General features: G+C 57.3%; 216 protein-coding genes, 1 tRNA gene and 2 pseudogenes (1 of these 219 cut by a window edge). 111 read left to right on the forward strand and 108 right to left on the reverse strand.

The annotated features are described in order from the left end of the window. From VGE55_RS00005 to VGE55_RS00015, 3 genes are all read right to left on the reverse strand, one after another. Positions 1-4,330: hypothetical protein (locus tag VGE55_RS00005; protein ID WP_331129695.1), on the reverse strand; the 4,330-nt coding region annotated here is incomplete at its 3' end. A 142-nt stretch (positions 4,331-4,472) separates the two neighbouring features. Next, a complete protein-coding gene (locus tag VGE55_RS00010; protein WP_050771113.1) occupies positions 4,473-5,276 on the reverse strand; it encodes a DUF3800 domain-containing protein in 804 nt (267 codons plus the stop codon). 334 nt (positions 5,277-5,610) lie between these two features. Next, positions 5,611-6,795, reverse strand: coding sequence for an AAA family ATPase (locus tag VGE55_RS00015; protein ID WP_331129696.1), 1,185 nt, complete (start codon positions 6,793-6,795; stop codon positions 5,611-5,613). 252 nt (positions 6,796-7,047) lie between these two features. Here VGE55_RS00015 and VGE55_RS15015 point away from each other — a divergent pair, with 252 nt between their 5' ends. The 3 genes from VGE55_RS15015 to VGE55_RS00020 are packed head-to-tail and all read left to right on the forward strand — an operon-like array spanning position 7,048 to position 8,025. Further along, positions 7,048-7,404 (forward strand): hypothetical protein, encoded by a 357-nt coding sequence (locus tag VGE55_RS15015; RefSeq protein ID WP_414674927.1) that lies wholly within the window; start codon positions 7,048-7,050, stop codon positions 7,402-7,404. After that, positions 7,320-7,565 carry a hypothetical protein gene (locus tag VGE55_RS15020; protein ID WP_414674928.1) on the forward strand — a complete coding sequence of 82 codons (246 nt, stop codon included), beginning with the start codon at positions 7,320-7,322 and terminating at the stop codon, positions 7,563-7,565. The genes VGE55_RS15015 and VGE55_RS15020 overlap by 85 nt, the downstream gene beginning before the upstream one ends. After that, complete coding sequence (locus tag VGE55_RS00020; protein ID WP_331129697.1) at positions 7,519-8,025, forward strand: SRPBCC family protein; 507 nt, start codon at positions 7,519-7,521, stop codon at positions 8,023-8,025. The genes VGE55_RS15020 and VGE55_RS00020 overlap by 47 nt, the downstream gene beginning before the upstream one ends. A gap of 5 nt (positions 8,026-8,030) precedes the next feature. Here the strand turns inward: VGE55_RS00020 and VGE55_RS00025 are convergent, their stop codons facing one another. After that, positions 8,031-9,197, reverse strand: a complete 1,167-nt coding sequence (locus tag VGE55_RS00025; protein ID WP_331129698.1) for an alkane 1-monooxygenase — start codon at positions 9,195-9,197, stop codon at positions 8,031-8,033. 110 nt (positions 9,198-9,307) lie between these two features. On the opposite strand from VGE55_RS00025, the gene VGE55_RS00030 reads away from it, so the two are divergent. Then, positions 9,308-10,336 carry a helix-turn-helix domain-containing protein gene (locus tag VGE55_RS00030; RefSeq protein WP_331129699.1) on the forward strand — a complete coding sequence of 343 codons (1,029 nt, stop codon included), beginning with the start codon at positions 9,308-9,310 and terminating at the stop codon, positions 10,334-10,336. On the opposite strand, the gene fic is transcribed toward VGE55_RS00030, so the two are convergent. The 3 genes from fic to VGE55_RS00045 all read right to left on the reverse strand — a co-directional run bounded on the left by fic (position 10,278) and on the right by VGE55_RS00045 (position 12,659). Beyond that, positions 10,278-11,432, reverse strand: a complete 1,155-nt coding sequence (gene fic / locus VGE55_RS00035) for a protein adenylyltransferase Fic (protein ID WP_331129700.1) — start codon at positions 11,430-11,432, stop codon at positions 10,278-10,280. The genes VGE55_RS00030 and fic overlap by 59 nt on opposite strands. Before the next feature lie 152 nt (positions 11,433-11,584). Continuing rightward, positions 11,585-11,661 (reverse strand) — tRNA-Pro (locus VGE55_RS00040). Positions 11,662-11,675: 14 nt separating this feature from the next. Beyond that, positions 11,676-12,659 (reverse strand): LysR family transcriptional regulator, encoded by a 984-nt coding sequence (locus tag VGE55_RS00045; protein WP_331130100.1) that lies wholly within the window; start codon positions 12,657-12,659, stop codon positions 11,676-11,678. 133 nt (positions 12,660-12,792) lie between these two features. Here VGE55_RS00045 and VGE55_RS00050 point away from each other — a divergent pair, with 133 nt between their 5' ends. The 5 genes from VGE55_RS00050 to VGE55_RS00070 all read left to right on the forward strand — a co-directional run bounded on the left by VGE55_RS00050 (position 12,793) and on the right by VGE55_RS00070 (position 18,065). After that, positions 12,793-13,998, forward strand: a complete 1,206-nt coding sequence (locus VGE55_RS00050) for an MFS transporter (RefSeq protein ID WP_331130101.1) — start codon at positions 12,793-12,795, stop codon at positions 13,996-13,998. 70 nt (positions 13,999-14,068) lie between these two features. Beyond that, complete coding sequence (locus tag VGE55_RS00055) at positions 14,069-14,497, forward strand: PaaI family thioesterase (RefSeq protein ID WP_331129701.1); 429 nt, start codon at positions 14,069-14,071, stop codon at positions 14,495-14,497. 10 nt (positions 14,498-14,507) lie between these two features. Further along, positions 14,508-14,972, forward strand: coding sequence for a PaaI family thioesterase (locus tag VGE55_RS00060; protein ID WP_331129702.1), 465 nt, complete (start codon positions 14,508-14,510; stop codon positions 14,970-14,972). 138 nt (positions 14,973-15,110) lie between these two features. Continuing rightward, the gene (locus VGE55_RS00065) at positions 15,111-16,583 is read left to right on the forward strand and encodes a hypothetical protein (protein ID WP_331129703.1); all 1,473 of its coding nucleotides are present in this window, start codon (positions 15,111-15,113) and stop codon (positions 16,581-16,583) included. A 132-nt stretch (positions 16,584-16,715) separates the two neighbouring features. After that, on the forward strand, positions 16,716-18,065 hold the full coding sequence (locus tag VGE55_RS00070) for a DUF1329 domain-containing protein (protein ID WP_331129704.1): 1,350 nt from the start codon (positions 16,716-16,718) through the stop codon (positions 18,063-18,065). A gap of 80 nt (positions 18,066-18,145) precedes the next feature. Here the strand turns inward: VGE55_RS00070 and VGE55_RS00075 are convergent, their stop codons facing one another. The 7 genes and pseudogenes from VGE55_RS00075 to VGE55_RS00105 all read right to left on the reverse strand — a co-directional run. Further along, on the reverse strand, positions 18,146-20,038 hold the full coding sequence (locus VGE55_RS00075) for a hypothetical protein (RefSeq protein ID WP_331129705.1): 1,893 nt from the start codon (positions 20,036-20,038) through the stop codon (positions 18,146-18,148). Beyond that, on the reverse strand, positions 20,035-20,970 hold the full coding sequence (locus tag VGE55_RS00080; RefSeq protein WP_331129706.1) for a fatty acid desaturase: 936 nt from the start codon (positions 20,968-20,970) through the stop codon (positions 20,035-20,037). The genes VGE55_RS00075 and VGE55_RS00080 overlap by 4 nt, the downstream gene beginning before the upstream one ends. Positions 20,971-20,994: 24 nt before the next feature. Next, a complete protein-coding gene (locus VGE55_RS00085; protein WP_331129707.1) occupies positions 20,995-21,726 on the reverse strand; it encodes an O-methyltransferase in 732 nt (243 codons plus the stop codon). Then, positions 21,723-22,898 (reverse strand): Gfo/Idh/MocA family oxidoreductase, encoded by a 1,176-nt coding sequence (locus VGE55_RS00090; RefSeq protein ID WP_331129708.1) that lies wholly within the window; start codon positions 22,896-22,898, stop codon positions 21,723-21,725. The genes VGE55_RS00085 and VGE55_RS00090 overlap by 4 nt, the downstream gene beginning before the upstream one ends. A 3-nt stretch (positions 22,899-22,901) precedes the next feature. After that, positions 22,902-24,014, reverse strand: a complete 1,113-nt coding sequence (locus VGE55_RS00095) for an FkbM family methyltransferase (protein WP_331129709.1) — start codon at positions 24,012-24,014, stop codon at positions 22,902-22,904. Further along, positions 24,005-25,174 (reverse strand): hypothetical protein, encoded by a 1,170-nt coding sequence (locus VGE55_RS00100; RefSeq protein WP_331129710.1) that lies wholly within the window; start codon positions 25,172-25,174, stop codon positions 24,005-24,007. The genes VGE55_RS00095 and VGE55_RS00100 overlap by 10 nt, the downstream gene beginning before the upstream one ends. Positions 25,175-25,337: 163 nt before the next feature. Further along, positions 25,338-26,423, reverse strand: a pseudogene (locus tag VGE55_RS00105) (DegT/DnrJ/EryC1/StrS family aminotransferase); the annotation flags it as partial. Between the two features lie 190 nt (positions 26,424-26,613). Between VGE55_RS00105 and VGE55_RS00110 the strand changes: the two are divergent. Continuing rightward, a complete protein-coding gene (locus VGE55_RS00110; RefSeq protein WP_414674938.1) occupies positions 26,614-27,144 on the forward strand; it encodes a YaeQ family protein in 531 nt (176 codons plus the stop codon). A gap of 1 nt (position 27,145) precedes the next feature. Here the strand turns inward: VGE55_RS00110 and VGE55_RS00115 are convergent, their stop codons facing one another. Continuing rightward, entirely contained in the window at positions 27,146-28,186 is a 1,041-nt protein-coding gene (locus tag VGE55_RS00115; RefSeq protein ID WP_331129712.1) for an acyltransferase, read from the reverse strand. A gap of 84 nt (positions 28,187-28,270) precedes the next feature. Next, entirely contained in the window at positions 28,271-30,235 is a 1,965-nt protein-coding gene (locus tag VGE55_RS00120) for an alpha/beta hydrolase (protein WP_331129713.1), read from the reverse strand. Positions 30,236-30,288: 53 nt separating this feature from the next. On the opposite strand from VGE55_RS00120, the gene VGE55_RS00125 reads away from it, so the two are divergent. Continuing rightward, on the forward strand, positions 30,289-31,584 hold the full coding sequence (locus VGE55_RS00125; protein ID WP_331129714.1) for an ATP-binding protein: 1,296 nt from the start codon (positions 30,289-30,291) through the stop codon (positions 31,582-31,584). Continuing rightward, positions 31,581-32,126 carry a response regulator transcription factor gene (locus VGE55_RS00130; protein ID WP_331129715.1) on the forward strand — a complete coding sequence of 182 codons (546 nt, stop codon included), beginning with the start codon at positions 31,581-31,583 and terminating at the stop codon, positions 32,124-32,126. Before VGE55_RS00125 ends, VGE55_RS00130 begins: the two co-directional genes overlap by 4 nt. A gap of 12 nt (positions 32,127-32,138) precedes the next feature. On the opposite strand, the gene VGE55_RS00135 is transcribed toward VGE55_RS00130, so the two are convergent. The 3 genes from VGE55_RS00135 to VGE55_RS00145 form a co-directional block, all read right to left on the reverse strand. Continuing rightward, positions 32,139-32,696 (reverse strand): hypothetical protein, encoded by a 558-nt coding sequence (locus tag VGE55_RS00135; protein WP_331129716.1) that lies wholly within the window; start codon positions 32,694-32,696, stop codon positions 32,139-32,141. A gap of 28 nt (positions 32,697-32,724) precedes the next feature. After that, positions 32,725-33,444: a FadR/GntR family transcriptional regulator gene (locus VGE55_RS00140; RefSeq protein ID WP_331129717.1), complete on the reverse strand. Its 720-nt coding sequence runs from the start codon at positions 33,442-33,444 to the stop codon at positions 32,725-32,727. 90 nt (positions 33,445-33,534) lie between these two features. Then, positions 33,535-34,464 (reverse strand): hydrogen peroxide-inducible genes activator, encoded by a 930-nt coding sequence (locus VGE55_RS00145; protein ID WP_331129718.1) that lies wholly within the window; start codon positions 34,462-34,464, stop codon positions 33,535-33,537. Positions 34,465-34,576: 112 nt separating this feature from the next. Here VGE55_RS00145 and VGE55_RS00150 point away from each other — a divergent pair, with 112 nt between their 5' ends. Further along, complete coding sequence (locus VGE55_RS00150) at positions 34,577-36,046, forward strand: catalase (protein ID WP_331129719.1); 1,470 nt, start codon at positions 34,577-34,579, stop codon at positions 36,044-36,046. A 9-nt stretch (positions 36,047-36,055) separates the two neighbouring features. Here VGE55_RS00150 and VGE55_RS00155 read toward each other — a convergent pair whose 3' ends face one another. Next, positions 36,056-36,874 (reverse strand): class III extradiol ring-cleavage dioxygenase, encoded by an 819-nt coding sequence (locus VGE55_RS00155; RefSeq protein ID WP_331129720.1) that lies wholly within the window; start codon positions 36,872-36,874, stop codon positions 36,056-36,058. Between the two features lie 119 nt (positions 36,875-36,993). Between VGE55_RS00155 and VGE55_RS00160 the strand changes: the two genes are divergently transcribed. The 13 genes from VGE55_RS00160 (at position 36,994) to VGE55_RS00220 (ending at position 52,156) form a co-directional block, all read left to right on the forward strand. After that, positions 36,994-39,141 (forward strand): FAD-dependent oxidoreductase, encoded by a 2,148-nt coding sequence (locus VGE55_RS00160; protein WP_331129721.1) that lies wholly within the window; start codon positions 36,994-36,996, stop codon positions 39,139-39,141. Positions 39,142-39,275: 134 nt separating this feature from the next. Beyond that, complete coding sequence (locus tag VGE55_RS00165; RefSeq protein WP_331129722.1) at positions 39,276-40,361, forward strand: ImpA family type VI secretion system protein; 1,086 nt, start codon at positions 39,276-39,278, stop codon at positions 40,359-40,361. A 12-nt stretch (positions 40,362-40,373) separates the two neighbouring features. Beyond that, positions 40,374-40,907: a type VI secretion system contractile sheath small subunit gene (gene tssB / locus VGE55_RS00170; RefSeq protein WP_331129723.1), complete on the forward strand. Its 534-nt coding sequence runs from the start codon at positions 40,374-40,376 to the stop codon at positions 40,905-40,907. Position 40,908: 1 nt separating this feature from the next. Continuing rightward, positions 40,909-42,399, forward strand: coding sequence for a type VI secretion system contractile sheath large subunit (gene tssC / locus VGE55_RS00175; protein ID WP_331129724.1), 1,491 nt, complete (start codon positions 40,909-40,911; stop codon positions 42,397-42,399). A 38-nt stretch (positions 42,400-42,437) separates the two neighbouring features. Beyond that, positions 42,438-42,920, forward strand: coding sequence for a type VI secretion system tube protein Hcp (locus VGE55_RS00180; protein ID WP_331129725.1), 483 nt, complete (start codon positions 42,438-42,440; stop codon positions 42,918-42,920). Between the two features lie 21 nt (positions 42,921-42,941). Beyond that, entirely contained in the window at positions 42,942-43,424 is a 483-nt protein-coding gene (locus VGE55_RS00185) for a type VI secretion system tube protein Hcp (RefSeq protein WP_331129726.1), read from the forward strand. Next, positions 43,417-43,914, forward strand: coding sequence for a type VI secretion system baseplate subunit TssE (gene tssE, locus VGE55_RS00190; RefSeq protein ID WP_331129727.1), 498 nt, complete (start codon positions 43,417-43,419; stop codon positions 43,912-43,914). Before VGE55_RS00185 ends, tssE begins: the two co-directional genes overlap by 8 nt. Before the next feature lie 15 nt (positions 43,915-43,929). Next, a complete protein-coding gene (gene tssF, locus VGE55_RS00195; RefSeq protein ID WP_331129728.1) occupies positions 43,930-45,789 on the forward strand; it encodes a type VI secretion system baseplate subunit TssF in 1,860 nt (619 codons plus the stop codon). Beyond that, on the forward strand, positions 45,786-46,772 hold the full coding sequence (gene tssG / locus VGE55_RS00200; RefSeq protein WP_331129729.1) for a type VI secretion system baseplate subunit TssG: 987 nt from the start codon (positions 45,786-45,788) through the stop codon (positions 46,770-46,772). The genes tssF and tssG overlap by 4 nt, the downstream gene beginning before the upstream one ends. Then, a complete protein-coding gene (gene tssH / locus VGE55_RS00205) occupies positions 46,769-49,423 on the forward strand; it encodes a type VI secretion system ATPase TssH (RefSeq protein ID WP_331129730.1) in 2,655 nt (884 codons plus the stop codon). The genes tssG and tssH overlap by 4 nt, the downstream gene beginning before the upstream one ends. Next, positions 49,416-50,819 carry a caspase family protein gene (locus tag VGE55_RS00210; RefSeq protein ID WP_331129731.1) on the forward strand — a complete coding sequence of 468 codons (1,404 nt, stop codon included), beginning with the start codon at positions 49,416-49,418 and terminating at the stop codon, positions 50,817-50,819. Before tssH ends, VGE55_RS00210 begins: the two co-directional genes overlap by 8 nt. A 111-nt stretch (positions 50,820-50,930) precedes the next feature. After that, complete coding sequence (locus tag VGE55_RS00215) at positions 50,931-51,650, forward strand: hypothetical protein (protein WP_331129732.1); 720 nt, start codon at positions 50,931-50,933, stop codon at positions 51,648-51,650. Positions 51,651-51,751: 101 nt separating this feature from the next. Beyond that, positions 51,752-52,156, forward strand: a complete 405-nt coding sequence (locus VGE55_RS00220; RefSeq protein WP_331130102.1) for an RNA-binding S4 domain-containing protein — start codon at positions 51,752-51,754, stop codon at positions 52,154-52,156. 18 nt (positions 52,157-52,174) lie between these two features. Here VGE55_RS00220 and VGE55_RS00225 read toward each other — a convergent pair whose 3' ends face one another. The 4 genes from VGE55_RS00225 to VGE55_RS00240 form a co-directional block, all read right to left on the reverse strand. After that, a complete protein-coding gene (locus tag VGE55_RS00225; protein ID WP_331129733.1) occupies positions 52,175-52,678 on the reverse strand; it encodes a TlpA disulfide reductase family protein in 504 nt (167 codons plus the stop codon). 51 nt (positions 52,679-52,729) lie between these two features. After that, positions 52,730-53,395: a BON domain-containing protein gene (locus VGE55_RS00230; RefSeq protein WP_331129734.1), complete on the reverse strand. Its 666-nt coding sequence runs from the start codon at positions 53,393-53,395 to the stop codon at positions 52,730-52,732. Beyond that, positions 53,388-53,987, reverse strand: coding sequence for a phosphoheptose isomerase (locus VGE55_RS00235; protein WP_331129735.1), 600 nt, complete (start codon positions 53,985-53,987; stop codon positions 53,388-53,390). Before VGE55_RS00235 ends, VGE55_RS00230 begins: the two co-directional genes overlap by 8 nt. Positions 53,988-54,069: 82 nt before the next feature. Further along, positions 54,070-54,543 (reverse strand): YraN family protein, encoded by a 474-nt coding sequence (locus VGE55_RS00240; RefSeq protein ID WP_331129736.1) that lies wholly within the window; start codon positions 54,541-54,543, stop codon positions 54,070-54,072. On the opposite strand from VGE55_RS00240, the gene rsmI reads away from it, so the two are divergent. After that, positions 54,542-55,435, forward strand: coding sequence for a 16S rRNA (cytidine(1402)-2'-O)-methyltransferase (gene rsmI / locus VGE55_RS00245; protein ID WP_331129737.1), 894 nt, complete (start codon positions 54,542-54,544; stop codon positions 55,433-55,435). The two genes, VGE55_RS00240 and rsmI, sit on opposite strands and share 2 nt — an antisense overlap. Positions 55,436-55,521: 86 nt before the next feature. On the opposite strand, the gene VGE55_RS00250 is transcribed toward rsmI, so the two are convergent. The 4 genes from VGE55_RS00250 to VGE55_RS00265 all read right to left on the reverse strand — a co-directional run bounded on the left by VGE55_RS00250 (position 55,522) and on the right by VGE55_RS00265 (position 59,145). Continuing rightward, the gene (locus VGE55_RS00250; protein ID WP_331129738.1) at positions 55,522-56,292 is read right to left on the reverse strand and encodes a hypothetical protein; all 771 of its coding nucleotides are present in this window, start codon (positions 56,290-56,292) and stop codon (positions 55,522-55,524) included. Positions 56,293-56,590: 298 nt separating this feature from the next. Beyond that, positions 56,591-57,016: an RNA polymerase-binding protein DksA gene (gene dksA, locus VGE55_RS00255; RefSeq protein WP_256763483.1), complete on the reverse strand. Its 426-nt coding sequence runs from the start codon at positions 57,014-57,016 to the stop codon at positions 56,591-56,593. A gap of 48 nt (positions 57,017-57,064) precedes the next feature. After that, a complete protein-coding gene (locus tag VGE55_RS00260; RefSeq protein ID WP_331129739.1) occupies positions 57,065-58,054 on the reverse strand; it encodes a GTP-binding protein in 990 nt (329 codons plus the stop codon). 56 nt (positions 58,055-58,110) lie between these two features. After that, entirely contained in the window at positions 58,111-59,145 is a 1,035-nt protein-coding gene (locus VGE55_RS00265) for an MBL fold metallo-hydrolase (RefSeq protein WP_331129740.1), read from the reverse strand. A gap of 92 nt (positions 59,146-59,237) precedes the next feature. On the opposite strand from VGE55_RS00265, the gene VGE55_RS00270 reads away from it, so the two are divergent. The 3 genes from VGE55_RS00270 to VGE55_RS00280 all read left to right on the forward strand — a co-directional run bounded on the left by VGE55_RS00270 (position 59,238) and on the right by VGE55_RS00280 (position 63,767). Continuing rightward, positions 59,238-60,419, forward strand: coding sequence for an isovaleryl-CoA dehydrogenase (locus VGE55_RS00270; RefSeq protein WP_331129741.1), 1,182 nt, complete (start codon positions 59,238-59,240; stop codon positions 60,417-60,419). Positions 60,420-60,500: 81 nt separating this feature from the next. Then, positions 60,501-62,342: a bifunctional isocitrate dehydrogenase kinase/phosphatase gene (gene aceK, locus VGE55_RS00275; protein WP_331129742.1), complete on the forward strand. Its 1,842-nt coding sequence runs from the start codon at positions 60,501-60,503 to the stop codon at positions 62,340-62,342. Positions 62,343-62,462: 120 nt separating this feature from the next. Then, positions 62,463-63,767: an OmpP1/FadL family transporter gene (locus tag VGE55_RS00280; RefSeq protein WP_331129743.1), complete on the forward strand. Its 1,305-nt coding sequence runs from the start codon at positions 62,463-62,465 to the stop codon at positions 63,765-63,767. A gap of 558 nt (positions 63,768-64,325) precedes the next feature. Here VGE55_RS00280 and VGE55_RS00285 read toward each other — a convergent pair. Then, positions 64,326-65,054 carry a nitroreductase gene (locus VGE55_RS00285; RefSeq protein WP_331129744.1) on the reverse strand — a complete coding sequence of 243 codons (729 nt, stop codon included), beginning with the start codon at positions 65,052-65,054 and terminating at the stop codon, positions 64,326-64,328. Positions 65,055-65,186: 132 nt separating this feature from the next. Here VGE55_RS00285 and VGE55_RS00290 point away from each other — a divergent pair, with 132 nt between their 5' ends. The 6 genes from VGE55_RS00290 (at position 65,187) to VGE55_RS00315 (ending at position 75,083) form a co-directional block, all read left to right on the forward strand. Further along, complete coding sequence (locus tag VGE55_RS00290) at positions 65,187-66,701, forward strand: NAD(P)/FAD-dependent oxidoreductase (RefSeq protein ID WP_331129745.1); 1,515 nt, start codon at positions 65,187-65,189, stop codon at positions 66,699-66,701. A gap of 97 nt (positions 66,702-66,798) precedes the next feature. After that, complete coding sequence (locus VGE55_RS00295; RefSeq protein ID WP_331129746.1) at positions 66,799-71,685, forward strand: RHS repeat-associated core domain-containing protein; 4,887 nt, start codon at positions 66,799-66,801, stop codon at positions 71,683-71,685. Positions 71,686-71,687: 2 nt separating this feature from the next. Then, the gene (locus VGE55_RS00300; protein WP_331129747.1) at positions 71,688-71,957 is read left to right on the forward strand and encodes a DUF7660 family protein; all 270 of its coding nucleotides are present in this window, start codon (positions 71,688-71,690) and stop codon (positions 71,955-71,957) included. 822 nt (positions 71,958-72,779) lie between these two features. Continuing rightward, positions 72,780-73,787: an RHS repeat-associated core domain-containing protein gene (locus VGE55_RS00305; RefSeq protein WP_331129748.1), complete on the forward strand. Its 1,008-nt coding sequence runs from the start codon at positions 72,780-72,782 to the stop codon at positions 73,785-73,787. A gap of 582 nt (positions 73,788-74,369) precedes the next feature. Further along, entirely contained in the window at positions 74,370-74,720 is a 351-nt protein-coding gene (locus VGE55_RS00310; protein WP_331129749.1) for a hypothetical protein, read from the forward strand. Between the two features lie 12 nt (positions 74,721-74,732). After that, positions 74,733-75,083, forward strand: a complete 351-nt coding sequence (locus VGE55_RS00315) for a hypothetical protein (RefSeq protein ID WP_331129750.1) — start codon at positions 74,733-74,735, stop codon at positions 75,081-75,083. A 111-nt stretch (positions 75,084-75,194) separates the two neighbouring features. Here VGE55_RS00315 and VGE55_RS00320 read toward each other — a convergent pair whose 3' ends face one another. Both VGE55_RS00320 and VGE55_RS00325 read right to left on the reverse strand, forming a co-directional pair. Continuing rightward, entirely contained in the window at positions 75,195-76,292 is a 1,098-nt protein-coding gene (locus tag VGE55_RS00320) for a Fic family protein (RefSeq protein ID WP_331129751.1), read from the reverse strand. 192 nt (positions 76,293-76,484) lie between these two features. Then, positions 76,485-76,952, reverse strand: a complete 468-nt coding sequence (locus VGE55_RS00325; RefSeq protein WP_331129752.1) for a hypothetical protein — start codon at positions 76,950-76,952, stop codon at positions 76,485-76,487. A gap of 122 nt (positions 76,953-77,074) precedes the next feature. On the opposite strand from VGE55_RS00325, the gene VGE55_RS00330 reads away from it, so the two are divergent. The 7 genes from VGE55_RS00330 to VGE55_RS00360 all read left to right on the forward strand — a co-directional run bounded on the left by VGE55_RS00330 (position 77,075) and on the right by VGE55_RS00360 (position 84,009). Beyond that, positions 77,075-77,329: a DUF3253 domain-containing protein gene (locus tag VGE55_RS00330; protein ID WP_331129753.1), complete on the forward strand. Its 255-nt coding sequence runs from the start codon at positions 77,075-77,077 to the stop codon at positions 77,327-77,329. Between the two features lie 62 nt (positions 77,330-77,391). Next, positions 77,392-78,000: a 2-hydroxychromene-2-carboxylate isomerase gene (locus tag VGE55_RS00335; RefSeq protein ID WP_331129754.1), complete on the forward strand. Its 609-nt coding sequence runs from the start codon at positions 77,392-77,394 to the stop codon at positions 77,998-78,000. Continuing rightward, positions 78,000-79,610 carry a carboxyl transferase domain-containing protein gene (locus VGE55_RS00340; protein WP_331129755.1) on the forward strand — a complete coding sequence of 537 codons (1,611 nt, stop codon included), beginning with the start codon at positions 78,000-78,002 and terminating at the stop codon, positions 79,608-79,610. Before VGE55_RS00335 ends, VGE55_RS00340 begins: the two co-directional genes overlap by 1 nt. A 32-nt stretch (positions 79,611-79,642) precedes the next feature. Then, positions 79,643-80,431 carry an enoyl-CoA hydratase-related protein gene (locus tag VGE55_RS00345; protein WP_331129756.1) on the forward strand — a complete coding sequence of 263 codons (789 nt, stop codon included), beginning with the start codon at positions 79,643-79,645 and terminating at the stop codon, positions 80,429-80,431. 16 nt (positions 80,432-80,447) lie between these two features. Continuing rightward, the gene (locus VGE55_RS00350) at positions 80,448-81,011 is read left to right on the forward strand and encodes a dCMP deaminase family protein (RefSeq protein WP_331129757.1); all 564 of its coding nucleotides are present in this window, start codon (positions 80,448-80,450) and stop codon (positions 81,009-81,011) included. A gap of 38 nt (positions 81,012-81,049) precedes the next feature. Continuing rightward, on the forward strand, positions 81,050-83,080 hold the full coding sequence (locus tag VGE55_RS00355; RefSeq protein ID WP_331129758.1) for a biotin carboxylase N-terminal domain-containing protein: 2,031 nt from the start codon (positions 81,050-81,052) through the stop codon (positions 83,078-83,080). Next, positions 83,080-84,009 carry a hydroxymethylglutaryl-CoA lyase gene (locus VGE55_RS00360; RefSeq protein ID WP_331130103.1) on the forward strand — a complete coding sequence of 310 codons (930 nt, stop codon included), beginning with the start codon at positions 83,080-83,082 and terminating at the stop codon, positions 84,007-84,009. The genes VGE55_RS00355 and VGE55_RS00360 overlap by 1 nt, the downstream gene beginning before the upstream one ends. A 13-nt stretch (positions 84,010-84,022) precedes the next feature. Here VGE55_RS00360 and VGE55_RS00365 read toward each other — a convergent pair whose 3' ends face one another. From VGE55_RS00365 to gspG, 15 genes are all read right to left on the reverse strand, one after another. Continuing rightward, a complete protein-coding gene (locus VGE55_RS00365; protein WP_331129759.1) occupies positions 84,023-85,915 on the reverse strand; it encodes a sensor histidine kinase in 1,893 nt (630 codons plus the stop codon). After that, the gene (locus tag VGE55_RS00370; RefSeq protein WP_331129760.1) at positions 85,912-86,613 is read right to left on the reverse strand and encodes a response regulator transcription factor; all 702 of its coding nucleotides are present in this window, start codon (positions 86,611-86,613) and stop codon (positions 85,912-85,914) included. Before VGE55_RS00370 ends, VGE55_RS00365 begins: the two co-directional genes overlap by 4 nt. Before the next feature lie 5 nt (positions 86,614-86,618). After that, entirely contained in the window at positions 86,619-88,451 is a 1,833-nt protein-coding gene (locus tag VGE55_RS00375; protein ID WP_331130104.1) for a sensor histidine kinase, read from the reverse strand. A gap of 89 nt (positions 88,452-88,540) precedes the next feature. After that, the gene (locus VGE55_RS00380; protein WP_331129761.1) at positions 88,541-89,260 is read right to left on the reverse strand and encodes a response regulator transcription factor; all 720 of its coding nucleotides are present in this window, start codon (positions 89,258-89,260) and stop codon (positions 88,541-88,543) included. 2 nt (positions 89,261-89,262) lie between these two features. Then, positions 89,263-90,480, reverse strand: coding sequence for a type II secretion system inner membrane protein GspF (gene gspF / locus VGE55_RS00385; protein WP_331129762.1), 1,218 nt, complete (start codon positions 90,478-90,480; stop codon positions 89,263-89,265). 18 nt (positions 90,481-90,498) lie between these two features. Further along, complete coding sequence (gspE, locus tag VGE55_RS00390) at positions 90,499-91,956, reverse strand: type II secretion system ATPase GspE (RefSeq protein WP_331129763.1); 1,458 nt, start codon at positions 91,954-91,956, stop codon at positions 90,499-90,501. A 19-nt stretch (positions 91,957-91,975) separates the two neighbouring features. Then, positions 91,976-94,234: a type II secretion system secretin GspD gene (gene gspD / locus VGE55_RS00395; protein ID WP_414674939.1), complete on the reverse strand. Its 2,259-nt coding sequence runs from the start codon at positions 94,232-94,234 to the stop codon at positions 91,976-91,978. A gap of 118 nt (positions 94,235-94,352) precedes the next feature. Continuing rightward, on the reverse strand, positions 94,353-95,078 hold the full coding sequence (gene gspN, locus VGE55_RS00400) for a type II secretion system protein N (RefSeq protein WP_331129765.1): 726 nt from the start codon (positions 95,076-95,078) through the stop codon (positions 94,353-94,355). Further along, a complete protein-coding gene (gspM, locus tag VGE55_RS00405; RefSeq protein WP_331129766.1) occupies positions 95,075-95,590 on the reverse strand; it encodes a type II secretion system protein GspM in 516 nt (171 codons plus the stop codon). Before gspM ends, gspN begins: the two co-directional genes overlap by 4 nt. Beyond that, complete coding sequence (gene gspL, locus VGE55_RS00410; RefSeq protein WP_331129767.1) at positions 95,587-96,822, reverse strand: type II secretion system protein GspL; 1,236 nt, start codon at positions 96,820-96,822, stop codon at positions 95,587-95,589. The genes gspM and gspL overlap by 4 nt, the downstream gene beginning before the upstream one ends. Beyond that, entirely contained in the window at positions 96,823-97,770 is a 948-nt protein-coding gene (gspK, locus tag VGE55_RS00415; RefSeq protein ID WP_331129768.1) for a type II secretion system minor pseudopilin GspK, read from the reverse strand. Further along, a complete protein-coding gene (locus VGE55_RS00420; RefSeq protein ID WP_331129769.1) occupies positions 97,770-98,489 on the reverse strand; it encodes a type II secretion system protein in 720 nt (239 codons plus the stop codon). The genes gspK and VGE55_RS00420 overlap by 1 nt, the downstream gene beginning before the upstream one ends. Beyond that, positions 98,486-98,878, reverse strand: coding sequence for a type II secretion system protein (locus VGE55_RS00425; protein ID WP_331129770.1), 393 nt, complete (start codon positions 98,876-98,878; stop codon positions 98,486-98,488). Before VGE55_RS00425 ends, VGE55_RS00420 begins: the two co-directional genes overlap by 4 nt. After that, positions 98,875-99,369, reverse strand: a complete 495-nt coding sequence (locus VGE55_RS00430; protein ID WP_331129771.1) for a GspH/FimT family pseudopilin — start codon at positions 99,367-99,369, stop codon at positions 98,875-98,877. Before VGE55_RS00430 ends, VGE55_RS00425 begins: the two co-directional genes overlap by 4 nt. Before the next feature lie 7 nt (positions 99,370-99,376). Beyond that, the gene (gene gspG / locus VGE55_RS00435; RefSeq protein ID WP_331129772.1) at positions 99,377-99,844 is read right to left on the reverse strand and encodes a type II secretion system major pseudopilin GspG; all 468 of its coding nucleotides are present in this window, start codon (positions 99,842-99,844) and stop codon (positions 99,377-99,379) included. A 366-nt stretch (positions 99,845-100,210) separates the two neighbouring features. On the opposite strand from gspG, the gene VGE55_RS00440 reads away from it, so the two are divergent. Then, entirely contained in the window at positions 100,211-100,690 is a 480-nt protein-coding gene (locus VGE55_RS00440; protein WP_331129773.1) for a hypothetical protein, read from the forward strand. A gap of 10 nt (positions 100,691-100,700) precedes the next feature. Here the strand turns inward: VGE55_RS00440 and VGE55_RS00445 are convergent, their stop codons facing one another. Together VGE55_RS00445 and VGE55_RS00450 are read right to left on the reverse strand one after the other, a co-directional pair. Continuing rightward, positions 100,701-101,474 (reverse strand): DUF3108 domain-containing protein, encoded by a 774-nt coding sequence (locus VGE55_RS00445; protein ID WP_331129774.1) that lies wholly within the window; start codon positions 101,472-101,474, stop codon positions 100,701-100,703. After that, positions 101,471-101,983, reverse strand: a complete 513-nt coding sequence (locus tag VGE55_RS00450; RefSeq protein ID WP_331129775.1) for a D-Ala-D-Ala carboxypeptidase family metallohydrolase — start codon at positions 101,981-101,983, stop codon at positions 101,471-101,473. Before VGE55_RS00450 ends, VGE55_RS00445 begins: the two co-directional genes overlap by 4 nt. On the opposite strand from VGE55_RS00450, the gene VGE55_RS00455 reads away from it, so the two are divergent. After that, positions 101,976-102,668: an HAD family hydrolase gene (locus tag VGE55_RS00455; protein WP_331129776.1), complete on the forward strand. Its 693-nt coding sequence runs from the start codon at positions 101,976-101,978 to the stop codon at positions 102,666-102,668. The genes VGE55_RS00450 and VGE55_RS00455 overlap by 8 nt on opposite strands. Here VGE55_RS00455 and VGE55_RS00460 read toward each other — a convergent pair. From VGE55_RS00460 to gpmA, 4 genes are read right to left on the reverse strand one after another with little or no spacing between them, the layout of a single operon-like run. Beyond that, positions 102,665-103,408 carry a molybdopterin-synthase adenylyltransferase MoeB gene (locus VGE55_RS00460; RefSeq protein ID WP_331130105.1) on the reverse strand — a complete coding sequence of 248 codons (744 nt, stop codon included), beginning with the start codon at positions 103,406-103,408 and terminating at the stop codon, positions 102,665-102,667. The two genes, VGE55_RS00455 and VGE55_RS00460, sit on opposite strands and share 4 nt — an antisense overlap. Positions 103,409-103,431: 23 nt before the next feature. Next, positions 103,432-104,829, reverse strand: a complete 1,398-nt coding sequence (locus tag VGE55_RS00465; protein ID WP_331129777.1) for a S41 family peptidase — start codon at positions 104,827-104,829, stop codon at positions 103,432-103,434. 5 nt (positions 104,830-104,834) lie between these two features. Further along, on the reverse strand, positions 104,835-106,094 hold the full coding sequence (locus tag VGE55_RS00470) for a murein hydrolase activator EnvC family protein (RefSeq protein ID WP_331129778.1): 1,260 nt from the start codon (positions 106,092-106,094) through the stop codon (positions 104,835-104,837). 34 nt (positions 106,095-106,128) lie between these two features. Next, positions 106,129-106,875, reverse strand: coding sequence for a 2,3-diphosphoglycerate-dependent phosphoglycerate mutase (gene gpmA / locus VGE55_RS00475; RefSeq protein ID WP_331129779.1), 747 nt, complete (start codon positions 106,873-106,875; stop codon positions 106,129-106,131). Positions 106,876-107,013: 138 nt separating this feature from the next. On the opposite strand from gpmA, the gene VGE55_RS00480 reads away from it, so the two are divergent. Genes VGE55_RS00480 through VGE55_RS00495 form a run of 4 tightly spaced genes read left to right on the forward strand, consistent with a single transcriptional unit; the run spans position 107,014 to position 109,302 of the window. After that, positions 107,014-107,448, forward strand: coding sequence for a rhodanese-like domain-containing protein (locus VGE55_RS00480; RefSeq protein ID WP_331129780.1), 435 nt, complete (start codon positions 107,014-107,016; stop codon positions 107,446-107,448). Positions 107,449-107,486: 38 nt separating this feature from the next. Continuing rightward, positions 107,487-107,762, forward strand: a complete 276-nt coding sequence (grxC, locus tag VGE55_RS00485; RefSeq protein ID WP_331129781.1) for a glutaredoxin 3 — start codon at positions 107,487-107,489, stop codon at positions 107,760-107,762. A 28-nt stretch (positions 107,763-107,790) separates the two neighbouring features. After that, positions 107,791-108,252: a protein-export chaperone SecB gene (secB, locus tag VGE55_RS00490; protein ID WP_331129782.1), complete on the forward strand. Its 462-nt coding sequence runs from the start codon at positions 107,791-107,793 to the stop codon at positions 108,250-108,252. 18 nt (positions 108,253-108,270) lie between these two features. After that, positions 108,271-109,302, forward strand: a complete 1,032-nt coding sequence (locus VGE55_RS00495) for an NAD(P)H-dependent glycerol-3-phosphate dehydrogenase (protein WP_331129783.1) — start codon at positions 108,271-108,273, stop codon at positions 109,300-109,302. Here VGE55_RS00495 and trmL read toward each other — a convergent pair. Both trmL and VGE55_RS00505 read right to left on the reverse strand, forming a co-directional pair. Continuing rightward, positions 109,299-109,769, reverse strand: a complete 471-nt coding sequence (trmL, locus tag VGE55_RS00500) for a tRNA (uridine(34)/cytosine(34)/5-carboxymethylaminomethyluridine(34)-2'-O)-methyltransferase TrmL (protein WP_331129784.1) — start codon at positions 109,767-109,769, stop codon at positions 109,299-109,301. The genes VGE55_RS00495 and trmL overlap by 4 nt on opposite strands. Then, positions 109,766-110,395, reverse strand: coding sequence for a ComF family protein (locus VGE55_RS00505; RefSeq protein ID WP_331129785.1), 630 nt, complete (start codon positions 110,393-110,395; stop codon positions 109,766-109,768). The genes trmL and VGE55_RS00505 overlap by 4 nt, the downstream gene beginning before the upstream one ends. A 210-nt stretch (positions 110,396-110,605) precedes the next feature. Between VGE55_RS00505 and VGE55_RS00510 the strand changes: the two genes are divergently transcribed. The 8 genes from VGE55_RS00510 to VGE55_RS00545 all read left to right on the forward strand — a co-directional run bounded on the left by VGE55_RS00510 (position 110,606) and on the right by VGE55_RS00545 (position 116,982). Then, positions 110,606-111,523: a methyltransferase domain-containing protein gene (locus VGE55_RS00510; protein WP_331129786.1), complete on the forward strand. Its 918-nt coding sequence runs from the start codon at positions 110,606-110,608 to the stop codon at positions 111,521-111,523. Between the two features lie 185 nt (positions 111,524-111,708). Further along, entirely contained in the window at positions 111,709-112,233 is a 525-nt protein-coding gene (locus VGE55_RS00515; protein ID WP_331129787.1) for a DUF2244 domain-containing protein, read from the forward strand. A gap of 65 nt (positions 112,234-112,298) precedes the next feature. Continuing rightward, positions 112,299-113,477 carry a cytochrome c oxidase subunit II gene (coxB, locus tag VGE55_RS00520; RefSeq protein WP_414674930.1) on the forward strand — a complete coding sequence of 393 codons (1,179 nt, stop codon included), beginning with the start codon at positions 112,299-112,301 and terminating at the stop codon, positions 113,475-113,477. Between the two features lie 18 nt (positions 113,478-113,495). Continuing rightward, on the forward strand, positions 113,496-115,100 hold the full coding sequence (gene ctaD, locus VGE55_RS00525; RefSeq protein ID WP_331129788.1) for a cytochrome c oxidase subunit I: 1,605 nt from the start codon (positions 113,496-113,498) through the stop codon (positions 115,098-115,100). Positions 115,101-115,111: 11 nt separating this feature from the next. Further along, entirely contained in the window at positions 115,112-115,240 is a 129-nt protein-coding gene (locus VGE55_RS00530; protein WP_256765463.1) for a cytochrome oxidase small assembly protein, read from the forward strand. Positions 115,241-115,248: 8 nt separating this feature from the next. Then, positions 115,249-115,812 (forward strand): cytochrome c oxidase assembly protein, encoded by a 564-nt coding sequence (locus tag VGE55_RS00535; RefSeq protein WP_256765464.1) that lies wholly within the window; start codon positions 115,249-115,251, stop codon positions 115,810-115,812. Positions 115,813-115,821: 9 nt separating this feature from the next. Continuing rightward, a complete protein-coding gene (locus VGE55_RS00540; protein ID WP_331129789.1) occupies positions 115,822-116,052 on the forward strand; it encodes a DUF2970 domain-containing protein in 231 nt (76 codons plus the stop codon). A gap of 75 nt (positions 116,053-116,127) precedes the next feature. Continuing rightward, positions 116,128-116,982, forward strand: a complete 855-nt coding sequence (locus VGE55_RS00545) for a cytochrome c oxidase subunit 3 (protein ID WP_331129790.1) — start codon at positions 116,128-116,130, stop codon at positions 116,980-116,982. Between the two features lie 101 nt (positions 116,983-117,083). Here VGE55_RS00545 and VGE55_RS00550 read toward each other — a convergent pair whose 3' ends face one another. Further along, on the reverse strand, positions 117,084-117,287 hold the full coding sequence (locus VGE55_RS00550) for a twin transmembrane helix small protein (RefSeq protein ID WP_331129791.1): 204 nt from the start codon (positions 117,285-117,287) through the stop codon (positions 117,084-117,086). Between the two features lie 65 nt (positions 117,288-117,352). On the opposite strand from VGE55_RS00550, the gene VGE55_RS00555 reads away from it, so the two are divergent. Genes VGE55_RS00555 through VGE55_RS00575 form a run of 5 tightly spaced genes read left to right on the forward strand, consistent with a single transcriptional unit; the run spans position 117,353 to position 121,457 of the window. After that, complete coding sequence (locus tag VGE55_RS00555; RefSeq protein WP_331129792.1) at positions 117,353-118,180, forward strand: SURF1 family protein; 828 nt, start codon at positions 117,353-117,355, stop codon at positions 118,178-118,180. 10 nt (positions 118,181-118,190) lie between these two features. Further along, positions 118,191-118,832, forward strand: coding sequence for a cytochrome C oxidase subunit I (locus tag VGE55_RS00560; RefSeq protein ID WP_331129793.1), 642 nt, complete (start codon positions 118,191-118,193; stop codon positions 118,830-118,832). A gap of 18 nt (positions 118,833-118,850) precedes the next feature. Further along, positions 118,851-119,864, forward strand: coding sequence for a COX15/CtaA family protein (locus VGE55_RS00565; RefSeq protein WP_331129794.1), 1,014 nt, complete (start codon positions 118,851-118,853; stop codon positions 119,862-119,864). A gap of 19 nt (positions 119,865-119,883) precedes the next feature. Continuing rightward, the gene (cyoE, locus tag VGE55_RS00570; RefSeq protein WP_331129795.1) at positions 119,884-120,798 is read left to right on the forward strand and encodes a heme o synthase; all 915 of its coding nucleotides are present in this window, start codon (positions 119,884-119,886) and stop codon (positions 120,796-120,798) included. A 47-nt stretch (positions 120,799-120,845) separates the two neighbouring features. Beyond that, positions 120,846-121,457 carry an SCO family protein gene (locus VGE55_RS00575; protein WP_331129796.1) on the forward strand — a complete coding sequence of 204 codons (612 nt, stop codon included), beginning with the start codon at positions 120,846-120,848 and terminating at the stop codon, positions 121,455-121,457. A gap of 547 nt (positions 121,458-122,004) precedes the next feature. Here VGE55_RS00575 and VGE55_RS00580 read toward each other — a convergent pair. The 3 genes from VGE55_RS00580 to rpoH all read right to left on the reverse strand — a co-directional run bounded on the left by VGE55_RS00580 (position 122,005) and on the right by rpoH (position 124,441). Continuing rightward, positions 122,005-122,751 (reverse strand): hypothetical protein, encoded by a 747-nt coding sequence (locus VGE55_RS00580; RefSeq protein WP_331129797.1) that lies wholly within the window; start codon positions 122,749-122,751, stop codon positions 122,005-122,007. A 5-nt stretch (positions 122,752-122,756) separates the two neighbouring features. Beyond that, positions 122,757-123,437, reverse strand: a complete 681-nt coding sequence (locus VGE55_RS00585) for a glutathione S-transferase (protein ID WP_331129798.1) — start codon at positions 123,435-123,437, stop codon at positions 122,757-122,759. A gap of 71 nt (positions 123,438-123,508) precedes the next feature. After that, a complete protein-coding gene (gene rpoH, locus VGE55_RS00590; protein WP_414674931.1) occupies positions 123,509-124,441 on the reverse strand; it encodes an RNA polymerase sigma factor RpoH in 933 nt (310 codons plus the stop codon). Between the two features lie 166 nt (positions 124,442-124,607). Here rpoH and VGE55_RS00595 point away from each other — a divergent pair, with 166 nt between their 5' ends. Next, complete coding sequence (locus tag VGE55_RS00595) at positions 124,608-124,811, forward strand: type II toxin-antitoxin system VapB family antitoxin (RefSeq protein ID WP_331129799.1); 204 nt, start codon at positions 124,608-124,610, stop codon at positions 124,809-124,811. Then, positions 124,811-125,179 carry a VapC toxin family PIN domain ribonuclease gene (locus VGE55_RS00600; RefSeq protein WP_331130108.1) on the forward strand — a complete coding sequence of 123 codons (369 nt, stop codon included), beginning with the start codon at positions 124,811-124,813 and terminating at the stop codon, positions 125,177-125,179. Before VGE55_RS00595 ends, VGE55_RS00600 begins: the two co-directional genes overlap by 1 nt. Positions 125,180-125,202: 23 nt before the next feature. Here the strand turns inward: VGE55_RS00600 and VGE55_RS00605 are convergent, their stop codons facing one another. Then, positions 125,203-126,159 (reverse strand): GlxA family transcriptional regulator, encoded by a 957-nt coding sequence (locus VGE55_RS00605; RefSeq protein WP_331129800.1) that lies wholly within the window; start codon positions 126,157-126,159, stop codon positions 125,203-125,205. A gap of 107 nt (positions 126,160-126,266) precedes the next feature. Here VGE55_RS00605 and VGE55_RS00610 point away from each other — a divergent pair, with 107 nt between their 5' ends. Further along, positions 126,267-127,070 carry an MBL fold metallo-hydrolase gene (locus tag VGE55_RS00610; RefSeq protein WP_331129801.1) on the forward strand — a complete coding sequence of 268 codons (804 nt, stop codon included), beginning with the start codon at positions 126,267-126,269 and terminating at the stop codon, positions 127,068-127,070. 9 nt (positions 127,071-127,079) lie between these two features. On the opposite strand, the gene VGE55_RS00615 is transcribed toward VGE55_RS00610, so the two are convergent. Genes VGE55_RS00615 through VGE55_RS00625 form a run of 3 tightly spaced genes read right to left on the reverse strand, consistent with a single transcriptional unit; the run spans position 127,080 to position 128,436 of the window. Further along, entirely contained in the window at positions 127,080-127,325 is a 246-nt protein-coding gene (locus VGE55_RS00615; protein WP_331129802.1) for a DUF2798 domain-containing protein, read from the reverse strand. Positions 127,326-127,343: 18 nt separating this feature from the next. Further along, complete coding sequence (locus tag VGE55_RS00620; protein WP_331129803.1) at positions 127,344-127,922, reverse strand: flavodoxin family protein; 579 nt, start codon at positions 127,920-127,922, stop codon at positions 127,344-127,346. A gap of 19 nt (positions 127,923-127,941) precedes the next feature. After that, positions 127,942-128,436, reverse strand: coding sequence for a DUF2938 domain-containing protein (locus VGE55_RS00625; protein ID WP_331129804.1), 495 nt, complete (start codon positions 128,434-128,436; stop codon positions 127,942-127,944). A gap of 80 nt (positions 128,437-128,516) precedes the next feature. Between VGE55_RS00625 and VGE55_RS00630 the strand changes: the two genes are divergently transcribed. Together VGE55_RS00630 and VGE55_RS00635 are read left to right on the forward strand one after the other, a co-directional pair. Beyond that, positions 128,517-128,948, forward strand: a complete 432-nt coding sequence (locus VGE55_RS00630; protein ID WP_331129805.1) for a helix-turn-helix domain-containing protein — start codon at positions 128,517-128,519, stop codon at positions 128,946-128,948. A gap of 136 nt (positions 128,949-129,084) precedes the next feature. After that, positions 129,085-129,852: a sulfite exporter TauE/SafE family protein gene (locus VGE55_RS00635; protein WP_331129806.1), complete on the forward strand. Its 768-nt coding sequence runs from the start codon at positions 129,085-129,087 to the stop codon at positions 129,850-129,852. 25 nt (positions 129,853-129,877) lie between these two features. Here the strand turns inward: VGE55_RS00635 and VGE55_RS00640 are convergent, their stop codons facing one another. The 5 genes from VGE55_RS00640 to VGE55_RS00660 all read right to left on the reverse strand — a co-directional run bounded on the left by VGE55_RS00640 (position 129,878) and on the right by VGE55_RS00660 (position 134,292). After that, on the reverse strand, positions 129,878-130,522 hold the full coding sequence (locus VGE55_RS00640) for an MBL fold metallo-hydrolase (RefSeq protein ID WP_331129807.1): 645 nt from the start codon (positions 130,520-130,522) through the stop codon (positions 129,878-129,880). A gap of 121 nt (positions 130,523-130,643) precedes the next feature. Further along, a complete protein-coding gene (locus VGE55_RS00645; protein ID WP_331129808.1) occupies positions 130,644-131,195 on the reverse strand; it encodes a hypothetical protein in 552 nt (183 codons plus the stop codon). Between the two features lie 1,865 nt (positions 131,196-133,060). Continuing rightward, positions 133,061-133,258 carry a hypothetical protein gene (locus VGE55_RS00650; RefSeq protein WP_331129809.1) on the reverse strand — a complete coding sequence of 66 codons (198 nt, stop codon included), beginning with the start codon at positions 133,256-133,258 and terminating at the stop codon, positions 133,061-133,063. 3 nt (positions 133,259-133,261) lie between these two features. Beyond that, a complete protein-coding gene (locus tag VGE55_RS00655; RefSeq protein ID WP_331129810.1) occupies positions 133,262-133,738 on the reverse strand; it encodes a hypothetical protein in 477 nt (158 codons plus the stop codon). 110 nt (positions 133,739-133,848) lie between these two features. Then, positions 133,849-134,292, reverse strand: a complete 444-nt coding sequence (locus tag VGE55_RS00660) for a hypothetical protein (RefSeq protein ID WP_331129811.1) — start codon at positions 134,290-134,292, stop codon at positions 133,849-133,851. Positions 134,293-134,445: 153 nt separating this feature from the next. Between VGE55_RS00660 and VGE55_RS00665 the strand changes: the two genes are divergently transcribed. The 7 genes from VGE55_RS00665 (at position 134,446) to VGE55_RS00695 (ending at position 140,895) form a co-directional block, all read left to right on the forward strand. Continuing rightward, positions 134,446-136,590, forward strand: coding sequence for an alpha/beta hydrolase (locus tag VGE55_RS00665; protein WP_331129812.1), 2,145 nt, complete (start codon positions 134,446-134,448; stop codon positions 136,588-136,590). 103 nt (positions 136,591-136,693) lie between these two features. Continuing rightward, complete coding sequence (locus VGE55_RS00670; RefSeq protein WP_331129813.1) at positions 136,694-138,469, forward strand: N-acyl-D-glutamate amidohydrolase; 1,776 nt, start codon at positions 136,694-136,696, stop codon at positions 138,467-138,469. Continuing rightward, the gene (locus VGE55_RS00675; RefSeq protein ID WP_331129814.1) at positions 138,466-139,374 is read left to right on the forward strand and encodes an alpha/beta hydrolase; all 909 of its coding nucleotides are present in this window, start codon (positions 138,466-138,468) and stop codon (positions 139,372-139,374) included. Before VGE55_RS00670 ends, VGE55_RS00675 begins: the two co-directional genes overlap by 4 nt. Further along, the gene (locus tag VGE55_RS00680; RefSeq protein WP_331129815.1) at positions 139,371-139,715 is read left to right on the forward strand and encodes a hypothetical protein; all 345 of its coding nucleotides are present in this window, start codon (positions 139,371-139,373) and stop codon (positions 139,713-139,715) included. The genes VGE55_RS00675 and VGE55_RS00680 overlap by 4 nt, the downstream gene beginning before the upstream one ends. Then, complete coding sequence (locus VGE55_RS00685) at positions 139,627-140,148, forward strand: NAD(P)-dependent alcohol dehydrogenase (protein WP_331129816.1); 522 nt, start codon at positions 139,627-139,629, stop codon at positions 140,146-140,148. The genes VGE55_RS00680 and VGE55_RS00685 overlap by 89 nt, the downstream gene beginning before the upstream one ends. A 103-nt stretch (positions 140,149-140,251) precedes the next feature. Continuing rightward, entirely contained in the window at positions 140,252-140,518 is a 267-nt protein-coding gene (locus tag VGE55_RS00690) for a hypothetical protein (protein ID WP_331129817.1), read from the forward strand. After that, positions 140,518-140,895: a type II toxin-antitoxin system PemK/MazF family toxin gene (locus VGE55_RS00695; RefSeq protein WP_331129818.1), complete on the forward strand. Its 378-nt coding sequence runs from the start codon at positions 140,518-140,520 to the stop codon at positions 140,893-140,895. Before VGE55_RS00690 ends, VGE55_RS00695 begins: the two co-directional genes overlap by 1 nt. A 61-nt stretch (positions 140,896-140,956) precedes the next feature. On the opposite strand, the gene ilvD is transcribed toward VGE55_RS00695, so the two are convergent. From ilvD to VGE55_RS00715, 4 genes are all read right to left on the reverse strand, one after another. Next, a complete protein-coding gene (gene ilvD / locus VGE55_RS00700; RefSeq protein ID WP_331129819.1) occupies positions 140,957-142,816 on the reverse strand; it encodes a dihydroxy-acid dehydratase in 1,860 nt (619 codons plus the stop codon). A 67-nt stretch (positions 142,817-142,883) separates the two neighbouring features. Then, positions 142,884-143,360 (reverse strand): nuclear transport factor 2 family protein, encoded by a 477-nt coding sequence (locus tag VGE55_RS00705; protein WP_331129820.1) that lies wholly within the window; start codon positions 143,358-143,360, stop codon positions 142,884-142,886. Next, positions 143,357-143,914: a pyridoxamine 5'-phosphate oxidase family protein gene (locus tag VGE55_RS00710; RefSeq protein WP_331129821.1), complete on the reverse strand. Its 558-nt coding sequence runs from the start codon at positions 143,912-143,914 to the stop codon at positions 143,357-143,359. Before VGE55_RS00710 ends, VGE55_RS00705 begins: the two co-directional genes overlap by 4 nt. A 22-nt stretch (positions 143,915-143,936) precedes the next feature. After that, positions 143,937-144,482: a peroxidase-related enzyme gene (locus tag VGE55_RS00715; protein WP_331129822.1), complete on the reverse strand. Its 546-nt coding sequence runs from the start codon at positions 144,480-144,482 to the stop codon at positions 143,937-143,939. 84 nt (positions 144,483-144,566) lie between these two features. Here VGE55_RS00715 and VGE55_RS00720 point away from each other — a divergent pair, with 84 nt between their 5' ends. Next, a complete protein-coding gene (locus VGE55_RS00720; protein ID WP_331129823.1) occupies positions 144,567-145,508 on the forward strand; it encodes a LysR family transcriptional regulator in 942 nt (313 codons plus the stop codon). Here the strand turns inward: VGE55_RS00720 and VGE55_RS00725 are convergent. After that, positions 145,474-146,412 carry a DMT family transporter gene (locus VGE55_RS00725; protein WP_331129824.1) on the reverse strand — a complete coding sequence of 313 codons (939 nt, stop codon included), beginning with the start codon at positions 146,410-146,412 and terminating at the stop codon, positions 145,474-145,476. The genes VGE55_RS00720 and VGE55_RS00725 overlap by 35 nt on opposite strands. Before the next feature lie 107 nt (positions 146,413-146,519). Between VGE55_RS00725 and VGE55_RS00730 the strand changes: the two genes are divergently transcribed. Beyond that, complete coding sequence (locus VGE55_RS00730; RefSeq protein WP_331129825.1) at positions 146,520-147,095, forward strand: nucleotidyltransferase domain-containing protein; 576 nt, start codon at positions 146,520-146,522, stop codon at positions 147,093-147,095. Next, entirely contained in the window at positions 147,079-147,522 is a 444-nt protein-coding gene (locus VGE55_RS00735; RefSeq protein WP_331129826.1) for a hypothetical protein, read from the forward strand. Before VGE55_RS00730 ends, VGE55_RS00735 begins: the two co-directional genes overlap by 17 nt. A gap of 63 nt (positions 147,523-147,585) precedes the next feature. On the opposite strand, the gene katG is transcribed toward VGE55_RS00735, so the two are convergent. Continuing rightward, positions 147,586-149,790 carry a catalase/peroxidase HPI gene (katG, locus tag VGE55_RS00740; RefSeq protein WP_331129827.1) on the reverse strand — a complete coding sequence of 735 codons (2,205 nt, stop codon included), beginning with the start codon at positions 149,788-149,790 and terminating at the stop codon, positions 147,586-147,588. 159 nt (positions 149,791-149,949) lie between these two features. Between katG and VGE55_RS00745 the strand changes: the two genes are divergently transcribed. From VGE55_RS00745 to VGE55_RS00765, 5 genes are all read left to right on the forward strand, one after another. Next, the gene (locus VGE55_RS00745) at positions 149,950-150,279 is read left to right on the forward strand and encodes a hypothetical protein (protein ID WP_331129828.1); all 330 of its coding nucleotides are present in this window, start codon (positions 149,950-149,952) and stop codon (positions 150,277-150,279) included. 46 nt (positions 150,280-150,325) lie between these two features. After that, the gene (locus tag VGE55_RS00750; RefSeq protein ID WP_331129829.1) at positions 150,326-151,663 is read left to right on the forward strand and encodes a hypothetical protein; all 1,338 of its coding nucleotides are present in this window, start codon (positions 150,326-150,328) and stop codon (positions 151,661-151,663) included. A 10-nt stretch (positions 151,664-151,673) separates the two neighbouring features. After that, positions 151,674-152,624, forward strand: coding sequence for a metal ABC transporter substrate-binding protein (locus VGE55_RS00755; protein WP_331129830.1), 951 nt, complete (start codon positions 151,674-151,676; stop codon positions 152,622-152,624). After that, positions 152,621-153,367 carry a metal ABC transporter permease gene (locus VGE55_RS00760; RefSeq protein ID WP_331129831.1) on the forward strand — a complete coding sequence of 249 codons (747 nt, stop codon included), beginning with the start codon at positions 152,621-152,623 and terminating at the stop codon, positions 153,365-153,367. The genes VGE55_RS00755 and VGE55_RS00760 overlap by 4 nt, the downstream gene beginning before the upstream one ends. 92 nt (positions 153,368-153,459) lie before the next feature. After that, entirely contained in the window at positions 153,460-153,753 is a 294-nt protein-coding gene (locus VGE55_RS00765; protein WP_331129832.1) for a flagellar biosynthesis anti-sigma factor FlgM, read from the forward strand. Between the two features lie 6 nt (positions 153,754-153,759). Here VGE55_RS00765 and VGE55_RS00770 read toward each other — a convergent pair whose 3' ends face one another. From VGE55_RS00770 to VGE55_RS00795, 6 genes are all read right to left on the reverse strand, one after another. Beyond that, positions 153,760-158,367, reverse strand: a complete 4,608-nt coding sequence (locus VGE55_RS00770; RefSeq protein ID WP_331129833.1) for an ATP-binding protein — start codon at positions 158,365-158,367, stop codon at positions 153,760-153,762. A gap of 137 nt (positions 158,368-158,504) precedes the next feature. Next, positions 158,505-159,677, reverse strand: a complete 1,173-nt coding sequence (locus VGE55_RS00775) for a zinc-binding dehydrogenase (protein ID WP_331129834.1) — start codon at positions 159,675-159,677, stop codon at positions 158,505-158,507. Positions 159,678-159,701: 24 nt separating this feature from the next. Beyond that, the gene (locus tag VGE55_RS00780; protein WP_331129835.1) at positions 159,702-160,553 is read right to left on the reverse strand and encodes an alpha/beta fold hydrolase; all 852 of its coding nucleotides are present in this window, start codon (positions 160,551-160,553) and stop codon (positions 159,702-159,704) included. A 2-nt stretch (positions 160,554-160,555) separates the two neighbouring features. Next, complete coding sequence (locus VGE55_RS00785; RefSeq protein WP_331129836.1) at positions 160,556-162,004, reverse strand: ATP-binding protein; 1,449 nt, start codon at positions 162,002-162,004, stop codon at positions 160,556-160,558. Continuing rightward, the gene (locus tag VGE55_RS00790) at positions 162,001-162,681 is read right to left on the reverse strand and encodes a response regulator transcription factor (RefSeq protein WP_331129837.1); all 681 of its coding nucleotides are present in this window, start codon (positions 162,679-162,681) and stop codon (positions 162,001-162,003) included. Before VGE55_RS00790 ends, VGE55_RS00785 begins: the two co-directional genes overlap by 4 nt. 41 nt (positions 162,682-162,722) lie before the next feature. Beyond that, positions 162,723-163,367, reverse strand: a complete 645-nt coding sequence (locus VGE55_RS00795) for a tetratricopeptide repeat protein (RefSeq protein WP_331129838.1) — start codon at positions 163,365-163,367, stop codon at positions 162,723-162,725. On the opposite strand from VGE55_RS00795, the gene VGE55_RS00800 reads away from it, so the two are divergent. From VGE55_RS00800 to VGE55_RS00810, 3 genes are all read left to right on the forward strand, one after another. Continuing rightward, entirely contained in the window at positions 163,366-163,518 is a 153-nt protein-coding gene (locus VGE55_RS00800) for a hypothetical protein (RefSeq protein WP_331129839.1), read from the forward strand. The genes VGE55_RS00795 and VGE55_RS00800 overlap by 2 nt on opposite strands. A gap of 96 nt (positions 163,519-163,614) precedes the next feature. Then, the gene (locus VGE55_RS00805; protein WP_331129840.1) at positions 163,615-165,429 is read left to right on the forward strand and encodes an adenylate/guanylate cyclase domain-containing protein; all 1,815 of its coding nucleotides are present in this window, start codon (positions 163,615-163,617) and stop codon (positions 165,427-165,429) included. Next, positions 165,426-165,923, forward strand: coding sequence for a hypothetical protein (locus VGE55_RS00810; protein WP_331129841.1), 498 nt, complete (start codon positions 165,426-165,428; stop codon positions 165,921-165,923). The genes VGE55_RS00805 and VGE55_RS00810 overlap by 4 nt, the downstream gene beginning before the upstream one ends. Here the strand turns inward: VGE55_RS00810 and VGE55_RS00815 are convergent. Then, positions 165,887-168,718 (reverse strand): CHAT domain-containing tetratricopeptide repeat protein, encoded by a 2,832-nt coding sequence (locus tag VGE55_RS00815; protein WP_331129842.1) that lies wholly within the window; start codon positions 168,716-168,718, stop codon positions 165,887-165,889. The genes VGE55_RS00810 and VGE55_RS00815 overlap by 37 nt on opposite strands. A 107-nt stretch (positions 168,719-168,825) precedes the next feature. Between VGE55_RS00815 and VGE55_RS00820 the strand changes: the two genes are divergently transcribed. Next, positions 168,826-170,790, forward strand: a complete 1,965-nt coding sequence (locus VGE55_RS00820; RefSeq protein WP_331129843.1) for a CocE/NonD family hydrolase — start codon at positions 168,826-168,828, stop codon at positions 170,788-170,790. Positions 170,791-170,797: 7 nt separating this feature from the next. On the opposite strand, the gene VGE55_RS00825 is transcribed toward VGE55_RS00820, so the two are convergent. After that, positions 170,798-171,928 (reverse strand): cytochrome D1 domain-containing protein, encoded by a 1,131-nt coding sequence (locus VGE55_RS00825; protein WP_331129844.1) that lies wholly within the window; start codon positions 171,926-171,928, stop codon positions 170,798-170,800. A gap of 267 nt (positions 171,929-172,195) precedes the next feature. Here VGE55_RS00825 and VGE55_RS00830 point away from each other — a divergent pair, with 267 nt between their 5' ends. Together VGE55_RS00830 and VGE55_RS00835 are read left to right on the forward strand one after the other, a co-directional pair. Further along, positions 172,196-173,032 carry an alpha/beta hydrolase gene (locus VGE55_RS00830; RefSeq protein WP_331129845.1) on the forward strand — a complete coding sequence of 279 codons (837 nt, stop codon included), beginning with the start codon at positions 172,196-172,198 and terminating at the stop codon, positions 173,030-173,032. Between the two features lie 69 nt (positions 173,033-173,101). After that, positions 173,102-173,434 (forward strand): helix-turn-helix domain-containing protein, encoded by a 333-nt coding sequence (locus VGE55_RS00835; protein ID WP_331129846.1) that lies wholly within the window; start codon positions 173,102-173,104, stop codon positions 173,432-173,434. A 110-nt stretch (positions 173,435-173,544) separates the two neighbouring features. On the opposite strand, the gene VGE55_RS00840 is transcribed toward VGE55_RS00835, so the two are convergent. Further along, positions 173,545-174,639, reverse strand: coding sequence for an AraC family transcriptional regulator (locus VGE55_RS00840; RefSeq protein WP_331129847.1), 1,095 nt, complete (start codon positions 174,637-174,639; stop codon positions 173,545-173,547). 136 nt (positions 174,640-174,775) lie between these two features. On the opposite strand from VGE55_RS00840, the gene VGE55_RS00845 reads away from it, so the two are divergent. Together VGE55_RS00845 and VGE55_RS00850 are read left to right on the forward strand one after the other, a co-directional pair. Beyond that, positions 174,776-176,317: an NAD(P)/FAD-dependent oxidoreductase gene (locus VGE55_RS00845; RefSeq protein WP_331129848.1), complete on the forward strand. Its 1,542-nt coding sequence runs from the start codon at positions 174,776-174,778 to the stop codon at positions 176,315-176,317. A gap of 109 nt (positions 176,318-176,426) precedes the next feature. Next, positions 176,427-176,708, forward strand: coding sequence for a helix-turn-helix transcriptional regulator (locus tag VGE55_RS00850; protein ID WP_331129849.1), 282 nt, complete (start codon positions 176,427-176,429; stop codon positions 176,706-176,708). Positions 176,709-176,726: 18 nt separating this feature from the next. Here VGE55_RS00850 and erpA read toward each other — a convergent pair whose 3' ends face one another. Together erpA and VGE55_RS00860 are read right to left on the reverse strand one after the other, a co-directional pair. Further along, positions 176,727-177,083, reverse strand: a complete 357-nt coding sequence (gene erpA / locus VGE55_RS00855; RefSeq protein ID WP_331129850.1) for an iron-sulfur cluster insertion protein ErpA — start codon at positions 177,081-177,083, stop codon at positions 176,727-176,729. 5 nt (positions 177,084-177,088) lie between these two features. Next, entirely contained in the window at positions 177,089-177,547 is a 459-nt protein-coding gene (locus VGE55_RS00860) for a DUF4864 domain-containing protein (protein ID WP_331129851.1), read from the reverse strand. 160 nt (positions 177,548-177,707) lie between these two features. Here VGE55_RS00860 and VGE55_RS00865 point away from each other — a divergent pair, with 160 nt between their 5' ends. The 12 genes from VGE55_RS00865 to VGE55_RS00920 all read left to right on the forward strand — a co-directional run bounded on the left by VGE55_RS00865 (position 177,708) and on the right by VGE55_RS00920 (position 193,300). Beyond that, on the forward strand, positions 177,708-180,002 hold the full coding sequence (locus tag VGE55_RS00865; RefSeq protein WP_331129852.1) for a PhoX family phosphatase: 2,295 nt from the start codon (positions 177,708-177,710) through the stop codon (positions 180,000-180,002). 69 nt (positions 180,003-180,071) lie between these two features. Further along, positions 180,072-182,066: a S8 family serine peptidase gene (locus VGE55_RS00870; protein WP_331129853.1), complete on the forward strand. Its 1,995-nt coding sequence runs from the start codon at positions 180,072-180,074 to the stop codon at positions 182,064-182,066. 61 nt (positions 182,067-182,127) lie between these two features. Further along, a complete protein-coding gene (locus VGE55_RS00875; protein ID WP_331129854.1) occupies positions 182,128-183,237 on the forward strand; it encodes an AI-2E family transporter in 1,110 nt (369 codons plus the stop codon). A gap of 31 nt (positions 183,238-183,268) precedes the next feature. Beyond that, on the forward strand, positions 183,269-183,931 hold the full coding sequence (locus tag VGE55_RS00880) for an FkbM family methyltransferase (protein WP_331129855.1): 663 nt from the start codon (positions 183,269-183,271) through the stop codon (positions 183,929-183,931). Positions 183,932-183,947: 16 nt separating this feature from the next. After that, positions 183,948-184,964: a glycosyltransferase family 10 domain-containing protein gene (locus VGE55_RS00885; RefSeq protein ID WP_331129856.1), complete on the forward strand. Its 1,017-nt coding sequence runs from the start codon at positions 183,948-183,950 to the stop codon at positions 184,962-184,964. Further along, positions 184,961-186,400 carry a hypothetical protein gene (locus tag VGE55_RS00890; RefSeq protein ID WP_331129857.1) on the forward strand — a complete coding sequence of 480 codons (1,440 nt, stop codon included), beginning with the start codon at positions 184,961-184,963 and terminating at the stop codon, positions 186,398-186,400. The genes VGE55_RS00885 and VGE55_RS00890 overlap by 4 nt, the downstream gene beginning before the upstream one ends. 3 nt (positions 186,401-186,403) lie before the next feature. Further along, positions 186,404-187,282, forward strand: a complete 879-nt coding sequence (locus VGE55_RS00895) for an alpha-1,2-fucosyltransferase (RefSeq protein ID WP_331129858.1) — start codon at positions 186,404-186,406, stop codon at positions 187,280-187,282. Beyond that, positions 187,279-188,064: a glycosyltransferase gene (locus VGE55_RS00900; protein WP_331129859.1), complete on the forward strand. Its 786-nt coding sequence runs from the start codon at positions 187,279-187,281 to the stop codon at positions 188,062-188,064. Before VGE55_RS00895 ends, VGE55_RS00900 begins: the two co-directional genes overlap by 4 nt. Positions 188,065-188,069: 5 nt before the next feature. Next, positions 188,070-189,227, forward strand: a complete 1,158-nt coding sequence (locus tag VGE55_RS00905; protein ID WP_331129860.1) for a glycosyltransferase family 4 protein — start codon at positions 188,070-188,072, stop codon at positions 189,225-189,227. Next, a complete protein-coding gene (locus VGE55_RS00910; RefSeq protein ID WP_331130109.1) occupies positions 189,227-190,252 on the forward strand; it encodes a glycosyltransferase family 4 protein in 1,026 nt (341 codons plus the stop codon). The genes VGE55_RS00905 and VGE55_RS00910 overlap by 1 nt, the downstream gene beginning before the upstream one ends. Beyond that, positions 190,245-192,110: a nucleoside-diphosphate sugar epimerase/dehydratase gene (locus VGE55_RS00915; RefSeq protein ID WP_331129861.1), complete on the forward strand. Its 1,866-nt coding sequence runs from the start codon at positions 190,245-190,247 to the stop codon at positions 192,108-192,110. The genes VGE55_RS00910 and VGE55_RS00915 overlap by 8 nt, the downstream gene beginning before the upstream one ends. After that, complete coding sequence (locus VGE55_RS00920) at positions 192,107-193,300, forward strand: O-antigen ligase family protein (protein WP_331129862.1); 1,194 nt, start codon at positions 192,107-192,109, stop codon at positions 193,298-193,300. Before VGE55_RS00915 ends, VGE55_RS00920 begins: the two co-directional genes overlap by 4 nt. On the opposite strand, the gene rfbC is transcribed toward VGE55_RS00920, so the two are convergent. Further along, positions 193,281-193,832 (reverse strand): dTDP-4-dehydrorhamnose 3,5-epimerase, encoded by a 552-nt coding sequence (gene rfbC, locus VGE55_RS00925; protein WP_331129863.1) that lies wholly within the window; start codon positions 193,830-193,832, stop codon positions 193,281-193,283. The two genes, VGE55_RS00920 and rfbC, sit on opposite strands and share 20 nt — an antisense overlap. After that, a complete protein-coding gene (gene rfbA / locus VGE55_RS00930) occupies positions 193,829-194,725 on the reverse strand; it encodes a glucose-1-phosphate thymidylyltransferase RfbA (protein ID WP_331129864.1) in 897 nt (298 codons plus the stop codon). Before rfbA ends, rfbC begins: the two co-directional genes overlap by 4 nt. A gap of 209 nt (positions 194,726-194,934) precedes the next feature. On the opposite strand from rfbA, the gene VGE55_RS00935 reads away from it, so the two are divergent. The 6 genes from VGE55_RS00935 (at position 194,935) to VGE55_RS00960 (ending at position 203,876) form a co-directional block, all read left to right on the forward strand. Further along, positions 194,935-196,074, forward strand: a complete 1,140-nt coding sequence (locus tag VGE55_RS00935; RefSeq protein ID WP_331129865.1) for a glycosyltransferase — start codon at positions 194,935-194,937, stop codon at positions 196,072-196,074. Positions 196,075-196,124: 50 nt separating this feature from the next. Beyond that, entirely contained in the window at positions 196,125-198,611 is a 2,487-nt protein-coding gene (locus VGE55_RS00940; RefSeq protein WP_331129866.1) for an SLBB domain-containing protein, read from the forward strand. Between the two features lie 11 nt (positions 198,612-198,622). After that, entirely contained in the window at positions 198,623-199,834 is a 1,212-nt protein-coding gene (locus tag VGE55_RS00945; protein ID WP_331129867.1) for a GumC family protein, read from the forward strand. A gap of 136 nt (positions 199,835-199,970) precedes the next feature. Further along, positions 199,971-200,285 (forward strand): hypothetical protein, encoded by a 315-nt coding sequence (locus tag VGE55_RS00950; protein WP_331129868.1) that lies wholly within the window; start codon positions 199,971-199,973, stop codon positions 200,283-200,285. Between the two features lie 66 nt (positions 200,286-200,351). Further along, positions 200,352-201,023: a hypothetical protein gene (locus VGE55_RS00955; protein ID WP_331129869.1), complete on the forward strand. Its 672-nt coding sequence runs from the start codon at positions 200,352-200,354 to the stop codon at positions 201,021-201,023. Between the two features lie 6 nt (positions 201,024-201,029). Further along, positions 201,030-203,876, forward strand: a complete 2,847-nt coding sequence (locus VGE55_RS00960) for a YjbH domain-containing protein (RefSeq protein WP_331129870.1) — start codon at positions 201,030-201,032, stop codon at positions 203,874-203,876. A gap of 523 nt (positions 203,877-204,399) precedes the next feature. Here VGE55_RS00960 and VGE55_RS00965 read toward each other — a convergent pair. Further along, positions 204,400-205,218: pseudogene (locus VGE55_RS00965) on the reverse strand (IS3 family transposase); the annotation flags it as partial. 307 nt (positions 205,219-205,525) lie between these two features. On the opposite strand from VGE55_RS00965, the gene VGE55_RS00970 reads away from it, so the two are divergent. The 3 genes from VGE55_RS00970 (at position 205,526) to tnpC (ending at position 207,842) form a co-directional block, all read left to right on the forward strand. Next, positions 205,526-205,774 (forward strand): hypothetical protein, encoded by a 249-nt coding sequence (locus VGE55_RS00970; protein WP_331129871.1) that lies wholly within the window; start codon positions 205,526-205,528, stop codon positions 205,772-205,774. Beyond that, the gene (gene tnpB / locus VGE55_RS00975) at positions 205,741-206,121 is read left to right on the forward strand and encodes an IS66 family insertion sequence element accessory protein TnpB (protein WP_331129872.1); all 381 of its coding nucleotides are present in this window, start codon (positions 205,741-205,743) and stop codon (positions 206,119-206,121) included. Before VGE55_RS00970 ends, tnpB begins: the two co-directional genes overlap by 34 nt. 182 nt (positions 206,122-206,303) lie before the next feature. Beyond that, positions 206,304-207,842, forward strand: a complete 1,539-nt coding sequence (gene tnpC, locus VGE55_RS00980; protein ID WP_414674940.1) for an IS66 family transposase — start codon at positions 206,304-206,306, stop codon at positions 207,840-207,842. Between the two features lie 13 nt (positions 207,843-207,855). On the opposite strand, the gene VGE55_RS00985 is transcribed toward tnpC, so the two are convergent. From VGE55_RS00985 to VGE55_RS01085, 21 genes are all read right to left on the reverse strand, one after another. After that, complete coding sequence (locus VGE55_RS00985) at positions 207,856-208,071, reverse strand: hypothetical protein (protein WP_331129874.1); 216 nt, start codon at positions 208,069-208,071, stop codon at positions 207,856-207,858. An 83-nt stretch (positions 208,072-208,154) separates the two neighbouring features. Next, a complete protein-coding gene (locus tag VGE55_RS00990; protein ID WP_331129875.1) occupies positions 208,155-208,841 on the reverse strand; it encodes a sugar transferase in 687 nt (228 codons plus the stop codon). A gap of 2 nt (positions 208,842-208,843) precedes the next feature. After that, entirely contained in the window at positions 208,844-210,031 is a 1,188-nt protein-coding gene (locus tag VGE55_RS00995) for a UDP-N-acetylglucosamine 4,6-dehydratase (protein ID WP_331129876.1), read from the reverse strand. Between the two features lie 13 nt (positions 210,032-210,044). Next, the gene (locus VGE55_RS01000; protein WP_331129877.1) at positions 210,045-210,755 is read right to left on the reverse strand and encodes a sugar transferase; all 711 of its coding nucleotides are present in this window, start codon (positions 210,753-210,755) and stop codon (positions 210,045-210,047) included. Then, positions 210,752-211,579: an aldolase/citrate lyase family protein gene (locus tag VGE55_RS01005; RefSeq protein ID WP_331129878.1), complete on the reverse strand. Its 828-nt coding sequence runs from the start codon at positions 211,577-211,579 to the stop codon at positions 210,752-210,754. The genes VGE55_RS01000 and VGE55_RS01005 overlap by 4 nt, the downstream gene beginning before the upstream one ends. 2 nt (positions 211,580-211,581) lie before the next feature. After that, positions 211,582-212,832 carry an alanine racemase gene (locus VGE55_RS01010; RefSeq protein WP_331129879.1) on the reverse strand — a complete coding sequence of 417 codons (1,251 nt, stop codon included), beginning with the start codon at positions 212,830-212,832 and terminating at the stop codon, positions 211,582-211,584. A 60-nt stretch (positions 212,833-212,892) separates the two neighbouring features. Further along, complete coding sequence (ilvE, locus tag VGE55_RS01015; RefSeq protein ID WP_331129880.1) at positions 212,893-213,828, reverse strand: branched-chain-amino-acid transaminase; 936 nt, start codon at positions 213,826-213,828, stop codon at positions 212,893-212,895. Positions 213,829-213,839: 11 nt separating this feature from the next. After that, entirely contained in the window at positions 213,840-214,586 is a 747-nt protein-coding gene (locus VGE55_RS01020; protein WP_331129881.1) for a glycosyltransferase family 2 protein, read from the reverse strand. Next, positions 214,583-215,794, reverse strand: a complete 1,212-nt coding sequence (locus tag VGE55_RS01025; RefSeq protein ID WP_331129882.1) for a hypothetical protein — start codon at positions 215,792-215,794, stop codon at positions 214,583-214,585. The genes VGE55_RS01020 and VGE55_RS01025 overlap by 4 nt, the downstream gene beginning before the upstream one ends. Further along, positions 215,781-216,473 (reverse strand): phytanoyl-CoA dioxygenase family protein, encoded by a 693-nt coding sequence (locus VGE55_RS01030; protein ID WP_331129883.1) that lies wholly within the window; start codon positions 216,471-216,473, stop codon positions 215,781-215,783. Before VGE55_RS01030 ends, VGE55_RS01025 begins: the two co-directional genes overlap by 14 nt. After that, positions 216,448-217,737: a hypothetical protein gene (locus VGE55_RS01035; protein WP_331129884.1), complete on the reverse strand. Its 1,290-nt coding sequence runs from the start codon at positions 217,735-217,737 to the stop codon at positions 216,448-216,450. Before VGE55_RS01035 ends, VGE55_RS01030 begins: the two co-directional genes overlap by 26 nt. A 125-nt stretch (positions 217,738-217,862) precedes the next feature. After that, positions 217,863-219,908 carry an acyltransferase family protein gene (locus VGE55_RS01040; protein ID WP_331129885.1) on the reverse strand — a complete coding sequence of 682 codons (2,046 nt, stop codon included), beginning with the start codon at positions 219,906-219,908 and terminating at the stop codon, positions 217,863-217,865. Next, positions 219,905-221,419 (reverse strand): hypothetical protein, encoded by a 1,515-nt coding sequence (locus tag VGE55_RS01045; RefSeq protein ID WP_331129886.1) that lies wholly within the window; start codon positions 221,417-221,419, stop codon positions 219,905-219,907. The genes VGE55_RS01040 and VGE55_RS01045 overlap by 4 nt, the downstream gene beginning before the upstream one ends. Then, on the reverse strand, positions 221,416-222,660 hold the full coding sequence (locus tag VGE55_RS01050) for an N-acetyl sugar amidotransferase (RefSeq protein WP_331129887.1): 1,245 nt from the start codon (positions 222,658-222,660) through the stop codon (positions 221,416-221,418). Before VGE55_RS01050 ends, VGE55_RS01045 begins: the two co-directional genes overlap by 4 nt. Before the next feature lie 5 nt (positions 222,661-222,665). Further along, the gene (locus tag VGE55_RS01055; protein ID WP_331129888.1) at positions 222,666-223,430 is read right to left on the reverse strand and encodes a HisA/HisF-related TIM barrel protein; all 765 of its coding nucleotides are present in this window, start codon (positions 223,428-223,430) and stop codon (positions 222,666-222,668) included. Beyond that, positions 223,423-224,037, reverse strand: coding sequence for an imidazole glycerol phosphate synthase subunit HisH (hisH, locus tag VGE55_RS01060; protein WP_331129889.1), 615 nt, complete (start codon positions 224,035-224,037; stop codon positions 223,423-223,425). The genes VGE55_RS01055 and hisH overlap by 8 nt, the downstream gene beginning before the upstream one ends. After that, the gene (locus tag VGE55_RS01065; protein WP_331129890.1) at positions 224,034-225,170 is read right to left on the reverse strand and encodes an N-acetyl sugar amidotransferase; all 1,137 of its coding nucleotides are present in this window, start codon (positions 225,168-225,170) and stop codon (positions 224,034-224,036) included. Before VGE55_RS01065 ends, hisH begins: the two co-directional genes overlap by 4 nt. Beyond that, positions 225,167-226,039, reverse strand: coding sequence for a hypothetical protein (locus VGE55_RS01070; RefSeq protein WP_331129891.1), 873 nt, complete (start codon positions 226,037-226,039; stop codon positions 225,167-225,169). Before VGE55_RS01070 ends, VGE55_RS01065 begins: the two co-directional genes overlap by 4 nt. After that, positions 226,036-226,638: a GNAT family protein gene (locus tag VGE55_RS01075; RefSeq protein ID WP_331129892.1), complete on the reverse strand. Its 603-nt coding sequence runs from the start codon at positions 226,636-226,638 to the stop codon at positions 226,036-226,038. Before VGE55_RS01075 ends, VGE55_RS01070 begins: the two co-directional genes overlap by 4 nt. Positions 226,639-226,674: 36 nt before the next feature. Continuing rightward, positions 226,675-227,958, reverse strand: a complete 1,284-nt coding sequence (locus tag VGE55_RS01080) for a DegT/DnrJ/EryC1/StrS family aminotransferase (RefSeq protein ID WP_331129893.1) — start codon at positions 227,956-227,958, stop codon at positions 226,675-226,677. Between the two features lie 7 nt (positions 227,959-227,965). Next, positions 227,966-228,181, reverse strand: partial view of a Gfo/Idh/MocA family protein gene (locus VGE55_RS01085; protein WP_331129894.1) — the end only. It continues 789 nt past the right edge of the window; 216 of the gene's 1,005 nt are visible here — the last part of the coding sequence; its start codon lies beyond the right edge, outside the window; its stop codon occupies positions 227,966-227,968.

Here is a 228,181-nt window from a genome sequence, read left to right on the forward strand (position 1 = left end):
GGTTTAGACGCAAACTAATCTCGCGCGCAGAGGACTGAATCAAATCGCCAAGGTAACTTGCTTTCGCTGTGATTGCTCGGTGCTTTATTCTTTGAAGGATCCCTTTCTCCTCACTTGTAATTTTAGTTTGAGATAACACATAGCGATTGGAAGCAGGAAATTTGGGTCTAAAAACAGAATCGCCCACCACCCTGAGCAGCGGGGTAGTATCTAGAAGCTGCAGATTGACGGGCTTTAGAAAGAGAGACTCAGTTTTCCTCAGACCAAAACGACGAAGAAGAACAAAAATTGCTTGAACCGCTTCGGGCTGGGTTTCTTGAATTTTTTTAAAGATCAGATTTAGTTCTTTCTGAGAAAAGAGATGTGTGGCTGGGTTATAAACCGCACCAATACTGTCGAACTTCACGGACATCAAAGGATTCAGTTCTGCTAGTTTGGAGAATAGGTCCCTAATTTGACGCAGATCGTCTTTAGCAGATTGCAGGATCTGTTGTCTGTCCAGTAGGTAGCCGTTAATGGTTTCAATTGCCTCATCGAGTTGTTCATCATCGATTTCCTGCTCGAGGTTGGTCTCTTTAAAAAGATTCCCAATTCTTCCGTAGTAATTGAGCTTGGTGCTTTTAGCCAAACTTTTTCGTCCAGAGGGTCTTCTACTCTCTATATCTTTGGCATAGCTTAAAAGTGCCGATTTACACAGAGAGGGTCTCGCTGCAATTTCTGTACTTAGTCTTAGCATCGCGCCAAGGGCGTCATCCATGATTGCTTCAATATGGCTTGCGACAGATTTACACAATAGCCCTTGTTCATGGAAGTCAGTTAAAGTGTCCGAGGTGGAGCTCTCCTCGATGGCTTGGTCATGGGTGCCCCCAGAAAAGTTATCCTTAATTTCGAGTCCTGTAGCGCTAACAAATGAGCTTGTAGCGGTCGCTTGGGATGGATTAGGGTCTTTGTTACCGGGATCGGGATATGCAATCGCATCGGTCGCTATAACTTCATGCGAGAGATACTTAGTTGCGGGCGCTAGTCGAGCGTTACTTGCCACGTGATCTGTGTCAGGATCAGTGAGTTGTTGAAAGCTTAGATAATTTGAGCTGCGATGCTTGGTGTCGCCTGAGGCAATCGCGGACAAACAACCGGGTAATTCGTATAGTTGGTAGGATTGCTCAATTTCAGCGAAATAATAAAGTAGGTCTTTTTTGGTGTTAAGCGATGATCCACTGACTCCGAGGCGATTTATTTTAGCCTGCAGGTCACGCCCTAGTTTTTCCAAATTATTGCTGCTCTGGCGAAAGCTTAGTTGATTGACCAGCCGTTCATAATAGTGAATTGACAGGCGATGAAGCTCGTGCCGTCTGACCGGAGTGAGCGGATGGGGCTGCGTATCGACAAAATGAATGTCAATAAATGTTTTATCGGATACTGTTCCAAGCAGGTAATTTCCTTTTAGAACCTGCTGAATTGCTATTTTACAGGTAATGCCATTTAGCTTGATTAAAGAGAGTGCGAACAGAAATTCAAGATTGACCTTTTGTTTCGCCTGGGTGTTGGATTGGAGGATCTCCATGATGCCTGGGTGAGACGCCCGGTATTCCGAATATTTTCGACAAAAGTCGATTGGCACTCTCTCGTTGACGGTACGGCCAACACGCGAGAAGAATTTCATGTCAAGGCCTGGTGCTAACTTTCGAAGAAACCGAGTGAACTTGTAAAAATAGATATCAAAATGAATCCGGTTGCTTAGCTCCAATTGGGCTTGTTTGAGTGCTTTGTCAATTCGATCTTGTGCTTTCTGTTCAGGTCGCAAGCCTTCAATAATTGATTCCGCATCTTGGTAGGCCCTCGCTGAAACTGACTTGTGTAATGCTTTATGTTCAGTCCTTCGCAATTGCAAGCCAAAGCGTTTGGGTATCGACTGCCCCCACACATCAACGTCTTTGCTACTGAATTCAAAATCAATGGATTCACTAATATTTAGGAACTTTAAGATCCTATCTGCAAAGTCACGAACTCGTTGGTGATCCTTATTCATTGTTCTTAGGCTTGATGCGCCGTAAACTGGAATCTTGTCGTTTTCATGGCCTAATAGTCCATCCACAATGTCTCTATCGGTGATCTCGCAGTGGTTACTGACAAAGTGACGCAAGAAATTGGCCTGTAAGGTATCGAAATTTTCAAGGAGTGTTATATCCGCAGAAATACCTTCAATACCGTTTTCTGTCAGGAAAAAGAAAAATGGGATACCTTGAGTGTTTGAAAGGCTTGGCGTGACGAGAAGCGATTCGATTTGTTTCGAAAGCTTAGGCGTGTTGGTTCGAAGTAGATTGGCGAGGCGTTTAAGAGCATTTCGATAGGAGATGCCAATTTCATCAGCGAGCGATTTACAAAGTGGTACCACACGTCTTGGCTCCCTTAGTAAAACATCTTTGTCATCAACAATCGTGAGATCAAAAGTGTCTGTGAATAAATCAAGATCGCAATATGCATCTTTAACGGGTCGCCCGCCCGTTGTTAGATAGATCCGGAAGATCAAGTAGGTAACCCAAGCATTCCAAGACATGCAAAGTGATTTGCTGTTTATGGCATGCTTTAATTGGCTAACCATGATAGCTACATCGGCTCTAAATTTCTCAAGATCAAAAGCGTAAGGGGAGCCCGCGACGTTTTTCTCTTTGTGGATTACGGAATAGTAGGCGCATTTCGAAGGAAGCTCTGATCGAGCGTTTTTTTGTATCAACATTGCTGCCGATTCTGGATGCCCTTGTGCAAGGAGCATCAGTCGTCGGCTGCTTTGCAGCCAGGCATTCGATTCAAACCCGAAATGTACTTTTACCTGATCAATTTTCTCAGGATCGAACTTTCTATCAATCGCCAGGTCGTAGAGGCTCTCATGGGTTTGAATATTCCATTGGTCCTTTAGAAAGTTTTGGAGTTTGGTGGGTAGAGATCTCCGCTCTATCCTTTCGGACGGCAAAAGAGCTGAATGAAGAAAAGTCGTTTTGCCGATATGTTGAAGTGATGGACGAAGTCTCCATATCGCGGAAAAATCCTCCATGAATCCAAACTCCGGTTCTGGCAGATGATGGACTCTGAGTGCTAGCGCACCTTCAAGGTTGGCACCGATTTGATATCCGATCCAAATTAACACGTCTGCTAAAGTGTCATTGGTGATTTCGCTGGTGTTGCCCGCCTCCAAAGTTGCGTAGGCACTGATATGTTCAGCCTGAAGCGGCAAGTGTGGGTTGGTCGGGAAATAGGTCGAAAGGTTGAAATCAAGCAGTACTTGCCCAATGGCTTTTGCCTCTAGCTCAGGGGCGTCCTGATTGTTGTTTTGTTGTCCCTTGGTATGACCGTCAATGTTTGAACCAGTGTGGTCGTCTGGTTGCGCATTACTGAAGTTCTGTTTAAAAAGCGCTTTTAACCTCCGGACTTCCTTGCCATCATCATCGTTTATTTTGTACCTGTTCAATTTCAAAGACTGGATCCCTGAAAGAGAGTCTGGACCAAAGTAAAGAACAGGTTTTTCAGACGGAGAAAAGAAATTCAAGAAACTCTTCTGAATATTCCTCTGATATTTCGTTTCGTTATCGTTTGGAAGAACAGTCGTTGATCTCGATAGACGAAGTTCAGTTTCTAACTTTTCCTTGAATACTTTTTCACTTTTCGATGGCTTGTCGAAGCGTTGAAACAGATGGATCAGAAAATCACGGTTTTGGTTTTCGTTTACTGGCGCAAAAGTTTGGCGTATCTCATTGAGAAATTTAAGATGGGGCATGCGAAATATCACGCTTCCATGGGTGAAACAATAGCATTCAAACAACTGCTTTAATATTAGCAAAGCGGTTTGTGTATAGCCGAAATTGGGATGCTGCTGCCAACTTTGAAAAAGCAGCTCAACAATTGGGTATTCACCGCGTGAAATTTGCTGAGCTCTGAAAATCGGTCGTTTTGTATTGATAGTTTGTAATTGCTGATCACATGCTCCGTAAGCATCGTAGCTTCGGATTATATGGATCAGATGGTGGAGGTTTCTGTAGAAATCATCTTGGTGCGACCATGCTTGTAAAGTTTCCCTGTAGTGCGTAGTGCATAGCCAGCCAAGGCAGTAATGGAGAAAGCCCCCTCCCGCAAAAGGGATAGTAATTTCCGACTCAACCTTATGATTACGTAGCCCGTTATGAAGACGTAGATCTTCCCCGATTGCCCAGCTTCGTCTTAAATTGGTTACAAAGTGAGCGGGAAGGTCTATTTTGTCGGTTACCGCTGCAAGCGCATCCTCAAACTGGCCACAGTCTTGGATTAGATTTGGATTCCAGTTGGGGATATTTTTCATATGGCGGTGTCCCAGCTTGACAACATCGTTGCAAATATCGTTACGATTGCACCGAGAAGACTTGATTTGAACAAGCTATATCGCTTACACTTCGAGCAAGTGGATTGGGGGCTCCCGGTCGGCGCTATAGCCTCGGTGGGTTTCATCGGGGCTTTTCGCTTTTTTGGGGCGGATAAACTTTTAAGCCCCAATTTTCATATCCTTGCCCGACGTTTTTTCGACCTCCAGAGCAATAAAACTTCTCCTTCAAGATTTCAAAAGCACTGTTTGGTTGATCGGGGCGCAGAATGTTAAGGCCAATCGGCCTAGCGACGAGGTCAGCCAGTTGCAGGCCAGGGGAATCCACCTTTTTATCCGCAAAAATAATCTCAAAAGGGAAGTTGATTCCAACGCGATTTGCTCCATCGGTCATCCGACGAAACTCAAGCTCTAACTCGTCGTCTTCTTTTTTACCTCGACATTCAAAGACTACGTGGGTGAGTTGCTTGTGCTGACTCTTCTCCTGCAGGAACTCATAGAGTGTTTCCAAACAAAAGCCTAGTGCTAAATGATAGGGGTTCTCGTTTTGGTCAGGCGAGCCTTTGAGTTTTGATTTGTCGATGACACAACTAGCCAGAATAAAGTTGTGGGTTTTGATTAGTTGACTCAGTTCGTCCAGGAATTTGGTTTTTTGCAGCTTGCTTTTGAAGGTGAATGCGCCTTTTTCTTTTCTGATGTCGTGTTCATGTAGTACAACCAAGTCATGACCGAAGTGCTGGAACTTGAATTGGTGCAGTGCGGAAACAACGCGATTGGCGTAATGCCTTTTGTGAAATATGCAAAAGGCAAGGACGAAAATTGGATAGTTTGGATCCAAATTTTGCATGCCATGGTCACCACTTTCGTCGACATAGACGATGTAGTCACTGAATAAGCTGGGTGTGGTTTGGTCGGTTTTGCTGCTCATTGTGGTCTCGCAGTGACTTTGAAAAGTCTGTGACGAACAAAATTCAGTCGCCTACGGATGTGCCGCAAAGTGGGCCGAGACTCCAAAAACCACAAAAATAGCGAAATAGTACCGAGACGTTAAATGGTGTTATCTCACAGTTTGTGTGTGAAAGCAACAAAGTATAGAAATGCACATCGTCTTGAAAAGCGCGAATTAACGTCGTTTAGAGTGAATGTAAGTTGTATGAGATACATCTTTTCCCCTTGGCCTCCGAAGTTCGATCCCCGCCGGCCGCGCCAACTGTTTTGAACTGAAAAGCTCCGCATGTCGGGGCTTTTTTGTTTCTATCCGGTTATGTTTTGTTCGGATTGTGCACAAAGTTCCGGATGAGATACTCATCGAACATCGGGACAGTGAACGCGATATCGCCATGAGATGGGCTGTAGATCATTCCTTTACTGATGATTTGTGCGCGCCGAGGGCCCAAGCTCTGGTGGGTCTCACCAAGTGCATCCGCCACATCCGATGATCTGTAAGGCCCGGATCCAAGTTTCGCCATCGCGATCACGTATTCTCGTTCTTTCGGGGTTAATCGATCAAATCGTACTTTGAAGAAACCTTCGTCCAGACGCTTTGTCGCCTCCTCGGCGGCCTTTCGTGCATCCTCAAAACGGATCGGGGAACTCTCCGCGATATTCCAGCATTGATAGCCCCATTCTTGCAGGAAGTAGGGGTAGCCTTTTGTCTTGGTCACAATCTCTTTAATCGCGTCAGCCTCAATCTCTTCATCTTCATCTTGGACGGGCTGCCGAATGGCTATTTCAGCATCCAAATTCTGTAGGGCACCGACCGCAGGGTAGTGGAAGAGTCGCTCGGCGTACGATTTGGCATCTCCAGAAAGAGCGGCTACTTGCGGCAGACCGGCACCGAAAAATAAAATGGGCAAGCCTTTTTGGTTGGCTTTGTGGAGTGCCACAATTAATGCTGCCAAGTCGTCCGAGCGGAGGTATTGGACTTCATCGATCAGAAGGGTCCACGCTTTGCCGGCAGACTTTGCAGCCTCCCCAACGCGCATAAACAATTCAGACAGGTCCGCTTCCATGTCGCCACTGTCGGCGACACCGACTTCAGGATCAACCGAAATTGTTGCATCGCCGTACGATATTTTGAATGCCGATGCGAAAGACCGAAGGGCCCGAAGAGCCTGATGCGCTTTGACTTTTGCGATTTCCAGAGTCGAGAGTTTTCGCAAGACCTGATTGACTCTAGGAACGAGCAGTTCACTGAGCACCTTTCCCTCCGGTGCCTCAATCGACGAAGTGATGTGTCCCTCCGAGTCCGCCATCTCTTCAATTTTATTCAGCAGCACTGTTTTTCCTACCCCGCGTAAACCGAGCAACATCTGTGATCGGCTTGGTTTACCCAGCAGTGTTCTTCGAATTGCTGTCTGTGCATCTTCAAGGATGGCTTGTCGTCCTGCAAGCTCCGGCGGTCTGCTTCCGGCGCCCGGTGCGAAGGGGTTTCTGACTGCATCCATGGAATATCCCGTACAGATGATATTGATTGATATGCAAGTATATCTTGTATTAGATATACATGTATATTAAATCTTAGTCATTTATAGAAACAGGTAGAAAGTAATAGAAAAACGAAGAATGCCACGTCACCGGCGTGAACACCAGCCAATCCGGGATGCACAAATTAACTGGCATGTCGGGTGAACTTCTTGCGTTGATTATCTACCTGTATGCTTTGAATTCAGCCTCGCCACTTCTTTTCTCCCACCTCCATGCGCCCACTACTAATCTTGTTCGCTGCTGGCTTTGCTGTTGGCCTTTCTATCTTGGCCCCTGCTTCTGCGGCGCAGTGCACGCTCAGCCCGGTGGCGAGACAACCCGTGGGGCCTGAGCCTGCTGAGCAATACGTGGGCGTGGCGCAAGGCGTTGAGATTCGTTTTCACAACGAGAAGCAGGAATTACCCGTCTCGGTGTTTCCCGAGCCTCCGTTAGCGATTGTTCATCCTTCCACCCAACAAGCCTGTGAAATCAACAATGGCGGGGTTTGGGTTCGCGAGCATGTGTGTATGTCAGTCGCAATGCCTCGGTGCTCGTCACGCAGGAGTACAGCGGCTCAAACGACGCTTTGAGTTTCTACAACACTCAAACCTGCCAGCGAGTTGCCTCTGTGGATGTGTCCAAGTCGCCGCATCCAACCCCCATCGGCCGCAGTATCAGGGTGACCATTCACCACCCACTGCACCATGAAACTACCTCTGCCCTGGTTCTCCCTTCGGCCTGTCACCGATGAATCATTCTTTGACACGGCGCCCATTCGCTTCACCTATGTCATGAACTTAGCCGCCTCCGCGGACGAGGTGTGGGCTGGCCTGGTGGCCGACCGCCCCTTGAGTTGGTGCAAGGCGCTCACAGTGCAATACACCTCACCGCGCCCGTTTGGCGTGGGTACACGCCGTGAAGTGGGTGCGCAGTTCAACCTGGTGCGCATGAAGGAACGCTTTTTTATTTGGGACGATGAAGCCCGCCGCCATGCGTTTTACGTGGAAAAGGCCAATGTGCCTTTGCTGTCGCAGTTTGCGGAAGACTACCAGGTAACGCCCACTGAGCAGGGTTGCCAGTTTGTGTGGCGCTTTGCGATGGCAGGCCGCCCGGGCTTGGCCACCGCGTTGCAGTTAACGCAGGCGCTGCCCAAGCGTCTGGTATTTGATGGGCTGGTGAACGACACCCAGCGCCATTTCAAAACCGTCTAGGCACATTAAGCCAAGCCGTATTCCTTCACCAGCGCAGCCTTTTTGCCCGGCAGGAAGTTGATGCGGCTGGCGTCCCTTCCCACTGCTTGAAGCAGACGGGGGTTCATGACCCGGAACCACAGTGGTGGAACATAGGCCACCAAGAACATCGCGAAGTAACCCGAGGGCAGGCTGGGCAGTTCGGGAAAGTCTCGCAGGCTTTGGAAGCCCCGTGCCGGGTTGGCATGGTGGTCGGAATGGCGCTGCAGTTGCAGCACCACCAGGTTGCTCACCAGGTGGTTGCTGTTCCACGAGTGGTGTGGTTGGCAGCGTTCGTATTGGCCGTTGTCGAGCTTTTTGCGCAGCAGCCCGTAGTGCTCAATGTAGTTGGCCGAGGTCAACTGGAACGCACCCCACAGGCTGACCACCAGCAAGGCCATCACAGCAGGCCAGCCAAAGGCAATCACCAAACTGCCGTGCACCAAGGCCGTCATGGCCAGGCCCTGCAATATTTCATTGCGGGCATTCCAGCGGCTGTGGCCTTTGCGTTCCAGACGTTCGGCTTCCAGCTGCCAGGCCCGTTTGAAGGCACCGGGCAACTCGCGCAGCATAAAGCGGTAAATACTCTCGCCCATTTTTGAGCTGGCTGGGTCTTCCGGGGTGGCCACATCGCGGTGGTGGCCGCGGTTGTGTTCAATTGAAAAATGCCCGTAAGCCCCCAGCGACTGGGTCCACAAGGCCAGCCACTGGTCAAGCCTGCGCTTTTTGTGGCCCAGCTCGTGGCTCACATTCAGGCCAAAGCCCAGCATGCTGCCCGTGGTAATGGCCACAGCCCACCAGTACACGGGTGCCAGCGGTTCGGTGGCCAAAAAGGCAATGTTGAATACAAAACAACCGGTGAGTATGGGCACCAGCGCGTAGGTCACCCAGCGGTAATAGGCGTCGTCTTCCAGACGGGGCACGGCGGCCTCGGGCGGGTTGTGGCGGTCTTCACCAAACAGGCGGTCCAGCAGGGGCAAGCCCACATAAAACAGCGCCAGAAATATCCACAGCCAGGTGGTGTTGCCGGTGTTGAGGTACAGCACCGGGCCCAAGGGGGCGGCCAGTGGGGCTACCACGGCCAGCAGCCACAGGGGCTTTTTGTTGTCGCGGTACTGGCTGGGTAGGGGCAATGCGCTGTTGGGCGTGCTCATGGGGGCAGGTCTCCGTGTTGTTTTTTGTAGCGTAGGCGTTTGGGCTTGACAGCAACACCGCCTTCTGTGGCATAAATTCGTCATTCAGTGACAAAACAGGGGCGTGAGCGATGCAAACGGTGGATTGGGCCCTGCGGCCCGCCTTGCACCCGGTGTATGCGCGGCTGCTGTGCGCCGAGCTGTTGCGGCGGGGTTTTACCCGCGAAGCCATTACTGCCCATTTGCCGGTGGACTGGGAGGCCATCCACACCCAAAACGGCTTTACTAGCGCCCAAGCCATGCAGGCCCTGGCTGTGCGGGGCATGGCGCTCACCGACTGCCCCTGGCTGGGCCTGGAGGTGGGTTTTCGCACCCAGGCGGCCGCACACGGGGTGCTGGGTGCCGCCATGATGGCCAGCACCAGCCTGGCCGAGGCCGCTTTGCTGCTGCAGCGCTATGCCCGCCTTCGGCAAAACCTGGCCGCCCTCAGCATTGTTCCGGGCGAGCGCTATGAGCTGCAGTTGGTGCCGGTGGTGCCTTTGGGCCCTGTGAATGAATACCTGCATGGCCAGTTGGTGGCCGGGCTGTTGCAGTTGTTTTCCACCATCACGGGGTTGGATTTGCAGGCCCACCTCACCGTGCATTGGCCCTTTGAGCAGCCTGCCTGGTATGACCAGTACCAGCGCGTGGCGCGGGTGAATGTGTTTGGCGCCCCGGCCATGCGCATCAGCCTGCCGGCCGATGTGGCATTATCGCCATCCATTGCGGCAGACCCACAGGCTTTGCGCGCCCATTTGCAGGAATGTGAGCTGGCCTTGCACCGCGCTTGCGCGGGTGAATCGATGGCTGACCGGGTGCGTGTGGTGTTGGAAAGTGGTGAGGACACCTTGGGCCTGACGCTGGACGAGGTGGCCAGCCGACTACACCTCACCCGGCGCACGCTGATTCGCAAATTGGCGGCAGAAGGCAGCCGTTTCCAAACCATTCACGACGAATTGCGGAAAAATAAGGCCTGTTGGTTGCTGATGAACACCAACACGCCAGTGGATGCGGTGGCGGCCCAAGTGGGCTGTGGCGACGCCAGCAACTTCAGCCGCATGTTCAAGCGTTGGGTGGGGGTGGTGCCGTCGCAGTACCGGCAGGTTGGGCATAGAGGCTGAATTCATTCCGATCACGAATCAGCAGTTCCATGAGCTTGGGATGGATAAAGACTTTCTCTTTGCCCACCTGCATTTCCCTGAGCACGCCAACCTTTACCAAGTCTTTTAGGTAGCGTGATGCAGCCTGCCGCTGAGCAATGTGTTTGTCGACCAGGTTGCCAATGCGGCAATAGGGTTGTTCAAAAATCACATCCACCAGTTCACGGCTGTATATCTTGGGCAACGTCTCGCGCACATAGGCGGTTGTGTGATCAGCCAGTAAGCGGATTGCACTGATCTTGGCGGTTGTCCATCGTGCGGTTTCTTCAACCGCAGTCAGCATGAACAACACCCATGCCTCCCAGTCTTGCTTGCGCGTTACATCCAGCAGCAGGCGGTAGTAGTCCGCCTTATTGGCAATGATGTAACGGCTGAGATACAGAATGGGCAGGGTGAGCAAGTCCTGTTCAATCAGATAAAGGATGTTGAGCACCCGCCCTGTCCGCCCGTTGCCATCGATAAAAGGGTGGATCGCCTCAAACTGATAATGACCAACCGCCATGCGGATCAGTGGATCAATATCTTCGGCGCTGTGGAGAAATCGCTCCCAGTTGGCCAACAAATCGCGCAGTACGGTTTCACCTTCAGGTGGGGTGTAGATCACCTCACCCGTCTTGTCATTAGCCAGTTTTGTGCCTGGCGTGCGACGAATGTCCATGTCAGCCCCCTTGAGAGTCTGGCAAATCTCAACCGCGGTTGCGGTGCACAAAGGGCGCGTTGTGAGGGAGCGATAACCCCGATGCAATGCTGTGCGGTAGCGCAATGCTTCCTTGGTCGCAGAATCAGCGGCGTTGTCACTTTGGGCAAATTGAAATAGCCGGTCCGTGGTGGTGACAATGTTCTCTATTTCAGAGCTATCCTTGGCTTCGAGCAGCGGGATGATATTGATCAGCATGCTTTGATTCGGGATCAGCTCGGCTGCCTGTTTTAATGCGGCAACAGCGGCTCGGGCGGTAATGCAACGCTTAAGCACAGCCCGCGTTTCCAGCTCGGTGGCCGGCGGCAGCGGCGGCAGGCTGTTATAAGGTTGCTCTGGATGCCAAGCGTGGGGAGACATAACCATTCCTGTTGTCATGGTGTCAAAACCAAGTTTTTGCGACAGATCGGCAGAATATGTCGCTGGCGACGACAGGTCAAGGAAATATGTCGCAGAATCCTTCTTTTTGCGACACGACTGGTGTTGCGCATCCCAGCCGCACTGGTTTTAATTGGTCGGAATGAGAGGATTCGAACCTCCGACCCCTGCGTCCCGAACGCAGTGCTCTACCAGGCTGAGCCACATTCCGATCACCAAATTTTATCAGCTTGTTTTTGGCTTGGGCTGACCCTGCACGTCTTCCCCAAAAATGCTGCTGGCCCCGCCGCGAATAAGGTCCACAAAGCGCCGCAGGCGTGCAGGGTAAAAGTGGGCATACGGGTACACCAGGCTCACGGGCAGGGGTTCGGCCTGCCAGTCGGGGGCCAGGTGCACCAACTCGCCGCTGGCTAAGGCGTCTCGCATCACCCAGGCTGAGGCCAACCCAATGCCCACGCCTTGCAGGGCGGCGCTGCGCATGGCGTACAGGCTGTCGGTACTAAAGCGGGGTTGTATCGCTAGGCGTTTTTGCTTGTGGGTGGTGTTGTGGGTCAGCACCACTTCGTTGCGGTAAAAGGTGCGCAGGGCTAGCCAAGGCAACTCGGCCAGTTCGTTGGCGTCTTGCGGAACGGGGCGGCCTTCCAGCAGCGCGGGCGAGCCCACCACAATGCGGGCCACCTGGGCCAGCGGTATGGACACCAAGCCCGGGTCGCTCACCTCACCCACCTGGATGGCGCAGTCAATGCCGGCGGCAATGTAGTCTTGAATGGCGCGGTCGTCGTGCAGCAGCCATTCCACCGCCATGCCAGGGTGTTGCCGCAGGTAGGTGGCCAGCGGCTCGATGAGGCGCTCTTGCCCAAACGCGTGCGGCACAATCACCCGCAACACGCCCTCGGGCTCTTCCCGCGCGCCTTTCAATTCCGATTCAAACCGGGCCCAGGTGGTGAGCAAGGTTTTGGCTTGCTCGTAGCAGCGCTCGCCGTCTTGCGTCAGGCGCATGGTGTGGGTGGTGCGTTGTATCAGCCTTAGACCCAGCGCGGCTTCCAGCGCCTTCAGCCGACGGCTGATGGTGGGTTGTGTGGTGCCCAGTTGGCTGGCGGCGGCCGACAGGCTGCCGGCCTCCACAATGCGCAGGAAGGTCAGCATGAGCTCAATGCGCTCGCCGGTGCCGGGCAACACAGGGGCTGCGGGTATAAAGGGTTTGGTCATGCATTCAATGTATAACAAATCTGCCCTTTGTGGGTCTACCCATTCACCACCAGTAAGGCCATGATGCAGGCTGCTGATGTTTTTCAAGGCTGTGCCCATGTCGTCCAATCCTGCTGTATCCCTTTCAACGTCGATGTCCTCCGCTGAGCAAGCAGGTCTATCTCGCCTGCTGGTTTGGGTGTTGGCCGCCGGTGCGGCCTTTTCCGTGGCTTGCCTGTATTACAGCCAGCCCATGCTGGGTGTGTTGGCGCAAAACCTGGGTGCTTCGGACCAAGCCGTCGGCTGGGTGCCCACGCTGACGCAGTTGGGTTACGCGGTGGGCATTTTGTTGTTGGCCCCCTTGGGCGACCGGCATGACCGCCGCAACATCATCGCCATCAAGGCGGCCTTGTTGGTGGCTGCCTTGGTGATGGCCACGTTCTCGCCGTCGCTGGTATTGCTGTTGCCGGCCTCGCTGCTGATTGGTTTAACCGCCACCATGGCGCAGGACATTGTGCCCTCCGCCGCCGCACTGGCCCCGGAACAGCAGCGCGGCAAGGTGGTGGGCACGGTGATGACGGGCCTGTTGACCGGCATTTTGCTGTCGCGCGTGTTGAGTGGCCTGGTGGCCGAGCAGTTTGGTTGGCGTGCGGTGTTTGGCATGGCCGCCGTCACCATTGTGTTGATCACGTTGTGCATACGCCGGGTGCTGCCGCCCATGCCGCCCGTCACCCACTTGCCTTACCTTCAATTGTTGGGTTCGCTTAAAGGCCTGTGGAAGAAGCATGCGGCCTTGCGGCGCGCGGCCATTGGGCAGGGGTTGCTGGCCACCGGTTTTAGTGCCTTTTGGTCAACGCTGGCCGTGTATTTGCACAGCGAGCCATTCAGCATGGGCAGTGCCGTGGCGGGCAGTTTTGGCTTGGCGGGTGCTGCGGGTGCATTGGCCGCCCCCTTGGCAGGCCACATGGCTGACCGGCGTGGGCCGCAAGTGGTGACGCGCCTGGGCGCTGCCCTGGCGATGGTCGCTTTTGCCGGCATGGGCCTGGCAGCCGGTTGGCCCGTGCATTCTCAGCTGGTGGTGCTGGCGGTGGGGGCGGTGGTGTTCGACCTGGGTGTACAAGCCACACTGATTTCCCACCAAACCCTGATTTACAGCATCGACCCCGGCGCTCGAAGCCGCCTGAATGCGGTGCTGTTTGTGGGCATGTTCACCGGCATGTCGCTGGGGGCGGCGCTGGGCAGCGCCCTGCTGGCCCATGTGGGGTGGGGCGCTGTGATGGGCATGGCCGCCTGCACCTCCCTGGCTGCCTTTGTGGTGGTGTGGTTTCACCGGCCTTTGCGCAGATTTACTGCGGTTTGACAGGTTGTATAGGGCCTCTGTAAGTTACGCCTAGGTATCATGGCGTAACCCACCCACAGGAGTCCCCCGATTGAACACATCTGTACTGGCCCGTTTGCAGGGCCTGTTGAGCAAGGCCCCTTTCATGGCATTCACCAAGCTGGGGGCCGCCGAGCGCCGCAAGGGCGACGGCACAGCGTTGGCCGCCACGTACTTGCCGTTTGAACCCCACTTGAAAAACCACATCGGCACACAGCATGCTGGTGCCTTGTTCACTGTGGCCTACACCAGTGCGCGCGCTGCCGCCGAAGAAGCCGTGGGTGGAACAGCACTGGTGTCGTCGGGGTTTCAGTCCAGCATCCAGTTTCGCAAGCCCGGCAAGGGTGCGGTGTGGGTGAGCAGCCAGGCTCATGTGGTGAGCCCAACGGAGGTGCGTGTGGACAGCACCCTGCACAGCGAGGGCGATGAACCGATCGCGCAGCTCACCATCACATTCACACCCGCAACAACCACCGCTTGAGGAGGCGCACATGGAAGGTTTGATGAACAAATTGATGCGCCCGGTGGTGAAGATGCAAATGGATGGCAAGGTGCCCTTTGCCAAAGCCTGTGGTGTGCGGCTGGAGCAGATGGAGTACGGCCAGGCCCGCAGCACCATGGAACCCAAGGCGGAGTTGCAGGACGAAACCGGGCATGTTCACCCGGGGGCGTTGTTCACTTTGGCAGAAACCTGCTCGGGTGGCGCCATGGCGGGTGGTTTTGCCTCGGTCATCCTCAAGGTTCGGCCGGTGGCAGCCCAAGTGGATTTTCAGTTAAAGGCGCCAGCCCAGGGCCGCTGCACCGCACATTCCCGGGTGGAAGGCGATATTCACGAGCTAAAGCGCCTGCTGGATGCGGAAGGGAAAATCAACTTCCCGGTTCAGGTGGATGTGAAAGATGCACGTGGCACGGATGTGGCGAGCATGACCGTGCTGTGGAATTTGAAGCGCACGTGATGGTAAGGGCCGGACTGGCCAGGTGGGCCGTCTATCCATTGGCTTGTAAGCAATAACCTTATAAAAATGTACGTATTGTAAAAATGATAATGCTTGCGTACAGTCCAACCATCGATGCTGACTCACCGAGCCGCTGCCATGTTTCGTTTGTTCATCCCCATTGTGGTTACCACCGCTGCACTTGCCTTGTCTGCGTGCGTGGGTGGATCCAGTGATGGGTCGAGCGGCACGGTCAGCGCGTCGGGTGCAGGCAATGGCCCCCCGGTGTTGACCTCGCAAAGCCTGCTGTCGGCCATGGGGGGCAATCAGCCACCGGCCGGTGTGGGCTGTGGTTGGGGCGTGGCGTCCGACCCCGACAAAGTCAACGTGGCTTTTCCAGACAGTGCTGCCAAGTATTGGGTCACGCTCGCGCCCATCACCCCGGGCACCCGCCTGAAAATTCAGGGCAAGTTTCCCGATGCCCGGTACTTCTCCTTCAATGCATACGATGCAGCCCAGCGCCCCACCGATGCGATTGCGGATGTGGAGCTTGAGCCCGATGCCGGCGCGGTCAATTCCTTCCGCCAAACTGCGGCGGCCGGTGGTGGTTACACGGCCTATTTGCAGTTTGGCCCGTCACCCACCCAACAGCCCACTGTGCCGAGGGCCAGAAACACGCTATACGCCGGGGACATTCAACTGGGCACCCGGGCGGTGCCCAACAGTGGTTTGGTGATGCTGATCTACCGGGTGTATGTGTCGGCCAAAGGCGAGTTTGCCGATGGCGGTGTGGGCTTGCCCACACTCACGGTGGAAACGGCCGATGGTAGCCGGGCACTGGGCACCTTGCCCACTTGCGCAGAACCACCGCTGCCCAACCTGGGTGGGCAGTTGCCACCCCTGGGCTTGAATGACCGCCTGTTGGCGATGGACTACCCCAACCAACTGGCGCTGGATTTTCCGACTGCGGCCTACCCACCCCGCACCAACCGGTTTTATGGACTGGGTGAAGTGGGCACGCAGGTGATCAACAGCAGGCTCGGGACCGATGTACAAACACCGGGTGCTGTCAGCCTGGGTGCAGGCGGCTTTTTGAGCAACATCCACAATGCCTACACCACCACCACTTTTTCCCGGCGGTTTGGCAGCCTGGCGGTGGTGCGGGCCAAGGCGCCCAGCTTCCGCAGCCAGGCGGGTGTTGAGCGGGGGTTTGAAAACCTGCGCTACTGGTCGCTGTGTGGCAACGAGTTTGCCACCCAGCGTTTCACCGCCTGCTCTGCCGATTTTCAAACGCCGCTGGACGATGCTGGGTATTTCACGGTGGTGATTTCGGACCCTGCCGACCGACCCGCAAATGCCACCGCAGCCAACGGGTTTGCCTGGTTGCCTTGGGGGCCGTATGCCGACCAGGTGCTGATTTACCGCCACATGCTGGAGAACCCGGCATTTCCGCAAACCATTCAGCGGGTGCCCAAAGGCACACCCATTCACGATGTGATGGGCGACTACACCCCGGTGGGCACTTACTGCAATCCAGCGGTGTTCACGCAAAGCGTGCGGCCGGCTGACGTGTTTGCAGCCTGTGTGGCCGACCAGGCGCAAAACCCACCCACGCTGGTGTTGGGGCGCTGATAGACTGGCCGCAGGGTCGTCTGTCCGACATTAAATATTTACATGGTGTTGACATCCAGGTGCGTCCCATTGCAGTATTACTACAACAAGGGCCCGGTGAGGCCTACCACTGAACATGAGGAGACACAATCAATGCGTTTGAATTCGTCGGCCCGGCCATGGCGCCAGGGCATATTGGCAGCAGCCTTGTTGCTGTCGCTGGGTGCAGCGCAGGCCCAAAGTCTGGATGAGTTGGGCAAGTCACTGACACCGGTTGGCGCTGAACGCAAGGGCAATGCGGCTGGCACCATTCCCGAGTGGACAGGCGGTATTGCCAAGGCACCAGCGGGTTTCAACATCGACAAGTTTTCCACGTATCCGTTTGCTGATGACAAGCCGCTGTACACCATCACCGCGGCCAACATGGAGCAGTACAAGGCCAACCTGACGCCCGGTCAAATGGAGCTGATGCGCCGTTACCCCACCTACAAGCTCAACGTGTACACCACGCGCCGCACAGCCGCTTATCGCCAAAGCGTGTATGACAATGCCAAGGCCGAGGCACCCAATGTGAAGTTGGTGGAAGGTGGCAACGGTGTCACCGGCATCAAAAAATCCAACATCCCGTTCCCCATTCCCAAAAGCGGCATTGAGGTCATCTGGAACCACATTTTCCGTGACCTGGGTGGTTCTGTAACCCGCTATTCAGCCGACTTCCCTGTGCAGTCCGATGGCTCATTCACGGCAGGCAAGCGGATTGAAACCATCTCCTGGGCGTCTTACATGGACAACCCGGAACCCAACCGCATCCTGTACTTCATGAACCAGATCACGGCGCCCGCCAACTCGGCCGGTGAAGTGGCCCTGGTGCACGAGCCCATCAACCAGGTGGAAGAGCCCCGCTTGGCCTGGCAGTACAACCCTGGACAGCGCCGCGTGATTCGCGCCCCTGAGCTGGCCTATGACAGCCCGGGGATTGGCGCCGACGGTCTGCGCACCAACGATGACCTGAACGGTTACAACGGCGCACCCGACCGCTACGACTGGAAGTTGATCGGCAAGAAAGAAATGATCGTGCCGTACAACAATGCCAAGCTGGCCGACCGTTCGCTGAAGTACACCCAGATCATCGGCAAAACCAACATCAACGCCGACTTGCTGCGCTATGAATTGCACCGGGTGTGGGTGGTGGAGGCCAACCTGAAGCCGGGCAAGCGCCACATTTACGCCAAGCGCGTGTTCTATGTGGACGAGGATTCCTGGGCTGTGTTGCACGCCGACCAGTACGATGCCCGTGGCCAACTGTGGCGCGTTCGTGAAGTGTTTGGCACGCAAATTCCGTATGTGCCCACCTTCGCGTCCTCTGGCGAGGTGTTGTATGACTTGCAGGCTCGCCGCTACCTGGTGAATGCGCTCACCAACGAAGAAAAGCAGCCCGAGTTTGGCAAGAAGTACGAAGTCAGTGATTTCTCATCCGCCGCATTGCGACGCATGGGTCGGTAACAAGAACAACAGGTTGTTGTTGTAACTTCAACGGCGCAACTCCCTTCACGGTTGCGCCGTTTTTATTGGTGCTTGTCAACTTACTGCCAACGGCCTTCAGGCCAGAAGGCCACACCACGGGGCTCGATCACCTCGTCTGCATGTTGGTGTGCCCAGCGCAGGGCCTTGCAGAATTCTTCCGCCAGCGGGTTCTCGTCCACCACGTGGCGTTCCATGAAGTTCTTGGATTTCACCAGCGCACGCAGTTCATCCAGCAAGCCCGGTGTGTTGATGTAACGCACGGCACCTTGCACATAGTTGTCCACACTGGTGGCCACGCAATAGTCTTCCAAGCCAAACGCTGCCAGCACATCGTAGTCGCTGCGCGAGTGGGGTTCCTCGCCCAACCAGGCCACCACGGGCATGCCCAACACCATGCAGTCGATGGTGGAGGTGGCATTGCCAAAAGGGAAAGGGCTTAGGGCCAAGTGGTTTTGTGCCAGCAGGGCCAGGTATTGGTCATAGCTGGTGCGCCGCGCAACAATCGCGTTGGGGAAATGAGCCTTCAGGCGTTTTTCCGTGGACAGGTGGCCCAGCCCGAATTCATTGGGGAAGAACATGAAGCGCAACGGCTTTTCTGCCTGCCGTTCAATTTCCTTCAAGGCCGCGATGAAGTGCAGGTTGATTTTCATCACGTTGCAGGGCACCGCGATGGACACGAATTCATCGCTGAGCACGGTCTGCTCGGGCAGCTTCAGGTGCTTGTGTTTTTCAATCAGGCTGCCGATTTCGCTGTCCAGCACCAGCATGTTTTCGTTCACCACGCCGGTATCGACCACCGTGCGGGTGTTGATGAAGGCCAGGTCCATCGTGTTTGAAAAGCTGCTGGCCGGGTGACCAAAACTCATGACTTGCAGCGGTGCCCACCGCAGGTTGGCCATGGAAATGCCCCAGGCCCGCATGCCCACGCTGGTGAAGTAGGCAATGTCGGGTGTGCATTGGTTGAGCACGGGTTGCAGGTTCATTTCATCGGCAGGCACTTCAATGTAGCGGTCAAACAGTGCAATGGCATCCTCGTCCACATCAGCCTTCAATCCGACCAGCACCATGTAATAGTCGTGTTTCAGTTGTTTGATGATGGGGGCATACCAGCGGTACATGGCGTGCACGGAATTAAAGCTTTCCGCGACCACGGCCATCACAGGTTTGTTGTGCGTATTGCCCGGCTGCGGCACGCTGCCGGCAGGCTTGGGCGCAATGCCTTTGGCTTTGTGCAGTCGCTTGAACCAGTCGTTGAGGTGTTGCTTGATGGTGTGCTTGCGGCCTGCCGTGCTGTAGCTGCACAGCATCCACACATTGGCAATGATTTGCGCGTAATGCTCAATCGGCCGAAGTGCATGGAAGGGGTTGTATTCTTCCAGCAAAAATTTGCGGGCGGCTTCGCCATTCATGGTCACAGGCAGGCGGTCGAGCAATAACCCCAGCGTGATGAGTGCGGCGGGCTCGGTTTCTTCCAGTGAAAGTTCCACCAGGTCGGCCGTGTCGATGTCGCCCAATGTGGCCAGCAGCAGGTGGCGCACCATGGCCTGGTTGTCGGTCATCTTTTGGGTTTTCTTTTCACCGGCTTTGGCTTTGAGCAGTTTTAGCACATGGGCTTGGCTGCCATAGCCCGACACCTCAAACACATAGCCGACGAAACGCTTTTGGCAGGTGAGATGAAACACCTCATTGATGGTGAATTTGTGCGAAAAGTCGGTGAACACGCGGATGTACAGCGCAGCGATTCGGGTGCACAACTCGGTCACGCCGACAATGTTCAACTGCAGCAGGTTGGCGTAGGGTTTGCGTTCACATTGCTCCACCAACTTGCCCAGCAGGCGCACTGCCTTTTCAGCCGGTGTGGTGTGCAGCAGCAGGGCGCTTTCCAGTTCGCTGACCTGTTCGGCCAGTTCGGTGTAGTGCACTTGAAATTGCTCTTCGAGGGTGGTGTTCATGCCGGGGCCTGTGTGGTGCGCAAGGTGTGGAGGTGAGCCCGCACGGTGTGCGGACCGGGGGGCAAGTCGTGTTCAATGGCAGCGCGCAATGCGGGCAGTTTGCAGTAGGGCACAGCCGGGTACATGTGGTGCTCAATGTGGTAATTCATGTTCCAGTACAGCCACGACCAAAAGGCGGGCAGCAGCAGGGTGCGGCTGTTGGCGCGGTAATCGCTGTGGTTGCAAGCCAGCCCGCTGTGCTGCAGTTTGGCCAGCACGCGGTTGGGCAAGGTGCAGAAAAAGGGGGCCAAGGTCAGCAGGCATAGTCCCTGCCAAAAACCGGTGGCGGCAAACAGGCCCAACAACACGGCATGGCCAGCCAGCGTGTACTGCGCAGTTTGCACCAGGGCCTGGCGGGCCGGGCTGCCCGGTGGGAAGGTGCGTTCGCCAAATGGGCCTTTCACGCGGTTGCAGGCGTTGTCCCACACAATGGTGGTGGCCCGCTGAAAAGCGGCCCAATCAAACAGGGCAAATGCCCACCAGCGCTCCAGCAGCGGGTAGGGGGCCGGGCTCACTTCAAAGTCCACGCCGGTGTGCAAGGTGTTTTTGTGGTGGTGGCTGTGGCTGTGGTCGAAGTACACGGGGTTGTTCCAGGTCAGGAATGACACCATTCGGTACAGCGCTTTGTTCAACCGTGTAGACGTAAACACCGTGCCGTGCTTCAGTTCATGGCCCAGGCCCGCATAGCCCAAAAACGTGTACACCATGCCGTGGAACAGCAGCACCGGAACGGCCAACACCGTGGTGGCGCTCAGCGTTTGGGTAAGCCTTACAAACAGCCAGGCAGTGCACAGCAACACACCGGCGTGTGCGCCCAGCTTGAGGGCGCTTTGCCAGTTGTCACGCTGCGTCAGGCGCTGCAGCAGTTCTCGGTTGATGGGGCTTCGGTACATGGTCCTTGGTCAATCAGGCTCGTGTCATGAGCCTGACAGCAGGGTTGAAAAATCACCCAGCAGTTCAAAGGCAATCATGGTGTGCTCCACATGGAAAATGCGGCGACCCTGTGCGTGGCCATTCAAGAACTCGGTCACGTCTGAATGGATGTTGGACGCATAATCGTGCCACAGCACCACCGCATTCTTGCGGGCCATGCGATAAGCGTTCTCGGTGTCTTTCTTCACAATGTCGAAGTGGTGGCCACCGTCGATGAAGATGAAATCAAACTGGTGTTCAAAACCCTGCTCGCGCACATCCAGTGTGGTGCTGTCCTGCAAAATTTGCTGCACCTTGCTGTGCACGGCGGCATCGGCACGGGCCAGACAACGGGCGCCCTGCGCCGCAAAGGCGCTGCGCAAAAAGTCGTCATTGGCGTCGCCGTCTTTCAGTACATCGCCAGTGTGGCTGGCGTTCACGTTGTCAGGGGGCAGGTCGATGGTCACCACTTGCGCATCCACGGGTGTGTTTTGCGCCAGCAGCAGGGTGGTGGCCCCCATGAAGGTACCAAACTCAAACAGTGAGCTTGCACCCGTCAGCTTGGCGAGGCTCACCAACACACTGCTTTCCAGCAAGGTCATGCCGCCAATGTCTGGGCTGGGTATGTTCACGGTAAAGCCCACGTTCTGCCCGGGAAAGCGGTCTTCAATGGCTTTGAACAGCACTTTGGGGCGAATGGCTTGAATCACGGTGTGGTCAGGTAGGCGTGCGTTCATGCGGTTATGCTCCGGTTGGTGTGGGTGGTGTTACCCAGTTCAATGGTTTGGCCTGTGGCCGAGGCACGGGCAATGGCCTGCGCCAGTTCCAGCCCTTCGGTGGCCACGCCAACCGACAGGGTGTAGGGGTTGAGTTGGCCTTCGCGCAGCGCGCGGGCAATGTCGGTGTAGTAATTGGCAAAGGCTTCAATAAAGCCAGCCGGGTGGCCTGCCTTGAAGCGCTGGTAGCGGCCTTGAGGCGTGATGCTGGAGCTGGTCGAGATGCGATCCAGAATCATGCGGTTGCCCAAGGCGTCGGCTGCCCGCAGCAGTTCCGGTTCTTCCTGGTACCATTCCAGGCTGCCTTGGGTACCAAACACCCGAATGCGCAGGCCATTGCGCTGCCCCAGCGCGGCCTTGCCATACCAGGCATTCAACAGCAGGTTGTTCTCATAGCGCACCACCGCATCCACATCGTCAATCAAGCCGGGGGAAACACCGCTGATGGAGCGCGACCAGGCGTTCACCGACAGGGGTTTGGCCTTGCACAAAAAATTCACCAGGCTGTGCAGGTGGACAAACAGGTCCAGCGACACGCAGGCGATTTCAGCATCGCGCAGGCGCCAGTCCTGAATGGCGGTGGTTTTGTTCTGGTTTTTCAGGCGCATGTAGCTGTCTTGCGGCATTTCCGCCATCACCCGGAACACCTGGCCAATTTGCCCCTGTTCAATGCGGGCTTTCATTTCACGCACCACCGGGTAGCCGGTGTAGTTGAACACCGAAAACACCTCGGTGGTGTCGCTGTTGACGCGGGTGAGCAAATCCCGGCATTGCGCCACATTGGCCAGCAGGGGTTTGTCGGAAATCACTGCCAAACCATGGTCCAGCGCCAGGTGGATGTAGTCGGCATGGGAGTCAATCGGGGTGGCAATCACCACGGCATCCAGTTGATTGGCCTCTGCCTGTATGAGGTGCTCGGCGCTGGGGTACACCCGGTCGCCAGCCACACCGTATTGCCGCCCGCTGTCGGCGTTGAACTCCGCATCGCGGCTAAAACAACCGGCTTGCAATTCAAATTCACCGTCCATTTTGAGCGCAATTTCGTGCACGCGGCCCACGGCTGAATTCACGCCGCCACCAATCATGCCCACGCGGATGGGTTTGCCAAATCGGTGCTGTGTATGTTTACTCATGGCTTATTCCTCCGTGAAAAACATCACGGTTTCGGACCAGCCTTCGGTGTAGTGGCGAAGGCGGACCTTGTAATAGGGGTTCAGGCTCATCACGTGAGCCCAAACTTCCCGGAAGTGTGAGGCCTGGTGATAGACTGAAATCGCCAGTTTGGGTTTGTGCTTCAAAATCTGTTGGCGGCAACCGGCCAGTGCATTCAGTTCCCAGCCTTCAAGGTCCATCTTGATGAAAGTGGCGGCTTCAGGCACTTCGGCATCCACCGTGTTGACCCGAATGCTGTGCTGGCCGCCTTGGCCAACGGCCGAGGCCGAGCCTGCATCGGGGTCGAATTCCAGTTGGCCGGGTGCGTCCGACACACCGAGGGGTTTGAAAACGATGTCGCGGTGGTGTGCCAGGCGCAGGTGGGCCGCCGCCATGTTCACGGGCGAGGGTTCAAACAGGTAAACCCGGCGGTAGGCCGGGTCTCGTTTGCAAAATTCCTCGGTGGTGTCGCCGTCAAACCCGCCGCAGTCCACAAACACCTCGCGGTTGAGGTTCAGGAAATCTTCAAAATACTGCTCCCGAAAACGAACGGTGTAACCCTGCATGCTGGACAGGTCGGCGCTCAGGCGAAAAGCGAGGGTGTTCAGCAAGGTGTTGCGCGACTCATCATCGCCCAGTTGGGCAAACAGGGTTTCCCAGTCGGCCTGGTGCTTCATCCACTCCAGGCGCTGCTCGCGAACAAAAGCGGGCAACATGCTGTGGGCTGTGGTCGGGTGCTGAATAAAGTCGGCCACGCTCAAAATGCGCTCAAAGCCCCGGGCTTTGAGGGCTTTGTGCACACTCACTGGAACAATCGAGGTGGAGCAGTTCACCACCCAGGCGTGGGTGGGCACTTGCTTCATGGTGAGCACGGGCAAGCCAGCCCACTCGGCGCCGTCGAATCGGTCATCAATCCAGCCGTCCAGCCGGACTTCCCGTGACAGTGCCAACCCTTCCGGATTGCGGCCAATGGCATAGCGAAGAGCGGGTTGGCGGGGGTCAATAAACTCAGAAACCCAGCGACTGGTCTGTGTGTTGTTGGGCTGGTGCAGCAGGGCATCCAGTTGTTCGCCCAAGGTGTGTTCCATCACTGGCATGTGGGCCTCGCGGGGTGTATGTCGTACAACTGGCGCTGTTGCGCAGCCAGGCTCAGGTCGAGCAATTCGGTGCTGGATGCAGCTTGTGCAAACAAAATCGCAATCCGGCTTTTGGGGCTGGGCGCAATGTCGTCACCGCTCACCGCCAGGGGCACCCACCGCGTGACCATCAAGGGGCGTTTGAACCCCAGGTGCGACATCACCGCACGCTTGGGCAGGGTCAGGGTGTGGCGCAATATCCATCGGGCATCAAACCCTGTCAGGGGGGCCACATTCAAGCCCACAAACGGGCGGGCATAGCTGGCCGCATAGGGAAAACCGGTGGACAGTTCAATCAGCTGGCTGTACAGGTCGCCCGGGCAACGGCGGGTCATTTCAACCCAGGCGAAGCCACGGTCGGTCAGCAAAAATTGTCCATGCACCAGGCCATCGGTCAGGCTCAAGCGGTGAGCCATGTGCTCCACCTCGGCACGCAACTGCTTCAATACCACTTTTGGAAAATCAATGGCCAAGTGGCTGGTGTCCACCACAAAGGGGTTGGCTGAACCGTGTTCAATCACGACAAAGTCCTGCACCACGCGCCCGTTGTGAATGAAAGCCGAGTGGCTGTGCAACTGCCCCTGCACATGGGTTTCAATCACGCACTCGCCGCTTCGGCTGGTGTGCCTGGCGTGTTCAATGGCCGAGCGCAAGCCGGCTGCATCGCCCGGTTTCACGACGGTGATGCCATGTCCGCTGAATGCATCGGTGGGTTTCACCATCACGCTCACATCCGTGGGCACAGCCTGTTCGTCATACAGTTGTGGGGTGGACAGGCCTTCCTGCATGGCAAACCGGCGAAAGGCTGATTTATTCGACAACGTGTGTGTGGCGTCCAGCGTGTCGATGCCCCGGAAATTCCGTTCACTGTTGACCACGGCACAGCTGGCATACGAACGGTCGTTGCAGCCGGGCACCAGGTAATCCACATCCAGTTCACGGGTCAAGTCCAGCAGTGCATCCGCATCGGCATAATCCAGTTGAACATAGCCCGGGTCGTTTTTGGCCAGGTAGTCTTGCGGGTTGCCGCCGCAGCAATGCACGGTGTGGCCCAGGCTGCGCAGAAACTCCACAATCGGGCCCGATGAAAAGTTGGTGTCGACCACCAGCACCTTAGCCACGGTCCAGCTCCGGCGCGGTTTTGCCCAAGGGGTGAAACACGTGTTCAGGCCGATTGGGCGACAGATCCACGGCAATTTCTGCATCCAGGTCTTCGGCTTCGTGTTCGGCCTCTTCCAGTGCGTGCATTTGGGCGTCTTTCAGCGGGGCCACCAGGCATTCGCACACCTGTTCAATGTCTTTGAAAGTGAGTGCAGGGTAGATGGGCAGGCACAGCACTTCGGCAGCAGCACGTTGCGCCACTGCCAAACGTTCAGGGCTGGCCGATGGCAGGCCACGGTACATGGGCATGTCGCTGATCAGTGGGTAAAAATATCGGCGGGCATAAATGCCATGGTCGCGCAGGTGCTGGTACACGGCATCCCGGCTCATCGGGAATGTGTCTTTCACGAACACCGGGAAATACGCGCCGTTCCATTGCACGCTGTCAGGAATATTCAGCATCTGCAAACCGTCCACGCCGGCCAGCAGCTCGCGGTACATGGAGGCAATGTCCAGGCGGCGAGTCAGCGATTCATCCACGGTTTTCAGTTGCAGCAAACCCACTGCGGCATTGATCTCGCTCATCTTGCCGTTGATGCCGGGGGCCATCACGGTCACTTCATCGGCAAAGCCGAAGTTCTTGAGGTAGTCAATCCGTTGTTTGGTCTTGGCGTCTTTGCAGACAATCGCACCCCCTTCAAACGTATTGAACACTTTGGTGGCGTGCAGGCTGAGCACCGACAGGTCGCCGGCATTCAGCACGCTGTCGCCGCCTTGTCGCACACCAAAGGCGTGGGCGGCGTCGTAAATCACTTTCAGGCCATACACATCGGCAATGCGCTGAATCTCGGCCGTGTTGGCGGGCAGGCCATAGCAATGCACGGGCAAAATGGCGGTGGTGTTGGGGGTGATGGCTTCTTCAATGCGCTGTGGGTCGAGGTTGAAGGTCACTGGGTCGATGTCCACAAACACCGGCTTCAGGTTGTTCCAGATCAGCGAATGCGACGTGGCCACGAAGGAGTAGGGCGTGGTGATGACCTCGCCCGTGATGCGCAGGGCCTTGAACGCGGTCATGAGGGCCAGGGTGCCGTTGGCGAACAGGGACAGGTGTTCAACGCCCAGGTACTTGCACAGCTCGGCTTCCAGTTGTTGGTGGAAGGGGCCATTGTTGGTGAGCACCTTGTTGTCCCAAATCTGTTCGAGCAAGGGGACAAACTCTGCCAGCGGCGGCAGCACAGGCTGGGTCACGTAAATGGGTTTGTCGCGCATGCCGGTCTCGAAAGGCAGTGGTCAGGCTTTCATTATTGGCAGGCTGTGCGATACCCCATGGCTTGAAAATCAGGGGTTTATCCCCTCAGTCTTGGGTTTTCCACCCCTACAAAGGGGCGGAAGAAGCGGTTTTATCCCCCAAAAGTCGGATAATGGCGGCTTGTCCAATCCAGTCCAACGCTCCCTCTTCATGGCCCTGCGCGCAACCGTTTACAAAGCCCAATTGGATGTGTCCGACCTGGATCGCCACCACTACGGCCAGTACAACCTCACCCTGGCTCTGCACCCCTCGGAGACCGAAGAGCGGATGATGGTGCGTTTGCTGGCTTTTGCCTTGAATGCCGGGGAAGACCTGCAATTTGGCAAGGGTATTTCTGCCGAAGACGAAGCGGCCGTGTGGGAAATTGACCCCACTGGAGCCATCCGTTTGTGGATTGAACTGGGGCAACCCGATGAAGCACGGGTGCGCAAGGCTTGCGGCCGTGCCGACCGGGTGTGGGTGGTGAGTTACGGCCGCTCAACCCCGGTGTGGTGGAGCAACAACCAAAGCTGGTTGAGCAAACTCGAGAAGGTCGCCGTGTTGCAGATCACCCCCGAGGACGGGGCTGCCATGGCCGCGCTGGCCCAGCGCAACATGGCGCTGGCGTGCACCGTGCAGGAAGGGGAGGTGTATTTGGGTGAGGCGCACCTCAAACCTGTGTGGTTAAAAGCCCCGTTGTGAACTAAGCGTTGCGTTCAATGGTGTGGTGCATGATGGCACCAGCGGCAATGCTCAGCAGCCAGGTGCCCACAAAAGCGGCCATGTTCAGGCTCAGGCTGTCATCGCCCAGCCACATCACCAAACCGCTGGTCAGCACCAGCAGCGGGTAATGAATCAAAAACACCGAGTAGGAAATATCGCCCAGTTTTTGAATGGCGCTGGAATGCACTTTTTCCACCCAGGGGCGGATGATGTCGCTGCCCATCAACAACAGGGCGGTGATGCCTGTCAGGATGAGGCGTTCCCGCCAGTTGAACCACAGTGCGGCCAACACCATGCTGGCCACCAAAGCCATCACCGGTGCCCGGCGCTGTTTCTTCACCGCCCAAAACGACAAAATACCCAGGCCATACGCGCCAAAAAAGTAAATGCCCCATTCATCCAGCCTGGGGTTGGTGTTCCACCAAAAGAGCGAACAAACCGTCAGCCCCAGTGCCAGCAACATCCACACCCGCGCCGGTTCCAGCCAGGCCAGCACCGCCGTGCCGTTGAGGTTTCGACTCAACCACACCATCAGCACCAGCAGGGCATACAGTTGGAAGTCGATGGCCACATACCATACCCCGGCCGACAGGGCATGCACACCCACAATGTCGTGCACCATCAAGATGTGCGAGAAAATTTGTGCCAGGGTGGGGGGCTCGACCAGGTCTGAAAACGCATCAAACCATGACAGCCCGGCCGCCAACAGGGCCGCTGCGGCAATGGCCACCCAATAGGGCTTGGCCAGGCGAAGGTAGCGCTGCCAAATCAGCTTGGTGGCGGTGGTCAGCTCGCTGGCTTGCGGTTGGGCGAGCAACTTCCACATGGACTGTGCCGCCAAATACCCCCCAATCACCAAAAACACCTGCACCACATACCGGGCCTGGTCGCCCAGCACGGCAAACAGCCCGGGCCACAAAGGCTGGAGCTCTTTGGCCATGGGGCTGTACAACACCAAATGGTGCAGAACAATGATTTGCGATGCGAAGGCTTTGAGGCAATCGACCAGTGGGTTGCGCATGGGTGGGTACTGCATGAAATCAACAAGTTGCGCGAAGTATAAGGCCGACTTGCCCCGTGCTCTTGCACCCACACTCTAAATTGGTCACTTCATGGCGTGAACGGTCTGCGCCGCCAGGTGCTCCCGCAAAATCCGGCGAATTTCCACAATGGCTTGTGGACGTTCCTGCACGCTGTGCCAGCTGGGAATCACCAGTTCCGAGGCTGCACCCTCCAGATGTGCGCTGCGGTATGGCACCACGCCGTCGTTGCTGTCTTCCAGCGGCAATTCAGGCGTGTTGTTGCCAACAATGCTGTGGTACTTCACCCTGCTGGAAATGGGCAAGGTGGCCGCCAGGTTGACAAAGGGGTCCTGATCGCTCAAGTTGTTGATGCTGTTGAAGGGCCGTGTCAGGGCTGCCGGAGAGGCCGAGTCGGGGTCCACCAGCAGTTGGGCAATCTCGGTCACCCGCGACAGCACGTTGGCCGGCAGGCGGATGATGCTGGCGACAAACCGCGCAAACCGGTTTTCGGCAAACTCGGTGCCCCGGTGCGGGGTGGCGACAAAAATGGCGCGGGTCACCTGGGGCATGGCCGAGAATTTCAACAGGGGCTCCAGTTTCGAGCGCAGGCGCTGTTCCCGGTCGGGTGTCACCTCGTATTCAGACAACAGGCCGTTCCACAAGGTGTCCCCAGCGTCCGAGACCATCAGGCGGGCAATCACGCCGCCCATGCTGTGGCCCAACAGCACCATGTCCCTGGAGGCGGGGTTAACCCCCTTGGGGTCGAAGGCTTTCAGGGTGTCTGTGAGTGCGTCCCGAATCGCCCGGTTGTTGAAAGCCAGCGGCAGGTTGGTGGGGTAATACACCTGCCAAATTTGATAGTTTTCCCGCAGCACTGCATCCCCCAGCACCTCGTTGGCCACATTCACCCAAGCCTCTGGGCTGCTGGCCAGGCCGTGCAGCATCACCAGCACTTTGCGTTTGGGGTCGTAGGGTTGCATCAGGTAAATACGGGGCTTTTCCAATGCATCGCCCCGGCCCACCAAGGTCAGCAGGCTTTGTTGGGCAAAGCCCGAGCGGGCCAGCCACAGCCCGTAACCTGCGGTGAAGTTGGCGGCCAGTGGCACCTCGGTACCTGCTACAAAAGTAGATTTGGAGCGATAGGGGTCATAGCCCAACCATTCCACGTTTCGCGTTTTCAGCACCTCATCCAGGCTGTTGCCGTCAAATTTCAGCAGCACGGTGAACACCGGGAACGTCATTTCGCTCCACGGGGTGTTGGCGTCCGCATTGGTCACCACCCGGTTGCCAAATGCAGCCACCAGTTCGGCACCCAGGCCATCCCGACGGTACTGGTTGCGTAGCCCGCCAAACTCCAGCTCGGTGGCGGTCATCAGGCTTTTTGGCAAGCCACTGAAGGCATTCAGGCTCATGGCCACCGTGCTGCCCCGAATGGTCCAATCTTCCAGTGCAAGCTGGTACAAGCCCTCGCCTTGGCTGGCCTCCTGCAGTTCATCCTGGTACAGTCCAAACAGGCCGATGGCCGCCTGCTGTGTCGAAAAATTGTAATAGTCCCGAACCTGGGCCTGGCGGTCTTCCAAGGCCCGCTGGGTTGGTCCGCGTGTGGTGAAAAACAAGTAGGCGTATGCATACCGGGCGCTTTCCAGGTGGGCGGCCACGGTGTGTACTTTCAGCGCGGTCGAGCCCGGTGTCAGGCGGCTTTCGGTTTCCCGTTTCAGTGCTTCTTGCAGCCACAACTCGGCCAGGCTGGCCATGCGTTGTTCATCGCTCAGCCCTGGCTCGCTGCCCAGCCTGTTTCTGCAGGTTTCGGCTTGCGTCATGCAGGTGTTTTCGTCCAGGCCCAGCACCTGCAGTGCAGACCGGGTTGAGTTGCTCAGCTCTCCGGTGGTCAGCACATCGCCACGTCGCAAGGCCACAAACTCTTTGGAGCTGACCGAGCTGACATCCACCATGGCGCAGCCGCCCAGGCCAATTAGGCAATTGAGCAGGCAACCCAGCAGGCCACGCAGCAGATGGCTGCGACACCATGTCGCATAGAAGGAAGGCACAGCAGAACCCCACAAGTGATCGCGTTGGGAAAACAGTGTCAGAATGACACCCCATGAACCCAGCCCGCCCCAATGAACCCTGGCCAGTCAACCGCCATGCGCAATTGCGCACGGTGTGGTCCTTGCGCAACTTTGCCATTGCTGCGCATTTGCTGGTGTTGTTCACCCTGAACGGGGTGTTGGGGGTTCAATTGCCGTGGACGGCCCTTGGGGTGATTGTAGGGGGTTTGGTTCTGCTCAACATGCTCACTTGGGCCAAGTTGAAGCAATCCTCGATTCAACACCGGGTGGGGCCGTTCGAGGTGACGGCGCAACTGCTGGCCGATCTGGCCGCGTTTTCGTTCATTCTGTATTTCACCGGTGGGGTGACCAACCCGTTCGTGTCGCTGTACTTGCCCTTGTTGGGTTTGGCCGCAGCCCTGTTGCCCTTGGGGCAGGTGGTGCTGCTGTCGGTGGTCAGTGTGTTGGCCTACAGCATCCTGATGCGCGAATACATCCCACTGGTGCTGCCCAATCCGTCCAGTGGGGTGTATTTCCATTTGGTGGGTATGTGGCTGAACTTCATGGTCAGCGTGCTTATTCTGGTTGGGTTTGTGGCGCGGCTCAGCAACGCATTGCGCCAACGGGAGCAAGCGCTGGCCATGGCCCAGTCCCGCTTGGCCAGTGAGGAACGCTTGGCGGCCTTGGGCAATCAGGCTGCGTCGATTGCACACCAGTTGGGCACGCCCGTGGCCACCATGGCCTTGTTGGCCGATGAATGGCTGGAAACCCAGCCTGAGCCAGTACCCCAGCGGGACTTGCTGCAAATGAAAGCCCAGTTGCAAACCGTGCAAGGCATTCTGCAACAACTGCGCGCACAGGTGGACACGCGGCCCAGCGACACAGAGCGTGATTCCACCGCTTGGCTGCATTGGTGGGCCACCACCGTGCGCGACTGGAACAATGCCCACCCTGCAGCCCATGTGCATGTTGTGGCCCAAGCGTCCATGCACGCCGGGCTTCGAGTTGCGGTACCGCCGTCGGTGTTGGGCCTGGCTTGGAACACGCTGCTGGAAAATGCGGCACACAGCCACGCGCATGGTGGTGCAGCAGCACCCATCCACGTGGGCTTTGACACCACGCCCGGGGCCTTGGTCTGGTGGGTGCAAGACTTTGGCGGTGGCGTTGCGCCCGAGTTGTTGCCCAAGTTGGGCTATGAAACGGTGGAATCCGACCGCCAGGGCATGGGCTTGTACCTGTTGTCGTCCCTGCTGGAGCGTCATGGCGCCCGGGCCAGTTTTGCCAATGTGCAGGGCGGCCTGCGGGCAACCGTTGAATTGCCCCTGCTGCCGCTGGAGCATGCAGCATGAGCCATCGAAGAACATTGCTGTTGATTGATGACGATGCCGTTTTTGGCGAAACCCTGGCACGCACATTGACCCGCCGCGGCTTTGATGTGCAATTGGCCTGCAACCGGGCCGATGCGCTGTTGCACGGCAATCGGGGCGCATTCACCGACATCACGGTGGACTTGAACCTGGGTGAGGATTCGGGTCTGTCCCTGATTGCCCCGCTGCGGAAAGCCCACCCCAGTGCCCGAATTTTGGTGCTGACGGGTTACGCCAGCATCGCCACCACCGTGCAAGCCATGAAGCTGGGGGCCGACAATGTGTTGGCCAAGCCTGTGGGGGCTGCTGACATTGTGCAGGCGCTGGACGATGAAGGGTCAGCGCGGGCGGGCTCAAGCGATGAGCCCGAGCTGCAACCCATGTCGGTGTCGCGCCTGGAATGGGAACACATCGCCCGTGTATTGCATGAGCATGGTGGGAATGTGTCGGCCACAGCCCGGGCGCTCAACATGCACCGGCGCACCCTGCAACGCAAGCTGGCCAAAAAGCCTGTGCAGCGTTAATCGCCGACTGTTTCAGGATGCCAAAGCCTCGGGCTTGGGCAGCCAGCGGGCCACCCAGCGCGGCAGTTTTTGAAGGCCCAGCACATTGTCTTCCCGCACACTGCCAGCGGAGAAAATGCGTGTGCCCATGATGTAGTCAAACCACGGTTTGGTGACGCACCAGTTGGCCCCCGGGTTGTTGCCCATGTGGTGGTCGTAGTGCCAAGGCACATGGGTTTTGCCCCACGCCGGGTCGTTGTGGGACTTTTTGTGCACCCGGTAATAATTGCCAGCGCAATACCACAGCGTGCCCACAAACCAGGGTGCGACCGGGAATGCTGGGATCAATGCCACGCTGGTGGCCAGCAAAGCCCAGGTTTCCTTGCCCTGCGCATGCAGACCCAACGGGAAGCGTTGGTAATTGGGGTCGTAATAGCCGTGTTGGCGCACCGCCTTGTGGTGCTCATGGAAGTGAAAGGCCCAAAAGGTGCCTTGCTGTTTGCCCAATCCATGTAGAACGTACTTGTGCATGGCCCATTCCACCGCGTTGGCGGTCAGCAGGGCGGCGGGAATTTCCAGGGGTCCAAACATCCGTGTCTCCTCGGGTGTATTCAAAGCATCAGGACAAGCCCGACAAGGTATTGAGGCTGTTTTGCAAGGCGCGACTGCCCAGTTCAACGTGTTGGCGGGTCAGCACTTCACAGCGCCGCACCTCCCCCGCTCTAAAAGCCTCCAGCAGTTGCGCCAGGGTGTTGATGTCCCGAAACTCGTCCTGCATCAGGTGGGTCATCAAGCCCCACACGGCCCGGTAAGTCTCGTTCATGGAATTAAAGGCCAGGCGAAACACCACATTGCCGCTGTGCTTCACCACGGCACTCCAGTAATCAAAAGCCAGTTGTTGCAGGGTGGGCAGGTCGGTGGTGGCTTTCATCGCTTCCACCACCGGGCTCAGTTCGGCTGCCAGGGCCTCCCCATGGTGGGCAGCCGCCTGGCCGGCCACCAGCGGCGCCAAGGTTTTGCGCAACAGCACAATGCCCTTGGCCAGTTCCAGGTTCAGTTGGCCACGGTCGTTCACCACCAGGCTGGGCAGCAGTTCCAGCCCCCCGTGTTCTGAAAATTCTTCCACCATGGTGGCCCCGCCGTGGCGCACCTTCACCAGCCGCGCTTGTTGCAACCGCTTAATCGCCTCGCGGATGGCACCACGGTTCACCCCCAGTTGGGCCGACAACTGCCGCTCGGATGGAAGTTCATGGCCAGCGGGCAGGGCGCGGGTCAGGATTTGCGTTTGCAGTTGGTGAAACACCTGGTCTGAAATGGCGGTTTTGTCGATGGGTTCCATGTGCAGTGCCACTCCATAAAACTGGTCAACTGATCATACCAGTTGACCATTCGAACGGCAACACAATGGACTCGATGCTCGCGCAAACCCTCAGCTGGTGTGGCGGCAGCCCATCAGCACGGGCGCCAGTGCCGTGGTCATGAATTCCAGTTTTGGGTGGCTGGGCCGCGTCAGCAGGGCAATGGTCCGGGTGGGCAGCGGCGCTTGCAGGGGCACCACGGTGGTGTGTGTGCCTTGCAAAATACCCGCTTGTACCGCCATGTCGGGCAGCAGTGCGCAGCCCAGTCCGGCATTCACCAACTGCACCATGGTGCTCAGGTTGGTGGCTTCAATGGTGTGCTGGTCATCGCTTTGCGGTCGGGTTGTGCAGGCCGCCAAAGTGTGGTCCCGAAGGCAATGCCCTTTTTCCAGCAGCAGCAACTGTCCACTTTCCAGGTTTTGTAATGAGAACTGCGCATGTCGGGCCAGCTGATCATCGGCTGGAGCGACCAACTGCAAGGCTTCTTCGAACAATATCTCCGCATGCAGTTTGCCGGTGTCGATGGGCAGGGCCAAAACCGCCGCATCCAGTTCACCCTGGTCCAACTCGGCCAGCAGCACGTGGGTTTGGCTTTCCCGAATGTTGACCTGCAGTCGTGGAAATGCCGTGCGCAGGCCTGCCAGCATGCGGCTTAACAAAAAGGGTGCAATGGTTGGGATCACACCCAGGGTGAACTCGCCGCTGGCCGGGTCGCTGGCTTGGCTGGCAATGTTGAGCAGGTCTTGGCTGGCAGCCAGCAAATCACGACCTCGCCGGGCTACATCCGCACCGATTGGTGTCAGCGCCACCCGCTGTCTGTCCCGCTCCACCAGTTTCACGCCCAGTTGCCGTTCCAGTTCGGCCAGCCCACCACTCAGGGTGGACTGGGTCACAAAACACAGTTCGGCTGCCCGGGTGAAATTCAGAGTCTCGGCCACGGCCAGCAGGTAGCTCAGCTGCTTGAGTGAGAGGCTGGCGGCCTGCGTAAACCGGCTGTTCATGGCTTGCTGCCTGTGTATCGGAAAATCCGATTATAGCCAGCGGAATAACCCGTTGGACCCCTCATCTGGTTTTGTCGAAGATGGATCTACTCCATGCAAGCCAGGCCAAGACATGAACACACCGACATGCCCCGTGATGACCACCACTGCAGGCGCCCCCATCGCGGACAACCAGAACAGCCTGTCGGCTGGCCCCAACGGGCCTTTGCTGATGCAGGACTGGCAGTTGATCGAGAAACTGGCCCACCAAAACCGCGAACGCATTCCCGAGCGGGTGGTGCATGCCAAAGGCTGGGGTGCGCATGGCGTGTTCACGGTAACCCACGACATCACGGCCTACACCTGTGCCGAGGTGTTTGGGCGTGTAGGGCAAAAAACGCCAATCCTTGCGCGATTCTCAACCGTGGCGGGTGAACAGGGCGCCGCCGATGCCGAGCGGGACGTGCGGGGCTTTGCGCTCAAGTTTTACACCAGCCAGGGCAACTGGGACCTGGTGGGCAACAACACACCTGTGTTCTTCATCCGCGACCCGCTCAAGTTTCCGGATTTCATTCGAACCCAGAAGCGCAACCCCAAAACCAACCTGCGCAGCAACACTGCGGCTTGGGACTTCTGGAGCCTGTCACCCGAGGCCTTGCACCAAATCACCATTCTCATGAGCGACCGGGGCATTCCCGCCAGCCCCCGTTTTATGAACGGCTATGGCAGCCACACGTTCAGCTTTTGGAATACGCATGGCGAGCGCTTTTGGGTGAAGTTCCACTTCAAAACCCAACAGGGCCACAAAACCCTCAGCAACGAAGAAGCCGAGCGCGTGATTGGCAAGGACCGCGAAAGTTATCAGCGAGACCTGTTCGGTGCCATTGAGGCAGGCCAATACCCGAAGTGGGCAGTGATGGTGCAAATCATGCCCGAGGCCGATGCACTGAAAACAGCTTACAACCCGTTTGACCTTACCAAGGTGTGGCCGCATGCTGACTACCCTTTGATTCCGGTGGGCGAGATTGAACTGAACCGCAACCCGGACAACTACTTCGCCGAAATTGAACAGGCTGCGTTCAGCCCCAGCAATGTGGTGCCTGGCATCGGTTTCAGTCCCGACCGCGTGCTTCAGGGTCGCTTGTTTGCGTATGCTGATGCGCACCGCTATCGCATCGGTACGCACTACGAAGCCTTGCCCGTTAACCGGCCACACTGCCCGGTGCACCACTATCACAAAGACGGTGCGATGCGCTTTTTCGAGAACAACCCCAACCCGGCTGCCTACTACGAGCCGAACAGTTTTGGTGGGCCGGTGCAGTCACCGACCGTTCAGGAGCCACCCCTGCACCTGTTTGGTGACGCCGGGCGCTTTGATCAACGTGATGCCAGCGACGACTATGTGCAGCCTCGTGCCCTGTTCAAGCAACTGGATGCGGAGCATCGCAAACGCCTGGGCGACAACATCGCGGTCAGCATGCAGGGCGTGCCTGGTTTTATCGTGGACCGCGCACTGGGGCATTTCGACCGGATTGACCCATCGTATGGTCAGTCGATCCGCTCAGGCTTGGAAAAGTATGGAGTGGAGTACAGCGCGCGGTGAGGCACCCCATCAGGAAGGGCGTGTGAAAACATGACTCTGCATCGACAATGCGCCGTAGCGCACGTCTTCCGGCAACTCCTCAAACCCCCAGGTGCCAACTGCTGCGGCACCCACTGCAAACGGCAAGGGCAGGTAATGGTCATCGTCCGGGTGGGCCCGGTGAAAATTTGGTGCCAGTTGATCTGCTTGCGCTATCCCCGCTGAGTTACGCGCTTCCAATTGAGCACCAATCCAGCGCGTAAATTCATTCACGTAGGTTGGCGCTGCCTTGCCCTGTGATGTTCCACCCAAGTTCAGGTCGCTGAAGTTGTGGGTCAGGCTACCGCTGCCCACCACCACAGCGCGGTGGTGGTGCGCAAATGCGGACAGGGCCTGCCCTGTTGCAAAGGCCTCCCGTGCGGTCCAGTCCACTGGCATGCTCAGTTGCACCACCGGTGGCCCGCCCTGCGGAAACAGGTGCAAATAAGGCACCCACACGCCATGGTCAAACCCTTGTTGGGGCGCTGCCTCTACAGGTAAACCGCGCAAGGCCAACAGCTCCACCAGTTGCAGTGCCAGGGCAGGGTCGCCGTTGATCAGCGGGTTTAATCCGTACAAAGCCTTCGGGAAGCCAAAAAAGTCGTGAACAATGGCGGGCTGCGCGTGGGTGGTCACCTGCAAATGCTGGCTGCGCCAATGCGGGCTCACCACAATCAACGCACGCACGTGCTGCGTCAGCAAACGTTGACCGACGGCTTCCAAGGCCTCGCCGGGAGCACCAGGCTCCAAGGCAAACGTCGGTGCACCGTGGCTGATGAACAGCGCAGAAATGGCGGTGTTGTGGGGCATGTGTTCAAACTCCTGCACAAGGCAATGGACTCAGTGTAACGTAGACCCCAAATCCGCTTGTCGTAACTTTTTGAACGACATCGACGAAATTCCAGCAGCACACACACTCGGAACTGTTCATGAAAAAAATTCTTCTGCTGGCCATCGCCGCAGCACTGGTGGCTGTCTTTGCCTTCGACCTGCAAAATCTGCTCACGCTCGACTCCCTCAAAAACAGCCTCGGCGACTTTCGGCGCTTCCAGGCCGAGTCCCCGTGGTTGGTCTCTGGCATTTACTTTGCCATCTATGTGGTGGTCACCGCATTTTCCATCCCGGGTGCTGCGGTCATGACCCTGGCCGGTGGCGCTTTGTTCGGCCTTTGGCAGGGCCTCTTGCTGGTGTCGTTCGCGTCCACCGTGGGGGCCACACTGGCTTTTCTGGGGGCCCGCTATTTTCTGCGCGATTCGGTGCAGGCCAAGTTTGGCAACCGCCTCAATGCCATCAATGCCGGTGTTGAAAAAGAAGGCGCGTTTTACCTGTTTACCTTGCGGCTGGTGCCGGTGTTTCCGTTCTTTCTCATCAACCTCTTGATGGGCTTAACCCAGATGAAAGCCTGGACATTTTTCTGGGTCAGCCAACTGGGCATGTTTGCGGGCACGGTGGTGTATGTCAACGCGGGCACTGAACTGGCCAAAATCACCAGCCTGTCGGGCATTTTGTCGCCTGGCCTCATCGCCTCTTTTGTGGTGTTGGGTTTTTTCCCGCTGGCGGCCAAAAAAATCATCGACCGGGTGCAGGCCCGCCGGGTGTATGCACGCTGGAAAAAGCCCGCCCGCTTTGACCGCAACCTGATTGTGATTGGTGGGGGCGCAGCGGGTTTGGTGTCCGCCTACATTGCCGCAGCCGTTAAAGCCAAAGTGACTTTGATTGAGGCGCATAAGATGGGTGGCGATTGCTTGAATTACGGTTGCGTTCCCTCCAAAGCACTCATCAAAAGTGCCAAGCTGGCTCATCAAATGAGCCTGGCCAATCGCTATGGGCTGGAGGCCACCCAGCCCAAGTTCAGCTTCAAAGCCGTCATGCAGCGAGTGCACGATGTTATCCGCGCCATTGAGCCGCACGACAGCATTGAGCGCTACACGGGCCTGGGCGTGGAGGTGTTGCAGGGCTATGCCACGTTGGTCGACCCGTGGACGGTGGAGATTCGCCACAACCATGGGGAGACAAGCCGGCTCACCGCCCGCAGCATTGTGATTGCCGCAGGGGCACAGCCTTTCATCCCGCCGTTGCCGGGCATTCAGGATGTGGGCGTGCTCACCAGCGACACCCTGTGGGATGCATTCGCCCAGCGCGATGCAGCACCCAAGCGGCTGGTGGTGTTGGGCGGCGGTCCAATCGGTTGTGAACTGGCGCAGGCCTTTGCACGGCTGGGCTCACAGGTGGTGCAGGTGGAAATGGCCCCCCGTATTTTGGTGCGTGAGGATGACGACGTGGCTGCATTGGCCCTGCAAAGCCTGCAAGCCGACGGGGTGCAGGTGCTGACCCGTCACAAAGCCCTGCGCTTTGAGCAGAATGGTGGCGAAAAAACACTCGTGGCCGAGCATGCAGACCGCGAGGTGCGCATTGCGTTTGATGATGTCATTTGTGCTGTGGGGCGCAGCGCTCGCCTGACCGGTTACGGCCTGGAGCAACTGGGCATTGAAACCCAGCGCACGGTGGTCACCAATGATTACCTGGAGACTTTGTACCCCAATATTTTTGCGGCGGGCGATGTGGCTGGCCCCTACCAATTCACGCACACAGCAGCGCACCAAGCCTGGTACGCCGCCGTGAATGCCTTGTTCGGGCAGTTCAAAAAATTCAAGGTTGATTATTCCGTCATTCCTTGGACAACCTTCATTGACCCCGAAGTGGCCCGCGTGGGTTTGAATGAACAGGATGCCAAAGCCCAGGGCGTGGCGTATGAAGTCACCCGCTATGGGATCGACGACCTCGACCGTGCCATTGCCGACAGCGATGCACACGGCTTTGTCAAAGTACTCACCGTACCCGGAAAAGACAAAATCCTGGGTGTCACGATTGTGGGCGTGCATGCGGGCGACCTGCTGGCTGAGTTTGTGTTGGCCATGAAACACGGCTTGGGATTGAACAAAATTCTCGGCACCATTCACACTTACCCAACCCTGTCTGAGGCCAACAAATACGCGGCCGGTGAATGGAAGCGCGCGCATGCACCCCAAAAAGTGCTCGCCTGGCTGGCCCGCTACCATGCGTGGCGGCGGGGGTAGGAAGCCGCACAGGGCAGTGTAGAAAGCGGGTAAGAGTGACGCTGCGGGTGATGGCCCTCAGGTGAAGCATTTCTCGAATGTTGACAGGGTTGCTAGAGTCGGCCACTTCATTTGGATGACTTGGCCTGCCCTCTGTGACCAACGCAGCGCACACCCACAATCCTGACCTGCAGTCGGCGGCCTTGGTTGAACCCATGCTGCCGACATGGTCACGCCCGCTGCCCGGGCTGGGCTGTGGTCCCAATCTTGAATACGACAACCGCTTTCTTGCGTTGGTTCAGGCTGCGCAAGGGCGCCCCGAAACGCAATTTGAACCTGCCGTACCACCCGACTGGGCTTTTGTTGAGCGCGAATCACAGCTCCTCCTGAACGAAAGCCGTGACTTGCGCCTGGTGCTTCTGTTGGCCCAGTCACAACTGGCACTCCAAGGTCTGGCCCCCGTTCCCACGGTGTTGGCTGGCATGGCTGCGCTGATTCGCGACTGCTGGACGGCACTTAACCCGCCGCTGGACGAGGGCGATGCTTACCCGCGCCTCCAGGTCATCGAATCCATGGGGCCAGGCAGCCCGTTCTTTGCCACCCTGCGGTCTGCGCTGGTGCATCGCCATGCAGCACTGGGTGAGTTACGCATCCGCGATTTCGAAATACTGGCAGGCCATTTGCAGGGTGCCGTGTCCACCTGCAACCGCGATCAATTGCAGCAGTTCATGCAATCCCATGCCGATGTGTTGGTCGAATTGCTAACGGTTGTGCAGTCCCTCAACAGCGCGCTCGATGACTTGTCGGCTGCCTTTGCACAAGTGCTGCCCCACGAGCGCTTGTCTGCCCTTGAGTCGTTTCGAACCGTTCTTCGGCATGTCCGCCAAGTCTTGCCGGAACTTTCTCCAGCGGTGAGCGCACCCATGCAGATTGAATCGGGCTTACAAACTGGCTTTCAATCAGGCTCATTGAGTGAGCCTGCTCAAAGTGCTAATCCAGCCCCTGTTGCCGTGTTGGTTGTAAATAACCGGGCACAGGCGCTGGCCGCCATCGACAGTGTGTGCCGTTACCTCGAACAGGCCGAGCCCACCAGCCCAGCACAATGGCTATTGAAGCGTGCCCGGCGTCTGATCGACAAAAACTTTCTGGAGCTTGTGAAAGACCTGGCCCCCGACGCGTTAAACGACGTGGCACGGATCATGGGGGTTGACCCCCGGGCACTGGACGATCCCAATTTTTAATGAGGCCTACCCATGAGTGGACAAAAATTCATTGCCCGAAACCGCGCACCCCGCGTTCAAATTGAATACGACGTCGAGGTGTATGGGGCGCAAAAAAAAGTGCAATTGCCCTTTGTGATGGGCGTGCTGTCCGATTTGTCCGGTCAGTCCGAAGTGCCCTTGGCGCCATTGGCCGAACGTGAATTTCTGGAGGTGGACGTCGACAATTTCGATGCCCGCATGAAAAGCATTCGCCCCCGCGCAGCCTTCCATGTGGACAACGCACTCACCGGCGAGGGCAAGCTCGCGGTTGATCTCACCTTTGAATCCATGGACGACTTCAGTCCCGCCGCCATTGCCCGACAAATAGAACCCCTGCGCCAGTTGCTGGAAGCACGCCAACAACTCGCGAACCTGCTCACCTACATGGATGGAAAAAACGGTGCCGAGGAATTGTTGGCCAAGCTACTGGCCGACCCCAGCCTGTTGAAGTCCTTGTCGGCTTCGGCGAAACCGGTGGGTGCACCACCTGCCGATGCGCAACAGTCCAACCCCACCGGAGAATGACATGTCCGAACTGCAAAAAAGCCATGCCCTGGGTTTGATTGAACTGGACGGCAGCGAACTGTCTACTCTGCTAAGCCGCGAATTCAAACCCAAAACCGAGGAAGCACGTTCGGCGGTCGAGTCGGCGGTGGTCACCTTGGCGCATCAAGCCCTGAGCGGTGCTGCCATGGTGTCGGACGATGTGGTGGATTCCATCCAGCGCATGATCAGTGCCATTGACGAAAAGCTGACTGCGCAGGTCAACGCCGTGTTGCATCACCCCGATTTTCAACGGCTGGAAAGCGCCTGGCGCGGCCTCCATTACTTGGTGAACAACACCGAAGTCGACGAATTTCTCAAAATCCGCTTCATGAATGTGTCCAAAGCCGAGCTGGCCAAAAGCTTGAAGCGGTACAAGGGCGTGTCATGGGATCAAAGCCCGGTGTTCAAGAAAATCTACGAAGCAGAATATGGGCAATTTGGTGGCGAGCCCTACGGCTGTCTGGTCGGCGACTATTACTTCGACCATTCACCACCCGACGTGGAAATGCTCGGGGAACTCGCCAAAGTGTCGGCGGCTGCGCATGCGCCATTTTTGTCAGCCGTGTCACCAGCCACCCTGCAGATGGATTCCTGGCAAGAGCTTGCCAACCCCCGCGATTTGACCAAAATCTTTTCCACACCCGACTACGCCGCCTGGCGCAGCCTGCGGGAGTCGGATGACGCCAAATACCTGGGCTTGGCCATGCCACGCTTTTTGGCACGCCAGCCCTATGGTGTCAAAACCAATCCGGTGGAGGAATTTGCGTTCGAAGAAGACACCGGGGTGGCTGACCACAGTCGATATGCCTGGGCCAACTCGGCGTATGCCATGGCGGTCAACATCAACCGCTCTTTCAAGCAATATGGCTGGTGCTCACAAATTCGGGGCATTGAGTCGGGTGGTGCTGTGCCCAATTTGCCCACCCACACCTTTCCCACCGACGACGGTGGCGTGGACATGAAGTGCCCCACCGAGATTGCCATTTCAGACCGCCGCGAGGCCGAACTGAGCAAAAGTGGTTTTCTCCCTCTGGTGCACAAGAAAAACAGCGATCTGGCGGCGTTTATTGGTGCCCAGTCTTTGCACAAACCCGCTGAGTATGACGACCCCGATGCCTCGGCCAATGCCAAGCTGGCAGCGCGTTTGCCTTACCTGTTTGCCACCTGCCGGTTCGCCCATTACCTGAAGTGCATTGTCCGCGACAAAATCGGCTCCTTCAAAGAGCGGGCTGACATGCAACGCTGGTTGCAGGACTGGATCATGCAGTACGTCGACGGCGACCCCGCCAATTCCTCCGATTCGGTGAAGGCCACGCGACCACTCGCCGCAGCCGAGGTGGTTGTCGAAGAAATCGAAGGCAATCCCGGCATGTATTCCTCGAAATTCTATTTGCGCCCCCACTACCAATTGGAGGGGCTCACCGTGTCTTTGCGGTTGGTCAGCAAGCTGCCATCCGCCAAAGCTTCTTAATGCATCACGTATTCCAACAACTTATCTGAGAGGGAATTATGGCAGTTGATATGTTTCTGAAAATCAAGGGCGTGGATGGCGAATCCGTGGACAAGGTCCACGCCAAAGAGATCGACATTCTGTCGTGGAGCTGGGGCATGTCCCAATCGGGAACCACGCACACAGCCCGTGGGGGCGGTGCTGGCAAAGTCAGCGTTCAAGACCTGTCCATCACCAAATACACCGACAAGTCCACACCCAACCTGATCAAGGCCTGCTGCAACGGCAAGCATTTTGAAGAGGCGGTCCTGACTGTGCGCAAAGCCGGTGAGCAACCGCTGGAGTACATCATTCTGACCATGAAGGATGTGCTGGTGACCGCCGTGTCCGAGGGCGGCTCGGGTGGTGATGATCGCCTGACCGAAAACATCACGCTGAACTTTGCCGAGTTCAGCTACGTGTATGTTCCCCAAAAGCGCGATGGCGGTGCAGATGGCAAGGTGGAAGCCACCTTCAACATCGCCACCAACTCCGAGAAATAATCGGCAAGGCCGGGAGTTACCATGTCCAAAGTCGACATGTTCCTGGCTCTGGATGGCAGCCGCCAAGGTGCCATCCGGGGCGAAAGCATTGGGGTCGGGCACGAGGGCCAATGCGAAATTCTGGGTTGGTCCTGGGGCATGTCCCAGCAAGCCCATTCACTGTCGCAGCAGCATTCCAAAGCCTCCGTGCGCGCCATCACCATTCGCAAAAATCTGGACAGCGCCAGCACTGCCATCATGAGTGCCTTGCGCTCAGCCGAAAGTCTGAACTCGGTCGTGATCACATGCCGCGACCCAGCCGGTGTTGACGACATCGATTATCTGCGGATCACCCTGAAAAAAGCACGCATCACCGATTACGATCTCCAGGCCGCTGCAGACGATGAACGGCAAGTGAGCGAGTCCTTTTCAATCGCCTTCAAGGAAATTGAGGTGGTCTACACACCCAAGCTGGGTGCCAATGCCAAGTCGGGTGCTTGCACCTACATTGACCACTATGAATGAGTCGCGCCAGTGGCATCGCCCCACCTTGCTGGAGCGGCTGTTGGGGCGGTCCAGTGTGAATGGCTTGGGTGTCGAAGCAAGCCCATCGGCTTGGTCCCGTGACCAACTGCGGGCCTCGGTCATTCACGATCTGGAGCATTTGCTGAATGCCAGCCAAGGCGATGTGTCGAGTTTGTCCGGCCCAGCCCGTCACAGCGTGTTGGCGTATGGCTTGCCACCCATGGCAGGTCAATTGGCGTCCAGCATCCATGTCAGGCAACTGGAGCAGTCTGTTCACCAGGCGATTGCCCATTTCGAGCCCAGAGTCATTGCCAGCAGTCTGCAGGTGCGGGCCGATGCGGGTGGGGCGGCTTTAAACCACCACAACGTGATTCACCTGCGAATTTCAGCGGCCTTGCATGCACACCCGGTGCCTGTTGAGTTGGTGCTGCGCAGTGACATTGATTTGGAAACCGGTCGTGTGGCATTGGTGCCGCTCACCGGGTTTTAAGCGGACACCACGCGCATGGATCCGCGTTTGCTCGAACTCTACAACCAGGAGTTGACCCACATTCGCGATGTGGCGCGGGAGTTCGCTCTGCGCCACCCCAAAATTGCTGCTGGCTTGGGGCTGGATTCGCAGACTGTTCAAGACCCAACCGTGGAGCGCCTGCTCGAGGGCTTTGCATTCCTGACTGCGCGAACTCAGCTCAAGTTGCAGGCCTCGTTTCCCGAATTCACCGGGCAGTTGCTGGAGCGAATCATGCCGGGTGCGACGGCACCCACACCGGCCATGGGGGTGGTGCAGTTCCATCTGCAGTCGCAAGACCCTGCCTTGTCCAAAGGTGTGCTCGTCGAGGTGGGCACGCAATTTCAGTCCATGGTCGCCAAAGGCACTGTCACCCCGGTGACCTTTCGCAGTGCGCAGGCTTGTAGGCTGTGGCCTGTTGAACTGCACAGTGTCCAGCATGGGGCGCCCCAGGGCGCTGGCCTCCAGTCACTTCGCTTGGCCAGCGCCTTGCAAATTCGCCTTCAGCGCACCGGGGCCGGCACCATGGCAAGCCTGCCCTTGGACACACTGGATTTCTATGTGTCTGCGCCCCAAGAGTGGGCCTTTGAATTACACCAGCGCATTGCCTGTCAAACCGTTGTTGTGGCTGTTCGGGGCTCATCGGATGAGCCTTGGGTTCAATTGCCAGGCGATGCACTGGCCACACCCGGATTCGAAGACACTGAGGCATTGTTGCCAGAGCACAACCAGGTCTTCAGTGGGTTTCGTTTGCTGCATGAAGTATTCAGTCTGCCTGAGCGCTTTCTGTTTTTCCGGGTTCAGCACCTGTTGCGAGCCTGTCAGCAAGCCACCGGGCGTGGGCTTGAAATCATGCTCGGCTTTCAGGATACCCACCCGCAAATGGACCGTTGGGTGGACACAGAGAGCCTCGCGCTGCACTGCGTTCCGGTGGTGAACCTGTTTTCCATGGCGTGTGACCGGGTGGCTGTGGACCCGGCCCAGCACGAATTGCACTTGGTACCCAATCGAAGCCGACCGCAGGACTTCGAGGTGTTCGCTGTTGAATCGGTGGTGGCGCATGGTACGCAGCGTCGGGAGGATGTATTGCCCTTGTATACAGCCGAGGCTGCCATGCGGGCGCACGATCCATCGGCGCTGCATTACACCATTCGGCGGCAAGCCAGCTTATTGTCCGAGCGAGCGCAGCGCGAGGGCGGGCGCAGCAGCCATGTTGGCACCGAGGTGTTTATTGGTTTGTCTGTGGCCCATGGCCGTCTCCAGGTTGAGCAGTCCATCCAGCAATTGTCGGTTCAGGCTTTGTGCACCAATCGCGACTTGCCGTTGCTATTGCCCTTGGGGCAGGGCAACACCGACCTTCAGGCATCCGGCAGTTTTCCGGTACAGTCCATCCGCTTTGTTCGGGGCCCCTGCCGCCCCAGCCCACCGTTGGCGCATGGGCGGGGCAATTGGCAATTGATTGAGTTGCTGGCCTTGCACATCCATGGTTTGCACAGCCTGGGCGCTGGCACCACCCAAACCGATGCATTTCACCGACTGCTCAGTCTGTTTGCTCGCCCGGAAAATCCGGCACAGTTGCAATGGGTCCGTGCGGTTCAACAGGCCGCACTCGAGCCAGTCACGCACCGCCTGGTGCAGCAAGGCCGGCCTGCCGTGTTTCGCGGTCTGGAATTGCGCCTGACGCTCAATGAAGATTGCCTGCAAGGGCTATGCCCCGCATTGTTGGGCAAGGTCTTGGCGGTGTATGTGCGTCGCAGTCTTTGTGTCAACGGTACCCTCTCGGTCCGCTTGCAGTGTGTGCCGTCCGGGCAGGTGTTGACATTCGGGCCTCAGCACGGGTTGAGGTCTCTGGTGTGATTGCCCCCAACGCCAACTTTTACGCCGTTCTGCGTGCCCTGGAGGAAGCCAATCCAGCGGCCACCGCCTGGGGCGACAGTGCACGGTTGCGCGAGGATCCTGCCCGCTTGGGCCAACTGCCGCTGCTGGGGTTTGCCACCCAAGACATTCAGGCCTTGGGCGATGCGGATACGGCCTACGGCACGCTGCAGCGGGTGCAACTCAACAACTTTGGTTTGCTGGGGCCGCAAGGCGCGTTGCCACTGCACTGGACTGAATTGGCCCATCAGCAGGCGCACCATCAAAAAGACCAGGCATTTGCCGAGTTTCTGGACGTGTTTCACCACCGCTTGTTCAGCCTGTTTTACAAGGCCTGGGCACAAGCCATGCCCCACATTGGCTTGCACCGGTCACCGCCCAATCTGTTTGACCGCGCATTGCACAGCTTGCTGGGTTTGTCGCCACGGCCTTGGGCATTGGCCGATGGGTTGCCCCGCCATTTTCAGCCAGGTTTGGCGGCGCACCTGGTCAAGCCGCAACCCACAGTCGAGCGGGTGCGCAAAGGCCTGTCCGCATGGTGGGCATGCCCGGTCCATATCACGGAATGCGTTGGCCAGTGGTTGCCGGCGCCTCGATCTGCCCCCCGCAGCGCAGGCCATGGTCGCTTGGGCACTGGTGCCCAGTTGGGTCGCCGGTGTTGGCATCCGCAAGCGGGTGTCCGCGTGGTGTTGGGGCCCTTGCCGTGGGTGCAGTTTGTTGCCTTGGGTCGCGGCGGGTGCCAGCACGCCACCTTGCGGCAGGCCTTGGGGGTGCTCTTGGGCCCAGAGTGGCGAATTCTCACGGCTCTGTTGCCCGATGCCCGTCAAATTCCACCACTGCAACTGCGCCGTGGCCAGGGCCTGGCGCTGGGGCGCACGGCTTTTTTGGGTCGCCCGACCATCGCTGAATTGCGCCCGGTTTCCTTGTCGTTTCTCATCCCGCCTGTTTCCCAGGAGTGTTCATGACCAGCATTCGTCGAGCCGCCTTGTTCGGCAAACTCAATTCCACTGCGTTCAAAACCCTGGAAGGGGCCACCGTGTTGTGCAAGTTGCGGGGCAATTCGCAGGTGGAATGGGCGCATTGGCTGATGCAAATCCTTCAACTGGACGACAGCGACTGGCACCGTGTGCTGCGTGCTTGCGGATTAGACCTGTCGGCCTTGCTGGGCGATGTTCAGCGTGCACTGGACGGGTTGCCCGGTGGTGCGAACAGCATTCACGACTTGTCCGAAGACTTGACGCACCTGGCCGAGCGGGCCTGGGTGTACGCCTCGCTCAAACACGGCTGCAGTCAGGTGCGCACTGGGCACCTGCTCATGGCGTTGTTGGGCAATGACAGCCTGAAATCCGTACTTTTGCGTTGCAGCCCACGGTTCAAGGGGCTGACATCGGACCAATTGGCCGATGAATGGTCCGGTTGGCTGGCGGGTTCGCCTGAAGCGCAGGCCGAGCCTTTGCCACAAGATGCAGGCGTGCCGGGCGAGGCCAGTGGCGCACTGGCTGCGTCACAGTTGGGTGCCGAGGCTGCGCTGAAACGTTACACCACAGACCTCACCGAACAGGCCCGCTTGGGCAAGCTTGACCCCGTCACCGGACGGGACACGGAAATTCGCCAGGTGGTGGACATTCTGCTGCGGCGCCGGCAAAACAACCCACTGATCACGGGTGAGGCCGGTGTGGGCAAAACTGCTGTGGTGGAGGGCTTGGCCCAGCACATTGTGCAAGGGCAGGTGCCGCCAGCGCTCCAGTCGATTCGCGTGCTCAGCCTCGACATGGGCCTGTTGCAGGCGGGGGCCTCGATGAAAGGCGAGTTTGAGCAGCGCCTTCGGCAAGTGATTGATGAAGTGCAGGCCGCCGAGCAACCCACTGTGTTGTTTATTGATGAGGTGCACACCCTCGTGGGGGCTGGTGGGCAGCAGGGCACGGGCGATGCCGCCAATTTGCTCAAGCCTGCACTGGCCCGTGGCCATTTGCGCACCATTGGTGCCACCACTTGGTCGGAGTACAAGCAATACATTGAAAAAGACCCGGCAGTCACCCGCCGGTTCCAGGTGGTTCAGGTGGATGAACCCTCCGAGGACCAAGCGATCAACATGCTGCGTGGCCTTGCGGTGGCCATGCAGGGGCACCATTCGGTGCTGGTGCTGGATGAGGCTGTTCAGGCGGCGGTCCGTTTGTCCCGCCGTTACATTCCCGCCCGCCAATTGCCTGACAAGGCAATTGCACTGTTGGACACCGCCTGTGCACGGGTGGCGGTGTCGCAGCACGCTGCACCGCCAGCCGTACAGCAGGCCCGGCAGCGGCTCTTGGCGCTACAGCAGCACATCGACACCTTGCGCCGCGAAACGGATCTGGGGGCAGACCATGCGGACACACTGCGCACCAATGCGGAAGAGCGGGCAACGCTTGCGCAGGTGCTTGAAACACTGGAAGCCCAGCAGGCTCAGGAGATGAGCCTGATGAACAGCATGTTGGGTATTCGTCAGCAACTGTTGGCCTGTGGAAACGATGGTGCGTCGGATGACACACGGCACGTGCTTCGCCAACAACTGCAGCAATTGCAACAGAGATTGCAGACTGTGCAGGGCGATCAGCCCATGGTGTTTCCGCAGGTGGATGCCCAGTGTGTGGCCGCCGTGGTGTCTGACTGGACCGGCATACCCTTGGGCAACATGGTTCGCGATGAAATCGCTACGGTGTTGGCCCTGGCCGATACCTTGGGCGAGCGGGTGGTGGGCCAAGCCCATGCCATGCAGCACATTGCACGCCGCATCCAGACCAGCCGGGCCGGGCTTGAAGACCCGGACAAGCCGAAGGGCGTGTTTTTGCTGGCGGGCACCTCGGGTGTGGGCAAAACCGAAACAGCATTGGCCCTGGCCGAGCAACTGTACGGTGGCGAACACAACCTGATCACCATCAACATGAGCGAGTATCAGGAAGCGCACACGGTGTCCTCCCTGAAAGGGGCGCCTCCCGGCTATGTGGGTTATGGTCAGGGCGGCGTGCTGACTGAGGCCGTGCGCCGCAAACCCCACAGCGTGGTGTTGCTGGATGAAGTGGAAAAGGCACACCCGGACGTGCACGAACTGTTTTTTCAGGTGTTTGACAAAGGCTGGATGGAGGACGGTGAGGGTCGGCGCATTGACTTCCGCAACACACTCATCCTGTTGACCACCAATGTGGGCACTGCCGAATTGATGGCGCTGTGCGAGCAAGGGCGCCACCAGCCCGAACCGGCGGTGTTGACCAAGGCGCTTCGCCAGCCCTTGTTGGCGGTGTTTCCGCCTGCCCTTCTGGGGCGGTTGGATGTGGTGCCTTATTACCCGCTGTCCAGGGACATGCTGGCCCGCATTGTGCGCTTGCAGTTGGCGCGGGTGGCTGAGCGTTTAAGCCGGGTTCACCACCTCACCGTGACGGTGGAAGATGCGCTCGTGGACCACCTGGTGGCATGTTGTCGCGAATCGGATTCAGGGGCGCGGCTGGTCGGCTCGCTGATCAGCAACCGGGTATTGCCGGGCATCAGCCAGCGCCTGCTGACCGCCATGCTCGACAAGCAGCCCATCACCCACATCACGTTGACGGCGAAAGCAGACGACGTTGTGGCCGAGTATGCCTAAGGGGTTGCGCGTCAACCTGCCGCGCAGGGCATGCCTGGCGCGCCTCTTGGCCTGTGTGGGCGCTGGCTTGGCTGTGCCTCGGTTCGCTGCCGCTGCACAGGGAAAGTCTGGCCGGCCCGTGAAGGCTGCCACGGGTGCGCAACGGTATGCTTTGTTGGTGGGCAATGGCCAATACCCCAGCCCCTATGACTTGCCGCCAGTGCCCAAAAATGTGATGGACCTGGCCGACGCCCTGGCATTTCGCGGCTTCGATGTCACCCAAGCGCTCAATCTGGACGAATCGGGGCTGATGTCCACCGTAGAAGCCTTTGTTCAGCGGGTTGCCCAAGCGCCGCCCGATTCGGTGACGCTGTTTTACTATGCGGGCCATGGTCTTCAGTTGGCGGCCAACAATTTGCTGCTGGGGTCTGGCACCAACCCGGCTGCGCCCAGGCGCGACCTGGTTGCGCGAAGCCTGGTGTTGCAGCAGCGCTTGCTGTCGGCATTGCCTGCTCGGCCGGAGGCATTGAACATCACGGTGATTGATGCCTGTCGAACGGATCTTCGGGCCGCGCTGGGCGATTCCGATGGCTTGAACCAGGTGGAGGCCCCGGTGGGCTCCATCGTCTGTTTTTCCACCGCGGCGGGCAAACCGGCTGTGTCTCCCGCCTCGGCCGACCAAAACACCTTTTACACGGCTGCTTTGGTGCAGGCTTTGCGGACCGCACCTGGCGAATTGACCTTCGATGCCTTGCTCCGCCAAGTCAAGCAGGCGGTTGAACAGACCATGCGTACCCATCCGTTGGCAGCCATCCGACGCTTGGCCCAATCGCCGTTTATTGCGGACAATGCGCGCCGGAAAGTGGCGTTGTCGGTCGATGATGGGCCGCTGCTGAGCGTGGGTTCTGCGCCATCGGACCCTCCTGACGTGTTGCAGGCCTGGCAAGCATTGGCATTGGCTTCCTGGCCACCCGAGGTGATTCGGCTGGCCGAGCAATTTCTGCGGGACTATCCCGGTGGTTGGCGTGCCCAGCAGGCCAGCCTCGACCTGGCCGGTGCGCGTCAGGCCCTGTCCGTGCTGCGCAGTCGCGACGTGCGTTTGTTCAAAACCAGCTTTGTGGCCCCTGACAACGGGGCCTCAGTGGCGCAAGGTGATTTGCAGAAGGCGGCCCGCGGCGACAAAGATGCTGCCATGCGCATGGCGCGGCTGCACCAAGCCGAGGCAACCGATGTGGGCCGCTTGCGCTATGAGGGTTGGTTGCAGTACGCCACGGGGCTGGGCAATGGCATTGCCAGTTATGCATTGGCCCTGCACTACAGGGCCATGGCCCTGCCGATTTTGGCGGCTCAGGCCGAGGCCCAAGCCATTGCCCTGGGCTATTCACCACCCCGGGCACTCACACAGGAGCGCAAGTAACACTATTTTTCAACTGGGCAATTGCTGCCTTTTTCAGGGGCTGTTTTGCATTTGATCCGGACTCCGGTTGGGGCATACTCAGTAAGTTCCCGAATTCTGTCTGGCCCCTGCATGCCGAATACCCCGTTGACCCGAGTGCTGACCCTGCTGCCCAAGGCGGTGGCTGTGTGCGTCCTCGCCCTGGGTTTGGCTGCATGCAACCCGCGCAGCATGCTCACCAAAGACAACCTGTTGGACGGTGCCCGGGCCGAAACCTTTATTTTGAGCCATGGTGCCCTGTGCGCACGCCTGCCCACCGGCGAGGCCATCGACTTGTATGCACGGGACAAAATTCCCGAGAACAGTGCTGTGGGGCGCGAGGTGAAAGCCTGGGACCTGTCGGGTCTGCTGGACATCATCCAGACCCGCGATGGCCGTTGGGTGGTGCTCCCCTCGTCGGGTTTGAAAGCGCTGGAAGGTGTGCATTTTCGCAAAGCCCCCAGCGGTGAAAATGACGCCTTGTGCTTTGGCCGCTTGTGGATTGAAAGCACGGTGGACTACACCGAGAACAAACCTTTTGGCCAATCCGATGCGGTCACGGCACGCTTTCAAGCCAGTTTGAAAGATGCCCACATGCTGAAATATTTCAAGGACTTGAAGGTGGAGTCTTTTGATCCCACCATCTTTGTGTTGAGCACCGGCACGGCGTACGGCAGCACCCTGGAGCCCAATTTCACGGTCGAGATGGCGATGCGCCCAACCACCACCGGTTGGTACCTGGCCAAGGGGGCTGTGACGGTGGCCAATGCCCCAACCGAGAAAGGCCCGGGCGTGGCCCCCATTTCCCCTTAAACAGCGCCTCTGTCATAATTTCAGCCAGATGACCTGGAGCTGGACGATTGAGCCGCAGTAAACACACCAAACCTTCTCCCGCACTCACCCCCAACGGCAAAGTGGATTTTTCGGCACCCGGTGCCCGTGTTCGCATCGACAAGTGGTTGTGGGCTGCCCGTTTTTACAAGACCCGCAGCCTGGCCACCGAGATGGTGGATGGCGGCAAGGTCAAGTGCAATGACGAGCGTGTAAAACCCGCCACAGCGGTGCAAGTGGGCGATGTGCTGAGTATTCCGGTGGGCTGGGACGAGATGGTGGTCACCATCACGGGCCTGTCCGACAAACGGGGCAGTGCCACCCTGGCGCAGGCTCTGTATCAGGAAACCGCCGAGAGCAAGGCCGAGCGGGCACGACGGGCTGAAAACCGCAAGCTCATCAAAGACCCGGCCTTGGGGATCAAAGCCCGCCCCACCAAACGGGACCGCCGTGCCATGGACGATGTGCAGTGGGGTGGTGGCGAGTAGCCTTCACCAACGACGCTGTCAGGACTTTTCTGCCAGGGCCTGCTGAATCAACTTGTGCAGGGCCGGAAACTCGGGTTCGCCCACATAGGTTTTGATGATCTCGCCCTTGCGGTTGATCAGGTAAGTGGTGGGGGTGATTTTCACATCATCGTAGGCCTTGGCCAGGCTGCCATCCAGGTCTAGCGCAACGTCAAAGGGCAGTTTGCGGGTTTCGGCGAAGTTGACCACATAGTCGGGCCGGTCGTAGCTCATGGCCACTGCCACGGTGCGAAAGCCCTGGTCTTTGAAGGTGTTGTACGTGTCGACAATGCCAGGCATTTCTTTCACGCAGGTGGTGCAACTGGTTGCCCAAAAGTTGACCAACATGACTTGGCCTTTGTAATCGGTTGGGGCAATCACCTGGCCGGTGATGGTTTTGAAGGGCAACTGCGGGGCCTGTTTGGAAAAACAGGCAGCCAGCACCAGCACGGATGCGGCCATGAACACAGCGCGACCCACGCGCATCACTTTGAACTGATTCATACCGTTGTACTCACAAAAACCCGCCGGGGCGTTGAACGCCCCGGGCATCACTTAGCGTTGACTTTCCGCTTCGCGGTTGGTTCCATTGTTGGGTGTGGCGGTTAGCCGGGTCAATTCGGCTTCAGAAATGGTGTCCACCACCTTGACCACTTTGACCACGCCAGCCACGCCAGCCGCAATTTGCGCGGCACGGTTGGCTTCGCGTTCGGTCACCAGCCCCATGATGTAGACCACACCCGCTTCGGTGGTGATCTTGAATGAATTGGCGAACACGTCCTGCGCATCAAACAGGGATGCCTTCACCTTGGTGGTGAGCACCGCATCGTTGGAGCGGCTGCTGAATGTGCTGGGGGTGCCCACTTGCAAGTCGTTGACCAAGAGGCGAACGTTTTGCACGTTGGCTGCGGCCGCTTCAACCTTGTTGCGGGTCTCGGCATCGGGCACTTCGCCGGTCAGCAGCACCTGTCGGTTGTAAACCGTGGTGTTGACGTGCACATTGTCGCCAAACTTCTCGTTGATGGCGCTGATGACTTTGAGCTGAATATTGCGGTCTTCGACCTGAATGCCCACCGTGCGGCGGTCTACAGCGGCCATGGACCCGGCTGTGAGGGCGGCTGCAGCGCCAAAAAAGCAACCGCCCAGCAAGGGCGCTGCCAGGCTGGCGCACAACACGGCGGTCAGTGTGCGGGTACGAACGGTGGTTTGAATACTACGCATGGTCTTCTTCTCCCAGCAGGCAGACATCGATTCCATCGCACAGGCAGTGGATGGTGAGCAGATGAACTTCCTGAATACGGGCGGTCCGCTGGTGCGGCACGCAAAGGTGGATGTCGTCGCCTTGAAGGGCCTGGGTCATGAGACCCCCGCCTTTGCCGGTGAGGGCAATCACGGTCATTTCCCGCTGGTGAGCGGCTTCTATGGCCAACAAGACGTTCTTGGAGTTTCCGCTGGTCGAAATGGCCAGCAGAATGTCGCCGGGCTGACCAATGGCCTGCACCTGCTTTGAAAACACCTCATTGAAGCTGTAGTCGTTGCCAATCGCGGTCAGCGCCGAACTGTCGGTGGTGAGTGCGATGGCAGCAAGCCCGGGGCGTTCACGCTCGAACCGGCCGACCAATTCAGCGGCAAAGTGCTGGCAGTCGCCGGCTGAGCCGCCGTTGCCACAAGCCAGAATTTTTCCGCCATTGGTCAGTGTGGCCACCATGGCTTCGACAGCTGTGGCAATGCCGCCGGCCATTTCTTCGGTGGCGGCTTGCTTGGCTTTGATGCTTTCGTCGAACTGGTGGGTGATTCGAGTGATGAGATCCATGGCGGTTGCCCCAAGGGTGGAATTGGTTTGCCTATTATAGGTGAGGCACCGTGCGGGCGTTTGGCTGGACTGCTTGATTGCCTCACGGTTTGCACAGCGTCAACAACCAGGCGTTGCGAATCCACTGGGGCTGGGCTTCATTGAGAATGCTGACCACATCAAAACGCAGGTGCTTGTACTGGCGTTGACCTTGCCGTATCCACCACAGTTGCGCACACAAGCTGATGCGCTGGCGCTTGAAGGGGTCGATGGTTTCCAATGGATGCCCGTGGCTGGTGCTGCGGCGTTTGCGCACTTCCACGACCACAGCGGTGTCGCCATCGGCCATCAGCAGGTCCAGTTCGCCACACTTGCAGCGGTAATTGCGTGCAATGGGAACCAGCCCTTGCTGCTGCAAAAAGGCCAGCGCACGGGCTTCTGCTTCCTGACCACTGCGACGAATGTGCTGTTGCCGTGCCGAGGGAATGGACGCAGGCGATGTGGCCGGTTTGGCAGGGGCCCACGGAATGCGGGACAATGGCGCCTGAGCATCATTTTTTGGAGATTTGCTGCGCATGGATGATTCCGGGAAGGGCCTGGAGGTTCGACAGTCTGACCCATCGCGTCAGCCTACCCTCTATGTAGTGGCAACCCCCATCGGCAATCTGGGTGATATATCCCTGAGGGCCCGCGCCACGCTGGAGAGCGTGGACCGCGTGGCCGCCGAAGACACGCGCAACACCGCCCGTTTGCTGGAGCAGTTGGGTATTCGCAAACCCTTGATGGCCCACCACGCACACAATGAGCAAACCAGTGCGCAGGGCATTCTTCAGTGCCTGGAGCGTGGCGAAAGCATTGCTTTGGTGAGCGATGCGGGCACCCCGGCGGTGTCGGACCCTGGGGCTGTGGTGGTGAGGGTGGTGGCGCAGGCGGGGTTTCCGGTGGTGCCAGTGCCTGGGGCCAGCAGCGTACTCACCGCATTGGCGGCCAGCGGCTTGGTGGACGGGCCTTTTACTTTCCGTGGATTTTTGCCAGCCAAAGGCAAAGAGCGCACAAACCTGCTGGCGCATTGGATGAGCCTGCCCGAGCCACAAATTCTGTTTGAGGCGCCGCACCGGGTGCTGCAACTGGTCGATGAGTTGGCGCAACTGGGCTTGGCCGACCGCGCCATGTGTGCCGGGCGCGAAATGACCAAACAGTTTGAGACCTTTTACCGTGGCGCAGGGGCAGCGGTGTTTGAAGAAGTGCGCGCAGACCCCAACGCCGAACGGGGCGAATGGGTGTGGGTGATTTCAGGCGCAAGGCCTGAGCCCGAGACTGCCGATGGGTTGAATGTCAGCCTGGACGACTGGTTGAAACCATTGCTGGCCGAGCTGCCGTTGAAGTCTGCGGTGGCTTTGGCAGTCAAGGCCACCGGCCTGCCAAAAAATGCCATCTATGAACGGGCTTTGCAACTCAAGAATGCATAAAAAAAGCCAGCCGAGGGGGCTGGCGAAATACCACTGAACGAATCTCGGGAACCCGGCTTGCGCCCAAGGCCCCGAGAGTCACTGCATTACACTGGCAAGGGCAGTGACGGTGCGCCGGGCAGTTCCAGGCCGCTCAGGGAGGCGGACACGGAAATTGGCGCTGCGTCGTTGGCCAGCACAATGCTCAATGTGCCATCTTCGAAGCTGACGGGTGAGTCCGGCAGCGAGGGGAAGGATGGCAATCCGGGGAAGTCGGGCAGGCCGGGCGCGTCTGGCAATCCGGGAATGGATGGCAGTCCACCGTCGGTCAAGCCTGTCAGCAGGTCGACCACGGCCGTTGGGCTGGTGGGCAGGTCTGGCAAACCCGGAATGCTCGGTGCATCGGGCAGGCCACCAGAAGCCAAGCCACTCAGCAGGTCCATCACGGCTTCGGGGCTGGTGGGTAGCGCTGGCAAGCCGGGAATGCTCGGGGCGTCTGGCAAGCTGGGGAGGGATGGCAAACCACCATCAGCCAGGCCAGTCAGTGCATCAACCACGGCCTCTGGGCTGGTGGGGATGCCGGGTAGCTCGGGTGCAGATGGCAAACCGGGAATGGAGGGCAGGCCCGGGAAGTCGGGCAGGCTGGGTGTATCGGGCAGTCCAGGCAAACCGGGCACCGAGGGCAGTCCGCCGTCGGCCAAGCCGGTCAGCAAGCTGATGAAGGCGTCGGGGCTGGTCGGTACACCAGGCAGCTCGGGCGCTGAGGGGAATGAAGGGACATCTGGCGCAAAACCTGCCAGGGTATCCAGAACACCCGCCAGAATTTCTCCTGCCACAGGAACAGCGTTCAAGCCGTTTTTCAGATCGTCTAAGGCCATACTTTCTCCGTCGTTTGAAATGATTTTTTAGGTTTTTTTACATCCGCAATCTTCGTTGCGTTCCACATCAAATCAGAGGGAAATGGCTTGAACAATTCGCAAAGTTCGGTGTTTTTGTCAGTAAATAACTTATCTCTGTGTAAAGTTGTTCTTTAAGTGAATGATTTTTATCGGTTTTTACCGATGTTAAATTTTTAGGAAATTTGCAGGATTGTCAGAATTGTCCTGTTGGAAATGAAAAAAGGCGTTTTCCGGTGAAGGAAAACGCCCTTTTGGGCGAAGCACTGTAGCAAGTTGCTTAGTCGCCGTACATCCGTTGTTTCAGTTCCCGGCGTTGCTGGGCTTCCAGGGACAGTGTGGCTGTGGGGCGGGCCAGCAGACGGGCCACACCAATGGGGTCGCCAGTTTCTTCGCACCAGCCATAATCGCCGCTGTCGATTTTTTGAAGGGACTGCTGCACCTTTTTCAGCAGCTTGCGCTCGCGGTCGCGGGTACGCAGCTCCAGCGCGTGTTCTTCTTCAATGGTCGCACGGTCCGCAGGGTCAGGAACCACCACGGTTTCGCGCAGGTGTTCGGTGGTTTCACCAGCGTTGGCCAGCAGTTCCTTTTCCATGTCCTGAAGCCGCTGCCGGAAGAAGGCCAGTTGAACCTCATTCATGTAGTCTTTTTCAGGCATCGCGAGCAATTCCTTCTCGCTGATGATGGGCACTTTTTGCGTTGTCATGTCAGGCCTCTAATTCGTCGATCCACTCACTATATACCAGTATAGCCGTTAACGTGCCAGGCAGAGCTCTAACCCTTGGGTGATGAACTCCTTGGGCAGTTTGCGCCCGATGAACACGATTTTGCTTTCTTTTTTGTCGGCGGGCTCCCATTTGCGACCCCAGTCCAAGCCCATCAGCATGTGAACGCCCTGGAACAATGCCCGGCGGTCACTGCCTTTGATGGAGAGAATGCCTTTGTATCGCAGCATGTCAGGGCCATACACCTGGGTCACCGAGCCCATGAATTCTTCAAATTTTTGACCATCGAACGGTTTGGTGCTTTTGAACACAAAGCTTTGGATTTCATCGTTGTGGGTGTGCTTGTCCTCGTCCAGAAAGTCGGGCGCAATGTCCAGGATGGAGTTCAGGTTGAAGCCCTTCACGTCCAGCAGTTTGGCCACCGGGGCGTTGCCGTGGTCGCTGATCATCTGTTCGGCACGGGCATTCATTTTGGCCAGCCGCTTTTTCAGGGTTTGAACCTCATCGGTCGAGGCCAGATCGGTTTTGGACAGCAGAATGCGGTCTGCAAAACCCACCTGCTGCTGGATTTCGCGGTGCTCGTCCAGTTGTTGCATGCCGTGCTTGGCATCCACCACGGTAATCACTGCATCCAACAGGTAGCTTTCGGCGACCACGTCGTCCACAAAAAAGGTTTGAGCCACAGGGCCTGGGTCGGCCATGCCGGTGGTTTCAATGACCACGCGGTCAAATTTGATTTCGCCTTTTTTCTTGCGGGCGGCCATGTCACCCAAAATGCGCACGAGGTCGCCCCGCACGGTGCAGCACAGGCAACCGTTGTTCATTTCCACAATGTTTTCCTGCTCGTTTTGCAGCAGCAGGTCGTTGTCCACGCCTTCCTCGCCAAACTCATTTTCAATCACGGCGATTTTCAGGCCGTGGTTTTCCTTCAGGATGCGGTTGAGCAGGGTGGTTTTGCCGCTGCCCAAAAAGCCGGTGAGGATGGTGACGGGAATGAGGGTGTGCGGTGCTTGGCTCATGGTCTGTGCTTCAGTAAAAATCGTCGACCCCAACACATGGGGATGGTTTCGCTCATTTAAAGGGCTTCGGGTGTTGCCTCAAACACCCAAACACCGTTCTGTTGCGTGCGCCGGGCCAGGCCTTTGCGCCACAGGTAATGCAGGTGCGCCACTGCTTCGCCCATGGCAAAGCTCATTTGGTGGCCATCCATCTCGCGTTTAAACAGCACTGAAATGGCCTGACGGGCTGACAAAGGTTGAGCCTTCAGTGCGTCCAGCAGTTCGTTCAAGCGGTGGTCATGGTGGCGCAGCAATTGGGCGCAGCGGTCATGAATGCCTTTGAAGGGCACGCCGTGTGAGGGCAGCACCATCAAACGGTCGGGCAGGGTGGCCATGGCTTGGACCGATTTCAAGAACGCCAGCAGCGGGTTGCCCTCGGGCTCAATGGCATACACGCTCACGTTGGTGGAAATCGTGGGCAGCAGCATGTCCCCGCTGATCATCACGCCCAGGCTTTCGCACACCAGGCTGATGTGCTCAGGGCTGTGGCCAAAGCCCGCCATACACCGCCAGGTGTGTTCGCCAATCACCAGTTCGTCGCCGTGCCGTATGCGCTGAAAGCCCAACGGGGGTTCAGGCACCAGCCGGGCAAACAGCCCACCACGCGCCTTTTGGGTTTCTTCGGCTTTTTCCTCGTGAGCCAAACCGTGGCTGGCCATGAAGGTGGCCAGGCTGTGGGCATCAAAGCCGGGCAGGTTGGCACACAGGCCGCGGGCCATGAAATACTCGGCCGACGACATGTGAACGTTCACCCCGTGCTTGCGGGCCAAGGGGCCCGCCATGCCGATGTGGTCCGGGTGGGCATGGGTCACGATGATGCGTCCCAGCGGCTTGCGGGCAAACAGGGTTCGTTCAATCTCTTCCCACAGGGCGGCCACATTGGGCAAACCAGCACCCGTGTCCACCAGGGTGTATTGGTCGGCCTCTTCAATCAGCCACACATTGATGTGGTCCAGCGCAAAGGGCAGGGGCAAGCGCAGCCACAAAATGCCGGGTGCGACTGGCACAGGTTGGCCCAAAGCCGGCGGTTCAAACAAACGTTCAATTCCCATGTGTTTTCTGGCGACTTTTCAGTCATTTGGCTGATTCAAGCGCCTGATTGTAGGGCATCATTCCGAAAAAACAGTTGTTCTAGGAGACTTTCATGCTGAATTTGCCAGGCCTTCAATTTGATTTGGGTGAAGACATTGACGCCTTGCGCGACGCTGTCCAGACCTTTGCGCAGAAGGAGATTGCCCCCATCGCGGCCGAGATTGACCGGTCCGACCAGTTCCCCATGCACCTGTGGCGCAAGCTGGGCGCCATGGGCCTGCTGGGCCTGACCGTGGAAGAGGAGTTGGGCGGCAGTGGCATGGGATACCTGGCACACATCGTTGCCATGGAAGAAATTTCACGGGCCAGTGCCTCGGTGGCGCTGAGCTACGGTGCCCACTCCAACCTGTGCGTGAACCAGATTCGCCGCAATGGCAACGACTGGCAGCGCAAAACCTTTCTGCCCAAGCTGATTTCCGGTGAGCACATTGGCGCCTTGGCCATGAGCGAGCCCAATGCGGGCTCGGACGTGGTGAGCATGCAATTGCGTGCCGACAAAAAGGGCGACAAGTATGTGCTGAACGGCACCAAAATGTGGATCACCAACGGGCCTGATGCCGATGTGTTGGTGGTGTATGCCAAAACCGACTTGGCCGCGGGGCCCCGTGGTATCACCGCGTTTCTCATCGAGAAGGGGTTCAAGGGCTTCTCGATTGCACAGAAGCTGGACAAATTGGGCATGCGCGGCAGCCACACCGGTGAGCTGGTGTTTGAAGACTGCGAAGTGCCCGAAACCCACGTGCTGGGCCGGGTGGGCAGCGGCGTGAATGTGCTGATGAGCGGCCTGGATTTTGAACGCGCGGTGTTGAGTGGCGGGCCGCTGGGCATTATGGCAGCCGTGATGGATGTGGTCGTGCCTTACGTGCACGACCGCAAGCAGTTTGGCCAAAGCATTGGCGAATTCCAGTTGATTCAGGGCAAGCTGGCTGACCTGTATTCCACCCTGATGGCCACCCGCGCCTATGTGTACCAGGTGGGCAAGGCCTGCGACAAAGCCACGCCCGACACAGTGCGCAAACTGCGCAAGGACTGTGCAGGCGCCATTCTGTACTCGGCTGAAAAAGCCACCTGGATGGCCGGTGAATCGATTCAGATTTTGGGTGGCAACGGCTACATCAACGAATACCCCTGTGGCCGCTTGTGGCGTGATGCCAAGCTCTATGAGATTGGCGCGGGCACCAGCGAAATTCGCCGCATGTTGATCGGACGGGAGTTGTTCGCTGAAACGTTGTGAATGCCTGCAAAGTCGGTGTCCGGTTTCAGGGGCTACAATGCGGGTAGCCCCTCGATTGAACTGACCCTGTAAGAGTTTGTCATGCACAGCCTGCCCTACGATGCAAAAAACCTGGACGACCTGGACGCAGGCGAACTCAGCGAAATCAGCACCCTGACGGAAGAAGAAGAGCGAGCGCTGTCGAAGAAGGTGGCCGCAGACATTCTGGCTGGCTTTGACAAGCACTACCGTTTGTTTCGCTACTGTGCACAGCAGGCCAAGAAATTGTTTGAAGAAGGTGACTGGCACCTCATTCAACGCTTGGCCCGTGACCGGATTGACTTTTACGACGAGCGCGTGAAAGAGGCTGTGGACCTGCTGCGACGCAATTATGGGCCACTGCTGCAGTCAGAGTCCATCTGGGAAAAAATCAAGACCCGATATGTGACTTACCTGGTTGACCACAAGCAGCCCGAGTTGGCCGAAACATTTTTCAATTCGGCCGTCACCAAAATTTTGCACCGGGATTACTTTCACAACCGCTTTCTGTTTGTTCGTCCAGCGGTCAGCACCGAGTATGTGGAAAGCGATCCACCCTCTTACCGCAGCTATTACCCCACCAACCCCTTGTACGGTGGTTTGCGCAAAAGCCTTCGTCAACTGATCCATGATTTTGAATTGAATGCGCAGTTTGTCGACCTTGAGCGGGATTTGCGCTATGTGGTGCATGCCGCCCGGCAAGTGCTGCCCAGGCCCATCAAGGTAGACCCCGATATGCAAATCCAGGTGCTGTCCAGCCTGTTTTTCCGCAACAAGGGCGCTTACATCATTGGCAAGTTCATCAACGGCAACATGCCACAGCCGTTTGCCATTCCCATTCTTCGCGACTCCAGCGGGCGCTTGTACATCGACACCGTGTTATTCAATGTGCAGCAAATTGCCACGTTGTTTTCGTTCACGCGGGCGTACTTTTTGGTTGACATGGAAACGCCGGGTGCCTATGTGCAGTTTTTGCGCAGCCTGTTGCCCAACAAGCCCAAGGCCGAGATGTACACCATGCTGGGTTTGCAGAAACAGGGCAAAACCCTGTTTTATCGCGATTTCCTGCACCACCTGAAGCACAGCCACGATGAGTTCATTGTGGCGCCCGGCATCAAGGGTTTGGTGATGGCGGTGTTCACACTGCCGTCCTACCCGTATGTGTTCAAACTGATCAAAGACAAAATCGCCCCCTCCAAAGAAATAGACCGGGCCGGCGTGATGCACAAATACCAATTGGTGAAGTGGCACGACCGGGTGGGGCGCATGGCCGACACCTGGGAATACAGCCATGTCGGTTTGCCGCTGGAGCGGTTTTCTCAGGAATTGCTGGACCACCTGAAAGACACCTGCGAAAGCTCGCTGACTTTTGAAGACGACACGGTGGTGATCAAACACCTGTACATCGAGCGGCGCATGACGCCGCTGAACCTTTACTTGCAGCATGGCACCGATGCTGAAGTGGAGCATGGTATTACCGAGTATGGAAACGCCATCAAGCAGCTTGCGGCCGCCAATATTTTCCCCGGCGACATGCTGTTCAAAAACTTTGGTGTGACCCGCTTGGGCCGCGTGGTGTTCTACGACTACGATGAAATCGAGTACATGAATGACTGCAACTTCCGGAAAATTCCCGAGGCACCCAACCCGGAAGCCGAGATGTCATCCGAGCCGTGGTACACGGTTGGCCCGAAAGATGTATTCCCCGAAGAGTTTGGTCAGTTTTTGCTGGGGGATCGACGGGTGCGCAAGGCCTTTCTGGGGCGACATGCCGACTTGTTGACCTACGAGTTTTGGCAGAACCGGAAGGAACGAATTGCCGAAGGGCACATTGAGGATATTTTCCCGTATTCCGAGGCGGTTCGGTTCACCAACCGTTTCCGGAAAATGCAGCGCGATCAGTAATTTACTGACAGCTTGCGGTTATAAGCGTATGTCAACTTTGTCCTTTGGAATGCAGGTTTAAACCAGTACACTTCGCGGCGTTGCTGTTTGAATGGGCGGGTTCGCCCTGCTGTGTTTGCCATGAAGATTTCCCGCGTTGTTTCCACGGTGCTCAAGGCGCAGGTGTTGAGCCTGGTTTTGCTGGCGGGGCCGGTATCCGCCACCAACGGTTACTTTTCCCATGGGTATGGCACCAAGGCCAAAGGCCGAGGCGGTGTGTCGCTCTCGATCGCAGACGATGCCATGGCACCTGCCAACAACCCGGCGTTGTTGGTGGACGTGGGCAACCGGTTCGATGCCGGTTTTGACGCCTTTGTGCCCAGACGGGGTGCGGAGCGCACCGGTGGCCCGTTGGGTCAATTTGATTTTTCGGAACGCAGTGACCGCAACCTCTTCATCATTCCTGACTTTGGTTTTAGCAAGAAGATCACTGACCGCGTGACGGCTGGCGTGGCCATTTATGGCAATGGCGGCTTGAACACCGATTACCAAAAGGGCAATACAGCAGCCTGTCCAACCAGTCTCGCATCGGGCGGTCGAGGCAACCCCTTGTGCGGACAAGGCCCGGCGGGCGTCAATCTGGAGCAGTTGGTGGTGGCGCCCACGGTGGCATTTCGCATCAACGCCAACCATGCAGTGGGCATCTCGCCCTTGTTGGTGTACCAGCGTTTTTATGCAGAAGGGCTGCAATTGTTCGGCACCTTTGGTTACAGTGCGGACGCCAACCGCCTGACCAACCAGGGCACCAGTTCCAGCCATGGGCAAGGTTACCGCGTGGGCTATTACGGCACCTACGGGCCTGTCAATGTGGGTGTGTCGTATTCGCCCCGCATCAACATGAGCAAGTTCAATGAATACGCGGGCCTGTTTGCTGGGCAAGGCGACTTCGACATTCCCACCAACAAGGGCTTGGGGGTTTCATGGAAAGTCACCCCCCGGTTGCGCGTGGGAGCCGACATCACCAAAGTGGAGTTCAGTGAAGTGCCCGCGGTTGGCAACTCACGGGCTGGCGCTGCACCGGGCTGCAATTGCTTGGGTAACAGCGACGGGCCTGGCTTTGGGTGGAGCGATGTAACCACTCGGAAATTCGGACTGGAATACCGCGTGACGGATAACCTGACCCTGCGAGGCGGCTACAACAAAGGTGATAACCCGGTTGGACCCGAGGACGTGACCTTCAACATTCTGGCACCCGGTGTGGTGACCAAGCACTACACGGCAGGCTTTACCTACAAGCTGAGCAGCAGCGCAGAATTGTCGGCCCACTACATGCGAGCGCCCAATGTGCGGGTGACGGGGCCGTCTGCCTTGCCAGTACCCGGACCTGTTGAGACCATCGACATGGGGCAGGAAAGTGTGGGCATGACCTTGGGGTTGAGCTATTGAGGGTTGGGCTCATGGTGTGAGCTTGATCGGTGTCTTTTGTTGCTGCCGGTAATGCCAGCAGGCCAGTGTTTTTTGAAGCCCCTAGGCAACACCGGCAGCCCGGTCCGAACGCCCCCCGAAAGTAAAGGTTGTCCCGCGCATGTCGAACCGTCCCGATAACTCGCCACTGCGTGGCTCAGACATCTCGGTCCGTGTGTTCGAATGCTCTGCGGGTCAAACCGATCGGGGGGCTGACTGTTCGGCGCCGGGCATAACGGTATTGCATAGGGGCATGTCACCGAGCGGGTTCGTGGCACCGGTTCATCGGCCTGCGCGGTTCGCCTCCCCTGCAGCGACAGTCAGGACAATCTGCAAAACCGTGACAAGCAGGCGCGGTGAACTGACCAAAGGTCAGTTCAGAGGTCGATTCCCGACCGTTACTTTTGGAGGGTCGACCTCAGCGATCGCGAGGCTCAGGTTTTGAGCCCCAGATTGGCCGTCGCCAAGGGCGAGGTAACTGCGCAGAGCTGCGACTCAAGCTGAAGTAAAGAACGGGCATTGATACGTGTAATGTCGTAATTAGCGCCTTGTCTTTGCTGGCAACAACAACTCCTTCGCCGCAATTTTTTCCGGCTGAAACTTGTTCACCGGCACATCCAATTCATAGCCCAATGCCACGCCGCACAGCAGTTTGTATTGCTTGGGGATTTCAAAATGTTTGTCCAAGGGGCTTCGGAACAGGCCCAATGCGCCTTGCGCGCAACTGCCCAAGCCTGCATTCGTAGCCGCCAGCATCAGGCTTTGCAGGTAAATACCGGCATCCAGTGCGCTGTATATGCCCACGCCTTCATGCACAAACAAAAACACCGCAGCCGGGGCGCCAAACAGGCGAAAGTTCTCGGCCATGGCTTGGTCGCGGGCTTTCAAGTCATCGCGCTTCACGCCCAGCACGCCGTACAGGCCTTTGCCGCACTCCACCCGGCGGCCTTGCAGGTCCTTGGGGTAGTTCACCACGGGTTTTACGTCGCCATCGGGAATACCTGGGTCGCGGGTCAGCAACCCGGTGAGCTGCTTCAGCTTGCCCCCGCGTTGCAGGGCAATCGTGCGTTGAAAGCGGGCATACAGCTCAGTCCGCAGGCTTTCCAGCACGGGCCCGGTGGCCAAGGCCAGTCGGTAAGGGTGGGTGTTGGACCAACTGGGCGACAGGGCGGCTTCCTGCAGAATCTGTTGCAAAAGGGCTTCTGGAATGGGTTTGCTGTCAAATGCGCGAACGCTGTGGCGGGCTTTTAATGTGTCAAGGAATTCCATGTTCCGTTGTCCTGTGTAATAGTCTTTGGCGTACCGCAAGCAGTTTAGAGGAATTATTCCTAGCCAAGCCGACCAACGCGCGACTATTCTCTCAACTGACAATACAGAAAGTCACATAAGGGGACAACACACATGAACAATCCACACGTCGACGTACTGATCATTGGGGCTGGCCTGTCCGGCATTGGCGCGGCTTGCCACATCAAGCAGAACTGCAAGGGCAAGAGCATCGCCATTCTGGAGCGGCGCAAGGCCATTGGCGGTACTTGGGACTTGTTCCGTTACCCCGGCATCCGTTCAGACTCTGACATGTTCACGCTGGGTTACAGCTTCAAACCCTGGAAAGGCGAGAAGGTGTTGGCCAATGGCGACGAAATCCGCAACTACGTGACCGAAGCCGCTGAAGAGTTTGGTGTGACCAAAGACATCCACTTTGGCCGCAAAGTTGTCAGTGCTCAATGGAACTCTGAGCAGTGCCAGTGGACTGTGGAAGCGCTGGACGAAGAAACCGGCAAAACCGAAGTGTTCACCAGCAACTTCCTGCTGGGTTGTACCGGTTACTACAACTACGACCAAGGCTATTTGCCCGACTTCAAGGGCATCAAAAAATTCAAAGGCGAGTTGGTGCATCCGCAAAAGTGGAGCTCGGACATCGACTACACCGGCAAGCGGGTGGTGGTCATTGGGTCTGGCGCCACAGCCATTACGCTGGTGCCTGCCATGAGCGACAAGGCTGCTCATGTGACCATGCTGCAGCGTTCGCCCACTTACATCGCATCCATTCCGTCGATTGACCCTGTGTCGTCGGTGTTGAAGAAATTCATGCCCGACACCCTGGTGTACAAAATTGGCCGTGCCCGCAACATTGGTTTGCAACGTTTGATTTTCAAATTGTCGAAGGAGCGCCCCAAGGCGATTAAGCGCCTGTTGCTGGGTGCCACTCGCCTGCGCATGGGCAAAGACTTCGATATGAAGCACTTCACGCCCAGCTACAACCCGTGGGACCAGCGCCTGTGCGTGGTGCCCGATGGCGACCTGTTCAAGGTGCTGAAGCAGGGCAAGGCCAGCATTGTGACCGACCACATCGACAGCTTTGTGGAAAACGGCATCAAGCTGAAAAGCGGCCAGGTGCTGGAAGCCGACATGGTGGTGACCGCCACTGGTTTGGACCTGCAGATTTTGGGTGGCATGAGCCTGACGGTGGACGGTGAAAGCCTGTCACCCAGCCAGACTATGAGCTACAAGGGCGTGATGATGAGCGGCATTCCCAACTTTGGCATGGTGTTTGGCTACACCAATGCCAGCTGGACGCTGAAAGCCGACCTGGCGGCTGAATACATGTGCCGCCTCATCAACCACATGGAGAGCAAAGGGTTCAACAAGGTGGTGCCACAGGCCAACGGTGTGGACATGAATGACACACCCATGTTTGACCTGGAAGCGGGTTACATGAAGCGTGCTGCGGACCGCTTGCCCAAGCAAGGTGGCAAGTTCCCCTGGACGATTGAAAACAATTACCTGGCCGACCGCCCTGTGCTGAAGAAGAGCAAGATTGAGGACGAATACCTCGATTTCAGCGCTGTGGCCGTGGCAGCAGCCAAGCCTGCGCGCAAGGCCAGCCGCAAGCCTGTGGCCAAGGCGGCATAACACCCGCCATCATCCGTCACCCCGCAGGGTGACGCCAGTGGCTCAAACGGAGCCCACCCATTAGCCTTCTCGGTCCCCTGCGACTGAGAAGGCTTTTATGTTCACCACGCTGTATCCGGTATTTGGTCAAGCTGTTAAACCGGCTTTGGGCTACGAATTCCGGGGCAACCTGTGGCTGTTCATGGATCCCAAAACCCAGCTTACCCCCTGGCTGGTGCTGCACCGCCAATCCACCACCGACAGCGAGCTGGACCAACTGCTGCACTTCGGCTTGATGAAGCCAGGGTCGGGTACCTCGGTGGATTGCGAGGCGCTTCGTCATTTTGGTTTGCTGCCGAAAGGGCATGAGCATGGCCGCTGGTGGATGGACCACGCCGAAGAAACACGCGCAGCCTTGTTTGCTGGCCAGTTGGTGGTGCTCAAGCTGCCGCTGGAGCCCGCCACATTTTTACGATTGCGAAACCCCGACAGCCCCTATTGGGCCAGCTTGTCGAAGCTGCAGTCCATGGCTGCTTCGCCAGAAGACCGTGAGCGCCATGGTGCCGTCTGTGAAATGGCCAATATCCTGCTGGCCCGTTGGAAAACGGCGGACCTGGCCAACCTCGAGTTTCAAAGCCAAAGCCGCGTTCGACAACTGTTGCAAGAGGCAGGTGCCCTGGCACAAGGCACGGGCAGCGCAGTCTGGGGGTTTGCTGAAGGCCTGTTTCAGATGGTCTGGATCCCGGTGAAACTGTGGGGCAAGGCCGTCATCTTTGAATGGGAAGTGCTTTACAAGTTGAGCCAAGGCCAGTTTGAAGAAGCTCGAAAGCAACTGGCCGACATGGGCATGGGCCTTTACAAGACCAAGGAGCAACTATCCGCTGTTGTTCAAGAGGGCGCGCGTTTGTTCATGCTGTGCATGGGCGACGCCACCATTTACAGCGCAGTGCGCGCCTTTTTTGACGGCTACAAAGAAAGCACAGGCCATTTGGCCTATGTGCGGGGCACCACCGAGTTGGTGGTCAACATTGGCATTGAGGTATTCATTGCATTGGCCACTTTGGGTGGCAGCCTGGCTGTAACAGCGGTGCGCATTGCCGAGCGTGTTGGCCCATTCTCGCGCTTGTTGCTGGAACATTTGGCCCGCTTTGCCCGATACAAGTCGGAGGCCAAAGTGGCTGCTGAAACTGCCGATGCTGCCGCCCGTTCAGCAGGGAAGGCCGAGCGCCTGGCTAGCCGGGAAACTGCGCGGGGAGCAGCCCATGAAACAGCCGATGCAGCCGCAGCCACCACCAAAGCCGAAGGGGCCAACACCCCAAAAGTTAAAGACACCAAAACCACCGGCGAACCGATCAGCCTCATCAACGGAGAGGAGTTGCTTCAACTCAGCGATGCGCAATGGCCCGGCCTCATTCCGTTAACTTGGCTGCGAACCTACCGCAGCAGCTTGGCTGAGGCTGGCGATGGCAGCGAGTTGGGTGCAGGGTGGTTTCACCCGCTGGGCCACCAGCTGCGCATTGGCCCCAATGACATTGTTTGGCACGACGACGAAGGCCGCCGCATTCCCTTTGGTGCCATTGAAATCGGTGGGCGTTGTGTCAACACCGCTGAACGCATCACCTTGGCGCGGCGTGCTGCCAACCGCTACACACTCTCTCCGGCTGAGGGCACGGGCAACACCTTGCACTTTGAGGTCCATTCTTCCAACACCAGCACGGCACAACTAACGGGCATTGAAAACGCCTTTGGTCAAGTGTTGCAGGTGTTGCGCAATGCCGATGGACACTTGGTCATGTTGCAGGAAGGGCCGTGGCGGTGGGCTTTCAACACCGATGACCAAGGGCGCATCACACGCATTGCCCAACTGCCGCGCGCTGACCATGCCCATGCGGGTTTGAATGAACGCACCCTGGCGCAATACACCCATGGCCCCGATGGCGACTTGCTGTGCGCCCGCGACCCCAACGGCCACGAAGAACACTACCGCTACCAACAGCACCGCTTGGTGCAACGCACCCTCAAAAGCGGCTACAGCATTCACTTCGACTGGATACAACTGCCTGGCGAAACCCACCACCGCTGCACCAGCCAGTGGGGCGATGCGGTTGAAGGCCAACCCACCTACACCTATTGCTACGAGTGGAACACCGAGGACGGCAGCAATGTGTCCATCGACAGCCGGAGTGGCCGCACTGCTTGCCGCTTTAATGAACGCGGCCAGTTGGTGTACGAGCGCGACCCTGAAGGCGGTGTGCAACGCTGGCGCTATGGCGCACACGGTGAGTTACTGGAACACATCAATGCCGATGGCGCCTTGCAACAGTGGCACTACAACAGCCGCGGCCACTTGGTGGCCCACACCAACGCCTTGGGGCAGGTGCACCGCTGGGAACGCAGCGCCGACGGCCTGGCCATGGCAGAAACCGATTGTGCAGGCCACACCCACCGATACCAATACAACGCGCACGGGCAAGTAACGCGCGTTGAAAGGCCCGACGGCACCGTGCTCAGCATGGACCACAATGCCCAAGGCCTGCCCGTGCAAGCCACCAACCCGCTGGGCCACACCACCCGCTGGGTGTACGACAGCGACGGCCAATTGCAGGCCGTGGTGCTGCCCAACGGGGCCCGCCAGCTGTACCGCTACAATGCGTGGGGGCAGCTCACCAGCATTGTTCAGCCCCTGGGCCAAACCACCCACTATGCCTACGACCTGGCTGGCCAATGCACCCGCATTGAGGCCCCCGGCGGGCCTGCGCGACAATTCAGCTACAGCCCCTTGGGGCAGATTGAAACCCTGCTCGACCCGCAAGGCAACGCCACCACCTACGAATACACCCACCGCTTAGGCCAGCCCACACGGCGCATCAACGCCCTGGGGCAAGTGCTGAACTACCAGTACGACAGCGAACGCAACCTGGTGGCCTTGGTGAATGAAAATGGCCAAACCCACCAGTTTGAATACGACTTGTGCGAAAGGTTGGTGAGCGAAACCGGGTTTGATGGCCGCCAAACCCGCCACCACTACAGCAAAGCCGGTTTGCTCACCCACAGCGAAGAAAACCTCGGCGATGGCCTGGTGCTGCACACCCTGTACGAGCGCGATGCCTTGGGCCAACTGCGCCGCAAAGTGCTGCAGCAGCGCAATGCACAGGGCGATGTGCTGGTGCAGGACGTCACCGAGTTTGACCTTGGCCTGCACGGTGAATTACTGAGCGCCACCAATGCGCACCGCCGTTTAAGTTGGCAATACGATGCACTGGGCCGCGTGGTGCACAGCACCCAGCGCAGTCCACAGGGCGAGTTTGAAACCCAAGCCCAGTACAACGCAGCTGGATGGCTGAAGCACATGCAATGGGGCCTGAAAGGCCAGGCAACCCACAGCCTGCAGTTGGCTTACAACCCCTTGGGGCAAGTGAGTGAACTGCACTGGGGTGAAGAACTGCTCACCCAGTTTGGCCACGACGAATTGGGCCGCGAAACACTGCGGCAATTGTCCAACAGCTTGCAAACCCAACGGCAGTACGATGTGCAAGGCCGCTTGCAAGCCATCAACACCCGGCGCAGGGCAGTTGGTGCTTCCAATGATTTGTTGTCATCAGGCTCAAGCGGTGAGCCTGACAGTGGTTTGCTGAGTAGTCGCCGATACAACTACAACAACCTGAACCAACTGGTGGGGGTGGACGAAACCCACAGCGGGCAGCGCTGGGCCGCGCGGTACAACTACGATGCACTTCACCGCCTGCGCAGTGTGGAAGGCCCCACGCCCGAAGCATTTTTATTCGACCCCGCCAGCAACCTGCTGGAACACCTGCATGGGGAAGAAGCGCAGCAAGCGGTGGCTCAAGATGCACTGCCACCGCCCAACAGCCCCAATGCACTGAGGGCGCGGCAAGTGCAGGGCAACCGCTTGAAGCACCAAGGCCGCCAACGGGCCTACCGGTACGATGCACAGGGCAACCGGGTGTTTGAGGCCCGGGGTTCTGAGGAGTTTGATTACCAGTACAACCTGCACCGCCAACTGGTGGGCATGGAACGCCGCCAGCAAGGCACAGTGCAATGCACCTCACACTACACCTACGACCCACTGGGCCGCCGCGCCAGCAAAACCGTGCAGTGGGAAAACGGCCAACGCAGCCATGTGCAGTTTTACTGGCATGGCCCCACACTGCTGAGCGAAGAAGAAACCCGGGTGGAAGAGGGCAGCGAGCACAGCCACAGCACCCAGTATGTGTTCAAGCCCGGAAGCTTTGAACCCGTTGCCCAAGTGTGCGATGGGCAGGTGCAGCACATCCACACCGACCACCTGGGCACCCCCCGTGAACTGAGCAACAGCCAAGGCCAGTGGGTGTGGAAAGCCCGCTACCGAAGCTATGGTGCGTTGGCGTTGAAGGACGATGCTGTTGAAGAACAGAACCCAGCCGCTTGCAAACTGCGGTTTCAAGGCCAGTATTGGGACGAAGAAAGCGGCTTACACTACAACCTGAACCGCTACTACGACCCCGAGAATGGACAGTTCACCACGCAAGACCCGATAGGCTTGGCGGGTGGATTGAATGTGTACCAGTACGCGCCGAACCCGTTGACATGGGTGGATCCGTGGGGGTTGAGTAGTAAAGAGAGCTATGGAACTGGTGGTGTAAGGCCCAGCTATCTAACACCAGCCGAGTTTGCTGAGCTTCCAAAAACGGGGATGATTGATCCTAGAACTATCCGATACAGCCAAGACAGTGTAGCGGCGGCGTTCAAGCCGCCGTATGGAACGGTGGACGACTTCATTCAAGATTTGCGTGTTGGCGAGATTAATCCGGCTGCTATTGATCCTGTTCGCATCGTCCAGCGGGATGGAAAAATTTTTACACTGGATAACCGACGACTTTACGGCTTTGAACGGGCTGGTATCGACATTCCATATCAGAAGCTCGACACAATTCCGAAACGTGAGTTGTTCAAGTTCAGTACGATGAACGATGGAACTTCTATAACCATTCGTAAAGGGAGATAGAAATGATCGGTGACAATTTATTCGATTACGCCAAGACGGTGGCTTCACGAGAAGACTATGTCAAGTTCGTTGAGTATCTTATTCAAGATTATCAAGAGCAGCATAATCAATGGGGCAACAAAACGCTCGAACAGTTCTTGGGCGGGCTCTCGGGCTTTACCAATGATATAGCGGGATACTATAAAAATATGGGTGAAGTGGTCGATGTCGAACGCATCACATGGCGTATGGCAGCAGAGATGCTCTTGGCTGCTACTGTGTATGGTGGATGACCCGCTGGTCATGAATCGCAGTGACTATCGTACATGGCAGGCCAACCTCGAATCGAAGAGTCAGCGGCAGGCACCCAGTTTCTTGGTCTAATTAACCAAGGCTGATCGCAAAGTGGTTCTGTTCGGTATCGGCAGTTTGGAGGAGCGTCTCGAACCGATTGTTCATATTTGAAGATCCCCCTTTGCTCTGATATTCCAATGCCCCTACTCCCTCAACGCAGCGCTTGATCGGCTACCCGGCGGCTTTGAGTCAGTGGTCTAAGTGCATGTTATGCAGATGCAGCATATACCCGCCGACCACCTGGGTTCACCCTGTGAACTGAGCAACAGCCAAGGCTCTGCGCAGGGAAATCGAGTGTTGCATGTACTGGAGCACACGGTTTCCGATCCGTCGACACCGGTTCACTCAATTTTTAACGTGAATCGTACTCAAATGATTGTATTGGCTGATGAAGCGTGGTCCGCGATGCAACAACTCAAGTTATTACAGCTTTCCCAAAATGAAACTCTGCCCCTTCTGTGAGCAAGATGCTGTTTGGCGCGTTCGGCTTAAAACTATGCCCGAGCATTACTTTTTGATGTGCTTCGAGTGTGATTCTCTATGGCTTTAAAACCAACCTGTTTCCGATCAGGCGGGAACGACATTTGATAAGCATATGCGATCACTTGGTCGTATACCGGATTGGAAAGATATTGAGAAAATTGAAATGATTGAGTAAGACCTCATCCGCCCGCCCGCGGCGGATAGCTGTCAAGAGAAGGGCAACCGCTTAAGGCACCAAGGCCGCCAACGGGCATAGCAGTACGACGTGCTCAAAGCATGTGCAATGCACCTCACACTACACCTACGACCCACTGGGCCGCCGCGCCAGCAAAACCGTGCAGTGGGAAAACGGCCAACGCAGCCATGTACAGTTTTACTGGCATGGCCCCACACTGCTGAGCGAAGAAGAAACCCGGGTGGAAGAGGGCAGCGAGCACAGCCACAGCACCCAGTATGTGTTCAAGCCCGGAAGCTTTGAACCCGTTGCCCAAGTGCGCGATGGGCAAGTGCAGCACATCCACACCGACCACCTGGGCACCCCCCGTGAACTGAGCAACAGCCAAGGCCAGTGGGTGTGGAAAGCCCGCTACCGAAGCTATGGTGGGTTGGCGTTGAAGGACGATGCTGCTGAAGAACAGAACCCAGCCGCCTGCAAACTGCGGTTTCAAGGTCAGTATTGGGACCAAGAAAGCGGCTTACACTACAACCTGAACCGCTACTACGACCCCGAGAGTGGACAGTTCACCACCCAAGACCCGATTGGATTGGCGGGTGGGTTGAATGTGTACCAGTACGTGCCAAACCCGGTGACGTGGGTGGATCCGTGGGGGTTGACCTGTAAGGAGTACGCATACAACATGGTGGAGAGACCTGGTCCCCTTGCTGAACTCCCAGGTCAGCCAGCAGGTAATTTCTCTTCAGGTAAGTACAACGCAACAGTATTATCGGAAGACAAAATCTATTACCGTGGAGGGAAAGGTGGTGGGGGTAAAAATGCATTGGGGCAATGGTTTAATACAACCCCTCCAGAATCAGTTGCAAAAGTCCGGATTGACAATGCGGTTAAGCCACAATGGATAGATCCAAATACCTTGGTTCTCCAGGGGCGATCACCAGTTGATGCAGTCTATGCGATCAAGATTCCCAAAGGAACGACTGTGTTCGAAGGTCCGGTCGGTTATCAGGGGGGTGTGTATGCTGGTGGTCAAGAAATGATGCAAACGTTTATCTCTAAACCTTGGTCTATTCCTGGGGTGGAAGTTATCTCCGAATTGCCATTGAAATGAAATCATTTAACCATCTTAGAGACTCATTTGAGTATCTTTTGACCTTACTTCAGTCAGAAGGTGAGCGTTATCTTGCGCAGAAAATTCGAGAATGCTGTGTCGTGATTAACGATATGCAGCATGGTATCGTCATGCAAGAGGAAGGCCTCCGATCATTAAAGGAAATCCATAAATCAATGTATTGGCCACATGGTGGTTTAGCCAATTTCCATGTTTGGCGAGATTCTGCTGATGAAAGAGTTAACCTAAATCAGGAAATTGCAAAACGAGTGGACTTCATATGGAGTGAGTTAAGTTAGTTGATTTAGGTCTTGATCATCGCTTTCCCCTGCTAATCATTATCTGTATCGTATGCTCAGACCGAAATGAGTACTCTTAAACTTTTGATGAACGATTGTCTGCGCCTAACTCTCCCCCTCTTGAGCTGTTGAAAAATCCTTCAGCCACAGCATACTTATGGCGGTTTTCTCGGCAGTGCATGCTGCACAAAGGTCTTCTTGTGGTCAGAAAGCCTCGCCTTCAAGTCTCGAACTTTTTACATTGCTGGTAGCACTTAGTGGTTTATCCTTTGAGCGCTAAGTCATGATTTTTATCTGGTCAGGTTTTGGGTTTCTCACATTACTAGTACCCATTGTTGCCTTCATCGCTTTGTCCACATTTCAAACCGCGGTGAGTGCAGTGGGGGTGCTGCTGCCATTTCAAGCATTGGTTGTTGCATGGTCGCTGGTCTGCATGACGATGACATGGTTTGTGGGCCGGTATTTCAACACCAAACCACCACGTCGTTATCAAGACGAATCCACGGGTGAAATCACTGAAGTGAAAGCCAAACATTCCCTGTTTTTTATCAAGATGGAATATTGGTCGGTGTTTTGGTTGGTCGTCACTGCGCTGCTGTTGTTCGCGCAGTTGTCAGCCCAGTCGCCTGTATAACTGGGGGGTGTCATGCTGATTTTCTGGTCGGGCTATGGCTTTCTAGGTCTCACCATGGGGATATTCACCGTACCTGTCGTTTTCTTGCTGTGTCTTGTTTCAGCGCACTTTGGTTACCCAATTCCGCCGAATTGGTCAACCGCGCTGATCTGTGCTTTGGCGGCAGTCGTCACTTGGAAAGTGGGTTGTATGCTCAATTCCGAGCCGCCCAGGCAACTGCGTGACTTGGAAACCAATCGAGTGATCAAGCAAGTTGCGCGTCACAGTTGCTGTGGGGTACCCCTGCAATATTTCTGGGTGTTGTGGGTTATCTTTGCCATTGGCAGTTTGGCGGGGAAGCTCGAACCTGTTCTTCCTATTTAAAGGGAGAGGACGCCCTAGTCCCCTCAATAAACCGACTCCTCCAGCGAATGATCCATTACCCGGCGTTGGCACTTACTGCTTGGCTGGTGCTGCCAAAGGTTTTAGAGGCTTTCAGCCCAACGCTTCGGGCAAAGTTTCACTCAGCAAGCGCACAAGCGGTTGATTGATGTAATAACTGTTTCTGCCAAATTTTTCTTTCATCAAAAAACCATGCGTAACCAATTGATCAAGATATTTGGTGGCTGTAATCCGCGTCACATTAAGATCATCCATCACAAATTCAATTCGCGTATACGGATGGTTGAATAAATTGTTCAGCAGTTCCTGTCGATATATTTTCGGTAATTCTGTGCGCATTCGGTGTTTGTATTCCGCCATCAAGTCCCTCATGGCCTGTATCAGCATGATCGTGTGCTGCGATGTTTTGATCAACGCATCGAGCATGTACAAGACCCATGGCTCCCAGTCCCCTGTGTCCCGAACGCCTTGCAGTTGCTGGTAGTAGGCCGTTTTGTTGTTAATGAAGTGGCGGCTGAGATAGAGAACCGGCAGGTTCAACAGGTTTTTTGCGACCAAGTACAAGAGATTGAGTATTCGGCCGGTTCTACCATTTCCGTCGTAAAATGGGTGAATGCTTTCAAACTGGTGATGAATGATGGCCATTTTGATCAGTGGATCTGCATCGCACAGTGAGTCGTCATTGATGTACTTCACCAAATTTTCCATAAGGTTTTCAATCTCATCGGCGTGCTGAGGTGGGGTGTATACAACCTCTTGAGTCATCGCGTTTTTCAGGGATGTACCAGGCAATCGCCTTAAGCCAGCTTTGTTTCTCTCCAGTTCCTCTTGAACGGTCAGGATGTCGTTTAGGCGAATCAATCCGGTTTTACGAACCGCGTTAAACCCTTGTTTCAGGGCGTGGGCATAGTTCTGAACTTCTTTTGCCGCAACAGAGGTGATGGTTTCTACGTCGAGATCGGCTTTGTACAGTTCGTCGTGTGTTGTGACGATGTTCTCGATTTCCGAGCTACCCTTGGCTTCTTGTAAAGCCAAGGTATTGATCAGAATTGCTTCGTTGGGGATGGTTGCCGCCACGCCTTTCAACTCCGCCAGATAACGATGCGCCTCAGCTGTTTTTTTGAGCACAGCTTTGGTTTCCACGTTGCTCATGCCTGTCAGCGGAAGTTTCGGAATGTTGTATTCAGACATGAGCGATACGATCCACAAGAGGGGCGGCATAAAAGCATAAATTTTGAAAGATTTTATACTTAAACGCCTCCCAATGTATAAAAAATCTAATTATCTATACATGTTGTGGTCGATCCATATAGATAAATCGGCTTTTATATGCCCCGATACTTGTATGCAACCTAGTCTCGAATTCCAGAAATTAGTCTGACCTCAATAAACCCACTCTCCCAGCGCAGCACGTGATCGGCTGCCCGGCGGCGTGCTGTGCATGCGCAGTAAAGGCCGGTCAAACTGGTTGAATTTGTCCCGCTTAAAGCCCACGGGCGTCTCCTGGTCCACGGGGAAGTCGCCGCCCAGCGGCGTCTCCAGCGTGCTCACTTCAAAACTGTTCAGGTCGGGGATTAACCCCAAAAACTGGGTTTGCCCAATCGTCAGCAGTGCTTTGCCAAACGGAAAGGGACCTTCGGCACGTTTCAGGTCCCGCAGGGTGTCCACGCCATCCAGTCCGTCGCCCCGCAAAAAGTCGTCCGCTGGTCTGGCCACCTGCGGCAGGTTCAGCAGGCTGGTGCCCAGGCTAACTGGTTCTTGAACGCCCGCTTGTGCTTGAATGCCGCACAATGCAGTCGTGAGCAGTGCAGCACGCACCAAGGTTTTGCAATCCAAGTAACAGTGGAACATGGTGACCTCCCGGGGTATTGAAAATCGTGTGTCATCACAGCGAGTGATACCCTTTCGTTATAAAGGCCCAGGCCAACCCTGTCCATCGGCCAAATTCTTAATCACAAAGTGGTAGGCGTGGTGTGAACTCAGCAGATATCGACTTACCGAATGCGATTTTGACCCTGCTGGCCCAGCGCCGGGCGGGGGCCAGCATTTGCCCCTCGGAGGTGGCTCGGCAGGTGGGTGGGGCCGATTGGCGAAGTTGGATGGAGCCGGTGCGCCAAGCAGGGCGGCAACTGGCGCAGGAAGGGCGCTTGCGGGTGACGCAGAAAGACGCGACGCTTGACCCGACGAAGCCTTGGCACGGTGCGATTCGATTCAGGCTGCCGGACTGAAGTGGTTTGTGCCCAATTCTCCGTTAGAATCGTTGAATCGCAATTGGGGGGCCATTTCCACCATGACAACCAAACAAACGATTGATTTTTATTTCGACCTCACCAGCCCGTACAGCTATGTGGCTGCCGAGCAAATTGAGGCCATTGCACAGGCTGGTAACCGCACGGTGAATTACAAACCCACCCTGCTGGGTTTTGTGTTCAAAAGCACAGGCAACTCCGCCCCCATGATGAACCCAGCCAAGGGCAAATATTCCATCAAGGACTTTCCCCGCACAGCCCGTTTTTATGGGCTGGAGTTGAACTGGCCCAAGCAGTTTCCCATCAACGCGACGGCCGCCTCCCGCGCCATTCTCAAGTTGAAGGCCACCCAACCCGAGAAGGTGGGCGACTTTGTGCGCGCCCTGTACCGGGCCTACTTTGTGACGGGCAGTGACATCACTTCTGAGGAAGGCGTGAAGGCGGTGGCCGACGGCATGGGCCTGGATGGCGCAGCGCTGGCAGCCGCCAACAACGATGAAACCATCAAGGAACAGATGAAAGCCGCTGTGCAGGAGTCGGTGGAGGTGGGCATGTTTGGCGCTCCGTATTTTGTGGTGGATGGTGAGGCGTTTTGGGGCCAGGACCGCTTGGACCAGTTGCGCAAGTGGGTGGTGGAGGGGCCGTTCTAATGGCTGTGCTCGACCACAACAATGTGCGCAACCGCCCTGGCTTTGCCGACAACGAGGCGACCATGCGCGGGCTGGTGCAAGAGTTGCGCGACCGCCTCGCCTTGGTGGCCCAAGGTGGTGGTGCGCAGGCTTGCGAACGCCACACCGCGCGCGGCAAGCTACTGCCCCGTGAACGCGTGGCCGGTTTGCTCGACCCCGGCTCGCCCTTTCTGGAACTGGCACCCTTGGCCGCCTGGGGCATGTACGACAATGCAGCACCGGGTGCTGGTGCCATTGCAGGCATAGGCCGGGTAAGTGGCGTGGACTGCATGATTGTGTGCAACGACGCCACGGTGAAAGGCGGCACGTACTACCCATTGAGCGTGAAAAAACACCTGCGTGCGCAAGAGGTGGCCGCCGAGAACAACCTGCCGTGCATTTACTTGGTGGACTCGGGCGGGGCCAACCTGCCCAATCAGGACGAAGTGTTTCCCGACCGTGATCACTTTGGCCGCATCTTCTTCAACCAGGCCAACATGAGTGCGCAGGGCATTGCGCAAATTGCGGTGGTCATGGGCAGTTGCACGGCCGGTGGGGCTTATGTGCCCGCCATGAGCGACGAGGCCATCATTGTGAAAAACCAGGCCACGATTTTTTTGGGTGGCCCCCCCTTGGTGCAAGCCGCCACTGGCGAGAAGGTGAGCGCCGAAGAGTTGGGCGGTGCCGATGTGCACACCCGGTTGTCGGGCGTGGCAGACCACTTGGCCGAAAACGACCAGCATGCGCTGGAGATTGCCCGCCGCATTGTGGCCAACCTGGGCCGCCCTGAAAAGCGTTTGCCTTGGGCCATCACCGAGCCCCGTGAGCCCTTGTACAGTGCCGAAGAAATTTACGGCATTGTGCCCACCGACACCAAAAAGCCCTTTGATGTGCGCGACATCATTGCCCGCATCGTGGACGGCAGTGAGTTCGATGAATTCAAGGCCCGTTTTGGTACCACGCTGGTGTGTGGCTTTGCGCGCCTGTATGGCATGCCGGTGGGCATTGTGGCCAACAACGGCATTTTGTTTTCCGAGTCGGCCCAAAAAGGCGCGCATTTTATCGAGCTGTGTTGCCAACGCAAAATTCCCCTCGTGTTTTTGCAAAACATCACCGGCTTTATGGTGGGTAAAAAGGTGGAAAACGAGGGCATTGCCCGCCATGGCGCCAAAATGGTGATGGCGGTGGCCTGTGCCAAAGTGCCCAAGTTCACGGTGGTGATTGGCGGCTCGTTTGGCGCGGGCAACTACGGCATGTGCGGCCGGGCTTACAGCCCACGCTTTATGTGGATGTGGCCCAATGCCCGCATCAGCGTGATGGGTGGTGAACAGGCCGCTGGCGTGCTTGCCACCGTCAAGCGCAACCAGATAGAAGGCAAAGGTGGAAGCTGGAGTGCCGAAGAAGAAGCCGCTTTTAAAGCGCCCACCCTGAAACAGTTTGATGAGCAAAGCCAGCCGTATTACGCCACAGCCCGTCTGTGGGACGACGGCTTGATCGACCCGGCCGATACACGGCGCATTTTGGGCATGGCGATATCGGCCAGCTTGAACGCGGACATTCCCGAAACACGCTTTGGCGTGTATCGGATGTAACCCTGGCATACAACCAAATACGGAGACAAGGCATGAGCAACACCGCCGCAGTGCTGGAGGAGCGCCGGGGCAAATCGGTTTGGCTAACGCTGAACCGCCCCGAGGTAAAAAACGCCATGAATGGCGAGATGATTGAAGCCCTGGTGGAAGCCTTTCGCCGCTTGGGTGCCGACGACAACACCCGAGCCATTGTGTTGGCCGGTGCGGGCGATGCCTTTTGCTCAGGCGCCGACCTGGCCTACATGATGCAGCAGGCCCAACAACAAGCCGCCAACCAGCAAAGCGGGCTGACTTTGAGCAGTTTGTTTCGCACCATTGCAGAATGCCCCAAGCCTGTGGTGGCCCGGGTGCATGGCCTGTGCTTTGCGGGTGCAACCGGACTGGTGTCAGCCAGCGACATTCTCGTGGCCAGTCGCAATGTGAAGTTCGGCCTGCCCGAGGTGAAGCGCGGTTTGATACCCGCCACCATCAGCCCCTATGTGGTGCAGGCCATGGGTGTGCAGGCGGCGCGGCGCTACTTCATCACCGGCGAAACCTTCACGGCCGAGCAGGCCCATGCCATGGGCATGGTGCATGAACTGTGCGAGCCTTCGGAACTCGACGCCAAGGTGGATGCCATTTTGGCCGAGCTGGACAGCTGTGCGCCATTGGCCATGGCGGAATGTAAAAAGCTGGTGCGCGATGTGAGCCGCATGGACATCACCAGCGACGACACCCACCACGACGTGGCCATGCGCCTGGTGAAGGTGCGCAGCAGCAGCGAGGCGGCCGAGGGTATGATGGCGTTCATGCAGAAGCGCAAGCCCGTTTGGGCTCAATGAACCGGACACCCCAGCCATGAAACTCGACCCCGACCGCCCACCCGAAAGCGACGACTATTACATGGGCATTGCCCTGGCGGTGCGCCGCAAGGCCAACTGCACGGGCAACCGGGTGGCGGCGGTGATTGTGAAAAACAACCGCGTGATTGCCACCGGGTACAACGGCGTGCCCGAGGGCATGAAGAATTGCCTGGACGGTGGTTGCCTGCGGTGCAGCAACCCGGGTGGACGGTTTCAGTCGGGCACGGGCTACGACCTGTGCATTTGCGTGCATGCCGAACAAAACGCATTGCTGGTGGCAGCCCGCTTCGGTATTTCGGTGGAAGGGGCACACATCTACACCACCATGCAGCCGTGCTTTGGCTGTGCCAAAGAGCTGGTGCAGGCCAAAATTTCCAAGGTGTTTTACCTGCACCCGTGGATACCCACCGATGTGGATCCGCAAATGAGCGAAGCCAAACAAAAAGAGTACGACAAGATCATGTCCAAACTGGATGTGGTGCACATCAAGAATTTTGATGACCCGGCAGCCCGCTGGGCAGTCACCACGCTGCGTGCGCAAAAGTCGCTTGAAGACTGAGCTTTGTTGACCCCACAACACCACTGACCTGAATTGCCATGTTTCAAAAAATACTGATCGCCAACCGCGGCGAAATTGCCCGCCGCATCAACCGCACTGCGCGATCCATGGGCATTGCCACCGTGGCGGTGTATTCCGAGGCTGATGCGCAGGCCTTGCATGTGCGGGAGTGCAATGAAGCGGTGTGCATCGGCCCGGCAGCCGCCAGCGACAGTTATTTGAACATTGCCAATATTTTGGCCGCGGCCAAGGCCGCGGGTGCGCAAGCCATTCACCCGGGCTATGGTTTTTTGTCAGAAAACGCGGCGTTTGCCCAAGCTTGCGCCGACGCGGGCATCGTGTTTATTGGCCCGGGCGTGGAAGCCATTCGCGTGATGGGCAGCAAAAGCGAAGCCAAGGCCTGCGTGCAACCGGCTGGGGTGCCGTTGATTCCTGGTTACTTTGGTGCTGACCAATGCTTGCTCACCTTGCAAGCCGAAGCTGACCGAATTGGCTATCCCATCATGATCAAGGCGGTGGCCGGTGGCGGTGGCAAGGGCATTCGGGTGGTGAACACGCCAGATGAATTACCCGCTGCACTGGAAAGCTGCCAGCGCGAAGCGAAGAATGCGTTTGGTGATGCCACCGTGATGCTCGAGAAGCAGATTATCCGGCCTCGCCATGTTGAAGTGCAGGTGTTTGCCGATTCTCAGGGGCAGGTGGTGCACTTGTACGAGCGTGATTGCTCAGCCCAGCGCCGCCACCAGAAAGTGATTGAAGAGGCCCCGGCCCACGGCTTGAGCCAGGCGCTTCGGGAAGCCATTGGCCAGACCGCTGTGCAGGTGGCCCGGGCCGTGAACTACCTGGGTGCAGGCACGGTGGAGTTTTTGCTGGATGCACGCGGTGATTATTACTTCATGGAAATGAACACCCGTCTGCAGGTGGAGCACCCTGTGACCGAGATGATCACGGGTTTCGATTTGGTGGAGTGGCAAATTCGCATTGCAGCCGGTGAGCCCTTGCCTGTGTCGCAGGCTGACATTTCAACCCGTGGCCATGCTTTTGAAGCCCGTTTGTATGCTGAAAACCCGGACCAAGGCTTTTTGCCCGCCATTGGTGAGGTGGTGCTGTGGGAAACACCGCCTGCGGCGGAATTTAACCGAAGCCAGCCAGTCCGGCTGGATGGGGCGATTGCATCGGGCCTCTCGGTAACCCCGCATTACGACCCCATGATTGGCAAACTGATTGTGTGGGGAGCAGACCGGGCTCAAGCCTTGAGCCTGATGGTCAAAACCTTGGCGCAGCTGCGTTGTGTGGGTGTAAAAAACAATCTGCAGTGGTTGAAATCGTTGTGCCTGCACCCCGAGTTTCAGGCGGGTGGTTATGACACAGGTTTGATTGACCGCATGGGCATTGAATCGACGGCGCATACGCCCAACCAGAACATGCCTGCGGTGCTGGGCGCCTTGGCGGGTTTGGCACGTTGGGCGCAGGGTGCCACATGGCAACATGCAGACCCTTTGGCACAGCGGGATGGCTTTTCGTCTGCCGCACCCTTGATGCGACAAGACCATTGGCAAACCCAGCATACAGACCGTTGGGTGGTCAAAAGTCATGTGATGTTCTCGGCAGGAGCATGCACCATCCGTTCACAGTTGGCGGGTGGTGGTGTTCTTGTTCACCAAGCTCAAGAGGTGAGCCTGACGAATGTTGGGGATGTGCGCCGTGTACAGGGAAAACTACTCGGCGAGGCGGGTTTACAGCCGTTTGATTTGATTTGGCACCGGGATCAGCTTCAGGTTCATTTGGGCGAGTTGCAACAAACCTTGGTGTGGCTGAACCCGGCACACATTCGGGCCGACGACAGCCATGGTGGACATGGCGTGGCCGCACCCATGCCGGGCAAGGTGTTTGCAGTGCACGTAAAACCTGGCGATGCGGTCAAGAAAGGCCAAGCCTTGGTGGGCTTGGAAGCCATGAAAATGGAACACACCCTGACTGCCCCCAAAGACGCTGTGGTCAAAGCCATTGTTCACCAGGTGGGTGAACAGGTTTCCGAGGGCACCGAGTTGGTGGAGTTTGAAGAATGATGGCATTGAAGACAACAGGGGCTCAAGCGGTGAGCCTGGTGGAAGTGGGCCCACGCGATGGTCTTCAAAATGAAAAAACACCCATCGCCACCGCGCACAAGGTCGAGTTGTGCCAGCGCTTGTTGGCCGCAGGCATTGCCCGGTTGGAAGCCGCAGCCTTTGTGTCGCCCAAGTGGGTGCCGCAAATGGCCGATGGTGCCGATGTGTTGGCTGGCTTGAAAAGTCAGCGCGGTGCATCTGTATCACTGTCTGCACTGGTGCCCAACCTGAAGGGCATGGAATCGGCGATTGAGGCCGGCGTACAAGAGGTGGTGGTGTTCACGGCGGCTTCTGAAGCCTTCACCCAAAAGAACATCAACTGCAGCATCGCCGACAGCATTGAGCGTTTCAAGCCGGTGATTGAGCTGGCCCGGCAGCATCACATTCATGTGCGGGGTTCGATTTCCTGCGCATTGGGTTGCCCCTATGAGGGAGATGTTCCGGTGAACCGGGCCGCCGATGTGGCTCGCCGTTTGGCCGATGTTGGCGTGCAGGAATTTGATGTGGCCGACACCATCGGCGTGGGCACTGCGGGGCAAACCCGTGCCGTGTTTGAGGCGGTGGCCAAAGCAGTGCCGGTGGACCGCATTGCCGGGCATTTCCATGACACCTATGGACAGGCTTTGGCCAATATACTGGCTGCGCTGCAAGTGGGTGTGCGTACGTTTCACAGTTCGGTGGCTGGCCTGGGCGGCTGCCCCTACGCCAAAGGTGCAACTGGCAATGTGGCCACCGAAGACGTGGTGTACATGTTGCAGGGCATGGGCTACGACACCGGCATCGATCTGAATGCATTGGTGGACGCTGGTGAATGGGTCAGCACCACTGTGCTGGGGCGACCCTATGCCAGCAGGGCTGGCCGGGCGTTGTGGACACGTCGGCAGGGGTAATCGGGCTGCTTGTTCAATAGCGGCGCTGTTGCGGAATCTGGATGCGCAGGCCAAAGCCCCGACCGTCCAAGCCTTCCGTGTGCTCCAAAATCAATCCCAGGGCGCGTGCCCTGGTGGCCATGTGCGTCATGCCACGCCCTTCCTGAATACGTTCTTTGGACAGCCCACAGCCATCGTCCCGAATGCACAGCGCCACGCACTGCTGCCCGTCGATGGGTTCAATGGACAGTTCGATGGCATGGGCTTTGGCATGTTTCAAAATATTGCCGAATGCTTCCTGAACAATTCGCAGCAAATCGAACAAGTCCCGGGAACGGTAACCCTCCAGTTTCGGGATGTCCTGCACACGCCAATGCAATTGAATGCCGCTCAGTTTGAGACGTCGTTCGTAGCGCCAGCGGAAGTTGCCCAGCAAGGCCAGCAGGTCATCGCTTTGGGGGTCCAGTGAGTCGATGGCCAGACGCAGGTCATCCAGGCAGTCCTGCAGCACGGCGGTCATCTCATCGCGACTCAGGGGGCGACTTTCATTTTCATTCAGGGCGGACACCAGGCTTGAGCCCACGCCATCGTGAATGTCCTGCATGATGCGGCGACGCTCCTCGTCTTTGGTGCGCTGTTGCTCTATCTGGCGAATTTTCATGAATTGATCCATGAGCTGCCGTTCCCGCAGTGACAACTGTGAGTTCAAGGATTGGTTGACGTCCTGCAACTGCCTGAACATGACGCTGAAGCGTTTGAGCAGAATCCAGCAGCCACTGGCGAACAGGGCAATCCCGGTGTACTGGGACAGCAGTACCGATTCAATTGGCAGCGCGTCCACCATGATGGACAGGTCACGCACGCTGAGCAGCACAAACAGCATGGAGCTGGCCCCCAGCAAGGTGGCCTCCATGTCTCGGTGTATCCATGCATGGCGCAGCAGCATGATGTTGAGGACGAAAAACAGCGGAACCACGGGCGCCAGCATGTACAAAGTGAACTGCAATATGTCCCGGCCGCTGAATGCAAAGGTGGTCAGCGTCACCAACACGGCATAGGCCCACAGTGCCTGTCGCAATCGGCGGGATGGGTGTTGGATGTAGCGAAGCAGAAATTGACCGTACAGGCACACAAACCAGGCGTGCAGCGAGTGCACAGCCTCTGCCCACATCACCTGGGGCAGGGGTGCCCACGTTGTGAAGTATCCAATGTTGCGCAAGGCGAATGTGATCACCGCCAGACCGAGAAACAACAGGCCTTGGTCGCTGGCGGCATATCGCGAGAAGAAAGCCAGCAACAGGCCGCTGCCCATGGCCACCAAGGTGGCCAGCATGGAGCCTGTCACTTGCCAGCGGTAGGCACTGCAATACAGCGGTTCGATGGCGTCGGTGGGGCCCAACCAAACACGCCCCAAGCCTGAACGGTAGTTTTTATATCCAGCCACTTGAACCACCAAGACATTGCCGGTGGGCTTGAGCAAGGTTGTTGGAAACTGGAACATCAGCGGGAAATTCCAGTACCGGTCCAGTTCACCGGTCACACGGCCGTATCCGCCAATTTTGCTGCCATTCAGGTACACATGGGCATTCATGACCACGCGGGGCAAAAAGACCGCATCGGGTTTTGGTTTGTCGGGATCGAGATCAAAACGGAATTTGTACAGTGCCTGGCCTTCAAAATTCGGCTGGGTGTTGTTCCACACATCGGGCAAGCGGATGTTGGCGTCATCCGCTGTCCACTCAAGGTCGCCAGGCTGCACGGATCGGGTGTAGCGAACCTTGCCCTCACTGAGCAAGAAACCTTGCGCCTGAAGCTGGGCGTTGCCATCTGCATGCACCGGTGCTTTGAGTATGCCCAACAGGGCCAACACCACTGCACTCAAGACCCAAAGGGCAAACCAGAACTGAAAGCGGTGGGGCTTGGTCACAGGTCCAGCAGGCCCAATAGCGAGGCCTCGTAAACCGCCTCGGAACGGCTGTGGACATGAAGCTTTTTATATATCCGCTTCACATGCGTGGCCACCGTGTGGTTGGAAATGCCCATTTGCCGGGCGATTTCCTGCACGGTAAACCCTTTGGACACCTGCTGGATGACCATGAGTTCACGGTCGGTGATGAGGTTGTGACGGGCCGCTTCACTGACGTGTGCTGAAGGCCCGATGGATTGCTGAACGGGCTTTTGCAGGCGGAACAGCAGTTGGCGGGCAATCAATGGGCTGATGGGTGAGCCGCCGTGGGCCACTTCCAGAATGTGGTTTTCAAGCTCTTCGGAGGAATAATCCTTGAGCAAATAACCGCTGGCTCCCGCCTCCAGGCTGCGAATCACGTGGTCTTCATCGCCGAATGCGGTGATGACCAGGGTCTCAATGTCGGGTTTGTTTTTGCTGATCCAGCGGATGATGTCGATTCCCGAGAAATCGGGCAAACCCAAATCAATCAAGGCAACCCGGGGTGCCGTCATGAACAGCAGGCTGTACGCCTCACTGGCGGTGGATGCACAACCCAGCAACTCCAGCCTGGGCGAACTGGACAGCACCCGAGCCAGGTGATCTTGTGTGGCAGGGTCGTCCTCAATCAGGATGACTGGCAGTCGTTCGGCTGTGTGCGCTGATGGGGTGTCGCTCATGGAGGTCAGACGCTGGTTGAAGTTGGCAATTGAATCGGCAATTCAATGAGCACCCGGGTGCCTTGTCCGGGTTGGGCAGTGACCGTCAGTTTGCCGCCCATCAAGGCGATGCGCTGCTGCATGTTGTGGAGCCCGCGCCCTGCCGGGTGATCATTTGAATCAAATCCTACACCGTTGTCGACAATCTGAACACCGACAGACCGATCTCCGTTGGACACGTGTAGCGTGATCAGGCTGGCACCGGCGTGTTTCAGAATGTTCGCAAACACTTCTTGCAGCACCCGCAGCAGGTTCAGGCAATTTCGGGGGTCCAAATAGGGCAATGGCGGAATTTGCGCGTCCACCTGCCATTGCAATTCAATGCCGGCAGCTTTGAGGGTGCTGGTGATGCGATACCGAAACGAACCCAGCAGCGTGGTCAGGTCTTGTTCCATGGGTTCGAGCGAGTCGATGCTCAGTTGAAGGTCACGCAGGCCATCTTCCAGCAAGGTCAACGTGGCTTGGGTGTCTGTGCTGCGTCCACGCAATTGGTGGATGGCGGCCACCAGATAGGCCCCAATGCCATCGTGCATGTCGGCCATCAGGCGCTGCCGTTCACTAAGTTTGACTTTTTCAGCATCAATCTGTTGCATGACGTGGTACTGCGCAGCCAGCTCGGCCTCCCGACGGGCCAGTCGGGCTTGCAGCGTCTCGTTGAACTGGTCGGCTTCCTTCAGCAATCGGCTGTACCGATCAATCATGAAATAGCTCAGCACGAGAAACATCACGATGCCCATGTACTGGTTCAAGAAGTAACCGTCAAAGCTGCGATACCCAGCCAGCAGCAGCAGGTCGTGAATGCTCAGGATACAAAAACACAGCAAGCCAAATGAGAATGCATGTGCGTCCAGCGCCTGGTTCAGATTGGCATGTCGCCACAACAGGCGAACACACCACAGATAACCCAACAAAATCACCGAGCCGTACACTTCGACCACCCGCAATGACCATTCTTCGTGAACCAACAGCAGGGCAGGGAAGGTGAGCAGGTAGGTCCACCAGGCTTTTCGCTCCCAACGGCCACGGGGCACTTTGCAGTAGTTAAGCACCATTAGGAACACGGTGCTGGCAAAAAAGAGCAAGCCCCCTTGGGAAATTTGCACCCAGTGGCCATGGCTTACCGGTGGCTCGGTGGCCAAAAATGCAAGGTTGCGCAGCCCCCACAGCATGCAGGTGAGTGCCAGCAACACCAGGTTCCATTTTCGGGTTTCGCGCAGTGCGACCAAAATCAGCAGAACAATGCCAGCACCGATGATGAATGACGTGCTGAAAAACACCGATGTGATTTGCAGCCCCCGACGCGACAAATAGGCTTCTCGAAGGTTCTCGTCAGACCCCACCCACACCGTGGACAGGCCAGCCATGTAGTCCGGAAACACGCGGATTTGTATCGACACCCGGTTCATGCCCGGTTTGACGAGGCTGGGGGCGAGTTGCACGTACAAGGGGCGGTTCCAGTTTCGCTCGGCATAGTCCCCGGTCAACGGACCAAAATAGCCCACCCGCTCGTCATTCAGGTAAACCTCGCCATTCATGGCCATGCGCGGAATGTAGATGGCTTCATAGGTGTGGTCTGGGTGAGCAAACACATCAAACTGAAACCAGTAAAAGCCGCCCGCTGTCTGCAGCAAGGTGTCTTCACGATGGGGCAAGGTCACCGCGGGTGCAGTCAACAACTCGGCTGGCGGTGTGCGTTGGTATTCGGCCATGGCCAAGTGTCGCGCATGGGTTACTTGCAGTGCCTGGGGGTCGGTGGGTATGCCGCGCGCCATTTGTGCAAACAGCATCCACAGCAACACAATCGCCAACAACCCACCACTTAGGTAAAGGCGAATGACCCGGCGCGGCCAGCCGGCTGTCTGGGTTGTCGGCAGGGCGCTGGTGTGGTTCAGGGTCGTTCCCGCAGGCTGATGAGCCCCAGTTCACTGGCGCGATGGACTGCGCTGGTGCGGGAGTTGACGGCGAGCTTGCGGTAAATGCGCTTGATGTAGGTGCTCACCGTGTTGATGGACACCTGCATGAGCTCGGCAATTTCGGCTTGCATAAACCCTTTGGCCACCATTTCCAGCACCTGCATTTCGCGGTCTGACAGGGGCGTGACCAGTGGTGCCGGTGTTTCAGTGCCTTTGGTCTCGACTGTGTGGTCGGGTTCCAATGCACGGAAGCGGGTCAACAAGCGGCGGGCAATGACCGGGCTGATGGGCGAGCCCCCAGCGTGCAGTTGCAGCAGGCGGGAGACGATGTCGTCGGTGCGCGTGTCCTTGGTCAGGTAGCCGGTTGCACCGGCTTCAATGCTGGCAATCACATGCGACTCATCACCAAATACCGTGAACACCATGGACTCGCAACCAGGCCTGTTGGCATGGATGTAACGGATCAATTCCAGACCATTGCCATCGGGTAGCCCCAAGTCCACCAGCACAACATTGGGGCTGTGGCGGTCGAGCATGTCGTAAGCCTGTGCCAAGGTGTGTGCGCAGGCCAACAAGGACAGGTCGGGGTGACTGTCAATGGCCTGGGTCAAGCTCTGCAGCATGCGCTCGTCGTCGTCGACCACACACACGCGAATGGTCGCTTCAGGTTTTGCCTCAGGTGGATGGTTGCTCATGGCTAGCGCACCAGTTGATTGACTTCAATGATGGGCATCATCACCGCCAGAACGATCAGCAACACCACCAGGCCCATGACCAGAATCAGCACAGGCTCCAAGAGGCTGGTGAGCCACAGTGCCTTGCGTTCCACTTCGGCGCGTTGCGAGTCCGAGGCCCGCTCCAGCATGGCCGCCAACTGCCCAGTCGATTCGCCGCTGGCCACCAGGTGGGTAAGCACGGGCGGAAACAGGCCGCTTTTGCCCATGGCCTTGCTCAGTCCGCTGCCTTCTTTCACGCGTTCCTGCACCTCACCCATGGCACCTTGCAGGGCGGTGTTGCCCATGGTGCGGTTGGCGGCAGACAAAGCCTTGAGAATGGGTACGCCGCTGCCCACCAAGATGGACAGGGTTGAGGCCAGCCGAGCGGTGTTGACGGCGCGCACAAACGGGCCCACCACCGGCATGGCGAGCACCAGCTCATCGACCCGCAAACGGAACTGTGTGCTTCGCAAGGCATTGCGAAACAGTGCAACGGCGACCACCAGCACCAGCAACAACAACCAGCCCCAGTGGCGTAAAAAGTCGGACAGTGCAATCATCACGATCGTGAGTGTGGGCAGTTGCTGGTTGGTGTTCTCAAACACCGCCACCACTTGGGGCACCACATATGTCAACAAGCCCACCACCACCATCAGCGCCACCAGTGTGACCACAGCCGGGTAAATGAAGGCTGCACTCACTTTTTGCGACAGGGCTTGCCGGGCTTCCAGTGCATCGGCCAGTTTGGTGAGCACATTGCCAAGCTCGCCCGTGCTTTCACCAGCTGCCACAGTGGCCACCACCAATTCGGGAAAGGCTTTGGGGTAATTGGCCAAGGCTTGTGACAAGGGTGTGCCCGCCACCACATCGGAACGAATGCTGGACAACCGCTCGCGGACCAGTGGCTTTTCAGCCTGTTCAATGAGCGCAGCCAGGGCTTGGGCCAACACCAGACGCGCTTGCAGCAGGCTGGCCAATTGGCGGATGATGAGCACCACCTCGCGGTGGCTCAGTTCTCGGGCGAAACGTCGAATCGGGCTCACACCGTGAGCCTGCGGTTTGTTGACCTCCGCAACATCAATCGGTGTCATGCCTTGCATGCGCAACTGGTTGCGGGCAGCGCGTGCCGAGTCGGCTTCCAGCGAGCCCTTCACGGTTTTGCCATCTGCGCCCAGTGCTTCGTAGCGAAATACAGCCATGGTGTGTGTCCGCCGCCGTCAGTCTTTGGTGACGCGCAACAATTCTTCCAGGGTGGTTTCACCCTGATCCACCCAGCGCTGGCCATCCTCCCGCATGGTTTTCATGCCGTGGTTCAGTGCGTGGGTGCGCATCTCGCTTTCGGCTGCGCCGTTGTGGATGAGGGTGCGCACGGCATCGTCCACCGTGAACAGTTCATACACCCCGGTGCGCCCCACATAGCCGGTGTGGGCGCAGCGATCGCAGCCAACCGGGTGCCAGTGGGTGTGTCCGTCCGCACTGGTTTCCTGCCGTTTGCAGTGTGGGCACAGGCGACGAACCAGGCGCTGGGCCAACACACCGAGCAGGCTGCTCGACAACAGGAAGGGCTCCACACCCATGTCGATGAGGCGGGTAACAGCGCTCACCGAGTCGTTGGTGTGCAGGGTGGCCAGCACCAAGTGGCCTGTGAGTGAGGCTTGTACGGCAATCTGCGCTGTTTCCAGGTCGCGGATTTCACCAATCATGATCACGTCCGGGTCTTGCCGCAAAATGGCGCGCAGGGCCTTGCCGAAGGTCATGTCGATTTTGGGGTTGACCGGCGTTTGGCTGATGCCCGGCAGGTCATATTCCACTGGGTCTTCCACCGTCATCACATTGGTGGTGCTGGAGTCGATGCGCGACAAGGCGGCATACAGTGTGGTGGTTTTGCCTGAGCCGGTGGGGCCGGTCACCAGCAAAATACCATGTGGCATGCGGCACAGCCTGTCCATGTCGTGCAGGGTGTGGGCCGGCATGCCCAAGCGGGTCAGTTCCAGTCGCCCGGCCTCTTTGTCCAGCAAGCGCAGCACCGCGCGTTCGCCGTGGCCGGTTGGCAGGGTGGACACCCGCACGTCCATCGGCTTGCCACCGATGCGCAGGGTGATGCGACCGTCTTGTGGCAGGCGTTTTTCGGCAATGTCCAGGCTGGCCATGATCTTGATGCGCGAAATCAGGGCCGAGTGCAACTCGCGGCGGGGCTGCAACACATCGCGCAGCGTGCCGTCCACGCGGAAGCGCACGGCGGAATGGGTTTCAAAGGCTTCGATGTGAATGTCGGACGCACCGTCGCGGCTCGCCTGGGTCAACAGGGCGTTGATCATCCGGATGATGGGTGCGTCGTCTTCGGTTTCAAGCAGGTCTTCTACGGCGGGAATGTCCTGCATCAGTTGGGTCAAGTCCAGATCACCCGCCACTTCGTCGGCGACCGCGGCGGCGCTGGTTTCCTGGTTTGAGTAAGCCTGGTTGATGGTTTTTTCCAGCTCGACAGCATCGGCGCAATACACCCAGTCGATGGGGCATGGTGCCACGCGCTGCGCCTCGGTCAGCGCATGTGGGGGTGTTCGGGGGCCAAACGCAATGCGCCAACCCTCGGCCTGGGCATCCAGACACAGCAACTGGTTTTGCCGGGCAAAACCGTAATTCAGTCGCGACACGGATTGTGGATTGAATTGCACCATCACAGCCCCTCGATCCGCATCAATTGGCGCTACCGCCGTTGCTGCCACCTGTGCTGTTTCCAGTTGCATTTCCAGGCCGTGGAATCACCAAAATGCGTTGAGCAGGGGCCAGTTGCAAGTTGTTGGGTTGGCTGCCACCGGGCGCAGTGCTTGAGCCCGCTGCTGGTGTGCCTGTGTTGTTGGGCTTGATTTCACGCAGTGAACGATCGGGCAGCACCGGGCCCTTCATGTCGGGCAATGCAAAGCGGTTGTCCAGCTGGTTGGTTTGCTGCTGGCTGCGCATGTAGTCGTAGCGGTTGGTCACAATGCTTTGTGCCTGGTCCTCGTTGCGCACCACGACTGGCCGCAAAAACACCATCAGGTTGGTTTTCACGCGGCGGCGGTTGTCGTAACGGAAGAACTGCCCCAGCACCGGCACGTCACCAATGCCTGGCACCTTTTCTTCATTGCCGGTGACGCGGTCTTCCACCAAGCCACCCAACACAATGATGTTGCCACTTTCCACCAGCACATTGCTTTCAATCGAGCGCTTGTTGGTGATGATGCCAGACACATTCGTGGCGTCCACCACCGAACTGACTTCCTGGAAAATACCCAGCTTCACCACGCCACCCTCAGACACCTGGGGCTTTACGCGCAGGGTGAGGCCCACGTCTTGCCGCTCAATCGTCTGGAAGGGGTTGATGGCGGCCCCACCGTTGCCGCCTGCATTCGCAAATTGGCCGGTGATGAAGGGCACGTTTTGGCCAATCACAATCTTGGCCTCTTCGTTGTCCAGCGTCAGAATGTTGGGTGTGGACAGAATGTTGGCGTTGGCCTTGCTTTCCAGCGCACGGGCCAGAAAGCCCAGGTTGGAAATGGTGCCCACGCCGGGGATGTTGACTTGCCCGTCGATGATGCCGATGTTCAGGCCCCGCCCGATGGAGCCCAGGTTGGTGGAGGCGCCAATGATGTTTTTGCCAGAGCCGATGTCGTTGAAATTGGTGCCACCAATGACCTTGGCCGAGTTGCCCGCCGCGCCCGACAAGCCCTGGAACTGGATGCCGAACTCAGCGGCCTTGTCGCTGGACACTTCCACAATCAGGCTTTCGACAAACACCTGCGCGCGCCGCACATCCAGTTTCTCGATGATGGAACGCAGGTTGCGGTACACCGGCTCGGGGGCGGTGATGATGAGCGAGTTGGTGGACGCATCGGCTTGCACAATGCCGCCGTTGTTCACGTCATTGTTGCCGGATGCCACACTCAGTTGCCCGCCGGTGGCGCCGCCCAAACCACCCGACAGGCCGCCAGTGGCAGCAGTCGAGCCGGTGGTTGAGTTGCCCAAGCTGCTGGGCCCATTCAAATTGCCGGTTCCCAGGCCACTGGTGCCGGTGTTGTTTTGGCTCAAGCCCGAGCCGGTGTCCACCTTGATGGGGCTGTTGGTGAGCACACCCTGCAATGTTTTGGCCAGCTTGGTGGCCTCCGCATTCTTCAGGTACACCACCCACACATTGCCCGGTTGCTTGGTGGGTTGGTCGAGTTTGCGTATCAGGTTTTTGGCCAAATTCAGCCGGGCCTGGCTGGGCGTGCGGATGAGCAGGCTGTTGGTTCGCGGGTCGGCCATCACGGTGAGGCGCTGGCCTGCATCCACCGCAGCGCCGGTGCCCCGGTTGCCTTCATCCAGCATGCGGTTCAGGATGGCGGCAATGTCCACCGCCAGCGCATGTTCCAGCGGCACCACCTCGAGGTCGCCCGAGCTGGGGCCATCAATGGATGCAATGATGCGGGCGATGCGTTGCAGGTTGTCGGCGTAGTCGGTGATGACCAGGGTGTTGTTGTTGGGGTAGGCGGCAATCGTGTTGTTGGGTGCAATCAAGGGCCGCAGCACCGGCACCAGCGCCGTGGCCGACTCATAGTTCAACTGGAACACCTGGGTGACAATGGCGCCGCCGCTTTGGTTCATCGCACGGCGGGGGTCAACCTCGTTGGACGCCTGAATTTTTGCGTCATTTTCAGGCACCACACGGGCCACGCCGCCACTTTCCACAATCGTGAAACCTTGCAGGCGCAAGGCGGCCAGCAGGGCATTTTTGGCATCGGCTGCACTCAACGGCTCGGGCGACACCAAGGAAATGGTGCCGCGCACCCGGGGGTCCACCACGAAGGTTTGGTTGGTGAATGAGCCAATGGCCCGCACCACAGCATCAATTTCCGCATTCACGAAGTTCAGCGAAAACCGGTCGCTGGCCTGGCCCTGTACTTTGGTGCTGTTTGGGGCCGCCAGGACGGGTGTCATGGCTTGTGAGCCGGCGCCTGCCAGCAGGGCAGCCACCAACAGGTTCAGCAGGGTTTTGGTGGCCGGGATATTGCGCGCAGTGTTCAAAGCACTGTTCCTTTATTGTTCAAAGCATTCATCAAAATACACCGAGGCGATAGCGCTGGCCTTCCAGACGTCCCATCTGGCTCAGCAGGCCTGTGAGGGCCTCGCGGCTGGCTTCCTGGGCCTGTGCATAGCCTGTAAAAGAAAACCGCTGGCCCGGAATCACCGCACCCTGTCCTTCCATCATCAAGGGGCCCCGAAGGGTATTCAAGTTCACGTCCAACTGTTTACCGGGGTTTCCTGTCACCGTGATGACATATTCGCCCAAAGGCCGAATGCTCGCCAGTGCGGATTGTGCATCGGACCAGGTCACGCGTACATCCACCGCCTGCCCAGCCTGCCAACCCTGCCAGTTCACCTGCACCAGCCCTTCAGGCCGAATGGTGTTGTAGGGGGCGCCCAGTGCCATCAACCACGCGGCGGGAAACTGCAGCGCACCGCCCTCCACCTTGATACCGTTCAAACCCACAGCCAGATGCAAGGTTTGCGCAATTCGCGGGTGGGTCAGCGCAACCTGTAGCCCGTGCCGGCCCAGCCCGGTTTGCCACGCCAGGGGGCCCGGCACGGCGTACACACGCCCGCCATCTGACACCCCCAACTGAACCTCACCGTTCCACAGGCTGCCACGCATGGCCAACACCTGCAGCGTGGGGCCAATGGTGGATTGGATCATGGGCTTCAGGCTGTATGCGGGCCAGGCCGCCACCGCCACACCCACCGCTGTCAAGGCGGGTAGCAGCCATTGGCGATGCCGGGTCATGGTGTATTGCCTGCTTTGGGCAGAAACACCACATGCCCTGTCAAAGTGGCTGCGGCCACCTTTTTCAAATCGGTTTCCAGCAGCGTGAGGCTCGAAATCGACTCGGCTTTGTTCAACCAGGCCAGCACGCCCGCTGCAGGCGCTTCGGTGAATTCAATCCGAAGTTCGCCTTCTTCAGTCCGCCGCAGTGTGCTCTGTTGTTGCAGGGCCTGGTCGACCAGCAGTTGGGCCAGTCGGGGCTCAAGCTCGCTGTCCCGCACCACCACGCGTGAGCGCGCACCGCGCAGCGCCTCCAGTTCCGTGGCGGCGCGCATCACTTGGGCCGCCTTGTCCTGCAAGGCCTGTTGTTCAGCCGGTGCATTTTTCAGGGTTTGAATGGCCGGGTCCAGGCCCAATGACCACAACAGCACCAAAGCAGTCAGTGCACCGCCCCAGGTCACCAGCAGGCGCTCACGGGGGTTCAATTGGTCCAGGCGAGCCTGCAGCTGTTGAATGTGTTGCTGCAGGTTCATGATGGGTCCCCCTGTTTGACTTGCAGCACGGGCTGGTTGTCGGGCCCTGCCTTGGTCCACTGCGCAGACAGGCCGCGCGCCTTCAGCCGCTGTACAGCCCCCTCCTGCATGGCTTGGGTCACATTGGCCCCAAAACGCAAGCTCAAGGTGCCTTTGGAAAAGGCCAAGTCATTCAAGCTGTTGAAGGGGGCATCTTGCATGGCCACCCCCACTTCGTGCAGCCAGTGGCTGGCACTGCCACTGCTGTTGTTGCCTGCCAGGCCGCTGCTCAGGGTGCGTTTTTCCCGTTCAATCAGGAGCAAGGGGTCGGCCACCATGGGGGTGTCGGGCAGGGCTTGTGCATAACGCTCTGCAATGGTTTGTTCCAGGCGGGCGTTTTGACTGCGGGCCTTGAAGGCCAACATATTCAAACCCACCACACCCACGGCCAACAAGCCGATGAATGCGACCAGCAAGGACCTCTTTCCGCGGCTGGCTGCCGGTGCCCGCACACCCAAGCGCCGAAGCTCCTCTGGCCGCACCAGGCTGCAATCCCGAAGCTGGTTGAGGCTCGACAAGGGCAGGCGAGGCACGGTTTCAATACTTTGAAGGATGTCGGCGGTGCCGGTGAGGCCTTCAAGCCGAGCACGGTCTGCCGCCAGCATCACGCCACTTTGATTGCCCAGCACGCGCTGCAACAGTGCTGTCAACACCGCGGGTGTTGTGGTCGGCAATACCGCAGGTTGGGCGGCGGGCTCGGCCACCAGCAGGTCATTGCCACTGAACCACAGCACCCGGTCTTGACTGCTGGGTTGGCGCAAGGTTTCGCAGGACACGGCCTGCAATTGCAAACCCGCCTGCCGGCAGGCGGTGACCACCGCGCGCACGTGGGCCCTGCCCACCACAGCAGCCAGCCGCTGACCATCGCCCAAGCTGTGCCACAGGCTGACATGGTTGTCTTCGGGGTCGTTGAGCAGGAAGGGTTCGACAACAAAGGGCAGTGCGTCTTGCAGTTTTTGACCGGTCAGTTTGGGCGGTGTCACCGACAGCACAGTGACCTCGGACGGGGCCACCAATGCGACGCATGGCAAGTCCTTTGGCAGCTGGTTCAGGGGTTCTTCGCCCCCGTGCAGCTTCCCGCCTGCCCCGTGCACCTCAAAGCGCACGCGCAGCACACGCCCCTCACTGTCGGCCCGCGCCTGGTCATGGCTGTTGGGCCACCACACCACCAGGCTTGCCTGCTTGTTGCTCACTCATTGTCTCCAAATGACCAGCACCTTCTGGTCCTTGCGCTCTAGCAAGGCACGGGTGCGTATCAGTGCCTGTTCAACCTGTGCAGTACCTTCAATCAGGAAGAACGCTGTGTTCACGCTTATTAAATCATTGTTTGCCTGGATATTTGGTCCCAGCGCTGCTTTGAAATCATTGATGTTGCGAAAGCTCACCCGGTCGCGCTGCGAGATCACGGACTGAGCCTGCGCATAGCTTAACGGCTCCAGTGCAGCGTACAACACCTCAGGGGTGGTGGTGTTGGCATTGATGGGTGTGGCCCGGGGCAGCAGAACCACATGCGGACGCAGCTGGTTCCAGGTGTCTTCACCAATGCCGTAGCGTCCGCGGAAGTCTTCCCAGCGGATGGCGGGCGGCAGCGCGGGTTGGCGGTCAGCCGCCGGTTTGTCCTGTCCGGTCGGCGTCTGTGGCTTGAACATCCGGGCAACAGTGCCAGCAATTCGCTCGCGGTCTTGGGGGTTCACGCCGAGCAAATCGCACAGCTTGGCAAAGCCAGCCAGCCACTCGGCGCGGGCAGGGTTGTCCAGCCCCAGGTTGCGCAGGTTAAAGCGGCCCTGCGCGTCTTCAATCCGGCCGGTCAACACCACTTCACGGGTGTCGGCGTTGGTGGCGTTTTCATCTTTGCGCATCAAGCCTTCATTGATGCGACTTTCTGCCAGTGGCACTGCCCAGGGTTCTGTCAGGGTGTCGGTGGTGGACACCCGGGCATCCTCCCGCAAAATGACGCGGGCCCAATCCACCCCGCTGCGGCTCACCAGTTCTGCTTGGTCCCGGGCTGCCGTCACGGAAATGGTTTTGGCGGTGGCAAACAGGTTCCAAATCAGGGGGCTGACGGCCAGCGTGCACAGCACCACGATGAACAGCGCCATCACCACGGCGGCGCCTTGTTGCGTGCGCAGGGGTTGGGCCATCAGTACACCCCGCCTGTCAGCAAGATTTTCATCACGGTTTGCCCGTTGGCGGGCGTTATCGCCACTTCCACCGCACGCACCCGGCCCGAAGGGCTGGGGGTGTCGCCTTCACCACCGGTTTGTTCGCCACCTGGTGCGGGTGTGCCTGCAGGCGCTGTGGCCGAAGCCAGCGGGTTGCCTTGCAGGTTCAGCTCGGTCAGGGGCAGGGGTGACACATTGCCCAACAGCAGAGCCGGCGTCCATCCACCGGGTTCGCGCCACAAACGGATGCGCAAACCTTGCACCGGTAGCAAACCATTGGTGGGTGCTGCATTGGTCGGGTTGCTGGCTGCGCTGTTGCCGTTGGGGTTGTTTTCGACGTTCTCCCGGCGCACTGTTCTTAGCAAACCCTGCGCGGTTTGCAGCCACTGGATTTCTTCCCGAAATGCGTTTTCGCTGGTGTCTCGCCGCGTGGTGCGAATGATCAAGCCCTGGCTCACCAGTGCGACCGATTCCTGATCGGCACCAGGCCACGGTGTGCCCAGGTTCAAGGAGGACAAATCCCTGTCCAGTTGACCGAAAATGGCGGCAGTGGTTTGCAACTCGTTGTCGACCCGGTTGACTCGGTCGGCGCTGCGCAGCACCTCTGTGAGACCCCGCCAGGACAGCAGCGCCAAAATGGCCACAATGCCCAAGGCCACCAGCACTTCCAGCAAAGTGAAGCCGCGCTGTGTCTTCATGGTGCACTGCTGAAAAAAACCACCAGCCGGGCCAGTTGAAACTTTTCATCCACGGCAGCGGCGTCCTTCACCTGGATTTCAATCCGGCGAAAGTTGGGGTTGGGTGTGTTGGTGATGTCGATGCGGCACACAAAACGAAAGTTGGCCTGCGGGCATGGCAACTGGGCTGTTTGACTGGCCGGGTAAACGCCTGCCACCGCCAGCATGTTGGCCATGTTGCGCGCGCTCCACTGGGCATACTGGCGCTTGATGAGGTCATCCTGCTGCAGGTTCATATTGCCAGCTGCTTTCAGGCAGGCCATCAAGGCAACAGCGATGATGGTCATGGCCACCAGCGCTTCAATCAAGGTGAACCCTTGGTGATTGGGCGTGCGCCAGGCTCGCATCATGAGCCCGACGGATTGGTGAGTACAACCTGTGGCTGGCTGGCCACAAAAGGGCCGCCATTCTGGCTTTCCAGCACCAGCCGGGTGCGGTTTTTCTGAAGGACAACCGTTCGGCGCGTCAAGTCCGGGGTTCGCTCCAGAGTCAGGTAGCTGTTGAGGTTGCCTTCGGTGAACAACTGAACCGTGAACGGCCCGTGGCCCCAGGTGCGGGGCCGAAGTGCAGGCTCGGTTTGCACCGGCACCCAGCGCGTGCCCGTTTGTTCCTGAAATTCAAATCCTGTGTTGCCGGCCACCAATCGAATGGCCTTGGACTTGAGCAATGCTTCTTGTTGCGCGACGCGCAGCAATTGGGCCAGTTGTCGAGCGTCCGATTGCAGCAGGCTGCCGTCGCCGGGCGTGCCCTTGACCACAATCAGGCCTGTGGCGATCGACAACACCACAACCACCACCAGCAATTCCAGCAGGGTGAATCCCTTCGGGCGTTCGAAGGCCATGAGGGCCTTACAGGCTCCAGGATCCAATGTCGGCATTGACTCCCTCGCCGCCCGCCTTGCCGTCTGCGCCAAAGCTCATCACATCCACCTCACCCTTCAAACCGGGGCTAAGGAACTGGTATGGGTTGCCCCAGGGGTCGTTGGGCACCTTGGACAGGTAACCGCCCTGCTTGTAATTGTTGGGCTGGGGCTCGGTGGTCGGCTTTTGCACCAGCGCTTGAAGCCCTTGTTCGGTGGTGGGGTAGCGGCTGTTGTCCAAGCGGTACAAATTCAAAGCCTGCATGATGGAGGCGATGTCCTGACGCGCAGCCACCACCCGAGCTTCGTCAGGGCGCCCCATGATTTTGGGCACCACCAGCGTGGCCAGAATGCCCAGAATCACGACCACCACCATGATTTCGATCAGCGTGAAGCCGGCGGATTGTCGGTGCTGGTGGCGGGGCGTTGCAGCAAAGCGGGTTGTGAGCGTATTCATGCGGTTCTTGGGCAAATGTGAGTAGGATCAACCCCGAAGGTTACACCGATTTTGCAGCCTTGCGCACAATCGGCAGGCGGCGCAATGTCGGCCTGTCGTCACTGCTGGCGGCGACAGCCCCGGGTGTTTGGTCCGAATGGGGGCTCGGGTTTTCATGTAAGTAAAATACTGATTCTGTCACTAGAACAGGGGCTTTAGGCGCCGTGGCGATACTTACATAATGTCGGTATTGGCGGCAGTGCCGCCGATAACCCTTGAAGCATGGCTTAAACCGGACACTCGAATACAGTGGTCCGGTTTTTTTTTGGTGCACAATAGCCAAGGCGTGGTTAATCGCCATGCACGTTCCCACCCCATGAGCTGCCCATGAAACTTGCCCTCAAACTGCCGCGTGCCTTGCCCACATTGTCCGACCGTTGGTTTCAGGCCCTCGCGCTGTGCATGTGGGCGGCTGCAGCGGGTTTGGCGGTTTGGTTGGTGATTCAATGGATGGCCCCGGCGCCTGTGGTGGCGCAGGCCATGCCCGCCGACATGTCGGCTCAATTTCAAATGGACCAGTCGGCCGAGGCCCGCTTGCTGGGTGTTGAAACAGCGGGTGGATTAACGCCGCCCTCGGTGAATGTGCTGGGCGTGTTTGCCGCAGGCGACGGCACTGGGGCCGCTGTGTTGTCGATTGAGGGGCAACCTGCGCAGTCCAAGTCAGTGGGTGAAGAGGTGGCCAATGGCTGGACGTTGGATGAGGTGGGCGCCACCTTTGCGGTGATTGGCCGCAGCGGTCAACGCGTGCAGCTCAACCTGCCTGTGTTGCAGGCCGACCCCAATCTGCTCAAGCGAGTGCCGCAATAAGCCTTCGCCTTCAAGGCTTATTGCCCACACCGGTCAATGTTTGGGTCAGTGACTTGCCGTCGGCATCCTGAATCTGAATGCGCACCGGTTGCCACCCCACCTGCTTGCCGTACCACACGCGCACAATGTCATCGCCCGCGTCTTCTGGCTTGCTTTCAAATTTCAGCGCGTTCACGGTTTGTTCCCGGTCACCCAGGTTCACCACCACATCCTCGGTGCCCTTCAACACAAACCATTCGGTGCTGACCCGGCCGGTACCGATCACCCGCAGCTTGATCTCGTCGCCGGTTTTGGCGGGTGCTCCGCAGCGCAGTTGCGCAGCCATCTGATAAATCATGCTGAGCCGGTCTTGAAGGCCTTTCTCCAAAGGGGCTGCCGTGTTGTTCTTTTTGAACTGCACCTCTTTCTGTGTTTCATTCACCACCGACTCGACCAAGGGTTTCTTGCCCCGTTTTTCGGCGTAGTACAAAGGGACAAAGCCCAGTTTCGGGTCCACCAGCCCTTCGCTTTTTTGTGTTAACTGGCCCGAAAACATCAAGGCCATCAGGCCTTTGGCCTGCGACACCGATTCCAGCGTGTAATGGTTGCCTGCCACCCGCAGGCTGTGCTGGCTGACCGCCAACTGGCCAGGCACCTGGCTGTGGGTCAGCGAAAATTGAAGGTCGGCATCGGCCAGGGCTTTGCCGGGTGCACTGCACTCCAGGCCCGCTTGCGCTGTGCCGGACACCAGGGCTGCTGCCCACACCAGCGACCCCAACATGTGTCGCGTCCAGTTCAGTCTCATCGAATCACCAGTCCATCCAGATAGCCTTCATCGGCTGTGTAAATCGTCAATACTTCGCGTCGGGCTGGCCGGTCTGCTGGTGCTGCCGACACATGCACCCAGCGACCAAATTCCAAAATCAGTTGGTCAAACTGAATGCCCGAGCTCGCAATCGCCTCTGCCAATAACGCAGGGCTGCCCCATTCCGGGCACACCACATCAGCGGCCAGGCCCAGGCAATGCTGCGAACCCGGCACCCCGCCAACCCGTGCATTCAACAGTGGGCTGCGAAAGCCGCTGTTGATTTTCAAGGCACTGGCTGGAATACCCACTGCCGCGCACACCTGGCCCAGCAACTGGGACAAGCGACGCAGGTTGTCCCAGTGCTCTGGCGGGCAGCGGTTGTCCAAACCGGTTTTGTTTGCCGTGTCGGAATGGCACAATACGGCTGGCGCGAAGCCCGGATGAAAACCCGCCGTTGAGCTTTCGTGATTGTCTTTATTCCATTCTGGACTGCTTGTTTTGCGCATTCGTTACCTTCGTCGACCCCCAGCCCGAACCGCCGGACGGGTTTATCTGCTGGACCTGGACAATACCCTGCACGAGGCGTCTACCCACATTCTGCCGGAGATTAACCGGCAAATGACCGATTACCTGGCCCGCAAGTTAAATGTCAGCCGTGAAGCTGCCAGTGCGGCACGCACCCAGTATTGGCAACGCTATGGCGCCACCCTGTTGGGCATGATGCGGCACCATGGCATCAACCCGCACGAATTTTTGGCAGAAACCCACCGTTTTGACGATCTCAAGGCCGTCAGCCGCCGGCATGCCAGCGTTCCGCACAGGCTGTCGCGTCTCAACGGTTTGCGCGTGTTGCTCACCAACGCGCCCCGGGCCTACGCCACCGAGGTGTCCAAAATTTTGGGTTTACACCGGCATTACCACGCCTTGGTGTCCATTGAGGACATGGTGATTCATGGCGCCTGGCGGCCCAAGCCCACCCCCATTTTGTGGCCGCACCTGAAAGCAGCGCTCAAGTCCAAGCGTTTGCTGCTCGTGGACGACACCCTGGGGCATTTGCACGAGGCGTCACGCCACGGCATTCAAACCAGCTGGATCACGCTGCCCGGTTTGGGTTTTGTTGCCCACAAGCCCAAGGGGCGGGTGCGCAGCCGCATCCGTCAGTTTGAACAGATCAAGCGTTTGAAGTTTTAACCGCACACCGGGCAGGCTGGGTCTTTGCGGATGCGCATGCGGGTAAATTCGCAGGCCCGTGCATCGTAAATTTGCAGGGTGCTGTACAGCGGCTTGCCAAAGCCCGCCAAAATTTTCAGAGCCTCGCTGGCTTGCAGTGTGCCAATCACCCCAGTTAAGGGCGCAAACACGCCCATGGTTGCACATCGCACTTCGCTCACATCGTCGCCTTCGGGAAACAGGCAGTGGTAACAAGGGGCTTCCGGGTTTTGCAATTCAAAGCAGGCCAGTTGACCGTCCAGGCGAATGGCTGCGCCCGACACCAAGGGTTTGCCCAGTTTTACACAGGCCCGGTTGACCGCATGCCGTGTCTTGAAGTTGTCGCAGCAGTCCAGCACCACGTCGGCCCGGGCCACCAGCGCCTCCAGTTCGGCACCTTCCAGGCGCTTGTTCAGGGGCTCAATCTCGATCAGGGGGTTGATTTGCAGCAGTTGCTCGCGCGCCGAGTCCACCTTGGGCATGCCCACCCGTGCCGTGGTGTGCAGCACTTGCCGTTGCAGGTTGGTGAGGTCGACTTCATCGTCATCGGCAATGATCAGCGTGCCGACCCCGGCACTGGCCAGGTATAGGGCGCTTGGACAACCCAGACCACCCGCACCCACCACCAGCACCGTGGCGTTGGCAATGCGGGTTTGGCCTTCTATGCCAATGTCGTCCAGCAGGATGTGACGGGAGTAGCGAAGCAACTCCGCGTCATTCAGGTCCTTCAGCGGCATGGCCGGGCTTACTTGCCTTGCTTGGCTTGTTGCTCAGCCAACTTGCGGTTTTGCTGAACGGGCTTGCCTTTCAGGTAATTCACCGCTTGTTGAAGCTGGAAGTCATCATCTGAACCAAACACCACGGGTTTTGCATTGGCGGGTGTTTCTGTGTCGGCTTTTTTCTCGCTCGGGGTTTCTTTCTCGCCCTTGTCGTTGGACAGGTGGCGCGACAGGTCAGCCTCGCGAACCCGCTCAACCACATCACCGTTGGGTGTTTCGGTCACCAGGTAGTCGGGCACAATGCCCTTGGCCTGAATGCTGCGACCCGACGGTGTGTAGTACCGTGCCGTGGTCAGTTTGATGGCGGTGTTGTTGTTCAGCGGCAGAATGGTTTGCACCGAGCCCTTGCCGAAAGTTTGCGTGCCCAGCACCTTGGCGCGGCCGTGGTCCTGCAGGGCACCGGCAACAATTTCCGATGCGGAGGCCGAGCCACCGTTGACCACCACCACCATCGGCAGTGTTTTGGCCACGGCTGTCAGGTCGCGCAGATAATCCTTTTCCTTGCCGCGCAGGTAGTCATCGGGCGAGGCCACCAGCTTGCGTTGGGAGTCTTCCGTGCGCCCGTCGGTGCTCACCACCAGGCTGTTTTGGGGCAGGAATGCTGCCGCCACACCCACTGCAGCATTCAACAGGCCGCCCGGGTCGTTGCGCAGGTCCAGCACAATGCCCTTCATGGGTTTTTCGGCTTGCAGTTTGTTCAAGGCCTTGGCCAGGTATTCACCAGTGTGTTCCTGGAACTGGGTCACCCGCACATAGCCATAACCGCCTTCCAGCATTTTGGCTTTTACGCTTTGCACGCGGATCACGTCGCGCACAATGGTCACGACAATCGGCTTGTCCTCGTTCTTGCGCAGCAAGGTGAGTTTGATCTCGGTCTTGGGCTTGCCGCGCATCATGCCAACCGCGTCCGACAGGCTCATGCCCTTGGTCGGTTTGTCATCAATTTTCACGATCAGGTCGCCGGCTTTCACGCCTGCTTTCTGGGCCGGGGTGTCCTCGATGGGGGAAATCACCTTCACAAAGCCGTCTTCGGTGCCCACTTCAATGCCCAGGCCGCCAAATTCGCCCTGTGTGCCCACGCGAAGTTCTTTGAACGCATCGGCATCCAGGTAGCTGGAGTGGGGGTCGAGGTTGGACACCATGCCGCTGATGGCACCCTGAAACAGTTTGTCGTCACCCACGGGTTCGACATAAAAATTCTTGATGGCGCCAAACACTTCGGTGAATTGCCGAAGTTCGGACAGGGGCAGGGCCTCGGGCGGTTGCTGCTGCCGCTGGGCCACGGCGCTCACGCCCAGGCTGACCAACACGCCAGCCACCACACCGGCCGACACCAAACTGACTGTACGTAACTTCTGCTGCATAGTATTTATTGACCTTTGGTCCACGAAAGCGGGTCGAAGGCGATGCCCTGACGCCTGAGTTCAAAGTATAGCCCGTTGTCTAGGGTACCACTGCTGTTACCGGTTTCGGCAATCACATCCCCGGCATTCACGGTATCGCCGGTTTTCTTGAGCAGTTTGCCGTTGTTTCCATAGACGCTCAAGAACTCGTCGCCATGGTCAATCACCAGGATTTCACCAAACCCCCGCATGAAGTCTGCAAACACCACTCGCCCGTTGCCCACCACCCGAACGGGTTGGCCGGGTTCCGCCGCAATAAACAAGCCCTTCCACGAGGGGCCTTGACCGTCTTTGGTCCGTGTTGCGCCAAAACGGCCCACGATGGTGCCTTGCACGGGCAGCACCATGCGCCCTTTGAGTTTGGCAAATTCACCTGTGCTGGGCATGGGCGGCGGGCTGAATGACCGGGCTTCCCGTTCTTTGGGCGGTGTGCCTTTTTTGATGTCGGGCAGGGTGGTGGTTCGCGCTGCACGCTCGGCCTCTCGGCGCTTGGCTTCTTCAATGGCCCGTGCCAATTGGTTGATGGTGTTGGTCAGGCGTTGTTCGTCCCGTTGCAGGCGCTTGCGCTGCAGTTCCTGATCGCTCAGCTTGGAATTCAGGTCCTCAATCAACTGGCTGCGCTCTTCTCGTTGAGCCGCCAAATCCTTCTGCGCTTTGTTTTGGCGCTCGATGGTGTCGTCCAGTTTGTCCTGCTTTCTCTCCAGGCCCTGGCGCAGCTTTTCCAGCGCCTCGGCCTGTTGGGCTTGCTGTTCAGCCAGTGCTTTTTCGGCTGTTGAAATGCGTTCGTACCAGTAGCCATCCCGAGCCGCCTGGCTGGCCGATTGGCCCGCCAGCCATGCTTGCGTGGGGTTGATTTCGGTGCGTCGGTACTGGTTGCGCAGCACGCGCGCCAAGCGGTCCTGGGTGTTGGCCAGGTCCAGGGCCAGTTGAGCCTCTTGCTTGTTCAGGTCCTCAATCTCGGCCTCCAGCGCTTTGCGCTCTTTGTCCAGTGCAGCAATGCGTGCGGCGGTGTCCTTCAGCTTTTGTTCCACCACCCCCAAAGCTTTGGCAGCCCGTTTTTTTTCCGTGCTGGTTTGTTCAATGGCCTTTTTCACGGCCTCCAACTGTTTGCGAACCTCGTCGCGCTCTTTTTGCGCACCGGCAGACTCGCGCCCCGGGTTGTGCTGTGTGGCAGCCAGCACAGGCACAGAACCGAGGCACAGAAGGGCAGACAGCACCCAGCCCATGGGCAGGTGCTTTGAACAAATAGGGATCACCGGTTTACTTGGCCTTGCCCTGGTTTGCCACGGCCGCCATGGCAGCCTCGATTTCAGCCTGATCGCCCAAGTAATAATGGCGAATGGGCTTCAGGTTGTTGTCCAGTTCATACACCAGTGGTCGGGCTGTGGGAATGTTCACCTTGAGGATGTCGTCCTCCGACAGGCCGTCGAGGTACTTGATGAGTGCGCGAAGCGAGTTGCCATGCGCTGCCACCAGCACTTTTTTACCGGATTGGATTGCGGGGGCGATGCCCTCATTCCAAATGGGGATAACACGGTCCACCGTGTCTTTCAGGCATTCCGTCAACGGCACTTCCTGGGGTTTCAGTTTGGCGTAGCGGGGGTCTTTGCCGGCAAAGCGGGGGTCGTCCACCGTCATGGGGTTGGGGGCGATGGCATACGCACGGCGCCAGATCAGCACTTGCTCTTCACCAAATTTTGCAGCGGTTTCCGCTTTGTTCAAGCCTTGCAGGTCACCATAGTGCCGCTCGTTCAGGCGCCAGGTTTTCACCACGGGCAGCCAGCTCATGCCCATGGTCCGCAGGGCAATTTCCAGCGTGTGAATGGCCCGGGTCAGCACCGAGGTGTAGGCCACATCAAAACTGAACCCTTCGGACTTCAGCAACTCACCGGCTTTGCGGGCTTCTTCCCGGCCTTTGTCGGTCAGGTCCACATCGGCCCAGCCGGTGAAGCGGTTTTCCAGGTTCCACTGGCTTTCGCCGTGGCGCATCAATACGAGTTTGTACATGTCGAGGCCTTTGTCGTCGCCGCTGGTTGGCGGCAGAGGATTGGTCAGGATTGGTCAAGATTGGATTAGCCGACATTTTAGCCCCGATTCAAGGCTATATAATCAAAAGCCGTCCAAGACCCACTCGAAGTAGCCTGTATGACTCAAGAATTTTTGGTACACAACAGCTGGTTAATCGCCCTGGCCGTGAGCTCGGGCCTGATGCTGGTGTGGCCATCTCTGATGAAAGGTGGCGCCCGCCGCGTAACGCCCCAGCAAGCCACCCTGCTGCTGAACCAGAAAAAGGCTGTGGTTGTGGACATTCGCGATGAAGACACCTTCAACGCCGTGGGTGCGATTGCCCAGTCCAAGCGCATTCCCCTGGACCAGATCAAGGCCAAGGCAGCCACCGTGTCCAAAAACAAGGACACACCGGTGATCGTCGTGTGCCAAAAGGGTCAACGCGCTGTGCCAGCCGCAAAAATTCTTCAGGGCGAGGGTTACACCGACGTGCAGGTGCTCGATGGCGGCATTGCAGCCTGGACTGAAGCCGGGCTTCCCTTGAAGAAGAACAGCACCAAGTCCAAAGCCTGAGCGAATCACCGACAGGCACTGTTTGCAGGAGTATTCACATGAGCAACACCCAGGCCCCAGTTCGCATGTACACCACCGCGGTGTGCCCCTATTGCCAACGCGCCGAGCGCCTGTTGACCGAGCGCGGTGTCACCTCGATTGAAAAAATCCGGATCGACCTGGAGCCAGAGCAGCGCGAAAAAATGATGGCCGAAACCGGCCGCCGCACCGTGCCCCAAATTTACATCGGTTCCACCCACGTCGGTGGTTTCGATGACCTGGCCGCGCTGGACCGCGCGGGCAAACTGATGCCGTTGTTAAACGGCGACCAATAAACCATTACCCGAATCAAGGAGCCAGCACATGGCCGAACAAGCCCAAGAAGCCGTCTTTCAAATGCAGCGTGTGTACGTCAAAGACGCTTCACTGGAATTGCCCAACGCACCCCAAATTTTTCTGGAGAAAAATCCTCCCGCCATTGAGGTGTCGGTGGATGTGGGTGCCCAGCGCTTGGCCGACACTGTGTTTGAATCCGAAGTCACTGTGACCGTGACCGCCAAAATTGGCGACAAAGTCGCCTTTCTGGTGGAGTGCAAGCAGGCCGGTATTTTTGAAATCTCCGGTGTACCTGAAGACCAGTACGACCCATTGCTGGGCATTTTGTGCCCCGGCATGATCTACCCGTACCTTCGCGCCAATGTGGCCGACATGATCACCCGCACAGGTTTCCCGCCTGTGCACCTGTCGGACATCAACTTCGAACAGTTCTACCAGCAACGCCTGGCTGCAGCACAAGAAGCCGCTGCATCGACTGCCAACGCCTAATTCGCCACGGGAGGCCCCATGCACATCACCGTTTTCGGTTCAGGTGCCTGGGGCACCGCAGTGGCCACACACATGGCCTTTGCCCACAGCGTGGTGCTGTGGGGGCGCGATGCACAAGTGGTTGAGTCCATCAACCAGCACCATGAAAACTCCCGCTATTTGGCGGGCATCAAGCTCAATCCGCAATTAAAGGCCCAGGCCGACTTTGCGCTGGCAGCCCGCCATGCGTTACAGGGCCCGGCCGCCGAGCGTTTGTGGGTGTTGGGTACGCCCATGGGCGCATTGCGCACCACCTTGCAGGCCTTGCTCAACGTGGCCCCGTTTGAGGAATGGCCCCCCATTGTTTGGCTGTGCAAGGGCTTTGAGGTGGGTACAGGCCTCATGCCGCACCAAGTGGTGGAGGCTGTTTTGGGCAAACCCCACGGCGGGGCGCTCACCGGCCCTTCTTTTGCGGCCGAGGTGGCCAAAGGCCTGCCTTGCGCACTCACGGCCGCATCGGCTTGCCCGGCCCATCGAGCGGCCATGGTGGCGGCTGCGCACCATGCAGCCATGCGGGTGTATGAGCTCGATGACATCGTGGGTGCTGAAGTGGGCGGCGCTGTTAAAAACATCATGGCGGTGGCCACCGGCATGTGTGACGGCATGCAATTGGGCCTCAATGCCCGGGCTGCGCTCATCACGCGGGGCATGGCCGAAATCAAGCGGCTGGCGGTGGCCTTGGGTGCCCAGCCTGAAACGTTGAATGGGTTGTCTGGTTTTGGTGACCTTATTTTGACCTGCACCGGCGACTTGTCTCGCAACCGTCGGGTGGGGTTGATGTTGGCCCAAGGCAAAAGCCTGGAGCAGATTTTGGTTGAGCTTGGACAGGTGGCCGAGGGCGTGAAGTGCGCGCCGGTGGTGCATGAGTTGGCCGGTAAGTTGGGCGTGGACATGCCCATCACCGCTGCTGTGAATGCCACGCTGTTTGAAGGCATCAGCCCCGGAGAGGGTGTCATGCGCTTGCTGTCGCGGGGTGCAAAATGGGAGCAGGCTGCGGACCCGGCAGCTTAGCGCCCGCCAGCAAAGCCCAATTGCCGCCAGGCCTCGTACACGCTGACCGCCACTGAGTTGGACAGGTTCAGCGACCGGCTTTCAGGGCGCATGGGCAACCGCAGCCAATTCTCACGGGCAAACCAACCGCGAATTTCCTCTGACAAGCCCCGGGTTTCGCAGCCAAACACCAGGTAATCGCCACTGCGATAGGCCACTTCAAACGGCGAGCGTTGGCCTTTGGTGGTCATGGCAAAGCACCGTTCATGTGGTGGTTGCTCGCTCTCCAAGAATGCCTGCCAACTGGCATGCACTTTCATTTTGGCGTACTCGTGGTAGTCCAGACCTGCGCGTTTCATGCGTGCATCGTCCAACGGAAAGCCCAAAGGCTCAATCAGGTGCAGCTGCGCACCTGTATTGGCACACAGTCGGATGACGTTGCCTGTGTTGGGTGGAATTTCCGGTTCAACCAATACCACGTGAATCATTCTGGGGTCCTGCAAATGGCCATAACAAGAATGCGCTGCGCACCCGCACGCCGCAGCGCCTGTATGCAGGCCGCCGTGGTGGCGCCAGTGGTGATGACATCGTCCACCAAGGCAATCGGGCCCAAGGCTTGAACAGGTTTGACCACGCGAAATGCGTTCTGCAAGTTGTGCAGTCGGCCCGCCTTGTCCAAACCCGCTTGGGCCTGAGTGTCCTGTGTTTTCAGCAGGGTGTCGGTGTTCAGCGGCCAGCGCAGTCGCGTGCTCAAGCCTTTGGCCAGCAGCGCCGCCTGATTATAGCCGCGTTGTCGAAGGCGGGCAGGGCTGCTGGGCACCGGCATGACGGTGCACGGCCCCCAATGGCTGCTGGTTGCAGACTGAACTTCTCGTTGCCATCGGTCGGCCAGCCAATCGGCCAGCATCGGTACTGTGCCCCAGCCTTTTCGGTACTTCAAGGCTTGCACCCAATCGTCCACCGGGGCGGTGTAGTCGCTGCACACCACGGTTTGCAAGTTCGGGTCAGGCTTTGCTTTGCAGTGGCGGCAGCGCGTCCAGCCAAAAGCCTGCAGCCTTGGGCCCAGGGGCAGGGCGCACTGCATGCAGCGCGCGGACTGCTCCAAGGCCAGCATGGGGCCTACACAGGCCTGGCATAGCCAGCGTTGCAAAACCCAAGGGGCGGTGGTCTGTTGACTGGTCTGACCACTTCCGAGCGGCTGGTCGCAAGCGGCGCACACTCGCCAGGGCAGCCAGCGGCATGCTTGTTCAAACGTCTGCCGGGCACTTGACCAAAACCGATACAATCGGGGGTTTGTGGTCTGGTGGTGCTTGGGTGGTGTCATATGAGTGATTTCTGGAAACGCGAACGGTCGAATGCCGCCTGGGTTCGGCAATGGTCGCGTCGGGTTCAGGGGCCTGCGCCATTCATCCTCGGCGAGGTGAACCGTCGCATGGTGGACCGTGCCCAAATCATGCGCCCAGCCGAGGGAGGGGTGTTGCACCAAGGCTGGTTACACCCGGAATTGTTGGGGCCTGTCGAAACCTTGTTCGAAGGCCGTGAGTTTGTGCGGTGTGCACCCCAGGCGCTGCCGCTGTTGCCGCCTGCCGAGCACAGCAAAGTGGTGGGGGTGCTGTCCCGCTTGTGGTCGGGTTGGGGAAAGTCACCGGCCAGCACCACACCTGTATTGCCGTCCCAAGCATTGCCCCTGCCCGACGCCAGCATGGCCATGGTGTGGTCTCCCTTGTGGTTGCACCATGTGGCCGACCCAGCGTTTCAGGTGAAAGAATGGCATCGGGTGCTCAAACCCGAGGGTGGGCTGTTTTTTTCCCTGTTTGGTCCCGACACAGCCGCAGAGCTGGCTGGTGTTGCGCAAGCGCTGGGCGTGCCCATGCCCGACTTTCCCGATATGCACGACGTGGGAGACTTGTTGAGCCGGCTCGGCTTTTCCGACCCGGTCATGGAAATGGAAAAGCTCACGCTGACGTACACCTCGCCCCAAGCGTTGCTGGATGATTGGCGCGCCTTGATGGGCAACAATTTGGTGGGCCTGGGCGGTGTTGAGTCCACGGGCTTGAGGGGGAAAGCCGCTTTAACACAGGCTTTTGGGGTTTTGGAAGGACTGAGACAAAATGACACAGGCCGCATTCCACTCACCTTGGAGCTGGTTTACGGGCATGCGTGGAAGGTTGAGCGTGCGCCAAAAAGCGGTGTGACCACGGTTCGCCTTCAGGACATTGGTGGTCGGCGCAGCGCCAAGTAGGCGTTGTTAAAGACCTTTTTCGAATGTACTCGAATGTACTTGAAGTATTTCGTGGAAAACACGGATTGAATGCGCCAGCCTTGTTGATTGGCCGTAAATCTTGGGCCTATAATTCGAAGGTTTCTTCTACACCTGAATAATGGTTGTAGTAGGTCTGAATGACTGCTCTTTTGAGGTATGTGGGCATGATTCCAGAAGATTCAAGTCCCCGGGTTGAGCACGCAGTGTCCAAGCCGGCGGTTGATCTGGTTGAGTCCGGTCAGTCTGAGCGGTGGGTGTTTCGGAAAAATTGTTCCCTGTCCCCACGGCAACTACTGGCCTGGTATGCGGCCATCTGCAGTTCGACCCTGGTTGTTGCAACCGGGTTCCTGATTGCGGGTTACTGGATTGTGTTGCCGTTTGCAGGCCTTGAGCTGCTGTTGGTTGGTGTGGCGTTTCTGGTGTATGCCAGGCATGCCACCGATTTCGAAATGATCGAACTCGCGCCCTACCAACTAAGGCTTGTGTTTGCCGATGGCGCCAGACGCACGGAAATTTCGCTGTCCCCCCAGTGGGCCCGGCTCGATTACAACGGACGTTACAAGGCACCGCTGACCATCAGTCACAAAGGCCAACATGTAAAAATCGGCAAATTCATTGCCGAAAAAGACAAGCCGGCATTGCACAAAGAATTGCGTGCAGCGCTGGCCAGGGCGGCTTGTGCGGTGTAAACCAGCTTGGTTGTAGTCAAGCAGCTGTTGATCGATTGGACTTTTTTTTGAGATTGAGGATCGCCATGTTGAAGTCGTCCTTGGGGTTTCGTGGAGCACTGGCTGCGGCCGCTGCTGTTGCGATGACAACCTTCGGAGGTGCAGCACTCGCCGAGAATGTGTCCGGGCAACCGCGCCAGTACAATCTGGCCGAGCCTGTGACCGAAATTGCACGCCAAATTTATGACCTGCACACCATGATGTTGGTGATTTGCCTGGTCATTTTCGTGGCTGTTTTCGGTGTGATGTTTTACTCAATCTTCGCGCACCGCAAATCGAAAGGCGCCAAGCCAGCCTCCTTCCACGAAAGCACCACCGTCGAAATCATCTGGACAGTGGTTCCCTTCCTGATCGTGATCGGCATGGCCTTGCCCGCCACCAAAACCGTGGTGGCCATGAAGGACACCTCCAACGCCGACATCACCATCAAGGCCACGGGCTATCAGTGGAAATGGGGCTACGAATACCTGGCTGGCGAGGGCGAAGGCATTTCCTTCCTGTCCACGCTGTCCACACCACGCAACCAGATTGAAGACCACAAAGGTGAAACCGCTGCCCCTCGCGGTGAGCACTACCTGATGGAAGTGGACAACAGCATGGTTGTGCCTGTGGGCAAGAAAATCCGCATGGTGACCACAGCCAACGACGTGATTCACGCCTGGATGATTCCCGCCTTTGGCGTGAAGCAGGATGCAATCCCCGGTTTTGTTCGCGACACCTGGTTCAAGGCCGAAAAGGTGGGTGTTTACCGCGGTCAGTGTGCTGAGCTGTGCGGTAAAGACCATGCCTTCATGCCCATCGTGGTTGAAGTGAAATCCGAGGAAGACTATGCCAAGTGGGTTCAAGCCAAGCTGACCGAAATGAAGGCCAAGCAGGACGACCCCAACAAGGAATGGACCAAGGAAGACCTGGTGGCCCGTGGCGAGAAAGTGTTCAACGCCAACTGCGCTGCCTGTCACCAAGCCACTGGTTTGGGCATTCCTGGCGCCTTCCCTGCGCTGGTGGGTTCCAAGGTTGTGATGGGCCCACAAGCTGGTCAAATCGACATCCTGCTGCACGGCCGCAATGCCATGCCCGCCTGGAAACAGTTGTCAGACGTCGAGATTGCGTCTGTCATCACCTACACACGGAATGCCTGGGCCAATGCTGGTACAGGTCCTGACCCGGTTGTCCAGCCAAAAGCTGTGATGGCTGCACGTCAATAATTTGCTTGGGAGATTAGTATGAGCACTACCGCGGCAGATTTGGCCCACGGACACGACCACAGCCACGACCACGCCCATGACCATCCGCACGGGTGGCGTCGCTGGCTGTTTGCCACCAACCACAAAGACATCGGTACCCTGTACCTGATCTTTTCTTTCACCATGTTGCTGGAAGGCGGCATTCTGGCGCTGATGCTGCGCGCCGAGCTGTTCCAGCCTGGTCTGCAGTTGTTCCACCCCGAGTTCTTCAACCAGCTCACCACCATGCACGGCCTGGTGATGGTGTTTGGTGCGGTGATGCCGGCCTTCGTGGGCTTTGCCAACTGGATGATTCCGCTGCAAATCGGCTGCTCTGACATGGCCTTTGCCCGCATGAACAACTTCAGCTTCTGGCTGATGGTGCCTGCCGCCATCATCCTGACGGCTTCGTTCTTCATGCCCGGTGGTGCCACTGCAGCCGGTTGGACGCTGTATGCGCCCCTGTCTGTGCAGATGGGCCCCGGCATGGATGCCGCGATTTTCGCGATGCACATTCTGGGAGCGTCCTCCATCATGGGCTCCATCAACATCATCACCACCATCCTGAACATGCGCGCACCTGGCATGACCCTGATGAAGATGCCGATGTTCTGCTGGACCTGGCTGATCACTGCTTATCTGCTGATCGCCGTGATGCCTGTGCTGGCTGGTGCCATCACCATGGTGCTGACCGACCGTCACTTCGGCACATCCTTCTTCAACGCCGCTGGCGGTGGTGACCCCGTGATGTACCAGCACATTTTCTGGTTCTTCGGTCACCCCGAGGTGTACATCATGATTTTGCCGGCCTTCGGTATCGTGTCGCACATCGTGCCCACCTTCGCCCGCAAAACCCTGTTTGGTTACAGCTCCATGGTGTACGCCACATCGTCCATCGCGATCCTGTCGTTCATCGTTTGGGCGCACCACATGTTCACAACCGGCATGCCCGTCACTGGCCAGTTGTTCTTCATGTACGCCACCATGCTGATCGCCATTCCAACCGGCGTGAAGGTGTTCAACTGGCTGGCCACCATGTGGAAAGGCTCGATGACGTTCGAGACCCCCATGCTGTTCGCAGTGGGTTTCATCTTCGTGTTCACCATGGGTGGTTTCACGGGTCTTATCCTGGCGGTTGCACCGGTTGACATTCAGCTGCAGGACACCTACTACGTTGTGGCGCACTTCCACTACGTGCTGGTGGCCGGCTCACTGTTTGCCTTGTTTGCAGGCACGTACTTCTGGCTGCCCAAGTGGTCTGGCCGCATGTACAGCGAAAAGCTGGGCAAGCTGCACTTCTGGTCCAGCCTGATCAGCTTTAACGTGACCTTCTTCCCCATGCACTTCCTGGGCCTGGCCGGTATGCCACGCCGTTACGCGGATTACGCCACGCAGTTCACCGACTTCCACGCCATTGCCACCATCGGTGCGTTCTGGTTTGGTCTGTCCCAGCTGATTTTCCTGTGGTGCGTGCTGAAAGCCTGGCTGTTCCAGCAAGGTGAGCCAGCGCCTGCCAAACCGTGGGAAGGTGCGGAAGGTCTGGAGTGGACAGTGCCGTCCCCAGCGCCATTCCACACCTTTGAAACACCCCCCGTGGTGAAGTGAGAGGACTCGAAGTGACACCTGAGCAAAAACAACGCAACCGGAAAACCGGACTGATTCTGTTGTCGGTTGCGTTGGTGTTCTTTGTGGGAATTGTGGTCCGCAAGATCATGGAGCCCAGTATTTTGAATTTGATGCAGTAAGAGGCGGTATGAGCAGCAAACAGGTCGCTTCAAAAGGTTTGCACCGGCAAATGCTGGTGCGGCTGGCAGTGATTGTCGTGGCCATGTTTGCGTTTGGTTATGCCTTGGTGCCCATTTACCGCGCCATTTGCAAGGTGACCGGCATCAACGTGCTGACCAAGCAAGATGTGAATGCCGCTGAGGTGGTTAAAAACACCCAGGTGGACACCAGCCGAAGCATCGAAGTCATTTTTGATGCCAACGAGCGGGGCAATTGGGTGTTCAAGCCCGAAACCCACCGGATGATGGTGCACCCGGGCGAAATTGTGACGATCAAGTACCAGGTCAAAAACAACCTGGATCGGGATGTGCAGGGGCAAGCCATTCCGAGTTACCTGCCCATGAAGGCGGCTGCTGACTTCAACAAGCTGGAGTGCTTTTGCTTCAAGCAGCAACCTTTCAAGGCCGGTGAAAGCAAAGAGTTTCCGGTGGTGTTTGTGATCAATCCGAAAATGCCTAAGGATGTTCACACCGTCACCTTGAGTTACACCTTTTTTGAAGTGGCTGGCGCAACCGCGCAGGCCAAACCCTGAGGGCTCCGCTTGAGCGACGATATCAAGCAGGCTGTCAGCCGGAAGGCCGACAAAGCCACATTGCTGCAGACACTGTCCGCCGTGCTGTGGTCGTTTTTTGGGGTACGCAAGGGCAAAAGCCATGCAGAAGACATGCAAAAGCTCAACCCGGTGCATGTCATTTTGGTGGGTATTGGTGCTGCCGCCATGTTTGTGATCGGGTTGGTGATGTTGGTGAAATGGGTTGTGGCCACGGCCTGAAGCTGTATAGGCAGTCACAATAAGAATTCAAGAAGCAGTGAATACCTCTACATACGAGAAATAGGAGAAACCACCATGCGTGCGAATGCACCATATTATTTTGTGCCGGGCCTGTCCCAGTGGCCCATCATGGGCGCATTGGCGATGTTCTTTTTCGTGCTGGGCATGTCCAATTGGGTCAATGGTGTTAGCTGGGGGCCTATCTCCTTCGCACTGAGCATGGCCATCCTGTTTTTCACGCTGTTTGGCTGGTTCCGCACCGTCATCTCTGAATCCGAAGGTGGCATGTACAGCGATCGCGTGGACGTCTCCTTCCGCTGGTCCATGGGCTGGTTCATTTTCTCGGAAGTGATGTTCTTCGCTGCGTTTTTTGGTGCGCTGTTTTACGCACGCCAAATTGCCATGCCTTGGCTGGGCGACCTGGACAACAAATCCTTCCTGTGGCCCGACTTTGGCGCGCACTGGCCTAACACGGGCCCTGCCGGCACCATCGAGTCGTTCGAAAAAATGGGTCCATGGCCCATCCCGACCATCAACACTGCCCTGTTGCTCAGCTCTGGCTTGACCCTGACCTGGGCTCACCACGCCATGCTGGCCAATCAGCGGGGTAAGTTGATTTTGGGCTTGGCACTCACCGTGCTGTTGGGCGCCATCTTCATGGGCTTCCAGGCTTATGAATATCACCACGCCTACACTGAATTGAACCTGAAGCTCACCTCTGGCGTGTTTGGCTCAACCTTCTTCATGTTGACTGGTTTCCACGGTTTCCACGTGACCATCGGCGCCATCATGTTGTTCTTCATCATGATCCGTTGCATCAAGGGTCACTTCACGCCCGAGCACCACTTTGCCTTCGAAGCAGCTGCCTGGTACTGGCACTTCGTGGACGTGGTGTGGTTGGGTCTGTACGTGGTGGTGTACTGGCTGTAAGCCAGTCATAACGGCAGTACTGATTTAAAGGGAAGTACCCAAGGGCCACTGGACAAACTCCGGTGGCCTTGTTTTTGACGATTGCATTGACCAACGGCTGTTTAACGGATACCGGTTGGCTCAATCCAGCCCTGACTGTAGGCAATCAGAATCATGAGGAACAGGGCAATCGACACCCCAATCCGCACCGTGAGCGACCGCACCACGGTCTTGGGCGACTTGCTTCGATCTTTCATCAGAAAGAAAAAGGCTGAAGCCAAACTGCCCAGAATGATGAAGAACCCAATGGCGATGACGACTTTCATGAACTGCACCTGTATCAATGTGTGCGCGTGTGCGCACGTTGCAGTATGTCATGGCGCGGTGTTTCATGGATAAACCAGCCCTTCCTTTTTCGCGCGCAAAGTGGCTACTGACTGCGCTGCTGGGGTTTTCCATGGCCTGGGGCACCTTCTCGCTGGGCAATTGGCAGACCCGCCGTGGCGACGAAAAGCAAGCCTTGCATGACCACCAGGTGCAGGCTTTGAAAGCTGCTCCCATCAGCCCGCAATCGGCCACCCTGGACTTGGACAATTTGTCCTATCGCAAAATTGCGCTGCATGGGCAATATTTGCCCAATGCGGTTGTGTATGTGGACAATCGGCAATTAAGCGGCGCACCGGCAGTCATGGTGGTACAAGGGTTTCAGCCAACTGGCCAGCATTACGTCATTCCTGTGGACCGGGGCCTGTTGTTGCGTGACCCTGCGAACCCCAGAAAGGCGCCAGAGATGCCTTTGGCAGCCGTCCATGGGAGCGGTGCTGACCTAGAATTGAACGGCACCATCCTGCCACGGTTTGCGCAGGCAGCCGAGTTGTTTGGGTTCAAAGTGGGTGGAGCGGCCAATGCCATTCACGAGGAAACTGACAACGGCCAGCGGGTTTGGTCCAACTTCAGCAGCGATGAATTTGCGAAGCTACTGAAGGAACCGGTGAGCAATTTTGTGGTCACTTTGCAGCCGGTGGCTGAAGCGGATCAAACGGGTCAGGCGGCGAGTCAACGGGATGGTTTTTACGTGGCGACCGTGGGCCTGCCCGAGCAAGTGGCCCGGCATCGGGGTTATGCATTTCAGTGGTACGGCATGACCGTCGCACTGGTTGTTCTAACCCTGTTTTTGTTGTGGAAAGAATTCCGCTTAGCGGTTGAATCGAATCGATAGAGCACACACCATGAATGGATTGCCCAGTTCACCCAACACATCATCGACCCGAAGCGGTCGTCGCACCATTGTTTTGGTATTCCTGACGTGTGCGTTGCCCATTGTGGCGGCGTTTTACCTGTATTTCGTGAACAAGCCCGATGTGACCAACAACTACGGCACCATTCTCGATCCGCAGATACCAGTGTCTGCCACGGTGTTCAAAAACATCAACGGCGACGACTTTTCCATGCAGTCCCTGAAAGGCAAATGGGTGCTGATTCAAGTCATGAGCAGCCAATGTGACCAGGTTTGCCAGAATGCCCTGTTTTTCCAGCGACAAGCCCGTGCCAGCAAAGGCAAGGACCAAAGCCGCATCGAGCGGGTGGTGTTTGTGACCGACAATGGCCCCTTGGAAACCCAACTGTTGCGGGCCTTTCCAAATGTGCACTTTGTGAGGGCTGGCGAGGCCGACCTGGCCAATTGGCTGCCTTTGAGCCAGGGCATCGTTGGCACCAAAGGTGTGGAAGCCGTGGGCAGCATTCGGGACCATGTGTTCATGGCCGACCCGCTGGGTCATGTCATGATGCGGTTCCCGCCCAATGCACAGCTCGAATTCGACAAGTTTCGAAAGGACATCAGCCGCCTGTTGTGGGCGTCCAATATTGGTTAAGCGTGGGTTGAGGAAGTCATGAATTTCAAGCGATTGGTGATGTTTGCCACGGTGTTGACCTTCGGTCTCATCATGTTGGGCGCCTATGTGCGCCTGTCGGACGCTGGTTTGGGTTGCCCCGACTGGCCGGGCTGCTACGGCAAGCTTACACCCAGCCATGCAGCGGCTGACATTGCAGCCGCCGTGCAGCAGCAGGGCGGTGACCACGGGCCAGTGTCCATTCCCAAAGCCTGGAAGGAAATGGTTCACCGCTACATCGCCAGCTTTCTGGGCTTGTTGATTATTTCGATTGCCGTGATGGCATGGCGCAAGCGAGATGAACTCAAGCAATCGCCGGTGCTGGCAACCGCCCTGGTGGGCGTGGTGTGTCTGCAGGGTGCCTTCGGCGCATGGACGGTCACCTTGCTGCTCAAGCCCGCCATTGTGACGGGCCATCTCATTGGTGGCATGTCGGTGTTGGGCTTGTTGACTTGGCTCTGGTTGCGCCAAACCACAGCGGCCAGAACCGTATCTCCACCTCGTGATTCACAACGCCTGGTGTGGCTGGCCCGCCTGGGCCTGTTGGTGGTGTGCGCGCAAATCATATTGGGCGGTTGGGTGAGCACCAATTATGCAGCGGTGGTGTGTACCGACTTTCCGACCTGTCAGGGCAGCTACTGGCCCACCATGGAGTTCAACCACGCCTTCCACATAGTGCGCGAGCTGGGCGAAACACCCGATGGCAAGTTGTTGAACGTGGCCTCGCTCACCGCCATTCATTTCACCCATCGCATGGGGGCCATCGTGGTCACAGCCGTTCTGCTGACGCTGGCACTGGCCCTGTGGCGCACGCCCGGCCGGCAAGCGCTGGCCTTGAAGGTGGCTGGCGTGCTCACTCTGCAAATTGCCATGGGCATTGGCAACGTGGTGTTCCATTTGCCCTTGTGGCTGGCGGTTCTGCACAATGGGGGCGCGGCCCTGCTTTTGGTGACGCTGATCTTGGTAAACTATCGGCTTGCAAGCCACCGAGTGATCCCGCACGCCGGGGTCTGATCGACAAGGCTTATTCAACATGACCAGCGCCAATTCCACCAAAAGCAGCCAACCAGCCGTGAGCAGCCTTTCACACATTGCCAAGCAGTACTGGACGCTGACCAAGCCGCGCGTGGTTGCACTCATTGTGTTTTGCGCAGTCATCGGCATGTTTTTGGCGGTGCCGGGGTTGCCCGATGCGCAGGTGTTGGTGGCTGCAACCTTTGGCATTTGGTTGGTGGCCGGTGCAGCTGCGGCGTTCAACTGCCTGGTTGAGCAGCAAATTGATGCTGTGATGGCTCGCACCCGCGCGCGCCCATTGCCCCGTGGCGAATTGAATTCCCTGCAAACCCTGGTGTTTTCCGGTCTGGTGGGCGGCTTGGGTGTGTGGGTGCTGTACATGTTTGTGAACCCGCTCACCATGTGGCTCACGCTGGCCACCTTCGTGGGCTACGCCATTATCTACACCCTCATTTTGAAACCCAACACGCCTCAAAACATCGTGATTGGTGGCGCATCGGGCGCCATGCCGCCGGTGCTGGGTTGGGCTGCGGTGACCAACACCGTGTCGCCCGAGGCGCTGGTGCTGTTCCTCATTATTTTTGTGTGGACTCCACCGCATTTTTGGGCATTGGCTTTGTACCGGACGCAAGAATATGCCAAGGCCGGTTTACCCATGTTGCCCGTCACGCACGGTGCAGAGTTCACACGCTTGCATGTGTTTTTGTACACGCTGATGTTGGCTGCCACCACGATGATTCCCTTTGCCATGAAAATGAGCGGCTGGATTTACCTCGTGAGTGCGGTGGTGCTGAATGCCATCTTCATTGGCTACGGTTGGGTGCTTTGGAAGCGCTACAGCGACGCCAAAGCCAAAAAAGCCTTTGCGTTCTCCATCGCTTACCTAGCGCTGCTGTTTGCTGCGTTGTTGGTCGATCACTACGTGGCCCTGTAACGCGCTCCTGCTGCGCGGCCTGTCTGTTTGTTCTGTTGGGGGTTTGGATGTTTTCCCTGCGAGTTGTTTCCCGTCGTCGTGTCTTGGCTGTGTTGGCCCTGGGCTTGGGTATGGGTGTGTTGTCGGCCTGCAATGTGGGCCCCGCCAAGTTCGTGAACACCGACATCACGGGGTCGTCTCTGGTGGCCCCATTCAAGCTGAAAGATTTGCAGGGTGAAACCCGCACGCTGGAAAGCTACAAAGGCAAAGTGGTGGCCATGTTTTTTGGCTATACCCACTGCCCCGATGTGTGCCCCACCACGATGCAGCAGTGGAATGAGGTGAAGGCCAAGTTGGGCGAGAAGGGTAAAAACCTGCAGGTGATTTTTGTCACCGTGGACCCTGAGCGCGACACGCCTGAACTGCTGGCCAAGTACGTGCCCCAATTCAACCCAGACTTCCAGGCCCTGTGGGGAACCCCGGAAGATTTAAAGCCATTGTTGGCCGGATTGCGGGTGTATGCGCAGAAGGTGGAGCAGCCCGATGGCAGTTACCTGATGGACCACACGGCGGCCAGTTATGTGTTTGACCAGCAGGGCAGGGCACGCTTGCTGATTCGCCACAATGCCGACCCGGTGCCGGTGGTTGAAGACGTGGCGCAAATTCTCGACGGGAAGTAATACCAACGCGGACTAAATTTCGTTCGTGCAACTCCTAGGAACACCAGTAGCCAGTGCCGGTTTATTGCAGCCTCAGCAATACCTGTAGCCCGTGCCGAACGCCCCCGAAATGTAAAGGTTGCCCCGCGCTTTCGAACCGGACCGAGAACTCGCCACTGCGTGGCTCAAACATCTCGGTCCGTGTGTTCGAACGCTGTGCGGGTCAAACCGCTCGGGGGGCTGACTGTTCGGCGCCGGGCTCACCGGCATTGCTAGGGGGCAAAAAGACTCGGTGCAATTTGGTGGCACCGGCTTAGCGGCCTGCGCGGTTCACCTCCCCTGCAGTGACAGTCAGGGCCATTGGCCCGAGCGTGACAAACAGGCGCGGTGGGCACAGCCGCTAGGCTGGCCCAAAGGTCGATCCCGACTCGCTGTTTGGAGGGGCGACCTTAGCGATCGTGCGGCTCAGCGAGGGAAACACCAATGGACCGTCGCCAAGGGCGAGGTAACCGCGCAGAGCCCGGAAAGTAATCTTTAAACATTCGTCCGGCTGATCTTCAACGTTAACTTAAACCGTTGGCAATGCGCCAGTCAGACCGCCCAATCCATCCGTTGGCAATGTCGAATGCCCAATCGGGTTGGGAAACCCCAGCGTGGTCAATAGGGTGTCCACACCGTCGGTGACCGGCCCAAGAACCGCATCCAGTGGACCCGCCGTGGGTGTTCCGCCTGTGTCTGTGCCGCCGCCTGTATCGCCGCCCCCGGTGTTGCCACCGCTGGTGTCTGTGCCGCCCGTGTTGCCACCCGTGGTGTCGGTGTCGCTGCCGGAGGTGTCTGTGGATGTGCTGGCGGTTGTGTCGGTGTTGTTACCACTGTCGGCCACAATGGCGGCTGTTCCCGCCAATGCAGCAACTGTTTCAATGATGGGAAACGCGCCGCCGGTCACCAGTCCTGTGCCGACCAGTCCAAAAACACCGTCATCCCCCTGGGCTTGCGCGCTGGCGCTGGGGTCCTGAAAGAAAATACCGTCCCCCTGCATGTCGGCGGCCACCCACTGTGGGGCGTCCTGTCCATCCAGGGTTTGCAGGTTCAAGGTTGCTGCAGAGCCTTGCTCAATCACCAAGGGTTCTGCCACACCGGTGAATTTCACCACTGCTTGGGCGGTGGCCTCGGTGACAATGCGGTCGCCAGGCAACAAGGCCATGCCTTCCACTGCTGGCAAAATGGCGCCGTCGCGCATCAATTGCACTTGGCCGCGCACCCCGCTCAGGGTGGCATCTTGGAGGGCTTTTTCGGAAGTATTGGTGGTGTTCATGGTGCTTAAGCGTACGCGTAGGGGCCGCCCACTTCAAGGGCTTTTTTGTAGGTGGGCAGGGCGTGAATGCGTTCCACAAAGGCCTTGATATGGGGCAGGTTGCTGGATGCATCGGAAGCGCGGTCCATGGCGGCTTCCAGCGGGAAGCTCATCATGATGTCCGCTGCGGTCATGTCTTGCCCGCAAAACCAGGGTTGCTTGGCCAAAACGCCTTCGAGGTACTGAAACTGCCTTTCCAGGTTGGGGTTCAGGAAGCTTTTTTTGACCTGCGCCGAAATGCCCTTGGCAATGGGCAGAATAAGAGGCTTGAGCAGCAAGGGCACCGGGGCTTGCTCAATTTTGTTGAAAATCAGCGTCATGACCAAAAATGGCATGGCCGAGCCCTCTGCAAAGTGCAGCCAGTAGGTGTAGTCGCGGTGGGCTTGGGTGCCCGGCGCCGGGCGTAGCTTGCCGCCTGCTTTGTCCACCAGGTATTCAATGATGGCGCCGCTTTCGGCCACGGTCACATCGCCATCCGTAATCACCGGGCTTTTGCCCAAAGGGTGCACTTTGAACAGCTCGGGCGGGGCCAGGTAGGTTTTGGCGTCCCGTTTGTAGTGCTTTACCTCGTAGGGCAGGCCGAGTTCTTCCAACAGCCACAGAATGCGCTGTGAGCGGGAGTGTTCAAGGTGGTGGACAACAATCATGGGTAACTCGCGCGGGGCAATAAAAAAGGGCTTGAAGACAAGCCCTTAGTGTAGGTGATGTGAATGACAAATCAAGCTGCTTCGTATTTCAGCAGCGCGGTTTTCATCTTCTTCATGGCTGCCACCTCAATTTGGCGAACCCGCTCGGCCGACACGCCCAGCTCGGCGGCCAGGTCGTGCAGGGTTTTGGCTTGGTCGCCGGCCAACCAACGGCTGGAAATAACCCGTTGGCTGCGCTCGTCCAGGCTTTCCAGCGCCAATTGCAGGCCTTCGGCGTGCAGGCGTTCGTGGCTGGCAGCTTCCAGCACTTCGGAAGGCTCAGCACCTTCGGCGGCCAGGTAGCGCACCGGGTTGTGGGTGGTTTCGTCACTGTCCACATCAATCACGGGGTCGAGGCTGAACTCGGCACCCGCCATGCGGCGTTCCATGTCGCTCACGTCCTCGGGGCGCACGTTCAACTCGCTGGCCACTTCTGCGATCTGGTCTTGCGACAGGGTTTGGCCGTACTTTTTGAAGCTGCTCAAGTTGAAGAACAGCTTGCGGTGGGCCTTGGTGGTGATCATTTTCACCATGCGCCAATTGCGGATGATGTATTCGTGAATTTCCGCTTTAATCCAGTGCAGCGCAAAGCTGACCAAACGCACGCCCCGGCTGGGGTCAAAGCGCTTCACGGCTTTCATCAGGCCAATGTTGCCTTCTTGAATAAGGTCGGCGTGGGGCAGCCCATAGCCCAGGTACTGGCGCGCCACGGCAACCACCAAGCGCAGGTGGCTCAGCACCAAGCGGCGGGCGGCCTCCAGGTCGTTGTCGCGCTGCAGGCGTTCACCCAGTTCCTGCTCTTCCTCGGGGGTGAGCATGGGAATTTGGTGGGTGGCGGAAATGTAGGCATCGAGATTGCCCAGCGGGCCACGGGCCACCAGGGCCCAGGGGTCGCGAACAGCCAGGGCCGAGCTGCTGGCAGCGGCCATGGGAGCGGTTTTCAATGTCAATGCAGTGGTGGTCATAGGTCCGGATTCTCCAGAAAACAACCGAAATCAGGGGCTTAGTTTAGCACTCTTCCGCTTTGAGTGCTAAGGGGGTGGGAAGTTCCCAAGGTGGGGGAAGCGGTTGGAAATAGCGCCCGCATCAAAAAAGATGTGATAATGCATCTTTAATGACGCAATTGATTCAATGCGTACCACCGTAACACTCGATGATGATTTGTACAGGCAAGCCCTAGAAATGGCCGACCCTGACATGGACAAGGCGGACTTGTTTCGGGAGGCCGTGAAGACCTTTGTGCGCGTGCAGGCCGGTAAGCGCCTGATTGCCTTGGGTGGGCAGTCGCCTGACATGCAGCCCATCCCCAGACGGCAGGATGGAAGCGAACCGTGATGCAAGTGCTTGCCGACACCTCGGTTTGGGTCGGGCATTTCAAAGCCTTCAATCCTCATCTGAAAAAACTGATCGAGAGGGACTGTGTGCTCACTCACCCGTTGATCCTTGGTGAGCTTGCTTGTGGAACACCGCCTCAGCGCGTTCAAACGCTGGCAGCCATGGGCTTGCTGCAGAAGGCCCAACAAGCCAGTTTGCAAGAAACCCTGGATTTGATTGAGCGTAAAGGTTTGTTTGGACAAGGTTGCGGAATTGTGGACATGTTGCTTCTTGCCTCCACCTTGATCACGCCGAATGCGCAAATGTGGACCTACGACAACCGGCTGGCGAATTTGGCCCGGCAATTGAACATTTTGTACCAGCCCTAAGTGCCCGGACTCACTGCCCTGACTCAGCGCCTTGCATACTGTCGCCTGTACTCAAACGGCGACAACCCGGTGACCTGTTTGAATTGGCGCCGCAGGTTGGACTCGTGGCTGTAACCCAGGTTGCTGCTGATGCTGCTAACCGGCAGGCTGGACCAAATCAACTGCTCGCTCACTTGGTGCAGTTTCAAGAGCCGGGCGTAAGCCGCAATCGATGTACTGGTTAAATCGCTCACCTTGCGGGCCAGGGTGCGTTCGCTCAGGTTGAGGCGGGCGGCCAAGGCCGGCACTGTGATGGACTCGGCTGGCGTTTTGGCAACGATGGCGGCCAGCTTTCGCAGCAATGGGTCGGCCTGTTCCATGAAGGCAAATGACCGAAAGGCTGGGTGGTGTTGAACAGGCCTGGGCAGCACCATCAACTTCATCCACTCTTGATAAGCGGCGGTGTTCAGGTGTTTTTGCACCAGGTGTTGGGCCAGCATCAAATACCCATGCACGCCCGCTGCGGTGCCCACGGTGTTGTTCAACAGGCAGTCGCTGTCCACCTGCCAGTGCACCTTGGGGTATTTCTTCTCCAGAAATTCAGCCAGCCACCACGTAACGGTTGCTGGGTGGCGGTTTAGCCGCCCACTGGCTGCCAGCAGGCAAACGCCGGTGCAATAGCTCCACACGTGCACCGTGTTTGGCAATTGTTGAATGTGCTGCACCAGCGTTGCTTGTTGCCCCATGGTTTGGGCCACATCCGAGGGGGACTCGGTCCACAGCCCCGGAACAAGCAAAGCGTCGGGCTCAAGGTCTTGCAGTCGGGCGGCAGGCTTTAATTCCAGCCCATTGGCACAGGCCACGGGTTGAAGGCTGGTGCCCACCCACACGGTTTCAAAATGCTGTTTGCCAGCCAAGCGGTTGGCTGCATTCAGCAGGTCATTGAATGCCAGCAGGCCTGCTGGCATGCAGCCGTCGTAGAGCAACAGACCAATATTCATCAGCGGCAGAGGTTGGCAGAAAATGACCTAAAAATGTCAATTTACGCCATCACTGTCAAGGCCTTTGTATTGGGATGATGGGTGCATTCAAACCTTGAGGTGCCAACATGAAGATTCGACACATCCGCAACGCGACCATTGTTATCGAGTGTGGGCCTTACCAAATTTTGGTGGACCCGATGCTGGCGCCCAAGGGTGCGCTACCCCCATTGAAGTTCTCGGGTGGCATGGTGAGAAACCCCACAGTTGAGTTGCCCACCGAGGCAGAAGCTGCCTTGCAGGGCGTTACCCATTGCCTCATTACCCATTGCCAGAAGGGGCACTTCGACCACTTGGACCGTGCGGGCAAGGCATGGCTTCGACACCATCAAATACCCGTGATTTGTACGCCACACGATGCGCCGCACCTGGCATCCAAGGGGCTGAATGTGCAACCGCTGCAATTGAATGAACAGGGCGTGGGCCGGTTCTTCGAGGGGCAAATTAGAACCATCGCGTGCGTGCATGGTCGGGGCTTTGTGGGCTCCTTCATGGAACACGGCGTGGGCTATTTCATTGAAATGCCCGGGGAGCCGTCGCTGTACCTGAGCGGTGACACCATCCTCACGCCAGACATTGCGCAGTTTGTAGTGGCGAACCAGCCCGCAGTCAGCGTGGTGCCGGCCGGGGGTGCGCGGTTTGACTTTGGTGGCGACATCATCATGGGGGTTGAGGATGTGCTGGAATTTGCGCGCATCAGTGAAGGGCTGGTGGTGGCCAATCACCTGGAGGCGATCAGCCATTGCCCAGTCACGCGGCAGGCGTTGGCGTCGGCCGCGCAGAAGGCCGGTGTTGCTGCCCGCCTGCGCATACCCGCCGATGGAGAGGCCATCGATGTGAATCGGCACGTAGCGCCGCTGATGTACGCATAGGTGGTGTTTTCACCCGGTCAGTTTGCTTGCCCATTTTCTGGCCACGGGGGCTATGGCCATGACGGATGGGCAAGCCACCCACCAGGCCACAAGCCATGCCGACAACCAGGTGGACAACCACGTGGGCACCCACAGCGCAGGCGTATTCAAGGTCGGGTCCAGTGCTTTCAGCGTGGATATGCCCGACACCAACAGGGACATCAAACCAGACAAAATGGCGCTGAACAAAAAAGGCTCAAAACGTTTGGGAAACATGGAGTGCTCCTGATTGTTTTATTGGGTTGATGGGTTGGGTGCAAGCCGTTGAAGGCTTTGTGCAAACAGTTGTCCAAACAACTGTGCGGTGCGGATGTCGCCGGGTAAAAAAGCGTCTGCAGCAGAGCCATGCCCCGCTTGTGCCATCAGCCCGGTCCACGAACCCAGGCGGTTGGCGGCCTCGTCGTAAGGCACGCCCGTGTGCTGCTCGGGGAGGATGGGGTTACCCGCCCACAGCATGCCGTGCTGCATGCAAAAGGTGAAGAGCGAAATCAAGGTGCTTTGCTTGTCACCAGCGGGCAATGACGACACCGTAAACCCGGCAGCCAATTTCCCTTTGAGCTGCTGTTTTCGCCAAATGCCGCCGGTTGCATCCATAAACGCCTTGAATGGTGCAGACACACCACCCAGATAAGTGGGTGAGCCCAATATCAAGCCGTTGAAGTCGAGTGTCGCGTTGGGGTTCTGGGCAACATCCTCTGATGTTAGCAATTCAACCTCAATATCAGGCTCACGGCTTGAGCCCAATGCAATGTGTTGGGCGATGTGTGCTGTGTGCCCATGGGCACTGTGAAAAATGACGGCAATGCGTTTCATGGTGTGTTCTCCAGACAGGTTATTGCGCAAGCAAATGGATGATGAATGCAGCGGTGTACAGGCCTGCACCAAACACGGTGTGGTTGATGACGCTGCGCAGGCGGTTTTTAAATGGCGTGGGGGTGCGTGAAGAGGCCACACCGAGGCCCATGGCGGGTTGCATGACAAAAAATGGAAACACCACTGTGCCCACCCCCACCAGCAGTGCAGGCATGGCGGTGGGGGCAGACAACCAGGCTGGCCCAACAACGGCCAACAACAAACCGGCAAACAGCACACCGGTGGCGTAATGGGTGAACCAACCCAGCGCGAGTTCATGCTGGATTGGATGGGCTTTTGCGATGGCGTGATGCGTGAAGCGGCCTTGCAGGCAGTGACCCACCCAGCGGCCGATGAATGCAAAGTTCAGGGTGGGAACGTTGAAGCGTTTGAGGACTTGAAGCCAGAGGTCCATGACAAGCGTGGCCCCCAAGCCGATGGCTGCGGTGTGAAGAAAGGTGTTGAGTGTGTTCATGGCGCCTCCCGGTGCACTTGACGACGTTGATGCAGTCACTGTAAAAGTTGAAGTCAACTTCAAGTCAAGGGGTTTTTTGAATGGACATTGCCCAAGTGAGCAAGCGCAGCGGTGTACCCGCCTCAGCGCTGCGGTATTACGAGAAGGTTGGCTTGATTGCGTCGGTGAGCGAGAAAGGCGAGCGGCGAAAATTCCCGGATGCGGTGTTTGACCGGCTGGCTTTGATTGCGCTTGGGCAAGGGGCTGGGCTGTCTCTGAACGACATTCGCTCGATGTTGACGCCAGAGGGGGAGCCTGACATTGACCGGCAATTGCTGGCGGCCAAAGCAGACGAGCTGGACGCCACGGTCAAACGTTTGCGGGCCATGAGCAAAGGCTTACGGCATGCTGCGCAGTGCCCTGCGCCCAACCACGCCGCTTGCCCCAGCTTTCAGAAATTGCTGTCGGCGGCGGCGTCTGGCGCGCTTGAACGGCGGTGGGGGAAGCGGTCTTTGTTCAGATCTAGTTCTTAGAACGGCAAATCCCGCGTCGGGTTATCCCCAGTTTTATGGGGCCGCTTCGAACCAACACGCAAACAAAATCCATTTAACATGGGCAATCCCAACGGCTGGTGTTGGCCCAAGCAACCCTCTGATCAAAGTCCATTCTGTGTTCACACATTTCTTCGCGCAGCATGATGCTGCAGCACTGCTTCTTGTCGCCCTGGCTGGCCTGTATGCCGGTACTCAGAACGTACTCGCCGGTGGCGGGTCGTTCATCACATTTCCGGCACTGCTGTTGGCGGGCTTGAACCCCTTGGCAGCCAACATCACATCCACGGTGGCCCTGTTTCCCAATCAACTGACGTCGTCCTTTGCGGGTCGCCACTTGGCCGGTGGCGTGCATGGTGTCAGTTTGAAGCGGCTATTCATCCTGAGTATCGTCGGGGGTATTGCAGGTGCAGTCCTGTTGCTGTGCACACCGGTCAGTATTTTCAGCCGATTGGTGCCTTGGTTGGTGCTGTTCGCCACAACAGTGTTTGCATGGGGCAATTTCAGGAAAAAGTCGGAACAGGCTGGCAAAGCCCTGTCGGACAGCACCATCCAATGCGCCCAGTTTTTGATTGGTGTTTACGGTGGTTATTTTGGTGGCGGTATCGGTTTTTTAATGTTGGCGGTTTTAACCATTGCTGGGCAACAAGTGCGCATGGCCGCCGCCACCAAAAACATGCTGGCCATGGCCATGAATGCCTCCGCAGTCGCCATCTTTGCGTTTTCTGATCACATCGACTGGGTGGCCTGCATTGCATTAATGATCGGTGGCGTTGGCGGTGCGTTTACTGGCAACTGGCTGATGCACCGACTGCCCGAGAAAATTCTTCGCGGGTTTATTGTCGCGGTGGGTGTGGTGCTGACCATCTGGCTGTTTGTGCGTTAACGGCCAACGGCGTCAATTTGTCTGTTTAAAACTGCAAGTCCCGTACATACGGGTTTCGCTTGCGTTCTTCGCCGAAGCTGCTTTCCGGGCCGTGGCCCGGAATAAACACAGTCTCGTTTCCCATGGGCCACAAGCGTTGCTTGATGCTGTCGATGAGGGTGTCGAAATCGCCCCCCGGAAAGTCGGTGCGGCCAATGCTGCCGGCAAACAACACATCGCCCACAAAAGCACGTTGTGCCTCTGCCGAATAAAACACCACATGGCCTGGTGTGTGGCCTGGGCAATGGCGCACGGTCAGGGTGCTGTTGCCAATCGTCACGGTGTCGCCGTCATTCAACCAGCGGGTGGGTGTGAATGGGCGCGACAGTGGGAAATTGAACATGCGGCTTTGGTCGGCCAACCGGTCAATCCAGAACTGGTCGCCGGTGTGCGGGCCAACAATGGGCAGGTTCAAGCGCTCGGCCAACTCGGCTGTGCCGCCTGCATGGTCAATATGGGCATGGGTCAACCATATTTGCTCCAAAGTCAGGCCCAGATTTTCAATGGCCTTCTGCAACGTGTCCAGGTCGCCACCGGGGTCGATAATGGCGGCTTTGCGGGTTTCGTCGCACCACACAATTGAACAGTTTTGGGCAAACGGGGTGACGGGGATGGTTTGGTACTGAAGCATGGAGCAAAGGCGTATTAAAGCAAGCCTCACATGGTAGTAAAACAACCCGAGTAAATCAAATTTAACCAGGGCTATAGATATCTAAACTGTTTATCGTTAAATGGCTAAGTTTTTATACTAGCTATTGAGCTTTAAGTGATTTTAGGATTTCTGTTATCTCCCCATCGATTTTTTGTAGTTTTGAAAAATCCTTTATCGGTATTATGTAGAGTATTTTTATGTTGTCACTGGTTGTTTTTTCGGATATTGCGGTTTGTTGTGATAGTAGGAAAACAGTCTTGTTTCCCTGTTTGTCATAGAAGTAGCCATAGTTCTTTTTATATACGCTATCAATAATCGAAGATTCAAAAATTTTCAAACTGCTGGCAGCCTCGCTTTCATCTTTTTCTTCAAAATTTTTCGGGTACTCGAGCGGACTTGAGAACTTGTTGATCCATATAGTGCCATTAAAATTCGCAGTCTTTATTTTTATTGCTACAGAAGTGTTGTTGTGCTTGTTGGTTGAAAAAATTTCTGGGTGTAGTTCTTTAGGGAAATAATAATTGCAACCATTGTTGCAAAGGTTTATATAAGTATCTTTGTATTTTAATTTTTGTTCTTCATAGGAATGAACGATAAGTGCGGCGAAAAAGATTGAAATAATAACAATTAAATTGGAGGTCAATTTAGTCATGGTTTTCAATTAATTTCGGGGTTGGTCCTGTTGTGGTCTTTATAGGTTGATGGTGTGCGTAATGGCTAAAATTGCCAGAAAACATTGGTTGAGCTGGAATTGCGGTTGCCAATCTGTCACTTAAATTAGTCGAGATGGTTGTGCTAAAATTGATCTTATATTAATCCAAAATTATTAATCAGGTGAAAGACAGTAGATCCAATGATTGTTGTGAAATAATTTATTTCATTCAACAGTGTTTTTTTGTGGGAAAAGGTGTCTGAGTTTAATGTGAAGGGCGATTAGTGCAATAATCCAGCCGGGCCATAAAATTAGGAATTTATCAATTTTCTTGAGGTCAATGTTTATCAGTTCGTTATGTTCGATAACATTTGTCACTGTCATTAATAGGCATATCCCTATGCATATCATTAAAGCCAGTCCTTCGTTTGTTTTTGTTAAGTCTCTAATTTCTTGAGACACTGATTTTTTAAATACTCATCCAATTTAACTCTCCTGGTGTTGTTGTGCGCTTGATTGTTTTAATGGGATGAGTTGGTTTCTCGCGCGGATAGGGTTTGTTCGGTGTTCGGACTTGTTTTTACATAGGATTTAGATGGTGGTTTTTAATGTATCTGGAGCTTTTAATGCTGAGTGACCTGCTCAACAAATTGTTCTTGCAAGCTTAGCCGATCTAAACCACGTTGAAAAAATGGTGATGTTAATCCGACCTTTTTGGGTTAGCTTTGCTGCTCAAACGGGGTCTCTTCTGTAGAACCCCAGTCGATTAAATTCAACTGGGGTGTTGGCAGGCTTGGTTTGAGTTTTATACGTCCTCTGGGTTTTCCGTTAAAACTACAGAGTTCGCATTGATGGTCTGAAGATCCATCGTTTGCCCATCTGCAAAGATGATCAAATTCAATGACGTCTCTGTATTTCCATTGCCTTGGAAATGATGCATCACTTTCACAAAGTCATGGTTTGATCCGACTTGCTGAACATACAAGTCATCCCCGTAGTGTGCCAATCTAACCTGACCGGCTGTCAGATCTGGTTACTTAGTTGTCAGTTTTGGTTAATAGGTTACTTTGATGGTTTTCAATTGGTGATGTGACATGTTGATGTTGATTATAAGGATTTGATCGGGTTTCACTTTTTCTTTTGATTTTTTCGCGTCTCAAGGTGGTTTTATTTAAATATATGGAGTTGTTTCTTTATTTTTTTAGGGGGTGATCTTGATGTTCGATTTTTTCATGAGTCGTTTATATCTGATTTTAATAAGGTAGCTTAGTATTGCGTCAGAGGTCATCGGCCAACTAATAGTTCCTAAAGCTAGTATTAACAAATAAAGGAGTGTGTCGTGAAGTACTGGGCTCACGGCGTAGTATCGTTGATAATGAAAGTGAGATGTTCCGATGAGCCAGATCGGCATTATTAATAATATAACTATAGGGATTATTTGTTTGAGGTTTTCATTCATTACTATCATGGCGGCTACAAGGTCTTTTCTCTCAAGTTTTTGAAATCGGTACTCTAGTGTGTTGATGTTTTTGAATTGAGGTCTTAGTTTGCGGTTGATGCAGGATGAATTTTCATTGCATATTTGATTGATCGCTTTTATGGCCTCATTAATTGAGTTAGTGCTTTTGTTTTTGGATTCTATGATTTTGCACCAGTGGGCGGCATTAATAAATGCGCTGGTTAAAAATACTATTATTCCAATTTTGTCTAGATTTAGATGTGAAATCTTGTAAGATAAAATTATTAAGAGTAGGGATGACAAAAACCCCATGACTCTAAGGGTTTCTATAATTGTTTTTTTCATTGAAATATTTCTCCAGATTTTCGATTTTCTCTCTCGATAAAAGCCGCTGTTTCTCTTGTCGTCAACTCCCCATCGGGGTCAACAGCCTTAGCCACGCTTTAATTGCACTGGCCAGGCGCTCTCGCGCCTTAGTCTTCAAGTCCATTTCTTTTTCACGTTGTTTGGCCAGGTTCAGCAGGGCTGTTCGGTTGGCCCGGTCGAAATAAAATGCAAAGTTGTTGGCCAACTCTTGAAAGGCGGCTTTCGGTGGCAGTGCCATGGCTTACACCCCCTTGCCCAGTTCTAAAATGCTGATGTACTCACAGCGTTCGGTGTTGAGCACCCCCGACCCTCTTCTGGCTGTAAATACCTCCTTGAGTAAAGTCATAGTTTCGCCTTGGTCTGATTGGATGTCGTACTTAAAAAACTGCCCCGATGCATCCATTTCGCTAAACAGGTCGATGCGCTCAGTCGTCGTGCGGGGTTGGCCAACTTTGTCACCACCCACAGTATCAATGAGCCAAGTTTCGATGTAAAAAGTTCGTCCTGCCTTGTGGAAAATGTAAGCAGCAAAACGGCTGCGCTCGACGTCCCGTCCGCCCCCTTTTATTTTGGTCAAAAATAAATCCATTTCCCGGTCAATCGTCCAATATTGGGCGGGGCTGTGTCCAACAGGTCCAGTTCGTTTAATCACTGCATTTTCAATGGCTTCGTAGCGTGGCTTGTCCGCTTCGGGAATGTATTCGTTGACGAAGGGCATGGTGGGGCTCCGTTGGGGGTGAGGCGTTGCCGCATCATGTGCATCTGCAGGTATGCGGTGCTACAAATTTCATCGAATGGGTAGGCCGCCAGGTTTTGCCATGCAGCGATTCACAGGAAGCGGGATGCCGCAACCAATATGCAAACGATGATGAATAGAAATTTAAGTGCTTCTTTTGATTCCTCAAAATAAAAGTGCCCATCTTTCTTTTTCATTCCACTAACGATGTACGTGATGTACAGAACCCATGGGAATGCAAAAAATAGGCCGAACATGCCTATCTTGGTTTCCATCGGCAGGTCTTGGGCTGTTTTGGGGATTAGTTCGAGTGCTGCTATGAGTATCGATATAAAGATAGAAATTGCAGGAACTATTTTTCCTTTTTTGGGAAGTGGAATAATGATTTGAAGCGGAGTTAAGGTTTTTTTCTCCAATTGATAAAAGTGCGGTGCAAGGGAATGGCCGATAACAAAAAAGAATGAGGCCAAGCAAACAAACATGGTGTTTAAACTCTCTGTAATGGTTGGTGCAATGCGGGGCACGGCATCTGCCATCCATACAACCATTGGTGCATCGAGTGGGCAATTCCCCGTTCAGGTTCACCGGTGAGCGGGCCTTTCAGCACACAAAGCCAAACCCGGTACAATCCCTACAAATCCAATAAAAATTCAACAGAGGGGCGGTGCACCAGCGCCGCTGGAGACTTCATGAAACCCGTTCAACACCTGGCCTGGGTGTTGCCGCTGTGGCTGTGCGCCTGCGGTGGCAATACCGATTCAACCACTGCAACATCCACCTCGCCTTCGTCGGTGGTGAGCCCCGCCGAGGCAACAGCCATGCCCAAGCAATGCGCAAAGCAGTCTTGGGTAGCCGGCACCGTAGACCTGTGTAGCGGCGCGCTCATTTACCGCGACTATGTGTACGACGACTACGGTGCCGATGCGGGTGCCGTGTCGCCCCAAACACCGGCGGTGCTGAACCTCACCACCCGCTTGGGCAAACGCGGCTCACCCGTGGCCACCACACCCGGTTTGTTGTCGCCGACCGCAGGTGACCAGCGCTATCCGCAGGGCTTGGAAAACACGGCGGATTTGGTGCAGCTCACCCTGCGCATACAGGGCAACCAGTTGTTGGTGGATTTTGAGTTGAACACGATGTTCAACAGCGACGATGCATTGGCAGCCATCGCGATTGACACCGACAACAACCCCGCCACTGGTGGCGGTGCCTGGACACCGCTGAAAACGTCCAGCGCAGGTTGGGAGGTATTGAAGGTGTTTTCTTCCGGCGACCCCGACACCAACCACATCACCGGCAGCATGCCCTTGCCTGCGGGCAAGCTATGGCGGGTGCAGGCCGCTGTGGCGCAAAAAGATGGCACCGTCATGAATGTGGCCTTCCGTGGCCCCAACGAGCAAGCCAAAGCCGACGGATTGGGCCAGCAGTTCGCGCCGGGTGCGGGCAACTTCTGGGAAGACCTGCAGGCCGCAGCACTGGCCCGGGGTGACATTTCTGAATTTGGAGCAGTGGTCAATGTGGACGACCTGCGCAATGGCGTTAACAAACCCGCCGAAGTCGCACCCGGCTTTCACCAGCGGGTGTACACCTCGCAGTACACGCTGGGCGAGGGCATCAACATGGTGGGTGTTCCAGGTCAGCATGGCGACACGCAAATGCCCTGTGAGCAGTATTTCCATTACCTGGGCAAGTATCAGCCGTATGGCATTTACATTCCCAAGGCCAGTGCCAAGGCCATGCCCGGTGTGCAGTTGGTGATGCATGGTTGCGAGGCCAACCACGCCAGTCAGATCAACCAGCCCAATATGCAACAGCAGTTTGGCGAGGATTTGAACCGCATTCTGGTGGCCCCATTGGGCCGTGGTCCACATGGTTTTTATTCCGGTATTTCCGAGCGGGACGTGTTGGATGTGTTGTCCGATGTGCAGACCACTTATCCGCATGATCAGGACCGGGTGATTGCCAGCGGCTACTCCATGGGCGGCTACGCGGCCTTGCGTTTTGCATCGCTGTACCCTGACCGCTTCGCCGGCTTGGTGAATTGGGTGGGCTTCACCGGCGATGTGTTGAACACGCCCTTGCCCGGCAATGCGCTGCCCGGCCTGACCCAAAACCTGGCCGCCATGGCACCCAAACCGCTGCTGGCTTCTGGCAGCCGCTTGGGTGCAGCCGAAAACATCATCGACTTTATTGGCAACCTGCAGCATGTGCCCAGTGCCAACATCTATGGCATGCTGGACGAGTTGGTGCAAATCAACACCTCACTGGCCTTGGCACAGCGCTTTGATGCCGTGGGTGTGCCCTATCGCTTTTACCTGCACCCGGTGGCCGAGCACCTCACCTTCATGGCGCTGGACAATTGGCAGAAAGAGGCCGATGCGTCCAAGCCCTGGAGCCGCATTAAAAACCCGGCGCGGGTGTTGTACCGCACCGATGCCGGCTTGGACAACGCGCAGTACAACATCCGCCACGACAAGGCCTATTGGGTGTCCAGCATTCGTGCCCGCTCGGGCGGTGCCAGCGTGGTCGATTTGAATGCCCCAGCTTGTGGTGGGCAACAGCCGGTGTACCAAACCGGGTTTATTCAGGGCCTAAGCCCAGTGCCATGGGTTGGACAGCAGCGCATTCAAAGCCAAACCCAAGCGGTGATGGCAGCCAACACCCTGACTGGCAGCCTGAGCAATGTGCGCAGCCTGACGATCGACACTGCTGCCGTGTGTTTGAGCGGCAAGCCCCTGCAATACACCCTGACAGCCGATGGGCCGGTGGATGTCATCTTGAACGATGGCCGACGCCTGAGCCTGGTGGCCGGGGAGAACAAAGGGAACTTGTAAGCCGGGTTATCCTCATTTCGACAAAGGCGCTTGTCCGAATTGAGCAAGCATTTTTTCAGCAGCTTGTTTACGCTTTGAAAAAAAAGAAATGAGGAGACACAGCATGAACACAGCATTCGATGTGATCATCAAGAACGGCTTGTTGATGGACGGGCAGGGCGGCCCTGCGTCCATTCAACACCTGGGGATACGCAACGGGCGTGTGGCGGCCATCAGCCCCACACCGCTGAACGAGGCTGGTTGCCCCCGGGTGATTGATGCCACCGGGCGGTGGGTCACGCCCGGTTTTCTCGACACCCACACCCACTACGATGCCGAGCTGATTGTGGCGCCGTCATTGTCAGAGTCGGTACGCCACGGCGTCACCACCGTGTTGGTGGGCAGTTGCTCGCTCAGCATGATTTGTAGCGACTCCGAAGACGCCTCCGACATTTTTACCCGTGTGGAAACGGTGCCCCGCGAAAAGGTGTTGCCCATTCTTCGCGAACACAAGCGTTGGAACTCGCCCCAAGAATGGGTGGGCTTTCTAAAAACCCACCCCTTGGGCCCCAACGTGATTTCGTTTTTGGGCCACAGCGACATCCGCGTGAGCGTGATGGGGTTGGAGCGGGCAACCGACCGGTCTGTGGTGCCCACGGAAGCAGAAATGCAGCGCATGGAAGCCCTGTTGGAAGAGGCCTTGAAGGCCGGGTTTTTGGGCTTGTCGACCATGTCGTTGAAGTGGGACAAGGTGGACGGCGACCGGGCCTGGTCCAAGAGCCTTCCCAGCACCTACGCACGCTGGCGCGAAACCCGCCGCTTGAACAGCTTGCTGCGCCGCTACAATCGCGTGCACCAGGGTGCGCCCAATGCAGCCAACCCGTTTCAAATTCTGGAATTCCTCAGCGAGACCATTGGTGGCTGGCTTCGTAAGCCACTCAAAACCACACTGATTGCCCTCATCGATTTGAAGGGCAATAAAACCGTGAAGCCCATGGCCCAGTTGGCCTCGTGGGTGGCCAATGCACTGGGCGGCAACTTCCGTTGGCAACTGTTGCCCACGCCGTTCACCGTGTACGCCGAGGGCATTGATGTGGTGTTTTTTGAGGAGTTTGGCGCCGGCGAAATGGCGTTGGACCTGCGCGACCAGGTGGCCCGCAACGCGCTGTTGAAGGACGAAAGCTACCGCCGCAATTTCCGCAAGTTCTACGGCGAAAAGCTGAGCCCGCGCGTGTGGCAACGCGACTTTGGCGATGCGCAAATTCTGGAATGCCCCGATGCCACCCTGGTGGGCAAAAACTTTGCCGAGGTGGCCCAAGCGCGTGGCATTCATGTGGTCGATTTATTCCTCGACCTGGTGGTGGAGTTTGGCCGCAGCATTCGCTGGTACACCACCGTGGGCAACCACAAGCCCGATGTGGTGCGCAGCTTGGTGCAACACAAACATGCCCTCATCAGTTTTTCCGATGCGGGCGCGCACATTCGCAACATGGCTTTTTATAACCTGCCGCTGCGCTTTTTAAAGCTGGTGCATGAAAGTATTCAAGCAGGCAAGCCTGTGATGAGCATCGAAAAAGCCGTGTGGCGCATGACGGGTGAACAAGCCGACTGGTTTGGCCTGGATGCTGGCAAACTGCGTGTGGGCGACCGTGCTGATGTGGTGGTCATCAATCCCCAAGCCTTCAATCAAAACCTGGAAGAAGTGCACTGGGCCGAGATGCAAAACTTTGGCCTACAACGTTTGGTGAACCGCAACCCCGGCATTGTGGAGCATGTGTTCATCAACGGCAAAGTGGCTGTCGAGCATGGTGAGGTGGCGCCGCAATTGGGCACCGAGCACGGCTATGGCCAGTTCTTGCCTGTTCAATCCACTGGCGAACAAAGCAGGCTCACCGCATGAGCCTGACTGTGATTGAAGCGCAGGTGCAAGCCGCAGGCCTCACCTTTCCAGTATTGCGTGCAGGCGCCACCGGCCCCCTTGTGGTGTGCTTGCACGGCTTTCCAGACAACCCGGAAGGCTACCGCGGCATTGCCGCCACACTGGCGGCGCAAGGCTACCAAGTGGTGTGCCCGTATTTGCCCGGTTACAGCCCCCTGAACCAACGGCGGGATGGCGCGCACGACCCTGTGTTTGTGCGTGATGCACTGAATACGTTGGTGGAGGTTTTGCTGAAGGAAACTGGCCAGCAGCAGTGCCATTTGGTGGGGCATGACTGGGGCTCGGTGATTGCCTGCCTGATGGCCCAACACCGCCCCGACTTGTTCAAAACCCTGTGCGCCATGAGTGTGCCCTACGGCATGAGCTGGTTAAAAATTGCCACGCGTTGCCCGGTGTACATTGTGCATGCCTGGTACATCTTGTTTTTTCAGTTGCGGAGTTTTGCCGACTGGTTGATCAGCCGCAAAGGCTTTGCCTTGTTGGCTTGGCTGTTGAAGTTTTGGAGCCCCGGGTATGCGGGCATGCCCAGCATGCAGAAGTCTGTCATTAAAACCTTTCAGCAACCAGGTGTGTTGAAGGCTGCATTGGAGTATTACCGAACGTCCATGTTTTCATTCATGCCGCTGGGGTTTCACATCCGTTCGCTGTTCAACAAAACCATTCCAGTGCGCACCTTGGCCTTGCGGGGCCAGTTTGACGTCACCATGCCCGAGGCGGTGTGGGAAGTGGTCAGCCCCAAAGCATTTCCCAAAGGCATCACGCTGGAGGTGTATGCCGGTGCAGGGCACTTTACTCAATACGAGCGGGCCGATGCGATTGCACAGCGCCTGTTGGCTTGGTTCAAGCAAGGAGAAACGGCAGCATGAAGGCCATCACCATTCAAAGCTGGGGGCTAAACCCACCCTTGGTGATGGGCTCATACGATGAGCCCAAGTTGAGCAGCACCGATGTATTGGTGCAAGTGCATGCCAGCTCGGTCAACCCGAAAGACTGGAAGTTGAACTACAGCATTGCCCGCGCGATGACGCCAATCGGTGTGCGCCTCGCCCTCGGTGCCGCTGGCGGCATTAACGGCCTTGCAAGGCTTGCGAAAAGGCAAGGCAAAAGCAGGCAGCAAGGTGTTGATTATCGGCGCATCGGGCGGCGTGGGCACGTTTGCTGTGCAGGTGGCCAAGGCCATGGGCTGCCACACCACGGGTGTGTGTAGTGGCCGCAATGTGGACTTGGTGCGCAGCTTGGGCGCCGATGCCGTGATCGACTACACACAAGGGGATTACCGCCAGCGTGCAGGTGAGTTTGATGTGGTGTTTGATGTGACCTCGTTTGAAACCCCGAAAAGGTGCAAGGCCTTGATGGGCCAGAGCGGGTACTTTATTTCAACCGCAGGACAGGCCAATGCGTATTGGGGCATGGCCTCTGCAAAGCTGGGCTTTCTATCCCAGGCCAATGCGCGCGCCCAATTCATTTTTGTAGAAAGCTACACCCGCGATTTGATTACCTTGCGCGAATGGATAGAGGCAGGGCAAGTAAAGCCCATCATCGACAGCGTGTTTGACTTTGAACACACCGAGGATGCCTACGCGCGCAGCAAAAGCGGCCGCGCGCGCGGCAAGGTGGTGGTCAAGCTTGCTGGTTCTTAGGGTTCACCGTATGCAGGTTTGACCCCTTTCGCAAAAATCTGTATTGTAGAAACAATCGTATCTACATTTGATTGAGCCATTTAACTGAGGCGCGGGGGTGACCATGCACAGTGAAATCAAGCGGTGGGGCAACAGCGCAGCCATTCGCTTGTCCAGCAAGTTGTTGGCCGAAGCCCGGCTGGATGTGTCCAGCCCGGTCAACATCGAAGTATTGGACGGCAAGATCATCATCGAGCCTTTGGCGCAGGTGCCGCGCCGCCGTGTCCATTTGCCGTTTTCCGAGGCTGACTTGCTGGAAGGGCTGAACAGCGACACTGCCCACGCGGACTTGCTGGCCAAACCGTCCAACACCGAGTTTGGTGAGGACTGATGGCTGCTGCTTATGTTCCAGACCGCAACCAAGTGGTGTGGCTCGACTTTGAGCCCACCAAGGGCAAAGAAATTGGCAAGTACCGCCCGGCTTTGGTGTTGTCGTCCCGCCAATACAATCAGCAAACTGGGTTGCTGATTTGCTGCCCAATCAGCACCAGCATACGGGGTGGGCCCACAGAAGTGCCATTGGGCAACCTGAAGGGTGCTTTGGAAAAAGACGCTGTGGTTGCCGCCAGTTTGATCCAAACCTTGTCGTGGAAAGAACGCAAGGCCAAGCGCATTGCAGATGCCGATGTCGGCGTGATGGAACAGGTGTTGGTTCGGTTACTGCCGCTGATTGGGGCAGACAGCATCATCGACAAATTTATTGAATGAGACCGGCACGAGACCAAAAACACTGCGGTGGTTTTATTAACCGCCGCAGTGCCTTGTCACTTTAGTCTTCCAGCAAATCCAGGTTGCGTACAGCGCCTTTGTCAGCGCTGGTGGCCAGCATGGCATAGGCCTTCAGCGCAGCCGACACCTTGCGAGGCCGTGGCTTTACCGGCTTCCAGCCCAGTTTGTCCTGCTCGGCACGGCGCTTGGCCAGCTCTTCATCGCTCACCAACACGTTGATGGTGCGGTTCGGGATGTCGATGCGGATGCGGTCGCCATTTTTCACCAAACCAATGGCGCCACCGGCTGCGGCTTCGGGTGAGCAATGGCCAATCGACAGTCCTGATGTACCACCCGAAAAGCGGCCATCGGTCAGCAAGGCGCAGGCTTTGCCCAAGCCCTTGGACTTGATGTAGCTGGTGGGGTAGAGCATTTCCTGCATGCCGGGGCCGCCTTTGGGGCCTTCGTAACGCACCACCACAATGTCGCCGGCTTTCACGGTGTCGTTCAAAATATTCTCTACCGCTTCGTCCTGGCTTTCCACCACATGGGCTGGGCCTTCAAACACCAGCAGGCTGTCGTCCACGCCGGCGGTTTTCACCACGCAGCCGTCCAGTGCAATATTGCCGTGGAGCACGGCCAGGCCGCCTTCCTTGCTGTAGGCGTTTTCCAGTGAGCGGATGCAGCCCTCGGCGCGGTCCACGTCGAGGCTGGGCCAGCGGGTGTTTTGGCTGAATGCCACCTGGGTGGGAATACCGGCTGGGCCAGCCATGTAGAAGTGCTTGACCGCGTCGCTGGGGTTGCGGGCAATGTCCCACTGGTCCAGCGCGTCTTTCATGGTTTTGGCGTGCACGGTGGGCACGTCGGTGTGCAGGTTGCCCGCACGGTCCAGCTCGCCCAAAATGGCCATCACGCCGCCAGCGCGGTGCACGTCTTCAATGTGGTACTTGTTGGTGTTGGGGGCCACCTTGCACAACTGCGGCACCACGCGGGACATGCGGTCGATGTCGGCCATGGTGAAGTCGATGTTGGCCTCTTGTGCTGCGGCCAGCAAATGCAGAATGGTGTTGGTGGAACCGCCCATGGCGATGTCCAGCGCAATGGCATTCTCGAAGGCCTTGAAGCCCACGGAACGGGGCAGCACGCTCTCGTCCTCGCCTTCGTAGTACTGCTTGCACAGCTCAACAATGCGGCGGCCTGCGTTTTTAAACAATTGCTCGCGGTCGGCATGCGTGGCCACAACAGTACCGTTGCCGGGCAGGGACAGGCCCAGGGCCTCGGTCAGGCAGTTCATGGAGTTGGCGGTGAACATGCCCGAGCAGGAACCGCAGGTGGGGCAGGCCGAGCGCTCAACTTCAGCCAGGTCGGCATCGCTCACTTTGTCGTCGGCGGCCATCACCATGGCGTCGATCAGGTCGAGCTTTTTGAATTCAATGGTTTGTGTTTTGGGGTTGGCCAGTTTTACCTTGCCCGCTTCCATGGGGCCGCCGGACACAAAAATCACGGGGATGTTCAGGCGCATGGCGGCCATCAACATGCCGGGGGTGATTTTGTCGCAGTTGGAAATGCACACAATGGCGTCTGCACAGTGGGCGTTCACCATGTATTCCACTGAGTCGGCAATGATGTCGCGGCTGGGCAGGGAATACAGCATGCCGTCGTGGCCCATGGCAATGCCGTCATCGACCGCAATGGTGTTGAATTCTTTCGCCACACCGCCGGCTGCTTCAATTTCACGGGCCACCAATTGGCCGAGGTCTTTCAGGTGCACATGGCCGGGTACAAACTGGGTGAACGAGTTGGCCACGGCGATGATGGGCTTGCTGAAGTCGTCGTCCTTCATGCCGGTGGCGCGCCACAGTGAGCGGGCGCCCGCCATGTTGCGGCCGGCGGTGGAGGTTTTTGAGCGGTATGCGGGCATGGGGGTTTCCTGCAGGTGTTGCAATGGCAAACCCCCATTTTAACGGAGTTTTAAGCCGGGCGTTTGCCTACAGGCCCAGTGCCGACAGGCCCGGGTGCTCGTCGGGCCGAATGCCCTGTGGCCAGTGGAACAGGCGATCATCCTCGGTGATGGGGATGTCGTTGATGCTGGCGTGCCGCTCGGCCATGAAACCGTTCTCGTCGAATGCCCAGTTCTCGTTGCCGTGGCTGCGAAACCACTGGCCGGACATGTCCTGCCATTCGTAGACAAACCGCACGGCGATGCGGTTCTCGGTGTGGGCCCACAGTTCCTTGATGAGGCGGTACTGCTGTTCCTTTTGCCATTTGCGGGTCAGAAATTCCACAATGGCTTCCCGCCCGGAAAAGATCTCGCTGCGGTTGCGCCACCGAGAATTGGGCGTGTAGGCCAAGGCCACCTTTTGCGGGTCGCGGGTGTTCCAGGCGTTTTCCGCTGCGCGTATTTTTTGCCGTGCGGTGTCGGCGGTAAAAGGGGGCAGTGGTGGGCGTGGGGCTTCGTGGGTCATGGTTGTTGGGTCCTGCTCACAAGGGTTTCGAGTTGGGCAATGCGGTCATGCAGTGGTTGAATGATGGCTGCGATTTCGCGCTCGGTAAAGCGGGGCGTGATGTACTTGGGGCAATTCCAGTCAAAGGCTTCCACGTTGATCTGCCAACAGCGTTCCGCCTCGGTCAACAAGGTGGCGGTCCCCAAAATTTTGAGGCGTTTTTGCTGGGCGTAGTCCATGAGGATAAGCGCGATGCGGTTGTTGCCGTGCAAGTTGCCGTCGCTCACAAACTGCGCGTTGCCACGAAAGTCGGGCACCAGCAGTGTGTTGGGGCCTTGCACCTGGATGAAACCCTGCGGCCCGCCCCGGTGTTGGACATAGGGCCAGCCCGTCTCGCTCACCGTGGCCTGAAAAAAGTGGTCGCGGCTTTCGATAAAGGCTTTTTCCCGGGGGCCCAGGGCGTGGCCTGCCGTTGAGCTGGCCTGCAGGGCTGCGTAGCGTTCACGGCTGCCCGCTTCAAGCTGGCGGTTTTTCACGGTGTTGGTGAATGCAATGTCGGCAAAGGCGTGTCCCATGGTGGTCTCCCCGGGCTGTGTTTCAGGCGGCCAGTTGAAGGTTGATTTTCGGGAAGTCAATGTCCACCTGGCTGACCTTCCCAACCACATTGGTCAGGAAGTTCAGGCCCACGTGCACAATCACTTCGATGATTTCAGCATCGGTGACGCCCACTGCCCGCAGGGTGAGCAGGTCGGCTGCAGACACCTCGCCGTGGGTGTCCATCACCTGTTTGGCAAAGCCGATGAGGGCGGCTGTTTTGGGGTGCTCATGGCGGCCGTGGCGGGCTTGCAGAATGTCGTCGGCTGCCAGGCCGGCCTTGCGGCTGATGGCGGTGTGGGCCGACACACAGTATTCGCACTCGTTTTGTTGGGCCACGGCCAGGGCGATGCGCTCGCGGGTGGCGGGCTCCAGCACGCCGCTGCTGGCAATGCCGTACAGGCCCAAAAAGGCTTTCAAGGCGTCGGGCGAGTTGGCAAACACTTTGAGGAAGTTCAGCACGCCACCCATTTGCTGCTCAATGGCTTTCAACAATTCCAGTTGTTCAGGCGTGGCGTTGGCGGGTGTGACGAGGTTCAAGCGGCTCATGGTGTTCTCCAGTTGGGGGTGTGTTGACCGCAGTGGCGGTGTGAAATCAGTCTCCATTGTTTTCAAAAGATACGGAATGGGTTAATGTGGAAGAACTTAATTGCTAAAATGGAAATAATTGTGGACAAGCTGCATGCGCTGGAGGTGTTTGTGGCGGTGGCGGAAACCGGTGGGTTTGCAGCGGGTGCGCGGCGCTGCAGGCTGTCAGCCCCGGTGGTGACCAAGCGTGTGGCCGAGTTGGAGCAGGCTTTGCAGGTGCGCTTGTTCAACCGCACCACACGGTCTGTGCAATTGACTGAGGCTGGTGAGCGTTACTTGCAGACCGTGAAACCTTTGCTGGAGCAAATGCGGGACGCAGACGAGGCACTCACCGGTTTGGCCAGCGCCCCGCACGGCACGCTGGTGGTGACGGCACCCGCACTGTTTGGCCGTTTGCATGTCATGCCGGCAGTGGTGAGTTATTTGCAGCAACACCCGGCCATGCAGGTGGTGAGCCTGTTTCAGGACTCGGTGCTCAGCCTGGTGGATGAAGGGGTGGATGTCGCCATTCGCATTGGCCCATTGCCCGACTCGCGTATGGTGGCCACCCCGCTGGGCCAGGTGCGCAAAGTGTTGTGTGCCTCACCCGGGTACTTCAAGGCCCACGGCAAACCAGCCACGCCGCAGGCGCTTGAGCAGCACAGCCTGATTGCCCCCATGCAGGTCAACCCGGTGCAGGAATGGCAGTTTGGGGCAGGGAAGCAGGCCACGGTGGTGCGTGTGGCCCCGCGCTTGGTGTGCAGCACAAATGATGCAGCCATTGAAGCTGCACAGCGGGGCTTGGGCATTGCACGGGTGTTGTCCTACCAAGTGGAGGAGGCTGTGCGCCAGGGCCGCTTGAGCTATTGCCTGGAGGAATATTGGCCTGAAGCGTTGCCGGTGAATGCGCTTCAACACGAAGGTCGAAGGCCTTCAGCAAAACTCAGGGCGTTTTTGGACCTTGCGGTGCCGTTTATTCGCCAGCGCTTGGGTTTTGCAGCGGCGTGATGTTCACCTTGTTGGTGAGGTAAACCCCAAACGCCGTGATACTGCCGCCCACCAGCATGGACACCAAAATCGGCTCGCGCAAAATGAGTGCCGACAAAGCAATGCCAAACACCGGCACCAGGTTGGTAAAAACCGCTGTGCGTGAGGGGCCCAGCTGCTGCACCCCTTGGTAAAACCACAAAAACGCCACCACCGTGCCGATGGCCCCCAGGTAGAGCAGGGCGACCCACACCGGCCAAGGTACAGCCGACCATTGAACGCTGCCAAGCTCATGCAATGAGCCCACAAATAAAAACAGCAAACCCCACAGGGTTGCCCAAGTGATGGCTGCAATGGGGCTCAAGGTTTCGCCCGCTTTGCGGGACACCAGCGTGTAGCAGGCCCAGCCCAACACCGCGATGGCCATCAGCCCTTCGCCGGGCCCCAGGGACTGGCTAACGTCGTGCAGGGTACCCAGCAAATCACCTCGGGTGATCACCACGCCCGCCCCAAACAAGGCCAGCGCAATGCCCGCCCAGCGCAGTGCACCCAAGCGCTCGCGAAACACCATGCTGGCCAGCACAGCCGTCATGATGGGGTTGAGGCTGACGATGAGCGCGGTGCGCCCGGCGGGCATGTGCGCCAGCGCTGCAAAAAAACAGATGTTGTACAGGGCAATGCCTGTGGCGCCCAGTGCAGCGGTGGTCAACAGCTGGTCGCGATTCAAGCGCTTTAGCCCGCCCTCACGCTGATAGGCCACGCCCAGCAGCAGCACGGCAGCCACCAGGTAGCGGCCAAAAGCGGCCGTCATGGCGGGCAAGTGCTGAGCCACTGTGCGGCCTGCCACAAAGGTACCACCCCAAAACAAAGCCACCAAGGTGAGTTTGAGCATCAGGATGGGTTGTGGGCGGGGGTTGGGGTTCATGGTGTGGTGTGTGCTGCGCGTGTGAAGCGTGAAGATTACCGCATTCGCTTGAGTATTTGGGTAAATCCACATAATATGGATTTAAATCCACAAAATATGTATTCACTATGTCTGCTGTCGATTTTCTGTTCACGCCGTCCGTTCGCAAGGTACTCCGGGCAACTTTGTTGAATCCGCAGCGACGATATTCACTGGGCGCTTTGCTGGATATTGCTGAATCGGGGCGCGGTAGTACCCAGAAACAGATTGAGCGCCTCATTTCGGCTGGCGTATTGATTGAAGAGCGGCCTGGTGGCCGCTTACGCATGATCTCAGCAAATCCTGATTATTTTTTATTTGATGAGCTTTGTTCGATTGCTCGAAAGACGTTCGGTGTCATTGAACCCGTCTCGGACGCGCTCCAACCCTTTTGGAAGGATATTGAGCAGGCGTTTTTGCATGGCTCGGTCGTGAAAGGCACTGACTCAGGAACCAGTGATATTGATTTGGTACTCATTGGTAATCCTTCTTATTTGGGTGTTAGCCAAGCATTGACCACGCTTGAGCAAACCTTGAAGAGAGCAGTTCACTTCGAGATTTATCACCCGGATGAATGGGCAACACTCTGTGAAAACGATCCCGTGGTTCAACAAATTGCCAATGGCCCAAAATGGAACCTTGAACTGAATGAACAGACCTCCTGAATACGCCAATCTGATCAAGACCAATGCTTTTGCGGAGGTTCAAGCAAATCCAGATGCATGTGCTGCACTGATTAAAAACGCACGAGACTACCACGACATGGTGAAACTGCTTCCAGAGGAAAAAACACTGCAGCGTTTCACCCTGGCCTACGAAGGTTTTTTTCAGATCGTTCAGGCAGTGCTGGAGTTTTATGGTGTTCGCACCAAAGATGCCGGAAGGAATACTGCCATTCTGCGCGTTGCCGCAGACCTGGCGTTTGAGTCTGGCGAAATTGCTGCTGTGGCCAGAGCGCATGATCGCCGAAACAATACTTCCTATCGCTCTCCTTTTCCGCCAATGTCCAGGGCTGAAGCTGATGCAATGATCAGCCTGCTGAGCAAAGCAATCCAAGGCGCTGAACGTTTGGTACAGAGCAGCGGACCATAAAAAGCCGCAACACCCTCCCCAGGTGTTGCGGTCGTTCGATGCAACGCCAGTTGCGAACGGCGATTACTTCACATCAAAGCGATCATTGTTCATCACTTTCACCCACGCGGCCACAAAGTCATTCACAAACTTGGCCTTGGCATCGTGTTGGGCGTACACCTCGGCAATGGCACGCAGTTGCGAGTTGGAACCAAACACGAGGTCGACTCGGGTACCGGTCCATTTCACTGCACCAGTTTTGCGGTCCCGGGCTTCATAGGCATTGCTGCCGGTGGGTTTCCACTCCACGCCCATGTCCACCAGGTTGGTGAAGAAGTCGTTGGTCAGCACGCCGGGTGTGTTGGTGAACACCCCGTGTTTGCTGCCACCCACGTTGGCACCCAGTACACGCAAGCCACCCACCAGCACGGTCATTTCCGGTGCAGTCAGGCTCAGTAGTTGAGCCTTGTCCACCAGCAACGCTTCGGCCTTGGCTTTGGTGCCCGCTTTGATGTAGTTGCGGAAGCCATCGGCCTGTGGCTCCAGCACGGCGAACGACTCCACATCCGTTTGTGCCTGTGTGGCATCGGTGCGGCCCGGTGTAAAGGGCACATTCACGGTGTGTCCAGCTTTCTTCGCGGCGTCTTCCACTGCTGCGCCACCGGCCAGCACAATGAGGTCGGCCAGTGACACTTTCTTGCCACCGCTTGCCGAGGTATTGAACTCTTTCTGGATGTTTTCCAGTTTGCTCAACACACGGGCCAGTTGCTCGGGCTGGTTTACTTCCCAATTGCGCTGGGGTTCCAGGCGAATGCGGGCACCGTTTGCACCACCACGCTTGTCCGACCCGCGGTAGGTGGATGCCGATGCCCAGGCGGTGCTCACCAGTTCGGCGGTACTCAAGCCGCTGGCCAGTACTTTGGCTTTCAGTGCTGCCACGTCTTGCGCATCAATCAACGCGTGGTCCACGGCGGGCACTGGGTCTTGCCACACCAGCACTTCCTTGGGCACCAAGGGGCCCAGGTAACGGGCCACTGGGCCCATGTCGCGGTGGGTCAGCTTGTACCAAGCGCGAGCAAACGCATCGGCAAATTCTGCTGGGTTGTTCAGGAACCGACGCGAAATTTTTTCATACGCCGGGTCAAAGCGCAGGGCCAGGTCGGCGGTTGTCATCATGGGCGCATGGCGCTTGTTGGGGTTGTGCGCATCCACCACGGTGTCGGCACCGGCACCACCCTTTGGGGTCCATTGGTGTGCACCCGCCGGGCTCTTGGTCAGTTCCCATTCGTATTTGAACAGCGTTTCCAGGTAGCCGTTGTCCCATTGTGTGGGGTTGGGTTTCCAGGCGCCTTCAATGCCGCTGGTGATGGTGTGCTCGCCTTTGCCGCTGCCAAAGCTATTCATCCAGCCAAAGCCCATGGTTTCCACATCGGCACCTTCTGGGGCCACGCCCACATGTTTGGCATCGCCTGCACCGTGGGCCTTGCCGAAGGTGTGCCCGCCGGCCACCAGGGCCACGGTTTCTTCGTCATTCATGGCCATGCGGGCAAAGGTTTCACGAATGTCGCGGGCAGAGGCCACGGGGTCTGGGTTGCCGTCCGGGCCTTCGGGGTTGACGTAAATCAGGCCCATTTGCACGGCTGCCAACGGGTTTTCCAGTTCGCGGTCTCCACTGTAGCGGCTGTTGGGTTTGTCGCTGGTGGCGAGCCATTCGGTTTCAGCACCCCAGTAAATGTCTTCCGAGGGTTCGAATACATCTTCACGGCCACCGGCAAAACCAAAGGTCTTGAAGCCCATGGATTCCAAGGCCACGTTGCCCGCCAAAATCATGAGGTCGGCCCAAGAAATCTGGTTGCCGTATTTTTGCTTGATGGGCCACAGCAGGCGGCGTGCCTTGTCGAGGTTGCCGTTGTCGGGCCAGCTGTTCAAAGGCGCAAAGCGCTGTTCGCCCGAGCCAGCACCGCCGCGGCCATCGGCCACGCGGTAAGTACCGGCGCTGTGCCAGGCCATGCGAATGAACAGCGGGCCGTAGTGGCCGTAGTCGGCTGGCCACCAGTCTTTGGAATCGGTCATGAGGGCATGCAGGTCTTTCACCACGGCATGCAGGTCGAGCTTTTTGAACGCTTCTGCATAATTGAATGCTTCACCCAGTGGGTTGGACTTCGCGGTGTGCTGATGCAGGATGCTGAGCTTCAACTGATTGGGCCACCAATCGGCATTTGACAGTGCGGTGTTCACGGCGTTGGCGCCGGCAGAGGCATGGAATGGGCATTTGGACAAATCGGACATATTCCCTCCTTGATCAGAGTGTGGTTGGTGTTTCAGTGTTGAATCAGTCTAACGTTTGGGCTGGCCTCAAGGCCAATGGAAAATCCTGACTGCGTTTATAGGCTAAACCGATGACGTGTCGATTGTGTTTATACTAAGGTACCACGGGCGGGTCGTTCTATGTTGAATCGTGTCTGGTTATCCATGTGTTTGGCGTTGGTGTTGGGGCTTGCCCAACAGCTGGCGGTTACGCACGTCTATCAGCACAACGCCGACTTCAATGCCGGTTCGGCGGCAGGCCACCTGTCGCAAAAAGACGAGCTGCATTCCGCGGCCAAGGTGTGTGCCAAGTGCCTGGCCCTGGCCGACTTTCAATCGGCACCGCCCGCCCACGCGCATCACTTGGTACCCATGGCGGCCAATGCACCGCAGGTGCATGCCCAAGCTGTTTTCGCTTCAACCAACGGGAGTGTGGTTTACCACTCCCGCGCACCGCCAGCACTCGCTTGAATTGTTGATCGTCCATTCGACTCATTCTTTTTAAGCGAGCTTTCCCATGTTCAAACGACACGTGTTGGCGTGTGCGTTGCTGTCGGCTTTTGGCGCATGCGCCTGGGCTGGCCCCAATGCAGTCACGTCCGCTTCTCCTTCTCCAAACGATTTGGCCCAGCTTCGCGCTGACTTCGAGGCCATGAAACAGGCCTACGAGGCCCGCATTCAGGCGCTGGAGCAGCAATTGCAGAGCACCCAGCAATTGGCCACACAGGCCGCTGCCCAGCCGCCCGTGCAAGCCGCTGCGGGCAGCAATGCATTCAACCCCGATATCTCGCTGATTTTGTCGGGCACTTACGCGTCCCGCAGCAACCCACAGCCTTACAACATCACTGGTTTTCAGGCTGGCGGTGAAATCGCCCCCGCAGACCGTGGATTCAATTTGGGCGAAAGTGAGCTCGGCATTTATGCCAATGTAGACCCCAACTTTTATGGCGGCTTGAACCTGGCGCTGGCACCCGACAACACCGTGGGAGTCGAAGAAGCCTTTGTGCAAACCACCAGCCTGCCCGCCAACCTCACGTTGAAAATGGGCCGGTTTTATTCAGGCATTGGCTACCAGAATGCACGCCACGCCCACACCTGGGACTTTGTGGACAACCCATTGGTGTATGCCGCGTTTTTGGGTAACCAGTTTGCGGACGATGGTCTTCAGCTCAAGTGGTTGGCCCCGACGGATTTTTTTCTTGAGCTGGGCGCGGAAATGGGGCGAGGTCGAATTGCGGAATCCAGCGGTCGCAGTAAAAACGGCACCGCAGCCGGTGCTGTGTATGGCCATGTGGGCGGCGACTGGGGCATCAGCAGCAGTTGGCGCGCGGGGCTAAGCTACCTTCAAGTGTCGCCAGAGGACCGCCAATCGACGGATGTGGATGCCACGGGCAGCGTGGTCACCAACACCTTCAATGGCCAAAGCAAGATTGCGATTGCCGACCTGGTCTACAAATGGGCACCCAACGGCAACCCGGTGGATCAAAACTTTACCTTCCAGACTGAATTCATGCACCGCTCGGAAGATGGGCTGCTGAATACCGACAGCTACCGCGCCTCGCAATCGGGTTGGTATGCCCAAGGGGTTTACCAGTTTGTGAAAGGCTGGCGAACTGGCCTTCGGTTGGACCGCCTGAATGGCGGCTCGGTGGATTATGGCGCCAACACATCCAACCTCGCTTTCACGGGCTACAACCCCAAACGCTTGAGCTGGATGATTGATTACAACCCAAGTGAGTTTTCACGCATTCGCCTCCAACTGGCGCGGGATGAGTCGAGCCAGCTTCGCGCAGACAACCAGTTGTTTGTTCAGTACCAGATGAGTTTGGGTGCCCATGGTGCCCACAGTTATTGAGGACAGGGATATGTTGAGAAGTATCAAGTTAATTCGGGCTCATGCGGTGAGCCTGTTGATGTTGTTGGGTTTCGCTGGCCAGGCCCAGGCTGCGCTGAACGTGTTTGCTTGTGAACCTGAATGGGCATCGCTTACCCAAGCTTTGGGTGGCGACAAGGTCGACGTGTTTTCGGCCACCACGGCCTTGCAGGACGTTCACCACATTGAAGCCAAACCCAGCCTGGTGGCCAAAATGCGGTCCGCTCAACTGGTGGTGTGCACTGGATCTCAGCTGGAAGTGGGTTGGTTGCCGGTGGTGCTTCGTCAATCGGGCAATGTGGCTGTGCAGCCGGGCAAACCGGGTTACTTTGAGGCGGCCAGTGTGGTCAACATGCTGGAGGTACCCACGCGGTTAAGCCGGGCTGAGGGTGATGTGCACCCAGGCGGTAACCCGCACATTCAAACCGACCCCCGCAACATTGCGCGGGTGGCCGATGCCTTGGCCAAGCGTTTGGCCGAAGTGGATGTGGGCAATGCAGCGTTTTACCAGCAAGCCCATCAAACCTTTTCCAAGCGCTGGCAGGCTGCCATCGACCGTTGGCAGACCCAGGCCGCACCCCTGAAGGGCACCGCGATTGTCGTGCAGCACAAAGGCTTTCCATACCTGGAGGACTGGTTGGGTTTGAAGGAGGTAACAGCCCTGGAACCCAAGCCGGGTGTGGAGCCCAGTGGGTCATATCTGTCCGAGGTGTTGGGGGTCTTGAAAACCCAACCTGCACAGATGGTGGTTCGCGCTGCGTACAGCAGCGACCGGCCATCCAACTGGCTGGCCGAGCATGCGGGCATTCCTGCTGTGGAGCTGCCGTTCACCGTGGGCGGTACCCCTGCGGCCAAGGACCTGTTCAGCCTGTTTGACGACACGATTGCCCGATTGTTGGCTGCACAGGCATCCGCTCAAAAAGCCAAACGGAGCGCACCATGAACTGGGAAGCAGTCAGTTGGACCATTCTGGGGCCTGCGTTGTTGGCGGGCTTGATTGTGCTGGCCACACACATTCCGCTGGGGCAGCAAGTGCTGCAGCGGGGCATTGTGTTCATCGACCTGGCGGTGGCACAAATTGCAGCATTGGGCGTGGTACTGGCCGATACCCTGGGCTTTGAACCGCAAGGTTTGCAGGTGCAGGCGGCAGCGGTGCTGGCCGCGCTGTTGGGGGCCTTGCTACTCACCTGGATTGAGAAAAAATGGCCCGAGGTGCAAGAGGCCTTGATTGGCGCTTTGTTTGTGTTGGCCGCCAGTGGCAGCATATTGCTGTTGGCCAACAATCCCCACGGTGGCGAACACCTGAAAGATTTGCTGGCTGGTCAAATTCTGTGGGTGAGTTCCAATCAGTTGCTGTGGGGTGCACTGGTGTCGGTGGTCATTCTCGTGGGCTGGTTTGGTTTTCGTGAACGTTTGGGGCGCGCTGGGTTCTATGTGCTGTTTGCCTTGGCGGTCACCGTGTCGGTGCAATTGGTGGGGGTGTATCTGGTGTTTTCCAGCCTCATCATGCCGGCTCTGGCTGTGCGGGCGTGGCGGTCCCATCGCAAACTGTTGGGTGGGTATGCTTTGGGGGGGCTGGCGTACGCCCTCGGGCTTGTGTTGTCGGGCCTGTTTGATCTACCCTCCGGCGCGGTGATTGTGTGGAGTTTGGCCGCACTGGGCGTGGCTTTCAGCATGTTGGCGTGATTCCTACATTCAACATGGCAAAAGCGGCATACCGTGCGCATTCCGGGTCTGATAATTTTGCACTGTTTTTCAATTTTGGGCTGTGTGGTTTCATGATTACCGGCAATAACAATGTGGTGGTGTTCAACGTCCCCGATCCCAAGAAAAACGATGTGCTGTCGTCTGCCCGGCCCAACAGCATACGGACTGCTGCTGAGAAGGACGGGCAAGATGTGGTGGTGTCCATCACCAAAAAAACCGGGACCATGATTCTGGACAACCGGGCACCACTGGATGCGGACAAAATTGAAATGATTCGCCAGCAGTTGGCCGACGGTGGCTACAAAATCAATGCGGCACTGGTGTCCGAACGCATGATGGCGGACCAACGCGCCTTGTTGAAATAAACCGCTTCACATCGGGCTGCTGTCGACCAGCAGCCGCAAGGCGCTGCGGATGTCGCTTGCCTTCGGTGGTTTGCCCAGAATCAGGTCCACATGGGGCACCTGCTCGTGGTTGGCATTCATCTGTTTGCCCCAACCCGTCAGCAGCACCGTGTGAATGCTCGGGTCGATTTTTTTCACCTGCCGGGCCAGTTCCTTGCCGTCCATGTCGGGCATGCCCAGGTCGGTGATCAGCACATCCACCCGTTCCCCATGTTCCAGGCTGACGCCCAGGGCGGCCAGGGCAGCATGGCCATTGTTGACCGCCGTGACATGGTGCCCCATGGCATGCAGCATGTCGGTGACAGCCTCCAGCACACTGAGGTCATCGTCCACCAGCAGAATGTCCAGTGCTTGGTCTGGCAAGTCGTCTTCCACCACTGGTTGCATGGACTGAATGTTGAACCGGGCTTGCGGATTGTGTTCAAACACCATAGACACCGTGGTCCCCTGTTGCAAGGCGCTTTGAATCAACAGGCGACCCTGGAACCGTTTGACAATCCCGTACACCATGGCCAGGCCCAAGCCAGTGCCGCGTTGTCCCTTGGTGGTGAAGAAAGGCTCGATGCAGCGCCGACGGGTTTCTTCATTCATGCCGATGCCGGTGTCTTGCACGTCGATGATCAGGTGGTCCTGTCGCCCCTCGCGGCGTAGCCGGGTTTTCACCGTCAGTGTCCCGCCTTGGGGCATGGCGTCCACCGCATTGAAAATCAGGTTGGCCATGGCCTCCCGCAATTCGGCCTCCGATGCACCCAGTGCGGGCAGTTGCTCCCCAAACTCGGTGCGCAGTTCAATCTGAACGCCCTGCTTGCGCGGCGTGGTTTCCCACTTGGCTCGGGTCAGTTCCAACACCTCGCGGCAAACCAGGTTGACATCCACCGGCTCCAGGTGGTGCTCTTCCTCGCGTGAGCGGGCGAATCGACCCATGCGTTCGACGGTGTTGGCCACATCGTCGATGGCAATCTGAATGGTTTCCAGCTGCTTGCGCCCTTTGGGGCTGAGCTGCTGTTCGGCATTCAACAGGGACTCCACATACAAGGCCGCTGGTGAAATGGCGTTGTTGATGTCGTGGGCAATGCCCCCCGCCATTTCGGCCAAGGCGCCCAAGCGCTCCTGCTGAAGCACCAGGGCCTGTGTCTGTTTCAACTCGGCATAGGCTTCCTGCAGCTCGCGAAGCAACTCGGCTTGGTCCAGGGCCAGCGCGACGTGCTCAGCCAGTTGGATGAGGAACGACATCTCGTCATTCTCAAAACCGTGTGTTTGCTGTCGTGCGGTGACCATGACACCCAGCACTTTGTCGCTCTTTTTCAGTGGAACAATCACCACGCTGTTCAAATTGCAACTGTCCTGCAGACGGCGTGCCACCGGGCAGGATGTGTTGACCATGTCCGGCTCGTAGACAAACTGCCCTTGAGCCGCCAGCTCCATGAGCGTACCGCGCACGGGCACGGCTTCGTTTTCCAGCAAGCCGACGGTGCAAGCCATGGCTTGGGTCCTGTTGCTCAGGCAGTGCACCTTCATGGCCTGTTCGTCGGGCAGGTACGATGCCATGAAGCAAAAATCCGATGGCAGGTCCTGCTCCAGTGCATTGACCACCACCTTGTAGATGCTGTCGAGGTCCAGTCGTTTGCCAATGGCCTGCGTGATTTCATTGAGCAGGTTCATCTTCACCAACTGCGACTTGCTGCGTCGGGTCACCTCCAGAATGTGGCTCATGTCTGTGATGCCACCAATCATGCGCAGGGCCTTGCCAGTGTCGTCGCGAATCACAAAGCCACGGTCCACCACTTCTGCCCAACTGCCGTCGGCTCTCGCGAAGCGGTATTCGTCTTTCCAGAAGTTGTCGTTGCCAGCCAGGGTTTGGGTGATTCGATCCAGCACGCGCAGCCGGTCTTCGGCGTGCACCCTGTCTGCCCAAGACTTCGGTGTGTTGTCCAATTGTGCACGGTTTAAACCAAACAGGGTTTGAATGCCTTCGCTCCACCACACTTCATCGGTGATGACGTCCCAATCCCAAATGCAGTCGCTGGTGGCATTGGCCAGTGAGCGAAACCGGTGCAGGGTGGCATTCAGCGCACTTTCAGCCCGCTTGCGCTCGGTGATGTCCCGCAAAATGGCCACCCAGTGGGTATACCATCCGGCCTCGTTGGCGATCGGTACGATGTCCACATCCAGCCACATCAGTTCACCGGTTTTGGTGTAATTGATGAGTTCCTCGCGGATGGGTTGCCAGTTGGACAACGCCTGGTGAATGCGGCGCAGGGCCTCTTGCTGCGTGAGTGGGCCTTGCAGTATGCGGGGTGTCTTGCCAATCACTTCCTCGGGCGTAAAACCAGTCCGCTTGTAATACGCCTGGTTTACCCAACGGATTTTGGGTCCGTCGGCCACAATGGGTTCCGCTTCGGTGATCACCACCATGTCGTTGAATCGCTCAACACAGGTTTCCAGCAGTTTCAGGCGTTCCACGGTCGCAGTTCGCTCAATCTGGTTGGTCAGGTTCTCCAGCGAAATGGAGCGGTTCTTCGAAATGGCCTGCAGCATCTCAACCAGGTCTTTGTCGAAGGCGGCCACTCCTTCACCGAAATAAATCACACCGGCAATCAGCTTGTCGCGCAGGTGCAGCGGGATGATGGCAAACGATGAAAATCCACGGGACTGGGCCAGTTCAACCCAACCCTGTGCATGTGGATTGTTGCTGGTGTCGGCGCACAGCACAATTTCCCGCCGTCGCAGCGTGTCCAGCCATTCATTTTGAAAACACACATTGGTGTTGGCCATGATGGTGTCGACGATGTCCTGGTGTTTCCCTGCCTTGGAGACCACCTGCAAGCCGCCCCGAACCGGGTCCTTCTGCACCACCCACACCAAGGGAATTTCTCCTGTGGACACGGTTTGGGTGCAAATTTCATCAAACACCTGCTCAACCCGGGTGAAGTTGGGCAAGGCCATGTTGATGTGGTTTTGGGTTTGCAAGAGTTTGTTGATGCGCCGCAGGGTGGTCATGGCCATGCGGTGTTCGGTGATGTCTTGAATGCAGCCCTGAATGCGCTGCAGCACCCCTTGCTCGTCAAACACGGCCTCGGCTCGCAGGCGCACCCAAATCAAGCGGTTCTGGAAGGTCCGAATCTGCGCCTCCAGGTCCATCTCCGTGCCGTGCTGCACGCAGTCCATCAGGGCTTGTGCCACGCGTTCCTGATAGGGCTCCGGGTACAGCAGCAAACCGGTTTCAAAGGTGGGGGCGGCTTGCTCGCCCGGCTCGGCATCCAGAATTCGCCATATTTCATCTGACCAATACACATGCCGGTTGGGTGTGTATTCAATGGCCCATCCGCCAATTTTCCCAAGGTGCCCGCCGATGCGCTGCAAGGCCAGGGTCAGGTCGGTTGCCGCCCGTTTGTCGGGCACCACACGATCAACCGCAGGTGGCTGAGGGGGAGGCGGCAAGCTGTGTACGCCCGGGGCAAGTTGCAGCGTTTTGGCAAATTTCAAATAAAAGCAGGCGCCGGCGTCTGGAATGGATTCAGCCCAGATGTGCCCCTGATGCCGTTCCATGATGCGCTTCACATTGGCCAGCCCCAGGCCATTGCCCTCAAATTCAGACTGGGTGTGCAGGCGTTGAAAAGGTTTGAAGAGACGGGACTGCTGGCTGGGATCAAACCCCGATCCATTGTCGCGAATCCACACCAGGTGGTGGGTTCCCTCATCGCGGCAACCCACTTCAATGCTGGGTTGGTCACGCAGGCGTGAAAACTTCAATGCATTGGAAAACAGGTTCATGAAGACCTGTTCCAGCAGTGAGGCATCGCCCGGAACTGTCGGCAACTCAGGCAACTGCCATGTGGCTGGTGGACCGTCCGCCATCAATTCCGTGAGAATTTTGGCCTGCATGGCAATCGCATTCAGGTCCACTGGCTTGACATCCAGACTGGCCTGGCCCAAGCGGGCAAATGACAACAGGTCCTTGACCACGGTGCTGGCCCGTTCGCTGGTCTGCTTGATGCGTTGCAGGTACTTCCACTCGTCTTCCGTGAAGTTGTCCTGCGATCGGCTGGTGAGGCGGGCCGCGTAGCCTTGAATCAGGTGAATTACCGAATTCAGGTCATGGGATGCGCGCCCTGCAAATGCATCCAGCTCTGTGTTCATCTCCGACAACTGGTGGTTGGAGGCGGTGAGTTCGGCGATCAGCCGCTGATTTTCCATGCGCAGCTTTCGCACTTGCAGGCAACGCTGCACCACGGGCAATATTTCGCTGAACTTGAAGGGTTTCAGGATGTAGTCCAAAACGCCCGAGCGCATGGCTTCTACGGCGGATTGAACGGTGCTGTGACCGGTCATCAGAATGGCGCACACCTGGGGGTCCAGGGTGCGCAGGTGCGCCACCAAATCAATGCCGCTGATGTTGGGCATTTTCAGATCGGTCAGCAGCAGGTCATGCGCGTCGGCCCGGTACTTTGCGATGGCTTCCATGGGCGTGGAACAGGCGGTGACCTCAAAGCCGTGCTCTTCCAGAATGGAACGCAGAGCATCCAGTTGGGGTTGCTCATCGTCAACAACAATGAGGCGTGCGTGTTCAATCATGGCCGTCCTGTGGCTGATGGCTTGGGCGCCATGCCCGCTTGCCAGTCACCTCCTCCTCCCTGGTCGTGATTGTAAATGGTTGACAAACCAGAAGATATATTCACTTTGGAGGGGGGTATTTCCCTAGGTGCCCGGGCTTAAACCGGCAAGATGGTTTCCCCGCTGCTTGAATTGAACGGATCAATCAGGATTTTGGCGTGCTTCTCGGGGTTGCCCAAGGCCTCAAAAGCACCCGCCACACCGGCAAGCCCTACCTTGCCGGTAATCAAGGGTTGCGCCTTGACTTGACCCTCTGCAATCAGGTGCAAGGCGTCCCGATATTCCAGGGGGGTGTAGCCCAGCACAAAACGAAGCTCAATTTCCTTGTTCACCGCCAGCGCAGGTTCAATCTTGTCCACTTCCATGCACACACCCACCACCACGATGCGGGTCATGAAGGGTGCGCCTTCCATCAATTGGTTCAGCACACCGGGCACGCCCACACACTCAAACACCACGGGGCGCTTGGGGCCGAGGCCGGCCTTTTCGGCCAGTCGCCATGCATGCCACCAGGGCACGGGCAGCATGCCGAGTTTTTCGCGGGTGCCCACGCCCAATTCCAGCAGTTGGGGCAGCTCGCCAATAAAACCGTAGTCCCGCCAATCGGCAAAGGGTGAGTGGTCGGCCGGGTTGATCACCATGTCGGCCCCGCATTGCTGGGCCAAGGCGCGCCGCCCTGGCGAAAAGTCGCTGGCAATCACCTTCTTGACGCCTTTGGCTTTGAGCATACAAATCACCGCCAGGCCCACCGGACCACAGCCAATCACAATGGCCACGTCGCCGCGTTTAATTTCACTGCGGTTGACCGCATGCAGGCCCACGGCCATGGGTTCGGTCAGCGCGGCCAGGTCTGCCGACAGCCCATTGGGCACCGGCTCCATCAACTTTTCCTGCACCAGCAGGTACTCAGCATAGGCGCCTGGTGCGGTGGATGACAGGCCGGTGAGGTCGATGCGGTCTGGCAGGCGCAACATGGGCACTGCACACACGCGGGTGCCCACCTTGATTTTTTTGGAGGTACCCGGGCCGTGTTCAACCACCTCACCGCAAAACTCATGGCCAAACACCACAGCGTCCTTGCTGGCAGGAATGTGGGGATAGCCCACCCGCTTGGCCAGCGCCGACATGTGGTCGCAGTGTTTTTTCAGGTGCAGGTCCGAGCCACAAATGCCGCAGCGCAGCACCTTGAGCACCACCTGGCCCTTGGCGGGTTTTGGGTCGGGAATGTCCCGCACGGTCAGTGCGTTGTTTTGGCATACCACCGCTTTCATGGTCGTGTCTCCTCGACGGTTTTTTTATGCTGCGTGGTGCTTCAGGTAATTGATGAGCAGGGCATTCGTTTCCATGGGTTTTTCCAGTTGGAACCAGTGGCTGGCCCCTTCGATGCGGTGGTACTCCCAGGGGCCTTTCACCAGTTTGCCGCTGTCCACCATTTGCGATTCGGCCAAATACCGATCGCCATCGCTCCACACGCCCATCACGGGAACGGTGATGTCCGGGTATTTGCGCGCCAAAATCAGATCAACATTGGCACGGTAGAGGTTCAAGCCTGCGGTCAGTCGACCGGGGCGGCGCATGCGGTCTATCCAGCGTTCAGCCTCCTCAGTCTGCCCTGTGAATTTGCGCAGCACCGTCCAGTTGCCCGCCTTGATCAATGCTTCGGACACCCATGGCACCTGAAAGGCCACGGTGTACCAACCCTTCAGCTTTTGGGCCAGGCCACCTTTGGCGTAGGCCAGCGGGTGCCCCACCGACATGGCGGTGTATGACAACACCCGATCTTGGTTGCCCATGGTGAAAAACCAGCCGATGATGGCGCCCCAGTCGTGCCCCACCACGTGGGCTTTTTCGACATGCAGGGCATCCAGCACCATGGCCAAGTCGTTGGTGAGGTGGCTGAGGTGGTACGCGCTTTTGGACTTGGGCAGAGACGATTCCCCGAAGCCGCGAAGGTCCGGTGCAATCACCCGGAACCCTGCCTGAATGAGGGCAGGGATTTGTTTGCGCCACACGGTGTGGTCGTCTGGAAACCCGTGGACCAACAGCACCTCGGGCCCTTCGCCACCCACCAGCACTTGCAGGTTGGCGCCATGGACGGCGATGGTGTGGTGCTCAATGGCATATTTCTCGTTGGCTTGCTTGCTCATTTTTATTCTCCGTTGTGCATGCGGACCACTATGCTGAATCGCCCTTGGCCCTGGCTTAAAGCCAGCGACCAACCGTGCAGTTCAACCACCTCCTTGACGATGGCCAAACCCAGGCCATTGCCTTTCTGTCGCGCGTTTGGAATTCTGTAATACGGTTCAAAAATTTGCTGGGCCTGGTCGGCTGTCATGCGCTCGGCGCTGTTGCTGACGGTCAATTCAATGGTGGTGTCGTCGGCCCAATTAAAACCGATTTTGACGGGTTCTGCCGGGTTTTGGGTGTATTTGCAGGCATTGTCCAGCAAGTTGCGGATCATCATTTCCAACAACCCTTTGCGGGCTTCAATGGTGGCTTCCTGCTCGGGCAAGTCAAGCTCAATCGACAGGCCTGTGCCGTCCAGCACGGTGCGCTGGTTGCTGACCAGGTAGCGCAGTTCTTCATTCAGGTTGACCCGGCTTGGCACCTCGCCGTCCAGCTCCGAATGAATTCGGCTGTAGGTCAGCATTTGTTCAACCAGGTGTTTGGTGCGGTTTAAACCCGTCATGAGGTGGGCCAGCGACACCGCTTGTTCTTCTTCGTTGCGCGCGCTGCTGATGTTTTGTGCATGCACCGACAATGCAGCCAGGGGCGTGCGCAGTTCGTGAGCAGCCGAGTCTGTGAAGCGCCGCTCCCGTTTCATCACGTGGGCCATGCGGTCAAACAGCCGGTTCAGTGCGTCCACCACAGGCACAATTTCATGGGGTGTGCGCTCCAACACCACGGGGGAGGTGTCTTTCGGATCGCGGCTTTCGATGGTGTCGGCCAAGTTGGACAGTGGGCGAAAACCCGCCAATACAATCAGGTTGACCACCACCAGCAGCACCACAAAGCCAATGAACAGTGGGCTGCTCAACACCACACCCACATCGCCCGCAATCTCGGCACGAAGGCCCATCTCCTCGGCCACTTCAATCCAGATGTGGCCATCCTGCGAATCCATGGCAAACACATGCCAATTGCGGTCGCCCACGTGGTGTTCAAAAAAACCTTCCCGTCCAAAGCCCAGGCGTTCATCGGGTGCAAATTCCGAACGCACCAGCAGGCGACCTTCATGGTTCCAAATCTGGAATGCCAATTTGGTTTCGTAGGGGTGGCCCGATGGGGATGGGTCCTCCGGGTCAGCGTCTTTCAAGCCACCGGGCAGGTGGATCACGATGGGTTTGGTGATGGTGGCGTGCTCAATCTGCTTGGCCAGCAGCGTGTCCAGCACACGCGCCGAAGTGGCCAGGCGGGCACTGAAAATTTCATCAGCCTCATGCAGTGCAACCCGATAGCTGGTCACGCCAGCAATGCCCATGATCAACACCACCGCAACCACCAAGCCCAGCATGATGCGTGTACGCATGGAGTAGGCTGCCGAGTCCGCCCGTGGGCTGTCCCGGCCTTCGATGACGGTGTGTTCAGTGATGTTCATCGGGCGGTGTCGCCGACAATGGCCGGGTCAATCCGATAACCCACGCCGCGCAGGGTTTTAATGACCTCGGGATACATTTTCTTGCGGATGTTGTGCACATACACGTCGATCGTGTTGCTGCCCACATCGGAGGTCCAACCGTACAGGCTTTCTTCCAGTTGTTCGCGGGTGAACACCTGACGCGGGTTTTCCATCAGCTTTTTCAACAGGCTGAACTCGCGCCGTTGCAGCACCACTTCGGCGCCTTTGTAGCGCACCGTCAGGCCCCGCAAATCCAGCTCCACATCCGACAGCTTCAACACATTGGTGGACGCCCCGCTGGACCTGCGTTCAATCGCGTGAATCCGCGCAAACAATTCTTCGAGATCAAACGGTTTGATGAGGTAGTCGTCAGCACCCGCATTCAGCCCGTCGATGCGGTTGCGGGTCGTGTCCCGCGCACTCACGATGATGGTGGGGGTGGATGTTTGTTTTTGGCGCAGTTGCGACAGAACATCCAAACCATCCAGCCCGGGCAGGCCCAAATCCAGAATGATCAGGTCAAAAGGGTTGTCCAGCGCAGCGCTCAGGGCCTGTCGACCATCGGAAATCCAGTCCACCTGATACGCGCGGCGCCGCAGCGCCTCAGCCACCCCACTGGCAATGCCTTCATCGTCTTCAACCAGCAATACACGCACGGAAGTGTCTCCCTGTTGTTTTCAGCAGTGTAGTGCGGTTTTTACTTCTTGGCTTTCACCTTGACCAGCAAGGCCTGAATTTCGCGCCGACGCCCAGCATCGGCTGTTTCAAGCCCTGGGCGACTCGGCGCCAATAGTGCCTTGTTCAAGGCGGACTCTGCTTCGTCGTATCGACCCGTGCGGTACAAAAAATCGCCGTAAAGGTAGTTGGCGTCGATGCCGTTTGGGTTCAGGCTCAAGCCTTTTTTCAGGTGGTCTTCAGCCAAGGTGTCATTGCCAAAACCCAGTGGCCAGCCAGGCACCTGGTAATACAGCGCCCCCAGGTTTGTGTGGGCTGCACCGTCCATCGCTTTGCTGTCCAAGCTGATCGCTTTCTCGAATGCGTGCCGGGCCTTCTTGGCCAAATCCAGCGCGCCAAGACCGCCATGGGCCACTGCATAACTGCTCAGGGCAATCCCCTGCAAAACGTAGGCATCCGGGTCTTTCGGATTGGTTTCAACCAGACTTTGGAGACTTTCTGTCAAGGCTTTCAACGCCTGTTCTTGCGCCTTGTCCTGTTGCTGGTACATGGCTTTGGCCCAATCCAGCTGGACTGTCCTCACCATGTCGGCCGGCAAAGCCCAAGCCTGATTGGCCAAGGCCAACAGACCCACAGCAATCAAACCGACATTGGACAGGGGTTTCATGAAAACAACTCCGGGCAGACTTGAACAAAACGCCGTGATGCTGCACGTTGGCAACCCGGTGCATGGCTGGAAAAAAAGCCAGTGGCCAGAAGGAGGCTCTCTGGCCACCTGGGACACGGATGCGTCCAAAAATGGTGAAGCCTCAATGTAGGTCGCTTAAATTAAGGCCAAATGAATTGGGCCATTCATTACCCATCCGCTGGCAAAGCGGTTATCGTGTTGGCAATTCCGTTGGCTTCTTGATTGCATGCTGCGTTCCATCCACCTGTCCGGTTTGTTGCTGTCTGCAGTGCTGTGCGCGGCTGTTTTGGTGCTGGCCGACCACAATCCAATCGAACTGGCTTTGCTGGATGCCTGGCTCAACACGCCTGAACTGAACCAGCAACCCGCAGTCAATGCCGATCAGGTTGTTCGGATCATTGGGGTGGACGAGGTGTTTGTGAAGCAACTGGACAAGCCCTTGTCCTTGATTCACGACGAACTGGCCACGGCATTGCAGGCGGCTGCCACTGGTCAGGCCCGTGCAGTGGGTGTGGACTTTGTGCTGCCTGAAAAGCGGTTTGATGGCGTTGTGTCGCGGGACGGTGCGGTTGATTTTCACCGCACCCTGCTCAAGGGCTTGTTGCGCACCAGCCAAACCTTGCCGGTGGTGGTGGCCCGCATTTGGGATGCGCAGTTGGGCCAATTCCGTGAATTGCAGGTGGACTATCAGGCTGTGCTCAATCGCCAGGTGGGCGATTTCGACAAACAGGCCTCGGTGATGCTGTGTGTGCACAGCGACAACCGCGTGCGTGTGTTGCCTGCAAAGGTGTGTCAACCCGAGTTGGCTGCCGATGGAACCGCCCATTACTTTGCCGGTGAGTTGCTGAAGGCCCTTGGCCTGCAACCCTCGCAGGACGGTTGGATCAATTACGGTCTGGGTCAGGGTTTTTCGTACGTCCCGCTTGGTGATGTGCTGGCGCATGCCCGCCAAGCCGATACCACTTGGTTGCAGCAGCAGTTTGGTGGTCGTATTGTGCTCATCGGCTCGGTATTGGACGACACCGACATTCACCGCGTGCCCCGCGCCATTGCCCAATGGGATGCCGGAAACCTGCGGGTACCCGGTGTGTTGGTGCATGCGCAAATTCTGTTGACCCAGCTTAACAAGGCCAGTATTCGGCCCGTACCCGCCTGGGTTTTGGTGGACTTGTGGCTGCTGGCTTGTGTGGGTTACCGGCGCATGTCAAGCCGGTTGTGGCTGGGCTGTGCGGTGTTGGCGGTGGCTGGTGCACTGGTGTTGCAGGGTGTTTTGCTGCGTCAGCAATGGTGGCTGCCTGCATTTTCCTGGGGTATGGCCTTGTTGGTAACCCTGTTCATCCGCTGGTCTGTGGATGCCGTTCTGGGCCTGCGTGAGCGCCGTCGCCTGCAACAGGCTTTTGGCACTTCTGTCAGCCCTCAGGTGTTGAAAGCATTGGTCAGCGGCACGCTCAAAGCCCATGCGCAAGGCAACCGTGCGCCGGTGTGTGTGCTGTTTTCCGACATTCGTGCCTTCACCAGCCTGTCCGAGCATGCCCCGCCCGAGCGTGTGGTGCATTTGCTGAACCTGTATTTTGACCAAATGACCCAGCATGTGCATGCCGAGGGCGGCACAGTGGACAAGTTCATTGGCGATGGCCTGATGGCTTTTTTTGGTGCGCCCAACACCCTTGAATGCGCAGCGTTGTCGGCAGTGCGGTGCGCGCAGCGCATGCAGTTGTCGCTCAAGGATTTAAACCAAACCTTTGCAGCCCAGCAATTGCCCACCCTTCACATCGGGATTGGCTTACACGTGGGCGAGGCCGTGGTGGGCTTTGTGGGCGGCCAACAGCGGCGGGAATACACGGCGATTGGTGACGTGGTCAACGTGGCCGCAAGGCTGGAAGGTTTGTGCAAAGGGTTGGGGCAGGGCATTGTGGTGTCCCATGCGGTGGTAACAGCCGTTGAGCAGCACAGCCCAGGGGCTGTTCAATGGGTCGACTTGGGGCTACAGTCCCTGAAAGGGCGAAGCGACTTGTCTGTTTACGGAGTGAAACTGCCATGACTGTGTTGTCGAAAAACTTGCGCATTGGTGTGCTTGCACTGGGTCTTTCTTTGGGTCTTTTCATGGGCCATGCGCGGGTGTTGCTGGCGGCTGCACCTGCCGAGGTGGGCACCATCATCGACTTGAAGGGCAACGCCCAAGCCAAACCGGGTGGGGTATTGGCGCCGCTGGATTTTTTAACTGAAGGCTCAACCGTTGAGCTTGCGGCAGGTGCAAAAATCACCCTGACCTTGTACAAGCAAGGCACCGAATACGCCGTGACTGGGCCCGCCACGTTTCAAGTGGGCATCACCGAACTCAAATCCATCAAGGGCAATGCACCGGTGCTGGTGCCCAAAGCCACCAAGCAGTCCGCCCGCAACGTCAATGGCGGTGCAGCCGAGCGCAATGCCGGTGCGGTCATCATGCGGTCGGTCGGGTCCAGCCAGCCCGACCCGCTGCCCAGCCCGGCACCCACTCAATCCCCCACAAGCACAAACGGCGCCCAAAAATAAGGGTGGGCGGTGGACACATCCACGCCATCCACGGGCAGGGTGTCCTGAATCAGGCCTTTGCGGGCCTCCTCCAGTGCAACATCGGGCGTTTCTCCGCGTTTCAGGCCTTCAAAAGTGTGGGTCACCAGGCGCTCGGTGGTGGCACTTTCCACACTCCAGTGGCTGACCATCAGCCGGTGCGCACCGGCAAACATGAATGCGCGGGTCAGGCCAGCAAACCCTTCGCCACTGCTGGCTTTGCTGGTTTCGCCAGCGGTGTTGCAGGCCGATAAAACGGCCAGCTCGGCGTTCAGGGTCAAGCCGCCTAAAATTTCCGACATGGTCAACAAACCGTCTTCCCCACGCATGTTGCCGCTCAAGCTCATCAACAGGGCGGGTTGGTTCAAGGCGCTGGGCCCGTCGTTGAGTCGGGCTGTGTCACTGCCCAGCAAGCCATGGGTTGCAAAGTGAAGGTAGCGTGTGCTGGCGAGGTTTTCGGTTTTTACACGGAACTCCTGCGCGTCCTCACCCAAAAACAAACGGCTGTTTTTGCCCAACACCTGCGCCAGTTGTCGGGCCTCGGTTTCGGTTTCAGGCAGTGGGGGTATGCTGAGTGCACCTCGCTTGTGCAGGCTGCGCTGCGCGCGTTCTTGAACATCCCCAGTGGTTTGGCCAAATGACGGGTTGGCAAACGAGGTCAACTCGGTGTCAAACGTTGGCAGGGGGTTGCTGTACATTCGAACCGACACCAGGGACGACAGGCTGGGCAGGTAGCTGATGCGTTTGCTGCGCGCCAAGTAGTTGAGCACACGGTATTGGCCCAAGGTGTCGCCTTGCGTGGCTTTTAGCGCCTCAAAGGCTGTTTGCTCCCGTGGTCCCCACCGGCTCACCAACAGTTCAAAGGGCAGGGTAAACAGCGGCCCGTCCGCCACCACAATCCAGCGGGGGAAAGCCGACAACTCGGCCTGAACCGGTTCAATCAGTGTGTTGTACAGGCGGTTCAACGTGGCCGGGTTCAGGTCCGCCAAATGTTCGAGCTTGTCGCCCGGGTTTTCCATGGGTGCGCGCACCTCACGCACCCAGCGTGTCAATTCGGCGCGATCCACCGGCACGCTGCGCATCACGAATGTTCGCTGGGTGGTTAAAAAAATCAGCACGGCATGGTCGAGCAGGGCATAGCTCAACACGGCATCGTCTTTGCGCAGCACCGTTTTCTGCAATTCCGTCACGTCCAAGGCGCGGGGCCGCGTCAACTCCATGTAGCGCGGGAAGGTTTTCCACAAATCATCGGCGAGCGTTTTCACCAGGGCCGACTGAGCCTTGCGTTTTTCACGGTATTCATTGTCGAACACCTTGCGCCGCTGGGCCACCAGGGGGTCTTCCTGGGTGGAATCGGTCTGCACCGTTTCAACATCGCTTTGTCCGCGCACCAACCCTTGCAAGCGCAGGGCTTCGAGCTTCGCATTTTCGGTTTTGAATACCCGAACCTTTTCCATCAGCACTGCATTGTTGCTGTAACTCTTCACGTCGGCTTTGCGCAGTTGCTCGGTGAACAGTCGGCTTTGCATGCGCGACAGCACACCCAGCGCATCGCGGTCATGGCCTGCGCTGGGGGTTTTCTGGTTCATCTGGGTTAGCAGGTTCAACGCATTTTCAAAATTGATTTGTGTGGTTTGTGCCAGTTCTTCTCGAATGCTGTCGTCCAGCCCCTGGGTTTGTCCAAACAAGCGGTCAATCCGGTCCAGGCCTGTCAGGCTGACTTCTCGCGCCGTGTTCAAATCGCCAACCGCTTGCAGCGCTGCCACATACCGAGGCAGCATTTGCACCATCTCGCTGTTGGCCTCGTTGTTGAGGTAAATCGACCACGCCTCCCCAAACAGGGGCAATGACTCGTTTGGATTGTTCGGGCTCATCGCTTGAGCCTGAAGAACGCGAGCCCGAGCGAACATGTTGTGCTTGGGGCCTCTGGAGGACAGAATCACTGGAACCCACTCCTCCAGTAGCAGTGTTGCTGCCTTGCGCTGTTTGGTTTTCAACAAGCTCTCGGCTTTGTTGAGCATGCAGCGTTGCACATCGGAGCGGATGTCGATTTTTCTCTGACCATACAGGGCCATGGCTGTATCGAAATGCCCAATCGCGGCCTCGTGTTCGCCCCGTTTGGCCAACAGTTCACCTTGCAATTCGGTCAGTTGTCCCAGCCTGAAGTTCAGGTCGGGTGCATTGGCTGGCATGCCCCGGGCAATGGCAAAAGCCTCGGTCAGTCGGCTTTGGGCTTTGTCAAACTGCTTGAGTTGCATCAGGTTGTGCACCTGCGGCCGGAACCACTTCAAATCATCGGGGCTGTTAAACCCTTGCACCTTGAGCAGGGCCAGTGCTTGGTCGATGGACTGGTTGGCTTGGGCCAGCTTGCCCTGTTGACTTTGGGCCACGGCCAGGCGCCCCAAAATCTTGATGCTGAGGTCACGGCCGGCGGCCAATTCGGTGCTTTGCATCGCCAAGGCTTTGTTGAGTGCAATTTCGGCTTCGGCTGCGCGGCCCTGCGCTGCCAACGCAGTGCCCAGGCTGAAATAGGCTGCCCGCTGCATGTGGCCATTGCCTTCCCCCGCAATCTCAAGGCGCTGCCTGGCCATTTGTTCGGCTTGGTCGTCCCGGCCCTCTTGAATGGCCTTGCCGATTTGTTGGCCCAACTCATAAAACTCCTGTCCTCGGGCGCTTCGCTGCTGGGCTTGGGGGCAGCTGGTGAAGCCGGCAAGCATGGCCACACACAAACAGACAGCAAACCGGTGGGCAGTCTGCCGGGCATCAATGGGGTGCATGGCGTTTATTGGGGCCGGTGTGGCAAACAATGAGGGCTTTCATTATGCATCCAATTCAGGGGTTCGCCAGTACCAACAATTCCTACAAAAGTGCGTAATAAACCGCCATGCTTCGCAAACCCCTGTTGCCCCTTTCTTTTGCTCTGCTGACTTTGTTCTTGGCCGCCTGTTCTGGCAGCGACTCGCCAGTGGTGGGCGCTTCACCAACGCCCACGTCGCCCAGTGAGTCCAGCCCTGCGTCCATTCAAACCCTGGGCACCCGTGGTACCCCCACGCAAGCCAAAGCTGTCATGCCGGGCGCAGCCAGCCAAGCCTGGTTCAATTACGAGCGGGCGGAGGACTTCCCCAACACGGTCACCCTGCCCACACAGTTCATTACCATGCCCGATGGTGTTCAGTTGGCAGCCACCGTCACGTTGCCTGCCGATGCCAGTGGCACAGCGGCCAGCACCCGCTTGCCCACCATCCTGATCCAAACGTCCTACAACAAAACCGTTGGCGCCTACCAAACAGCCATTGGCGGCGCAGACCCATTCATGGTCAAGCGCGGCTACGCCACCGTGGTGGTGGATGTGCGTGGCACAGGAAACTCGCAAGGTGTGTGGGACGCCTTTGGTGAAAAAGAGCAAGCCGATTACGCCAAGGTGGTGGACTGGGTGGTTGCGCAGCCCTGGGCCAATGGCAAGGTGGGTGTGTATGGCGTGAGTTACCTGGGTATTACTGCCATTTTGACGGCTGCCAAGAATCACCCCGCTGTGAAGGCCGCTTTCCCGATTGTGCCGATTGGCGACGGGTATCGCGACATCGTGTTCACCGGTGGTCAGGTCAACCCCACCTTCATCCCCTTGTGGATGGGTTTGGTAACCGGCCTGGGTGCCATTCCGTTCGATGCTTTGCAGGCCAACCCGGTTCAGGGTTTCCAAACCCTGGTCGAGCATCTCATCAATGGGGTGACAGCGTTTCAGGCGCCGACCATTGTGAAAGCGGTCACCGGCGATGCACAAACCGCGTATGACAGTGATTTCTGGAAAACCCGTTCACCGCTGGAGCAAGCCGCCAACATCAAGGTGCCCACCTTTGTGGTGGGTGGCTTGCATGACCTGTTTCAGCGCAGCGAGCCCCTGTGGTTTGAACAGTTGAAAAACCAAACCAACACGCGTCTGTTGATCGGTCCGTGGACACACATCGAAAGTGCTGGATTGCCCTCCGACGGTTTGCCCCGCGATGGAGTACCGGCCATGAAAACCATTGAATTGATGTGGTTCGACCAATACTTGAAAGGCTTGCCGGTGGGTGTGGACAAAATCCCGAATGTGACGCAGTACGTGAAGGGCTATGAAAAGTACGCCACCACCAGCAACTGGCCACATCCGCAAATGAAGGCGCAGGCGCTTTACCTGCGCGGCAACAAAGGCCTGACCGCTGAAAAACCGGCAGCGGCCGAGGGCAGCAATGTGGTGCTGCAAACACCAGTGTTTGGTCTGTGCTCACTCAGCAGTTCGCAGTGGTCGGCTGGTGCTGCCAAGTTGGTGCCCTTGCCCTGCTTCACGGAAGACACCTACAACGCCTACGAAGGCGCTGCATTTCGTACTCCAGTCTTGACCGAGGACTTGTACCTGAATGGCCCAATTGCGGCCGACATTTGGGTCAGCACCGCCTCGCTGGATGCATCCTTGTCTGTTCGCGTGTCGGACTACGACCCTGCCACTGGCAAGTCAGTCGCCATCACCAATGGTTTGCTGACTGCGTCACACCGGGCGGTGGACGACAGCCGCTCACGTTTTGTGAACGGCCTTCGCATTCAGCCCTGGCACCCGTTCACGCAGGCTACCGTGCAGCCCGTCAAATCAGGTGAGGCCATGTTGTTGCCTGTGGAAATTTTCCCCACCAGTGCGATGATTGCGAAAGGCCATCAGCTGCAAATTGTGGTGTCCTCCAGCAACTTGCCGCAAGGCCTGCCGCCGCTGGTGACCTTGCTGAAGGGCGCTGCCGGCGCACTGACCATCCTGAGCGATGCCGAACACCCTTCCAGGGTGGTGCTGCCGGTGGTGCCGCGCAGTGCACTTCAGTAGGTCAGCATCAGTTGCTCGGCATGTCCAGCGTGCCGACCGACTTCGGTGACATGATCACGCCCCAGGGCATGTCGCCCTCGGTGATGCTTTTTACCTTCTCGCCAGTCTGGGCGTTGAGCACCTGAATTTCGCGGCTGCGGCCGCAAGCCACCACCAACTGGCTGTCATCGGGTGTGTAGCTGAAGTGCCAGCAGCGGTCACCCACTGGCATTTCCCGCTTCAGGTTCAGGGTTTCGGCATCAAACACCTGGATGATTTTGCCGCGGGCCAGCGCCACCAAAATTTCCTTCCCATCGCGGGAATAGGTCACACCATACGGCACTTCGCCAGTCGGTGTGGTGTCCACCACATTGAAGTCCTTGTCCAGCTTCAGCAATTTGTTGCCGTACTCCAGTGTGACGGCATAGTGTTTGCCGTCCGGCGCGCGTTTCACACCACGCGGGCGAATGCCGTATTCCTTCGTGTCAATCCGCTTCACCAATTCACCGGTTTCAATGTTGTGGACGGACACATTTTCATCGGCCTCATTGGTCACGATGATGTTCTTCCCATCCCCGGAAAACTCAATGCCTTCGGTCTCCATGCCAGCCGTGATTTCCTTGATTTTTTCGCCCTTTTTCAGGTCGATCACGGCGATCTGCGCAGGCTTGTCATCGTCGTCGTCTTTCTTGGCATTCTCGCGCGCTTTGGCTTCTTTGGAGCCTGGTTTGGGTGGCGGTCCGCCTTCCGATGATGGTTCATACGCCACAAAAGCCAGGTCGCCCAGCACCCGCACAAACTCCGGGTTTTTGCCAACAGGCACCCGCTTCACCACTTGGCGCGTGGCGGTGTCCACAATGGCCAGGTCCGAACTGCTTTTGACGGCCACCACCAACAGGCTGCCATCGTCACTCAAGCCCACACCACGGGCACCTTCGCCCACATGGATGTCGCCCAGCTTGGTGTAGTCGCCCACCGAATACACGGTGATGGGGCCATCCTGGTGGCTCACATAAGCCACCGCAGGCACGTTGGGTTTGGGGGCTTCTGCTTTAACCGCTGGTGCCTGGGTTTTCGGTTCTTCCGGTTTTTTTGAGCAGGCAGCGGTGCTGGCCACCAACGACACAGCCAGTGCCAATCCTTTCCATTTCAACTGCATCACATTCGTCCTCTGTTGGGTGTTTGTTCACGCTAGTTCAGTCTAGCGGCTTTGTCCCGGGAAGTTTTCCCGTTACACGCACCACCCGCAAAACCAGTGTGACACGTCATGTGGGCAATTCCTTCCAATCGTGCAACTGGCGCACCAAAAGGCTGTAAATCAGCCATTTGTGACAAAGCGGTTTCAATACACTGAATCTCAAGAAGTGACACGTCATGCCGTTGTCACAGTCAGGAACTTCACTGTTTTTTTGTGGCACCCAGCATCATGAAGACCGATACGCATCGCATCAACACCGTTGTACCCCGAGTGGCCCTGTCGGCCTCCATGGGGTTTGCCGCGTATTGGACTTATCTGTATTTCAGCCAAACCCGGCACATTTTCAGCCCGCAGCTCGACCCGCTGCCCGTGCGCACGGCTGTTGACTCCGAGTTTACAGAGCTCAGTTTGAATGTGGCCCCCGGTGTCAACCTGGAAGGTTGGGTTCGCATGCCCAAAGGCCTGGGCGGAGCTGGCAGCCAACTGCCATGCGCCATTTATTTTGGCGGTCGCAGTGAAGACGTGCGCTGGTTGCTGACCGAAGCGCATGGGTTTAAAAACCTGCCCATGGTGTTTTTCAATCACCGCGGGTACGGTCACTCGGGCGGTTCGCCATCCGAAAAACATTTGGTGGCCGATGCACGGGCCATTTACCGCTGGGTGGCCGAACAACCCTGGTGTGACCTCAACCGGATTTCGGTGATTGGCCGCAGCCTGGGAACGGGCGTGGCCATGCAACTGGCCAGCAGTGCACCGGTGCACAAGCTGGTGCTGTTCACGCCCTACGACAGCCTGGAGACGATTGCCAAAAGCAAAGTACCACTGGCGCCCGTGTCGTGGCTGCTGCGCAGCAAGTTCAACTCCAAGGACTGCGCGGGCTACGTGCATTGCCCCACATTCATTGTGTTGGCCGAGCAAGACGATGTGGTCCCGCATGCGTCATCGGTCAATTTGATGCGCCATTTTGCGGTGGAGCCCCTGGCTGCCAAAGTGAAGGGCACTGACCACATCAGTCTGCCCCATGACCCCGACACCCAGGCGATGGTCGCGCATTTTCTGACTTAAAGGCAATTGATTTATTTCATAGATATTTTGTTATGTGTTATAAAAACACATCTATGAGGTATTTGAAACATGCCAAAAAAACAACTTCCCGCAGAGGCAGCGCCTGCCATTGTGCAAGCGCACGTGCAGTCTTGGGGGGCAGCCATTCGTACCCAGCGCTTGGTTCAGCGCCTGACTGCGGCTCAACTGGCCCTGCGAATCGGGGTCTCGTTGCCGACCTTGAATCGGGTTGAGAAAGGTGACCCAGCCGTGGGGGTGGGTACGGTGCTTTCTGCCCTCTACGCGCTCGGCTTGAACACGGCGGCAACACCACCGTTGCCAGAGGGCCTGTTGCAAACAGTGGCGGCAAAACGCACACGCCCCACACGGCAAGAGTCGGGGGATGACCTTGGCTACTTCTAACAACCACCGCGTTCGCCCCCTGTACGTGTACATGCAACAGCCCACTTGCTGGACACACCCCTCTGCACGCTGATGAAAAATCGTTTGGCCGAGCAGTTGCGTTTGCTCGGTTAGGTTTGTGGGCGCAAGCCCTTCGCCCATTCCCGATGTGCAGTGGGCGTTCGCCCGGTCAGTTTTTTAAAAGCGCGTGTGAAATTGGCGCGGTCTTGGTAACCCACCCGCGCTGCAATCTCATCCACACTCAAGGCGGTGCTTTCCAGCAAGCGGCAGGCGTCGCGTTCAATAACCTCGCCCAGCAGGGTGGTGTAGCTGCTGCCCAATGCCTGCAAGCGGCGCTTTAACGTTCGAGGTGTCATGTGCAGCTGGTGGGCCACCCGGTCCACGCTGGGGTATTGGCCATTTCCGCACATCAGCAGGTTTTTCACTCGCGCCTTGATGTCATCGGCTTGGCCCAGCAGTGCCATTTCCTGTTCACATTGCGCAATCACCATTTGCGCCGTCACCGGGTTGGCAGTGGGCAATTTCAGGTCCAGCCAGCGGGCTGGAATGCGAATCTGGTTGCTGGGCGCATCAAACCGGCAATGGGGCAGGCTGCTGGCGTAGGCGCCGTAATACGGGGGCATGGGCCAGTCAAACCACAACTCAATGCCGGTGGCGTCGCGGTGCTGGCCTGTGGGGTCAAACAGCGACTCAAACAGCCGCCACACCTCAATCATGAAATTTTCAATCGCAAATTTGCGCACCGGGTGCAGCGGCATCGCCTCCCGAATGTGGCACACCAAACCCTGCTCATCGTCGCTGGTGTCAATGGTGTAAAAGGGCACTTTGGTGGGCAAAAAGCGAATACCCAAGGCCACCGCTTCGCGCAGTGTGGCGCAGCTCATCAGTCCAAAACCAATCATGCCGGCTTTGGTCAGGCTGCTTTGCAGGCCCATGTCGATGGCAATGTGCTCGCTTTGAAACAGGCGCAGCAGGTTCATCACAATCACCCCATGCAACGCGGCTGAAATACGGCTGTTAGGCACCTGCAATTGCGCCAGGGTCAGTCCGGTGTGCTCCAGCACTTGTGCCTCTGTAAACCCCCGAGCAATGGCGTAGTTGGCAAAAAACAGCGGGTAGGCTTGGGCCACCGTGGCCTGTTCAAGCAGGCGCAGGGCTGCGTCGTCCAGCAGGGCGGGCGGTGGGGTGGTGGTTGCTTTGGGCATGTCTCGATTATGTCACGCTTGGCCCAAAATGACTCCATCTTTGTCACGCACGCCACTCACGATCAAAGCGGTCGTGTCTGTACAGTGCGTTCATCAACCACTCGGCTGCTGGTCAGTCAAAACAAGGAAACCGTTCATGAGCAATACCAACCCCATCCTCGAAGTGGCCATTGTGGGCTGCGGTGTGTCTGGCCTGGGCATGGGCATTCGCCTCAAGCAGGCTGGCATCGAAAACTTCCGCATCATCGACAAAGGGCAGGATGTGGGCGGCACCTGGCGTGACAACACCTACCCCGGCTGCGGCTGTGATGTGAAGTCGGCGCTGTATTCCTACTCCTTTGAGCCCTGGGCCGAGTGGTCGCATGTGTATGCCAAACAGGGCGAAATTTACAAATACCTGCGCCATTGCGCCAGCAAATATGGCATTTACCCCCACATCCAGTTCAACACCTCGGTAACCGGTGCAGAGTACGATGAACACACCGGCGTGTGGACAGTCGGCCTGTCCAATGGCGAAAGCATGCGTGCCAAAAACGTGGTCACTGCCGTGGGGCCATTTTCAGCACCCAAGGTGGCCGAATTCAAAGGCGCATCCAGCTTCAAGGGCACCGTGGTGCACACCGCTGCCTGGGATCATTCCGTGAGCCTGGAGGGCAAACGTGTGGGTCTCATCGGTACGGGTGCCACAGCCGTGCAGGTGGGTCCCGCCATTGCTGAACAGGTCAAAAACCTCGTGGTGTTTCAGCGCACAGCCAACTGGATTATGCCGCGCCCTGACCGCGCCATTGGCGAAGACGAAAAGCAGACCTACCGCCAAAGCAAACTGGCCATGAAAAAAGACCGCTTGGGCGTTTACTGGTACAACGAGTTGACCGCACCGTTTTTGATTTTGAAGTACGACCTCTTCAAGCAACAACCCGAAAAGCTGGCCTTGAGTTACCTGCGCAAAAAGGTGAAAGACCCTGATTTGCGCAAGAAGCTGACACCCACCATCAAGTTTGGCTGCAAGCGTGTGTTGGTCAGTTCCGACTGGTACACCACCATGCAAAAACCCAATGTGCACCTCGAAACCACGGGCATTGACTGCATCACCGAGAAGGGCATACGCCTGGCCGACGGGACCGAGCATGAACTTGATGTGATCATTTACGCCACGGGTTACGAAGTGCGCCACACCGGTTCACCGATTGACGCCAAAGGCATTGGTGGCGCCAGCCTGAATGACAAATGGAAGGACGGCTCCGAGGCTTATCAAGGTGTGGCCACGGCCGGTTTCCCCAACCTGTTTTTCCTGGTGGGGCCTTTTACGGGCCCAGGCCATACATCAGTCATTGCGTATGCCGAATCACAAATCGACTATGTGATTCAGGCCATCCAGTTGCGCAATGCGCGCAGCTTGAAGGCCATTGCGGTGAAGCCCGCCGTGGAGCGCAAGTTTGTCGGTGTGATGGACAACCGCAGCGAGCACACCGTGTGGAAGTCGGGGTGCGCCAGTTGGTACCTTAGCCCCAATGGCCGCAACAACACCCTGTACCCGGGCCTGAATGCGGAGTACCGTTTGCGCATGGCCCGTTTCAATCCTTCGGATTATGAATTGATTCACGCCAGTGGAAAAACGGTAAAGCCCACTGTGAGTGATCACATCAAAACAGGCGTGGCTGCTTTGCGCAGTATTTGACAGGGTTAGCCCTAATCCGTTCTGCACATCCAAGCCCCGGTTTGCCGGGGCTTTTTTCATGGGTGACACTTCGGTTCCGTGAATGGTTCTGCACACCGAACACCACCCAATGACTGTCAAAAAAATTGCTGTAATCGATTTAACCGGCGTGATCCGCAACCGCCGCCGTGAGCTGGGCCTCACTCAAAAATCACTGGGGCAATTGTTGGGCATCGACCAACGCACCGTGTCCTCTCTGGAGAAGAACCCGGGTTCCATCAGTGTGAATCGCTTGTTCGCGGTGTTCAACGCGCTGCAGGTTCAAACTTTTGTGTCCAGCGACCCCAAAGACGAATTTCTCATTCAACGCTTGATGGTGGATGCCCAATTTCGGCGCAACCGCTTGTTGTAAAACGGTGGCTAACCGTGTTTATTCCACCGAGAAACTGGACCCGCACCCGCAGGTGGTTTTGGCTTGCGGATTGTGAAACACAAACCGCGAGCCCATGGTGTGCGTTTCGTAGTCAATGGTTGTGCCTTCCAGGTAGGGGGCACTGAAGGGGTCCACGTACAGTTCAATGTATGGGTTCACTGAAATCTGGATATCGTCCTCGGCCACTTCGCGGGCCATGTCGATTTTGTATTCAAAGCCCGAGCAGCCACCACCCTGCACATACAAGCGGATCATGGCTGGTTTGTGCATGTTGTCGCGCAGGTCCAGAATCCGTTCCTGGGCCGCATCGGTCAGGTTGATCTGGCAGGTTGGGGTGTCGTGGGTGGGGCTCATAACAGCTAGATGAGGTCGGTGGCGGCTTTTTCAATGTCGCAACTGAAAATTCGCCAACCGCCCTGGGGCAGTTTCTCCAGCAAGTAGTATACGTTCCACAGCACCCGGCTTTGATCAATCATCTGCACCGAATGGGCCACTTGTCGCCCATTGCGTTCAAAGCCCACAAATTTGACCGACGCCGGGCGGTATACCACGTCATAGTCCCGCTTCACCATGGTTAAAAACGTACTGGCATCGCCGAATACCCGCTGCACGCTCGGGCTGGCATAGGCAAAAGCCCGTTGGGCATCATTGTCCTGAAATGCCTTTAGTTGGGCCTCTATGACCGCCTGGCTTTCCCGGCGCTCTGCCGGTTGTTCAGCCGCTGTGGCCTTGTTGGCAAAGGCGGCGGCCAAGCCCAATGCAAACACCAGCAGCCACCACTTCCAAATCGCTTTGAAAACGCCGTCTTCCTTGTTCAAAGGGCCTCCCCGCAATACACCCTGAGCTTTTTAGTGTGCCATGGCGCATGACGGCGGGCAAGTGGGCCCCCGGTCTGGGCTGACACATAAAATTCACCAAAGTCTCACGGCCTTGTCACGAAGAAAATTGAAAATCGGCTGGCTTTATCAGGAGGCCAGTATGTCAACAATGACTCAACAAGAGATGGCGGTATTGTCCAGCCCATCCTTCGAAGAAATCATCAACAAGCAATTGCAAAACCCCGCACGCCGCAGCTTGCTCAAAGGGGGAATGGGTTTGGGTGCCCTGGGGTTCCTGGGTTTGGCCGGTTGCGGCGGCGAAGGCACAGCCACAGCAGCCAGCGGCACCTCACGCCTCCAGGCTGTTGGATTTTCGGCTACCAGCTTTTCGACCGCCGACAGTGTGCAGGTGGCGCCAGGCTACCAGTTCCAGGTGGTGTACAAGCTGGGTGACCCGATCGCAGCGGGCGTTGCCGCCTATGCAAACGATGGTTCCGATGGTGCCAACAACCCCAGCGAATTTGAATTCAGGTCTGGTGACCACCATGACGGCATGTATTTCTTTGGGCTCAGTGCCAGCAACTCTTGGGACCCCACGGTGGCCGACCATGGTTTGCTGTGTATCAACCATGAAGCCATTACGCCGCTTTTCCTGCATGTCAACGGGCCTTCAGCGGCGCCGCGCAATGCCAATGAGTGTTTGAAGGAAATGAACATTCAAGGCGTCAGCGTGATTGAAATTCGCCGTGGCAGCAATGGCTTGTGGAGCGTTGTCCAAAACTCGCTCTTTAACCGCCGCATCACCACATTCACCACCATGGACATCAGCGGCCCCCTGCGTGGCAGCGACTTCATGAAAACCAAGTTTTCAGCCGACGGTACTCGCACCCGCGGCACCATCAACAATTGTGCTGCCGGCTACACCCCGTGGGGTACCTACCTCACTTGCGAAGAAAACTGGAACGGCTATTTCCGCAATGTGAATGCAGGCAACACCAACGTGATTGCCAACGACGTCTCGTCTTTGCGTCGTTACGGTATACCCACCAACCAGACCGGACGTGAGAACTGGACCACGGCCAGCGAGGCCGGGCAATCGGGCGAGCCATTTTCCCGATGGAATATTGTACCCACCACGGCTGCCACCACACGCGCCGACACGGGTACACAGGGTGCGCTGGACTATCGCAATGCAGCCTACACCTTCGGTTACACCGTTGAAATCGATCCCTTCCGCCCCAACAGCACACCCAAAAAGCGGACCGCGATGGGCCGGTTTGCGCACGAGGGTGCCTGGGTTGGGCCTGTAGAGGCTGGCAAACCGATCGTGTTTTACATGGGTTGCGACAGCCGGTTTGAATACATCTACAAATTTGTGTCTGCTGCCAACTGGGACCCGGCCGACGTCAACGGGGGGCTGGCCGTGGGCGACAAATACCTCGACAACGGCAAGTTGTATGTGGCCAAATTCAATGACGACTTCTCGGGCCAGTGGCTGGAACTGGGCACCATTACCGCCGGCACGGTGATCACACCGCGCAACCCCGGTGCGCTCACAGCGTCGGCCACACCTTACACCGTGGAAGGTACGCTGGACCAGTACGTCAACACCCGGATTCTGGCTGATCACATCGGTGGCACGCCCATGGACCGGCCGGAATGGGGCGCCGTCAACCCGCGCAACGGCGAGGTGTACATGACCTTGACCAACAACACCAGCCGCACAGCACTGGCTGCCGTGAACGCGGCCAACCCGCGGGCCTACCTGGACAACGACGATGATGGCGATGGGGTGGTGAATGCGGGTGCCTCCGCAACCTATGGCAACGTCAATGGCCATATTATTCGCTGGCGTGAAACCGGCAGCCTGCCGGCCGCCACCACCTTTGCATGGGACATCTACCTGTTCGGCGCCGAACTGGACGACCTCAACAAGCCCAGTGTGAACGTGTCAGGTCTGACTAACGACAACTTCCTCTCCAGCCCCGATGGTTTGTGGTTCTCCCAGAAAACCGGCGTGCTGTTCATTGAAACGGACGATGGTGCTTTCACCGACACCACCAACTGTATGCTGTTGGCGGTGGTGCCCGGTGAGGTCGGCGACGGACAAACCGTAGACATTGTCAACCGAGACCGTACCACGCCCGCCACCACGCGCACAGTCACCACCAAAGTGGGCAAGCCCGGCACCATTCGACGGCTTCTGGTAGGGCCGAAGGACTGTGAAATCACCGGCATCACCGAAAGTGGAGACGGCAAGTCATTGTTCGTCAACATTCAGCATCCGGGAGAAGAAAGCCCCAGCCTCGCCAACCCCACCAGCTCCTGGCCATATCCCCTGGCCGGTGGCGGGTTTGGTAATCCGGCCACGGGTCAGGGACCTTCATCCACCAACCGTCCGCGTTCGGCAACCATTGTGATCACGCGGACCGATGGCGGCATGATCGGCCTGTGAATCTGTTCAGCCTGTTGTACGGGTATTACTGAGGTAATGCCCTGCAGCGGGCTGGAGGATTGTCGGGTGGTGAAGTGGATACGGTTTGTAGGGTTTGGCACGGCAATGGCCCTGCTGGGTTTGGGTGCCGGTTCTGCACAGGCAGCGCCCTCGCAGCGCTGGATCATCAATACCGGCAGCTTGCCCGCCGCCCCTTTGCTCGCCCAACTGCAGCAGCGTCTGGGGGTTGAGTTGAAGGTGGTCCGCCCACTTCTGCAGCCGGGCAGCGTGCTGGTCAGCTTGCCCACATTGCCAGCCTTGGGCAGCTTGCAAACCGATTCAGCCCTGGCGGCAGCCTTGCGTTCTGTGCCGGGGGTGCAGTTTGTACAGCCCGACTTTGTGTTTCACCGCACCGAGGTGGCTGCCCCCACCGACCCCAATTACGCGGGCAACCAGGCGAGCTACCTGGGGCAGGGCGCTTATGCCGCGCTGAACATGCGCACCGTGTGGCAAACCACCCGTGGCAGCGCCAAGGTGGTGATTGCCGTGCTCGACACGGGTGTTCTGTACAACCACCCCGACCTCAAGGGCCGGCTGTTGCCCGGGTACGACTTTGTTGCCCAGGTTACGCCCGCCACCGGCAGTGGCACCGGGGGTGTGGCCAATGAAGGCGGCTCCAACGATGGCGATGGGCGCGATGCCGACCCATCCGACCCCGGTGATGCGCCACCATCCGGCGTAACCTGCTCCGACGGCAGCACCACGAGTTCATTTCATGGCACCGCTGTGGCCTCAGTGGCCATTGCCCAAGCCAACAATGCAGCCTTCATGACCGGCATGGACTGGAATGCCAAGGTGTTGCCGGTGCGGGTGTCGGGTCGGTGTGGCATTGCCACCTCGTCTGACATCATCGATGGCATGTATTGGGCCACCGGCAGCGGCCGTGTTGACCCGTTGATCGGCGTCAACCCCAACCCGGCCAGCATCATCAACCTCAGCTTCGCGGCCGACTCGCCCTTGGGCGCCAGCTGTGCAAGCGATGCCACCGGTGTGGCGCAGGCCATTGCCGATGCACGGGCAGCCAACGCCCTGGTGGTGGTGTCAGCGGGCAACAACAGCGGGGGCAACCTGCAATTTCCGGCGTCGTGCCCGGGTGCCATTGCCGCCACTGCCGCACAAAATGATGGTCGCCTGGCCACCTACACCGCCAAAGGCAGCAGTGGTCCCGAATTGTCAATTTCTGCACCGGGCGACTCGCAGGGGCGCTATGTGGGTGCCAACAACAGTGGCATTGCGGCGGGCAGCCAGCGCGGCCAGCCCGACCCCGCCGGCAACAACACCCTGCTGTTTCGGGGCACCAGCTTTGCTGCACCCATGGTGGCGGGCACCTTGTCTTTACTGAAAGCGGCCAACCCCAGCACCAGCAACAGCGACCTCATAGCCGCCCTGCGCAATTCGGCCCGTGCATACCCCGACAATGCTGGCGTGTGTTCAGGTCTTTTTGGCACGGTGCGGTGCAGTTGCACGGTCAACAGTTGCGGTGCGGGCTTGCTCAACCCTGTGGGTGCTCTGGGCCGTGTGCTGGGCGTCGGTCGCGCGGTGGCCAATGTGCCCCAATCGGAAGTGGTGTCGTCGGATGGGGGTGTTGTATTGGATGGCAGTCTGTCCAGCAACGCCGCCGGGCAAAACACCGGCCTCACCTACCGCTGGGCACAGGTGTATGGCAACCCGGTTCGCCTATCCGGGCAAGACATGGCCAATCTTCGACTGGATGGCGGCTTGGCCGCCAACATCGCTGAATTTCAACTCACGGTGACCGATGCTGCCAGCGCCCAAACCAGCAGCAGCGTGGTTCGGGTGGTGGGCAGTGGGGTGAATGAGCGCACCTTCATGCCGACCGTCATGGGTGCTGGCAGCGGTAGCTCTTCGGGCGGTGGCTCGCCTTCAGTCACCCCAACCGAGGTCTCTCCTGTGGCTTCCAACAGCGGTGGCGGCGGCGGGGGTGGGGGTGCCTTGGGCCAAGTGGGCTTGCTGGCGCTGGGTGTGTTGTTGTTTTGGCATCGAAGGGGCCAGCCAGCGCGGTGAATGAGGGCAACTGGGATAGAATCTTCCGGGTCGCTTCAACATTCACCCCCAAAGCCCTTGCATGCGTGAATCGTCAAAGTTCAGCCAGTCCACCACAAGCAACACCGAACCCCTGCCCGCAACGGTCCGCTGGGAATACGCCGCTGTCCTTGGTATGCTCACCCTCTGGGTGTTCATGCTCTCGGTCAAAATCGGCACCGGCCTCATCGCCGGCCTGGCCGTGTTTTCCCTCACTCGGCTGGCAAGGCGTTTCTATGTCCGCCTGTTCCTCAACAAGGCAGCGCGGGCGCAACACCCAGTCAGTCGCACGGTTTACCTGTTTTTGCCCACATGGTTAACCACCCTCACGGTCATCGCTGCCTTGGTGCTCATTATTCTGGGTTTGGGCACTGCGGTGCGCTTTGTGATTGAAAGCGTGGCCACACAAGGCCCGCAACTGGCCGAAGAAGCCATACGAAGTTTGAACACCGTGGCGGCCAGCCTGCCCGAGGAGGTGCGCAGCAAAGTGCCGGGCAGCGCCAAAGAGTTTTTTGACATGGCCCGCCACGCCACCGGCGACCTCATGGGCTACGCTAAAAATTTTGGTGGTGCCAGCTTCTTTGTGTTCATTCAGTTGGTGTTTGCGCTTATTTTGGGCGTTTCGGCCGCACTCATGAGCCGCGCCAGCGTGGCTGCAGGTGCAGCAAGCCGCCCTTTGGCGCATGCGTGGGTGCACGCCATGGAAAGCTACGTGCGCTGCTTCACCTTGCTCATGGGTGCGCAGGTGTACGTCAGCATCTGGAACACTTTCTGCACGGCCGTGTTCATCTACGGCATATTGCCCGCCTTCGACGTGGTGTTGCCATTTCGCGAGTTGCTGCTCATGTTCACCAGCATTGCCAGCCTCATTCCAGCGGCTGGTAACATCATGGCCAACACGCTCATTTTGGTGCTCACCATTCGGTTTGGCCCCTGGGTGTCGCTGGGGTCGGTGGTGTACCTGTTCGTGATTCACAAACTGGAATACTTTGTGAATGGCTACATCATTGGCCGCAACGTGCAGGCCAGCGTGCCCGAAATGCTCATCGCGATTATTCTGGGCGAGGTGGCTTTCGGTTTGCCAGGGCTGATTACCGCACCGGTTACGTATGCATTCCTGAAAATGCACTGGCAGAAGTGGGGGTGGGTGTGAATTTATTGTCTTGTCGACCGGATATACGCATATGAATGTATTGTTGCGAAAGCTCAAAAATTTTGTTCGCCGGGAAATTTTGCGCGATCCCTTTTTACTCACAGCCAAGCGTTGGTTCAAGGACCAGGGTGACACCACGTTGCGCGTCAATTACCCATTGAACGCACAATCCGTTGTCTGGGATGTGGGTGGTTACAAGGGCGATTTTGCCCATGAAATTCACAGCCGATATGGCTGCAAGGTTTATTTGTTTGAACCTGTGCCGCACTTTTACGCACACTGTGTTGAGCGGTTTAAAAACAATCCATCAATTGTTTGTCTGCAATATGGTTTGTCAAATGCCGATGGTGAATTTGAGATCACCGACACTGGCGACGCCTCCAGCTTCGTACGCCTTGGCGAAAACAATGCCGCTTACAAGGCGCAGCTTCGTGATGCCAGTGCGGTATTTCATGCGTTGGGCGACCCCGAGGTAGACCTCATCAAAGTCAATGTGGAAGGGGGTGAATTCTTCATATTCCCTTCCTTGATTGAACATGGCCTGATGCCCAAGTTCAACCATCTGCAAATTCAGTTTCACAACTTCGTGCCCAATGCTGTCGAGCAGCGTCAAAGCATTCGCCAAAGTTTTTCCAAAACCCACCGGGAAGACTGGAATTACGAATTCGTTTGGGAAGGTTGGTCCCGCAAGTGATTGTGGAGCTTGCACCATGAAAACACGCTTTGCCACGCTGCGGGCAAGTGGCGTTTCCCGCAATGCCTTGTTTGACCTTGAAGGGCCCTTCAATCGTGATGATTGCCTGGTGCCTTACCATCAGCTGAAAACCGAATTTGCGCGGTATGGTATCGAAGTCAACACGCCCGACTTGAACAGCCAACATCCGGTCGCGTTCGAACTACACCTGAACGTTCAATCCAGCGATCACCCCCATTGTTACCTGCTTCAAATGGAAACCGGGCAAATTTTGCCCGGCAATTTTGACCCCCACAACCTGAATCGGTATCGGCGCATTTTCACCTGGCACGATGGTCTCGTGGACGGACAGCGATACATCAAACTCAATTTTCCCAACGCGCTGAAGGCCGAGCCACAACCGGGATTCGCCGAGCGCAAGCTGTTGGCCTGCATGATTTCCGCCAACAAGGCTGTGTCCACCCCGTCGCCTGATGAACTTTACTCCCAACGGGTCAATACCATTCGCTGGTTTGAGCGTTATGCTCCACAGGACTTCGCGCTTTATGGCATCGGCTGGCACCTGCCACAGCGCAAGGCAGGCACCCTGGGCAGTTTGATCTTCAAGGTTCGGCAGCGCTTTCCCTGGCTTAACCCGGCAAAGCCTTTCCCCAGCTATCGAGGGCCCGTGGACACCAAGGCCTCGGTGCTTCGCCGAACCAAATTTTCGATCTGTTACGAGAATGTTCAAAAAACACCGGGTTACATCACTGAAAAAATCTTTGACTGCTTCCTGTCGGGTTGCGTGCCTGTGTACTGGGGCGCACCCAACATCACCGACTACATTCCTGCCGATTGTTTTATTGATCGACAAGCCTTTGATAGCCACGAGGCCCTATACCAGCATTTGGTGAGCATGCAGCCTGCGGTATATGCCCAATACCAGACCAATATTTTGCGGTATTTGGCCTCTGATCAATCCTCGCCGTTTGGCGCAGGGTTTTTTGCAGACACGCTGGTCAGGCAGGTGCTTCAAGACCTGGAGGCCGCATGACGCGGGACGTCCTCGTCATCGCAGGCGGTCGTCTGCTGTCGGCAGTGCTGGCCTTGATTGCCTTACGTGTCTCAACCACGGTGCTGTCCAGTGCCGAGTTCGGATATATGGCGCTCATGCTGGGCGCGCAAACCCTGTCCACCCTCGTTGTTATCAATCCGGTGGGGCAGTGGATCAATCGTCACACGCACGCCTGGTGGGACGAAGGCTCGCTCGCCCAGCGTTTGCGGGCTTATCGGCCATGGGTGGTGGGTGCATCCCTGTTGAGCGCATCGGCTTTTGCAATGTGGGCCTTACAACAAACAGGCCAATGGCCTGGCATGGCCAGCATCGCCGTGGCTGCAGCAGTGGTGGCTGCGGTGTACAACGGCACCTACGTGCCCCTGCTCAACATGTTGGGGCATCGTAAACAGTTTGTGTTGCTCAGCAATGTGTCGGTGGCTTTGGGCTTGGTCTGCTCGGTGCTGTTTACTTGGCACACTGCTTCGGCACCGCTGTGGTTGCTGGGGCAAGCCACCGGCCTGGCTGTGGGCGCAGTGCTCGCGCGCTCTAGCCTGCCTCGGCATCAACTGGTTAGGTCCGTCTCAGGTCCGCCAGTCTTGATCAGCCGGGCCGATTACGCGCAGTTTTGTATACCATTGGCCTTGTCCACAGCCTGTATGTGGATAGTCACCGCTGGCTGGCGATTCGTGGGTGAGCATTACTGGGGGCTGGAAGCTTTGGGGCAGTTGTATGTGGCCCTCACACTCACATTGCAAATCTGGACACTGGCCGAAAGCCTGTTGATGCAAGTCTTGATCCCCCTGTTTTACCGTGGCCTGGAAGGACAGGGCAGGAACGGCATGGGTGCGGTGTTTTCACAGCTCATCAACGCACAGTTGCCCATTTACCTGTTGTTACTGGGGGCCACTGTACTCAGCAGTAAGGCTTTATTGCTGTTGTTTGTCGGCCCAGCCTACCATGCAGCCTCCAGTGTGGTGTTGTTGGCTGCGTTCGTGGAGTTTTTCCGGGTGGTGTCCAACGTAGTGGGCAATGCCGCGCAGGCCACCCGTCAAACCCGTTACCTTATTGCACCGTATGGCTTGGCGGTACTTACCTTGATGGCTCTGTTGCTGGGCAGCGGCCTGCTCAAAATGCCTGTAGAATTCGCGGTAATTTCACTGGCGGTGGCCGGTCTTGTTCTGTTTATCGCCCTGTCGCATCAAATGAAAAAACTTCTGGACTGGTCCATCCACTGGTCTGGCCTTGGCATACCAGCCTTGTTTGCCGGACTGGCCTTGCTGGCAGTGCCCTGGCTGCCACCGGTTCAGTCCCTGTTCTCGGGTTTGCTGCAGGTCGCATGGGTGGGTACGGTGGCCACCGCCTTGGCTGTTCATGTGCTCAAAACCAACCCGGGCCTGAAAGCCCTGTTGCAGATCAAGCTGCGGGGGCCTTAAGTCATGCACTCTGCTTCTTCAAAACCGCTGGTGGTGCGCATTGCGGGTGGCCTGGGCAATCAAATGTTCCAGTATGCCGCTGCCCTTGCGCTGGCCCAGCGTACCGGTCAAGCACTGCAGATTGATGCACGCGCATTTCAGCGTTACACCTTGCACAGCTATGGGCTCAACGCCTGGTCATTGTCGGCAGCTGTGCTGGCCACAAGTCATAACACGGCACCCAGCCTTTGGCGTATTGAATTGGCCGAACGTGTATCGGTGTTCCGCCCCACCACCTACTACAAAGAGGCCAGCCTTGCCTATCAGCCAGACCTTGAAACCCGCCGGGGGGTTCAATACCTTTCAGGCTACTTTCAAAGTGAACGCTATTTTCAGGCCATTCGCCCGTTGCTGTTGCAAGAGTTCACATTGGCATTGCCTTTGACTCAGCAGGGCCAGGCACTGATGACCGAGTTGCGCAGCGTGCCGTCGGTAGCGCTGCATGTCCGCCGTGGCGACTATGTCAGCAACCCCGAAACCCTCCGCATACACGGAGTGTGCAGTGCCAATTACTACCAGCAGGCCATTGACCGGGTAATGGCCGAAGTACCCGATGCGCGGTTTTTTGTCTTTTCCAACGACTTTGCGTGGGTACGCCAAAAACTTCGCCTGCCGCAGTCCACTGTGCAGGTTGATGGTGTAGCCCAGCATCCGGCGCACGACATTGCACTCATGGCCGCCTGCCAGCACCACATCATTGCCAACAGCTCCTTCAGTTGGTGGGGGGCCTGGTTGTCACAAAGCAGTCAAGGCATTCAAATTGCGCCGCAGCCCTGGTACAACGATCCCACTTATGCAGAAGCCGACCTGGTTCCCTCCAGATGGCGGAGGCTCACCAAATGAGCCTACCGTTTTTCTCGGTCGTGTTGCCCACCCATGTCGACAATGCTTATCTCGACATGGCGGTTCGCAGCATTCTGGATCAGGAATACACGCAGTACGAGTTGTTGCTGGTGGTCAATGGTCCACAACACATGACCATCACAGATGCGCTTCGCCAGCGTTATGGCCAACATCCGCAGGTTCAGGTGCTGAGCACGCCCATGTGCAAGTTGCCGTTTGCGCTCAACCTCGGTATTCATGCCGCACGGGGCAATTACGTGGTCCGCATGGACGGTGATGATATTGCCTTGCCGCAACGTTTGTCTGTGTTGGCCGAGCACCTGTCCCAACACCCCGCGCTCGATGTGCTGGGCTCCAATTATCAAATCATCGATGAACACGGTACCTTCGGCGCTGTCTCTCGGCAGCTGGCGGGCAATGCGGCGCTTCGGTCCCGTCTGCCTTTCAAATGCGAGCTGGCTCATCCAACCCTGTGTATCCGGCGTAGCTTGTTGTTGGCTGTGGGGGGGTACATGTACGGTGTAGCTTCCGAAGACTACGACCTCTGGTTGCGCCTCCTGCGTCATCAACCCGCTGTCCAGTTCGACAACTTGCCCGATGTGCTGCTGCAATACCGCTTTCACAGCGGCCAAGCCACGTCCAAGGCACGCATCGGCGAATTCGTGGCGCACGACATTGGCTTGCGCCTGCGTGAATGGTTGCTTACCGGCAAGCCCATGTTCCTGCTGGGTATTGCACGGTCCATGGTTCAATTCGTGGTGCGAAAGCTCTCCAAACGGTGAATTGCATGCCCGCACACAAACCCAAAATTGCCTTTATCACCACCACCATTCTTCAGGTGAAGTTTTTCCTGGTGCCGCATCTCAATGCCTTGGCCGAGCGGTACGACGTCACGCTCATCCTGAAGGAAGACTACCCAGAGATTCGCAACAGCCTGCCCCTCAAAACCAACATCCATTTCATCGATATCGAGCGAGCTGTGTCACCAGTCAAGGATTTAAAAGGCCTCTGGCAGTTGTATCGCTACCTGCGCAGCCAGCGTTTCGACATGGTCCACACGGTCAATCCCAAAGCCGGTCTTCTGGGCATACTGGCCGCATTTCTTGCGCGTGTGCCCATTCGTTTGCACACTTTTCAAGGCGAAATTTGGGCCAATAAAACAGGTGTGTGGCGGGCCATTCTGCGGTTCATGGACCGCTTGGTGGGTTGGTGCGCCACCGACCTCACCGTGGTCAGCCATTCCGAGCGGGATGTGCTGGTTCGCGAGGGCCTCATCTCTGCCCGCAAATCCACCGTGCTGGCCAATGGCTCCATCGGCGGCGTTGACATGGTGCGCTTTTCGCCCAAGCCCTCTGTTCGCCAAGCCCAACGTTCACAACTGGGTTTTGGCCCCCAGCACACGGTGTTTTTATACCTGGGCCGCTTGAATGTCGACAAGGGATTGCTGGAACTGGCCCAGGCTTTCAGCCAGGTGCATGCCCAACGGCCCACAGCCCGGTTGCTGCTGGTTGGGCTGGATGAAGAGCAAATCCTCGAGAAAATCCAGCCATGGTCTGCAACAATGGCGGATGCCTTGGTGTACCGCCCCTACACACCGGCACCCGAGGATATTCTTCAAGCCGCTGATGTGTTGGTGTTGCCCAGTCACAGGGAAGGTTTTGGGGTGGTCATTATCGAAGCCGCTGCTCTCGGTATTCCGTCGATTGGCAGTCGCATCTACGGCATTTCCGATGCCCTGGTCGACGGCCAAACCGGCTTGATGTTTGAAAAGGGCAACGCCGATGATTTGGCCAAAGCCATCACCACACTCATTGACCAACCGGAGCGTATGAAAGCATTTGGACACCAGGCCCGTTTGCGGGTGGAAGCCGAGTTCCAACAGTCGGTGGTGCTGGAAGCCTTTCTGGCCCACTACGCACGTTTGTTGAAACGGGTGCAGGCGTGATGGACTTTCTCCCGGTTTCGGCATTCATCCTCTCGATGGCGTGCACATGGCTGGTCCGTCACTACGCCCTGCGCCGGGGCGTGCTTGATCTGCCCAATCACCGCAGCTCGCATACCCAGCCCACGCCACGGGGCGGCGGCTTAGCGATTGTGCTGGCGTTTCTGCTGTGTGGCCTACCTTATGCAAACAACACCGGTGTTGGCGCCAACGCCGGGTGGTGGGCCCTGTATGCCGGGTTTTCAGCCATTGCGACTGTGGGGTACTGGGACGACCACCAGCCCCTGCCTGCACGCATTCGCTTCGTTGCACACCTGGCTGCAGCGCTGGTTTTGGTGTGGGTGCTACAACTGCCGGTACCACCCCAGCTTCAATGGGTGTTTAATCCGCAATTGGCTTTCGCCCAGGCAGGCTGGGCTCTGTTTCAGGTGCTGATGGTGGCCTGGCTGATCAACCTCACCAACTTCATGGACGGCATTGACGGCATTGCCGGTGTACAGGCATTCGGCGCCAGTATCGGGTTTGCTCTGTTGTGGTTGTGCGCGGAGTTGCCGTTACAAGCCGTTGTGCCAGTGCTGGTTTTTGCTGCCGCCGCGCTGGGGTTTCTGGTGTTTAATTTTCCGCCAGCCAAAATATTCATGGGCGACGTGGGCAGCGGCGCACTCGGTTTTGCGTTTGGTGGCTTTATTTTGCTGTATGCGCAGGTCGACCTGCATTGGGCCATGGCCTGGCTTATTTTGCTCGCCGTGTTCATTACAGATGCCACCGTTACACTGTTGGTGCGTGTCGCTCGCGGTAAAAATCCCGGTGAAGCGCACCGTTCCCACGCGTTCCAAATCGCTGCCCGCCGTTTCAAAGCCCACCGTCCCGTCACCTTGGCGGTGGCTGGTATTCTGGTGGCTTGGTTGTTGCCCGTGGCTGCGGTGTATGTATCCGGTCACTTGGCTGTTCACTGGGCACTGTTGCTGGCCTATGGCCCGTTGGTGGCGCTGGCAGTAACCCTGAAAGCAGGTCGACAGGATGATTAATAAAAAATGGGCCATCATCGCTTGGCCACGCTCCACCAAACAGCTGGTGCTCATCGCCTTTGATGTGCTCTGCCTATTGTTTTCAGTGTGGGCCGCCTACTCATTGCGCTTGGGGCAGGCCCTACAGCCCAACCACATCCAGTGGTTGCTCATTGCCGCTGCGCCCGTCATTGCTGTCCCGGTGTTTATTGCCAATGGTTTGTACCGTTCAGTCATTCGGTATGTGGGTGAAAAGGCCCTGTGGAGCGTCGTCAAATGCACCACGCAAGCCACCTTGCTGTGGAGCGCACTGGTCTTTTTCATGGACGTTCAACGTCTGGAAGCCGCACCCCGCTCGGTGCCCTTGTTTTACTGGCTCATCCTCAGTGCGCTCATCATTGCCTCCCGCTTTGGCGCACGCTGGCTGTTGTGGTTGCCCACCCGCCGCCAAATTTCCGACCGGCAGGTGCTCATTTATGGCGCCAACGAGGCCGCTGTACAGTTGGCCAATTCCCTCATGCAGGGGCGTGAGCTGTTTCCGGCCGGGTTTATCGACGACTCGCCCGAGCTGGTTCACAAGGACATCGCCGGCATTCGCGTTTACCCCAGCGCACGCATTCCGTTCCTGATCGACCACTACGAAATTCGCGATGCCATTGTCTGCCTGCCCGGTGGCAGTCATGCACTCAAACGGCAAGCGGTTCAATCACTCGAAGATCTTGGTTTAAAGGTGCGCATTCTGCCCGCATTGGCCGATATTGCTTCCGGCAAAAACCTGGTCAACCTAGTGCGTGAAGTGGACGTTGGCGACCTTCTGGGGCGCGACCCAGTGGCTGCAGACCCCGCCTTGCTGGGGCGCTGCATCCGCAACAAAGTGGTGTTGGTCACCGGGGCTGGCGGTAGCATTGGCAGCGAGTTGTGTCGGCAAATTGCCGCACTGTCGCCCAGTTGCCTGGTTATCCTCGATCACAGCGAGCCGGCGCTGTACCAGGTTCACCGAAAAATCGACGCTATGGGCGTGTGCACTGTTGTGCCCATCTTGGGCTCGGTCACCAATCCAACGCTGGTCAATTCTGTATTTGCACAACACAGCATACAAACCGTGTACCATGCAGCCGCCCACAAGCATGTTCCGCTGGTCGAGTCCAATGTGGCCGAAGGCGTGTACAACAATATTCACGGCACACGTTGCGTGGCGCAAGCTGCCAGGCAGCACGGCGTCGAAACATTCGTGCTCATCAGCACCGACAAAGCCGTCCGCCCTACCAACGTCATGGGTGCCACCAAGCGCTGGGCCGAATTGGCTGTCCAGCAGCAGCAGGATATGGCCCGTGCAGCCGGTCAAACTCAACCGCGGTTTTGTGCGGTCCGTTTCGGCAATGTGCTGGGCTCATCAGGCAGTGTGATTCCCCTGTTTCGTGAGCAAATTGCGCAGGGTGGGCCAGTCACGGTGACGCATCCTGACATCAATCGCTTTTTCATGAGCATTCACGAAGCCGTGGAGTTGGTGATTCAGGCTGGTAGCCTGGCCGACGGTGGCGAAGTGTTTTTGCTGGACATGGGCGAGAGCGTGAAAATTCTCGACCTGGCCCGCAACATGATCAAACTCGCTGGGCTGGAACCTGTTGACCCCACCACCGGAGAAGGCGATATTGCCATTGCATTTACGGGCTTGCGGCCCGGCGAAAAGTTGTACGAAGAACTGTTGATCGACCATGCCAATGCGCGTCAAACCGCACACCCCAAAATATTGTCGGCCTACGAGCCGTTGTTCGATGTGCAGGCATTTGACCAGGTACTGACAGAACTGAACACAGCGCTACAGCGACAGCAGGTCGACCAGGCGCGTCAACTGCTTCTGAAGGTGGCCTGCTCATGATGAATCGGATGAACTTTTTATCCCCACTGTTTTTGTCACTGGCCGCATTTTTTGTGTCCATCAAGCCAGCGCCCACCAACCTGTTTTTGTTGCTGGCTGTTGTAACGGCTATTGCGTTGCCCCAGCATCGTCAGGCACTGCGCGCTCACCTGGCTTCTGCGCCCGGTTTGGCGGCCATCGCGCTGTTTTTAGGGCTGTGCGCCACCCAGTTGTATTCCGCCAGTACCTGGGCGCAGGCTGATGAATACCTATGGAAATATGCGCGGCTGGCCTACATTCCTTTTGTGGCCGCAGCCATGCTTAACGCCCAGCACAAGCAGCAAGTGCTGTTGGCTTTCGTGGCGGGCATGTTGCTCACACTGGCGCTCAGCTTTGGCAATGCCTGGGTACCCGGTTTTTGCAACGCGCTGCACATTCGGGATTGTGGTCCCCCGGAAAACCCCTTCATTTTCAAGCAGCACATCACCCACGGTTTTTTCATGGCCTTGGCTGCAGGACTCATGGCGCACTGGGCCTATACCCAGCGTGGCACAGCCCGGGGCGTGGCGTGGGCTGTGTTGTCAGCGCTGGCTTTCTACAATGTGATGTTCATGATGGAAGGGCGCACCGCGTGGGTCATTGTGCTGGTGTTTGTGGCTGTGCTGTTGGCCCGCAAGCTGGGCTATGCACGTGCGGCTGCATTGGCTGTGTTGCTCGGGGTGCCGGTGTTGTGGTGGTTGGTCCGCCATGTAGACCACTTTCCCATGCTGGTCCAGGCGCTGGACGAATACCGTGAATGGCAGGCCACCGGTGTTGCACCAGGGCGCAGCGGCATGCGCCTCACTTACTACAGCCATGCAATTGCCGCCATGGTACAACACCCCTGGTTTGGTCACGGCTTGGGTGCTACGCGCGACGCTTTGAATCTGGCCCCGCTAGAGCCCAAAATTTACGCGCTCAACAACCCACACAACCAGTTCCTGTTGTTCGGTGTTCAAGCCGGTTTGGTCGGCCTGGCAGCCTATGCAGTGTTTTACGGCCTGCTGTTCAAAGCCACCAGTCAAACGCCCGCACTGGCGCTGCCAGGCCAGTGTTTTTTGCTGGCTTTTGCAGTGGGCAATTGCTTCAACTCGTTTCACTTCGATATGAGCGAGGCGGTGCTGTTTGTGATTGCCTGTGCAGTGTTCTGCTTTAGGAGTGCGCGTTCGTAAAGGTTGACCAAGACGCACCAGCAGCGTCTTTTTGACTGACCAAAGGCTCCCCCTGCAGCCCCCAGTCAATCGCCAGCACCGGGTCGTTCCACTTCAGCACCACCTCGTGTTCGGCGCTCCAGTAGTCCGTCACTTTGTACTGCACCAAGGTATTGTCTTCGCGGGCATAAAACCCGTGCGCAAAACCGGGGGGTAGCCACAGCAATTCTTTTCGAGCCCAGCTCAGTTCAAAAGCAGCCCATTGCCCAAAGCTGGGCGACTCGCGCCTTAAGTCAACGGCCACGGTGCGGGTGGCACCATTCACCACCTGAATCAGCTTTCCTTGCGCGCGCGGTGCTTTTTGAAAATGCAGGCCACGCAGCACGCCTCGGCGCGAAACGCTTTGGTTGTCCTGCACAAAACGCACCTCCAGTCCGGTCAATTCCGCAAAAGTTTGTGCATTGAACAGTTCACAAAAAAAACCGCGGTCGTCGGTGTGCACCGTTGGCACCAGCAGCAGGGCATCGCCCAGTTCACGTCGGGCAATCTTCATTTCAACACGCTGTTTTCAAGTAGGCCCAGCATGTACTTGCCATAGCCGCTTTTCGCAAAGGGTTTGGCCAGCGCTTCCAGTTGCGCATCATCAATCCATCCGTTGCGCCATGCCACTTCCTCCGGGCAGGCCACTTTCAGCCCTTGTCGCTTTTCCAGGGTCTGAATAAATTGCGACGCTTCAATCAGGCTGTCGTGTGTGCCGGTGTCCAACCAGGCATGGCCTCTCCCCAGAACTTGCACATTCAATTCCCCCCGGGCCATATACACCTTCATCAGATCAGTAATTTCAAGCTCACCGCGTGAGCTTGGCTTCAAACTGCGGGCAATCTCGGGGGCTTTTGCATCGCAAAAATACAAACCTGTCATGGCCAGCCTGCTGCGGGGGTGGTCCGGTTTTTCTTCAATGGTTACAGCTTTTCCATCAGCGTCCAGCTCCACCACACCATACCGTTCCGGGTCCTGCACGGGGTAAACAAAGCAGCTCGCACCACGGTGCAAATCCGCAGCATTCTTTAAATGAGCAGCCAGGTTGTGGCCATAAAAAATATTGTCGCCCAGTGCCATCACGCTGCTGCAACCGTCTAAAAACCGTTCGCCCAGCGTGTAGGCCTGTGGCAGCCCTTCAGGCGCAGTTTGAATGGCGTAGTCAAGGTGTAGTCCCCACCTGTAGCCGTCACCCAACAGTTGCTGAAAGCGTGGGGTGTCCTGTGGGGTGGAAATCACCAAAATGTCACGCAAGCCTGCCAGCATCAGCGTACTGAGTGGGTAATAAATCATTGGCTTGTCGTACACCGGCATCAGTTGCTTACTCACCGATAGGGTGGCTGGGTACAAACGGGTGCCGCTGCCACCAGCCAGTAAAATGCCTTTCATGGGTGCTTTGCCTGTCATGGTTGCAGTGCCAAATTGTTTGAAATGTTGTGTGTTTTTTGCTGAATTCTACCGACAATTTGACCTTTGAACCGGGTATACAAGCCCACGGGCTTTGGTGCTACACTGGCTGTCCGCTGTAACGTTGCAGGTTTGTTTCAGCGCCTTGCAAATGCCCAGTAGTAAATTTTTCAGTCTGTAAATAATAACTCTACGCAATACACAAGGGTATGGAAATCACTGTTCAATTTCTGCCGCTGGCTGGTTTGGGCCTACTGGGCGCCTTTTTCACAGCCGCCTTTCTGGCGGCCACCAAGCGTTGGCATGGCAAGCTCAGTCTCGACGGCTCCACCGGCGTACAAAAATTTCACACCACCCCAACCCCCCGCATTGGCGGCTTGGCATTGTTGGTGGGCTTGCTTATGGTGCACGCCAATGTGCCAAGCACTGCGCTGGGCAACAGCGTTTACCAAACACTCACCTTGCTGCTGGCTGCCGGCCTGCCGGCTTTTGGCATCGGCCTCATGGAAGATTTCACCAAGCGCGTGTCCGTCAAAATCCGCCTGTTGGCCACGGCGGCCAGTGGGCTGTTAGCCGCTTTGTTTTTGGGTGCGGCCATTCGCCAGGTGGATGTGCCGGGGCTCGATTTCCTTCTCACCTTCGCACCCTTTGCCCTGGTGTTCACGTCGTTCGCAGTGGCCGGCGTGTCCAACAGCATCAACATCATCGATGGCTTCAACGGCCTGGCCGGTGGTGTGGTGGTGCTTATTCTGGGCACCTTGAGCCTCATCGCGTATGAGGTGGCCGACCCCACGGTCATGGTGTTGTGCCTGCTGGGTGCTGGCGTGGTGCTGGGTTTTTTGCTGGTCAATTTCCCGCGCGGGTTTATTTTTCTGGGCGATGCAGGTGCCTACAGCCTGGGCTATTACGTGGCCATGATGGCGGTGCTGCTGGTGGCCCGCAACCCGGGCGAGGTCAGCCCCTGGGCCATGCTGCTGGCCTGTGGTTACCCGGTCATTGAAACCTTGTTCAGCATTTACCGCCGTGTATCCCGCCGCCGCCGGCACAACCCCGGCGCGCCCGATGCGTCTCACCTTCACAGCTTGGTGTACCGCCGGCTGGTGTCTCGCAAAATCATGCCTGGTGCCAAAGCCTGGAAGCGCAATGCAGCCACCTCCCCATTCATGTGGGCCTATGCGGCTGTGCCCATGCTGGGTGCCCTTACTTGGCCAGACAGCTTGTTGATGGTTATCGCCTGGCTGTTGCTCAGCTTCTCGGTGTACCAGCGTTTTTACAAGCGCATGGTGCGCGGCAGTGTATTTTTCCGCAGCAGGCAGGCCCATCAATCTGCACTGTCTGAAAGGCCCTAAGCCAACACGGCTGCCAATTGCCGTTATGCTGTTGGCAGCCCCAACAACCCTTGCGCGCATTGAATGCGGCTGCATTTCCAGTCAAGCCCATGTTGAAATTCAATTCCTGTTCCGTTCGTGTTGCTGCCCTGGCGGCGGTGCTTTCCGCTTGCATGCATGGTTTGCCAGCCATGGCCCAGCAAAACCAGTTGCCGTTTCCGTTCATGGACATGTCCCAACAAAACATGGGCGCTGCCGGGCAGGGCGGGGCAGGTACAAACAACACGGGCGAATATCCGCAGCAGGGCATGGACGCCAACCGCCTGCAGCGGGGTGGTGCAGTGGGCGCTAACGGTGGTTTAAGCGGTGGCCAGGCCAACAAGGCTGGCTTCAATGCGGCACCACCAGCGGCCATGGTCAAGCCCCTGCCAGAAAGGCCCATTGGCCCCTTCCAGCGCTTTGTGCAGGAAACCACCGGCCGCCTGTTCCCGTTGTTTGGCGAAGCCGTGCTGCAAAAAACGGTGGACCTGAACGACCTCAATACCCCGGTGTCGTCCGACTATGAAATTGGCGCAGGCGATGAACTCTTCATCAGCATTTGGGGTGCGGTGGATGTGTCCGTCACCGCCACGGTCGATCGGGATGGCCAAATCAACATTCCCTCGGTGGGCACCTTTCCAGTGGCTGGTGTAAAGGCCCGCAATTTGGACCAACATTTGTCCAACCAGGTGGGCAAGTATTTCCGCAACTTCAAGCTCAGCACCTCGCTGGGCAAGCTGGGTGGCGTAAATATTTACGTGGCAGGCCAAGCCTTGGCCCCGGGCATGCACCGCGTGGCCAGCACCAGTACGCTGGCCTCGGTGTTGTTTGGTGTTGCACAACCGGGCTTAAATGGCAGTTTTCGGGATGTGCAATTGCGCCGCGGTGGTGAAACCGTGGCCCGGTTCGACCTGTATGAACTGCTGCGCAATGGCCAGCTCAGCGGCGACCGCAAACTGCAGTCTGGCGATGTGGTGTATGTGGGGGCCACTGGCCCCCGCGTGGCCTTGAATGTGGAAGGCCCGGCCGCCGCCATTTTTGAACTCAAGCCCGGCGAAACCCTGCAGGATGTGTTGCAAATTTCGGGCGTTGACCAATCCTTCCTGCGGAAAGACCAAGTGTTGATTGAGGGCTTTAGCGCGCAAACCAACGCAGCAAACCCCCAGGCACCCCGCGCGGTTGAGCAACTGGCCTATGCCCGTGCGCTCACTGAAGCCAAGCTGAAAGATGGCGACATTGTTACCCTGTTTCAAAACCGCCGCGAGTTTTCCAACGACGTCACCCTGAAGGGCAACGTAGCTGATCCTGCCCGTTACCCGTACTTCGAGGGTATGCGCATTGCCGACCTCATACCAAACAACGATGCGCTTATTCGACCTGACTATTTCAAAAAGAAAGGCGCCTTGGTGGGCTACGACAAAGAGCAGGCCGACAGGGCTGTAACCACCGACAAGCGGCTGAGCAAAACCCTAACAAAAGCCGAATTGCAGCGCATTGAAGACCGCTTGGGCCAGGATAGTGACAAACTTGAAGCCACCGAGGATTCTGTTCGTAACCTGTTGCCCTCCATCAATTGGGACTATGCGGTGATTGAGCGGCTGGACCGCAAAGAGTTAAAGCCGGTGCTGGTGCCCTTCAACCTGCGAAAGGCCATGGCCAAAGACCCGGAACACAACCTGGCCTTGCAACCCGGCGATGTGGTCACCATTTTCAGTGTGGAAGATGCCGACATTCCCAAAACCCGCAAAACCGCGCTCATCAAGGTGACGGGTGAAGTATCAGCCCCCGGTTATTACCAGGTTGCACCTGGCGAAACCCTGCGCGATGTGTTGGTGAAAGCCGGTGGGCTCACTGAAAACGCTTTTGTGTTTGGCACCAAGGTCACGCGAAAATCCATCTTGAAGCAGCAGCAGGAGCAATTCCAAAAGGCGCTGGACCAAGCCGAGCGCCTGTTGCTGGCAGCCACCAATAAAAATGCTGCGTCGGCATTGAACCCCGCCGAAGCAGCCAATGTGCAGGCCCAGGCTGTGCAGCAGCGTGCTTACCTGGACCGCTTGCGCGGCACCAAGCCCGATGGCCGGGTGGTGGTGACAGTGCAGCCGGATGCCACCCGCATTGCCGAGTTGCCACCATTAGTGTTGGAAGACGGCGACACGGTGGCCGTGCCGGCCGTGCCCGGGCAAGTGGGCATTTATGGCTCGGTGTACACGCAAGGTGCATTTGCCTATCAAAAAGGCAAAACCGTGTTTGATTATTTGAACCTGGCTGGCGGTGCCGCCAAAAGTTCCGACACCGGTTCGATTTTTGTGCTGCGCGCCAACGGCACGGTGGAAAGCGCCCAGCAAGGCTGGATTCCCTTTGTGAGCGGGCTGACTGGCGAGAAGGCCTTGCCGGGTGATGTGATCTATGTGCCGGAAGACTTCGAGCGGGTGTCGTTCATGAAAGGCTTGCTGGACATTTCCCAAATTTTCTACCAGGTGGGCTTGGGCGCGGCAGCGGTCAACGCACTGCAAAAATAAGGGGGCGCAGCATGAACAACCTCATTCAAACAACCGACGTGTATGAAGACGATGAAATCAGCCTATTGGAACTGGGCACCACCCTGGGCCAGGAAAAAAAGCTGATTTTTGGCTTGCCCGCCATTGCGGGTGCCGTGGCCGTGGTGGTTAGCCTGTTGCTAACGCCGGTGTTTACCGCCAAAACCACCTTGATTCCACCCCAACAGGGTGGCGGTGGGGCCGCTGCGGCTGCTTTGGCTTCACTGGGCGGGTTGGCTGGCCTAGCGGGTGTTGGTGCACCGGGCGGCAGTGGCGAAACGGTGGTCAGCATGCTGAAAAGCCGCAGCGCGAAAGACATGATCATCGACCAATTCGACTTGCTGAAGCGTTACGAGGCCAAATATCGTGAAGACGTGTATTTGAGGCTGGATAACCTGGTTCGCGTGAATTCCGATAAAAAAAGCAATGTCATCACCATTGAAGTGGATGATGAAGACCCGAAATTTGCAGCCGATATGGCCAATGCCTACTACCAGGTGCTGAAAAAGTTGATGACCCGCGTGGCCGTTACCGAAGCCCAGCAGCGCCGCCTGTATTTCGAAGGTCAATTTCAAAAGGCCAAGCAGGATTTGTCCGAGGCCGAGGTCAAGCTGAAGGAAGTTTCAGAAAAAACCGGGCTGGTGGAGCTAAAAGCCCAGGCGGAGGCCTCGATTCAGGCGGTGGCCCGCTTAAAAGCCGAAATTGCCCAGCGCGAGGTTCAATTGGGGGCCATGCGCACCTTTGCCACCCAGCAAAACAGCGATTACCAACGCGTGCAGGCCGAGTTGGTCGGCCTAAAAGCTGAGTTGGCCAAAATGGAAGCCCGGGGTGGCGGCAAAAATGGAAGTGCCGATATTGGCCTGCTGAATGCTGGCAACTTGCCCAGCCAAGGCTTGGCCTATGTGCGCGCCCTGCGTGAAGTCAAGTATCAAGAGGCCATTTTTGAAATTATGGCCAAGCAGTACGAGTTGGCCAAGGCTGATGAAGCGAAAGACGGCGGCAATGTACAGCAGCTGGATGTGGCCACTCCGCCGGAACGAAAAAGCAAGCCCAAACGGGCGCTTATTGTGTTTGGTGCGGTTTTGGGTGCTGGCTTTTTGGCGGTGTTGCTTGCCTTCTTGAAAGGTGCTTTGCGCAATGCGCAAAGCACGGATGAAGCCCGTCAGCGCTGGCAGCAGTTTAGGCAGGCCTGGCGTTTCAAATAAATGTCACCACCCGGGTTGTTGTGGGGTGTTGTGGTGTAACCCCAATGTGGTACCCCGTTGTTTTGCCAAAAGGCTGTTTTTGCTGTAACTTCATCAAACGCGCGTTTATAACCTTTTACGTAAGAGGACATTCCAAATGAAAAAATTGATGGTGACTGCGGCCCTGTTGGCCATGACCAGCGTTGCTTTTGCTCAATCTGCCACTGGCGTTGAGGCCAGCGGTGGTGCTGCAGGGGGTGGTGGTGCTGCAGGTGGTGTTGGCGGCGTTGGCACTGCCGGCAGCGCAGCGGGTGCCGGCATTGGTGCTGGCGTGGCCGGTGGCGCCGCCGTGGGTGGCTTGAGCGCCGCTGCCGTGGCTGGTATCGCGGTGGGTGTTGCTGCCGCTGTGGCCGTAACCAACAACAACGACAATGCCACTGCAACTTCCACGGCCACTTCGACCAGCAACTAATTGGTTTCGAAGCAAGCGAAGGCCCCGCAAGGGGCCTTTTTTATTAGGTGTATCTTGGGGTGGTTTGTGCGGTTCGTTTTTCTCGGTTTGATTTTGTTGATCACCGCATGCAGCACAGTTGGTGGCGCCGCGTTTGATGTTGCTCAGGCCTATTACCAGTCCACCACAGCACCCAGCTACCGCACTGTTTCCCTCAACCCCACCTATCGGTATTTGGAAGTACAAACCGGCACAGCTTCTGCCCTGTTGGTGTTGGCCGAGGTAGATCCTTCCCCGGGTAGTGGCCAATTTCTGGAAACTTGGGCCAGTGCCCAGCAACAGGTGCTGCGTACCCAGTCGGGTTTTTTCATGGGGGCCAGCGGTATTGCGCAATTGCCCACCCAAATACAAACCACTTGGGTGAACAACACGGCCAGCAGTGCTGCTTTCAGTTTTCCCCCGCAAGGTGTGCATGGCTTGCCCATTCAATGGAAACCGTGGCCCAGCCGCCCGGTGGTTGTTGCTGACACGCCGCTTTACAAACGCGCCCAACAAGTGGCTGGTTTGCAGGTCCAAGCTTGGCAAGGTTTTGCAGAGCAGCCACAGGCGGTTGGCAATACCCGCATTCAAAGCCTATTACCGCTCACTCAAATTGTGGCCACCGACCCCACCACTGGCCAGTTGGTTTACGGTCAATTCTGCATGGCCAACAACACGTGCGTGGAATATTTGCTGCGCACCGCCCAACGCAATCTTTAAACCGTTATGTCCATCTTCCCCAAGCATCGCCTTTCTTCCATACAGCCGCGCTTGTTAACCCTGCTGGTAGGCGCTTTGTGGGCAGGTCACGCACAGGCCAATGACGCAACTGCACCAGTGGGCTCAACCAGTGAGCCCATTGTCTCCGCATCATCCAATATTCAAGCCGGTGAACGGTTGTCGGTTTTTCTTCGCCGCAATCAGTTGGTTCCCGGTTTGGCTGAAACCAACGGGGTTTACTTACCCGCCACCCTGCTCAATCGGCAGGCCTTGGTTCAGGCCCAGGCGTTGCAAAAAACACAACTTATCACCAACTTAACGCTGGCCAGCGCCCCGCCAGCGTTGCTGCAATGGGTACATGGCTTGCCGGTGACGGGTCGTTTGGTGCTGAAGTCGGTGGATGCTGATGAACTGGCCCTCAAACCGAATTGGGACCCACGGTTACAGCCGGGCGATGCAGTCCAAACCATGGAACCCACCGGGGTAGTGGGTGTGGTGTCCAACCGTGGTTACTGCGCCGTTGCATACCAGCCGGGTGTTGAAGCAACCCAGTATGTTCAAGCATGCCAGGCAGACCATGCTGTTGACCAAGTGTGGTTGGTGCAGCCCACTGGGCAGGTGATCCCCCTGTCTGTGGGTTTGTGGAATGCCCGCCAACAAACCGTGCCCATGCCGGGTGCCTGGGTATTGGCAGTGCCACGCACGGGTGTAGTTAGTGCACCATTGGCCCAGCAAGTGGCTGAGTTCATGGCCACACAGGGCCAAGCGCCAGCGGTGGGGGGGGGGCGTGCATTGTCTGCACAGGCTCAAGCGGTAAGCCCGCTACGCGATTTACCCATTAGTAGTAGCAGTTGGGGTTGGGTGGGCTTGCTGCAAACCCCCACAGCCCGCATGCGGCCGGCTGGCAGTGCCAGCATCACAGCCAGCCGAGTTGAGCCCTACAGCCGGTACAGCTTTATATTGCAGCCCTTCGATTGGCTGGAGGGTGGGTTCCGCTACACCAAAATTACCAACCGCCTGTTTGGCCCGCAAAGCTTCAGCGGTAACCAAAAGTACCTGGATAAAAATATTGATATCAAGCTGCGCTTGATGGAGGAAACGGCTAACCTGCCGCAGGTGGCGGTTGGTTTAAATGACATCGGCGGCACAGCATTGTTTTCCAGCGAATACCTGGTGGCCAACAAACGGTTTGGTGACTTTGATGCATCGCTGGGTTTAGCCTGGGGGTATTTGGGTTCGTCGGGCAGTTTGCGCAACCCCCTGGGGTTGTTGGCCAATCAATTTGATACACGCCCTGCCGTAAACTTTGGGCAAGGTGGACAGCTCAGTGCCAAAACCTATTTCCGTGGCCGTGTTGCACCATTTGGCGGCGTGCAGTGGCACACCCCGTGGGACAACTTTACCGTCAAGCTGGAATACGACGGCAACGACTACAAAAACGAACCCTTGTCCAACCCACAAACCCAAACCAGCCGGTTTAACTATGGGGTGGTGTACAAGGCCTCCAACTCGGTGAATTGGCATGTGGGGGTTGAGCGGGGCAACACCCTCAGTGTGGCCATCAGCCTGTTTGAAAACCTCAGTACCTTCAGCACCGCCAAGCTGAGCGACCCCAAGCCCTTGCCTGTAAGCACCACGCCACGCCCCAACACGGTGGACTGGAAGCAAACCCTTCAAACCCTGCAGCAGCAAACAGACCTGAATGTGAATAAGGTCGAGCAGCGGGGCAGCGAGGTGAAGTTGAATGTACGCAACGGCCGCGCTGCGTATTACAACCAAACGGTGGAGCGTGCCGCTGAGGTATTGCACCAAGATTTACCCGCCGACATCAAGTGGTTTACGCTGGACTACGAGCGTAATGGTGTGGACATGGGGCAGCATGTGGTTGACCGCAACAAGTTTGTTGCCCGCCGCACCGAATATGAATTGGAAACCGCCAACGGTGAACAACCTGACCAAACCGCGATAGAGGGCTATAACTTGCCCTACAAAACCCTGTACGAAAAGCCCAACGAGCGTTTCAAAAACACTTTTTCTTTGGGCTACCGCCAAATCCTGGGTGGGGCTGACGGGTATTTGTACCAGTTCTCGTTGGCCAACGACACGCGACTAAATTTCACCGACAGCACTTGGCTGGATGCACGGCTAAGCTACCGCCTGTTGGACAACTTTGCCAAGTTCAAGCAGGTGGGGGCCAGTGCCTTGCCACAGGTGCGCACCAACCTGCGGGAATATGCAATTACCTCCAACTTCACCATTCCCAACTTCACCTTAAAGCACATGGGTAGCCTGGGCAACGGCCATTTTTATGGCTTGTATGGCGGCTTGCTGGAAGACATGTTTGCTGGTGCGGGTGCTGAATACTTGTACCGCCCATTTGGCAGCCCCTTGGCAGTTGGCGTGGATGTTAACCGCGTGCGGCAGCGTGCGTTTGAGCAAAACTTTAAGCTCCAGCCATACCAAGTGAACACAGGGCATGTAACCGCGTATTGGGACACCGGCTATGAAGGCCTGTTTGCAACAGTGAGTGCAGGGCAGTACCTGGCCGGTGACAAGGGCGTCACGGTGGATTTGTCACGGGAGTTTAACAACGGTGTCCGCATGGGTGCATTCGCCACACGAACGAACGTGAGCGCAGCTGATTTCGGTGAGGGAAGTTTTGACAAGGGAATTTACGTGACCATTCCATTCAGTGCTTTTTTCACGAAGAGCATACCGGGCAATGCGAACTTCTTGTGGCGCCCACTGACACGCGATGGTGGGGCGAAGTTGGAGCGTGGATTTAGTTTGTACAGCGAAACGTCAGTAAGAAATCCTAAAACGTTGAATTACCTAGAGCATCGAAACTGGTAGATCACTGGCGACTGTCTCACGAAATATTCGGCGGATGTAAGCTACTAATCAGTAGCTTAAATTTTGCGAAAATCGCTGGGTGAACTTGTCCTCTAAATGGCAGTACCGGAGGAATTCATTAAACTCGAAGCTAGCAATGCGTCTATGTTTACAACTATGAGTTCAGATGGCAAGCCCTAGCGGATTGCTTGGAACTAATTCTCTCAACATCTAATTGCGGCTGATGAGTGTTAATGAGCAGAAGTTTTGGCTAATTATGACTGCTTGATCATTTAGTCGCTCGAAGTTGTTCACATTAAAAAGTTGTTTGATTTGATCACCATCAATAAGTGTTAGGGTCAGTAGAGGTATCCATGATGACGAAGCTAAAATCATTACTGGGAAAGCGATGAAAATCTCGCGTCTTGATTGCCCAAGTGTTCCATTTGAAGCTGTCGATACCACTAATCCGCTTCATCGCTGGATATCCTAAGAAATCGAAACTCAGGTTGAACCGCCCCGGTTTTCGTAGAGGCCAATTTGCTTAAGTGCAGGTTTGTTCGGCCTGCTGACCGAGTTGTTGATAATAATTCATCTCGGCTTCGGCGGGTGGAATGTAACCCAAGGGCTCCATCAGTCGGTGGTGGTTAAACCAAGCCACCCATTCCAGCGTGGCCAGTTCCACTGATTCAATTGTTTTCCAGGCGCTTCTGCGGTGAATCACTTCAGCCTTGTACAGGCCATTGCTCTGCCAGTGCGTTGTCATAGCTGTCGGCCTTTGCTGCCTACAGAAGGTTCAATTCCAGCCTCAGCAAGGCCTTCGCTTTACCGAATGGACACGTACTGAGAGCCCCTGTCACTGTGGTGAATCAGTGACTGATTTCTGTCAGGTTGGCGGTCCCACAACGCTTGTTCCAGTGCGTCGAGCACAAAGTCTGTGCGTATGGAACGGCTGGCCCGCCAGCCTACAATTCGCCGGGAGAACACGTCGATAACAAACGCCACATAGACAAATCCTTGCCAAGTTGAAACATACGTGAAATCAGAAACCCACAACTGGTTGGGCCGGTCAGCTTTGAACTGGCGTTTTACAAGGTCCAATGGACAAGCTGCCTTGGGGTCTGCAAAGGTGGTGCGTTGTGCCTTGCCGCGAATAACACCGCGCAAACCCATCTGGCGCATCAAGCGTTCAACCGTGCAGCGAGCCACCACCCACTTCTCCCGTTTCATGGCTTTCCACACTTTGTCGGCACCGTATACCTGTTTGTTTTTATCCCAAACAATTTGTATTTGCTCAATGCGTTGTTCATCAGCAATGGCGCGGGCACTGCGCAAATCAGGGTTTGCGTTGACGGGCTGCATGTTTTCAATGTAAGCGTCCGGTCAACCCGCCTAGCGTTGTCACCCGTGGTTGTTAGAGGATAAACGTCCACGAATTTATCATGGACGTTTATGCATCAAGGTCAAGACTCAGTCCTTCTGCCGAGTCGTCGACGTCGTCGGCATTACACGCTTGAACACAAATTGAGGTTGGTTCAACTGTGTAGCGGGTCAGGTGCATCCCTGTCTGCTGTCGCGCAGGCCAACGACGTCAATGCCAATCTGCTTCGCGTTGGGTTCGAGATTTCGAGCAAGGCTCACTTTGTGCAACGCCTGCTCCTGCTGGATTCATGGCCAAGCCTGAGGCTCTTGCTATGCAGGCCGATCAGTCAAAGCGCTCGCCAGTGTTGGGTTCTCAGCCCGAATTTCTACCTGTTCGCTTTGAAACTGACGCAGGCGTTGCACAGACAAGTAACTATGCGTCGGTCTCTGGGTCATTGGATATTCAAGTTCGTCGCGGTGATTTGGTGGTTCAAATTCAAACCAAGCAGGCCAGTCTCGCTGAATGCGCCAACCTGTTGGCAGCGTTGTTCAAATGATCCGCGTTGACCAGTATTTTTTGTACGCCCAGCCCACCGACATGCGCAGCGGTGTTGATCGATTGTTAAGCCTAGTGATCACGGCGCACGGACGGGCTATGCCCCACACGGCCTACCTGTTTGCCAACCAAAGCAAGAGCCGACTGAAGGTGTTGATTCACGATGAGTTTGGTGTGTGGCTGGCCACACGACGATTGCACCAAGGCCGGTTTGTGTGGACGCAGTCTCATGGAACCTCGCATTTGGAGGTCACCACGGCCTTGAGTCGCAACCAGTTCGATGCACTGATTGTCGGGTTGCCCTGGCAGCGGATCACACAACTCCAAGCAGGGATCAATGTTCTTTAACCACACAGGCTTCACTCACAGGGGTTCGTAAAGAGCAATACGAGTCAATGCCAATGGTGCTGGGCGCACGCTTGAGGCATCATCCAATCGTTCCCAATGGATTGCCTTTCTTGTACGTGTCTGACACTTTGTCTAAGCCGCCAGTAGCCCCACCACCTGAAGATTCTGCGTATCTTCAAGGCATGGTGCGTGAACTGCAAGACACGATTAGTCGGCTTGAGGGTACAGTGCGTTACATCACCGCCCGGTACGAGAAGCTCGCCCATGAAATGGCGGTGTTAAAACGCAGCGCCTACGGCAAGAAATCTGAACGACTGGGAGGTCACTTGGTCGGCGAGCAGGCCAAGCTGTTTGAAGAATCTGTTCAAGAAGACATCGCTGGCGTCGAGTTGGAGTTGGCGCAGCTTGATCAACAGCGCAAAGAACTGAGCACGACAGCACCAAGCACTGCGCAAAGTGCACCACCGGCCAAGTCAGCCCCCAAACGCACACCGCTGCCTGCGCATCTGCCGCGGGTGCAGATCTATCACGAACCGCGCAACACGACCTGCAAGTGCGGCTGTGCCTTACGCCGCATGGGCGAAGAGATCACGGAGAAGCTGGATTACGCGCCGGGCGATTTCACGGTGGAGCAACACATCCGTGGCCGTTGGGTGTGTGATGAATGCGAAACGTTTGAACAAGAGACCATGCCCGCTTATGTGATCGACAAGGGTTCAGCCACACCAGGCTTGTTGGCCCAGGTGTTGGTGAACAAATATGCAGATCACCTGCCTCACTATCGACAAGAAGCCATTTTTAGCCGAGCAGGTTTAGGTATTTCCCGATCTACCCTGTCGATGTGGACAGGCCAGTGCGGCGTGGCCCTGCAACCCCTGGCCGATGCAATGCGCGAGTTGATGATCAAGCAGCCCGTGCTGCATGGTGACGAAACACCCGTGCCGATGTTAAGCCCCGGCAAGGGCAGCACGCACCAGACCTACTTCTGGGTGTGGGGCAGCACCGGGTTTGATGAGCCCGATAAGCCGAAGCTTCTGGTTTATGAGTTTGCCATGGGCCGAGCTGGCAAATACGCAAGCGAGTTTCTGCAAGACTTCAAAGGCACCTTGGTGTGCGATGACTACCAAGGCTACAAGCACTTGTTCACCGAACAATATGGCATCACCGAGGCCGGGTGCATGGCGCACGCAAGGCGCAAGTTCTTTGATTTGAACAAATCAGCACAAAGCCATATTGCGCACGAGGCTTTACGAATAATTGGTCAACTGTACGGCATTGAGGCCGAAATTAAACACCTCGATGCACGACAAAGACAGCATGAGCGAGAACGCCGAAGTAAACCGGTGTGTGACACGCTTCGACAGTGGCTGATCGACCATTTGGCCAAGGTGCCGCCAGGAACCAAGATTGCCAACGCCATTGAGTACAGCTTGAAACGCTGGGCTGCACTGACGCATTTCCTGGAAGATGGGCGGGTACCCATTGACAACAATCACATTGAGAATCGCATACGACCAGTCGCGGTTGGGCGAGGCAATTGGATGTTCATCGGCAGTGAACGGGCAGGAACACGCGCAGCCGCTGTGATCAGTCTGATCCAATCAGCGAAACTCAATGGCCATGATCCCTACCTGTACATGAAGGATGTGCTGACCAGACTGCCGACGACCAAACAAAAAGACATTGAGCTTTTACTGCCCCACCGCTGGCAGCCTGCATAACTGACCATGGCGGTCAATCGCCGGTTGGCCGGACGCTTACCGCCAACCAATCTTGCCAATCGCCATAGCTCCAACCGCTGGCGGCTTGTGCCAGTTCAATGGACGCGCCATAGACCAGCAAGCCAGGAACTATGCGGCCAGGCTTTTCGGAGTACGCCAGCAAACCCAGTCCGCCCAACACCAAGAAAGCCAGCGAATGTTGCGCCTTATCCCACCAATCGAAGGCCACTGATGGAAGATGCTCTATAGGGAGCAAAGAAAGCACCCCCAAAGAAAAGCACGCACCCCAAAACGAAACCTGCAAAAGACGGTTCATGCACCCGTGGCTGGATAGTTCAACGGCCCCTTCAATGCATCCGGTGGCACTGGCAAACCTTTGAACACCCGCCAGACCGCGCCAGACGACGGAACTAGCACAACCCAAACAGTCACCAGAATGACAGCAAAGTAGGTGAACATGGTTTGATGATCGACATACCAGGCCTCAATCTGACCTTTGTACGGCGCAATCACGTTGTCGTAGAACTCAACTGATCCGGCGTGGTCGGCGAGGATCTCTTCTTCTCCTCGGAACACAATCGGGCCAATACCTGACAACCCAGGTTTTACCTGAACAATTACGCGCCGCAGTTCGACAGGAAAGGCATTGAAGCAACGATGCGCCTGGGGGCGGGGGCCGACCACGCTCATGTCGCCCAAGAAGATGTTCAAAAGCTGAGGCAATTCGTTGATCTTGGTCTTGCGCAAGAATTTGCCCATCGGCAGCACACGGGGATCATTCTTCATCGTGACCGTGCCGGTGCCAATATTTGGGCTGTTTTTCAGCATGGTGGCAAACTTGAACAGCTTGAACGGCTGGCCGTCCTTGCCTACACGCTCCTGCAAAAAGAAGATTTCGCCTTCGCCCGTCAGGCGGAGCAAAAAAGCAATCGGTAGCAGAAGCGGCGCGAGGAACAACAGGGCCAAGCCAGAGAAAAAGATGTCGAGGATCCTCTGCACAGTCACATCCTTTGATCCAGGTACTTGCCCGTTTCGAGATGGGCGAAATCCGGCAACATCTCGAAGAACATCTCGACGAGTTGGGCCTTCGTCCAGCTTCCGCTCGAGCGCAAGGCGTTCACGGTCCTTTCAAAGCGCAGCAGTTGGCCCTCATCGAACTGCGCCTCATTACGGATGACGCCGACGCTGGCCAAGCGGGACATGTCCAGATCCTCCTTATCGGTGAAGAATTCTTCGAAGTCTTTCTCGCCCGTCGTGTCGCTGTTGAAGAAATAGCAGGGCCACTTGCGCTGGCTGATGAGCGCTTCGGCACGCCCACGGGCCTCGTCCTCCGTTTGGCACACATAAGGCTCGTAGCCAAGGCCACGCAAGTACTTTTGGGCGATCTCCGAGAAGGTGATGAGGTGGAGTTTCTCGCTCAGCTTGGGGAAGAAAATGTCACGGTTCTCACCGAGCATGGCAGAAAGCAAACACAGCTCGCCGGACTCCTGCTGGGTGACGAAGTACCGGCGCACGTCACATGGCGCCGATATCGGCTGGCGCTTGGCAAAGCGCTGGTTGAAGCCATGCAGCAACGAGCCGTCGGAGAAGGCTACATTGGCGAACCGTGCCATCGAGATGGACTGCGTCAGGCTTTCCCTCATCAAGAACAGTTCCATGATTCGCTTACTGGCACCCATCATGTTCACTGGGTTGGCAGCTTTGTCGGTCGACACACAGAAATACTTCTTGGCGCCACCGGCCTTGGCCATTCGCAGCGTGCTCACAGTGTTGAACACGTTCACCTGAATCATTCGCATCAGTGTGAACGGATCCTTCTCGCTGCGCACATGCTTAAGCGCTGAGAGGTTGAACACGTAATCGTACGGGCCCTCAGCCTGGAACAGTGCGGAGAATTCGGGCGAACCACAATCGATGGCGTAAGTGCGGAAGTCACCTTTGCCGTATCCGATCGTGCTCCGGATATCTCGCACCAGCTCCACCATGTTGTTCTCGCTGATGTCCACCACATGCAAGGCGGCCGGATCGCGTTTGAACAACTCGCGCGTGACGGCCTGGCCGATGGTCCCGGCGCCGCCGATGACCAAGCAGCGCGCGTTGGCAAGCATGTCGCGCAAGGCAGACTCATGCTGGGAGATGTCGTGGTCAAAAAGGGGCTCATATCGGCCCAAGAGGTTCAAAGCATTCAAGACAAGATCCTTATCATGATTCAAGCAGCTTGGATAGTTCGGCAGGGGGAGGCGGTACGCGGCGAAGTAGCCGCTGATGCAGCCCGCCAGAGGGCATCAGCACGACCAGTACGGTGGTTAAGATCAACTCGAAATAGAGACTGACCGACTGGTTTACAGCGAACCAGTGCTCTACCTGCCCCTTGTAAGGGGTTATGACATGGTCGTCGAAAGCGATCGGATTGGTCACCTTAGACAGCAAGGTTTCTTCGTCGCGGAACAGGATCGACCCTACGCCGGAAAGGCCCGGGCGAATGGTGTCAATCCAGGCTCGGTCGGCGGGCCGATAGCAGTTGTAATAACGACGAGTTTGGGGACGAGGACCAATCAGGCTTAGGTCGCCAGCAACGATGTTGAGGAGTTGTGGTAATTCGTTGAGCTTGGTCTTGCGCAAGACGCGGCCCAGAGGCAGAACCCGAGGATCGTTGGGCAGCGTCAACTCTCCCGACCCTATGGCCGGACTGTTCTTCATCATCGTGGCGAACTTCAGCAGATAGAACTCACGCCCTCCCTTGCCAATGCGGACCTGCCGGTAGAAGACCTCGCCTTCGCCTGAGAATCGAAGCGCGATGGCAACCAACAAGAGCAGGGGAGAGAAGACCAGCAGCGCGGTCAGCGAAAAGAGCAGGTCAAGGCCGCGGATGGCCAACAGGGCAAGCGAGGAAGCGCCTCTTTCTTGCGTCACGCTTGCTTCTCCTTCATCTGCCGCACCACCTGTGCGACCTCATTGATCACCTGCAGCCGGGTCTGCTCGAAGAATGCGGCACCAGCGTTGGCTAGTCGAGACTCCTCGGCACGAACCTTGGCTACCTCAGCCTTGAACATCGCTTCAAATGCCTCTCCACCGGTAGCCTGTGAAGGATGGCAGAAGCTACGGGACAAAATCACGCCTGTCGAGCCTAGGCGGAAATGCTCGGCCAAGATGCGCTCGGCCGGTGGCACCAAGCCGCCAATGCGGGCCATCCCACCAAAGCCGAACGTGATACCAGCCGCACGCAGTTTCGCAGCGATCGCGTCGACACCGCCATCCGCCAGAAACTCGAACATGAAGGTTGTCCCCCGCTCAATGTGGAGGTCGTTCAAACCGATATGCACAAAATCGATGCCTGGCAACGCCAAGATGTCATCCAGGGCAGCGATCGCGTCCATCGTCTCGAGCAGAAGGCAGGTCTTCGCTCTCCTGTCGACCGCTGTGATGAAAGCAGAGACTTCGGTGGCCGTCGTGAAGAACGGCAACATGATGATGTCAGCACCTGCTTGAACCACGTCCTCGACCTCTTGTCGACTCCATTCACCCCAGGGATTGATGCGCACCATCAGTTGCGAGTGCGCGATGGCTTGGCGCATGGCCAGGACATCTGCGAGGGTATGAGCCGAAATCACGGTGTCCCGGTTGGCCTGGCGGTCAGACTTACCCCGGTACTCCATATCTACGAAGATCCAGTCGACCCCCGCGCGCTCAGCGACCCGACCAACGGCCGGATCTTTGGTGATGTACAACAGGCGCATGCTCATTCGAACGTGTAGGTATGGAAGATGTCTTCAAAGGTTTCGCGACGCTTGACGAGCTTGTAGCGTTCGCCGTCGCCCAGCGGCTCGACAATAGCCACGTTAGGCAGGATAAATGGCGGCTTCATGACGACTGAGTAAGAGCCCACGTCGTCGAAGGCGATGAAATCACCCACTGCGAGGCTACCGCTGAATTCCTTGTACAGGTAGTCGCCCTCAATGCAGGTGTAGCCCCCGAAATAGGCGCCGCTCATTTCGGTACGGTCGGCCACTGCCGGGTCCGGGAAGCACTCGATGGGTACGTTCTTGCGATTAGGATTGGGGTTGATGTTGTACGAGCTGCCCGTCAGCGACACCACCGTACGACCGCGCACATGCTTGATGCTGTTGACTTGGCAAACATACTTCATGGCGTCTGCCACCAGGGCTGTACCGGGCTCGATGATCAGTGTAGGCCGGTGTTTGCCTCCGACCTCGTCGAGATAACGAGCAAAAGGCAAGGCCGCCGCCGCCGCGTAGTCGTCGAACTCCGGAATGGTGACCGGAAACTGCACCTTGAGGTCTTCCGGCATATGGCCGTACATGCCACCGCCGAGACTGACGTGGGTCAAGTCAGCTAAGCGGTGACGGAAGTAGCGATCAATCACGGCAATCATGCCCTGGGTGCGGTTCTTCCAACAGTCCAGGCTCCGGGTTGCAAAATGGCAGTGCAGGCCAGCCAGCTTCAGCTTAGGATGCCCATCGATCAGAGCAACCGCGTCCAAGAAAGGCTGGCTGTCCGTGTCGAATCCGAAACGGGACAACACGCCATCGTGTACCTCGAAATTGCAGCGCAGCCCCAGCTTGAAGGGCTCGCCGTCGTGCTGGTCGGCAGAACGCGCGATACGCTGCAACTCTTCCCAGGAGTCGATGTTCACCGTGCCACCAGCCTGCAGCAGGGCCAGCACATGCTCGTGCTCCTTGTAGGGGCCGTTGAAGAAAACCTTGGAAGCGGGCACGCCCAGCTTGAGCGCCAGCATCATTTCCATGCTTGAGACCACCTCTGCGTAGCCCCCCAGTTGGGATACTAACTCGCAGTACCTGGGTACGTAGTTGGTCTTGTACGAGTATGCAATTGTTGTCTCTGGATAGTGAGCGCGGAACGCACCCGTGAGGCGCATGAAGTTGTCTTGGAAGCGAGGAGCGTCCAGGAGGTAGAAGCTGGGTCCATGTTTAGTGGCCACGTGGTCGAGGAAAGAGCGAGTGAGCTTCATGGGTGTCGAGAAGAGGAATTCACTGGGGGAGACCGGGAACACCCGGCCGGATCGAGGAGCTCAAGAGCGACTGTGCACCACAGTTCGCCATTCTGGATGGTCTAGATTCTCGCCGGAAGCGATGGCGAGGTAAGCCTTAAGCAGGCTGACTGTGATCGGTCCAGGCAGGCTGTTGCCCAGCGCATAGCCGTCGACCGAGACGATAGGTGAGATTTCAGCCGCGCTGCCGCAGAGAAACACTTCATCGGCCAAGTAGAGCTCGGTTCGGTCTACAGGACGTTCAACGACCGTCAAACCTGCTTCCCGAGCCAGCACCATCAGGGTATCCCGAGTGATGCTTTCCAGCACAGAGGAGGTAGTGGGGGGGGTCACCAAGTGCCCGTTGCGCACCATGAACAGACAGGCGCCAGCACCTTCTGCTACTTTCCCGTCCTGCCCCAGAAAAATAGGCAGGTCATAGCCGTCGTGGCGGGCCTGGAGGTGCGCGTAGCGTCCATTGATGTAGTTCGCGCCTACTTTAGCCCGAGGAGGCAAAGCATTGTCGTTGATACGCTCCCAGGACGAAATGCAGGCCCTGAGTGCCGGGACCTTGTCCAGACGCGTACGCGACTTGGCCATGGGCGCAATGAACATCGACACGGGTTCGCAGGTGTTCCAGGTTCCCTGACCATCACCAAACAGAGTCATGCGGACTGCTGTGTCAGTCTGGAAATCATTAGCCTGTATGGCCGTCTTCATGAAAAACTCGATTTGCTCCGGCGTGTAGGGCGAAGGCAAGCGAACCAAGCGACTGGAAAGCATCAAGCGGTCCAGATGCTCCTTCAAGCGGAAGGCATGGAGCTCACCTTTGTCTTGGTTCCAGTAGCAGCGGATACCCTCGAAAACGTTAAGCCCAAACTGGGCCATGGGTGAAAGCACATTCACAGTGGCTTGACTCTGGCGAATGATCTCGCCACGGATCCAGATGAGGTTGTCGACCATAAGGTCTCCTTTCATTGCCGCCTGATTCAGGTGAACAGACGCTTGATGTAATGGTTGTAAACGCCGGCCAGCACATAGCTTGAAATAACTCGGAGGTGGTGTAGCCACGGCACGTTGTTGATACGCAGCACTTTATGAAGGTACTGAAGTTGCACCCACTTGTTTTTGGTCGAGCCGCCGGTGCTGTACTCGACCAGACAGACATCGACAGCGGCATACCGGAAGTGGGGGCTGCCAGCCAAGGCATACCAATAGTCGATGTCCTGGGCGAATCGAATGTCCTTAAAGCGCAGGTCGGCCAGCAAGGCACGGGTAATCATCACGGTCGAGGTACCTACACCTCGACGCAGAAAAACGTCCAAAGGTTGGTCGATCGATACAGGCGGCTGGACAACGGTTTGGCCTGTGTCAAAGCGGTAGGCTGTGGGCACGAAGCTGGCACCGGCCTGGATGGCAGCCAACTGTGCAGCAACTTTTCCCGGCAGCCAGAAATCATCGGCATCAAGAAATGCGATGCAATCGCCGGTCGCTGCATCCAAGCCTGTGTTTCGGGCGCCGCCAGGGCCTTTGGAATGACAGTTAGGCATCACTGCCGTAACAGCATTGGCCGCCGCACTGAGCTGCGCCCGAATTTCATGCTCTGTCATAGGCCCATCATTGCAGATGAAGATCTCCAGGTCATCCACAGAAGCTGCGTTGGCCAGCACGGAATCAACAGCCCTTGCGATGAGTGGTAGTTCTTTGTAAAACGGAATAACAACGCTAAGTTTCATGTGATTGGTGCCTGCTTCTTCGCCCGCGATATTCCCCAAATCATCAAGCCCATGCGTAGCGTGAAGAACACAGAGATCATGCCCAGAACCACTTCGTAGCTTTGCCCCAACTCCCGAAGAGCTGACGCCGCAGCCAAGGTGCAAGCGATGAAGCTGCCCTCCTGCCAAACTAGGCGCTGAACACTGTGATTCCAATAAATGATCTCGCGCAGAACCAGCGTGACCGACAGAGCCGTCTGGCTCAGCAGAACGACGGGCACCAACTCGAGGTGGTCCATCTGCTGTCCGTGATACAGGCGGAGCATCACCCAACTGGCTACACAACCCGCCAAGGATGCGATGCCCAGCGTGAGGTAGAAGCGGCGGTTGCGGAACACGCCTGACAGCGACAACTGGCCTTGAAGGATTTCCCGGCGGCGCAGGCTGACGAAGAAATAATCGACCGCATTCTGCACGATCGACATAGACGATACCATGAGAGTGTAGACCGCCATATCAGTTTGCTGGAACAGCATCACCACGACTCGGTCAAGGTAGGAGATAAATGAAGTGACCATGGACAGCAGCCAAAAGAGCCGCTGGCTTAAACAAGAAGCAGCGCCCGCCTTCCAGTCTGACCACTGAACAGGCAGGTATCGCCACGGCAACTTGGAACCGTAGGCGGCAAAGTTGCCTACCAACAGAGACCCAACGGCCAAGTGAGCAGCGCCCGGGCCTAGCAGCACAGCAGCTGCACTGGCTCCAGCCAGCTGCAGCACAGCCTTGGCCATGATGCGCCCGCCCCACTCTTGGCGATGCCCAGTGAAAATCAAGAATCGCTGGGCCTCATCGGCTAGCCGCTCAGAGGCAAAGTAGACGGCGACCAGGGCCGCCAGAGCCGGGTCACCGAAACGGTACAGCACGAAAAGAGCCAGCAATGGGCTGACCACGGCAACCTGCAAAGTGGTCGCACCACAGTAAAGCCGGTAGGATGGTCGAAACCCCTTCACCCGCCGATCGCCGAAGTAGGCTTGGTAGAACCCGCGATGGGTGTCAAAGCCGGACACCGCCGAAGCGAGCATGGTGACCAAGAAAACCACGGCTACCGTCGCAGCCAGGTCGTTGCCGCCCCAATGCTTCAGAGCCAGCAACATCACCGGGCGAGAGAGCAGCGCGGCGATTCGCCCGCTGATGTAGAGCCACTCGGCGCGCAGTTTAGAAATGATCATAGTAGGCGCAAAGTGCGTAGCGATGCCCTTTCAGGCACGGCCGTGCGCGGTGGATGGCAGAGGTATCCACCAGAATCAAAGTGCCAGCCTCACACAGAAACGGCACGCTGCCACCCGCCTTGTGACACTGCGCATCGACCCACTGCTCATCCAGCTTCTGATAGCGACGCTTGTCGGTGCCCAAGTCGGCGCGAGAGATGTACTGCCCCGAGGCCAGCGGCCATAGCTTGAAGGCTGTGCGGTGAGTACCGGGCACCACCTCGAGGGGGCCGGTCTGCTCCTCGGTTCGAGTCAGGAAACAGAACAGCTTGTATTGGTGTCGCAGAGAGTCGAGGTGCCAGCGTCCCGTGATGAGGCGATCTTCTGCAGGAATGGGGTAATTGCTGTAAGACAGCACTGTCTTCACTTTGGCCTGTGCCTTGAAGACTGTGCTCATCACCTGGTCGGAGAGTTCCCCGAAAGCCTCAACAATGGGGTCCATGGTGTGCGAGCCCCAAATCCGTTTCTCGGTACCACCATAGTTGATTTCGGCGTCTTTGGCCGGGTACGTGTCGATGAAGGCCTTGATGTGCTCACACGCTTCGGGTGTCGCACGGCTTTGCAGGATGGCAAAGCCCTGCCGCTTGACACGGGCTCGCACAGCCGGGAAGTCCTCAGTGGCTTGATTGAATGGCTGCATGGGATATACCTTTAGGTTTGGCGCTCAAACCCAAGTAGCACCAAGCAACCAGGGTCAAAAGCATAGGATCGAATACCAGCAGGAAATCGACTGGCGACGAGAAGAACACGGTGGTGAAGTAGAGGAGCAGCAATTCACCAAACAAGGTGGGCCTCCCGGCAAACCGGCGCCGCAGACCCGCCTGAACTTTGTCGTAGAGCCAAAGGTAGCCTGCCAGCGCGAACGGCCCAAGCCACACGGGGAAGGCCAGCACAAAGGTGGCGATCAACCCTGGCGTAGTGCCTTCTCGATCATTGAACGGATATAGGTTGATGAGACCGTAGTTGATTCGTGCCATTGAACCGTCCAAGGGGCGCTCAATACCAAGCCAACCGCCCGTCAGACTGGAGAAGCGAAACCCCGCATTCGTGACTGGGGCCATGAGGTTTCTCAGCGGGTCCCCGACACCGAGCTCGACCATCTGATGCAGGGCGGCAACGAGCGAATACCACTGCACAGAGATCCGGCCCACAAGGTACTGCAAAAACGCATCGGAGGCATCCTGGGTGTCTAGCACTTCGGTCAGGCTCACATCTTTCTTGACCGCATCGCCAGCCAAATAAGCCAGAACGCCCAAGCCACCGACCAGGGGCAGCATCCAGATCAGCCGGCGCAGCTTTGGCGTGCTGGCCGTTACACGGTCGGGCTTGAGCAGGATGCGCCTCATGGTCTCTGGCGCGATGGCCGCAGTCAGGGCCAGCAGCACGCCCAGCATCGGGCCGATGCCGCTGGCCGTGAGGGCTAGGTCCACGGTGAGCAGCAGCATCATCACCCGCACCGTACGCGAAGAGAGCTGGTAGTGGAAGAACAGCAGTGCAAAAAGGATCAGCTCCAACACATTGGGCGCCAGCACGAATAGCAGCGACATCAGGTCCAGCGATCCAGACAGGCCCTCCTCGGCATAGCGCCAGCGAGAGAGGCCTGAGGCCACGCCCAGGCTGGCCACGGTCAACACACCCACTAGGACTGTGATGATCGGCTTGACAGGCACCTGCCACGGCTGCCGGGCAGGAATTGCCCGATGCCCCATGGATCGTTCGAGGCGAAAGGCGAACGCCGCGGCGATGACGAACAGCAAGCCAGCATATAACCAAGTGCCCAGCCCATTGCTCGGGTTGACGTAGAGCTCGGACTCGTAGCTAAGCCACCCGTTGAGCACAGCGGGCAGCGCATAGACCCAGGCCAGGTAGAGCAGCAAAGTGGGGTTGGCGCAGCGCAGCCTCATGACCTAGCGCCCCTGATCCCCAGAGTCGCTATCTGCGCGAGGTGGGTCTGCGAACGAGGCGCATCCGGGACAGTGATGTGGAGATTTCGCATGAGACAGAGGGCGTGGAAGGAGTTATCTGGGGCTCAGTGTCCGATGAACTGGGCCGATCTCATTCGCTCTGCGATCAGCTTGCCCACGAGAACTGATCCGGCCACTGACAGGTGGTTGCTGTCTGAATACAGCAGCAAGCCGTCCTTCAAGCCATAGCATCTGGATTGATCGCACACCGCATCCGCTGCATTGACGACCAAGACCTCCGGAAACTCCTTCAGCGCATCAATGATGTGGGCTTGCCTGGATGAGACAAACCACTGATCGATGTCTTGCCGAGATTGATGGCAGGCGGCTTGCCGTTTCGCATCACCCAGCACTGGCCTCAGCGTCTTGCAGGATTTGGGATCGAAGCCTAAATGGGGCACATCCAGCACAAACACGAGCTTCTTGCCGGAGGCCAGTAGTGCCGAAAGCGTGCGGCGCATAGATGCCTTCCAGGCCATGCCCCCCTTAAGGCGGGCCTCGCCTTCGTACATCAACTCTGAATCAAAGCTGGGTTCGTCTTTGCGTGACCAGTCGAAGTAGACGGACAGCACAATGGTCTCAATGTCCTTGTTGTTGCGAACATAATCCAAGGCTGGGTTGATGGCGATGGAGCACTTCTCCCAAGACTTGTAAAGAGTCGGCGGGTGGTTCAAGTCGTAGAAAGGGGGACAGCCTGGCGCACCGAGGTGGATGACACCCAACTGCTGACTGCTCATGGCCTGATCGAGCCCGTCAAAGAGTGCGCCAGCATGGGAGTCGCCGAGGATGGCAATGCTCGGGCGATATCCCCGGTCATGAAATCGGCATTGAGGTGGATCAAAGCTCACCCTCTGCTGGCAGTCCTTGTCCTTGAAACGCCACTGGTAAAGACCTTTCGCCGCAGCAGCGTTGGCCAGCCCCTGGTCATCTCGCTGGGCAAGCTTGGCATAGGTCACTGGATGAGACGACAAGACGAACGCCACCGCCGCCAGCACACCACCTACGCCCATCAGACCCGCAGCGTACGCCGGACGGATCAGCCTCTTCGGCCATGCTGCCTGCTCAATGAAGCGATAACTCAGCCAACCCGCCACGACTGAGACCATTGCAATCTGCAGCTTCAATACTGTTGAGAATGAGTCCCCTGACATTTGGATCTTGGCAAACGAGATGATCGGCCAATGCCACAGATACAAGGAATAACTGATCAGTCCTAGGTACACCAGCGAACCCAATCGGCGCGCGATGAAGGATGAGACTTTGGAGGTGGCGCTGAGTTGAACGAGGCCAAGAGCAAACATCGTGGGAACGAGGATGACCCAACCTGGGTATCGAGTCGCTCCGTCCAGCGTGAGTGCCAGCGCCAAGAGCCCGACAAAGCAAAGGGCCAGCGCTGAGATCCCTCCCCAGCTCGAACGCTCGCCAGAAAGGGGCGCTGGCATAGGAGTTTTAGGCATGCTGTACCCCAGCAAGGCTCCACCCAGGAACGGAACGAGCCTGGGCACAGCGTCATAGTACGAGGCGCCATGCAGGAACGTGGAAACGAGTAGCGCAACAATGATCGCAACCACGAGGATGGCTTGGGTCTGACGGACGCTGAACCGCTTGCTCACCAGATGCACCAGGGGCACCGCCAAAAGGTAGAACTGCATCTCCACTGACAAGGACCAAAGATTTGCGAGTGGCTTGAGTTGAAGCTCCTTGTCAAAGTAGTCCAGCTCCGACTCCAACTGGAGGTTTTGCACGAACAAGAGGCTCTTGAATGCATGACGGGCCAGTTGGGCGTATTCACTGGAAAACAGCAGCACGAACCCAACGGCCATGCAGGCCATGAGCATGGCCAAAAGGGGCGGCAGAAGCCTCTCCACTCGCCTCCAAAGATACTTGGGGATGCTGAAGTGATCCTTGCGCACTGTCAGAGCTACCAGGTAGCCAGACAGCACAAAAAAGAGATCGACGCCGACATAACCACCGGGCAATCGGTTGGGATAGAGGTGGTAAACGAAAACAAATGCAATAGCTAGGCCGCGCAAGGCATCCAGCTGCGGATAACGGCCCCCCCTCTCCACGTTAGCCGACGCATCGGCTACGCTGAACTGGTTGAGGCTCACGAGACTCCCCCAGGAGTCCCGCAGATCAAGGCCACCCGCTCATGAGGCGAGGGACGTGGTCGTTCGGGCAAGCGTGCAATGGCCTTGGAGAGTACTTCGAACAGCGTGAGGTCACAGGTAGGGTGCTGGAAAGACGCCAACATGTCGCCGCTATACAACTGGTCATCGGGCGACACGCCAAACACGACGTCACAACCTAGTGCCTGAGCATCCCAACTTGCACTAGAGAAAATAGAGATGCATAGGTCTGACTCCAACCAAGTTTGAAGCGAGTCATCCAGAACTTCGACTTCATCGGCACGTAGGGCCTCGCGAATCGCCGCTGCGTCGCCACTCTTGATATGAGCAGGGTGCAATGAGTACTGCACATGAACTGGGATGCCGCTTCGACAAGACTCCGCCAACACATAGCGAAGGATGGCAAGCTCTGCTGCAAAACACCCGGTTTGCAGATATTGTTTGCCTTCAACAGTACCCGCCCCATTGAGAGCGACTACACGAACAGCTCCGCGCACACTTTCTCGCCGAACACACTCTTCCGCCAGCTTCCAGAGGTCACGCTGCCAGGCTACGGCATTCATCTTGAGGTTAATGGTGGTCGCCGCCACTCGAATATGACCATTCGCCGCGTTCACTTTCAGACTCGGCACTGGTGGCACAAAAGTCAAACGATGCGACAGCGACGACGTGGCCCTGCCCACTAGCGTCTGGTGATAGGTTTCAACTTCCAATGACGGGATACCGTGAAGTACCTCGGTCACCCCCTCCCCCAGACCTGACACAGCATGCATGTAGCGCAGCAGTTCGATGACGAAGGAGTTACTGGTGAGCATCAGCAACCGGTCTGGGACCTGACGAGCCAACAGGACATCAAACGAGGCCGCAAGCAGCGAGGTGATCCAAGCATTGCGTCGAGACAAGGCCCGTAGCGGCTGGTTGGCGAGCATGCTCCCAACCGCGACGACGAACGCGCCAGGCCAGGCCAAAGGGACAGCGAACAGTGACAGGTAGGACAGGTGGACCGTCCCCACAGTGTCAGCCGGACGCAACGCGAACAGGTTGGGCGTAAAACAAACAAGCTGCCGCCCTTCTGCCTGCCAATCGGTCAGCCAAGGCGGCGCGGATTGCCCCCCGAAGGTCCGCAACAGAGTGGCCAGGGCTGCCCAATCTTCGATGACCCCAGACCGCCGATCGTCAGCCACCAACCACATCGCGGCCTCTCCACGACGCGGCAGCCGCCGCCGCAGATAACGCCGCTCCTGCAAGGCCAGACCGAGCGTCTGCCAAAGGCTGCGGCGCGCATCCGGTGACGAACGCCAGCCACCTCCCATCTGGTAATCGGAGGCCGGTCCAGCAATAGGCCGTGAGGCCGGTGGCAAGAGACTCTCCAACCGCGTCACAAAGCCAGTCACCATCCGGTGGTTATCGATGCGTGACTTCTCAAAAGCCCGTAGCCAATGATCGAGAAAATGTCGGGGAAGCTTCTTGGCCCCGTGGGTTTGCTCTGTCAAAGCGGATAGCCCTTGCCTACGGTGACATAGGCGTCTGGTTTGTCCCTCTGCAAGAGGGCATGGGCTTCAAAGCCCAGGAATCCAGAGTCAGCCAAGCGGGGCGTGTCGCCCTGGGTGAAGTCGCTACCTGGCTGGCGGCACCATTCGCCGGGAGCGATTTCCTGCCAGACCTTCGGGTTGCGATGCTGGTTGAAGATGAAGGCCAGCGCACGGGCGTCCACCCCCAGCCAATCGCAGAACTTATCGAGATGGGACATGGGCTGGGCCTCATGGTGGCGGACCAGTGCCAAGGCCTGCTCCCGGGTCAGGCGGCCGTGGCGGATCTCTCGGCAAGCGTGGTCCGTCACCTTGGCATAGCCATGCTTCAGGTACTTGATGTGGTCGTGGACGTCCATGAAGTTATAGCAGTCCACATGGTCGTAGGTATCGAAGGTGCGACCAAAGGTGGCGCCTTGGTAGTCATACTGCCGCACCATCTCCTCGTGCTGCGCCTTCGGGTCCCAGCGCACGTAGTTACCCAGGTAGATGCCACGCACACCCACAGACGCAAGGTCAGCGTCGTCGGGGTAGCGGTACTGCCAGACGTCATCCTCACTCAGCGTGTCAAAGATGCTCAGCAGGTCATCCGCCTCTTTGCCCATCAGGTCGTGGTCCTTGCGGTAGCGGCGGGTCATTTCGACCTCATGTTCGTGCGAGAACATCCCGACCTGCTCCAGCCCCTGGTGGGCGCCCCAGATGATGAGTGGCACCTTATAGCGCACCGCCGTCTGCACCGCGAACACCGTTTGACCTGCGAGGCAGGGCCAGTACATGCTGCCCAGTTCGCGAAGGGTGGTACGGGTGATGTTACGCACGGCCATGGGGTTCACGTTCTGGACCACGATGTCGCAGTTGAACTTGATGCGCAGGTTGGCCAAGTTGCGGATGCCCAGCGGCGTGTTGAAGTACTTGTTGTACGTCACCAGCAGTGGGTTCAAGCCCAGTCGGTTCTTGACTGTGTGGACGATGAAGTGGCTGTCGTTGCCTCCCGTGACCGGGACGATGCAGTCATAGGTACGCCCGGATTCAACCTTGTAGGGAGAGACCAGGTCTTCCAACTTTTTCCAACGGACACCCCAATCCAAGGTGTCCTTCTCTTCGTGGATACGGCAGCCGCTGCAAACGCCTTCATCGTCCAGCACCAAGCCGAGTGGATGGAAGACGGAATACAGACAGCGGACACAATGCAATCGTTTATTCATATGAGTCACAGGGTGTTGTCATAATGTGGTGTCCGCACGGCGCTTGAACCCAACTGCTTCTTCAGTGTCTGAACAGCATGCTCCTGATAGCTCAGAAAATTTCCTACCCCTGCGGCGACAACTTCGGGATGTGCCAGCACGCGCTGTAACTGCACGGCCTTGGAGATACCGCCAAAACACAAAAGCGGTTTATCTAGAAGTTGCGTAACGGCGAGTAAACGTTCATCGAAGCTGGCAGGGATACCTTCATGCGACCAGTCCGTCACCATGAGTTCGGACACCCATTCCAGAGGCAGCAGGTCCAACCAACTCGCTATGGGTCGTTCGACCCGATTGCGATAGTCCAGGGCCTTCAGTCCATCTTCCCCCATGCGTACGGGCAGGTGGGCAATCACGGCCTGGGTGCCCAGGTCACGGGCAATAGCCTCTACCCCTTGTGGAAGATCCCACACCATGGCATCGACCATGATCCGATCCGCACCATGGCTGACGACCTTCACGGCATCTTCCCTGCCGCCGATGCCGCCCGCGTAGATCAATGGTGTGGCGATACCCAACTTGCTGATCTTGCCCAATACCTCTAGATCTGGGCCTAGTCCAGAGCTTGATCGGTCAATGCATTGGACCAAGATCTCGTCTGCTCCCCAGCGGTCAAGGTTCTGAACCAGAACTTCGGGCCGCCCTAGTGGCAAGTGACGACGGTAGCCGAAAGACTGCACTGCCCAACCGTTCTTCACAGTGACCACGCCGATCAGTCGTTTCTTAAGCATGGCCAAGGCCCTCCACCAGACGGGACAGCAACTGCCTTCCTGCTGCCTGGCTTTTCTCTGGGTGGAACTGCAGTCCCACCACGTTGCCGCGGCGAACCGCGGCTGTGAAGCTGGATTCCCGCGCACGGCAGATTGCCGCTTGGTAGACGGCAGGCACATCGAAAGCGAGGGAATGGTTGAAGTAGAAAGACTCGCCATCACTGGGTGACATCAGCGGATCGTGTTGTACGGTTTCGAGCGAGTTCCATCCAATGTGCCAGTCTAGGCCGGGCAGCGGACGTACCGTCCCAGGAATCAACCCCAGGCCCGTGGTGGTGCCATGCTCCAGTGATGCGTCTGCCAATAGCTGCATGCCCAAGCACAGGCCAACGAAGGGCTTGCCTTGTCGCGCCAACTCGCAAAGGTAGCTTGCAAGACCATCCCGGTGCAGGGCGGACATCGCAGCAGGGAACGCACCAACGCCGGGCAACACCAAGACATCGGCAGCCGCCAGGATCTCCCTGTCGCTGGTCACTCTACAGCGGTGGCCCAGTGCTTGAAATGTACGAAGCACAGACGTGTGGTTGCCCACGCCGTAGTCAACAATGGCGACTGTCTTTCGGTTCACAGGCCCACCCCCACCTTGAACTTGCGAGTGATCCGCCCATCGGGATGGATATCAAAGAGTTGGCGGTTCACCGACGAATGAACCTTGGCCCAAAACTGGTCGACAGACAGGCCGATGTAATCGGAGAAGGCCTTGATGTAGTTGTCGCCACACGCATCGTCATGCTGTTCGACCAGCTCAATGGCGGTGGACCGAGACATGCGGCCCAGCCGAATCTCCTCGTTGACATAGTCCGTCACACGGCCGAAACCAAATTTGTAGTACTTGATCATCTGGTTAAGCGTCACCCAGTCCTCGTCAAGCGAGGTGACACCGTGCAGGTCGCCCGTGTTGGCAACCGTGTCCTCGCGAACCTCAAGGCCAGCACTTGCCGCGTACATGCCGTTATTGACCAACGACCAGTCACCCAGGAACCAACCAAGGTAGACGATCTGTAGGCCGTGTCGGTCGAAATCCTCTGGCGTAGGGTACTGATAGGGGATCAGGTCTTTGAGTTCGAATCCTGCCTCACGGATCCACTCGAGTGCTCCGCCCGACAGGGTGTTCATGTAGCGCAGGTTGTTGCCGTCGTAGCCTGTACGGCCCAATGTCTTCAAGTCTCCCAGCTGGAGGCCTGGATTCTCGCCCCACAGGATCAGGGGAATGTCGTAATGAATAGCTAATTGGGGTACCGAGCTGAAGAGGGCAAGCTCAGTGGACCGCCCAAAATTAGTGAATTTATCGAATGCCACGCGCATGAGCTTTCGCCAAGTTTGCGGAGCGGGCATCGATATTACAACATCAAAGCCCATTTCTATCAGGTTGGATATATTATTGGTGCCGCGCTCCGTAACCTGCTCAGGCGGATAACTCAAACAAGCAAGGAGGGGATTCAATCCAAGCTTATCGCGAACCCACAAGGCTTGGCGCGAACTATCCTTACCCCCACTCACCCCAATGATGCAGTCGAAACGATGCTTACTGGCTCGCACACCCTTGTATCGAGAGAGAATATCCTGCAGAATTTCGTACCGCTCCTGCCAGTCGACGAACTGGAGGCGTTCGAAATAGTCACAAGCCGGGCAGATTCCGTCAGTTGTGAATTTCGAGTTGGGCCGGGTGTCCGGCTGCAGGCACCGTTTGCAATATTTCATGTTGGCACGATGTGGCGAATTTGAAGAATACCTTCTTGGGGAAGACGCAGTTCCGGTCCCCAAGGAGGGAGGCTGCTGAACACGGGACGCCCCGCCGCTAGAGCTAAGGTGAGTGCGAATGATTCCGCCCCAACCACGACATCAGCTTGATTTATGGCGTCACATATGTCAGTGGAAAAATTCAATTCGATTCGGGAATCAAATTGAAGATAGCCATCATATTTACCCCTAGGATCAGATGGGTGGGGACGCAGCAAGATACGGCGAATGGGCGCATTGAACAAGAACCCTAAATTCTTCAGCGTATATTCAAGCGCTTGAAATTCCCCCAGCCTACCGCGTCCCCAATCTGCCCGCGCGGGCTCAAGTACGTATAGCAAAGTCCCATCTGCAGGAGGTTTTTGTATTTTAGCAACCTGGTGGGTGAGATAAGAATTTTCGAATCGTCTGATGACAACATTTCGAAATGTTTCATGGGCCATTTTTTCGGCCCATTCATCGACCACCCATATTTCATCCGGCAACAGCATTACTCCGTTTCTAATAAAACGGGAAGTATAGTTTACCCAATGATCTAGTAAAGCTATTGTTTTAATACTCCTTTGGCTCGCCCAAACTCGAGCTTCGTGCTCGAGGCTTGATGACCAACCAGTGCCCGTGACGACTCCATCCAGCTTTACGTTTATGGAGTTGATATCGTGATAGGAATCTATAGTCGGGAAATAATGGCACCAAATATTGGCAGCAGGGCCCATCATTACCGGGTGAAGAGTACATTCACCAAGAATATTCCGACCTTGATCCCGAAGGATACTAAAGAGAATATTAGATGCCCCTGCATCATTTGCGACAACTGCAATTTCTTTCATAGCCGCTGATAGGTCGGGGGAATCTGAAATAAATCTTTAGCCTTATTTCCAAATTCCGACATCCATTCGTCCCGAACCGCACCAACAACAAGTGAATCAGAGAACTCTCCATTTCTGAAAAAGTGCTGCCTCATTCTGCCCTCTTCCTTGAGCCCTACTTTTTCACACACCTTCATCGAGGCTGCATGTAGCGCAGTCACTCCTCCATAAATTCGGTTGAAGTTTAGGCGATTGAATCCGTAGTACATCATCATCAAGACCGCTTCAGTGACGATGCCCTTGCCGGAAAAGGAATCATCCCCAAGCAAATATGCAATGAATGCCCGCCTATTCAGCCAATTTATATCCTGAAACGTGATGTTTCCAATGTGCTTTCCCGAGTCATTATCGAATATGCCAAGCAAAATCAAGGACTGATTCTTGGTTGACGCATCATAATAAGCCCTCATTCTTGATTCGGAATTTGGGAAATAACTCCTCTCGGTATACTGATCCAGCGAAAGGTCTTCAAGCCAACTGTAATAAGGAGAATTAACGGTCAAATCTTCGGGCCGGAGGCCATGCAGGGAAATTCTGTTGCCAACCAAAAACTGTTTCATGATTTTCCTTTACCTGTGGTGCAATCGGTCGGTGTATTACTGCTTCAATTCATCAAGTTTGGCCCATACCTTCTGGAAAGCCGCCACGACTAAATCGACGTCAGCGGGTAGCAACTCGTTCATACAGATGTTGATGCCCAGGAAGGTCTCGTTGTGCAGTTTCTCAGCGGTGGGGCAGACTCCCGGCCCGTATTGAACGTCGCTGGTGCAGTACGGCGAAGTCCAGGGGAAGCCCTTCGTGCCATAGGCAATCTTGTGGCGGAACATGGGCAGCAGGTGCAGGTTTTGGTACCCCACGACCAAGGCAGGCACGCCTTCGGCGCGCAGAGCCTCCACCAGTCGTGCGCGGGACACGCCGATCGCCTCGATATCAAGGGTCATGCCGTAGACGTAGTACACGTGGGTAGCGCCCGGATACACCTTGGGTGTCGTCAGGCCACGAAGTCCACTCAATCCTGCGTTGAGTTCAGCGGCGATGCGCTGGCGACTCTCCACTCGGCCCTGCAGCTTGCTCAGTTGCACGGCTGCGATAGCTGCCTCAATTTCGCCCATGCGGAAGTTGTAGCCCAGCATGTTGCTCAACTCTTCCACGTCATCCGTGCGAACCACCGCTTCGGCATGGTTGCGAATCAAGCAGAGGCGATGGGCCAAGCGGTCGTCGTTGGTGACCAGCACGCCGCCTTCGCCGCAGTGGATGTGCTTGTGATAGTTGAGGCTGAAGCCTCCGATGTCGGCCAGCGTGCCCGTGTACGCGTCACCTGTCCGTGCACCAGGGGACTGAGCGGTGTCGCAAAGCAGCTTCAGGCCATGACGGTCCGCAATCTCACGCAGGCCCGCCATGTCAGCGGTCTGCCCGAAGATGTCCACAGCGAAAATGGCCTTGGTGCGCTTGGTGACAAGCTTCTCGACACTCTTAGGGCAGATGTTGAAGGTCTCGGGGTCAATGTCCGCGAAGACCGGGATGCCATTCCAGTGCAGGATTGCGGTGGCCGTTGCTGCCATGGTCCAGGGCGTGGTAATGATCTCGTCACCTGGCTCCAGGCCAATGGCCCCGACCGCAGCGATCAGGCCGGAGGTCCAGGAGTTGACCGCAATAGCATGCTTCACGCCGAAGTAGGCGGCTGCCTGTGCCTCGAATTTCTGCACTTGGGGCCCCCCCATGAAACCGGGGCCAGGTGCACCGATGTACGCAGACAGCACGCCGCCACGGATCACTTCACTCGCCGCGGCCACTTCGTCTTCGCCAATGCTATGGAAACCCTGGAGCGGAGTTGAAATGACGGGCGAGCCACCGAGCAGTGCAAGTTTGGAGTTCGACATGGTTTTCTCAGTTGGTTGAAGGGACGGCATGCGTCGCTGCCGCCAAGAGTTGTTCACAGATAGCCTGAATGGCCAGTGCGTGGGGCCCTGCGCTTCGGATGGCCGTGCCCTGGTTCAGGTGTTGATGGATCTCGGTCACGGCTAGCGTCATGGCTTGCAGATAGTCGCCGTCAGCGGAGGCGACACCTGCCAAGGCCCGGTATCCGCTGAAGTGAGGGCTAGG

This window comes from Limnobacter sp., from assembly GCF_036405155.1.
Lineage (GTDB): Bacteria > Pseudomonadota > Gammaproteobacteria > Burkholderiales > Burkholderiaceae_B > Limnobacter.

Coding starts and splice junctions, on each gene's coding strand:
- VGE55_RS00010 (WP_050771113.1), bottom strand. CDS start 5,276: ATGAGCAGCAAAACCGACCAAACCACACCCAGCTTATTCAGTGACTAC.
- VGE55_RS00015 (WP_331129696.1), bottom strand. CDS start 6,795: ATGGATGCAGTCAGAAACCCCTTCGCACCGGGCGCCGGAAGCAGACCG.
- VGE55_RS15015 (WP_414674927.1), top strand. CDS start 7,048: ATGCGCCCACTACTAATCTTGTTCGCTGCTGGCTTTGCTGTTGGCCTT.
- VGE55_RS00020 (WP_331129697.1), top strand. CDS start 7,519: ATGAAACTACCTCTGCCCTGGTTCTCCCTTCGGCCTGTCACCGATGAA.
- VGE55_RS00025 (WP_331129698.1), bottom strand. CDS start 9,197: ATGAGCACGCCCAACAGCGCATTGCCCCTACCCAGCCAGTACCGCGAC.
- VGE55_RS00030 (WP_331129699.1), top strand. CDS start 9,308: ATGCAAACGGTGGATTGGGCCCTGCGGCCCGCCTTGCACCCGGTGTAT.
- fic (WP_331129700.1), bottom strand. CDS start 11,432: ATGTCTCCCCACGCTTGGCATCCAGAGCAACCTTATAACAGCCTGCCG.
- VGE55_RS00045 (WP_331130100.1), bottom strand. CDS start 12,659: ATGACCAAACCCTTTATACCCGCAGCCCCTGTGTTGCCCGGCACCGGC.
- VGE55_RS00050 (WP_331130101.1), top strand. CDS start 12,793: ATGTCCTCCGCTGAGCAAGCAGGTCTATCTCGCCTGCTGGTTTGGGTG.
- VGE55_RS00060 (WP_331129702.1), top strand. CDS start 14,508: ATGGAAGGTTTGATGAACAAATTGATGCGCCCGGTGGTGAAGATGCAA.
- VGE55_RS00065 (WP_331129703.1), top strand. CDS start 15,111: ATGTTTCGTTTGTTCATCCCCATTGTGGTTACCACCGCTGCACTTGCC.
- VGE55_RS00070 (WP_331129704.1), top strand. CDS start 16,716: ATGCGTTTGAATTCGTCGGCCCGGCCATGGCGCCAGGGCATATTGGCA.
- VGE55_RS00075 (WP_331129705.1), bottom strand. CDS start 20,038: ATGAACACCACCCTCGAAGAGCAATTTCAAGTGCACTACACCGAACTG.
- VGE55_RS00080 (WP_331129706.1), bottom strand. CDS start 20,970: ATGTACCGAAGCCCCATCAACCGAGAACTGCTGCAGCGCCTGACGCAG.
- VGE55_RS00085 (WP_331129707.1), bottom strand. CDS start 21,726: ATGAACGCACGCCTACCTGACCACACCGTGATTCAAGCCATTCGCCCC.
- VGE55_RS00090 (WP_331129708.1), bottom strand. CDS start 22,898: ATGAGTAAACATACACAGCACCGATTTGGCAAACCCATCCGCGTGGGC.
- VGE55_RS00095 (WP_331129709.1), bottom strand. CDS start 24,014: ATGCCAGTGATGGAACACACCTTGGGCGAACAACTGGATGCCCTGCTG.
- VGE55_RS00110 (WP_414674938.1), top strand. CDS start 26,614: ATGGCCCTGCGCGCAACCGTTTACAAAGCCCAATTGGATGTGTCCGAC.
- VGE55_RS00115 (WP_331129712.1), bottom strand. CDS start 28,186: ATGCGCAACCCACTGGTCGATTGCCTCAAAGCCTTCGCATCGCAAATC.
- VGE55_RS00125 (WP_331129714.1), top strand. CDS start 30,289: ATGAACCCAGCCCGCCCCAATGAACCCTGGCCAGTCAACCGCCATGCG.
- VGE55_RS00130 (WP_331129715.1), top strand. CDS start 31,581: ATGAGCCATCGAAGAACATTGCTGTTGATTGATGACGATGCCGTTTTT.
- VGE55_RS00135 (WP_331129716.1), bottom strand. CDS start 32,696: ATGTTTGGACCCCTGGAAATTCCCGCCGCCCTGCTGACCGCCAACGCG.
- VGE55_RS00140 (WP_331129717.1), bottom strand. CDS start 33,444: ATGGAACCCATCGACAAAACCGCCATTTCAGACCAGGTGTTTCACCAA.
- VGE55_RS00145 (WP_331129718.1), bottom strand. CDS start 34,464: ATGAACAGCCGGTTTACGCAGGCCGCCAGCCTCTCACTCAAGCAGCTG.
- VGE55_RS00150 (WP_331129719.1), top strand. CDS start 34,577: ATGAACACACCGACATGCCCCGTGATGACCACCACTGCAGGCGCCCCC.
- VGE55_RS00155 (WP_331129720.1), bottom strand. CDS start 36,874: ATGCCCCACAACACCGCCATTTCTGCGCTGTTCATCAGCCACGGTGCA.
- VGE55_RS00160 (WP_331129721.1), top strand. CDS start 36,994: ATGAAAAAAATTCTTCTGCTGGCCATCGCCGCAGCACTGGTGGCTGTC.
- tssB (WP_331129723.1), top strand. CDS start 40,374: ATGAGTGGACAAAAATTCATTGCCCGAAACCGCGCACCCCGCGTTCAA.
- tssC (WP_331129724.1), top strand. CDS start 40,909: ATGTCCGAACTGCAAAAAAGCCATGCCCTGGGTTTGATTGAACTGGAC.
- VGE55_RS00180 (WP_331129725.1), top strand. CDS start 42,438: ATGGCAGTTGATATGTTTCTGAAAATCAAGGGCGTGGATGGCGAATCC.
- VGE55_RS00185 (WP_331129726.1), top strand. CDS start 42,942: ATGTCCAAAGTCGACATGTTCCTGGCTCTGGATGGCAGCCGCCAAGGT.
- tssE (WP_331129727.1), top strand. CDS start 43,417: ATGAATGAGTCGCGCCAGTGGCATCGCCCCACCTTGCTGGAGCGGCTG.
- tssF (WP_331129728.1), top strand. CDS start 43,930: ATGGATCCGCGTTTGCTCGAACTCTACAACCAGGAGTTGACCCACATT.
- tssH (WP_331129730.1), top strand. CDS start 46,769: ATGACCAGCATTCGTCGAGCCGCCTTGTTCGGCAAACTCAATTCCACT.
- VGE55_RS00210 (WP_331129731.1), top strand. CDS start 49,416: ATGCCTAAGGGGTTGCGCGTCAACCTGCCGCGCAGGGCATGCCTGGCG.
- VGE55_RS00215 (WP_331129732.1), top strand. CDS start 50,931: ATGCCGAATACCCCGTTGACCCGAGTGCTGACCCTGCTGCCCAAGGCG.
- VGE55_RS00225 (WP_331129733.1), bottom strand. CDS start 52,678: ATGAATCAGTTCAAAGTGATGCGCGTGGGTCGCGCTGTGTTCATGGCC.
- VGE55_RS00230 (WP_331129734.1), bottom strand. CDS start 53,395: ATGCGTAGTATTCAAACCACCGTTCGTACCCGCACACTGACCGCCGTG.
- VGE55_RS00235 (WP_331129735.1), bottom strand. CDS start 53,987: ATGGATCTCATCACTCGAATCACCCACCAGTTCGACGAAAGCATCAAA.
- rsmI (WP_331129737.1), top strand. CDS start 54,542: ATGGATGATTCCGGGAAGGGCCTGGAGGTTCGACAGTCTGACCCATCG.
- VGE55_RS00240 (WP_331129736.1), bottom strand. CDS start 54,543: ATGCGCAGCAAATCTCCAAAAAATGATGCTCAGGCGCCATTGTCCCGC.
- VGE55_RS00250 (WP_331129738.1), bottom strand. CDS start 56,292: ATGGCCTTAGACGATCTGAAAAACGGCTTGAACGCTGTTCCTGTGGCA.
- dksA (WP_256763483.1), bottom strand. CDS start 57,016: ATGACAACGCAAAAAGTGCCCATCATCAGCGAGAAGGAATTGCTCGCG.
- VGE55_RS00260 (WP_331129739.1), bottom strand. CDS start 58,054: ATGAGCCAAGCACCGCACACCCTCATTCCCGTCACCATCCTCACCGGC.
- VGE55_RS00265 (WP_331129740.1), bottom strand. CDS start 59,145: ATGGGAATTGAACGTTTGTTTGAACCGCCGGCTTTGGGCCAACCTGTG.
- VGE55_RS00270 (WP_331129741.1), top strand. CDS start 59,238: ATGCTGAATTTGCCAGGCCTTCAATTTGATTTGGGTGAAGACATTGAC.
- aceK (WP_331129742.1), top strand. CDS start 60,501: ATGCACAGCCTGCCCTACGATGCAAAAAACCTGGACGACCTGGACGCA.
- VGE55_RS00280 (WP_331129743.1), top strand. CDS start 62,463: ATGAAGATTTCCCGCGTTGTTTCCACGGTGCTCAAGGCGCAGGTGTTG.
- VGE55_RS00285 (WP_331129744.1), bottom strand. CDS start 65,054: ATGGAATTCCTTGACACATTAAAAGCCCGCCACAGCGTTCGCGCATTT.
- VGE55_RS00290 (WP_331129745.1), top strand. CDS start 65,187: ATGAACAATCCACACGTCGACGTACTGATCATTGGGGCTGGCCTGTCC.
- VGE55_RS00295 (WP_331129746.1), top strand. CDS start 66,799: ATGTTCACCACGCTGTATCCGGTATTTGGTCAAGCTGTTAAACCGGCT.
- VGE55_RS00300 (WP_331129747.1), top strand. CDS start 71,688: ATGATCGGTGACAATTTATTCGATTACGCCAAGACGGTGGCTTCACGA.
- VGE55_RS00310 (WP_331129749.1), top strand. CDS start 74,370: ATGATTTTTATCTGGTCAGGTTTTGGGTTTCTCACATTACTAGTACCC.
- VGE55_RS00315 (WP_331129750.1), top strand. CDS start 74,733: ATGCTGATTTTCTGGTCGGGCTATGGCTTTCTAGGTCTCACCATGGGG.
- VGE55_RS00320 (WP_331129751.1), bottom strand. CDS start 76,292: ATGTCTGAATACAACATTCCGAAACTTCCGCTGACAGGCATGAGCAAC.
- VGE55_RS00325 (WP_331129752.1), bottom strand. CDS start 76,952: ATGTTCCACTGTTACTTGGATTGCAAAACCTTGGTGCGTGCTGCACTG.
- VGE55_RS00335 (WP_331129754.1), top strand. CDS start 77,392: ATGACAACCAAACAAACGATTGATTTTTATTTCGACCTCACCAGCCCG.
- VGE55_RS00340 (WP_331129755.1), top strand. CDS start 78,000: ATGGCTGTGCTCGACCACAACAATGTGCGCAACCGCCCTGGCTTTGCC.
- VGE55_RS00345 (WP_331129756.1), top strand. CDS start 79,643: ATGAGCAACACCGCCGCAGTGCTGGAGGAGCGCCGGGGCAAATCGGTT.
- VGE55_RS00350 (WP_331129757.1), top strand. CDS start 80,448: ATGAAACTCGACCCCGACCGCCCACCCGAAAGCGACGACTATTACATG.
- VGE55_RS00355 (WP_331129758.1), top strand. CDS start 81,050: ATGTTTCAAAAAATACTGATCGCCAACCGCGGCGAAATTGCCCGCCGC.
- VGE55_RS00360 (WP_331130103.1), top strand. CDS start 83,080: ATGGCATTGAAGACAACAGGGGCTCAAGCGGTGAGCCTGGTGGAAGTG.
- VGE55_RS00370 (WP_331129760.1), bottom strand. CDS start 86,613: ATGAGCGACACCCCATCAGCGCACACAGCCGAACGACTGCCAGTCATC.
- VGE55_RS00380 (WP_331129761.1), bottom strand. CDS start 89,260: ATGAGCAACCATCCACCTGAGGCAAAACCTGAAGCGACCATTCGCGTG.
- gspF (WP_331129762.1), bottom strand. CDS start 90,480: ATGGCTGTATTTCGCTACGAAGCACTGGGCGCAGATGGCAAAACCGTG.
- gspE (WP_331129763.1), bottom strand. CDS start 91,956: ATGGTGCAATTCAATCCACAATCCGTGTCGCGACTGAATTACGGTTTT.
- gspD (WP_414674939.1), bottom strand. CDS start 94,234: ATGACACCCGTCCTGGCGGCCCCAAACAGCACCAAAGTACAGGGCCAG.
- gspN (WP_331129765.1), bottom strand. CDS start 95,078: ATGACCCGGCATCGCCAATGGCTGCTACCCGCCTTGACAGCGGTGGGT.
- gspM (WP_331129766.1), bottom strand. CDS start 95,590: ATGAACCTGCAGCAACACATTCAACAGCTGCAGGCTCGCCTGGACCAA.
- gspK (WP_331129768.1), bottom strand. CDS start 97,770: ATGGCCCAACCCCTGCGCACGCAACAAGGCGCCGCCGTGGTGATGGCG.
- VGE55_RS00420 (WP_331129769.1), bottom strand. CDS start 98,489: ATGAAGACACAGCGCGGCTTCACTTTGCTGGAAGTGCTGGTGGCCTTG.
- VGE55_RS00425 (WP_331129770.1), bottom strand. CDS start 98,878: ATGATGCGAGCCTGGCGCACGCCCAATCACCAAGGGTTCACCTTGATT.
- VGE55_RS00430 (WP_331129771.1), bottom strand. CDS start 99,369: ATGGCCTTCGAACGCCCGAAGGGATTCACCCTGCTGGAATTGCTGGTG.
- gspG (WP_331129772.1), bottom strand. CDS start 99,844: ATGAATACGCTCACAACCCGCTTTGCTGCAACGCCCCGCCACCAGCAC.
- VGE55_RS00440 (WP_331129773.1), top strand. CDS start 100,211: ATGAAACTTGCCCTCAAACTGCCGCGTGCCTTGCCCACATTGTCCGAC.
- VGE55_RS00445 (WP_331129774.1), bottom strand. CDS start 101,474: ATGAGACTGAACTGGACGCGACACATGTTGGGGTCGCTGGTGTGGGCA.
- VGE55_RS00450 (WP_331129775.1), bottom strand. CDS start 101,983: ATGCGCAAAACAAGCAGTCCAGAATGGAATAAAGACAATCACGAAAGC.
- VGE55_RS00465 (WP_331129777.1), bottom strand. CDS start 104,829: ATGCAGCAGAAGTTACGTACAGTCAGTTTGGTGTCGGCCGGTGTGGTG.
- VGE55_RS00470 (WP_331129778.1), bottom strand. CDS start 106,094: ATGGGCTGGGTGCTGTCTGCCCTTCTGTGCCTCGGTTCTGTGCCTGTG.
- gpmA (WP_331129779.1), bottom strand. CDS start 106,875: ATGTACAAACTCGTATTGATGCGCCACGGCGAAAGCCAGTGGAACCTG.
- VGE55_RS00480 (WP_331129780.1), top strand. CDS start 107,014: ATGACTCAAGAATTTTTGGTACACAACAGCTGGTTAATCGCCCTGGCC.
- grxC (WP_331129781.1), top strand. CDS start 107,487: ATGAGCAACACCCAGGCCCCAGTTCGCATGTACACCACCGCGGTGTGC.
- secB (WP_331129782.1), top strand. CDS start 107,791: ATGGCCGAACAAGCCCAAGAAGCCGTCTTTCAAATGCAGCGTGTGTAC.
- VGE55_RS00495 (WP_331129783.1), top strand. CDS start 108,271: ATGCACATCACCGTTTTCGGTTCAGGTGCCTGGGGCACCGCAGTGGCC.
- trmL (WP_331129784.1), bottom strand. CDS start 109,769: ATGATTCACGTGGTATTGGTTGAACCGGAAATTCCACCCAACACAGGC.
- VGE55_RS00505 (WP_331129785.1), bottom strand. CDS start 110,395: ATGCTGGCCTTGGAGCAGTCCGCGCGCTGCATGCAGTGCGCCCTGCCC.
- VGE55_RS00510 (WP_331129786.1), top strand. CDS start 110,606: ATGAGTGATTTCTGGAAACGCGAACGGTCGAATGCCGCCTGGGTTCGG.
- VGE55_RS00515 (WP_331129787.1), top strand. CDS start 111,709: ATGATTCCAGAAGATTCAAGTCCCCGGGTTGAGCACGCAGTGTCCAAG.
- coxB (WP_414674930.1), top strand. CDS start 112,299: ATGTTGAAGTCGTCCTTGGGGTTTCGTGGAGCACTGGCTGCGGCCGCT.
- ctaD (WP_331129788.1), top strand. CDS start 113,496: ATGAGCACTACCGCGGCAGATTTGGCCCACGGACACGACCACAGCCAC.
- VGE55_RS00535 (WP_256765464.1), top strand. CDS start 115,249: ATGAGCAGCAAACAGGTCGCTTCAAAAGGTTTGCACCGGCAAATGCTG.
- VGE55_RS00545 (WP_331129790.1), top strand. CDS start 116,128: ATGCGTGCGAATGCACCATATTATTTTGTGCCGGGCCTGTCCCAGTGG.
- VGE55_RS00550 (WP_331129791.1), bottom strand. CDS start 117,287: ATGAAAGTCGTCATCGCCATTGGGTTCTTCATCATTCTGGGCAGTTTG.
- VGE55_RS00555 (WP_331129792.1), top strand. CDS start 117,353: ATGGATAAACCAGCCCTTCCTTTTTCGCGCGCAAAGTGGCTACTGACT.
- VGE55_RS00560 (WP_331129793.1), top strand. CDS start 118,191: ATGAATGGATTGCCCAGTTCACCCAACACATCATCGACCCGAAGCGGT.
- VGE55_RS00565 (WP_331129794.1), top strand. CDS start 118,851: ATGAATTTCAAGCGATTGGTGATGTTTGCCACGGTGTTGACCTTCGGT.
- cyoE (WP_331129795.1), top strand. CDS start 119,884: ATGACCAGCGCCAATTCCACCAAAAGCAGCCAACCAGCCGTGAGCAGC.
- VGE55_RS00575 (WP_331129796.1), top strand. CDS start 120,846: ATGTTTTCCCTGCGAGTTGTTTCCCGTCGTCGTGTCTTGGCTGTGTTG.
- VGE55_RS00580 (WP_331129797.1), bottom strand. CDS start 122,751: ATGAACACCACCAATACTTCCGAAAAAGCCCTCCAAGATGCCACCCTG.
- VGE55_RS00585 (WP_331129798.1), bottom strand. CDS start 123,437: ATGATTGTTGTCCACCACCTTGAACACTCCCGCTCACAGCGCATTCTG.
- rpoH (WP_414674931.1), bottom strand. CDS start 124,441: ATGACCACCACTGCATTGACATTGAAAACCGCTCCCATGGCCGCTGCC.
- VGE55_RS00595 (WP_331129799.1), top strand. CDS start 124,608: ATGCGTACCACCGTAACACTCGATGATGATTTGTACAGGCAAGCCCTA.
- VGE55_RS00600 (WP_331130108.1), top strand. CDS start 124,811: ATGCAAGTGCTTGCCGACACCTCGGTTTGGGTCGGGCATTTCAAAGCC.
- VGE55_RS00605 (WP_331129800.1), bottom strand. CDS start 126,159: ATGAATATTGGTCTGTTGCTCTACGACGGCTGCATGCCAGCAGGCCTG.
- VGE55_RS00610 (WP_331129801.1), top strand. CDS start 126,267: ATGAAGATTCGACACATCCGCAACGCGACCATTGTTATCGAGTGTGGG.
- VGE55_RS00615 (WP_331129802.1), bottom strand. CDS start 127,325: ATGTTTCCCAAACGTTTTGAGCCTTTTTTGTTCAGCGCCATTTTGTCT.
- VGE55_RS00620 (WP_331129803.1), bottom strand. CDS start 127,922: ATGAAACGCATTGCCGTCATTTTTCACAGTGCCCATGGGCACACAGCA.
- VGE55_RS00625 (WP_331129804.1), bottom strand. CDS start 128,436: ATGAACACACTCAACACCTTTCTTCACACCGCAGCCATCGGCTTGGGG.
- VGE55_RS00630 (WP_331129805.1), top strand. CDS start 128,517: ATGGACATTGCCCAAGTGAGCAAGCGCAGCGGTGTACCCGCCTCAGCG.
- VGE55_RS00640 (WP_331129807.1), bottom strand. CDS start 130,522: ATGCTTCAGTACCAAACCATCCCCGTCACCCCGTTTGCCCAAAACTGT.
- VGE55_RS00645 (WP_331129808.1), bottom strand. CDS start 131,195: ATGACTAAATTGACCTCCAATTTAATTGTTATTATTTCAATCTTTTTC.
- VGE55_RS00650 (WP_331129809.1), bottom strand. CDS start 133,258: ATGGCACTGCCACCGAAAGCCGCCTTTCAAGAGTTGGCCAACAACTTT.
- VGE55_RS00655 (WP_331129810.1), bottom strand. CDS start 133,738: ATGCCCTTCGTCAACGAATACATTCCCGAAGCGGACAAGCCACGCTAC.
- VGE55_RS00660 (WP_331129811.1), bottom strand. CDS start 134,292: ATGGCAGATGCCGTGCCCCGCATTGCACCAACCATTACAGAGAGTTTA.
- VGE55_RS00665 (WP_331129812.1), top strand. CDS start 134,446: ATGAAACCCGTTCAACACCTGGCCTGGGTGTTGCCGCTGTGGCTGTGC.
- VGE55_RS00670 (WP_331129813.1), top strand. CDS start 136,694: ATGAACACAGCATTCGATGTGATCATCAAGAACGGCTTGTTGATGGAC.
- VGE55_RS00675 (WP_331129814.1), top strand. CDS start 138,466: ATGAGCCTGACTGTGATTGAAGCGCAGGTGCAAGCCGCAGGCCTCACC.
- VGE55_RS00680 (WP_331129815.1), top strand. CDS start 139,371: ATGAAGGCCATCACCATTCAAAGCTGGGGGCTAAACCCACCCTTGGTG.
- VGE55_RS00690 (WP_331129817.1), top strand. CDS start 140,252: ATGCACAGTGAAATCAAGCGGTGGGGCAACAGCGCAGCCATTCGCTTG.
- VGE55_RS00695 (WP_331129818.1), top strand. CDS start 140,518: ATGGCTGCTGCTTATGTTCCAGACCGCAACCAAGTGGTGTGGCTCGAC.
- ilvD (WP_331129819.1), bottom strand. CDS start 142,816: ATGCCCGCATACCGCTCAAAAACCTCCACCGCCGGCCGCAACATGGCG.
- VGE55_RS00705 (WP_331129820.1), bottom strand. CDS start 143,360: ATGACCCACGAAGCCCCACGCCCACCACTGCCCCCTTTTACCGCCGAC.
- VGE55_RS00710 (WP_331129821.1), bottom strand. CDS start 143,914: ATGGGACACGCCTTTGCCGACATTGCATTCACCAACACCGTGAAAAAC.
- VGE55_RS00715 (WP_331129822.1), bottom strand. CDS start 144,482: ATGAGCCGCTTGAACCTCGTCACACCCGCCAACGCCACGCCTGAACAA.
- VGE55_RS00720 (WP_331129823.1), top strand. CDS start 144,567: ATGTGGAAGAACTTAATTGCTAAAATGGAAATAATTGTGGACAAGCTG.
- VGE55_RS00725 (WP_331129824.1), bottom strand. CDS start 146,412: ATGAACCCCAACCCCCGCCCACAACCCATCCTGATGCTCAAACTCACC.
- VGE55_RS00730 (WP_331129825.1), top strand. CDS start 146,520: ATGTCTGCTGTCGATTTTCTGTTCACGCCGTCCGTTCGCAAGGTACTC.
- VGE55_RS00735 (WP_331129826.1), top strand. CDS start 147,079: ATGAACAGACCTCCTGAATACGCCAATCTGATCAAGACCAATGCTTTT.
- katG (WP_331129827.1), bottom strand. CDS start 149,790: ATGTCCGATTTGTCCAAATGCCCATTCCATGCCTCTGCCGGCGCCAAC.
- VGE55_RS00745 (WP_331129828.1), top strand. CDS start 149,950: ATGTTGAATCGTGTCTGGTTATCCATGTGTTTGGCGTTGGTGTTGGGG.
- VGE55_RS00750 (WP_331129829.1), top strand. CDS start 150,326: ATGTTCAAACGACACGTGTTGGCGTGTGCGTTGCTGTCGGCTTTTGGC.
- VGE55_RS00755 (WP_331129830.1), top strand. CDS start 151,674: ATGTTGAGAAGTATCAAGTTAATTCGGGCTCATGCGGTGAGCCTGTTG.
- VGE55_RS00760 (WP_331129831.1), top strand. CDS start 152,621: ATGAACTGGGAAGCAGTCAGTTGGACCATTCTGGGGCCTGCGTTGTTG.
- VGE55_RS00765 (WP_331129832.1), top strand. CDS start 153,460: ATGATTACCGGCAATAACAATGTGGTGGTGTTCAACGTCCCCGATCCC.
- VGE55_RS00770 (WP_331129833.1), bottom strand. CDS start 158,367: ATGATTGAACACGCACGCCTCATTGTTGTTGACGATGAGCAACCCCAA.
- VGE55_RS00775 (WP_331129834.1), bottom strand. CDS start 159,677: ATGAAAGCGGTGGTATGCCAAAACAACGCACTGACCGTGCGGGACATT.
- VGE55_RS00780 (WP_331129835.1), bottom strand. CDS start 160,553: ATGAGCAAGCAAGCCAACGAGAAATATGCCATTGAGCACCACACCATC.
- VGE55_RS00785 (WP_331129836.1), bottom strand. CDS start 162,004: ATGAACATCACTGAACACACCGTCATCGAAGGCCGGGACAGCCCACGG.
- VGE55_RS00800 (WP_331129839.1), top strand. CDS start 163,366: ATGAAAACAACTCCGGGCAGACTTGAACAAAACGCCGTGATGCTGCAC.
- VGE55_RS00795 (WP_331129838.1), bottom strand. CDS start 163,367: ATGAAACCCCTGTCCAATGTCGGTTTGATTGCTGTGGGTCTGTTGGCC.
- VGE55_RS00805 (WP_331129840.1), top strand. CDS start 163,615: ATGCTGCGTTCCATCCACCTGTCCGGTTTGTTGCTGTCTGCAGTGCTG.
- VGE55_RS00810 (WP_331129841.1), top strand. CDS start 165,426: ATGACTGTGTTGTCGAAAAACTTGCGCATTGGTGTGCTTGCACTGGGT.
- VGE55_RS00815 (WP_331129842.1), bottom strand. CDS start 168,718: ATGCACCCCATTGATGCCCGGCAGACTGCCCACCGGTTTGCTGTCTGT.
- VGE55_RS00820 (WP_331129843.1), top strand. CDS start 168,826: ATGCTTCGCAAACCCCTGTTGCCCCTTTCTTTTGCTCTGCTGACTTTG.
- VGE55_RS00825 (WP_331129844.1), bottom strand. CDS start 171,928: ATGCAGTTGAAATGGAAAGGATTGGCACTGGCTGTGTCGTTGGTGGCC.
- VGE55_RS00830 (WP_331129845.1), top strand. CDS start 172,196: ATGAAGACCGATACGCATCGCATCAACACCGTTGTACCCCGAGTGGCC.
- VGE55_RS00835 (WP_331129846.1), top strand. CDS start 173,102: ATGCCAAAAAAACAACTTCCCGCAGAGGCAGCGCCTGCCATTGTGCAA.
- VGE55_RS00840 (WP_331129847.1), bottom strand. CDS start 174,639: ATGCCCAAAGCAACCACCACCCCACCGCCCGCCCTGCTGGACGACGCA.
- VGE55_RS00845 (WP_331129848.1), top strand. CDS start 174,776: ATGAGCAATACCAACCCCATCCTCGAAGTGGCCATTGTGGGCTGCGGT.
- VGE55_RS00850 (WP_331129849.1), top strand. CDS start 176,427: ATGACTGTCAAAAAAATTGCTGTAATCGATTTAACCGGCGTGATCCGC.
- erpA (WP_331129850.1), bottom strand. CDS start 177,083: ATGAGCCCCACCCACGACACCCCAACCTGCCAGATCAACCTGACCGAT.
- VGE55_RS00865 (WP_331129852.1), top strand. CDS start 177,708: ATGTCAACAATGACTCAACAAGAGATGGCGGTATTGTCCAGCCCATCC.
- VGE55_RS00875 (WP_331129854.1), top strand. CDS start 182,128: ATGCGTGAATCGTCAAAGTTCAGCCAGTCCACCACAAGCAACACCGAA.
- VGE55_RS00880 (WP_331129855.1), top strand. CDS start 183,269: ATGAATGTATTGTTGCGAAAGCTCAAAAATTTTGTTCGCCGGGAAATT.
- VGE55_RS00885 (WP_331129856.1), top strand. CDS start 183,948: ATGAAAACACGCTTTGCCACGCTGCGGGCAAGTGGCGTTTCCCGCAAT.
- VGE55_RS00890 (WP_331129857.1), top strand. CDS start 184,961: ATGACGCGGGACGTCCTCGTCATCGCAGGCGGTCGTCTGCTGTCGGCA.
- VGE55_RS00895 (WP_331129858.1), top strand. CDS start 186,404: ATGCACTCTGCTTCTTCAAAACCGCTGGTGGTGCGCATTGCGGGTGGC.
- VGE55_RS00900 (WP_331129859.1), top strand. CDS start 187,279: ATGAGCCTACCGTTTTTCTCGGTCGTGTTGCCCACCCATGTCGACAAT.
- VGE55_RS00905 (WP_331129860.1), top strand. CDS start 188,070: ATGCCCGCACACAAACCCAAAATTGCCTTTATCACCACCACCATTCTT.
- VGE55_RS00910 (WP_331130109.1), top strand. CDS start 189,227: ATGGACTTTCTCCCGGTTTCGGCATTCATCCTCTCGATGGCGTGCACA.
- VGE55_RS00915 (WP_331129861.1), top strand. CDS start 190,245: ATGATTAATAAAAAATGGGCCATCATCGCTTGGCCACGCTCCACCAAA.
- VGE55_RS00920 (WP_331129862.1), top strand. CDS start 192,107: ATGATGAATCGGATGAACTTTTTATCCCCACTGTTTTTGTCACTGGCC.
- rfbC (WP_331129863.1), bottom strand. CDS start 193,832: ATGAAGATTGCCCGACGTGAACTGGGCGATGCCCTGCTGCTGGTGCCA.
- rfbA (WP_331129864.1), bottom strand. CDS start 194,725: ATGACAGGCAAAGCACCCATGAAAGGCATTTTACTGGCTGGTGGCAGC.
- VGE55_RS00935 (WP_331129865.1), top strand. CDS start 194,935: ATGGAAATCACTGTTCAATTTCTGCCGCTGGCTGGTTTGGGCCTACTG.
- VGE55_RS00945 (WP_331129867.1), top strand. CDS start 198,623: ATGAACAACCTCATTCAAACAACCGACGTGTATGAAGACGATGAAATC.
- VGE55_RS00950 (WP_331129868.1), top strand. CDS start 199,971: ATGAAAAAATTGATGGTGACTGCGGCCCTGTTGGCCATGACCAGCGTT.
- VGE55_RS00960 (WP_331129870.1), top strand. CDS start 201,030: ATGTCCATCTTCCCCAAGCATCGCCTTTCTTCCATACAGCCGCGCTTG.
- VGE55_RS00970 (WP_331129871.1), top strand. CDS start 205,526: ATGGCCAAGCCTGAGGCTCTTGCTATGCAGGCCGATCAGTCAAAGCGC.
- tnpB (WP_331129872.1), top strand. CDS start 205,741: ATGCGCCAACCTGTTGGCAGCGTTGTTCAAATGATCCGCGTTGACCAG.
- tnpC (WP_414674940.1), top strand. CDS start 206,304: ATGGTGCGTGAACTGCAAGACACGATTAGTCGGCTTGAGGGTACAGTG.
- VGE55_RS01005 (WP_331129878.1), bottom strand. CDS start 211,579: ATGCGCCTGTTGTACATCACCAAAGATCCGGCCGTTGGTCGGGTCGCT.
- VGE55_RS01010 (WP_331129879.1), bottom strand. CDS start 212,832: ATGAAGCTCACTCGCTCTTTCCTCGACCACGTGGCCACTAAACATGGA.
- ilvE (WP_331129880.1), bottom strand. CDS start 213,828: ATGAAAGGAGACCTTATGGTCGACAACCTCATCTGGATCCGTGGCGAG.
- VGE55_RS01020 (WP_331129881.1), bottom strand. CDS start 214,586: ATGAAACTTAGCGTTGTTATTCCGTTTTACAAAGAACTACCACTCATC.
- VGE55_RS01025 (WP_331129882.1), bottom strand. CDS start 215,794: ATGATCATTTCTAAACTGCGCGCCGAGTGGCTCTACATCAGCGGGCGA.
- VGE55_RS01030 (WP_331129883.1), bottom strand. CDS start 216,473: ATGCAGCCATTCAATCAAGCCACTGAGGACTTCCCGGCTGTGCGAGCC.
- VGE55_RS01035 (WP_331129884.1), bottom strand. CDS start 217,737: ATGAGGCTGCGCTGCGCCAACCCCACTTTGCTGCTCTACCTGGCCTGG.
- VGE55_RS01050 (WP_331129887.1), bottom strand. CDS start 222,660: ATGAATAAACGATTGCATTGTGTCCGCTGTCTGTATTCCGTCTTCCAT.
- VGE55_RS01055 (WP_331129888.1), bottom strand. CDS start 223,430: ATGCTTAAGAAACGACTGATCGGCGTGGTCACTGTGAAGAACGGTTGG.
- VGE55_RS01065 (WP_331129890.1), bottom strand. CDS start 225,170: ATGAAATATTGCAAACGGTGCCTGCAGCCGGACACCCGGCCCAACTCG.
- VGE55_RS01070 (WP_331129891.1), bottom strand. CDS start 226,039: ATGAAAGAAATTGCAGTTGTCGCAAATGATGCAGGGGCATCTAATATT.
- VGE55_RS01075 (WP_331129892.1), bottom strand. CDS start 226,638: ATGAAACAGTTTTTGGTTGGCAACAGAATTTCCCTGCATGGCCTCCGG.
- VGE55_RS01080 (WP_331129893.1), bottom strand. CDS start 227,958: ATGTCGAACTCCAAACTTGCACTGCTCGGTGGCTCGCCCGTCATTTCA.